This window comes from Mesorhizobium sp. M1163, assembly GCF_040318415.1.
In the GTDB taxonomy this organism is placed as follows: Bacteria; Pseudomonadota; Alphaproteobacteria; order Rhizobiales; family Rhizobiaceae; genus Mesorhizobium.
The window spans coordinates 1-163,899 of sequence record NZ_JAMYMF010000012.1 but is presented as its reverse complement, the minus strand read 5'-3'; the positions used below and the strand labels follow the sequence as shown (position 1 = coordinate 163,899).

Annotated in this window: 151 protein-coding genes, 2 tRNA genes and 1 pseudogene; 56 read left to right on the top strand and 98 right to left on the bottom strand. The window is 63.8% G+C overall.

Features of this window, described 5'->3' with window-relative positions; translation table 11 throughout:
- Positions 1–135: 135 nt before the first annotated feature.
- Positions 136–1,632 carry a CoA-acylating methylmalonate-semialdehyde dehydrogenase gene (locus NKH43_RS14315; protein ID WP_352588226.1) on the bottom strand — a complete coding sequence of 499 codons (1,497 nt, stop codon included), beginning with the start codon at positions 1,630–1,632 and terminating at the stop codon, positions 136–138.
- A gap of 375 nt (positions 1,633–2,007) precedes the next feature.
- On the opposite strand from NKH43_RS14315, the gene NKH43_RS14310 reads away from it, so the two are divergent.
- Positions 2,008–2,889 carry a LysR family transcriptional regulator gene (locus NKH43_RS14310; protein ID WP_352480948.1) on the top strand — a complete coding sequence of 294 codons (882 nt, stop codon included), beginning with the start codon at positions 2,008–2,010 and terminating at the stop codon, positions 2,887–2,889.
- A 38-nt stretch (positions 2,890–2,927) separates the two neighbouring features.
- Here NKH43_RS14310 and NKH43_RS14305 read toward each other — a convergent pair whose 3' ends face one another.
- From NKH43_RS14305 to rsfS, 8 genes are all read right to left on the bottom strand, one after another.
- Positions 2,928–4,184, bottom strand: a complete 1,257-nt coding sequence (locus tag NKH43_RS14305; RefSeq protein ID WP_352858722.1) for a D-amino acid dehydrogenase — start codon at positions 4,182–4,184, stop codon at positions 2,928–2,930.
- Between the two features lie 138 nt (positions 4,185–4,322).
- Positions 4,323–5,492, bottom strand: coding sequence for an alanine racemase (alr, locus tag NKH43_RS14300; RefSeq protein WP_023719670.1), 1,170 nt, complete (start codon positions 5,490–5,492; stop codon positions 4,323–4,325).
- 29 nt (positions 5,493–5,521) lie between these two features.
- Positions 5,522–6,043 (bottom strand): RNA pyrophosphohydrolase, encoded by a 522-nt coding sequence (locus NKH43_RS14295; RefSeq protein WP_352480951.1) that lies wholly within the window; start codon positions 6,041–6,043, stop codon positions 5,522–5,524.
- Between the two features lies 1 nt (position 6,044).
- Positions 6,045–7,256 (bottom strand): divergent polysaccharide deacetylase family protein, encoded by a 1,212-nt coding sequence (locus NKH43_RS14290; RefSeq protein ID WP_352858720.1) that lies wholly within the window; start codon positions 7,254–7,256, stop codon positions 6,045–6,047.
- A gap of 198 nt (positions 7,257–7,454) precedes the next feature.
- Entirely contained in the window at positions 7,455–8,780 is a 1,326-nt protein-coding gene (locus NKH43_RS14285) for a S41 family peptidase (protein ID WP_023719673.1), read from the bottom strand.
- Positions 8,781–10,124 (bottom strand): murein hydrolase activator EnvC family protein, encoded by a 1,344-nt coding sequence (locus NKH43_RS14280; protein ID WP_352858718.1) that lies wholly within the window; start codon positions 10,122–10,124, stop codon positions 8,781–8,783.
- A gap of 151 nt (positions 10,125–10,275) precedes the next feature.
- Complete coding sequence (rlmH, locus tag NKH43_RS14275) at positions 10,276–10,758, bottom strand: 23S rRNA (pseudouridine(1915)-N(3))-methyltransferase RlmH (RefSeq protein ID WP_352858717.1); 483 nt, start codon at positions 10,756–10,758, stop codon at positions 10,276–10,278.
- 61 nt (positions 10,759–10,819) lie between these two features.
- Positions 10,820–11,197: a ribosome silencing factor gene (gene rsfS, locus NKH43_RS14270; RefSeq protein ID WP_023678068.1), complete on the bottom strand. Its 378-nt coding sequence runs from the start codon at positions 11,195–11,197 to the stop codon at positions 10,820–10,822.
- A gap of 240 nt (positions 11,198–11,437) precedes the next feature.
- Here rsfS and NKH43_RS14265 point away from each other — a divergent pair, with 240 nt between their 5' ends.
- Complete coding sequence (locus tag NKH43_RS14265) at positions 11,438–12,295, top strand: mechanosensitive ion channel family protein (protein ID WP_023719676.1); 858 nt, start codon at positions 11,438–11,440, stop codon at positions 12,293–12,295.
- A gap of 29 nt (positions 12,296–12,324) precedes the next feature.
- On the opposite strand, the gene NKH43_RS14260 is transcribed toward NKH43_RS14265, so the two are convergent.
- The 5 genes from NKH43_RS14260 to obgE form a co-directional block, all read right to left on the bottom strand.
- A complete protein-coding gene (locus NKH43_RS14260) occupies positions 12,325–13,614 on the bottom strand; it encodes an MFS transporter (protein WP_023719677.1) in 1,290 nt (429 codons plus the stop codon).
- 72 nt (positions 13,615–13,686) lie between these two features.
- Positions 13,687–14,274, bottom strand: coding sequence for a nicotinate-nucleotide adenylyltransferase (locus tag NKH43_RS14255; protein ID WP_031194203.1), 588 nt, complete (start codon positions 14,272–14,274; stop codon positions 13,687–13,689).
- 249 nt (positions 14,275–14,523) lie between these two features.
- Entirely contained in the window at positions 14,524–15,810 is a 1,287-nt protein-coding gene (locus NKH43_RS14250) for a glutamate-5-semialdehyde dehydrogenase (RefSeq protein ID WP_352480953.1), read from the bottom strand.
- A gap of 13 nt (positions 15,811–15,823) precedes the next feature.
- A complete protein-coding gene (gene proB / locus NKH43_RS14245) occupies positions 15,824–16,978 on the bottom strand; it encodes a glutamate 5-kinase (protein WP_023719680.1) in 1,155 nt (384 codons plus the stop codon).
- Positions 16,979–16,980: 2 nt separating this feature from the next.
- Positions 16,981–18,012 carry a GTPase ObgE gene (obgE, locus tag NKH43_RS14240; RefSeq protein ID WP_023719681.1) on the bottom strand — a complete coding sequence of 344 codons (1,032 nt, stop codon included), beginning with the start codon at positions 18,010–18,012 and terminating at the stop codon, positions 16,981–16,983.
- A 171-nt stretch (positions 18,013–18,183) separates the two neighbouring features.
- Between obgE and NKH43_RS14235 the strand changes: the two genes are divergently transcribed.
- Positions 18,184–19,053: an endonuclease/exonuclease/phosphatase family protein gene (locus NKH43_RS14235; RefSeq protein WP_352858715.1), complete on the top strand. Its 870-nt coding sequence runs from the start codon at positions 18,184–18,186 to the stop codon at positions 19,051–19,053.
- Positions 19,054–19,063: 10 nt separating this feature from the next.
- Here the strand turns inward: NKH43_RS14235 and NKH43_RS14230 are convergent, their stop codons facing one another.
- From NKH43_RS14230 to NKH43_RS14220, 3 genes are all read right to left on the bottom strand, one after another.
- Positions 19,064–19,651 (bottom strand): GNAT family N-acetyltransferase, encoded by a 588-nt coding sequence (locus NKH43_RS14230; RefSeq protein ID WP_352858714.1) that lies wholly within the window; start codon positions 19,649–19,651, stop codon positions 19,064–19,066.
- A gap of 115 nt (positions 19,652–19,766) precedes the next feature.
- The gene (gene rpmA, locus NKH43_RS14225) at positions 19,767–20,036 is read right to left on the bottom strand and encodes a 50S ribosomal protein L27 (RefSeq protein WP_023678077.1); all 270 of its coding nucleotides are present in this window, start codon (positions 20,034–20,036) and stop codon (positions 19,767–19,769) included.
- Between the two features lie 98 nt (positions 20,037–20,134).
- On the bottom strand, positions 20,135–20,827 hold the full coding sequence (locus tag NKH43_RS14220) for a 50S ribosomal protein L21 (protein WP_352858712.1): 693 nt from the start codon (positions 20,825–20,827) through the stop codon (positions 20,135–20,137).
- A gap of 338 nt (positions 20,828–21,165) precedes the next feature.
- On the opposite strand from NKH43_RS14220, the gene NKH43_RS14215 reads away from it, so the two are divergent.
- The 3 genes from NKH43_RS14215 (at position 21,166) to NKH43_RS14205 (ending at position 23,184) form a co-directional block, all read left to right on the top strand.
- Positions 21,166–21,255, top strand: a tRNA-Ser gene (locus NKH43_RS14215).
- Positions 21,256–21,687: 432 nt separating this feature from the next.
- Positions 21,688–22,326 (top strand): DUF1326 domain-containing protein, encoded by a 639-nt coding sequence (locus NKH43_RS14210; RefSeq protein WP_023719685.1) that lies wholly within the window; start codon positions 21,688–21,690, stop codon positions 22,324–22,326.
- A 9-nt stretch (positions 22,327–22,335) separates the two neighbouring features.
- Positions 22,336–23,184 carry a DUF2182 domain-containing protein gene (locus tag NKH43_RS14205; protein WP_352858711.1) on the top strand — a complete coding sequence of 283 codons (849 nt, stop codon included), beginning with the start codon at positions 22,336–22,338 and terminating at the stop codon, positions 23,182–23,184.
- 129 nt (positions 23,185–23,313) lie between these two features.
- Here the strand turns inward: NKH43_RS14205 and NKH43_RS14200 are convergent, their stop codons facing one another.
- Both NKH43_RS14200 and NKH43_RS14195 read right to left on the bottom strand, forming a co-directional pair.
- Positions 23,314–23,889 (bottom strand): DUF308 domain-containing protein, encoded by a 576-nt coding sequence (locus NKH43_RS14200; RefSeq protein ID WP_352858709.1) that lies wholly within the window; start codon positions 23,887–23,889, stop codon positions 23,314–23,316.
- Between the two features lie 76 nt (positions 23,890–23,965).
- On the bottom strand, positions 23,966–24,565 hold the full coding sequence (locus NKH43_RS14195; protein ID WP_352494133.1) for a TetR/AcrR family transcriptional regulator: 600 nt from the start codon (positions 24,563–24,565) through the stop codon (positions 23,966–23,968).
- Between the two features lie 743 nt (positions 24,566–25,308).
- Here NKH43_RS14195 and NKH43_RS14190 point away from each other — a divergent pair.
- Both NKH43_RS14190 and NKH43_RS14185 read left to right on the top strand, forming a co-directional pair.
- Complete coding sequence (locus NKH43_RS14190) at positions 25,309–26,202, top strand: alpha/beta fold hydrolase (protein WP_023719689.1); 894 nt, start codon at positions 25,309–25,311, stop codon at positions 26,200–26,202.
- 197 nt (positions 26,203–26,399) lie between these two features.
- Positions 26,400–26,654 (top strand): hypothetical protein, encoded by a 255-nt coding sequence (locus tag NKH43_RS14185; RefSeq protein ID WP_245278615.1) that lies wholly within the window; start codon positions 26,400–26,402, stop codon positions 26,652–26,654.
- 21 nt (positions 26,655–26,675) lie between these two features.
- On the opposite strand, the gene recQ is transcribed toward NKH43_RS14185, so the two are convergent.
- The 9 genes from recQ to uxaC all read right to left on the bottom strand — a co-directional run bounded on the left by recQ (position 26,676) and on the right by uxaC (position 36,014).
- The gene (gene recQ / locus NKH43_RS14180; protein WP_352858707.1) at positions 26,676–28,511 is read right to left on the bottom strand and encodes a DNA helicase RecQ; all 1,836 of its coding nucleotides are present in this window, start codon (positions 28,509–28,511) and stop codon (positions 26,676–26,678) included.
- A gap of 362 nt (positions 28,512–28,873) precedes the next feature.
- The gene (locus NKH43_RS14175; RefSeq protein ID WP_352858706.1) at positions 28,874–29,212 is read right to left on the bottom strand and encodes a cupin domain-containing protein; all 339 of its coding nucleotides are present in this window, start codon (positions 29,210–29,212) and stop codon (positions 28,874–28,876) included.
- Between the two features lie 24 nt (positions 29,213–29,236).
- Positions 29,237–30,004: a 2-dehydro-3-deoxy-D-gluconate 5-dehydrogenase KduD gene (gene kduD, locus NKH43_RS14170; protein ID WP_352480961.1), complete on the bottom strand. Its 768-nt coding sequence runs from the start codon at positions 30,002–30,004 to the stop codon at positions 29,237–29,239.
- On the bottom strand, positions 30,001–30,858 hold the full coding sequence (kduI, locus tag NKH43_RS14165) for a 5-dehydro-4-deoxy-D-glucuronate isomerase (RefSeq protein ID WP_352858704.1): 858 nt from the start codon (positions 30,856–30,858) through the stop codon (positions 30,001–30,003). Before kduI ends, kduD begins: the two co-directional genes overlap by 4 nt.
- A gap of 28 nt (positions 30,859–30,886) precedes the next feature.
- Positions 30,887–31,663: a FadR/GntR family transcriptional regulator gene (locus tag NKH43_RS14160; RefSeq protein ID WP_352858702.1), complete on the bottom strand. Its 777-nt coding sequence runs from the start codon at positions 31,661–31,663 to the stop codon at positions 30,887–30,889.
- A gap of 10 nt (positions 31,664–31,673) precedes the next feature.
- Positions 31,674–32,954: a TRAP transporter large permease gene (locus NKH43_RS14155; RefSeq protein ID WP_023719696.1), complete on the bottom strand. Its 1,281-nt coding sequence runs from the start codon at positions 32,952–32,954 to the stop codon at positions 31,674–31,676.
- A gap of 4 nt (positions 32,955–32,958) precedes the next feature.
- Entirely contained in the window at positions 32,959–33,486 is a 528-nt protein-coding gene (locus tag NKH43_RS14150; protein ID WP_023719697.1) for a TRAP transporter small permease, read from the bottom strand.
- A 103-nt stretch (positions 33,487–33,589) separates the two neighbouring features.
- The gene (locus tag NKH43_RS14145) at positions 33,590–34,567 is read right to left on the bottom strand and encodes a TRAP transporter substrate-binding protein (protein ID WP_352858700.1); all 978 of its coding nucleotides are present in this window, start codon (positions 34,565–34,567) and stop codon (positions 33,590–33,592) included.
- A gap of 37 nt (positions 34,568–34,604) precedes the next feature.
- Complete coding sequence (gene uxaC, locus NKH43_RS14140) at positions 34,605–36,014, bottom strand: glucuronate isomerase (protein WP_352494129.1); 1,410 nt, start codon at positions 36,012–36,014, stop codon at positions 34,605–34,607.
- A 175-nt stretch (positions 36,015–36,189) separates the two neighbouring features.
- Between uxaC and NKH43_RS14135 the strand changes: the two genes are divergently transcribed.
- Together NKH43_RS14135 and uxuA are read left to right on the top strand one after the other, a co-directional pair.
- Positions 36,190–37,692 (top strand): mannitol dehydrogenase family protein, encoded by a 1,503-nt coding sequence (locus NKH43_RS14135; RefSeq protein ID WP_352640112.1) that lies wholly within the window; start codon positions 36,190–36,192, stop codon positions 37,690–37,692.
- A complete protein-coding gene (gene uxuA / locus NKH43_RS14130) occupies positions 37,689–38,867 on the top strand; it encodes a mannonate dehydratase (protein ID WP_352480964.1) in 1,179 nt (392 codons plus the stop codon). The genes NKH43_RS14135 and uxuA overlap by 4 nt, the downstream gene beginning before the upstream one ends.
- Before the next feature lies 1 nt (position 38,868).
- Here the strand turns inward: uxuA and lepB are convergent, their stop codons facing one another.
- The 7 genes from lepB to NKH43_RS14095 all read right to left on the bottom strand — a co-directional run bounded on the left by lepB (position 38,869) and on the right by NKH43_RS14095 (position 45,723).
- Positions 38,869–39,846 carry a signal peptidase I gene (gene lepB / locus NKH43_RS14125; protein WP_502895829.1) on the bottom strand — a complete coding sequence of 326 codons (978 nt, stop codon included), beginning with the start codon at positions 39,844–39,846 and terminating at the stop codon, positions 38,869–38,871.
- Positions 39,847–39,935: 89 nt separating this feature from the next.
- Complete coding sequence (locus NKH43_RS14120; RefSeq protein ID WP_023719703.1) at positions 39,936–40,343, bottom strand: F0F1 ATP synthase subunit epsilon; 408 nt, start codon at positions 40,341–40,343, stop codon at positions 39,936–39,938.
- A 102-nt stretch (positions 40,344–40,445) separates the two neighbouring features.
- On the bottom strand, positions 40,446–42,011 hold the full coding sequence (gene atpD / locus NKH43_RS14115; protein ID WP_352494126.1) for a F0F1 ATP synthase subunit beta: 1,566 nt from the start codon (positions 42,009–42,011) through the stop codon (positions 40,446–40,448).
- A gap of 67 nt (positions 42,012–42,078) precedes the next feature.
- The gene (locus tag NKH43_RS14110) at positions 42,079–42,963 is read right to left on the bottom strand and encodes a F0F1 ATP synthase subunit gamma (protein WP_023719705.1); all 885 of its coding nucleotides are present in this window, start codon (positions 42,961–42,963) and stop codon (positions 42,079–42,081) included.
- Between the two features lie 28 nt (positions 42,964–42,991).
- Entirely contained in the window at positions 42,992–44,521 is a 1,530-nt protein-coding gene (gene atpA, locus NKH43_RS14105) for a F0F1 ATP synthase subunit alpha (protein WP_023719706.1), read from the bottom strand.
- Positions 44,521–45,081, bottom strand: a complete 561-nt coding sequence (locus tag NKH43_RS14100; RefSeq protein WP_352858697.1) for a F0F1 ATP synthase subunit delta — start codon at positions 45,079–45,081, stop codon at positions 44,521–44,523. Before NKH43_RS14100 ends, atpA begins: the two co-directional genes overlap by 1 nt.
- A 246-nt stretch (positions 45,082–45,327) precedes the next feature.
- Entirely contained in the window at positions 45,328–45,723 is a 396-nt protein-coding gene (locus NKH43_RS14095) for an AGROH133_08824 family phage infection protein (RefSeq protein ID WP_023719708.1), read from the bottom strand.
- A 215-nt stretch (positions 45,724–45,938) separates the two neighbouring features.
- On the opposite strand from NKH43_RS14095, the gene NKH43_RS14090 reads away from it, so the two are divergent.
- Together NKH43_RS14090 and NKH43_RS14085 are read left to right on the top strand one after the other, a co-directional pair.
- Positions 45,939–46,184 carry a type II toxin-antitoxin system Phd/YefM family antitoxin gene (locus NKH43_RS14090; RefSeq protein WP_023719709.1) on the top strand — a complete coding sequence of 82 codons (246 nt, stop codon included), beginning with the start codon at positions 45,939–45,941 and terminating at the stop codon, positions 46,182–46,184.
- Positions 46,181–46,636, top strand: a complete 456-nt coding sequence (locus NKH43_RS14085) for a type II toxin-antitoxin system VapC family toxin (RefSeq protein WP_352858695.1) — start codon at positions 46,181–46,183, stop codon at positions 46,634–46,636. Before NKH43_RS14090 ends, NKH43_RS14085 begins: the two co-directional genes overlap by 4 nt.
- A gap of 8 nt (positions 46,637–46,644) precedes the next feature.
- Here the strand turns inward: NKH43_RS14085 and NKH43_RS14080 are convergent, their stop codons facing one another.
- Positions 46,645–48,828 (bottom strand): primosomal protein N', encoded by a 2,184-nt coding sequence (locus NKH43_RS14080; RefSeq protein ID WP_352858694.1) that lies wholly within the window; start codon positions 48,826–48,828, stop codon positions 46,645–46,647.
- Between the two features lie 90 nt (positions 48,829–48,918).
- On the opposite strand from NKH43_RS14080, the gene fsa reads away from it, so the two are divergent.
- A complete protein-coding gene (fsa, locus tag NKH43_RS14075; protein WP_023719712.1) occupies positions 48,919–49,572 on the top strand; it encodes a fructose-6-phosphate aldolase in 654 nt (217 codons plus the stop codon).
- A gap of 101 nt (positions 49,573–49,673) precedes the next feature.
- On the opposite strand, the gene NKH43_RS14070 is transcribed toward fsa, so the two are convergent.
- On the bottom strand, positions 49,674–50,255 hold the full coding sequence (locus NKH43_RS14070) for an LPS assembly lipoprotein LptE (protein WP_023719713.1): 582 nt from the start codon (positions 50,253–50,255) through the stop codon (positions 49,674–49,676).
- Positions 50,242–52,866: a leucine--tRNA ligase gene (gene leuS, locus NKH43_RS14065; protein WP_352814991.1), complete on the bottom strand. Its 2,625-nt coding sequence runs from the start codon at positions 52,864–52,866 to the stop codon at positions 50,242–50,244. The genes NKH43_RS14070 and leuS overlap by 14 nt, the downstream gene beginning before the upstream one ends.
- Before the next feature lie 146 nt (positions 52,867–53,012).
- Between leuS and NKH43_RS14060 the strand changes: the two genes are divergently transcribed.
- Together NKH43_RS14060 and NKH43_RS14055 are read left to right on the top strand one after the other, a co-directional pair.
- Positions 53,013–53,675 carry a YggS family pyridoxal phosphate-dependent enzyme gene (locus NKH43_RS14060; protein ID WP_352814989.1) on the top strand — a complete coding sequence of 221 codons (663 nt, stop codon included), beginning with the start codon at positions 53,013–53,015 and terminating at the stop codon, positions 53,673–53,675.
- A gap of 107 nt (positions 53,676–53,782) precedes the next feature.
- Entirely contained in the window at positions 53,783–54,832 is a 1,050-nt protein-coding gene (locus NKH43_RS14055; RefSeq protein ID WP_352858692.1) for an aldo/keto reductase, read from the top strand.
- A gap of 67 nt (positions 54,833–54,899) precedes the next feature.
- Here NKH43_RS14055 and NKH43_RS14050 read toward each other — a convergent pair whose 3' ends face one another.
- Positions 54,900–55,808, bottom strand: coding sequence for a LysR family transcriptional regulator (locus tag NKH43_RS14050; protein WP_352858690.1), 909 nt, complete (start codon positions 55,806–55,808; stop codon positions 54,900–54,902).
- A gap of 136 nt (positions 55,809–55,944) precedes the next feature.
- Between NKH43_RS14050 and NKH43_RS14045 the strand changes: the two genes are divergently transcribed.
- Both NKH43_RS14045 and NKH43_RS14040 read left to right on the top strand, forming a co-directional pair.
- Entirely contained in the window at positions 55,945–57,123 is a 1,179-nt protein-coding gene (locus NKH43_RS14045; RefSeq protein ID WP_352858688.1) for an MFS transporter, read from the top strand.
- Between the two features lie 37 nt (positions 57,124–57,160).
- Positions 57,161–58,195 (top strand): aldo/keto reductase, encoded by a 1,035-nt coding sequence (locus NKH43_RS14040; protein ID WP_023719719.1) that lies wholly within the window; start codon positions 57,161–57,163, stop codon positions 58,193–58,195.
- Positions 58,196–58,241: 46 nt separating this feature from the next.
- On the opposite strand, the gene NKH43_RS14035 is transcribed toward NKH43_RS14040, so the two are convergent.
- Positions 58,242–58,514, bottom strand: a complete 273-nt coding sequence (locus NKH43_RS14035; RefSeq protein ID WP_023719720.1) for an usg protein — start codon at positions 58,512–58,514, stop codon at positions 58,242–58,244.
- Between the two features lie 304 nt (positions 58,515–58,818).
- Here NKH43_RS14035 and acs point away from each other — a divergent pair, with 304 nt between their 5' ends.
- Together acs and NKH43_RS14025 are read left to right on the top strand one after the other, a co-directional pair.
- On the top strand, positions 58,819–60,774 hold the full coding sequence (gene acs / locus NKH43_RS14030; protein WP_023719721.1) for an acetate--CoA ligase: 1,956 nt from the start codon (positions 58,819–58,821) through the stop codon (positions 60,772–60,774).
- A complete protein-coding gene (locus NKH43_RS14025; protein ID WP_352858686.1) occupies positions 60,774–61,517 on the top strand; it encodes an MOSC domain-containing protein in 744 nt (247 codons plus the stop codon). The genes acs and NKH43_RS14025 overlap by 1 nt, the downstream gene beginning before the upstream one ends.
- Here NKH43_RS14025 and NKH43_RS14020 read toward each other — a convergent pair whose 3' ends face one another.
- The 3 genes from NKH43_RS14020 to NKH43_RS14010 all read right to left on the bottom strand — a co-directional run bounded on the left by NKH43_RS14020 (position 61,518) and on the right by NKH43_RS14010 (position 65,722).
- A complete protein-coding gene (locus NKH43_RS14020; protein WP_352858684.1) occupies positions 61,518–62,786 on the bottom strand; it encodes a class I SAM-dependent methyltransferase in 1,269 nt (422 codons plus the stop codon).
- A gap of 385 nt (positions 62,787–63,171) precedes the next feature.
- A complete protein-coding gene (locus tag NKH43_RS14015) occupies positions 63,172–64,533 on the bottom strand; it encodes a pilus assembly protein TadG-related protein (protein ID WP_352494119.1) in 1,362 nt (453 codons plus the stop codon).
- A 319-nt stretch (positions 64,534–64,852) separates the two neighbouring features.
- Positions 64,853–65,722, bottom strand: coding sequence for a transglutaminase-like domain-containing protein (locus NKH43_RS14010; RefSeq protein ID WP_352494118.1), 870 nt, complete (start codon positions 65,720–65,722; stop codon positions 64,853–64,855).
- 177 nt (positions 65,723–65,899) lie between these two features.
- Here NKH43_RS14010 and NKH43_RS14005 point away from each other — a divergent pair, with 177 nt between their 5' ends.
- Positions 65,900–66,571: an HAD-IA family hydrolase gene (locus NKH43_RS14005; RefSeq protein WP_352858682.1), complete on the top strand. Its 672-nt coding sequence runs from the start codon at positions 65,900–65,902 to the stop codon at positions 66,569–66,571.
- 33 nt (positions 66,572–66,604) lie between these two features.
- Here NKH43_RS14005 and NKH43_RS14000 read toward each other — a convergent pair whose 3' ends face one another.
- Positions 66,605–66,817, bottom strand: a complete 213-nt coding sequence (locus NKH43_RS14000; protein WP_023719727.1) for a DUF1674 domain-containing protein — start codon at positions 66,815–66,817, stop codon at positions 66,605–66,607.
- Between the two features lie 116 nt (positions 66,818–66,933).
- Here NKH43_RS14000 and htpX point away from each other — a divergent pair, with 116 nt between their 5' ends.
- The 4 genes from htpX to purH all read left to right on the top strand — a co-directional run bounded on the left by htpX (position 66,934) and on the right by purH (position 72,925).
- On the top strand, positions 66,934–67,950 hold the full coding sequence (gene htpX, locus NKH43_RS13995) for a zinc metalloprotease HtpX (RefSeq protein ID WP_352858680.1): 1,017 nt from the start codon (positions 66,934–66,936) through the stop codon (positions 67,948–67,950).
- Complete coding sequence (locus NKH43_RS13990; protein ID WP_352858678.1) at positions 67,941–69,329, top strand: RsmB/NOP family class I SAM-dependent RNA methyltransferase; 1,389 nt, start codon at positions 67,941–67,943, stop codon at positions 69,327–69,329. The genes htpX and NKH43_RS13990 overlap by 10 nt, the downstream gene beginning before the upstream one ends.
- A gap of 146 nt (positions 69,330–69,475) precedes the next feature.
- On the top strand, positions 69,476–71,224 hold the full coding sequence (locus tag NKH43_RS13985; protein ID WP_352858676.1) for a heparinase II/III family protein: 1,749 nt from the start codon (positions 69,476–69,478) through the stop codon (positions 71,222–71,224).
- Positions 71,225–71,308: 84 nt separating this feature from the next.
- Entirely contained in the window at positions 71,309–72,925 is a 1,617-nt protein-coding gene (purH, locus tag NKH43_RS13980; RefSeq protein ID WP_352858674.1) for a bifunctional phosphoribosylaminoimidazolecarboxamide formyltransferase/IMP cyclohydrolase, read from the top strand.
- A 40-nt stretch (positions 72,926–72,965) separates the two neighbouring features.
- Here the strand turns inward: purH and NKH43_RS13975 are convergent, their stop codons facing one another.
- On the bottom strand, positions 72,966–74,342 hold the full coding sequence (locus tag NKH43_RS13975; RefSeq protein ID WP_352858673.1) for an MFS transporter: 1,377 nt from the start codon (positions 74,340–74,342) through the stop codon (positions 72,966–72,968).
- 188 nt (positions 74,343–74,530) lie between these two features.
- Positions 74,531–79,315 carry an NAD-glutamate dehydrogenase gene (locus tag NKH43_RS13970; protein ID WP_352858671.1) on the bottom strand — a complete coding sequence of 1,595 codons (4,785 nt, stop codon included), beginning with the start codon at positions 79,313–79,315 and terminating at the stop codon, positions 74,531–74,533.
- Between the two features lie 134 nt (positions 79,316–79,449).
- On the opposite strand from NKH43_RS13970, the gene NKH43_RS13965 reads away from it, so the two are divergent.
- Both NKH43_RS13965 and NKH43_RS13960 read left to right on the top strand, forming a co-directional pair.
- Positions 79,450–80,013, top strand: coding sequence for a peroxidase-related enzyme (locus tag NKH43_RS13965; RefSeq protein ID WP_023719735.1), 564 nt, complete (start codon positions 79,450–79,452; stop codon positions 80,011–80,013).
- Between the two features lie 123 nt (positions 80,014–80,136).
- The gene (locus NKH43_RS13960) at positions 80,137–80,460 is read left to right on the top strand and encodes a YciI family protein (protein ID WP_352494112.1); all 324 of its coding nucleotides are present in this window, start codon (positions 80,137–80,139) and stop codon (positions 80,458–80,460) included.
- 9 nt (positions 80,461–80,469) lie between these two features.
- Here the strand turns inward: NKH43_RS13960 and NKH43_RS13955 are convergent, their stop codons facing one another.
- Positions 80,470–81,084: a LysE family translocator gene (locus tag NKH43_RS13955; protein WP_352480973.1), complete on the bottom strand. Its 615-nt coding sequence runs from the start codon at positions 81,082–81,084 to the stop codon at positions 80,470–80,472.
- A gap of 392 nt (positions 81,085–81,476) precedes the next feature.
- Between NKH43_RS13955 and NKH43_RS13950 the strand changes: the two genes are divergently transcribed.
- The gene (locus NKH43_RS13950; RefSeq protein ID WP_352480974.1) at positions 81,477–82,103 is read left to right on the top strand and encodes a DUF1062 domain-containing protein; all 627 of its coding nucleotides are present in this window, start codon (positions 81,477–81,479) and stop codon (positions 82,101–82,103) included.
- Between the two features lie 57 nt (positions 82,104–82,160).
- Here NKH43_RS13950 and typA read toward each other — a convergent pair whose 3' ends face one another.
- Positions 82,161–83,990 carry a translational GTPase TypA gene (typA, locus tag NKH43_RS13945; protein WP_352465599.1) on the bottom strand — a complete coding sequence of 610 codons (1,830 nt, stop codon included), beginning with the start codon at positions 83,988–83,990 and terminating at the stop codon, positions 82,161–82,163.
- 198 nt (positions 83,991–84,188) lie between these two features.
- Between typA and NKH43_RS13940 the strand changes: the two genes are divergently transcribed.
- Positions 84,189–84,470, top strand: coding sequence for a hypothetical protein (locus NKH43_RS13940; RefSeq protein WP_352858670.1), 282 nt, complete (start codon positions 84,189–84,191; stop codon positions 84,468–84,470).
- 46 nt (positions 84,471–84,516) lie between these two features.
- Here NKH43_RS13940 and NKH43_RS13935 read toward each other — a convergent pair whose 3' ends face one another.
- A complete protein-coding gene (locus tag NKH43_RS13935; protein ID WP_352858669.1) occupies positions 84,517–86,091 on the bottom strand; it encodes an alkaline phosphatase D family protein in 1,575 nt (524 codons plus the stop codon).
- A 298-nt stretch (positions 86,092–86,389) separates the two neighbouring features.
- The gene (locus NKH43_RS13930) at positions 86,390–87,673 is read right to left on the bottom strand and encodes an MFS transporter (protein ID WP_352494109.1); all 1,284 of its coding nucleotides are present in this window, start codon (positions 87,671–87,673) and stop codon (positions 86,390–86,392) included.
- 82 nt (positions 87,674–87,755) lie between these two features.
- Between NKH43_RS13930 and NKH43_RS13925 the strand changes: the two genes are divergently transcribed.
- Together NKH43_RS13925 and NKH43_RS13920 are read left to right on the top strand one after the other, a co-directional pair.
- A complete protein-coding gene (locus NKH43_RS13925; RefSeq protein WP_352845279.1) occupies positions 87,756–88,361 on the top strand; it encodes a TetR/AcrR family transcriptional regulator in 606 nt (201 codons plus the stop codon).
- Between the two features lie 97 nt (positions 88,362–88,458).
- On the top strand, positions 88,459–89,049 hold the full coding sequence (locus NKH43_RS13920) for a hypothetical protein (RefSeq protein WP_352858668.1): 591 nt from the start codon (positions 88,459–88,461) through the stop codon (positions 89,047–89,049).
- A 17-nt stretch (positions 89,050–89,066) separates the two neighbouring features.
- On the opposite strand, the gene ppa is transcribed toward NKH43_RS13920, so the two are convergent.
- From ppa to NKH43_RS13890, 6 genes are all read right to left on the bottom strand, one after another.
- Complete coding sequence (gene ppa, locus NKH43_RS13915; protein WP_023721304.1) at positions 89,067–89,597, bottom strand: inorganic diphosphatase; 531 nt, start codon at positions 89,595–89,597, stop codon at positions 89,067–89,069.
- A 115-nt stretch (positions 89,598–89,712) separates the two neighbouring features.
- Positions 89,713–90,219, bottom strand: coding sequence for a GNAT family N-acetyltransferase (locus NKH43_RS13910; RefSeq protein ID WP_023678138.1), 507 nt, complete (start codon positions 90,217–90,219; stop codon positions 89,713–89,715).
- A 117-nt stretch (positions 90,220–90,336) separates the two neighbouring features.
- Positions 90,337–90,975, bottom strand: coding sequence for a TPM domain-containing protein (locus NKH43_RS13905; RefSeq protein ID WP_352858667.1), 639 nt, complete (start codon positions 90,973–90,975; stop codon positions 90,337–90,339).
- 10 nt (positions 90,976–90,985) lie between these two features.
- On the bottom strand, positions 90,986–91,828 hold the full coding sequence (locus tag NKH43_RS13900; protein ID WP_352481111.1) for a TPM domain-containing protein: 843 nt from the start codon (positions 91,826–91,828) through the stop codon (positions 90,986–90,988).
- 52 nt (positions 91,829–91,880) lie between these two features.
- Positions 91,881–92,690, bottom strand: a complete 810-nt coding sequence (locus NKH43_RS13895) for a TPM domain-containing protein (RefSeq protein ID WP_502895830.1) — start codon at positions 92,688–92,690, stop codon at positions 91,881–91,883.
- Positions 92,691–92,775: 85 nt separating this feature from the next.
- Positions 92,776–93,414: a LemA family protein gene (locus NKH43_RS13890; RefSeq protein WP_352858666.1), complete on the bottom strand. Its 639-nt coding sequence runs from the start codon at positions 93,412–93,414 to the stop codon at positions 92,776–92,778.
- A 162-nt stretch (positions 93,415–93,576) separates the two neighbouring features.
- On the opposite strand from NKH43_RS13890, the gene NKH43_RS13885 reads away from it, so the two are divergent.
- The 3 genes from NKH43_RS13885 to NKH43_RS13875 all read left to right on the top strand — a co-directional run bounded on the left by NKH43_RS13885 (position 93,577) and on the right by NKH43_RS13875 (position 95,539).
- Positions 93,577–93,828, top strand: coding sequence for a hypothetical protein (locus NKH43_RS13885; RefSeq protein WP_352858730.1), 252 nt, complete (start codon positions 93,577–93,579; stop codon positions 93,826–93,828).
- An 11-nt stretch (positions 93,829–93,839) separates the two neighbouring features.
- Entirely contained in the window at positions 93,840–94,724 is an 885-nt protein-coding gene (gene pdxY, locus NKH43_RS13880; protein ID WP_023721311.1) for a pyridoxal kinase PdxY, read from the top strand.
- Positions 94,725–94,786: 62 nt separating this feature from the next.
- Positions 94,787–95,539: a DUF429 domain-containing protein gene (locus tag NKH43_RS13875; RefSeq protein ID WP_502898978.1), complete on the top strand. Its 753-nt coding sequence runs from the start codon at positions 94,787–94,789 to the stop codon at positions 95,537–95,539.
- Positions 95,540–95,570: 31 nt separating this feature from the next.
- On the opposite strand, the gene NKH43_RS13870 is transcribed toward NKH43_RS13875, so the two are convergent.
- Positions 95,571–96,773 carry an aromatic ring-hydroxylating oxygenase subunit alpha gene (locus tag NKH43_RS13870; RefSeq protein ID WP_352858665.1) on the bottom strand — a complete coding sequence of 401 codons (1,203 nt, stop codon included), beginning with the start codon at positions 96,771–96,773 and terminating at the stop codon, positions 95,571–95,573.
- Positions 96,774–97,193: 420 nt separating this feature from the next.
- On the opposite strand from NKH43_RS13870, the gene NKH43_RS13865 reads away from it, so the two are divergent.
- Complete coding sequence (locus tag NKH43_RS13865) at positions 97,194–97,598, top strand: hypothetical protein (RefSeq protein WP_352588159.1); 405 nt, start codon at positions 97,194–97,196, stop codon at positions 97,596–97,598.
- 95 nt (positions 97,599–97,693) lie between these two features.
- On the opposite strand, the gene NKH43_RS13860 is transcribed toward NKH43_RS13865, so the two are convergent.
- Both NKH43_RS13860 and NKH43_RS13855 read right to left on the bottom strand, forming a co-directional pair.
- Positions 97,694–99,781, bottom strand: coding sequence for a PAS domain S-box protein (locus NKH43_RS13860; protein ID WP_352858664.1), 2,088 nt, complete (start codon positions 99,779–99,781; stop codon positions 97,694–97,696).
- Between the two features lie 39 nt (positions 99,782–99,820).
- Positions 99,821–100,600: a response regulator gene (locus NKH43_RS13855; protein WP_352788054.1), complete on the bottom strand. Its 780-nt coding sequence runs from the start codon at positions 100,598–100,600 to the stop codon at positions 99,821–99,823.
- A gap of 46 nt (positions 100,601–100,646) precedes the next feature.
- Between NKH43_RS13855 and NKH43_RS13850 the strand changes: the two genes are divergently transcribed.
- The gene (locus NKH43_RS13850; protein ID WP_352788012.1) at positions 100,647–101,333 is read left to right on the top strand and encodes a winged helix-turn-helix domain-containing protein; all 687 of its coding nucleotides are present in this window, start codon (positions 100,647–100,649) and stop codon (positions 101,331–101,333) included.
- A gap of 78 nt (positions 101,334–101,411) precedes the next feature.
- Here the strand turns inward: NKH43_RS13850 and NKH43_RS13845 are convergent, their stop codons facing one another.
- A complete protein-coding gene (locus NKH43_RS13845) occupies positions 101,412–101,579 on the bottom strand; it encodes a hypothetical protein (RefSeq protein ID WP_352641299.1) in 168 nt (55 codons plus the stop codon).
- A 595-nt stretch (positions 101,580–102,174) separates the two neighbouring features.
- Here NKH43_RS13845 and NKH43_RS13840 point away from each other — a divergent pair.
- Positions 102,175–102,639, top strand: a complete 465-nt coding sequence (locus tag NKH43_RS13840) for a L,D-transpeptidase (protein ID WP_023721319.1) — start codon at positions 102,175–102,177, stop codon at positions 102,637–102,639.
- 70 nt (positions 102,640–102,709) lie between these two features.
- Here NKH43_RS13840 and NKH43_RS13835 read toward each other — a convergent pair whose 3' ends face one another.
- Positions 102,710–105,793 carry an efflux RND transporter permease subunit gene (locus NKH43_RS13835; protein WP_352858663.1) on the bottom strand — a complete coding sequence of 1,028 codons (3,084 nt, stop codon included), beginning with the start codon at positions 105,791–105,793 and terminating at the stop codon, positions 102,710–102,712.
- Entirely contained in the window at positions 105,790–107,067 is a 1,278-nt protein-coding gene (locus NKH43_RS13830; RefSeq protein WP_502905034.1) for an efflux RND transporter periplasmic adaptor subunit, read from the bottom strand. Before NKH43_RS13830 ends, NKH43_RS13835 begins: the two co-directional genes overlap by 4 nt.
- Before the next feature lie 150 nt (positions 107,068–107,217).
- On the opposite strand from NKH43_RS13830, the gene NKH43_RS13825 reads away from it, so the two are divergent.
- From NKH43_RS13825 to NKH43_RS13800, 6 genes are all read left to right on the top strand, one after another.
- Positions 107,218–107,754 carry a TetR/AcrR family transcriptional regulator gene (locus tag NKH43_RS13825; RefSeq protein WP_352858662.1) on the top strand — a complete coding sequence of 179 codons (537 nt, stop codon included), beginning with the start codon at positions 107,218–107,220 and terminating at the stop codon, positions 107,752–107,754.
- A gap of 120 nt (positions 107,755–107,874) precedes the next feature.
- Positions 107,875–109,479: an inorganic phosphate transporter gene (locus NKH43_RS13820; protein ID WP_352641292.1), complete on the top strand. Its 1,605-nt coding sequence runs from the start codon at positions 107,875–107,877 to the stop codon at positions 109,477–109,479.
- A gap of 95 nt (positions 109,480–109,574) precedes the next feature.
- On the top strand, positions 109,575–110,588 hold the full coding sequence (locus NKH43_RS13815) for a transporter (RefSeq protein ID WP_352858727.1): 1,014 nt from the start codon (positions 109,575–109,577) through the stop codon (positions 110,586–110,588).
- A 167-nt stretch (positions 110,589–110,755) separates the two neighbouring features.
- Positions 110,756–111,400 carry a carbonic anhydrase gene (locus NKH43_RS13810; protein WP_023721324.1) on the top strand — a complete coding sequence of 215 codons (645 nt, stop codon included), beginning with the start codon at positions 110,756–110,758 and terminating at the stop codon, positions 111,398–111,400.
- 11 nt (positions 111,401–111,411) lie between these two features.
- On the top strand, positions 111,412–111,822 hold the full coding sequence (locus NKH43_RS13805) for a hypothetical protein (RefSeq protein WP_023721325.1): 411 nt from the start codon (positions 111,412–111,414) through the stop codon (positions 111,820–111,822).
- Between the two features lie 90 nt (positions 111,823–111,912).
- Positions 111,913–113,967 (top strand): M3 family metallopeptidase, encoded by a 2,055-nt coding sequence (locus tag NKH43_RS13800; RefSeq protein ID WP_352858726.1) that lies wholly within the window; start codon positions 111,913–111,915, stop codon positions 113,965–113,967.
- On the opposite strand, the gene NKH43_RS13795 is transcribed toward NKH43_RS13800, so the two are convergent.
- The 8 genes and pseudogenes from NKH43_RS13795 to NKH43_RS13760 form a co-directional block, all read right to left on the bottom strand.
- On the bottom strand, positions 113,964–114,185 hold the full coding sequence (locus NKH43_RS13795; protein WP_023721327.1) for a hypothetical protein: 222 nt from the start codon (positions 114,183–114,185) through the stop codon (positions 113,964–113,966). The genes NKH43_RS13800 and NKH43_RS13795 overlap by 4 nt on opposite strands.
- On the bottom strand, positions 114,182–114,868 hold the full coding sequence (locus tag NKH43_RS13790; RefSeq protein WP_352858661.1) for an LOG family protein: 687 nt from the start codon (positions 114,866–114,868) through the stop codon (positions 114,182–114,184). The genes NKH43_RS13795 and NKH43_RS13790 overlap by 4 nt, the downstream gene beginning before the upstream one ends.
- A 51-nt stretch (positions 114,869–114,919) precedes the next feature.
- Positions 114,920–115,135, bottom strand: coding sequence for a hypothetical protein (locus NKH43_RS13785; protein ID WP_352515619.1), 216 nt, complete (start codon positions 115,133–115,135; stop codon positions 114,920–114,922).
- 21 nt (positions 115,136–115,156) lie between these two features.
- The gene (locus NKH43_RS13780) at positions 115,157–115,759 is read right to left on the bottom strand and encodes a hypothetical protein (protein WP_352494099.1); all 603 of its coding nucleotides are present in this window, start codon (positions 115,757–115,759) and stop codon (positions 115,157–115,159) included.
- A 65-nt stretch (positions 115,760–115,824) separates the two neighbouring features.
- Positions 115,825–116,445: a LysE family transporter gene (locus NKH43_RS13775; protein WP_352858660.1), complete on the bottom strand. Its 621-nt coding sequence runs from the start codon at positions 116,443–116,445 to the stop codon at positions 115,825–115,827.
- Positions 116,442–117,032, bottom strand: coding sequence for a DMT family transporter (locus NKH43_RS13770; protein ID WP_352858659.1), 591 nt, complete (start codon positions 117,030–117,032; stop codon positions 116,442–116,444). The genes NKH43_RS13775 and NKH43_RS13770 overlap by 4 nt, the downstream gene beginning before the upstream one ends.
- Before the next feature lie 73 nt (positions 117,033–117,105).
- Positions 117,106–117,342: pseudogene (locus NKH43_RS13765) on the bottom strand (EamA family transporter); the annotation flags it as partial.
- Positions 117,343–117,972: 630 nt separating this feature from the next.
- A tRNA-Ala gene (locus NKH43_RS13760) sits at positions 117,973–118,048 on the bottom strand.
- A 164-nt stretch (positions 118,049–118,212) separates the two neighbouring features.
- Between NKH43_RS13760 and NKH43_RS13755 the strand changes: the two genes are divergently transcribed.
- From NKH43_RS13755 to NKH43_RS13745, 3 genes are all read left to right on the top strand, one after another.
- Positions 118,213–118,503 (top strand): YggT family protein, encoded by a 291-nt coding sequence (locus tag NKH43_RS13755; RefSeq protein WP_023678162.1) that lies wholly within the window; start codon positions 118,213–118,215, stop codon positions 118,501–118,503.
- Between the two features lie 13 nt (positions 118,504–118,516).
- Positions 118,517–118,837 carry a DUF167 family protein gene (locus NKH43_RS13750; RefSeq protein WP_352858657.1) on the top strand — a complete coding sequence of 107 codons (321 nt, stop codon included), beginning with the start codon at positions 118,517–118,519 and terminating at the stop codon, positions 118,835–118,837.
- A 292-nt stretch (positions 118,838–119,129) separates the two neighbouring features.
- A complete protein-coding gene (locus NKH43_RS13745; RefSeq protein ID WP_352858656.1) occupies positions 119,130–119,843 on the top strand; it encodes a haloacid dehalogenase type II in 714 nt (237 codons plus the stop codon).
- A 16-nt stretch (positions 119,844–119,859) separates the two neighbouring features.
- Here the strand turns inward: NKH43_RS13745 and NKH43_RS13740 are convergent, their stop codons facing one another.
- From NKH43_RS13740 to NKH43_RS13710, 7 genes are all read right to left on the bottom strand, one after another.
- Positions 119,860–120,828, bottom strand: coding sequence for an ABC transporter ATP-binding protein (locus NKH43_RS13740; RefSeq protein WP_352858654.1), 969 nt, complete (start codon positions 120,826–120,828; stop codon positions 119,860–119,862).
- A complete protein-coding gene (locus NKH43_RS13735; protein ID WP_352481116.1) occupies positions 120,828–121,838 on the bottom strand; it encodes an ABC transporter ATP-binding protein in 1,011 nt (336 codons plus the stop codon). The genes NKH43_RS13740 and NKH43_RS13735 overlap by 1 nt, the downstream gene beginning before the upstream one ends.
- Complete coding sequence (locus NKH43_RS13730; RefSeq protein WP_352858653.1) at positions 121,835–122,752, bottom strand: dihydrodipicolinate synthase family protein; 918 nt, start codon at positions 122,750–122,752, stop codon at positions 121,835–121,837. The genes NKH43_RS13735 and NKH43_RS13730 overlap by 4 nt, the downstream gene beginning before the upstream one ends.
- Before the next feature lie 18 nt (positions 122,753–122,770).
- On the bottom strand, positions 122,771–123,676 hold the full coding sequence (locus NKH43_RS13725; RefSeq protein WP_502906478.1) for an ABC transporter permease: 906 nt from the start codon (positions 123,674–123,676) through the stop codon (positions 122,771–122,773).
- A complete protein-coding gene (locus tag NKH43_RS13720) occupies positions 123,673–124,632 on the bottom strand; it encodes an ABC transporter permease (RefSeq protein WP_352858651.1) in 960 nt (319 codons plus the stop codon). The genes NKH43_RS13725 and NKH43_RS13720 overlap by 4 nt, the downstream gene beginning before the upstream one ends.
- Positions 124,633–124,698: 66 nt before the next feature.
- Entirely contained in the window at positions 124,699–126,279 is a 1,581-nt protein-coding gene (locus NKH43_RS13715; protein ID WP_352858650.1) for an ABC transporter substrate-binding protein, read from the bottom strand.
- Positions 126,280–126,311: 32 nt separating this feature from the next.
- Positions 126,312–127,025: a FadR/GntR family transcriptional regulator gene (locus NKH43_RS13710; RefSeq protein WP_352858648.1), complete on the bottom strand. Its 714-nt coding sequence runs from the start codon at positions 127,023–127,025 to the stop codon at positions 126,312–126,314.
- Between the two features lie 100 nt (positions 127,026–127,125).
- Between NKH43_RS13710 and NKH43_RS13705 the strand changes: the two genes are divergently transcribed.
- Genes NKH43_RS13705 through NKH43_RS13695 form a run of 3 tightly spaced genes read left to right on the top strand, consistent with a single transcriptional unit; the run spans position 127,126 to position 130,029 of the window.
- Positions 127,126–128,097 carry a Gfo/Idh/MocA family protein gene (locus NKH43_RS13705; RefSeq protein WP_352858646.1) on the top strand — a complete coding sequence of 324 codons (972 nt, stop codon included), beginning with the start codon at positions 127,126–127,128 and terminating at the stop codon, positions 128,095–128,097.
- On the top strand, positions 128,094–129,089 hold the full coding sequence (locus NKH43_RS13700) for a Gfo/Idh/MocA family protein (protein ID WP_352858645.1): 996 nt from the start codon (positions 128,094–128,096) through the stop codon (positions 129,087–129,089). Before NKH43_RS13705 ends, NKH43_RS13700 begins: the two co-directional genes overlap by 4 nt.
- Positions 129,079–130,029: a dihydrodipicolinate synthase family protein gene (locus NKH43_RS13695; protein ID WP_352858643.1), complete on the top strand. Its 951-nt coding sequence runs from the start codon at positions 129,079–129,081 to the stop codon at positions 130,027–130,029. Before NKH43_RS13700 ends, NKH43_RS13695 begins: the two co-directional genes overlap by 11 nt.
- 36 nt (positions 130,030–130,065) lie before the next feature.
- On the opposite strand, the gene NKH43_RS13690 is transcribed toward NKH43_RS13695, so the two are convergent.
- Positions 130,066–131,013 (bottom strand): LLM class flavin-dependent oxidoreductase, encoded by a 948-nt coding sequence (locus NKH43_RS13690; RefSeq protein WP_352858641.1) that lies wholly within the window; start codon positions 131,011–131,013, stop codon positions 130,066–130,068.
- A 130-nt stretch (positions 131,014–131,143) separates the two neighbouring features.
- Positions 131,144–131,299 (bottom strand): hypothetical protein, encoded by a 156-nt coding sequence (locus NKH43_RS13685; RefSeq protein WP_023678176.1) that lies wholly within the window; start codon positions 131,297–131,299, stop codon positions 131,144–131,146.
- A 266-nt stretch (positions 131,300–131,565) separates the two neighbouring features.
- Between NKH43_RS13685 and NKH43_RS13680 the strand changes: the two genes are divergently transcribed.
- Complete coding sequence (locus tag NKH43_RS13680; RefSeq protein WP_352858639.1) at positions 131,566–132,333, top strand: SDR family NAD(P)-dependent oxidoreductase; 768 nt, start codon at positions 131,566–131,568, stop codon at positions 132,331–132,333.
- 14 nt (positions 132,334–132,347) lie between these two features.
- Here NKH43_RS13680 and NKH43_RS13675 read toward each other — a convergent pair whose 3' ends face one another.
- The 10 genes from NKH43_RS13675 to NKH43_RS13630 all read right to left on the bottom strand — a co-directional run bounded on the left by NKH43_RS13675 (position 132,348) and on the right by NKH43_RS13630 (position 143,404).
- Positions 132,348–133,292 (bottom strand): ABC transporter permease, encoded by a 945-nt coding sequence (locus NKH43_RS13675; protein WP_352858638.1) that lies wholly within the window; start codon positions 133,290–133,292, stop codon positions 132,348–132,350.
- Positions 133,289–134,344: an ABC transporter permease gene (locus NKH43_RS13670; protein ID WP_352858636.1), complete on the bottom strand. Its 1,056-nt coding sequence runs from the start codon at positions 134,342–134,344 to the stop codon at positions 133,289–133,291. Before NKH43_RS13670 ends, NKH43_RS13675 begins: the two co-directional genes overlap by 4 nt.
- The gene (locus tag NKH43_RS13665; RefSeq protein ID WP_502906477.1) at positions 134,344–135,855 is read right to left on the bottom strand and encodes an ABC transporter ATP-binding protein; all 1,512 of its coding nucleotides are present in this window, start codon (positions 135,853–135,855) and stop codon (positions 134,344–134,346) included. The genes NKH43_RS13670 and NKH43_RS13665 overlap by 1 nt, the downstream gene beginning before the upstream one ends.
- A 202-nt stretch (positions 135,856–136,057) precedes the next feature.
- Positions 136,058–137,089, bottom strand: a complete 1,032-nt coding sequence (locus NKH43_RS13660) for a BMP family protein (RefSeq protein WP_352858635.1) — start codon at positions 137,087–137,089, stop codon at positions 136,058–136,060.
- A gap of 168 nt (positions 137,090–137,257) precedes the next feature.
- A complete protein-coding gene (pcaF, locus tag NKH43_RS13655; RefSeq protein WP_352858633.1) occupies positions 137,258–138,463 on the bottom strand; it encodes a 3-oxoadipyl-CoA thiolase in 1,206 nt (401 codons plus the stop codon).
- Positions 138,464–138,603: 140 nt separating this feature from the next.
- Entirely contained in the window at positions 138,604–139,365 is a 762-nt protein-coding gene (locus NKH43_RS13650) for an SDR family NAD(P)-dependent oxidoreductase (protein ID WP_023721353.1), read from the bottom strand.
- An 11-nt stretch (positions 139,366–139,376) separates the two neighbouring features.
- Positions 139,377–140,189 carry an ABC transporter permease gene (locus NKH43_RS13645; RefSeq protein ID WP_023721354.1) on the bottom strand — a complete coding sequence of 271 codons (813 nt, stop codon included), beginning with the start codon at positions 140,187–140,189 and terminating at the stop codon, positions 139,377–139,379.
- A complete protein-coding gene (locus NKH43_RS13640) occupies positions 140,189–141,052 on the bottom strand; it encodes an ABC transporter permease (RefSeq protein ID WP_352858632.1) in 864 nt (287 codons plus the stop codon). Before NKH43_RS13640 ends, NKH43_RS13645 begins: the two co-directional genes overlap by 1 nt.
- Before the next feature lie 77 nt (positions 141,053–141,129).
- Complete coding sequence (locus tag NKH43_RS13635) at positions 141,130–142,293, bottom strand: ABC transporter substrate-binding protein (RefSeq protein ID WP_352858630.1); 1,164 nt, start codon at positions 142,291–142,293, stop codon at positions 141,130–141,132.
- Positions 142,274–143,404, bottom strand: coding sequence for an ABC transporter ATP-binding protein (locus tag NKH43_RS13630; RefSeq protein WP_023721357.1), 1,131 nt, complete (start codon positions 143,402–143,404; stop codon positions 142,274–142,276). The genes NKH43_RS13635 and NKH43_RS13630 overlap by 20 nt, the downstream gene beginning before the upstream one ends.
- A 114-nt stretch (positions 143,405–143,518) precedes the next feature.
- Here NKH43_RS13630 and NKH43_RS13625 point away from each other — a divergent pair, with 114 nt between their 5' ends.
- Positions 143,519–144,331 (top strand): response regulator transcription factor, encoded by an 813-nt coding sequence (locus NKH43_RS13625; protein WP_352481005.1) that lies wholly within the window; start codon positions 143,519–143,521, stop codon positions 144,329–144,331.
- An 8-nt stretch (positions 144,332–144,339) separates the two neighbouring features.
- Here the strand turns inward: NKH43_RS13625 and NKH43_RS13620 are convergent, their stop codons facing one another.
- From NKH43_RS13620 to NKH43_RS13600, 5 genes are all read right to left on the bottom strand, one after another.
- On the bottom strand, positions 144,340–146,409 hold the full coding sequence (locus NKH43_RS13620; RefSeq protein WP_352718055.1) for a 3-hydroxyacyl-CoA dehydrogenase NAD-binding domain-containing protein: 2,070 nt from the start codon (positions 146,407–146,409) through the stop codon (positions 144,340–144,342).
- Between the two features lie 120 nt (positions 146,410–146,529).
- Positions 146,530–147,477 (bottom strand): ABC transporter permease, encoded by a 948-nt coding sequence (locus tag NKH43_RS13615; protein WP_352641265.1) that lies wholly within the window; start codon positions 147,475–147,477, stop codon positions 146,530–146,532.
- A gap of 2 nt (positions 147,478–147,479) precedes the next feature.
- A complete protein-coding gene (locus NKH43_RS13610; protein WP_352494089.1) occupies positions 147,480–148,454 on the bottom strand; it encodes an ABC transporter permease in 975 nt (324 codons plus the stop codon).
- A 1-nt stretch (position 148,455) separates the two neighbouring features.
- Positions 148,456–149,976, bottom strand: a complete 1,521-nt coding sequence (locus NKH43_RS13605; protein ID WP_352858627.1) for a sugar ABC transporter ATP-binding protein — start codon at positions 149,974–149,976, stop codon at positions 148,456–148,458.
- Between the two features lie 47 nt (positions 149,977–150,023).
- The gene (locus NKH43_RS13600) at positions 150,024–151,037 is read right to left on the bottom strand and encodes an ABC transporter substrate-binding protein (protein WP_352858625.1); all 1,014 of its coding nucleotides are present in this window, start codon (positions 151,035–151,037) and stop codon (positions 150,024–150,026) included.
- A gap of 218 nt (positions 151,038–151,255) precedes the next feature.
- Here NKH43_RS13600 and NKH43_RS13595 point away from each other — a divergent pair, with 218 nt between their 5' ends.
- The 6 genes from NKH43_RS13595 (at position 151,256) to NKH43_RS13570 (ending at position 158,889) form a co-directional block, all read left to right on the top strand.
- Positions 151,256–153,682, top strand: a complete 2,427-nt coding sequence (locus NKH43_RS13595; RefSeq protein WP_352858623.1) for a glucan 1,4-alpha-glucosidase — start codon at positions 151,256–151,258, stop codon at positions 153,680–153,682.
- Between the two features lie 14 nt (positions 153,683–153,696).
- Positions 153,697–154,713, top strand: coding sequence for a phosphogluconate dehydrogenase (NAD(+)-dependent, decarboxylating) (gnd, locus tag NKH43_RS13590; RefSeq protein ID WP_023721366.1), 1,017 nt, complete (start codon positions 153,697–153,699; stop codon positions 154,711–154,713).
- A gap of 22 nt (positions 154,714–154,735) precedes the next feature.
- Positions 154,736–156,112: a glucose-6-phosphate dehydrogenase gene (gene zwf, locus NKH43_RS13585; protein ID WP_352494084.1), complete on the top strand. Its 1,377-nt coding sequence runs from the start codon at positions 154,736–154,738 to the stop codon at positions 156,110–156,112.
- 19 nt (positions 156,113–156,131) lie between these two features.
- Positions 156,132–156,836, top strand: coding sequence for an ROK family protein (locus NKH43_RS13580; protein ID WP_023721368.1), 705 nt, complete (start codon positions 156,132–156,134; stop codon positions 156,834–156,836).
- Positions 156,837–157,000: 164 nt separating this feature from the next.
- Positions 157,001–157,465, top strand: a complete 465-nt coding sequence (locus NKH43_RS13575) for a Ros/MucR family transcriptional regulator (protein ID WP_352858621.1) — start codon at positions 157,001–157,003, stop codon at positions 157,463–157,465.
- A gap of 182 nt (positions 157,466–157,647) precedes the next feature.
- Positions 157,648–158,889 carry an MFS transporter gene (locus tag NKH43_RS13570; RefSeq protein ID WP_352858619.1) on the top strand — a complete coding sequence of 414 codons (1,242 nt, stop codon included), beginning with the start codon at positions 157,648–157,650 and terminating at the stop codon, positions 158,887–158,889.
- A gap of 82 nt (positions 158,890–158,971) precedes the next feature.
- On the opposite strand, the gene NKH43_RS13565 is transcribed toward NKH43_RS13570, so the two are convergent.
- Genes NKH43_RS13565 through NKH43_RS13550 form a run of 4 tightly spaced genes read right to left on the bottom strand, consistent with a single transcriptional unit; the run spans position 158,972 to position 163,356 of the window.
- The gene (locus tag NKH43_RS13565; RefSeq protein ID WP_352858618.1) at positions 158,972–159,688 is read right to left on the bottom strand and encodes a glutamine amidotransferase; all 717 of its coding nucleotides are present in this window, start codon (positions 159,686–159,688) and stop codon (positions 158,972–158,974) included.
- Between the two features lie 18 nt (positions 159,689–159,706).
- Positions 159,707–160,186: a tellurite resistance TerB family protein gene (locus NKH43_RS13560; RefSeq protein WP_352858616.1), complete on the bottom strand. Its 480-nt coding sequence runs from the start codon at positions 160,184–160,186 to the stop codon at positions 159,707–159,709.
- Positions 160,187–160,225: 39 nt separating this feature from the next.
- Positions 160,226–161,842, bottom strand: coding sequence for a heme biosynthesis protein HemY (locus NKH43_RS13555; RefSeq protein WP_352858614.1), 1,617 nt, complete (start codon positions 161,840–161,842; stop codon positions 160,226–160,228).
- An 8-nt stretch (positions 161,843–161,850) separates the two neighbouring features.
- On the bottom strand, positions 161,851–163,356 hold the full coding sequence (locus NKH43_RS13550) for a COG4223 family protein (protein ID WP_352858612.1): 1,506 nt from the start codon (positions 163,354–163,356) through the stop codon (positions 161,851–161,853).
- Between the last annotated feature and the right edge of the window lie 543 nt (positions 163,357–163,899).

The window sequence follows — 163,899 nt, the reverse complement described above, 5'->3', positions numbered from 1 at the left end:
CAGCCGAAGCGAGGACGCGCAGACAGGAAACCGTCCGGCTAATTCATCGTCGGGATGACGAACTCGGCGCCGTCCTTCACGCCGGCCCGCGCGCCCGCAGCCGAAGCGAGGACGCGCAGACAGGAAACCGTCCGGCTAATTCATCGTCGGGATGACGAACTCGGCGCCGTCCTTCACGCCGGACGGCCAGCGCGACGTCACAGTCTTGGTCTTGGTGTAGAAGCGGAACGCGTCCGGCCCGTGCTGGTTGAGGTCGCCGAACGAGGACGCCTTCCAGCCGCCAAACGTATAGTAGGCGATCGGCACCGGGATCGGCACGTTGATGCCGACCATGCCGACCTGGACTCGTGAGGCGAAGTCCCGCGCCGCATCGCCGTCGCGGGTGAAGATGGCGACGCCATTGCCCATCTCGTGCTCGTTGGCAAGCTTGATGGCGTTTTCGTAAGTCGGCGCGCGCACCACCGACAGCACCGGCCCAAAGATCTCTTCCTTGTAAATGCGCATGTCGGCAGTCACGTTGTCGAACAGGCAGCCGCCCATATAGTAGCCGTTCTCGTAGCCCTGCATGGAAAAGCCGCGGCCATCGACTACCAGCTTGGCGCCTTCCTTGACGCCGGTGTCGACATAGGATTTGACCCGCTCCAGCGCCTGCGCCGTGACCAGAGGGCCGAAATCGGCGGAAGAATCCGTCGACGGACCGACCTTCAGGCTCTCGACGCGCGGCACCAGTTTTTCCATTAGCCGGTTGGCGGTGTCGTTGCCGACCGGGACGGCCACCGAGATCGCCATGCAGCGCTCGCCGGCCGAGCCGTAGCCGGCGCCGATCAGCGCGTCGACGGTCTGGTCCATGTCGGCATCGGGCATGATGATCATGTGGTTCTTGGCGCCGCCGAAGCACTGCACGCGCTTGCCGGCCGCGCAGCCGCGCGAATAGATGTACTGGGCGATCGGTGTCGAGCCGACGAAACCGATAGCCTTGATGTCGGGATCGTCGAGGATGGCGTCGACCACTTCCTTGTCGCCGTTGACGACATTGAGGATGCCCGCCGGCAGGCCGGCCTCGATGAACAGTTCGGCAATCCGCATCGGCACGCCCGGATCGCGCTCCGACGGCTTGAGGATGTAGGCATTGCCGCAGGCGATGGCCGGCGCGATCTTCCATAACGGGATCATCGCTGGAAAATTGAACGGCGTGATGCCGGCGACGACGCCGAGCGGCTGGCGCATCGAATAGACGTCGATGCCGGGGCCGGCGCCATCGGTGAACTCGCCCTTCATCATATGCGGCGCACCGATGCAGACCTCGACCACTTCGAGGCCACGCTGGATGTCGCCCTTGGCGTCGGCGATGGTCTTGCCGTGTTCGCGCGCCAACATCTCGGCCAGCGCGTCATACTCCTTGGCGACCAGCTCGAGGAACCGCATCAGGACGCGTACGCGCCGCTGAGGATTGGTCGCCGCCCAGCCGGGCTGTGCCGCCTTGGCGTTTTCGACCGCTGCGCGCAATTCCGCCTGCGAAGCCAACGCCACCGTGCCACGCACCGTGCCGTCCATCGGCTGCATGACGTCCTGCTTGCGGCCGCTGGTCCCGGCGACACGCTTGCCGCCAATGAAATGACCGTATTCGATCATGGTTTCTCTCCCTGGTTCGTGATGAGGCATTGTCCGCCTTTGCGGGAGCGATGGCAACGCGAGTGAAAACGCAACCGTTGTGCAGAAAATAGATAGCGGCGCGCGATTGTGCATCAAATGGCGCAAATGGTAGGGAGTGTACTCCTATCGCTTGGATTGCTGAGTTGAGTTTCTTCACACCCCCCTCTGTCCTGCCGGACATCTCCTCCGCAAGGGGGGAGATTGGCGGCTTCGGCCTTACCGCCCTTTTTGCGACGTTGGAGATTGGCGAAAGCCGACCGGACATCCGATCTCCCCCCTTGCGGGGGAGATGGCCGGCAGGCCAGAGGGGGGTGGGCGGGAACACGGCGCTCTCTATCGAAACGGACCATCCCGATGAACTGGGATGACGTTCGCATCTTCCTTGCCGTGGCGCGCGCCGGCCAGATCCTCGGCGCCGCCAGGCGGTTGGAGCTCAATCACGCGACCGTCTCGCGCCGCATTGCCGCCCTCGAGGATGCATTCAGGACAAAACTGTTTCGCCGGCTTACCACCGGCAGCGAGCTGACGCCGGCAGGCGAACGTTTCCTCGAAATCGCCGAACGCATGGAGGGCGACATGATCGCCGCGCGCTCGACCGTTTCAGGCGAAGGCGACGACGTTTCGGGCACCGTGCGCATCGGCGCGCCGGACGGTTTTGGCGTCGCCTTCCTGGCCAGGCGCCTCGGCGCGCTGACCGCTCTGCACCGTGAACTGACCATCCAGCTGGTGCCGGTACCGCGCTCCTTCTCGTTATCCCGGCGCGAGGCCGACATTGCCATCACCGTCGAACGGCCGACGGAAGGCCGGCTGGTGGCGGGAAAGCTGGTCGACTACACGCTCGGCCTGTTCGCGTCGCGGGCCTACGCCGACACGCATGGCCTGCCCGGAAGCGCCGCCGAGCTGGGCCAGCACACGCTGATCGGCTACGTGCCGGACCTGATCGTCAGTCCCTCGCTCGACTACGCGGCCGAATTCAGCGCCGACTGGCGCACCAGCTTCGCCATTTCCTCAGCGCTCGGCCAGGCCGAAGCGGTGCGTTCCGGCGCCGGTATCGGCATACTGCACACCTTCGTTGCCCACTCGATGCCGGAGTTGGTGCCTCTCGATATCGTCGCACCCATCCGCCGCGCCTACTGGCTGGTCTATCATGAATCGGTCAGGCCGCTGCGCCGCGTTCAGATCGTCGCGAGCTTCATCACCAAGGCCGTCGAACGGGATCGGGGATTGTTCGCGTGAGATCTATCGGCCGCTGGCTGTCTTAGCTGCTGGGGGTCTTACTTGGCATATCGTCCCGGCCCGAGATCGCCGACGTCGATGTCTGGCACCCGGCTGGAGATGATGTCGGCCAGAACCTTGGCCGAGCCGCAGGCCATGGTCCAGCCGAGCGTGCCGTGGCCGGTATTGAGATAGAGATTGGAGAAATCGGTGCGCCCAATCAGCGGCGGCCCGTCCGGCGTCATCGGCCGCAGCCCGCACCAGAAGGTGGCCGACCGCATGTCGCCGCCGCCCGCGAAAAGGTCGCCGACCGAATGTTCGAGCGTGCGGCGCCGCGATTCGTGCAGCCGCATGTCGAAGCCGGAGATTTCCGCCGTGCCGCCGACCCGGATACGGTCGCCGAGGCGGGTGATCGCCACCTTGTAGCTCTCGTCCATCACCGTCGACACCGGCGCGGCGGCGGCGTCCTTGATCGGCAGGGTGATCGAATAGCCCTTGACCGGGTAGACCGGGATGGGCCGCTTCAGCATGCGCATGAACCGCGCCGAATAGCTGCCCATCGCCATCACATAGGCGTCAGCGACCATCCAGCCCTTGCTGGTGCTGATGTTGGTGATGCGATCGCGCTTCTTGACGACGCGCCGTATCTCCGTGTCGTATTCGAAGGTGACGCCGCGTGCCGCGCAAAGCTCCGCAAGCCTGTCGGTGAACATCTTGCAGTCGCCGGTTTCGTCGCCGGGCAACCGCAGGCCACCGACGAATTTCTCGCGCACGCCAGCCAGCGCGGGCTCGGCAGCAATGCAGCCGTCGGGGTCGAGGACCTCATAAGGGACGCCATAGGTCTTCAGTACCTCGACATCGCCGCCGACGCCATCGAGCTGCTTTTGCGTTCGGAAAAGCTGCAGCGTACCCTTGGCGCGCTCGTCATAGGCGATGCCGGTCGCCTCGCGCAGCGCCTTCAGCGTGTCGCGGCTGTATTCGGCCAGCGGCACCATGCGCGCCTTGTTCAGCGCGTAGCGTTCAGCCGTGCAATTGCGCAGCATCTTGACCAGCCATATCCACATATGCGGATCGAGCGCCGGCCGCACCACCAGCGGACCATGCTTCATCAACAGCCATTTGACGGCCTTCAGCGGAACGCCGGGCCCGGCCCAGGGCGAGGCATAGCCGGGCGAGATCTCGCCGGCATTGGCAAAGCTGGTTTCCAGCGCCGGGCCTTTCTGGCGGTCGATCACCGTCACCTGATGGCCGGCCTCGGCAAGAAAATAGGCGGCGGTGACCCCGACCACACCGCCGCCCAGCACGAAGATCTTCATCGCTTAGTTCTCCGCAACGGCGTCTCGTCAGGGTCCGGGTCCGGCATCATCGCCGCCTTCTGTCTGCCGGATTCTGCGGCGTCCGCCAAGTGCCGATGCTGAGGGAAACGACATGCGTGAGGACAACAAGCTTGCGTCCTAGCCATTCACATAGCGCCGGTGGAAGCGGTGGCCGAGGCTGGTCAAGACCTCATAGCCGATGGTGCCGGCCTGGCCGGCTACCTGGTCCACGGTCTGCGACGACGGCCCGATCAGTTCGACGAGGTCGCCGGCCTTCAGCTTGCCGGGCGGCAATGCGGAAATGTCAAGGATGATCGAATCCATCGAAACCCGGCCGATGAAGGGCAGCCGCACATTTTCGAACCAGGCAGCGGAAGCGGCGCGTCGATGCCAGCCATCGCCGTAGCCGAGCGAAATCGTCGCCGCGGCAAGCGGGGCCTTGGTGTGGAAAGTGTGGCCGTAGCCGACACCGGCGCCGGCCTCCAGCATCCGCGTCTGGATGACCTTGGCTTGCAATCGCACCACCGGCAGCATCGGGTTGTCCTTCGCCGGCGTCGGATTGATGCCATAGAGAGCGGCACCCGGACGAACGAGGTCGTAGTGATAGCGCTGCCCGAGAAAAATGCCTGATGAATTGGCAAGCGACGCCGGCGCTCCCGGCAGCATCCGGCGCAGCCGTTCGAATTCCAGCCGTTGCTGCTCGTTGGCCGGTTGCTCGGGTTCGTCGGCGCAGGCGAGATGGCTCATCACGAAGGTCAGTTCGACACCATCGAAAGCCTGCGGATCCTGCGCGATGGCTTTCACCTCCTCGGGCGCCATGCCGAGCCGCGACATGCCGCTGTCGACCTGGACGGCGGCAGGCAATTTATGGCCCACCCGCCCGGCCATCTCGCGCCATGCCGCAAGTTGGCTGGCGCTGTTGACGACAGTGCAAAGCCCCGCCGCAACCGCTTCCCGTTCCGCACCTGGCGGAATGCCGTTCAGCACGTAGATGGCCGGGTCTGAGCCGAGCGCCTTGCGCAGCAAGACGCCGCCGGCCAAATGCGCGACGAAGAAAATATCACAGCCTTCAGCCATCAGCGCCGCCGCCACCGGCGCCGCGCCAATCCCGTAACCGTCGGCCTTGACCACTCCGGCACAGCTGACGCCGCCCAGACGCGCCTTCAGCCGCCGGTAATTCTCACGGACGGCGCCAAGATCGACGGTCAGGATCGCCCCCGCCGCCGCTTCGCTGATCGGCTCACTCGGGGCGCCGGCCTGCGGTAGAGAGACGGTCTGCGGAAGGGATTTGCTGGAGATGTCGGTCATGCCGACCTGTTTTAGCGGAAGGCCGGCGGCTACGCCACCAGGTGCCGGAACGCTGCCACCACGTCCTCGTAGACCTTGCGCTTGAACGGCACGATCAGACCGGGCAGTTCCAGCATCGGCCGCCACGCCCACCGGTCGAACTCGGCCTTGTGGCCACCCGGCGGCGGATTGATTTCGATCTCGCTTTCGTCACCGTGGAAGCGGAAGGCAAACCATTTCTGCGTTTGGCCGCGATATCGTCCCTTGAAGGCGACGCCGACCAGATGGGCCGGCAGGTCGTATTTGATCCAGTGCGGCGCCTCGGCCAGCAGCGACACCGAGCGCATGCCGGTCTCTTCGTAAAGCTCGCGCTCCGCCGCGGGCAGCGGCTCCTCGCCATCGTCTATGCCGCCCTGTGGCATCTGCCAGAGCTGCGTGGTTCCAGCGAATTCGCTGTCCGGCTCGGCAATGCGATGGCCGACCCAGACCATGCCATCGCCATTGAGGACCATCACCCCTACGCAGGGCCGGTAGGGCAGTGTCTCGGCGTCAACGAGCTTGTTCTTTGCCATGTCAGCCTTTTTCCGGATCTATGGCCACCGCCGAAATCGGCACGATCTCGATGCCGCGCTTCTTGGCCTCGGTCACCCAGGACGACACGGTATCGACTGTCAGGTCGAAGGCCGAGCCGATGCCGACGGCAAAGCCTTTCGCCCGTGCCGTCGCTTCCAGCCCATCCAGTTTCTTCAATATGGCGCCGCGGTCCTGCACCGCGTCGATCGCCGTATCGCCGCCGACGAACGGCACGCCGTCCTTCAGCGCCAATTCGGATGCCAGGCTGCGCGCCGACGAACCGTCGTCGACATAGGCCAGACCACGCTTGCCAAGCTCGGCCATCAACGGCCCCATCGCCGTCGCGTCGGCCGAAAAGCGGGCGCCCATATAGTTCATGACGCCGGTGTAGTTGGTCGTTCGCGACAGCGCCCAGCGTAAATTCTTCAAATTCTCGTCCGGTGCCGCTGCCACGGTCAGCGTGTTACGGCCGGGGTTGACGTTCGGATAGTCGAACGGCTCGAGCGGCACCTGCATGATGACCTCATGGCCGCCTTGCCGCGCCACCTGCATCCAGCGGCCGATGCTGTTGCCTTGCGGCGCGAAGGCCAGCGTCACTTCCGCCGGCAGCTTGGCGATGGCTGCCTGCGTGCCGGTCTGCGACACGGCAAGCCCGCCGATGACGAGCGCCACGCGTGCACCGCGTGCGCCGGACCACGCCCGCGCATAGACATCGAACGGGCGCCGGCCGTCGGCGGCGCGGATCGGCAGCGGACCGGTCTCGCTGGCCTCGATCAGCGCCTTGTCGGGAATGTGCGCGATCCTGAGGTTCTGGCCGATCGTCGAAGGGTCGCGGATGACAATGGCCGCCTTGGGCGGACCGTCGCCCTCTTCGGTCTGGACATGGATGATCTGCGGACCGCCCATCTTCCCGCTTGTCGTTTGTTCGCCCGTCTTCTGTTCGCTTGCGTTGCTTGGCGCTTCCGTTGCGGGCGTCGCCTTGGCCGGCGCCGCGGCGGGATCCGCCGCTGCCGGCATCTTCGGCGTCGAAACGGCGACTTCTTGCGGCTTGCGGAACGGCTTGTCGCGCAAGGCGATCGCGCCGGAAACGCCGACCACGGCCAGCACGACGAGCGCGGCCGCGACTGCACCGGCGCTGATCCTGCTGCCTGGGCGCGGCGCCCGGATCGCCTGTCCGAGAGGTCGTTCTATGTCCTTGCCGATATCAGCCAAGCCCGCACCCCCGGCGCGCATCTCCGAAGTGAAACCTCCGGAGGCGCAAATCCAAAATGTCGGCGCGTCCCCTCGCTTCACTGGACGCGCAGCATGCCGGCCGCGGCCCCGAATCAAACTGCCGGAGCCTCGCGGCCCCGGCAGCATCGCATCGCTTCGCTCAGGCAGCCAGACCTGTTTGGCCCGGGTTGCCTGCCCTTATTGGTTCAACACGGCCTTCTGCGGATTCGGTGGGAACGCCGGATCGGTCTTCTGGCCGCGCAGCAGCTGCTCGGCATAAATGAGCTGCAAATCGTCCTTCGGTTCCGGCGGCACATAGGCTGCCGAGCCCGAACCGGTCGTGCCTTCGTCGGCGCCCTTGATATGGCCCTTGAGGTCGGATTCGCCGCGCGTCAGGTCCCTGCCCTGCAGTTCCGCCGGCAGCGGCTGGTCAACCTTGATATCGGGCGTGATGCCCTTGCCCTGGATCGACTTGCCGGACGGTGTGTAATAGAGCGCCGTCGTCAACCGCAGCGCCCCGTTCTCGCCAAGCGGGATGATGGTCTGCACCGAACCCTTGCCGAAGGACTGCGTGCCGACCACCGTGGCGCGGCGCAGATCCTGCAGCGCGCCGGCAACGATTTCCGAGGCACTGGCCGAGCCGCCATTGACGAGCACGATCAGCGGCTTGCCGCCGATATCGTCGCCGGCCCGCGCGTCGAAGCGGGTGACGTCCTTCGGATCGCGGCCGCGCGTCGAGACGATCTCGCCACGGTCGAGGAAGGCATCCGACACACTCACCGCCTGGTCGAGCAAACCGCCCGGATTGAGGCGCAGGTCGAGCACGTAACCCTTGAGCTTGTCGTTCGGCACCTGCTTCTTGATGGTGTCGATGGCATTCTCGAGGTCGTCATAGGTCTTTTCGGTAAAGGAGGTGATCTTCATGTAGCCGATGTCGTTTTCGACCCGGAACTTCACCGCCTTTACCTTGATGATGTCGCGCACGACCGTCAGTTCGATCGGCTTGTCGGCGCCCTGGCGCAGGATGGTGAGCTTGATCGGTGTGTTGACCAGCCCGCGCATCTTCTCGACGGCGTCGTTGAGGGTCAGGCCGCGAACCTCCTCGCCGTCGATCTTGGCGATATAGTCGCCGGCGAGCACGCCAGCCTTGGCGGCCGGCGTATCGTCGATCGGCGTGATCACCTTGACCAAGTCGTTCTCCATGGTGACCTCGATGCCGAGGCCGCCGAACTCGCCCTTGGTCTGCACGCGCATGTCCTGCGCTTCTTCGGCATTCATGTAGGAGGAGTGCGGGTCGAGCGAGGACAGCATGCCGTTAATGGCATTTTCGACCAGCGATTTGTCGTCGGGCGGCGTCACATAATTCGCCCGCACCCGCTCGAAGATATCGCCGAAGATCGCCAGTTGCTTATAGGTCTCGGAGCCCGCAGCCTTCGCCGTCGAGCCGGGCGCGCCATAGACCAGGCTCATCGCCGATGCACCCATCAGCGCACCGGCAAACAGAAGCGACAGTTTCCGCATCATTCACGTCCTTCCAGAAAAACGGTCCGCCCACCATGGGGCCGGATCGACGGGTTTTCCATCCTTGCGGAACTCGACATAGAGCTCCGGCGTGGCATTTCCATTCTTCGATGCCGAGGTGCTCGCCACCCGGGCCTCTCCCATCGCGCCGACCGGCTCACCTGCGAGCACCGACTGGCCAGACGCGACGCTGATTCTGCTCATCCCCGCTAGGACGACATGATAGCCGTCACCCGCATTCAGGATCAAGAGTTGACCGTAAGAGCGGAAAGGCCCCGCATAAAGCACGTTTCCATCCGCCGGCGCTGTGACGATGGCTCCCGATTGTGTCGCAACCATGTCACCGAGCATCACCGCGCCGTTACCGTCGTTGGCCCCGAAGCGCCGCTTGATCCTGCCGGTGACCGGCAGCGCGATCTGCCCTTGAAGCGCGGAAAACGGCGCAGCAGCGGTGAGCCTGTTGCTCTCCGGCACCGGCAGCGAGGCCAGTTCCGTTGGCGCCGGGGCCGATGCCGGGCCCTTGTCGGCGTCCACCGTCTTTTGCTCGGCTGCCTTGGCCGCATCCGCCGCCTTGCGGGCCCTGTCGGCCTCGAGCGATGCGATCAGCTCTTTCAGGCTGCCGGCCTTGGCCGCCAGCGTCGCGGACCGTCGCTTTTCGGCGGCCAGCGCGGTTTGCGTATCGGCGGCGAGCTTCTGCTTGGCTTCGAGCAGCATGCCGAGCCGCTTTTTTTCCGCCGCCTGCTCGCCGACCGCTGCCGTCAGCCGCGCCCGCTCGGCCTCGATCGAGGCCGTCACCCGCGACTGCTCTTTGAGATCGGCCAGCAACATGTCGGTCTGCTGGCGCAGTTCCGGCACCACGGCACCGAGCAGGATGGCGCTGCGCACCGACGACAATGCGTCCTCCGGCTTGACCAGGATCGCCGGCGGCGGATTGAGCCCCATGCGCTGCAGCGCGCCGAGCACTTCGGCCAGAACGTCACGTCTGGCGGCCAGTGAGGCGCGTATCTTCTGCTCCTGCGCCTTCAGCCCTTCCAGCTTGCCGCCAATGTCCTCGATGTCCTGGCCGAGCTTCTGCTCGGTCATCGCCGACTGGATCAGTGCCGCGGTGATCGAGGCATGGTCCTTCTTGACCGCCGCTATGTCGGCGGCGAGCTTGGCCAGCCGCTCGGACGACAGCGTGATCTCTTTCGATACCTTTTCGTATTCGGCGCGGCTCTGGTCCGGGTCCGGCGCCAGGTCGAGCGTGTTCTCAGCCCGCGCGATCCCGAGCGAAACCACGATCACCGCCGCTGCGATGCCGTAGCGCACGCGCCAGGAGCCCGTTCGTGATTTCCAGTCTTCAGACATTGAAGCCCAACTCTATGCGCGGCTTCGTTAACGAACCATCAACCATGTTCGAGCCCGGCCGCCATCCGCAAACCCCTATGAGCCCAAACTGTCGATGAGCATTGGGGCAGAAATCCGGGCGGCTGGCGTCAATTCGCTGATCGAACCGGCTTCATGAACGATGGTAGGGGTGGCCGGAAAGAATCGTGGCCGCCCTGTAAAGCTGCTCGCCCAGCATGACGCGGACCAGCTGATGCGGCCAGGTCAGCGCGCCGAGCGACACCGTCAGATCAGCCAAGTCACGCAGCGACTGGTCATGGCCGTCGGCGCCGCCAATGGCGATCACCAGCGCCTTGCGCCCGCCATCGCGCAGCAAGCTTATGCGGCCGGCGAAATCCTCGGAGGAAAGGTTCTTGCCGCGCTCATCCAGCAGCATCAGCGCCGTGCCCGGTTGCAAGTGCGTCTGCAGCTTCTGGCCTTCCTCGCGCCGGCGCTCATTGGCCGTCTGCGCGCGGCCTTCGGCAATCTCGGCGACCCCGGCGAATTCGAGGCCTACGGCAGGGCCGCTCTTGGCGAAACGCTCGAAATAGCGGTCGGCCAACTGCTTCTCGGGGCCGGCTTTCATTCGGCCCACGGCATGAACGGTAATCTTCATCCCTGCCTCGGAGAGCCGCTGATGCGTGTCGCACAACGACATGCATCAAGACGAATACGGCTCAGTGGAGGGTCTCTTCCTCAAGATCCGGCGCCTGCCACATCTTTTCGAGATTGTAGAAGTCGCGGACCTCGGGACGGAAGACATGGACGATGATGTCGCCCGAATCGATCAGGACCCAGTCGGCGCCAGCCAGCCCCTCGACGCGCGCCGTGCCGAGCCCGGCATCCTTGAGCGCCTTGAGGAGATGATCGGCGACAGCCGAGACATGACGGTGCGATCGGCCCGACGCGACGACCATGTAGTCGCCGAGGCTCGATTTCCCCTGAATGTCGATTGAGACGATGTTTTCGGCCTTGGAGTCTTCCAGACTGGCAAGGACTGTCTTGATGGCGCGGGACACGGCGTCGTTTACGCTGATCCCGGCCGGCGAAGGCACGATGTCGGCCTTCTTCCGCAGTGCTGTTCTCAGTGTATTTCCTTTCGCAGCAAGAACAACCAAATCACCTTTCAAATCAGGTGACACTGCTTAGATAGGCAGAGTTAGGTTGCAGTTTCAAGACACCGCTCGCAAGCAGACGCCCGGTAACGGCCGAATATGCGGCTTTTCCGGGCCAGAAATTCGGAACCGCCTCGCCCCGCAGCGGTTATCGGCTCATCCACGAACCGGAATCCCGACATGCCGATCGATCCTCAGAACGCCCTCCTCACCGTGCAATCCGGCCTGGCGCAACTCAGCACGCTGATCGTCTCCTACTCGCTTTCGGCGGTCGGCGCCGTCATCCTGCTGGTCATCGGCTACATCGTCGCCGGCCTCGCCGAGCGTTCGATCTATGCCGGCCTCGGCCACGTTCACGGCTTCGACGAAACGCTCCGCCATTTCTTCTCGCAGGTCGTCCGCTACGCCATCCTCGGGCTTGTCGTGATCATGGTTCTCGGCCAGTTCGGCGTGCAGACGGCTTCGATCATTGCCGCCATCGGTGCCGCCGGCCTGGCCATCGGTCTGGCGCTGCAAGGCACGCTGCAGAACATTGCCGCTGGCATCATGCTGCTGGCGCTGCGGCCGTTCCGCATCGGCGAATATGTCGAGGTCGGCGCCATATCCGGTACCGTCGAGGAGATCGGGCTGTTTGCAACAACGCTGAGGACGGTCGAAGGTGTCTACGTGCTTGCACCTAACTCGACCCTGTGGAACCAGCCGGTCCGCAATTTCACCCGCAATGGTGTGCGCCGCGGCGACATCACGCTCAGCATCGGCTCGTGGAACGACATCGATTTCGCGCAAAAGACCATGCTCGGTGTCGCCGCCGCCGACCGGCGCGTCAGGCGGCAGCCGGCGCCGATCGCCTTTGTCGCGACTGTCGGGGACAGCACCGTCGCCATCACCTTGCGCTACTGGACGGCGGCTGCCGATTTCTTCGCCGCCCAGATCGACCTCACCAAGAGTGTCAAGCAGGCGTTCGATGCCGAAGGCCTTTCAATTCCGGCGCCGGCGCCGCAAGCGCCGCAGCCGGAGGCCTCAGCCACGCAGCAATAGAGCATTTGAAGCCAGCCCGCAGATGGCCCTCAAAGCTCTCCGCGCCCGCGCTGATCTTCGGGCGCGAAGGCGAGATCGACAGGCAACGGCGCCTGCGCCGTCATCGGCGCGAAACTGCCGGTCTCGGTGGCGGGCACGGGCCGCACCATGCCGACGCGCCAGAGAACGAACAAGCAGTAGGCGGCGGCAATGACGATTGCCACATAGATGAAGGCCTGCGTGCCATAGATGGCGGAAAGCCCGGTCACAATGCCGGGCACGACGAAGCCGGACAGCGACCAGGCAAACAAGAGCGAGCTCGACAGCGCCACCATGTCGTCCTTGCCGGCGCGGTCGCCAGCATGGGCGCTGGCCAGCGAATAGATCGATTCCGAGGCGCCGTCCCAGACCACGTAGATGACGAGCAGCGTCGCCAGAGCGCCACCGTCGAAACCCAGTGCAAACAGGCCCGCCGCGGCGGCAAGCGCCGACGCCGCGATCAGCACAAAGCGCCGGTCGGTGCGGTCGGAAATCCAGCCGAGGGGAATCTGCAGGATCAGCGTGCCGACCGGCATTGCCGAAAGCAGCAAGGCGACGTCGGCCTGGCTGTAGCCTCTGGCGGTGGCATGGATTGGCGCAAAACCCGAAATCGTCATCGACAGGCCGCCGACGGCAAGCATGCCGGCAACGCCGACCGGCGAGATTCGCCAGGCGCGGCCGAGCGCCACCGACGCCGCTTGCGGCGCCGGTGGCTGCGCGAGCCGCGTCAGCCCGACGGGAAGGATCGACAGCGCGGTGAAGGCAATGCCGATCAGCGGCGCATCGGCCGCGCGGATATCGATCAACGCCAGCGTCGAATAGCCGACGCCGAGTCCGGCGACATAGGCAACGTAGAAGATAGCCATGACCCGGCCGCGGATGGCGTTTGCGACGACATCGTTCAGCCAGCTCTGCGCGACAATGAACAGGCCGCATATGGCAAAGCCGTAGAGCGCCCGTGCAGCGATCCATGGTAATGGGTGCGGCCCGGCGCCGACCGCGGCGTTGGACAGCACGATCAGCGCCGACAGTACCATGAACACGCGGGCATGGCCGACACGCCGCACCAGCGGCCCGGTCAGGATGCAGCCAGCGAGGCCGCCAGCCGAAAGGCCGGTGACGATCAGCCCCGCCCAAGTCGGATCGAAGCCCTCGGCGCCGAGCCGGACTGGGATATAGGCGAACATGAGCCCATTGCCGACGGCGATCAGCGCCATCGACAAGAGGATGCTGGCAATGGCGATCGAGGGCGCCGGCTGCCCTAGACCGTTCTTGTCCTGGTCGCGCTCGAGAATCGTCATGACCGAGGATCGCCCATCAAGCAGGTCAAGGCAGCGGCAAATGCGACATGGCTGGACTTGCCTTCCGCCCGCTCAGCCCTTTGCCACATTGCGGATCGCGCTCGACGATAGCGACGAACGCGGGCCGTGGATGAAGGTCCAGGCCGGCGCGTTCATGCGGGCGAGCCGCGGTGCGTCGCCTTCGTCGACGCGGGCATAGTCGAAAGTCTTGGCGACCACGGACGACAGGAACGACAGCGTCGCACCTGGCCGGTCGACCACCGCGATCGGGAACGTCATCACGATACGGCGCCAGCGCTGCCAGCGGTGGAAGTCGCGAAGCGAATCGGCCCCCATGATCCAGACGAAATCGACGCCAGGGTTACGCGCCTTGACCAACGCCAGCGTGTCGGCGGTGAAGCGGACGTGGTGGGCCGCCTCGAAGGCGGTGACCTTGATCTTCGGGTTCTTGGCGATCTTTTCAGACAGCTGCAGCCGCTCGGCCAGCGGCGCAAGTTCACCAGCGTTCTTGAGCGGATTGCCGGGCGTCACCATCCACCACAGCTGGTCGAGAGCAAGGCGTCTGAGTGCGATCTCGGCGACCAGCGCATGCCCGGCGTGCGGCGGATTGAACGAACCGCCAAACAGCCCGACCGCCACGCCTTTCCCGGCATGCGGCATCTTGAGGTAACGGGAGGATATGGCATGTTCGGACAAGGCAAGCATGCGTCAGGCACCCCCCTCTGCCCAGCCGGGCATCTCCCCCTCAAGGGGGGAGATTGTCAGCTTCAATGACAGCTTGAATTCTGCCCGCCCGGCAATTGGCGAAATCGCGAACGAGAGCTGATCTCCCCCCTTGAGGGGGAGATGTCCGGCAGGACAGAGGGGGGTGGCTGGGCGCAAGGCTTCAGGTTCTTTGAACACAAAGCTTCAAGGCCTCACCTGTCCCGACCCGCGTACACGATATTTGAACGACGTCAGTTGCTCGACGCCGACTGGTCCGCGGGCATGCATCTTGCCGGTGGCGATGCCGATTTCGGCGCCCATGCCGAATTCGCCGCCATCGGCAAACTGGGTCGAGGCGTTGTGCAGAAGGATCGCCGAATCGACCTCGTTGAAGAACCGGTCGACCGCTGTGGCGTCCTCGGCGACGATCGCCTCGGTGTGATGCGAGGAGAACGTCTCGATATGCTCGATCGCGCCGCCAATGCCGTCGACCAGCTTCACAGCGATGATCGCGTCGAGATACTCGGTCACCCAGTCTGCATCGGTCGCGGGCTGGGCATCGGCATAAAGCCTCAGCACCTCGGCATCGGCATGGATCTCGCATCCTGCCGCCCGTAGGGCCTCGAGGATCGGCACCAGGTGCGTGACGGCGACGGCACGGTCGACCAGCAGCGTCTCGGCAGCGCCGCACACCCCGGTGCGCCGCATCTTGGCATTGACCGCGATCTTGACCGCCATGTCGAGATCAGCCGATCGGTCGATATAGAGATGGCAGATGCCCTCGAGATGGGCGAAGACCGGCACCCGCGCCTCCTTCTGCACACGCTCGACCAGGCTGCGGCCGCCGCGCGGAATGATGACCTCGAGATTGCCGGAAAGCCCTTTCAGCATTTCGCCGACGGCGGCGCGATCGGTGGTCGGCACCAATTGTATGGCATCCTCCGGCAGCCCGGCTGCCTTCAGCCCCTCGACCAGGCAGGCATGGATCGCGGCGGAAGAATTCGCTGAATCCGAGCCGCCGCGCAGGATCACCGGATTGCCCGCCTTGAGGCAGAGCGCACCGGCATCGGCGGTCACGTTCGGCCGGCTCTCATAGATGACGCCGATGACGCCTAGCGGCGTGCGCACCCGTTCGATGTGCAACCCGTTCGGCCGGTCCCATCCAGCAATGATTTCGCCGATTGGGTCGCGCAACTCGGCGATCTCGCTGATGCCGTCTGCCATGGCGCGGATGCGGACGGGATCGAGCTTCAGCCGATCCATCGACGCTGCCGATAGGCCAGCCTCCTCGCCATTTCTGATGTCGATTGCGTTGGCGTCGAGGATATCCTGCTCATGCCGAAGGATCGCCTGAGCCATGCCGACCAGCGCCTTGTGCTTGCGCTCGGCCGCTGCGATGGCCAGCGGTCGGGCCGCGGCATGCGCGCGGCGGCCGATATCGGCCATCAGCGCGACGGTGTCATCCCGGGATTTTTCATGCAGCGTCAGCATGGCTCATCCTCCGCTATGTAACCTGGTCACCGACTACTTGCTCACCACCGGCATGGCTCACCACAAGGTCGTCGCGGTGGATCATCGCCGAACGCGCCTCGTAGCCGAGCACGGTTTCGATCTCGGTCGTCTTCAGCCCAGCGATCCTTACGGCATCGGCGGCATCATAGGCAACCAGCCCGCGCGCTATCTCGCGGCCCTCGGGCGATAGGATCGCCACCGTGTCGCCACGCGCAAAATTGCCGCTGACCAATTTGACGCCGGCCGGCAGCAGCGACTTGCCGGAGAGCAGCGCGCCGATGGCGCCGGCATCGACGGTCAGCCGGCCAGCCGGTTCGAGCTGCCCGGCGATCCAGGTCTTGTAACCTTTGACCGGGCTGCTGCTCGGCCGGAAGAAGGTGGCGCGCTCGCCGCGCTCGATTGCCAGCAGCGGCGACAGCCGCGTGCCTGATGTGATGATCATGGCGGTGCCGGCGGCGGTTGCAATCTTGCCGGCATCGAGCTTGGTGCGCATGCCGCCGCGCGACAATTCCGAAGCGGCGGCACCCGCCATCGCCTCGATGTCGGGGGTGATGCGGTCGACGATCGGAATGAACCGAGCGTGCGGGTCACGCGCAGGCGGTGCCGTGTAGAGCCCGTCAATGTCGGAGAGCAGCACCAAAAGGTCGGCGCCCATCATGGTGGCGACGCGCGCCGCCAGCCGGTCGTTATCGCCATAACGGATTTCGGAGGTGGCCACCGTATCGTTCTCGTTGATGACCGGCACCGCCTTCATCTTGAGCAGCGTCGAGATCGTCGCCCGCGCGTTGAGATAACGGCGGCGCTCTTCCGTGTCGCCGAGCGTCAACAGGATCTGGCCCGATTTCAAACCATTCTTGCCGAGCGCATCCGACCAGGCGCCGGCCAAGGCGATCTGCCCGACGGCGGCCGCCGCCTGGCTCTCCTCGAGCTTCAGCGCCCGCTTGCCGAGGCCGAGGATGGTGCGGCCAAGTGCAATCGCACCGGAAGACACAACGAGAATTTCGGCGCCGCCATTGGCCAGCACGGCGATGTCGTCGGCAAGCGAGGCCAGCCAGTCGCGCTTCAGGCCCGTCGTGCGGTCGACAAGCAGCGCCGAGCCGATCTTGACGGCAATGCGCCGATAATTTTTCAGCGATTGCGCGGCCATGGCTATGCGTTCCAGCGCGTCTCGACCGGCGCAGCGACAGCTTCGCGCGCCTCCGCCACTACAGCCATCAGCGCGCGCAACACCGCCTCGACGCCCTCGCCGGTGACTGCCGAAAGCAGCATCGGCGCGCGGCCGGCGGCGCGTTTCAGCGAGGCGGCCTTCTTTTTGCGTGCGTCGGCATCGAGTATGTCGACCTGCGAAAGAGCGACGATCTCGACCTTGTCGGTCAGCCCGTTGCCATAGGCGTCGAGTTCGGCGCGCACGGTCTTGTAGGCCTTGCCCGGATTTTCTTCCTGCGCCGAGACGAGGTGCAGAAGGACGCGCGTGCGTTCGACATGGCCGAGAAAGCGGTCACCGATGCCGACGCCTTCATGCGCGCCTTCGATCAGGCCGGGAATGTCGGCAATGACGAATTCGCGCCCGTCGATGCGGGCCACGCCAAGGCCCGGATGCAGCGTGGTGAAGGGATAGTCGGCGATCTTCGGCTTGGCCGCGGTGACGGCCGCCAGGAAGGTCGACTTGCCGGCATTGGGCAGCCCGACCAGGCCGGCATCGGCGATCAGCTTCAGCCTGAGCCAGATATTGAGCTCTTCGCCCGGCAGTCCGGGGTTGGCGCGGCGCGGCGCCTGGTTGGTCGAGGTCTTGAAATGCTGGTTGCCGAAGCCGCCATTGCCGCCCTTGGCCAACAGGAAGCGCTGGCCGACGACCGTCAGATCGCAGATCAGCGTCTCATTGTCCTCGGCAAAGACCTGTGTTCCGGCCGGCACTTTCAGCGTCACGTCGGCACCCTTGGCGCCGGTCATGTTGCGGCCCATGCCGTGCGTCCCGGTCTTGGCCTTGAAATGCTGCTGGTAGCGATAGTCGATCAGCGTGTTTAGTCCGTCGACCGCCTCCACCCAGACATCGCCGCCGCGGCCGCCGTCGCCGCCGTCCGGGCCGCCGAACTCGATGAACTTTTCGCGCCGGAACGACACCGAACCGGCGCCGCCGTCGCCGGAGCGGATGTAGACCTTGGCTTGATCGAGAAATTTCATCGGATTGTATGGTTTCTGCTATTGGCTTTGCGGGATTGCTCTAAAGCAAGGCGGGTCGAAGGGCGAGGGCCGTTTTTGCTACTGTAACGTCGTGCGTATCTCTGGACGCGTAGCATTTGGTTGACCCTTGCCGAAAATCGATCTTCGGCTTTCCAAGCGCGAGATGTCGGAATGAAGCTGGTAACTTACAATATCCACTACGGCATCGGCCTCGACGGCCGCTATGATGTCGGTCGCATCGCCGATGCGGTGCGCGGCGCCGACGTGATCGCGCTGCAGGAGGTCACCCGCGCCAACCCGAAGAATGGCGGCCGCGACATGGTGGCCGAGCTCGGCGAGGCGCTGCCCGACTATTTTGCCGTCTACGGCAGCAATTTCGAAGCCGACGCCGGATCGCGCCTGGAGAACGGCCGCGCCATCACGACCACCTTCCAGCTCGGCAACATGGTGCTGTCGAGAACGCCGATCCATCTGTCGCGCAATCTCCTTTTGCCGCGCAGCCGCAGTTTCGACGCGATGAACTTCCAGCGCGGCGCGCTGGAGGCGCTGATCGAAACGCCGCTTGGCTTCGTCCGCTTCTATTCCACTCATCTCGACCATCGCAGCCCGGTCGAACGCCTGAGCCAGATCCGCTTTCTGCGCGAACGCCTGTTGAACTACCCGCTCAAGGGCGGTTGGCTCTCCGGCGTCGCCGAGATCGGCTTACCGGACTTGCCTTGTCCCGAAGCCTTCGTCGTCATGGGCGACTTCAACATGCTCGCCGGATCGCCGGAACACGTCGAACTCGCCGGCCAGCCTGACCATGAATTCGGCATGCCGGTGACCGCCGACCTCGCCGTCGATGCCGCCGCGCGCCTCGGCGCGGCCGGCGCCGATCTCGTCACCTGGGTCGACCCCAAGCGGCCGGGCGATGCCAGCCGCCACAAGCGCATCGACTACATCTTCACCAGCGCCTCGCTTACCAAATCGCTGAGGCGCCTGTGGGTCGACCGGCAAGCGGCCGGTTCGGATCACTTGCCGGTCTGGGTCGAGATGGCGTGAGCCGCATCCATCAAAAATGCACCCAATTCCTGAGGCTGGTCCAGGTCTTGCGATCGAGGCGGTAGCGCTCGACCGGCACCTGGCCGGCAACGATCGAATTCAGCATGCCCTGGCCGGCATACTGGAAGCCGCATTTGTGGATGACCCGGCGCGAGGCCGGATTGATCACCCGCGTCGAGGCGTGCAGCACCTGGATCGTGGTTCTCTGGAAGGCAAGGTCGACCAGTGCGTGCGCTGCCTCCGTCGCGTAGCCGCGTTTCCAGTACGGCTCGCCGATCCAATAGCCGAGCTCCAGCCCGCGATCCGTGGTGTTGAGCCCGGCACAGCCGACGAAGGTCTCGGTGCCGGCCAGCGTCAACGCATAGGCGATTCCGGCCCGGCGCGATGCCGTCATGGCCAGGAAAGCGCGTGCCTCGGCCTCGCCATAGGGATGCGGCATGCGGGCCAGCATTTCCGCGACATGGCGGTTATCGGCGAGCGCCACCAATTGCTCGACGTCGCTTTCACGCGGGGCCCGCATGACCAGCCGCTCGGTGACCAGGACCGGGCAATCTATCGCGTAACTTTCGTCGTCTATCACTTCCGCTTCGGCAACCATGTCAGTCCTCCAGGCAAGAAAAAGGGGAGATGGAAACCCATCTCCCCTGATCCATTTCCTGGCTTGGCCAGACACCGGTCCCGAGATGGGTGCCGGTGTTCTCTTGCGGAACCGGCTACTCCGCTGCCTTCGTCATCGGGTTCACCGATACGTAGGTTCGGCCATTGGCTTTTTTGTTGAAGGTGACTGCGCCAGCTTCCAGCGCAAACAGCGTGTGGTCCGTGCCAATGCCGACATTGGTGCCGGGATGCCACGTCGTGCCACGCTGACGAATGATGATGTTGCCCGGAATCACGGCTTCGCCGCCGAACTTCTTCACGCCGAGCCGCTTGGAATGGGAGTCGCGACCATTGCGCGACGATCCGCCAGCTTTCTTGTGTGCCATCTAACTACTCCGATGCGCCGCAAGGCGCCTAAACGATCTTATGAACGCGTTCGCGTTCCGTTTCAAGTCCGATCCGGCGACGATTGCGCCGGTTCGTTCTACTTCTTCGCCAATTCCTTGGCCTGCTCGCGCCAGTCCTTGATCTGGTCGGCGCTGAACGGCATGTGCTCGTCGATCTTGGCGACATCCTTGTCGGACAGCTTGGCGATCTGGGCGAAGGTGGTGATGCCCTGTTCGTTGAGCTGGCCGGCGGCAACCGGGCCGATGCCCTTGATCACCGTCAGGTCATCCGGCTCGCCCTTCGGCGCCTTGAACAACGGCGCGGCGGCTTCACTTGCCTCGGCCTTGCCTTCCTTCTTCGGCGCAGCCCCTGCCTTGGCTGCGGCCTTCGGCGCAGCTTCAGCCTTCGCCTCGGTCTTGGCGGCAACTTCGGCCTTCGCTTCGGTCTTGGCGGCGGTCTTCTTCGCCGGCTTGGCGCCACCCAGCAGGATCTCGGCGATCCTGACAGTGGTCAAAAGCTGGCGATGGCCGATCTTGCGGCGCGAATTCTGCCGGCGACGCTTCTTGAAGGCGATGACCGTGCGGTTCTTGCCCTGCTCGACGACTTCGGCGGTGACCATCGCACCATCGACGAACGGCGCGCCGAACGTGACGTTCTCGCCTTCGCCATGCGCGAGCACATTGCCGATTTCGACGATGTCGCCGACATTGGCTTCGAGTTTTTCGATCTTCAGGAGATCGTTGGCGGCAACGCGATACTGCTTGCCGCCCGTTTTGATGACTGCGAACATTTTTTGCCTTTCGCTGTTCGGTCGGCCTTGATGAACCGCCTGAGGCGGTTCGGCCGTCTTTTTGTCAGTCTGCGGGTTCAAAAAACAAGCGGCGCGGAAGATCCCTCCACGCCGATTGCGCGCTGTCCCTAACCGAAGGTTCGGCTTGAGTCAAGGCAAGCGCCGCGGGCAAGCTGCGAATGGGCTGAGCCCAGTCCGGCAAACATGGAACATCGGGCACCGCAGCTTTGAACGCAGCACGGACGGGAACCTGCGGCGCCGGGGCAGATTGGCCCTTGTAACCTGCCTGTCCAGCCGTTATCTAGTGCGCCGCGCCGGCAACGGCGGACCATGACCGCGGAGAGGTGGCAGAGTGGTCGAATGCACCGCACTCGAAATGCGGCATGGGTGCAAGCCCATCGGGGGTTCGAATCCCTCCCTCTCCGCCAGTGATCCTAATTTCATTTTTTTGATTTTTGCCTGCCGAACTCAGCCATAAATGCTCGTGAGGCCGCGGAGCTCAATTGCAGCCCGGCGTTAACCCTTGGCCCGCTAGGTCGTTGACCAAGCAACCGAGCGGTGTTGCGGAAGGTTGTCGGTTCGCAATGTGGGTCAAGCGAGCGTCAGCTGGATCGTGTATTTGGTGATCGACCCGTCGCGAACCTACCCACGACCTCATCGAGCACATGGAACGGAGCAAGAAACCACTTTCGTGGTCGCATTGGATGGTGGCTGGGTTCCGTCGCGAGCAGTTGCTGATCAACGCGGTGACTTGTGTCTGGGTCGGCAAGTTCACCAAAAATCACCGAGTGATGCACTAACTGCTGGAGTGCGCCCCGCCTTCGACGTATAAATGGCGCTACATTCCGGGAGGAAGAGCCATGAATGCAGTGCCTCAATGGCGGCTTGCAGGCGACTGGTTCGACATCTGCAGCTGCGACATCCCTTGCCCTTGCGAGTTCGCCCAGCGGCCGACCGGCAATCACTGCCAGGGCGTGCTCGCCTGGCATGTACGCGAGGGTCAGTATGGCGACGTGAAGCTCGACGGCCTGTCGCTGGTGGCGCTCGGCGAGTTCGAAGGCAATCTATGGGCCGGCGAGGCAAAGGCCGTGATGGGCATGTACCTCGACGAGAAGGCGAACGAGCGGCAACGTGAAGCCCTGCAGGCGATCTTCGGCGGGCAGGCTGGCGGCTGGCCGGCGGGTTTTGCCGCCAACATCGGCGAGATGCGTGGCATGGAGTTCGTGCCGATCACTTTCGAGGTGGCGGGCGACCTTGCCACCTGGCGGGTCGAGATTCCTGGCCTCGTCGTCGGGCATGCGGAAGCGCTTTCAGGTCCCACAACACCACCCGGCAAGCGGGTGCAGACGATCAACCCGCCGGGCTCGGAGGTCGGCCCGGGCCAGGTTGCCACCTGGGGGCGTTCGGTCGAGGTGAGCACCAAAGGCTTCGGGCTCGACTGGACGGGCACGGCGCGCTCGAGCAAACACATTCCGTTCGACTGGACCGGCCCGAACTAGGACGTGCCGATGCCTGACGCGTTCCCCGGGAAATCGCCGCGGCTCCGGAATTTGCGTGGCATGCCGCTCGGCCTTCTCGCATCGCTCGTCGTGCTAACAGCGGCGGCGTGGGCGCTGACCCTCAGCATGGATATGCCTATGGGCATTGCGGTGCGCGGCGGGATGGAGGGTATGGAAGGCATGGCCGGCATGGCGATGGCCGGAATTGCCGCCGACGGCTGGTCACTCGCCGGCGCCGCCGCCTTTCTTGCTGTATGGACGGTGATGATGGCTGCCATGATGCTGCCGGCGGCCGCGCCCATGATCTTTATGTTCGCGGCGGCGCAGGCCATGCGCGAACAGCACGTTGCCATCCCGACGTGGATATTCGTCGCGGGTTACATGCTCGTCTGGGCGGCGGCGGGCCTTCTCGTGTATGTCCTGGTCCAGTTCGGAAGCGAGTTTGCGACCAGCCTCGATCCGCCTCAGCGTTCGAAATGGGCGCCGCTCGCGCTCGGTATCACGCTTGGCGTCGCCGGACTCTACCAATTCACGACCCTCAAGCACATTTGCCTCAGCCATTGCCGTTCGCCGCTCGCTTTCGTTGCGCAGCATTGGCGCGACGGGCGGGTTGGCGCACTCGAGATGGGGCTGCGGCACGGGCTCTATTGCTTTGGTTGCTGCTGGGCGCTGTTTGCCGTGCTGGTCGCGGTGGGCATCATGAGCGTCGCCTGGATGCTGCTGTTGACGCTGGTCGTCTTCGTCGAGAAGCTGCTGCAGCGCGGCCGCCGCTTCGAAGTTGCTTTGGGCATTGCGCTGATGGCCCTCGGGATCGCTGTATCGTTCGGCGCGATCGAGATGCCTTGGATGAGCGGCTAGCCCCCAGCCGGGTGGTGAAATTCCAAACATATCGGTCCTTAAGGATAAGGGCGGGTCGTTGTGTTTGGCGAACCGATACTAGCAGCTGGCAGCCCTCTGATCGGGTCGGTGATGGCTCAAGATGGCGGGCTATGCAGCCTTCCGCCGCAATTGGCTCACACTCAGCCACACCGCCGAAACCAGGAAGTAGAGGGCGCCTACTGCGGCATAGCCGGCCACGTTGGTGATGGATGGCGGCATCGGCATCCGCGCCTGCGCGATGAAAAACGTGCCTGCCAGTGCTGATTGCCCTCCGCTCAGGATCATCGCCCACTGCGCGCCAGAGCTCTTCCAACGGCGGACCGCGGTGCCGAGTTGAAGCAGGCCAGACAGGATCGCCCATAGGCCGAACACCCCAAGCACCCAATTCATGCTCATCTTCAGCGCAACAACGACCGCGAGCGTTGTCGCCGCGCTGACCACGACGTTGATGGTCTGGGTGCGATTCTGTCCCAATCCTCCGCTGCGCGATGCGTCGACAAAATTGGCGAGGGCATCCCATGCAGGATAAGCCACGAGCAAAACCGCCGCCACCACCCCGGAATTCTGTCCCACTGTAAAGGCAGCCGCCACCCAGACAGCCGAGACCGCCGTCCGTGCGAAGTAATAGAGCTTGAGCCATTGTTCCTGGCTGGCGCGGGAAAGATCGCTATTGTGAACCGTCATTGGATGTCCTTTCGACTAGTAGGTAGGGCTCTCGACGAACGTCGCAGAGCCGTTACGGCGATGGTTAGTTGAGGTCTTAGGATTGTATCTGGAGGGAACGCGGAGCGAGCCGCTCCAGGAGCGGGCGTGTCACGACGGCGAATATCTTCGGATCGCCATAGGCCCGCGCCGAAAGCATCGCGCCGTGGACAGTCGCCATGAACGCTTCAGCCTCGGCACGAGGGGCACCCATCAGTTGGAATCGGCCGAGCCGCGCACCGCGCTCCAGCACGGATGTCAGCCAAGCCGACAGGGAGCGGAAATGCGCCCGGACCTCAAGGCCAACTTCCTCGGGCAGCACGGGGAGTTCGCTTGCCAACAGCGCGCAGATACAAAACGGAGCGCTGGCATCCGCGATGCAGACTTCCCAATAGCCAGCGTAGTCCTGAAGCTGTTCGAGCGGATCGGAGACCTGAAGTTCGAGATTCGCCATCCCCGCTTCAGCTTCTTCCCGATACCGCGCAACCAGCGTTCGGACCAGATCGACCTTGCTTGGGAAATGGTGATGGATGCTCGCCTTACGAATCCCGACCACATCAGCGATGTCGGCATAACTGAAACCGTTGTAGCCGCCAGCGACGATCAGAGAACGCGCACAAGCCAGGATGTCGTCGGAGGTAGTAGACACGTTGCCCATCCCCTTACCTACCTTCTGGTAGGATGGCAGTCAAGCCCTCTTGCAACGCAACGACCAAAGAGAGAGCAGTAGCGTGGAATTGGGTGGCTATGGCGTAGACGTTATTCGATGTTCCTTGTGTCTCGGCCGCCATCAATTCAAAAAAGCGTCCGGTGTTTGTCGATCGAAGTAGCCGTCCCACTTCGACGAGAAGGCAACACCCTCCGGCCGACCGGACCACGGCTAATCGCCGCGCGGATCTGGGCGTTTGCACCGACCGCGCTATCTCCCCATCGTTAGCCTTGCTCTATCGCTGGTTGAGATCGGGAGGTTTCCATGGATCGGCGACTATTTTTGACAGGAATGTTTGGCATTGCCGGGGCCGCGGCCCTTGCAAGCACAGTTCGGCCAATCAACGCAGTGGCCGGCGTTCCAACTGCCAGAAGCGGCATTCTCGATGAACTCGAGGCGCCGGATGTCGAGACCTTCGACGACGACGAAACTCAAGCAGAGTTGCAACCAGTCTATCATCGCCGGTGGCACCGGCCGCGCCGGCGCCGCCGGCGTGCTTGGAGAAGGGTCTGTCGCGTTTACTGGCGGAATGGCTATCGGCGCAGGCGGTGCTTCCGCAGGCGCGTCTGGGTCTGGTTTCGATTCTAGCAATTGGCCGGCTTGAACCCTGGCCATCGCGGCCGGGGTTTTCGCCTCAGGCGACCGTTAGCGCCCTTAGAGAGTTTGTCTGACGGCGCCGGAGGAGGCTGACGGTGTTTGCAGGTTTCAGAGCCACCAGCTTGCGACTGGACTATACGACCATTTTCGCAAGGGTCGGGGGCACCGGTCCACCGCTGCTGCTTCTTCACGGTTTTCCAGAGACGCATCTGATGTGGAGGGATATCGCCGCAGCCTTGGCGCCCCGCTTCACGGTGGTCGCCGCCGACCTTCGAGGCTATGGCCAAAGCGGATGCCCGGTTTCCTCTGCCGATCATAGCCAATACGCCAAGCGCGCCATGGCCGGCGACATGGTTCAAGCCATGAAGCAGCTGGGGTTTGAGCGGTTCATGGTTGCCGGGCATGATCGCGGCGGGCGGGTTGCCTATCGCCTGGCGCTCGACCATCCCGACAAAGTGCTCAAAATCGCCGTCCTCGACATCGTCCCCACCGCCGCAACATGGGATCGGGCGGATGCCAGACTGGCGCTCGGCTTCTGGCCCTGGAGCCTGCTTGCCCAGCCGGAGCCCCTGCCGGAACGTCTGATCGGCGCGGCTCCCGATGCAGTCGTCGACGATGCAATAACGCAATGGGGATCGTCGACGAAAATGGTCTCCAAAGAGGTCAGGGACGCCTATGTTGATGCGCTTCGCGATCCCGCGCATATTCATGCGATCTGCGAAGAGTATCGCGCCGCTGCGACGATCGATCGTGAACATGACGCGCTGAACCAGGCAAACGGTCGTCGCATCGAGTGCCCGCTAATGGCGCTATGGAGTGGCGAAGGCGCCCTGGAGAACTGGTATGCGCAAGAAGGCGGGCCGCTGGCTATCTGGAGGAAATGGGCTGACAGAGTGGAAGGACGCGCTGTCCAAGGCGGGCACTTTTTCCCAGAAGAGCACCCCGACACGATAGCAGCGGTTCTCTCGGAATTCTTCGAGGACAAATAGGACGGTCAGGACAGAGGGTTGTAGAGGTCACATGCTTCAGTTACGCGGAACCTCGGGAGTGCTTCGCGGCCCCAGGTCGAGCATCCTCCGATATTCGTCTGTCCGGCATCAACGTGCTTGATAAGAGAATGAAGCCGATCTCCACGGCCACGCCTGTGATATGCAGCCTGATGTTTGTCGGAAGTTGTGCATCGCCTTTGCCTGCATCCTTTGATGCTGCGAAATACGACAAGATGAGTTGCGTCGAGCTCAACGTGGCGATCGGCACGGTCGCTGACGAGATGTCGGCAACAGCCATCGCTCGCGGCAAAGTCGTCCACACCAACATTCCGGATTGGCTGTGGGGAGGGCAGCGTGTCGCCTCGACCGTCGCTGCCCGCCAGAGCGCGAAGATCGAGCGCTTGCGGCAGCAGGAGGCTGCGATTGCGGCTGCGAGACGAAGCAGGTGCTGATTGCGTCACTGAAGTGGGTCTTCAGCCCGCCACACCGGACTGATGCGCAGCGATCGCGCCGAGGAATATCTCGCCGAAATCCTTGAGCTTGGCGGCGCCGACGCCGTTGACCGCGGCGAAGGCGTCCAGATCACGCGGGCAGCGTTCGGCCATATCGATCAGCGTACGATCCGAAAAGATCACGAAGGCCGGCACTTGGCGTTCCCGGGCAAGACGCAGCCGTACCGCCTTGAGCGCGGCCAGCAGCGCCGAATCCAGACCTTCCGTGTCTGCTGCGGTATCCACAGGACGTATCTTGCCTCGCGATGACTGGCGCGCGTCCACGCGATACCGGAATGAAGCCTCGCCCCGGGCGAGTTCACGGCCTTTCTCGGCGACGGCGAGGCCGCCATGGCCGGCTGAGTCCAATGTCAGGAACCCTCCCGCGACGAGTTGGCGAAGCAGCGACAGCAAGAGACTCTTCTTATGCGCCACACCGGTGCCGAAGCTGGCAAGCCTGTGGTGGTTCCTGGCCAGGACCTTCTCGGTCTCATGGCCGAGCAGGACATCGACAACGTGGGCAGCGCCAAAGCGCTCGCCGGTCTGTGTGATCGCTGCCAGGATGATCCGCGCCTCGGCGTCGCCATCCGCATGCGGCGCCTGGTCGAGGCAGTTGTCGCAATTGCCGCAAGGCGAAGCACTTTCGCCGAAATAGCCAAGCAGGATCTGGCGGCGGCATTGCGCCGTCTCGCAATAGCCGATCAACGTATCGAGCCGGCCATGCGCGCGCCTCTTGTGCTCCGCCGGTGCGCCCTCGTCGTCGATGAAAAGCCGGCGCATACGGATGTCGCCGAGACCGAAGAGCATATGCGCCTCGGCCGCCCGCCCGTCGCGGCCCGCCCGCCCGATTTCCTGATAGTAGGCTTCCAAGCTGCCCGGCAGGTCGGTGTGGAAGACATAGGCGACGTCCGGCTTGTCGATCCCCATGCCGAAGGCGATGGTCGCCACCATCACCACCCCGGACAAGGTCATGAAAGCGTTTTGATTCGCTTCACGCGCGTCCTTGCTCATGCCGGCATGATAGGCGAGCGCGCGTACGCCGTTCCGCTCGAGGAACGCCGCCATCTCGTCGGTCTTTTTGCGCGACAGGCAATAGACGATCCCGCTTCGGCCGGCATGGCGCTGCACGAAATTCAGCAATTGGCGCTTGCTGTCCTGCTTGGGCTCGATGCCTAGCTTGATGTTCGGTCGGTCGAAGCCGAGCACCACGGTATCGACGCGCCCGTCGAACAGTTGCGCGGCAATGTCGGTGCGCGTCGTCTCGTCCGCAGTCGCCGTCAGCGCAATGATCGGCACATCGGGGAAGATGCCGCGCAGCCGCGACAATTCTTCGTATTCGCGCCGGAACGCCGGTCCCCATTGCGAGATACAATGTGCCTCGTCGATGGCGATCAGCCGGACATCGAGCTTGGTCAACGCCTCGAGCATCCGCGGGGTCATCAGCCGCTCCGGCGCAAGATAGAGCAGCCGTGTCTGCCCTGCCGCGACGCGGCGCCATGCAGCGACATTGGCATCGCGGTCGAGCGAGGAATTGATCGTATCGGCCGCCACACCCGCAAGGCGCAATGCGGCGACCTGGTCCTGCATCAGCGCTACCAGCGGCGAAACGACAATGGTGAGCCCGCCCAGCACCAGCGCCGGGACCTGGTAGCAGAGCGATTTGCCCGCACCCGTCGGCATGACGGCCAGTACATGATGCCCGGCCAGCAGCGCCTCCATCACGGCCGCCTGGCCGAGACGAAAATCATCGAAGCCGAAGACATCCTTCAGGACGCGCCGCTTGGAATTCTCTGCCGGGATGCTTGCCGCAATCTGCATTACAGAACTTTCGCGGACACGGCCTGCCGAAATTCCCCGGCGAATCGCCGGGTGATTGCCTGGACAGCAGATTCGAACATTTATCGACCCCTCTGGTCCTGTCCTCGGCACCGCCTGAAGCGAACTTCTCTCTCATTGGCCGATATCAGACCGTCGTTCCAGCCCCTATTCGCCTTGGCTGTGAATATCGCGCCGCCTCGGAGCGGTTAATCCTATCTTCACCATCATTCGGCAGGTTCAGGTTCTGCGGTGATGTTTTGAGTACCGCGGCGCCACAAGCGCCCAGGCAACACGCCCGCGTCTCTCCGGAGGCGCGGGTTTTTCGTTCCGAGAACTGACAGCCTGATCTTCGGGCCCGCAGCTCAGTCGAGGAAATCGGCGCGGGGCGGCGTAAAGTTGTCGACCAGTCGTCCCGCCTCCAGTGCCTTGACGCCATGGACCAGGTTGGAAGGAACGATGAAGCTGCTTCCGGTTTCCAAGATCTCGGTCCTGCCGTCGATGGTGACCTCGAAGCGGCCTTCGGCGACGTAGCTCGCCTGGACATGCGGATGCGAATGCAGCGCGCCGACGCCGCTCTTGTCGAAGGCGAACTCGACCATCATCAGTTCGTCCGTGTGCAGGAGCACGCGCCTGCGATTGCCATCCGGCGTCGGCGTCCACGCACCCTCGCCGGCATGCGAGAAGATCTTGGTTCCGGTCATCGCCAAACTCTCATCTTTTGTTGTTCATCGCGCCAGCCAGCCACCGTCCACCGGCATCACCGCGCCGTGCATATAGTTCGACGCCGGCGCCAGCAGGAAGACGGCTGCGTCGCCGATGTCTTCCGGCGCGCCCCAGCGCCCGGCCGGAATGCGCGCCAGGATCGAAGCGCTGCGGTCGGGATCGGCACGCAGCGCCTCGGTGTTGTTGGTCTCGATATAGCCTGGCGCAATGCCGTTGACGTTGATGCCCTTTGCCGCCCATTCGCAGGCGAGCAGTCGGGTGATGCCGAGCACGCCATGTTTGGAGGCGGTGTAGGAGGCGACGCGGATGCCACCCTGAAAACTCAGCACCGAAGCGATGTTGACGATCTTGCCACGCCGTCCCGGGTCGGCAAGCACGCGCCTGGCAAAACTCTGGCTGAGGAAGAACACCGTCTTGAGGTTGACGCCGATGACGTCGTCCCAGTCGGCTTCGGTCAAGTCGACCGCATCGGCACGCCGGATGATGCCGGCATTGTTGACCAGGCCGTCGAGCGGCCCCGTATCGTCCCAGACGCGGTCAAGCATCGCCTGGGCGGCGGCATCATCGCCAAGGTCGCAGCGGACCGCCTCGAAGCGTCCGCCGGCCGCCGCAATCTTCTCCGCCGTCTCGTCCATCGCCGAGCGACCGACGCCGACGACCGCGCCGCCGGCACGCGCGATCGACACGGCGATGCCCTGGCCGATGCCGGTATTGGCGCCGGTGACGAGGATACGCTTGCCGGCAAGGCTGAAGGCCGAGAGGTCGCTCACTTGAGCTCCTCCATCGCCACCAGGTCGACATCGGTATAGTCGACATTGTCGCCGGCCATCGCCCAGATGAAGGCGTAGTTCGAGGTGCCGGCGCCCGAATGGATCGACCATCCCGGCGACAGCACCGCCTCCTCGTTGCGCACGACGAGATGACGCGTTTCGTCCGGTTCGCCCATGAAGTGAAACACCCGCGCCGTCTCCGGCAGGTCGAAATAGAGATAGGCCTCCATGCGCCGGTCATGCACATGGCACGGCATGGTGTTCCAGACCGAACCGGGGGCAAGCTGGGTCATGCCGACGACCAGCTGACAGGTCTTCACGCCGTCGGCATGGATGAACTGAAAGATCGAGCGCTCGTTGGAGGTCGCCTGGCTGCCGAGATCGAGCCGCTTGGCATCGCCGATGCAGATCAGCCGGTTGGGATGGCTCTGATGCGCCGGCGCGCTTAGCAGGTAGAACTTAGCCGGCTCAGCCGGATTGGTCGCAGCGAACGACACCTCATCGGTGCCCATGCCTAGATAGAGCATGTCGCGCGCCTGCAGCTCGTAGGATTGGCCTCTGGCTTTCACGACGCCTGCACCGGCGATGTTGACGATGATCATCTCGCGGCGGTCGAGAAAATTCTTGGTCCCGGTTGGCTTGATCGCCTGCAGCGGCAGCGGCGCGCCGGCGGGCATGGCACCGCCGACGATCATGCGGTCGTAATGGGTGTAGGTCAGGCTGATACGGCCGGGCTGGAACAAGTCCTCGATCAGAAAATTGTGACGCAGTTCGTCCGTGCCCATCGCCGCGGCAGAAACAGGATCGATGGCAAAGCGCGAGGTGAAATCCGTATGATTGTCAGTGTGATTCATTGCTGTCCCATGGAGCTGCCTCAATTGCTTATTCAGTTGCCGCGGCCTTGACCGAGTCGGCATAAAACACCTGACGCGCGTGCAGGCGTTCGCGATAGCGCTGCTGGCTGGCACCGAGATGCGCGCGCATCGCCTCCCGTGCCGCCTCGGCATCGCCTGCCGAGATGGCATTAAGGATCATCAGGTGTTCGCGCTGCAGGCCGCGCTGGTAGGCGTCGGACTGCGCGAATTCGGTCGACCAGGGCGAGGTCACATCGCAAGGGATGGCGCGCCGGCCGAGCACATCGAGCATCTCGACATAGAACGGATTGTTGGTGGCGCTGGCGATTGCGCGGTGGAAGGCGAGGTCGGCCGGTCCCGTCGGCTCGCTGTTGAGGAGCAGCCGTTCGAACTCGAAGAAGGCTTCCTGGATCGCCGCTTCCTGTGCGGCGTTACGGCGGAGGGCGGCGAGCCCGGCGGATTCGATCTCGATCGCCAACCTGACTTCGAGCACGTTGAGGGCAATTGAATCCTTGCTGCCCATCTCCGCTGCCAGAGCCCCGAACGCTGTCGAGATATGCTCGGTGACAAAGACGCCGGCGCCTTGGCGCGGCTCGACCAGGCCGTCCGCGGCAAGCTTGGCCAGCGCCTCGCGTATCACGGTGCGGCTGACCCCGAAGGTTTCAGTCAACTGGCCCTCGGTCGGCAGCTTTTGCCCACGCTGGATCTCGCCCGCCTGCAACTGCTTGCGGATCGCGGCGACGACGGTTTCCGAAAGCTTCGGTCTTCGTTCGACGCGGAGCCCGACTGCGGTGTCCGATGCCATGTCGCAACCCCTATTTGAAGACGCTCGGCAGCCATAGCGAAATGGCTGGAATGTAAGTGACGAGCGCCAGCACCACGAGGCCTGCGCCATAGAACGGCCAGATCGAGCGCATCGATTCCCAGACGGATATCTTGCCCACTGCGCACGCCACGAACTGCACTGCGCCCACCGGCGGCGTGTTCAGCCCGATGCCGAAATTGAGGATCATGATGACGCCGAAATGCACCGGATCGACGCCGTAGGCCTGCGCCACGGGCAGGAAGATCGGCGTGCAAATGATGATCGTCGGCCCCATGTCCATGAACGTGCCGAGGAACAGCATCAAGAGGTTGAGCAGCAGAAGCACGACCAGCGGATCGTCCGAGATCGCGTTCATGGAGGCTATCAGCGCTGCCGGTACTTTCAGGAAGGCCATCAGCCACGAGAATGCCGCCGCCATGCCGATGATAAGCAGCACCATGGCCGTGGTGCGCACGGCGCCATGGGTGGCATGAACGAACCCTTCCCAGGTCATCTGCCGGTAAACGAAGACGGTCACGAGCAGCGCATAGATGACGGCGATACAGGAACTCTCGGTGGCCGTGAAGACGCCCGATCGTACGCCGCCGAAGATGATCGCGATCAGCAGCAGGCCGGGCACCGCGACGGCGAAAAGATGCGCGACCGCGGTGAAGCCCGGAAACGGCTCGGTCGGATAGCCGCGGGAGCGCGCCACGAAATAAGCGGTGACCATCAGTGACAGGGCCAGCAGCAGGCCCGGGATGATGCCGGCCGTGAACAGATCGGCGATGGAGATCTTTCCGCCTGCCGAGATCGCGTAGATGATCATGTTGTGCGACGGCGGCAGCAGCAGCGCGATCAGCGCCGCCATCGACGTGACGTTGACGGCGTAGTCCGCTCCATATCCACGCGCCTTCATCTGCGGGATCATCAGGCCGCCCACCGCGGCTGCCTCCGCCACCGCGGAGCCCGAAATGCCGCCGAATAGTGTAGCGGTCGCGATGTTGACCTGCCCGAGGCCGCCGCGCAAATGGCCGACGAGCGAGCCGGCGAAGGCAACGATCTTGCTGGCGATGCCGCCGCGCACCATCAAGTCGCCGGCGTAGATGAAAAACGGAATGGCCAGCAGCGAAAAGACGCTCATGCCGGAATTCAGGCGCTGGAAGACGATCAGCGGCGGCAGGCCCATATAGAGGACGGTGGCCAGGCTTGCGACGCCGAGGCAGAAAGCGATCGGCGTGCCGATAAGCATCAGCAGGGTGAAGACGCCGAAGAGAATCCACAGTTCCATGGCGTCAGACCTTCACGTTGGCGGTGTCGAGTTCGGCTGCGACTTCGGCCGGCGGCAATTCATCGAGGGCATCGTCGATCGGCGCGCCGGAGAGGCGAAGCACGATGCGCTCCAGCGTGAAGAGCACGATGAGCGCGCCTCCCGCGACAAGCGGGACATAGTCCCAGCCCCCCGATATGCCGAGTGACGGCAAGACAGAGCCCCAGGTCAATGCGACCAGCTGGCTGCCATACCAGATCATGCCGATGCCGAAGGCGAGCGCGACGAGGTCCGAAATCATCCGCAGCCAGCGCTTGCCGCCTTTTGGCAGCACGTAGAGCAGGACGTCGAAGCCGAGATGATAGTTCTCGCGCACGCCGACGGCAGCGCCGAGGAAAATGAACCAGCTCATCAGCATCACCGAGCCCGGCTCGGTCCAGCTCGGCGAACGATTCAGAACATAGCGGCCGAACACTTGCCAGGCGACGAAGGCGGTCATCAGCACCAGCCCGATGCCGGCGATCGACAGCGCCGCCGTGCTGACGCGCGACATCACTTGCGCGACGCCGGACAGGAGCGGTCTTGGTTTTAGGCTGGAAGTCACCGGTTTTCTCCGCAAGAGGACGGCGGCGCGGGATGTCCGCGCCGCCGCTTGATCACTGCACGGCCTTGATGGCTTCGACCATGGCCTTCAGCTTGTCGTCCTTGATGTGCTTCTCGTAGACCGGGCCCATCGCGTCGATGAAGGGCTGCTTATCCGGCGTCGTGATCTGCGAACCGGCCGCCTCGACCTTGGCGCGCGATTCCTTGACCTTGGCGGTCCACAGCTCGCGCTGCTTGGCGACGCTCTCCTTGGCGGCCGCTTTGAAGATCGCCTGGTCTTCCGGCGTCAGCTTGTCCCAGCTCGACTTCGCCATGACGAAGGCTTCCGGCACCATCGTGTGCTCGTCGAGCGAATAGTATTTGGCGACTTCCGCGTGCTTGGCGGTGTCGTAGCTCGGAAAATTGTTCTCCGCACCGTCGATCACCCCGGTCTCGATCGCCGAATACACCTCGCCATACGGCATCGGCGTCGCGTTGGCGCCGAGTGCCGCCACCATATCGACGAAGATGTCGGACTGGATGACGCGGAACTTCATGCCGGCCATGTCGGCTACAGTGTTGATCGGCTTCTTCGAATTGTAGAAGGAGCGCGAGCCGCCATCGTAAAAGGCGAGCAGCACCAGCCCGACCTGGTCGAACGCCGCCGCGATCTGGTCGCCGATCGCCCCGTCCATGACCTTGTGCATATGGTCTTCCGAACGGAAGATGTAGGGCAGCGAGGGTACGGTGGTCTCCGGGATGAGCCCGTTGAACGGCGCCATCGAGACGCGGTTGAGATCGATCACGCCGGTGCGCACCTGCTCGATCGTGTCCTTTTCCTCGCCGAGTTGCGCGGAAGGATAGAGTTCGACCACATAGCGGCCGGCCGTGCGCTCTTTCACGAGCTCGCCGAAATATTTGACCGCCTCGACCGTCGGATAGCCGTCCGGGTGTGTGTCAGACGAGCGCAGGACCGTCTGGGCGCTTGCCGTTCCGGCCAGCAGTGCGGCGGCAAGTAGCGTAGCTCCCGCCCGTCTTGAAAAATGCAGCATTGGTTTCCTCCCGTTTGAACGATGGCGGCAAGCGCCGTTAGAGCCGGTACGCCTTTTTCGCGAGCGTATAGGCAAGTTCCTGCGCCAGCTCGTGCGCCTCGTCCTCGCCGAGCCGATGCTCGGCGACGAGACGCGCCAGATATGCGCAATCGACCCGGCGCGCCACATCATGGCGGGCCGGTATGGATGGAAAGGCGCGGGTGTCGTCGTTGAAACCGACGGTGTTGTAGAAACCGGCCGTTTCGGTGGTCATCTCGCGGAACCGGCGCATGCCTTCGGGGCTGTCGTGGAACCACCAGGCCGGCCCGAGCTTCAATGCCGGGTAGACACCGGCGAGCGGCGCCAGCTCGCGCGCATAGCTGGTCTCGTCGAGGGTGAACAGGATGATGGTGAGATCGCGCTCCAGCCCGACACAGTCGAGCAGCGGCTTCAACGCCGTCACATAATCGGTTCGAGTCGGGATATCGAAGCCTTTGTCCCTGCCGAACTTCTGAAAGACAGCCGGCGAATGATTGCGCCAGGAGCCGGGATGGATTTGCAGGACCAGCCCGTCGTCACGGCTCATCTTGGCCATCTCGGTCAGCATCTGGGCGCGAAACAGCTTTCGCTCGCGCTCGTCGTTCGAGCCCCGGCGGATGCGGTTGAACAGCTCCTCGGCGGCGGCATCCGAGAGATTGGCGGTTTCGGCCGTCGGATGGCCGTGATCGGAGGAAGTCGCGCCAAAGCTCTTGAAGAAGGCGCGCCGCTGGCGATGCGCATCGAGATAGCCGGCCCAATTGCCGGTGTCGCAGCCGGTGATCTCGCCAAGCCGGTCGAGATTGGCCGAAAAGCCTTCGAAGTCGGGATCGACGATCGCATCCGGCCGATAGGCGGTGACGACGCGGCCCTCCCAGCCGCTGTCGCGGATCATCTGGTGCCATCTGAGATCGTCGAGCGCGCCTTCGGTCGTCGCGATGACCTCAATGTTGAAGCGCTCGAACAGCGCTCGCGGGCGAAAATTCTCCCACTGCAGCAGCGTCGCGATCGTGTCGTAGTGGCGGTCGGCCGTCTTGGCATTCAGCGGCTCGTCGATACCAAACAGATGGGCGAGCACATGGTCGAACCACAGCCGGGTCGGCGTGCCGCGGAACAGGTAATAATGCTCGGCGAAGCGCCGCCAGATCGTTCTGCCGTCGGTTTCCACCGGCGAACCGTCACGCGTCGGCACGCCAAGCTCCTCAAGCCGAACACCCTGGCTGAACAGCATGCGGAAAATGTAGTGGTCCGGCACGATCAGCAACTGCGCCGGATCGGGAAACGCCTCGTTGAGCGCATACCAGCGCGGATCGGTGTGGCCGTGCGGGCTGACGATCGGCAGGTCCTTGACCGCGGCGTAGAGATCGCGGGCCAGCGAAAGCGGGCGCGCCTCGGCGGCAAACAGCAAATCTGGATCCGTCAATGCGGCCACGTAAATCCTCCCAATCCGGACATCGGTAGGGTTGGAAAGAAATAATGTCAACATACAAAAAATGGGTTGTTGTATGATGACTTTTCGTCGGCCATTGCCCATTGTGCGTGACGGCAACGGGTGTTACGCCGCCTGCCAACAGTGACCCAGCAACCTCGATCAGACACGCCGCGCAATGACCAATAGACGCCTTTCCAACAGCACGCTGAAGGCACTGCCGGCTTCGGTCGCGGTTCCCCGCTACGACCGCGGCGCTATTGCGCCAGGCATCGTCCATCTCGGCGTCGGCGCGTTCCACCGCGCCCACCAGGCGGCCTATGTCGACGACTGTCTGGCGGCTGGAGAGACAGGCTGGGGCATTGTCGGCGTGTCCTTGCGCAGTCCAGACACGCGCGACGCACTGGCGCCGCAGGATGGCCTCTACACACTGGCGATCAGGAGCAGCGTCGAAGAAGAGCTGCGCGTCGTCGGTTCGATCCTGTCGCTGCTGGTGGCGCCGGAAGATCCGGCTGCGGTGCTCGCCGCTCTGACCGATCCGCTCACCCGTATCGTCACGCTGACGATCACCGAAAAGGCCTATCTGAGGGCAGCCGGCGGCGGACTGGACAATACCCACCCCGACATCGTCCATGATCTGGCTAACCCGCAAATGCCACGAACGGCGCATGGTTTCCTGACGGAGGCGCTGTCGCGCCGCCGTGCCACCGGCATCCAGCCTTTCACCGTGCTCTGCTGCGACAACCTTCCGGCCAATGGCGCCACGCTGCACCGCCTGCTGGTCGAATTCGCCGCACTGCGCGATGCCAGGCTCGCCACTTCAGGCGATGCCAGGCTCGCCGCACACATCGCCGACGGCGTCGCCTTTCCGTCGAGCATGGTCGACCGCATCGTGCCGGCGACCACCGATGCCGACCGGGCGCGTATCGCCGTCGAGCTCGGCGTCGAGGATGCCTGGCCGGTGATGACCGAGCCGTTCTGCCAATGGGTGGTCGAGGACGACTTTCCGGCGGGCAGGCCGGCCTGGGAAAAGTTCGGCGTCACCATGGTCGGCGACGTCGGGCCGTTCGAGGACATGAAGCTGCGGCTGCTCAACGGCTCGCATTCGGCAATCGCCTATCTCGGCCTGCTCAGCGGCTACGACACGGTCGACCGCGCCTTTGCCGATCCGGCGATCCGGCAATTCGTCGACGGCTTGTGGGCCGAGGCGATCCCGACGCTGCCGCCGGACGCCGGGCTCGATACGGCCGGCTACACGGCCCAGCTCGCCGAACGTTACTCGAACACGGCGCTGGCCCATCGCACGGCGCAGATCGCCAATGACGGCAGCCAGAAACTGCCACAGCGCATCGTCGCCTCGGCCGTCGAGCGGCTGAGTGCCGGTGATCCCCCAGCCCATCTGATGCTGGTGGTGGCCGCCTGGATGGCCGCTTGCGAGGCGCGCGGCAAGACCTTGCCCGAAGCCCATTTCACCGACCCGATCGACACTCGGCTTACGGCGCTCGGCAGCCGGCCGGCTGATGAAGCTGTGACAGCGATGTTCGATCTCGCCGGCTTCGCCAGGGACCATTCCCAGCGCATGACACTGATTGATCTGACGACAGCCCATCTCGAGCGCCTGCGGCGGGGCGGGCCTGCCGCTGCCTTGGCGGCGCTTGGCATAGGGAGTGAGAAGCCATGAGACAGACTTGGCGCTGGTTCGGGCCCGACGACCCGGTGACGCTTGCCCATGTCCGTCAGGCCGGCGCCGTCGGCATCGTCAGCGCGCTGCATCACCTCAATGACGGCCGCGCCTGGCCGGCGGACGAGATCGCCAGGCGCAAGGCAGAGATCCAGGCAGCAGGCCTGACCTGGGACGTGGTCGAGAGCATCGTCGTCCATGAGGACATCAAGACCCGCAGTGGCGACTGGCGCACCCTGATCGACAATTATAAGGCCTCGATCCGCGCCGTCGCTGCCGCCGGCATCAACACCATCTGCTATAATTTCATGGCGATCACCGACTGGACGCGCACCGACCTCGACTATCCGATGCCGCATGGCGGCACGGCGCTGCGCTTCGATGTCGTCGAGCTCTGCGCCTATGACGTCTTCATCCTCGAGCGAAAACGGGCGGAGGCCGATCACCCGCCGGCCCGTGTCGAGGCGGCGCGTGTGCGGCTGCAAGGCATGAGCGAAAGCGACAAGGCGAGACTGGAGCTCAACCTGATCGGCTGGGTGCCGGCGCGCGAATTCATCTTCGATCGAGCGAGCTTCCGCCGCGCCCTCGACCTCTACAAGGACGTCTCTACCGAAGGACTGCGCGAAAACCTGTTTGCCTTCCTGCGCGAGATCGTGCCGGTTGCCGAAGAGGCCGGCGTCAGGATGGCGATCCACCCCGACGATCCGCCTTTTTCGTTGTTCGGCCTGCCGCGCATCGTTTCCAAGGCAGCCGATGCCCGCGCGCTGCTCGACGCCGTCGCTTCGCCGGCTAACGGACTGACACTGTGTACCGGCTCCTACGGCGCGAGCGCGCAGAACGATCTGCCGGCAATGGCGAAGGCTTTCGCCGAGAACATCCATTTCGCCCATCTGCGCAATGTCACCAAGGAGCCCGACGGCTCCTTCCACGAAGCCGAGCACCTCGACGGCGACACCGACATGGTGGCGGTCGTGTCGGCGCTGATTGGCGAGGAGCGGCGGCGCAAGGCGGCAGGCAGGGCGGACTGGCAGATTCCGATGCGTCCGGACCATGGCCATGCCATTGTCGACGACATCGGCAAGAAGGTGAACCCCGGCTATTCCTGCATCGGCCGCCTGAAGGGCCTCGCCGAACTGCGCGGCGTCATGCGCGCCGTGGAAGCGCTGACGGTGTGAGCTATTTGCCTGACGGATCCAATACTTGCCGGGAAGAATAGTCGACGCCTTTAGAATTCCAGAACAGCCGCACGGCCTTGCCGACCAGATTTTCACTGGGAATAAACCCGACGCTGAATCGGCTGTCGGAGGAATTGTCCCGATTGTCGCCAAGTGCAAAATAGTGGCCTGCGGGCACGATCCACGAGTTCGTGTTGTCCCCGATGGATGAATCTGTCAGGTTGAGAACGGTGTAGGACACGCCCTCTGGCAAAGTTTCACGTTGAAGTTTGACTGGATCGGGGAACTCTTCGGACGAAAAAGAGCCGATATCCTCGAGCCCCACCGCTACCTCGTTGATGTAAAGCATCCCGTCGATGATCTGGATCTTTTCGCCCGGAAAGCCGACGATCCGCTGGATGTAGTTCACGCTCGGATCGGGCGGGAACTTGAATGCCACCACATCTCCCCTTTTGGGTTCCGCGCCCAATAGGCGCCCGTCAAATGAGAGCACGTTGAAGGGCACGCTGTAGCGACTGTAGCCGTATGCGGATTTGGACACGAAGAGATAGTCGCCCTCCCGCAACGTCGGCGTCATGCTGCCAGACGAGATCGAAAACGATTGGAACACCAACGAGCGGATTACAAACGCAGCCACGATGGAGGCGTAAAACGCCAACACGAACACCGACACCCCTTGCGCATACCATTTGTCCGGCTTGAACCGATGCGCAAAGGGAACAACGAGCGTCGCCCACAGGATCATCAAGCCGATACCTGAAAAGTTGCCCGCCGCCGCAAGATCCATGCCCGGCACCACCGGAATTCCGATGTAGCAAAGCGCGATGCTGACAGCACTGATCACAAACAGGCTTATGACAGCCAGTTTGCCAGCGCCAATCCATAGAAATCCGCCAAACGGGCCGCCAAGGGCCGACACCAGGGCCGTCGACCATCTGGATCGCGAGACTGTTTCTTGTTGCACTGTTTGTTCTGTCATCGGCCCCCCACGCCAAGGCAGCCTGACTGTTCACCAAATAAAAAAGCGAGGCAAGCCTCGCTTTCTCGACGCCGAACTGATCCTTCGCGTTAAGCCGGCAGGATGGCGCCTTCAAGCGTGGTGAGCTGGTTAAGGAACTGCTCGGCCTTGCTGCGGGTCTGGTCGTCCTTGGCGTCGGCGGCGTCTTCCCTCGCCTCCTGGATGCGGCGGGCAAGCTCGGCGCGGTCGATGTCGCCGACGGCCACAGCCGATTCCGCCAGCAGCGTGCAGCCGGCCGGAACGATGTCGGCAAAGCCGCCGAACACCACGTAGCGTTCTTCCTTGCCGGAAGCGGTCTTCAACGTGACGACGCCCGGCTTGATCGTGGTCATGACCGGTGCGTGATGCGCCATCACGGTCATTTCGCCCTCGGCGCCTGGGATGACGACGGATTCGACCTGCTCGGAAACCAAGAGGCGCTCCGGCGAGACCAGTTCGAACTTGAAAGCTTCAGGCATGATCAATTTAGCGAATAGGGAATAGTGAGTAGCGAGTAGTGAAGAAACTCGTCCGGCTCATAGACCCCTATTCGCTACTCCCTATTCGCTATTCGCTTTGGCTTACGCCGCTTCAGCCGCCAGGCGCTGTGCCTTCTCGACCGCTTCCTCGATGCCGCCGACCATGTAGAAGGCGGCCTCCGGCAGGTGGTCGTAATCGCCGTTGCAAAGGCCCTTGAAGCCCTTGATGGTGTCGGCGAGGTCGACCAACTTGCCCGGCGCGCCGGTGAACACTTCGGCGACGAAGAAGGGCTGCGACAGGAAGCGCTCGATCTTGCGGGCGCGGGCAACCGTCTGCTTGTCCTCTTCCGACAGCTCGTCCATGCCCAGGATGGCGATGATGTCCTGCAGCGACTTGTAACGCTGAAGGATCGACTGCACCTGGCGCGCGACCTGGTAGTGCTCCTCGCCGACAACCATCGGGTCGAGCATGCGCGAAGTCGAATCGAGCGGATCGACCGCCGGATAGATGCCCTTTTCCGAAATCGCGCGGTTGAGCACGGTCGTCGCGTCGAGGTGGGCGAATGAAGTCGCTGGTGCCGGGTCGGTCAAATCGTCGGCCGGCACATAGATCGCCTGCACCGAGGTGATCGAACCCTTGGTCGTCGTGGTGATACGCTCCTGCAGCGCGCCCATGTCGGTGGCCAGCGTCGGCTGGTAGCCCACGGCCGAAGGAATGCGGCCGAGCAGCGCCGACACTTCCGAGCCCGCCTGCGTGAAGCGGAAGATGTTGTCGACGAAGAACAGCACGTCCTGGCCCTGGTCGCGGAAGTATTCGGCAACTGTCAGGCCGGTCAGGCCGACGCGCGCGCGCGCGCCCGGCGGCTCGTTCATCTGGCCATAGACGAGCGCGGCCTTGGAGCCTTCGCCGCCGCCCTTCTTGTTGACGCCGGACTCGATGAACTCGTGATAGAGGTCGTTGCCTTCGCGGGTGCGCTCGCCGACGCCGGCGAACACCGAGAAGCCGCCATGCGCCTTGGCGACGTTGTTGATCAGTTCCTGGATCAGCACCGTCTTGCCGACGCCGGCGCCGCCGAACAGGCCGATCTTGCCGCCGCGGGCATAGGGGGCCAGCAGGTCGAGCACCTTGATGCCGGTGACCAGGATCTGCGCTTCCGTCGACTGCTCGACATAGGTCGGCGCCGGCTGGTGGATCGAGCGCATCTCGATGCCGTCGACCGGGCCTGCCTCGTCGACCGGCTCGCCGATGACGTTGATGATGCGACCGAGCATGCCAGGGCCGACCGGCACGGTGATCGGCGCGCCGGTGTCATAGACGTCCTGGCCGCGAACCAGACCTTCGGTGGAGTCCATGGCGATGCAGCGTACGGTGTTTTCGCCGAGATGCTGGGCCACTTCGAGCACCAGGCGATTGCCGACATTGATCGTCTCAATCGCGTTCAGGATCGCCGGCAGATGTTCGCCGAACTGCACGTCGACAACAGCGCCGATGACCTGGCGAACCTTGCCCGCCAAGCCGGTTTTCTTGATGGTAGCGGCCGGCGTATTCACGGCGGCGGCCTTGGTTGCTGCCGCCTTCTTGGCCGGAGCGGCCTTTGCTGCCGCCGGAGCCTTTGCTGGTGCCGCGGCCTTAGGGGCTGCCGTCTTCGGGGTCGCTGCTTTCGCCATCGTCTTTACCCTTTTCGTCTCTTTGTTTCTCACACGCTTGAGGTCGATGACCTCCTTGGGAGCGTGCCTAGAGCGCCTCGGCGCCCGAAATGATTTCGATCAATTCCTTGGTGATCTGCGCCTGCCGCTGGCGGTTGTAGGTGATCGACAATTTGTTGATCATGTCGCCGGCATTGCGCGTCGCATTGTCCATGGCGCTCATCTTGGCGCCCATCTCGCCGGCCGCATTCTCAAGCAGCGCGCGGAAGACCTGCACGGAGATGTTGCGCGGGATGAGATCGGAGAGGATTTCGCCCGGCTCCGGCTCGTATTCGTAGACAGCGCTGCCACCATCCTTCGCTTCAGCAGCATCCGAAACCACGCCCGCCGGGATAATTTGCTGCGCTGTCGGGATCTGGCTGATCACCGACTTGAACTGCGAATAGAACAGCGTGCAGATGTCGAAGCCGCCTTCGTTGAACAGGTGGATCACCTTCTTGGCGATGGCATCGGCATTGACGAAGCCCAGCGTCTTGACCTCGCGCAGATCGACACGCTCGATGATCAGCGCCCCGTAGTCGCGGCGCAATATGTCGAACCCCTTCTTGCCGACGCAGATGATCTTGACCTGCTTGCCGTCGGCCAGAAGCTTGCGGATGTGGTCACGGGCAAAGCGGGCGATCTGCGAATTGAAGCCACCGCACAGGCCGCGTTCGGCCGTGCAGACGACAAGCAGATGCACGTCGTCCTTGCCGGTGCCGGTCATCAGCGCCGGGGCATCGCCGCCACCGCCGATCGCCTGGGTGATGTTGGCCAGCACCGCGCCCATGCGCTCCGAATAGGGACGCGCCGCTTCAGCCGCTTCCTGCGCGCGGCGCAGCTTCGCCGCGGCGACCATCTGCATCGCCTTGGTGATCTTCTGCGTCGCCTTGACCGAGGCGATACGGTTACGAAGGTCTTTTAACGAAGGCATGCTTCAAACCTGATCCCGTCCGGCCCACTCAAGCAAAGGTCTTGGCGAAGGCGTCGATCTCTGCCTTCAGCCTGGCGCGCAGATCGTCGGACAGCGCCTTCTCCTTGCGGATGCCGTCGAGCACGTCCTTGCCGGCCGAGCGCATGTGCGACAACAGCCCCTGCTCGAACTTGCCGACCTGGTTGATCGCCAGCTTGTCGAGATAGCCGTTGACGCCGGCGAAGATCACCGCGACCTGCTCCTCGACCTTGAGCGGCGAGAATTGCGGCTGCTTCAAAAGCTCGGTCAGGCGCGAGCCGCGATTGAGCAGGCGCTGCGTGGCGGCGTCGAGATCGGAGCCGAACTGCGCGAAAGCAGCCATTTCGCGGTACTGCGCGAGCTCGCCCTTGATCGACCCGGCAACCTGCTTCATCGCCTTGATCTGCGCCGAAGAGCCGACGCGCGACACCGACAGACCGACATTGACCGCAGGACGGACGCCCTGGAAGAACAGATTGGTTTCCAGGAAGATCTGGCCGTCGGTGATCGAGATGACGTTGGTCGGGATATAGGCCGACACGTCGTTGGCCTGCGTCTCGATGATCGGCAGCGCCGTCAGCGACCCGCCGCCATTGTCGTCGTTGAGCTTGGCGGCGCGCTCGAGCAGGCGCGAGTGCAGGTAGAAAACGTCGCCCGGATAGGCCTCGCGGCCCGGAGGACGGCGCAGCAGCAGCGACATCTGGCGATAGGCGACGGCCTGCTTCGACAGATCGTCATAGCTGATCAGCGCGTGCATGCCGTTGTCGCGGAAATATTCGCCCATGGTGCAGGCGGTGAACGGCGCCAGGAACTGCATCGGCGCCGGATCAGACGCGGTCGCAGCGATGATGATCGAATAGTCGAGCGCGCCGCGCTCTTCCAGCACCTTGACGAACTGCGCCACGGTCGAGCGCTTCTGGCCGACGGCGACATAGACGCAGTACAGCTTTTCCTTCTCCGGGCCGTTGTCGTGCACCGATTTCTGGTTGAGCATGGTGTCGAGGATGATCGCGGTCTTGCCGGTCTGGCGGTCGCCGATGACCAGCTCGCGCTGGCCGCGGCCGACCGGGATCAGCGCGTCGATGGCCTTGAGGCCGGTCGACATCGGCTCGTTCACCGATTTGCGCGGGATGATGCCGGGCGCCTTGACGTCGACGCGCTTGCGTTCGGTGGCCTGGATCGGGCCCTTGCCGTCGATCGGGTTGCCGAGCGCATCGACGACGCGGCCGAGCAGGCCCATGCCGACAGGCGCATCGACGATGGCGCCGGTGCGCTTGACGGTATCGCCTTCCTTGATGTCACGGTCGGCGCCGAAGATAACGACGCCGACATTGTCGGCTTCGAGGTTGAGCGCCATGCCGCGGATGCCGCCGGGGAACTCGACCATCTCGCCGGCCTGGACATTGTCGAGGCCATAGACGCGGGCGATGCCGTCACCGACGGACAGCACCTGGCCGACTTCGGAGACCTCGGCCTCCTTGCCGAAATTCTTGATCTGGTCTTTCAGAATTGCGGAAATTTCCGCGGCGCGGATGTCCATCAGCCGACCTCTTTCAGTGCAAGCTTGAGCGAATTGAGTTTGGTTTTGAGCGACGTATCGATCTGGCGCGAGCCGATCCTGACCACCAGCCCGCCGAGCAGCGACGGATCGACGGTGACGGTGATCGCCACATCCTTGCCGGCGACGCTTTTCAGCGCCGCTTTCAGCTCGGTTTCCTGGGCAGGCGTCAGCGCATGCGCCGAGGTGACCTCGGCGGCGGTCTCGCCGCGGTGTTCGGCGGCGATCTGGCGGAACGCCTTGATCATTCCTGGCACGGCGAAAAGCCGGCGGTTCTGGGCAACGACGCGCAGGAAATTGCCAGTGAGGCCCGTGACCCCCGCTCTGTCGCCGATCGCGGCGATCGCCTTGGCCTGGTCTTCGCTGGAGAAAACCGGGCTCCTGATCAGCCGCGAAAGGTCAGCGCTGCCTTCGAGCATCGCTTCGAAACTGTTGAGGTCGGTCTCGACGCTGGCCACCGAATTGGCCTGCAGCGCGAGTTCGAACAGCGAACCCGCATAGCGTTCTGCGACACCTGAGATTGGCGATGACGATTGGGCCACGGACCGTCTTTTCTCTTGTCTGACAGGCCGCAGATTGTTGGCGCGAGCAAAAACTCTGGCTAAATCTTTGACCTTACTGCATTTTTCCAAGCACGGAGGCGCGGCTTCCGCTATCCCCGGTCGAAAGTCGATTGCCGTCTAGCACAGGCATTTTCAGACCGCAATGCGTCGTCCGGCATGGTTTTCAGGCACTATTGTCGCATCCGCTCGCCGAGTTCAGCAACCAACCCCGGATTGCTCTGTGATTCAGGGCAAAAAGCCGAAGGCGAACGCGAGCGGCAGCGCCGCCAGCACCAGCTCGACGACAATGGATGCCCAGTTGAACGGCGTATTGGCGCCGTCCGACATCATCGACAGCAGCCGGCCGAAGGCGGTGAATAGCCAGGAGAAGCCGAGCGCCATGTAGAGCAGCGGCTGCGCCAAGAGGATGCAGCACAGGCTGACGCCGAGATAGAAGCCCGACATCCGGCCGCGCCCCTCGGCGATCGCCGCTGCCTTCTCCGGTCTGACCTGCAGCCGCAGGATGCGGAACGCCAGCTGTGGAGCCAGGAATAGCAACAGGCCGAGCAATAGAGTTGCGACCGCGCTCGACCATGCCAGCCACTCGCCCTGGCTCATCGGCCATGGAAACGCAAATTCCATCCTTGTCCCCTCGTAAATGGATATTCAAAATTTCGGGCATTCTAGCGAAGCAACTGACATGCGCCAGATGGGCCGTCGGCAATTTGCAGGGCGCGTCAGCTCAACGCGAGCGCGACCGTTGTCTCGACCGGGCTCACAGGACGTTAAACAATGGGCTGTTTTTTTCTGCACAATTCCTATATTGTGACTACATGAGACCACAAGGGGTTCCGCGCATGAAGACGATGCAACTGCGAGAGGCAAAGGCCAGCCTTTCCGCGCTCGTGGAGGCCGCTGAGAACGGTGAGCCCACGGTTATTACCAAGCACGGCAAGCCCGCAGTCATGGTGGTGCCAATCGGTGAGGGACGGAAACTTTATCCGCAGAACAGCCAAAAAGACTTCGTGGATTTCCTGCTTCGGTATCCAGGCGGCATCGAGCTTGAGCGAAACGAATCGCCGTCGCGGGAAGTGGAGTTTTGACCGGCTATCTGCTTGATACGTCTTTTCTCTCGGCATTTGCACCTGGTCGGCCTCTGCTTCCGTCACACGTGCAGAACTGGGTTGCTGTACAAGGAGAACGCGGCTCTTGGCAGTTCTCGTCGATCGTCATCTTGGAGGTGGAACGAGGAATCGCGAAACTGAAGCGGGCGGGCGGGCATATGAAGGCGGAGCGCATCAATGAGTGGTTCGAAAGGTTGCTTCTAGAGTTCAACCAGCGCATCCTTCCCATCGATTTAGCAATCGCGCGAGAAGCCGGAAAACTGGAAGACGCCACTATCGCCAGAGGCGCCAATCCGGGACTGGCGGACGTTCTGATCGCAGCTACCGCCCGTTTGCACGGCCTGTCAGTTTTGACGGCCAACACCCGGCATTTTGCGATTCTCGACGTGCCTTACCTGAACCCATTCACCGAACGCGTCTCGAAAGGGTAATCGACACCTTACAAAAAGCTTTGCGGGTCGATATCGACCTGGACCCGCACCGAGGCCCTTATCTTCGGTCCCTCGGCCAGCATGGTGCGGATGAACCCTTGCATGTCGGCGCGCCGCTCGCCCTGGATCAGTAGGCGAAAGCGATGGCGGCCGCCGATCAATGACAGCGGCGCCTCGGCCGGACCGAGGACGAACAGGTCGATGGCTTGCGGCGCGGCACGGCGCAGGCCGCGGGCGTGCCCTTCGGCTTCCGCCCGGGTCGCCGCGCTGACGATGACGCCGGCGAGCCGGCCGAAGGGCGGCAGCCCCGCCCGCTCGCGTTCGGCGATCTCGCGCTCGTAGAAGGCCTCGGCATCGCCGGAGACGATCGCCCGCATCACCGGGTGGTCGGGTTGGAAGGTCTGCAGCAGGCCAAGGCTCTTCTTGCCGGTGCGGCCGGCGCGGCCGGTCACCTGGCTGAGCAGTTGGAAGGTGCGCTCGGCGGCGCGTGGGTCGCCATTGGCCAGGCCGAGATCGGCATCGACGACACCGACGAGCGTCATGTTGGGGAAATTGTGGCCCTTGGCGACGAGTTGCGTGCCGATGACGATGTCGGCCTCGCCATTGGCTATGGCTTCGAGCTCGAGCCGCAGCCGCCGCACGCCGCCCATCAGGTCGGACGACAGTACGATGATGCGGGCATCAGGGAAATGCGCGACGACCTCCTCGGCGATGCGCTCTACGCCCGGCCCGCAGGCGACCAGATGATCGAGCGTGCCACATTCCGGGCAGGCCTCGGGCCGGCGTTCATTGTGCCCGCAATGGTGGCAGACGAGCTGACCGCGAAAGCGGTGCTCGACCAGCCAGGCCGAGCAGACCGGACAGCCGAAGCGGTGGCCGCAGACCCGGCAGAGCGTCAGCGGCGCATAACCGCGCCGGTTGAGAAACAGCAGCGATTGTTCCTTTCTTTCCAGCGTCTGCCGCATATGGCTAAGCAGCACCGGCGACAGGAAGCCGCCGCGTGCCGGCGGCGCACGGCGCATGTCGATCGTCTTGAGATCGGGAAGTGCCGCCTCGGCAAAGCGCGCCGAAAGCACCGCCCTGCTGTAGCGGCCCTGGCTGGCATTGACCCGGCTTTCGACCGACGGTGTCGCCGAGGCGAGCACGACCGGAAACCCGCCGATATGGCCGCGCACCACGGCCATGTCGCGCGCGTTGTAAAAGACGCGATCCTCCTGCTTGTAGGCGGGGTCGTGCTCTTCGTCGACGACAATCAGCCCAAGCTCCCTGAACGGCAGGAACAGCGCTGAGCGCGCGCCTGCGACCACCCGCACGCCGCCTTCCGCCACCTGCCGCCAGACCTTTTCGCGCATTCTTGGCGGCAGGTCCGAGTGCCACTCCGCCGGCTTGGCGCCGAACCGCTCCTGAAAGCGTTCGAGGAAGGCGTGGGTCAGCGCGATTTCCGGCAGCAGGATCAACACTTGCGTGCCGCGATCGAGCGCGGCCGCAACCGCCTCGAAATAGACCTCCGTCTTGCCGGATCCGGTTACACCGTCGAGCAGGGTGACGCCGAATATGCCGGCCGCGACATTGGCGCGCAGCATCTCGGCGGCATCGCTCTGGTCGGGCATCAGTGCCGGCACGGCGTAGCCGGGATCGGGTGCTGCGACCACCGGCCGCGGCGGGATCATCACCGTCTCGAATACCCCCTGCGCCCTCAGCCCGTCCACCACCGTCGACGACACGCCTGCCGCATGCGCCAGGCCCGACCGCGTCCAGGCGAGCCCACCTTCGGCCGTTTCCAGCACGCGCGTCCTCGCCTCCGTCATCCGGTCGGGCTTGGCGAAGGTGCGCTGCAGCCCTTCGATCCACGGCTCCGGATCGAACGCCTCCGGCGCCCTGAGCAGCATGCGCGCCACCATGCCGGGCGGCGACAGCGTGTACTGCGCCAGCCAATCGACAAAACGCCGCATCGCGCGGTCGATCGGCGGGCAGTCGAAAACCTGCTCGATCGGCCGCAATTTCTTCGCGTCGACCTTTTCGACGGCGCCGTCCCAGACGATGCCGGCGACCTGGCGGGGCCCAAGCGGAACGCGCACGATCGAGCCCGGCACCACGCGCATGCCAGCCGGCACAGCATAGGTGTAGGGGCGCTCAGCAGGCATTGGGACCAGCACCGGTGCGGCCGCGACAAAGGGCGAATCTTCGATCATGAGGCGTGACCTTGCCCCGACTTTGGTCTAGATCAAAGTCCGACCCCGAATGTGCATGACCTGCACATGAAAAATCTTCAGGAGACCGCCATGAAATTTTTTGTCGACACCGCCGATGTCAAGGAAATCCGTGAGCTGAACGATTTGGGGCTGCTCGACGGCGTAACCACCAATCCGTCGCTGATCCTGAAATCCGGCGGCAAGATCGCCGACGTCACCAGAGAGATCTGCGAGATCGTCAAGGGCCCGGTCTCGGCCGAAGTCGTCGCCACCGAATACAAGGACATGATGGCGGAGGCCAAGATCCTGGCCAGGATCGCCGACAATGTCTGCATCAAGGTGCCGCTGACGCTCGACGGCCTGAGAGCCTGCAAGGACATCCGGTCGGACGGCCGCATGGTCAACGTCACGCTGTGCTTCTCGGCCACCCAGGCGCTCCTCGCTGCCAAGGCCGGCGCCTCCTTCATCTCGCCCTTCGTCGGCCGCATCGACGACAGTGGCTGGGACGGCATGGAACTGATTGCCGATATCCGCACCATCTACGACAATTATGATTTCCAGACCGAAATCCTGACCGCTTCTGTGCGCACGGTGAACCATGTCAAACAGGCGGCACTGATCGGGGCAGACGTCATCACCGCCCCGCCGGCGACGCTCAAGGCACTGGTCAAGCACCCGCTGACCGACAAGGGCCTGGAGCAGTTCCTCGCCGACTGGGCAAAGACCGGCCAGAAGATCGGCTGAAGCGAAATGTCCTACGTCGAACAAAAAAGGCCGAGCAATCGGCCTTTTGCTGACAGCGCAATCCGCCACAGACGGAGCGCTTCAATCCAGGATGGAAAGACCTAGCTTGCCGCCGGCTTGCCGTGCTTGATCAGATCTTGGGCGATCGACAGCCGCAGCACATCCGCCAGTTCGCGCGCCGCGCGGTTCTCGGCGTCGATCTGCGCCCGATACGACGCGAATTCCTGGCGCGGCCTATCGTATGAGGACGGGATAGAGCGCTTGCCCCTCGCTATGACCGTGCCGGTCTTGGCATCGCTCAGCACATAGTTGGCGGTCAGCGTCACTGTGCCGGCGGTCGGCTCGTCCTCGTCGGTCGTGACCTGCTCGATTGCCGCCGATTCGACGAGTTCGGAGACGCCGAGATCAAGCGAATAGACCGGCGAAGCAGGCTCGCCGGCGCCCTGGCCGAGCGCGAAGATCAGATTGTTGCGGACCTGCTGGGCGTAGCGGGTCTTGACCGGCTTGACCGAGATCGATGCCAGTTCGGCAGCAGCGCCGACCTGAGAGCCGGCGATCAGCGGCGCGCTTGAATAGAGCGGCCGCACCGTGCAGGCGGAAACCAGCGCCACCGAAGCGAGCAGCCCGTAGAGCATGATACGGCGCGGCGTCAGCTCCGCTTTTTTCGGATCAGGCAACAACATTGACGATCCTCTGCGGGACGATTATCACCTTGCGCGGCGCCTTACCTTCGAGCGCTTTCTGCACGAAGTCGAGAGCCAGAACCGCTTTTTCGACCGCACCTTGGTCCGCGTCGCGGGCAATTGTCAAATCGCCGCGCTTCTTGCCGTTGACCTGGACCGGCAGCACGATCTCGGCGTCGACGACAAGCGAGGGATCGTAGTCCGGCCAGGGCCGTTCGGCGACAAGGTCGGTGCCGCCGAGCGTCTGCCAGCACTCCTCGGCCAGATGCGGCATGACCGGCGCGATCAGGTGCACCAGGATCTCGACGGCTTCACGGCAGGCCGCTTGGAGCGCCGGACCGGCCTTGCCTTCGGCTGCCTCGTTGAGCGGTACGGTCAAGGCATTGGCGAGCTCATAGATACGGGCGATGGCACGGTTGAAGGCGAGCTTTTCAATATCCTCGCCGACAGACTTGAGGATCTTGTGCGCGGCCTTGGACACTGTTCCGGCCTCGCCGTCCTTCGCCGCCTCTGGCCGAACTCCGGCGAGCGAATCGGCAGCCGTCAACACCAGCCGCCAGATGCGCTGGATGAAGCGATGCGCGCCGGCCGCACCCTCGTCGGTCCATTCGACATCGCGTTCGGGCGGCGAGTCCGACAGCATGAACCAGCGCGCCGTATCGGCGCCGTAGCCGTCGGTGATCTCTTCCGGGCTAACGGTATTCTTCTTCGACTTCGACATTTTTTCGAGCGGACCGATCACCGCCTCTTCGCCAGTAGCGATTTCGAAGGCGCGGCGCTTGCCGTCGGCGTCCTCCAGCCTGACCTCGCTCGGCGCAAGCCAGCGGCCGTTCGAGGCGCCGCCAACCCGATAGGTCTCGTGCACCACCATGCCTTGCGTAAACAGGCCCCTGAACGGCTCGGCGAGATCGACATGGCCGGTCTCGCGCATGGCGCGGGTGAAGAAGCGCGAATAGAGCAGGTGCAAAATGGCGTGCTCGATGCCGCCAATATACTGGTCGACCGGCAGCCATTCAGTCGCGGCCTTGGGATCGGTCGGATCGTTGGCCCAGGGCGCGGTGAAGCGCGCGAAATACCACGACGAATCGACGAACGTGTCCATCGTGTCGGTTTCGCGCCGCGCATCCTTGCCGCAACGCGGGCATTTGACGTGCCGCCATGTCGAATGACGGTCGAGCGGATTGCCCGGCCGGTCGAACTCGATATCGTCAGGCAGCCTGACCGGCAGGTCGGCTTTCGGCACCGGCACAACGCCGCAATCCTCGCAATGGATCATCGGGATCGGGCAGCCCCAATAGCGCTGGCGCGAAATGCCCCAGTCGCGCAGGCGGAAATTCACCTTGCGCTCGGCCATCGGCCGGTTGCCGATGGTCTTCTGTTCGAGCAGCTTCGCCACCTCGTCGAATGCCTGATCCGGCTTCATGCCGTCGAGGAAGCGCGAATTGATCATCACGCCGTCGCCGACATAGGCCTCGTCGATGATCTGGAAGCTTCCTTGATTCTCGCCTTCCGGCATCACCACTGGAATGACCGGCAGGCCGTATTTGTTGGCGAAGTCGAGGTCGCGCTGGTCACCGGACGGGCAGCCGAAAACGGCGCCGGTGCCGTAGTCCATCAGCACGAAATTGGCGACGTAGACGGGCAGCGTCCACTTCTCGTCGAACGGATGGACGACGCGGATGCCGGTATCGAAGCCCTTCTTCTCGGCCGTCTCCAGGGCCGCCACCGACGTGCCCATGTGGCGGACCTCGTCGATGAACTTTGCCAGCGCCGGATTGTCTTCGGCCGCCTTTTTGGCCAGCGGATGGTCGGCCGCAATCGCCATGAAGGAGGCGCCGAAGATGGTGTCGGGCCTTGTCGTATAGACTTCGAGCTCATGCTCGCCGGCGACTGGCTTGGCCAGCGGCCAGCGGATCAGCAGGCCTTCAGAACGGCCGATCCAGTTCGCCTGCATCAGCTTCACTTTTTCCGGCCAGTCGTCGAGCTGGTCGAGTGAATCCAGCAGATCCTGCGCATAGTCGGTGATCTTGAAGAACCATTGCGTCAGCTCGCGCTGTTCCACCAGCGCGCCCGAGCGCCAGCCGCGCCCGTCGATGACCTGCTCGTTGGCAAGCACCGTCATGTCCTCCGGATCCCAGTTGACCTTGGAGGATTTGCGCGTCACCAGGCCCTTCTCGACGAAATCGAGGAACAGCATCTGCTGGCGGTGGTAATAATCGACATCGCAGGTAGCGAACTCGCGTGCCCAATCGAGCGACAGGCCCATGACCTTGAGTTGCTCGCGCATGGCAGCGATGTTCTGATAGGTCCAGTCCTTGGGATGGACCTTGTTCTGCATTGCTGCGTTTTCGGCTGGCATGCCAAAGGCGTCCCAGCCCATCGGGTGCAGCACGTTGAAACCCTTGGCCCGCTTGTAGCGCGCCACCACGTCGCCCATCGTATAGTTGCGGGTATGGCCGATATGGATGCGCCCCGATGGATAGGGGAACATCTCCAGCACGTAGTATTTCGGGCGCGGGTCATCGTTGTCGGCTTCGAACAGCTTCTTGGCGTCCCAGGCCTTCTGCCATTTGAGCTCTGACGCGCGCGGATTGTATCGTTCGGTTGCCATCGGGTGTTTTTCACTTAAAAGCATGCGCGAGCCGCCGGACAATGCCCGGGCGGCTCAGGAAATGTCGTCGCGGTGTTCACCATGGATTACCGGACCCGTCAACTGCGGCGATCCGGCGAAAAGCCAAACACAGGCAGGATATAGGCATGGCGAGCGCCGTCGAACAGCTTTTCACCGTCAAGGCAAGGATCGCCACTGCCGAGCGCGAGGCCGGACGCGAGGCCGGGGCGGTGACGCTGGTTGCGGTCTCGAAAACCTTCGATGCCACCGATATCCGTCCGGTTATCGAGGCCGGCCAGCGCGTCTTCGGCGAGAACCGCGTCCAGGAGGCGCAAGCCAAGTGGCCGGCGCTGAAGGAAGCTTTCCCCGACATCGAGCTGCACCTGATCGGGCCGTTGCAATCGAACAAGGCCAAGGAAGCGGTGGCATTGTTCGACGTCATCGAAACCGTCGACCGTGAAAAGATCGCCGCCGAACTCGCCAAGGAAATCGCCAGGCAGCGCCGGTCACCAAGGCTGTATGTCCAGGTCAACACCGGTTCCGAGCCGCAAAAGGCCGGCATCGAGCCGCGCGAGGCGGTCGCCTTCGTCGCCCGCTGCCGCGATGTCCATGGCCTCGTGGTCGAGGGGCTGATGTGCATCCCGCCGTCCGACGAGAATCCCGGTCCGCATTTCGCGCTGCTGGAGAAGTTCGCAGATGAAGCCGGCGTCGGAAAGCTGTCGATGGGCATGTCCGGCGACTACGAAACGGCGATCGCCTTCGGCGCGACCAGTGTCAGGGTTGGATCGGCGATTTTCGGCGCCAGATGAGGCGCAGCCGGCCTTAGGCCACAGGCTGACGCTGACTAAGCCAGCAATGGAAACGGAACGTTTCGTTCCTATATGGTTCGAGTTATCCCAAAGCCTCTGGAGCCACCATGCGTTACAATCAACTTGGAAATACGGGGATGTTCGTCTCCGAACTTTGCCTCGGTACGATGACATTCGGCGCGGCCGGCGAGAATGCCCAATGGGGCCTGATCGCCAGCCTCGACCAGAAGGGCGTCGACGAGATCGTCGCCCGCTCGCTCGCCGCCGGCGTCAATTTCTTCGACACCGCCGATGTTTATTCCTTCGGCGCCTCGGAACGGCTTCTCGGCCAGTCGCTGAGAAATCTCGGCGTCAATCGGCAGGACGTGATCATCGCCACCAAGGTTCACGGCGCCATGGGCGGCGGCCCGAACCAGCGCGGTTCTTCGCGCGGCCATATCATGGATTCGGTCGACGGCAGCCTCGAACGGCTGCAGCTGGACCATATCGATCTCTATCAGCTGCACGGCACCGACACGGTCACGCCGATAGACGAAACGCTGCGGGCGCTCGACGACCTGGTTGCCGCTGGCAAGGTCCGCTATGTCGGCGTCTCGAACTGGCAGGCCTGGCGCATCGCCAAGGCGCTGGGTATTGCCGAGCGCAAGGGCTTTGCCCGTTTCGAGACCGTCCAATCGTATTACTCGATTGCTGGCCGCGACCTCGAGCGCGAGATCGCGCCGCTGCTCAACGACGAGAAGCTCGGGCTGATGGTCTGGTCGCCAATGGCTGGCGGACTGCTCTCGGGCAAGTACGGACCCGGTGCCCCCGGCAATGGCGAAGGTCGCCGCGCCAACTTCAATTTCCCGCCGGTCAATGAGGACCGTGCCCGGGCAGCGGTCGCCGTCATGCGCGAGATCGCCGCCAAGCACGGCGTCAGCGTCGCCACGGTGGCGCTCGGCTTTGTCCTGGCCAAACCGTTCGTGATGAGCGTCATCATCGGCGCCAGCCGCATGGACCAGTTGGAACAGAACCTTGCGGCAACCGAGTTGAAGCTCGATGCCGACGATCTTGCTCGTCTCGACGAAGTCAGCGCGCTCCCGCCCGAATATCCGGGCTGGATGCTCGAACGCCAGGCGGCGGGCCGCAGGCCGGCGCCGTTCACGCCAAAGAAGTAGTTCCTTGTCGACGTGACATTTCGGCAGCCAAATTCGGGAGCCAAGTGGCTCCCGAATGCCTTCCGCTTCAGCCCAGCCGCGCGGTTTCGGCCAGGAAATCTAAAATGGCCCGTACCCGCGCCGGTAAATGCTTGCCTTGGCCGACATAAACCGCATGGGTCAGTTCCTCGTCGCCGGGGTTGAACTCTTCCAGCAGCGGCAGCAGCCGGCCGGCGGCAATGTCGGCCTCCACGTGCCAGCGTGCCAGCCGGGCGATGCCCGCCCCTGAGAGCGCCATCAACCGCATCGCCTCGCCGTCGCTGACCAGCGTGTTTCCAACGATCGATATGGTGATCGGCTTGCCGGCCGCGTCGACAAAAGGCCAGCCCTCGACGTGGCGCACGAAGCAGAAGCCCATCCGGTTGTGACGATCGAGATCGGCGGGCGTCTTGGGTGTGCCACGCGCTTCGAGATACGATGGCGCGGCAACGACGACCACCCGGCTCTGCCCGAGCTTGCGCGCCACTAGCCGTGATTCGCCGAGCGGGCCGGCACGTATGGCGACGTCGGCGCGCTCCTCCATCAGGTCGATAACACTGTCGGTCAACACCAGATCGACCGAGATTTCGGGGTATCGTTCTAGAAAACGCGGCAAAAGCGGGATCAGCCGGTGCTGCCCGAAAGGCACGTAGCTATTGATCCGCAGCCGGCCACGCGGCGCGGCGCCCGCCGCTGCCTCGCGCTCGGCTACCGCCATGTCGGCCAGGATGCGCACGCCGCTGTCGAAGAAGGCCGCCCCTTCCGGTGTCAGTCGCAGCTTGCGCGTCGAGCGGATGACCAGCCGGGCGCCAAGACGCCCCTCCAGCCGCGCGATCAGCTTGCTCACCGCCGACGGCGTCATCCGCAGCGCACGGGCAGCGGCGGAAAAGCTGCCGGCCTCGACGACGCGGACGAACACCTCGATCTCGCCTGAACGGTTAATGTCGGGCCTAGCCATTGGTGAATCTATTTCACAGGCAATGTGCCCTAGGCAAGGCTGGTTCACAGTTCGGCGCATCACGATCTTTCGGGCCGGGCGTGAGAGGACACGGCGCCCGTCGTCGAAACTGGCCGTCATCGAAGTGGGAACCGCCATGCCTCTTGCTCTCTACGCTCTTGCCGCCGGTGCCTTCGGTATTGGCGTCACCGAATTCGTCATCATGGGCCTGCTGCTCGACGTCAGCACCGATCTCGGCGTCTCGATCTCAGCTGCCGGCCAACTGATTTCCGGCTATGCGCTGGGCGTCGTCATCGGCGCGCCGCTGCTGACGATCGCCACCGGCCGGTGGCCGCGCAAGACCGTGCTTCTGGTGCTGATGGCAATCTTCACGCTAGGCAACCTCGCGTGCGCGCTGGCCCCAGACTACTGGACGCTGATGGGTGCGCGCGTGCTCACCGCCTTCGCCCACGGCACCTTCTTCGGCGTCGGCTCGGTCGTGGCGACCGGGCTGGTGGCGCCCAACAAGAAGGCATCGGCGATCGCCCTGATGTTCACCGGCCTGACCATCGCCAACATCCTCGGCGTCCCCTTCGGAACATGGCTCGGCCAGGCCTTCGGCTGGCGCGCGACCTTCTGGGCGGTGACCCTGGTCGGCATGGTCGCTTTCGCCATCATCCTGCTGCTGGTGCCGCGCAGCCAGACAGCGCCTGAGCAGAGCAATTTGCGCGCCGATCTCGCCGTGCTCGGCCGCACGTCCGTCCTGCTTGGCTTTGCCACCACCGTGCTCGGCTATGCCGGCGTCTTCGCCGTCTTCACCTACATCGCCCCGTTGCTGACCGAGATCACCGGTTTTGAGGAAGCAGCGGTGTCGCCGATCCTGCTGGTCTTCGGCGGCGGCCTCATCGCCGGCAACCTCGCTGGCGGCAAGTTCGCCGACCGCTGGCTGGTGCCTTCCGTTCTCGGCAGTCTCGTCGTGCTGGCGCTGGTGCTCGGCACCATGACCTTCGCCCTGCACAGCCAGGTTATGGCCGTCATCTATGTCGGCCTGCTCGGCGCCGCCGCCTTCGCCACCGTGGCGCCGCTGCAGATGTGGGTACTGGAAAAGGCACAAGGCGCCGGCCAGAGGCTCGCCTCGTCCTTCAACATCGCCGCCTTCAATCTCGGCAATGCGGCCGGCGCCTGGCTCGGCGGCGTGGTCATCGCCTATGGCCCCGGCCTCGGTGCCGTCACCTGGGTCGCGGCCCTGCTGCCGCTCTCGGCGCTTTCCGTGGCAGCGCTGGCGCTACGCCTCGATCGCCCAACGCTCGGTGAACCGGCACCCGCCCGCTCGTAGCAACTCGAAGAACCCTTGTACACCATAGGAGAAACAGATGGATTATCGAAATCTTGGCGCATCGGGCCTGAAAGTCCCGGCGCTCTCGTTCGGCGCTGGAACCTTCGGCGGGTCAGGGCCGCTGTTCGGCGCCTGGGGCAACAGCGATGCGACGGAAGCCCGGCGGCTGGTCGACATCTGCCTGGAGGCGGGCGTCAACCTGTTCGACACCGCCGACGTCTATTCGAATGGCGCTTCCGAACAGGTGCTCGGCGAAGCGATGAAGGGCCGCCGCGATGCCGTGCTGATCTCGACAAAGACCTCGCTGCCGATGGGCGACGGTCCCAACGACGCCGGCTCGTCCCGCTCGCGCCTCATCAAGGCCGTCGAGGACGCACTGAGGCGTCTTGGCACCGACTACATCGACCTGCTGCAGCTGCACGCGTTCGACGCCGCAACACCGATCGAGGAGGTGCTATCGACGCTGGATAGGCTCGTGCGCGCCGGAAAGCTGCGTTATGTCGGCGTTTCCAATTTTTCCGGCTGGCAAGTGATGAAGTCGCTCGGCCTGGCGGACAGATACGGCTATCCCCGATACGTCGCCCACCAGGTCTATTACTCGCTGGTCGGGCGCGATTATGAATGGGAGTTGATGCCGCTCGGCCTCGACCAGGGCGTCGGTGCGCTGGTGTGGAGCCCGCTCGGCTGGGGCCGCCTGACCGGCAAGATCCGCCGTGGCCAGAAGCTGCCCGAGAAAAGCCGGCTGCACGACACGGCAAGCTTCGGACCGCCCGTCGACGACGAGCATCTCTATCGGGTCGTCGACGCGCTTGATGTTGTCGCCGAGGAAACCGGCAAGACCATACCGCAGATCGCCATCAATTGGCTGCTGCAGCGGCCGACCGTCGCCTCCGTCATCATCGGCGCGCGCAACGAGGAGCAGTTGCGCCAGAATCTCGGCGCCGTCGGATGGTCGTTGACCCCGGATCAGATGAAAATCTTGGACACGGCAAGCGAGGTCACCGCACCCTACCCGTATTTTCCCTATCGCCGGCAGGAGGGTTTTGCCCGGCTGAACCCGCCCGCCGTCTGACGCTCCAAAAGCTGGGCGGCGGCTCCCAGGCTGCCGCCCGCGTGCTTTAATGCAGCACGAACTCGCCGTCGACCTTGCGCCATTCGTTCGGCGCGATCAGCTTCTGGTGCGTGTAGCTGACTGAATGCAGCGGGCCTTCGAGCTTGGCCTGCCAGAACTCGATGAAGCGGATAAGCACCGGAAATTTCGGGGCGATGTCGTAATCCTGCCAGATGAAGCTCTGCAGCAGATGCGGATGATCGGGAAAGTGATAAAGAATCTTGGCCGTGGTCAAGCCATAGCCCTTGAGCATCAGGTCCATTTCGGAATGGTCGCGCATTGCGGTCCCCTGGTTGATTCTCTTTCCTCCCAGCCTGAAATTGTGCACCCCATTTGCTTAATCGTCTATTGATATTTCTGCGGTCGAGCCAGATTTCTGCCGCAAAAACATGCGGTTAGCAGCCGTCTCGCTAGAGTGCTGACACCACCCGGGAAGGGACCTGCGGCATCCCGCCGCGCAAATCCAACGTCTAATGTTGCCGTCATCGCCGAACTGTTAATAATGCGCGCGAATTCACGGCCGCAACGCTGCGATCCTGCCGGCAGTCAAGCCGGCGGTTTGGTTTCGGGAGGAAGGCGAAGAAATGTCCGATGTTCATGTCCATCGCGTCCAGCCGGCGTGGAAGAAGAACGCGCTGATCGACAATGACACCTACCTGAAATGGTACGCCGACAGCGTCAAGAGCCCGGACAAGTTCTGGGGCAAGCACGGCAGGCGCATCGACTGGTTCAAGCCATACAGCAAGGTCAAGAACACGTCCTTCGACGGCAAGGTCTCAATCAAATGGTTCGAGGATGGCCAGACCAACGTTTCCTGGAACTGCATCGACCGGCATCTGAAGAAGCGCGGCGAACAGACCGCCATCATCTGGGAAGGCGACAATCCCTACGACGACAGGAAGATCACCTATAACGAGCTTTACGGACATGTCTGCCGCCTCGCCAATGTGATGAAGAAGCACGGCGTCAAGAAGGGCGACCGCGTCACCATCTACATGCCGATGATCCCGGAGGCCGCCTATGCGATGCTCGCCTGCACGCGCATCGGCGCCATTCATTCGGTGGTCTTCGGCGGCTTTTCGCCGGACGCGCTGGCCGGACGCATCGACGACTGCAAGTCGACCTTCCTCATCACCGCCGACGAAGGCCTGCGCGGCGGCAAGCCGATCCCGCTGAAGGAGAACACCGACAAGGCGATCGAGATCGCCGCCAAGGCCGGAACGAAAGTCGAAAAGGTCTTGGTAGTACGCCGCACCGGCGGCAAGACCGGTTGGGCCGCCGGGCGCGACGTCTGGTACCATGACGAGGTCGCGACGGTTAAGGCCGAATGCAAGCCCGAGAAGATGAACGCCGAGGATCCGCTGTTCATCCTCTACACGTCGGGCTCGACCGGCAAGCCGAAAGGCGTGCTGCACACCACCGCCGGCTATCTCGTCTATGTCTCGATGACCCACCAATATGTCTTCGACTATCACGACGGGGACGTCTACTGGTGCACCGCCGATGTCGGCTGGGTCACCGGCCACAGCTACATCGTCTACGGGCCGCTCGCCAACGGCGCCACCACGCTGATGTTCGAAGGCGTGCCGAATTACCCGTCGCAGTCGCGTTTCTGGGACGTGATCGACAAGCACAAGGTCAACATCTTTTACACCGCGCCGACGGCGCTGCGCGCGCTGATGGGCGCCGGCGACGCCCATGTCACCAAGACGTCGCGCAAGTCGCTGCGCGTGCTCGGCACCGTCGGCGAGCCAATCAATCCAGAAGCCTGGGAATGGTATTTCAACGTTGTCGGCAACGGCAAGGTGCCGATCGTCGATACCTGGTGGCAGACCGAGACCGGCGGCATCATGATCACGCCGGTTCCGGGCGCCACCCACCTCAAGGCGGGCTCGGCGACGCGGCCCTTCTTTGGCGTCAACCCGCAGCTGGTTGATGGTGACGGCAAGGTGCTGGAGGGTGAAGCCAGCGGCAATCTTTGTATTGCCGACTCATGGCCGGGCCAGATGCGCACCGTCTATGGCGATCACGACCGCTTCGTGCAGACCTATTTCTCGACCTACAAGGGCAGGTACTTCACCGGCGACGGCTGCCGCCGCGATGCTGACGGCTACTACTGGATCACCGGCCGCGTCGACGACGTCATCAACGTCTCCGGCCACCGCATGGGCACCGCCGAGGTCGAATCGGCGCTGGTTTCGCATGAGAAGGTCTCGGAAGCGGCCGTCGTCGGCTACCCGCACGATATCAAGGGCCAGGGCATCTACTGCTATGTCACGCTGATGGCCGGCGAGACGCCAAGCGAGGAATTGCGCCAGGAGCTCGTCGCCCATGTCCGCAAGGAGATCGGCGCCATCGCTTCGCCCGACAAGATCCAGTTCGCGCCCGGCCTGCCGAAGACCCGTTCCGGCAAGATCATGCGGCGCATTCTGCGCAAGATCGCCGAGGACGATTTTGCCGCGCTCGGCGACACCTCGACGCTGGCCGATCCGGCGGTCGTCGACGACCTGATCGCCAATCGGCAGAACAAGAAGAGCTGATGCAAGCCATATTGGGTGCCGTCACCGAGCTTTGGCGCTATCCCGCGAGCTCGCTCGCCGGCGAGCGCCAGCAGGCGATCTCGGTCGCCCGGCATACCGTTGAAGGCGACCGCCTGTTTGGTCTTATCGACACGTCGAACAATGAAATCGCACGGCCGGACCGCGAAGTGAAATGGCACAAGGTGCCCCGCATCCGAACCCGGCTGTCGCCGGCCGGCGCACTGGAGGTTGCGGTCCCGGATGGCGACTGGCTAGCCGCACCGGGCGCTGATAGCGACCGCGCCATTTCCGCCTATCTCGGCTTTGCGGCCTCCATCCGGCCGTTCCGCCGCGAGAATGCTACACCGGGATACGCCGGTCCCCTGCTGGCGGAACGCTATGTCAAAGCCCCCATTCATCTGCTGACCACCGCTTCGCTGGCGCAGTTGAAGTTGCTGCATCCAGACGGCACCGCCGACCCGCGCCGCTTCCGCCCCAACATCGTCGTCGACATGCCGAAGATCGAGGGGTCATTCCCCGAAACCGAATGGATCGGGCGCAAGCTGGCGATCGGCGACCTGCTCCTGACCATCTCCGAGCCGTGCCGCCGCTGCGGCTTCACCATCATTGGCCAGGACGGGTTCGACCACGACCCGGCAATCCTGCGCAGCCTGGTCCGCCACAACGCCCATAATTTCGGCGTCTACTGCACTGTCGATCGACCGGCCCGCGTCGAGATCGGCGCCACGATGCGTCTCCTGTAGCTATTCGTATAAATCCGCCCGCGTCGGCGGCAGGCCGCTTGGGCCGCGCGCACGCCTGGTGGCGACGGTCTGGAAAATCTGCGCCGAGGCGCGTTCGAAGGTAATCGAGCAGCCGGTGAGATAAAGCAGCCAGAGCCGCGCCTTGGATTCGCCGACCTCGGCGATGGCCTCGTCAAAGCGTGCATGGAGGCGCTCGGCCCATAGCCGGCAGGTGCGCGCATAGTGCTCGCGCAAGTTTTCGACGTCATAGATGAGGAAGCCGTGCGCCTCGAGATTGCCGAGCGTCATGCCGATCGTATCGAGTTCGCCGCCCGGAAAAATGTATTTGATCAGCGCTTTGAATTCCGGCCCCTTGCGCAGCGTCTTCTTCATGCTGCCCTTGTCGCGGCGGGTGATGGCATGGTGCAGATAGATGCCGCCGGGTTTGAGCAGGCGATGGATGGTCGAAAAATAGGCGGCATGGTTGGCAAGCCCCAGATGTTCGAACATGCCGATCGACGAGATCTTGTCGAAGGAACCGGACAGCTCGGCATAGGACTTTATCTCGATGGTGATGCGATCCTCCAGCCCCTCAGCGCGGATGCGTTCGCGGGCGAACTCGGTCTGTGCCTCCGATAGCGAAACGCCGTGGCCGACGACGCCATAATTCTTCACGGCATGGATGAGCATCGCTCCCCAGCCGCAGCCGATGTCGAGCAATCTGTCGCCGGGCTTCAGCCGAAGCTTGCGGCAGATATGGTCGAGCTTGTCTCTCTGCGCCTGATCGATATCGTTGGCGAAGTCCTTGAAGTAGCCGCAGCTATAGACCATGCGCTCGTCGAGGAAGAGCCGGTAGAATGCGTTGGAAATGTCGTAGTGATGCTGGATCGCCTCCTTGCTCGAACCGCTGACGTAAGGATTGCGGCCGGAAAGATCGGTTCGCGCCGTCATCTGTTTTCGCGAAAACAGCACCGCCGGAAGGTCGCGCAGGATCGCCAGCTTCGGCAGTGTCTTGAGCTTCGTCCTGAGCTTGCCGTGCGTGGGCAAGGCATAGAAATCGAACAGCGATCCGTCTTCGACGTCGACCGCCTTGGCAATCCACATCTCGATCAGCGTCGATAAAGAGGGCCGACGTACGATCTGCCAGACGATGTCCTGGTCGTTGATGGTGAGCACCGGGCCGGCAGCCGGGCCGATCCGCTCGCCCGTCCACAGCCTCACCGCAAAACCCGGCTTCATCGTTTCGATGACCGTCCGAACAATCCGGGCCGCTCTCTCGGCTGCCTCCATCCCGTCCTCCCTTACCCGGCAAAATAGTGGCCCGGAACAATAGCGGCCCGATCTTGCCTGCCAGATCGGCCGGCCGCAAGCCGCCTGGGTGCGCAAGCACGCTTGTTCAGGATTTTTGGATGCCGCGCCTTGCCATTTCCCGGGTGACACCCCATCATGGGGGAGTGTTCAACAAATCGAAAGGAGGTGATCCGATGTCGAGTGATTTCGTTTTCCAGAACGTGGCCTCAGCGGATTGCACTTTCGGGAAGCAGTCTTCCCGTTAAGGCGCGAGATGCGCGGCTGGCGACCAGTGTCGCCGCCAGGAGCCGCGCCATGGACGGAAACACGGAAGGCCGCCGACTTCGCAAGAAGCGGCGGCCTTTTCCTTTTGAGCTGTTGTCTCCTATCTGGTTACGGTCAACATCTCGACGTTGCGCGCTATATCCTGGAAAGCCTGGTTGAGTTCGGTTCCATTGGCCGCCTGATAAAAGTGCTTGATCTTGGCGGTGTCCGGGCTGGCGCAATCCTGGAGCGTCGCCTTGGCATTCGTTTCGTTTAGGTCAAACCCAATGGTGAAGACCTCAATGCCCTTGTTGCGCATGGCAGCGCAGAGTGTCTTGGCGGCCGTGCGGGTCGGCTCCTTGCCGGCGTCATTGTAAACGTCGCTCACCGTGCTCGCATCGAAGTAGGATAGGTTGAATTCGCCGTCGGTCATCAGGATCGCGATTTTGGCGACCTTTTTTGGATCCATCTTGGCCGGCCGTTGCGAAGTCCTCATGATGCTCCCCCAGTTCTCCGACAGCATGTACCAGGTCCACTGCACGCCGATATGGCCGGCGGTGCCGCCGGATGCGACGAAATTCTTGATGACCGTCTTGAGCGCCGTCGCATCCGCCGTCAGCGGCATCAGCGTGGCGGCCGGGCAGGCGGCGGTGCCGGTTTGCCAAGCGAAGGACGACAGCAGGTAGTCGCGGTTGACCATGCTGGCGTCGGGGCCCGCGTCCGAATATTGATAGATCCCCTTGCGTTCGGTGGCGCAATTGTCCGGACGGATGAAGCCCGAGATATATTGCACGGCGTCATTGGCCGGCGCCTGTTTGCGTTGGCTGGTGCTGGTTTCCACATAGACGCTGCTGGGCGCAAGTGTACCCGCATTCACCGAATTTGCGTAAGGCACGATGGCAACCCGCACTCGTGGCTTGGAGGGGTCCTGACCGCCCAGGAAACTGTCGACGGCATTCGCCGCAGCCGTCCGCAGATCGATGATTTTCTGGCCGGCCATCGACCCGGTCACATCGAGCATCATTGCGACTTCGATCTGCTTGTCCGAATAGAGCGCCATCGTCGATGCGGGAACGCTTTGCATGCCACTCGTGCCGAAAAGCGGGAAATAGTAGCTGACATTGACATGGACATCCGCCTGGACCGTGTTTGCAGTCCGGTCGACGGTCAGCTTGTCGAGAACGATCTGGTTGTCCTGCAGGATACCCGCCGTGCTGTTGGCATCGAGAAAGGCCTGCACTGATTTGCTGGCGTCGGCCTCGCTGATGACGCCGGTTGTCAGGTCCCGCGCCGTCGAGGTGACCGCAGCGTCGACGACGCCTTGCAGGCTCGATTTCACATTGTAGAGTTGGGACACGTTGACGGCAAAGCCGACACTCAGCGCCAGCACCGAGCCGATTATACCAAACAGCACCGCGAAATTTCCGCTGCGATCCCCGGCAAAGCCGCCGATCGCCTGAACAAGACCCCCGAAACGCTGCATTCCTTCCGCCTCCATTCGCCACAGCCTGCAGCTGTCCGAAGGCGCATTGCAGGAATCCGGCCGGATCGCGCCGCCAGGCGCGGGAAAGCGAGCGGCTCCCGCTCAGGCCATTGTTTCCAAACGGTTTCGAGCGACGGCAAGGTAAACAGCCGGTAAATAAAAGCCGCGTCAGCGCGGCATTGTTGACAAAGCGCTTACCACGATCAGGCTCGCAATTCAGGACGGCTGGACTGCGTCCCAATCCGGTACAGACGAGATGTATCGAACCGGATCAGCACGACCGCGGTTGCGGGAGATGGAAATCTGGACTGTGAAAGGACTATGCCAGCATCCGTGCGCTGATGGTCTTGTCGACGCCGCGATAAGGCGGCTTGAAGAGATTGCCTTCCTGCTCGTGCGTCCAGACCTTGAATCGGCTGAGCCGATGCGGGCCGAAACTGTGCAGCAGCGGCACGTCGGTGGCATCGCGGCCGCGCGCTATGACGACGCGGCCGATCCTCGGCACATTGTGGCGAGGATCGAACGTGTACCATCTGCCGTCGAGGAACACTTCCACCCACGCCGAGAAATCCATCGGCGCCGGATCGGCGGGTACGCCGATATCGCCAAGATAGCCGTTCACGTAACGGGCCGGGATATTCATGCAGCGGCAGAGCGTGATCGCCAGATGGGCAAAGTCGCGGCAGACGCCGACGCGCTCCTCATGCGCCTGCGCCGCCGTGCGGGTCGGGCGCGCATAGCCGTAGCCAAAGGACAGGCGGTTGTGGACATAGTCGACGATCGCCTGCACCCGCGCCCAACCCGGCGGAAGCTGGCCGAAAAGTTGCCAGGCGAGATCGCTGAGATGATCGGTCTCGCAGTAACGGCTGCCAAGCAGATAGCCTAGCACCTCGTCCGGCAATTCCGCGACCGGGACTTCCCCGGCCAGCGTGTTGACCTCGTCCGTCTCGCCACCGTCCTCGATCACCGCGTCATAGAGGATGCGAAAGCTTCCTGCCGGCGCCGTGAAGCGGCGGCAGCTATTGCCGAAAAGATCGTGGTAGACCCTGGTCGGCACGGATGGCGACGTCAGTACGCGCGTCTGCCGCTTGATGTCGGCCTGACGATCCCCGTGGATGTCGAGCAATGAAACGACCGGCGTTGGTGCAACGCATTCAATGCCAATTTCATAGCCGAGCCGAATCAGCATCGCCCTCCCCTGCGATCGTCATGGAAGATAGTGCTGGTCAACGCAGGAGAGTGCGCGCGGTTCCTTGCGAACGTCGAAAACGAGGTCTCGCGGCTTCCCATACGGACGCGGCAACGTTACGGTCGATCGATATGCTCCCTTCGAAATAATCCTTCCAAGATGACCCCGGGAAAACCGATGTTTGCAGGCAGAAAATTCGCGGCCTTCCTGTTCGATATGGACGGCACGATTCTCAATTCGATTGCCGCGGCGGAAAGGGTCTGGGCAGCCTGGGCGCACCGGCAAGGTCTTGACGTCGCTGCATTCCTGCCGACCATCCACGGCGTGCGGGCGATCGAGACCATCGGCCGGCTGGCGCTCCCAGGGATCGATCCTGCCCGCGAAGCCGATGCGCTTTTGCAGGCCGAAGCAGCCGACGTCGAAGGCATCCACCCGATTACCGGCGCCGCGGCATTCCTGGCGTCGCTGCCGCCCGGGAGCTGGGCGATCGCCACTTCGGCGCCCCGTGAACTCGCTCTGCTGCGCCTGCAGGCCGCCGGCATTCCGGCTCCCGCCGTGATCGTTGCGGCAGAGGATGTCTCCCGCGGCAAGCCGGCGCCCGACTGCTTCCGGCTGGCGGCCGAACGGCTCGGCGTCGACGTGCGCGATTGCCTCGTCTTCGAAGACGCACCGGCAGGCATAGCAGCAGCCGAGGCCGCGGGCGCCGCGGTCGTCGTGATCAGCGCCACGCACCGGCATCCGTTGGAGACGCCGCATGCCGCCATCGCCGGCTATGACACGATCGGCGTCGCCGTCGATGCCAGCGGCTGGATTGCCATCGAAGCGGAGCGGGCCGCCCAGCCTGCTTAGCTGGTACCCTGCTTAGCCAGCACCCTGCCTGGGCTAAAAGTCGCTGGTCAGGCCCTTGACCTCCCAGTCGCCGTAGCGGCCGGGTTCCTTGCCGCCGCGCCCACCGATCTCCCTCGGCAGCGTGGCTTCCTTCTCGCGATATTGCTCCCGCCGGGCCTCGGCCTCGGCCAAAGCGCGCCGGGCTGCCGGCGTCAGTGGCTTGTGCGGCGAGCCGTTAGCATGCGTTTGGCTGGTTTTGTCGATCATGCGATCTTCCGCTAGATTGAAACAGGCCCCGATTGAAACGGGAACCGCTGTTTCCCATCATATAGCGATGGGCCCACAAGGATCGACCCCTTTGTTGGGCCAGAACGGAGCAGACGATGAACACCCTTCGCACCGCCATGCTTTTGGCCGCAATGACGGCCCTGTTCATGGGTGTCGGCTATCTGGTCGGCGGATCCGGCGGCATGATGATCGCCTTGCTGATCGCCGCCGGCACCAATTTGTTCAGCTATTGGAACGCCGACAAGATGGTGCTGTCGATGCACCGTGCGATCGAGGTCAACGAAAGCAACGCGCCCGAATATTACGCCATCGTGAAGGGTCTCGCGCAACGCGCCGGCCTGCCGATGCCGAGAACCTATCTCATCGACAATCCTCAGCCCAATGCCTTCGCCACCGGCCGCAATCCGCAAAATGCCGCTGTCGCCGCCAGCACCGGCCTGCTCGAGCAGCTCTCACATGAAGAAGTCGCGGCGGTGATGGCGCATGAGCTTGCCCATGTGCAGCACCGCGACACGCTGACCATGACGATCGTCGCGACCTTTGCCGGCGCAATTTCGATGCTCGGCAATTTCGCTTTCTTCTTCGGCGGCAACCGCGACAACAACAATTCCTTCGGCATCGTCGGCGTGCTGGTGGCGATGATCGTCGCGCCCCTGGCCGCCATGATCGTGCAGATGGCGGTGAGCCGCACCCGCGAATACGAGGCCGACCGGCGCGGGGCCGAAATCTGTGGACACCCGCTGTGGCTCGCCTCGGCACTTGACAAGATCGCGCGGGGCGCCGAACGCATCCGCAACCCGGATGCCGAGCGCAATCCGGCAACCGCCCATCTCTTCATCATCAATCCTCTTTCCGGCGAGCGCATGGACAGTTTGTTTTCCACTCACCCGAGCACAGAAAACCGCATCGCCGCATTGCAGAGGATGGCGAGCGAGATGGCCGGCGCACCCGGAGCGGCCGCGACGCCAAAGCCGGCGCCGGAAGGGACCGGGCAGCAGCCGTCGGGTCCGTGGGACAGGGCCGCCCGGCCCGAGGGGCCGGTTGAGCCGGCCAAGCCGAGACCCAATCCCTGGGGACGCAATCCGACCGGACCCAAAGGTCCGTGGTCGTGAGCGCAGCACAACGCCGGCACGCAATTCCAGGTGATCGCGAGCACAATTCGGGCAGCGAGGCCGTAGCCGGTCTCGCCGCGCGCAAGGCAGCCGCGCGCCTGCTTGCCGCCGTCATCGACGCGAGGACGCCGCTCGACGGGCTGACCGACCATGAAAACGGCCATCCGCAATACAAGGCGCTCGACCTGCGCGACCGCGCCCTGGTACGCGCCATTCTGGTCACCGCCCTGCGCTACCGCATGACCATATCGGGCCTTTTGGCCCGCCGCCTGGAAAAGCCGCTGCCGCCCAACGCTACGGCGCTTTCGCACATCTTGCACGTGGCGGCGGCACAGATCCTGTTCCTCGATGTTCCCGACAGCGCCGCCGTCGACCTCGCCGTGACGCACGCCAAGTCCGATCCGCGCACGGCGCGCTTTTCCGGCCTCGTCAACGGCGTGCTGCGCACGCTGGCGCGGTCCAAGCAGGACGAGCTCGCGGCAGCACTTGCCGCCACCGACGAGGCGCCGAAATGGTTTTCCGACCGTTTGAAAACGATCTACGGCCCCGACAAGGCCAGGCAGATACTGCTCGCCCACCGCCATGAGGCGCCGGTCGACTTCTCGGTCAAGTCGGACCCGGCGCTGTGGGCCGAACGGCTCGGCGGCTTCGTCTTACCGACCGGCACGGTGCGGGTCGAGAAGCTCAGCGCTTCCGTGACCGAACTGCCCGGCTTTGGGGAAGGCGCCTGGTGGGTTCAGGATGCAGCGGCCAGCCTGCCGGCCCGGCTGTTCGGCGACATCAATTGTTTGCGAATCGCCGACCTCTGCGCCGCGCCGGGCGGCAAGACCGCCCAGCTGATCCTCGCCGGCGCCCATGTCACTGCGCTCGACATGTCCAGAACGCGGCTGGCACGGCTGACGCAGAACCTCGAAAGGCTCGGCTTGGCCGCGGAGATCGTCGAGGCCGATCTGCTCAAATACGAGCCGAAGAACCGCTTCGACGCCGTCCTCCTCGACGCACCTTGCTCTTCGACCGGCACGGTGCGGCGGCATCCCGACGTTCCCTGGACGAAGACGGCGGCCGACGTCGAAAAATTGGCCGACCTGCAACGCCGGCTGCTTGCCCGCGCCATCACCCTGGTCAAGCCTGGCGGTCGCATCGTCTTTTCCAACTGTTCGCTCGATCCGCTGGAAGGCGAAGAGCTCTATCGCGACTTTCTCGCCGGCAATGCGGAGATCATCGACGACCCGCTTCGGCCAGGCGAGATTGCCGGCATCGACCCATTCCTGACGCCGCAAGGCACGTTGCGCACCACGCCGGCCGATCTGGAGCTTGGCTCACCGGCGCGTTCCGGGCTGGACGGTTTCTTTGCCGCCCGCATGCGCAGAGCCGGCTAAGGGCCGATCTTGAAGCGCCATCCGACTTCTTGGGGCGAGGAGGCATGGAAAACAGGCTGAACGGCCCCACTGCCGCGGAATTCGCCTTCGCACAAGTTCTTGAATCATATAAACTTGTGCTTGGGTGAGGACGATCAGGAGGGGTTTTGGCAATCGCTGCCGGTAACACGACGCGTCTGTGGACGCTTGTCGCGAGGGAGTTCTGGCGCAAGACGCGCCGGCGCTTGCGTGCCGGGCCACTCTATCGCTGGCGCTACTCCGGCCGCACGCCGGAGCGCGTCCTGATTGCCCCGCCGGACCTGCGACTCGCCGATCCTCAGATCGCACTCGAGATCTATTACGGCCGCTATCCGCTTTCGGGGCATCTGGTCGAGACCGGCGGCAAATCGCCCTTCCAGATCGACGTGCCCAATCCCGGCTGGCAAAAGACGCTGCACGGCTTTCGCTGGCTGCGCCATATGCGTGCCGCGGGTACGGAACTCGCCGCCGCCAACGCGCGGGCGTTGGTTTCCGACTGGATTGCAATCCATGGCAGCCATATTTCCGGCGTCGCCTGGGAGCCCGGCACGACGGCCAAGCGCGCCATTGCCTGGCTGCAGCATTCCTCGATCGTGTTGCAGGGCGCCGAATTTCCGTTCTACCGCGCCTTCCTGAAATCGCTCGCCGTCCAGATCCGCTATTTGCGCGCCATGGCGCGCGAGATGCCGGACGGCAAGGACAGGCTGCGCGCGCGCATTGCGCTGGCCTTTGCCGCTTTGTCGCTGCCGGCGCCGGCCTCGGCGCTGCGCGGTGCCACCCGCAATCTCGCCGAGGAGCTCGACCGCCAGATCCTGCCTGACGGCGGCCATATCTCGCGCAATCCGATGGCAGTGCTTGAAATACTCGCAGACCTTCTGCCGTTGCGCCAGACATACGCCAATCAGGCCGAGACGCCGCCGGCCGCCCTGATCGGCGCCATCGACCGGATGCTGCCGGCGCTGCGCTTCTTTCGCCATCAGGATGGCAGCCTTGCCCGCTTCAACGGCATGGGCGCCACCATCCACGACCGCATCGCCAGCATCCTGCATCACGACGACACCGCCGGCGCACCACTGCTGCACGCGCCGCATTCGGGTTATGAGCGCCTGTCGATGGGTGGTGTCACGGTGATCGCCGATACCGGCCCGCCGCCGCCCGTCGACGTGTCCAATGCCGCTCACGCCGGATGCCTCGCCTTCGAATTGTCGTCGGGCCGCCAGCATTATATCGTCAATGCGGGCATAGACACCTATGGTGCCGCCGAGTTCCGGCCGCTTGCCCGCGCCACCGCCGCCCACTCCACCGCCACCATCAACGACACGTCGTCGGCGCGCTTCAACCACTCCTTGCGCGTCAACGACCTGCTCGGCACGCCTTTGATAGGCGGGCCGCAGCATGTGCCTTGCAAGCGCACGGACCAGAAGGGCAGCCAGGGCTTCATCGCCCGCCATGACGGCTATGTGGCGCGCTTCGGCTTCCTGCATGAGCGCGAGCTGAAATTGTCGACCGAGGGCAATGTGCTTGCCGGCAGGGACCGCTTCCTGCGGCCGGGCGGCGCTTCTATCCGCAACAATGGCCGTGATTTCGTTACAGTGCGTTTCCATGTCCATCCCGACATAAACATGCTCCAGGATGAGCATGACCGCCTGGTGCTGACCGCCGACCACGCCGATACCTGGGTGTTTACCTCCACCGAAGTGGCACCCGAGGTCGAGGAATCGATCTATTTCGCCGGGCTCGGCGGTCCACGCCGCAGCCGCCAGATCGTGCTTGCGTTCAAGGCCTCGGAGATTCCCGAGGTGCATTGGCAATTAACGCGGACAATTATCGCCGGCCGTCAGGACAAAGCTGATGCCGGTCGCAACGGCAGACACTGATCAAGCCTTGCGGCTTGATTTCCGGGCCTCATATGCTACGGCCCGCGGACGCTCTCCAACCACACGTGGAAAGGCCGCCAGCCCATGGCCGTCGCCGCCAAGAATATTCCCGCGCCCGACCTTGTACCCATCCGTCGCGCGCTGCTCTCCGTCTTCGACAAGACCGGCCTGATCGATTTCGCCAGGGCGCTGGCTTCGGCCGGCGTCGAGCTGGTCTCGACCGGCGGCACGGCAAAGGCCCTGGCCGATGCGGGCATGGCGGTGCGCGACGTATCCGAGCTCACCGGCTTTCCCGAGATCATGGACGGGCGCGTCAAGACGCTGCACCCGTCGGTGCATGGTGCACTGCTCGGCGTGCGCGACGATCCAGAGCACGCCGCGGCGATGCGCGACCACGGCATCGAGCCGATCGATCTCGTCGTCTCCAATCTTTATCCGTTCGAAGAGGTGCGCCGCTCCGGCGCCGACTACGCCGCGATCGTCGAGAACATCGACATCGGCGGCCCGGCGATGATCCGTGCCTCTGCCAAGAACCACGCTTATGTCGGCATCGTCACCGACCCTGACGATTATGCCTCGGTGCTCAACGCGCTGGAGATGAATTTCGGCTCGTTGTCGCTGGATTTCCGCAAGAAGCTGGCAGCCAAGGCCTTTGCCCGCACCGCCAGCTACGATGCGGCGATCTCGGGATGGTTCGCCGAGGCGCTTGAGATCGAGCATCCGACATGGCGCGCCTTCGGCGGCAAGCTGCAATCGGTGATGCGCTACGGCGAAAACCCGCATCAGGGCGCCGGCTTCTATGTCAACGGCGACAGGCGGCCGGGCGTCGCCACGGCACGCCAGCTTCAGGGCAAGCAGCTTTCCTACAACAACATCAACGATACCGACGCCGCCTTCGAGCTGGTCGGCGAGTTCGATCCGACCCGCTCCGCAGCGGTAGCCATCATCAAGCACGCCAACCCGTGCGGCGTCGCCGAAGGCGCTTCGCTGCAAGCGGCCTATGCCAAGGCGCTGGCCTGCGACCCGGTCTCGGCCTACGGCGGCATCGTCGCCATGAACCGTATCCTCGATGCCGCAGCCGCCGAAGAGATCGTCAAGACCTTTACCGAAGTGATCATCGCACCGGAGGCGTCCGATGATGCAATCCGCATCATTGGCGTCAAGAAGAATCTACGCCTGCTGGTCACCGGCGGCCTGCCCGACCCGCGCGCGGCGGGCCTTGGCTTGAAATCGGTTGCTGGCGGCTTGCTCGTCCAGGGCCGCGACAATGCGGTGGTGGATGACCTCGAGCTGAAAGTGGTGACCCGGCGCGCGCCGACATCGGCCGAATTGGCCGATCTGAAATTCGCCTTTCGCGTGGCAAAGCACGTCAAGTCGAACGCCATCGTCTATGCCAGGGACGGCGCCACCGTCGGCATCGGCGCCGGCCAGATGAGCCGGGTCGATTCCTCGCGCATCGCCGCGCGCAAGGCGCTCGACGCGGCCGAGGCTGCCGGTCTGACGGAGCCTTTGACCAAGGGCTCGGTCGTCGCCTCGGATGCCTTTTTCCCGTTCGCGGATGGGCTTTTGTCGGCAATCGAAGCCGGCGCCACCGCCGTCATCCAGCCCGGCGGCTCGATGCGCGACGACGACGTCATCGCCGCCGCCGACGCTCACGGCATTGCCATGGTCTTCACCGGAGTGAGGCACTTCCGGCATTAGGACGCCTTACCCTCCCGCTGTGGGAGAGGGGAAGAGCAGCTCACTCTGCCGGCCGATCCGCCGGATAGGGCGTGCCGATCAGGATCGCCATGCCGGCGCCGAGGAACAGCACGATCGCCGCCATGCCGAGCCGCGCCGAGCCGCTGGCCAGGGTGATCGTGGCCACCATGAAGGGTGCGGCAAAACTCGTTGCCCGACCGGCCAGCGCATAGATGCCGAAATAGCGGCCGGATTCGGCTGCGGAGACGCTGCGCGCCATGTAGGAGCGCGACGATGCCTGCACCGGCCCGAAGGCAAGCCCGATCAGCAGGCCGTAGAAAATGTAGGCTTTTTCCGCCGCCGTGCCGAACAATCCGCCACCGTCCAGTCCGGGCATCACCCAAGCGCCGAACAGCGTATAGCCCGGGCCGGTCGAGACGATGCCGATCGTGGCAATGCTCAGCATGACCAGCGAAATCATCACGATGGTCTTGGAACCCAGTGCTGTATCGAGGCGTGCGGCAACCAGGCAGCCGACGATGGCAACGACGTTGAGGATGATGCCGAACAGGCCGATCTCGGTGATCGACCAATGGAACATCGCCGCCGCAAACGTTCCGCCGAGCGCCAGCAGCGCGTTGACGCCGTCCTGATAGATCATGCGGGCGACGAGAAAGCGAAAAATGCCGCTGCGCTGGCGCACTTCGGCCAGCGTCGACTTCAGTTCCGACAGGCCCTCGCGCACCGCCGGCCCGATTGGAATGCCTTTGATCGCATCAGGCGTGAAAAAGAACATCGGCAGGATGAACAGGAAATACCAGGCCGCCGACAACGGTCCGGTGGCGCGCGCGTCCTCGCCTAGCCTGGGGTCGAGGCCGAAGATCGGGTCGAGCCCAACGACGGTCTTGCCGGTTTCAGGCGAGCCGGCCATGACGGTAACGACGAAGATCAGCGCGATCATGCCGCCGAGATAGCCGAGCCCCCAGGCCATGTTCGAGATTCGACCGATGTCGCTCTTCGGCACCAGGCGCGGCATCATCGAATCATTGAACACGGTCGAGAATTCCGCCGCGACCGACGCCAGCGAGAACAACGCCACGACCAGAAAAAGGTTGGAGCCGGGCGCGGCGAACCACAGCAGGGTGAGGCTGGTGATCTTGACCGCGGCGAAGAAGGCTATCCACGGTTTGCGTGGTCCGGTCTGATCGGCGATCGAGCCGAGGATCGGCGACAAAACGGCGATGACGAGGCCGGCGGCGGCGATGCCGTAGCCCCAGGCCGCTTGCCCGGTCTCGGGATTGCTGGCCATGCGCGAGACGAAATAAGGACCGAAGATGAAGGTGGTGACGACCGTGAAGAACGGCTGGGCCGCCCAGTCGAACAGCATCCATCCCCAGATGCCGCGTCCCGACGCACGCTGCACTGTCATCTCAGCCATGTCCCCTTCGCTGGAGCTTGCTCCATGCCGATCGAATCGGCATGATGCGCCGTCTTCTTGTTGAGCACGATCTTGTCCAAAAGCCGATCGTTACGTTTGGGATCATGCTCCGGCGCCCCCCAAAGCAGCGCGCCGTTCGCTCTATAGCGCAGTTCTTCCCGGCAATCCCGCGCGATGTGGAAGACTTCTCACAGCGCCGTCAGATCACTCATCAGGCCGGACGCCACGGACAGCCGGGACACGGTGATGTCGCCGCCCTCGGTCAGCGCCTGCAACCGCTCGCGGATGCGCCCGACCCGTTCGCCGCCGGCCTCCAACCATGCTGTCACCGGATCCGCCGCCTCGGCATGGCCGGTGAGTGCCGCCACGGCGATGCCGCGCCTGGCCGCCCCAATCGTGTCGGTGGCGCGGGAAAGCGCCAGCTGATCGTAATAATCCGAGGGCGTGATCGAGCGCGCCGCGTCCTCGACGCGCGGGATGCGGAAGACATCGCTGACCGCAAAAAACGCCTTCGCGGCAGCGACGATGCCGGCATTCGCGGTCCGCGCCGTCAGCGCGATATCGGGAACGAGTTCCGCCACGTCGGTCAGCGCCAGCTGTTCGGCAAGGCTCTCCGGCGCGCCGCCTTTTGACAGGCTGTGCCGCCGCTCCTCGATCCGCTCGCGCGAGAAGGCCGGCAGCAGCGACACGAGCTTCGGCTCCAGCGCCTTGCGCGCATCCTGCAACTCGGTGATCCGCTGCCCGAGCGGCGCGGTGCCGGCATCATTCTTCAGGTACCAGCCGCTCGTCATAAAGATCAGCCGGCTGACCGCCTGATAGAGGTCGAGCTGGATCTGCCCGTCGATCTGGTTATCGAGCGCGTCGATCTGGCGATAGAGCGCCGGCAGCGCAAAGCCATCCCGCACCACCGCGAAGGTGCGCACGACATCGGCGGCACTGCGCCCGGTCGCTTCCTGCAGCCTGTTGACGAAGGACGGGCCGCCGCGATTGACCAGATCGTTGGCGACGACACGGGCGATGATCTCGCGGCGCAGGCGATGGCCGTGGATTTCCGCCGCATATTTTTTTGCCATGCGGTCGGGAAAGTAACCCATCAGGTCGCGGTCGAAATGCGGATCGTCGGGCACGTCGCTGGCGACAATATCGGAAAACAGCACGATCTTGGCATAGGCGAGCAGCACGCCGAGCTCGGCCCGGGTCAGCGGCTCTCCGCGCGTCTCGCGCTCGGCAAGGGCCGCCGGCGACGGCAGCGTCTCGACGGCACGGTCGAGCAGCCCGCGTGCCTCCAGCGCCGCCATGAAACGGCTCTGATGGGCGATGTCGGCAAGGCCGCGCTTGCGGGCAAGGGACAGCGCCAGCGTCTGCTGGTAGTTGTTGGACAGCACCAGGGCGCTGACCTCGTCGGTCATTTCGGCCAGCAATTTGTTGCGCGCCGGCCGCGTCAGCGATCCCTTGCGCATGGCGGAAGCCAGCGCGATCTTGATATTGACCTCGACGTCGGAGCAATTCACGCCGCCCGAATTGTCGATGGCATCTGAGTTGCAGCGGCCGCCATTCGATCCGAATTCGATGCGCGCCCGCTGCGTGACGCCGAGATTGGCTCCCTCACCGATGACCTTGGCACGCAGGTCGAGCGCGGTGATGCGGATCGCGTCATTGGCACGGTCGCCGACGTCCTGGTTGGTCTCGCCCGATGCCCTGACATAGGTGCCGATGCCGCCAAACCACAAAAGGTCTGCCGGCGCCTTGAGAATGGCACTCATGATCTCGACTGGCGTGGCCGTTGTCTTGCCGAGGCCGATCGCCGCAGCCGCGGGCGCCGGCAAGGTGATCGACTTCTGGCTGCGCGAGACGATGATGCCGCCCTCCGACAGCTTCGTCTTGTCGTAATCCTGCCAGCTTGAACGGGCGAGAGCGAACATACGCCGGCGCTCGGCCATCGAAGCCGCCATGTCGGGATCGGGATCGATGAAGATGTCGCGATGATCAAAGGCGGCGATCAGCCGGGTCTGCTCCGACAGCAGCATGCCGTTGCCGAACACGTCGCCCGACATGTCGCCGACGCCGACGACAGTGAACGGCGTGGTTTGGATGTCGCGGTTCATCTCGCGGAAATGCCGCTTGACTGCTTCCCAGGCGCCCTTCGCGGTGATGCCCATCTTCTTGTGGTCGTATCCGGCCGAACCGCCGCTGGCGAAAGCGTCGTCGAGCCAGAAGCCGTGCCTTTCGCTTATGGCGTTGGCGGTGTCCGAGAAGGTCGCCGTTCCCTTGTCCGCGGCGACGACGAAATACGGATCATCCTGATCGCGCCGCACCACGCCGGCTGGCGGGATGACGCCGTCCAGGCCGATATTGTCGGTGATCGACAACAGGCTGGAAACGTAATTCTTGTAGGCGGCCGTGCCGGCCTCGAAAATGGCGTCGCGCCCGGCGCTCATCGGCAGCTTTTTCGGGTAGAAGCCGCCCTTGGCGCCAACCGGCACGATCACCGCATTCTTGACCTGCTGTGCCTTGACCAGGCCAAGCACCTCGGTGCGATAGTCCTGCGCACGGTCCGACCAGCGCAGGCCGCCGCGCGCGACCGGGCCGAAGCGCAGATGCACGCCCTCGACCTCGGAGCCATAGACGAAGATCTCGCGCCATGGCCGCGGCGCCGGCAGCCCGTCGACCGATTGCGAATCGAGCTTGATCGCCAGTGATTGGCCCTTCTCTTTCGTATCGGCAACGAAATGATTGGTGCGCAGCGAGGCTTCGATCAGGTTCAGATAACGTCGGATGATGGTGTCGTCGTCGATGTTGGGAACGTCTTCCAGCGCATCCGTGATCTTGGCCTTCAGATGTTTGGCCTGAACGACGCCTTCCGTCTCATCCGTCGGGCCGAGGCGGGCGACGAACAGCGCATGCAGTCCGCGGGCGATCTCGGGATAGCGGTTGAGTGCGGCGGCGATGAAGTCCTGGCTCTGCGGGATACCGGCCTGCTGCAGATAGCGGCCATAGGCGCGCAGGACGGTGATCTCGCCCGACCACAGGCCTGCGGTCTGGGCGAGGCCGTTATAGCCGTCATTGTCGACATTGCCGCGCCAGACCGAAAGGAACGCGTCCTCGAACAGCGCGCCGCCATTGCCGAGGTCGATCGGCCTGCCGTAGCTGTTCTCAAGTTCCATGTCGTGGATGAAGACCATGCCGGATTGATTGTCGCCGACCTCGAAAGTACGCTCGCTGATGACGCGGAAACCGATGTTTTCCAGCACGGGCACGCGCCGCGACAGCGCCACCGGGCTGCCATGGTGATAGATTTTCAGCGCCGCCTGATGCGGCTTCTGGTCGGCGTGACGGTAATAGTCGATGGCGATCGGATTTGACGCATCGAGCCTGGCGATGCGCCCGGCATCGGCCAGCGCCACGGCCGGCGGGAAACTGTCGCGATAACTTTCCGAAAAGCGCGAGGCGATGGCCGTTAGCTTCGCGTCGGCCCCGGTCTCGGTCGCGGTCTCGCGCAGTGCATCGTCCCAGGTCCGTACGATGTCGCGAATCGCCGCCTCGATCGTCGCCTGCTCGACCTTCGGCGTCTTGCCGCCGGAGCGGCCGATGATGAAGTGGACGCGCGCCAGCCCGCCTTCCGGGAAGGCCGGATAATAGGCCGACAGCCGGCCTTCGAAGACGGTCTTCAGATAGGTGCCGATCTTCTCGCGCACGACGCTGTCGTAGCGGTCGCGCGGCACGAAGACGAGCACGGAGACGAAGCGGTCGAACTGGTCGACACGCACCAATGCCCTGACGCGCGGCCGCTCGATCAATCCCAGTATGGCTTCGGCATGCTTGCGCAGGATCGGCACCGGAACCTGGAACAACTCGTCGCGCGGATAGCTCTCCAGCACGTTGATCAATGCCTTGCCGGAGTGGTCGCCGGGATTGAAGCCGGATTTGGCAATGACGGTTTCGGCCTTCGAGCGCAGATAGGGGATTTTCATCACCGAGCGCGTATAAGCAGTCGAGGTGAACAGTCCGACGATGCGCAGCTCGCCCGAAAGCACGCCTTTGCCGGTGTAGGTCTTGACGCCGATGTAGTCGAGGTAGATGCGGCGGTGCACCGATGACTTGGCGTTGGCCTTGGTGACGATCAGCGGTTCCGGCCCATGCAGGAAGGCGCGGATTTCCGGCGTCGTGCTCACCGCTTCGGTGCCACGCCTGAGCACCAGCACGTCGGGATCGGAAAGGATGCCGAGGCCGGGCTTTTCGGCACGCTCGAGCATGCCGCTCTTCTCGCCGCCGGTGTATTTGAATTCACGCATGCCTAGAAAGGTGAAATTGTCGTCGCGCAGCCATTCGAGGAAGGCGATCGCCTCGGTGACATGGGCCTTGTCGAGCGGCACCGGCGAGTAGCGGAATTCCGAGATCGCCTGGTCGAGGCGGGCAAGCATCGGCTTCCAGTCGATGACGGCGGCGCGCACCTGACCGAGCAGCTTCGTCAGGCGTGCGGAAAGGCCTTCGGCCTGCTCGGCCGAAAGGCGGCCGATATGGACATGGATGATGCTCAGCCGGTCATGGCTGTGCTCGCCCTTGGCATAACCGCCATCGCCGAGGATTTCCTCGACGCCGTTCTTGCCGTGCCTGACCACGATGACCGGGTGGGTAACCAGCAGCGGCTCGCCGGCGCTCTCTGTAATCTCACCGAGGACGGAATCGAACAGGAACGGCATGTTGTCGTTGACGACGGTGATCACCGTCATCGGCCGGCCTTGGCGGACGACACCGGAATCGACGTCTATGGCAACGACGCAGTCGTCCTTCTTGTGCCGGGCGACAGCGCGGCCGGCGAGTTCGGCAGCGCGTTCGAGATCGATGACGTCGTAGGCGGCGACATCTTCGGCCGGAGCTCGGGCCAGCAAGTAGTCGGCAAGCCTGCCGGGCTTTTCGCTGCCCTTGGCCGGACTCATCTTTTTCAACTGGCTTGCGGATTTCAGGCCGGCCATGAGCTAATTCCCTCCCGTCATGTTTTTACAACTATCGTAGCAGATGACGGGTATTTGGCGACAAAGGTTTGACGGCTTGCGACGAAATGTCGGAATTCACCGGCAGCCTGGCGGAAAACGAGGAGAAATCCCCTATGACAGACAAAATCACCGCGCTTGACCTCGCACCGGCGGAGCTGAGCGAAGCGACCAACGCCTATTTCGCCAAATGCCGGGAGAAGCTCGGCCTCGTTCCCAATGTGCTGCTCGCCTACGCCTTCGACGAGAAGAAGCTGCGCGCTTTCACCGACATGTACAATGATTTGATGCTGGGTGAATCCGGCCTGTCGAAGCTGGAGCGAGAGATGATCGCGGTGGTCGTCTCATCGGTCAACCATTGCTATTATTGCCTGGTTGCACATGGCGCGGCCGTGCGCCAGCTTTCCGGCGACCCGGCCTTCGGCGAGATGATGGTGATGAATTTTCGCGCCGCCGAGCTGTCAGACAGGCAGCGCGCCATGCTCGAATTCGCGGTGAAGCTGACCGAGCAGCCGGCAAAGATCGTCGCAGCCGACCGGGCGGCGCTGCGGCAAGTGGGCTTTTCCGACCGCGACATCTGGGATATCGCCTCGACTGCCGCGTTCTTCAACATGTCGAACCGGCTGGCATCGGCGATCGATATGCGGCCGAACGATGAATATCACGCGATGGCGCGATAGGGCACCGCGGTCGTATATATTAGCTGCATCGCATTCTCGTTGCTTGTTTGCCGGTTTGGTCCGATGATCGGCATGCGGCATGACCGCATGCCGGTTCGATGCCGCCGATCAAAGGAGGAGAACATGGCGAAATTTCTCTACGTCTATCACGGCTCGGGCAAGATGCCGACCGAGGAGGCCGAACGGAAGGCAGCGATGGATGCCTGGAACGGCTGGTACGGCAAGCTTGGCTCAGCCGTGGTCGACGGTGGCAATCCAGTCGGCATGTCGAAGACCCTGCTGCCCGGCGGCAAGGTCGAGAACAATGGCGGCAGCAATCCGACCGCCGGTTACACCATCATCGAAGCGAAAGACATCGACGATGCCGTCCGCAAAGCCAAGGATTGTCCTATCCTGACGGACCCGGGTTTCAGCGTCGAGATCGCACCGATAATCGAAATGGGTTGACGCGGCGGCTCAAGACCGCGCCGCGATCGCCGCCGCAGCGCCGGCCATGGTGCCGGCGCTGACGCGGTTGGCGATCTTCATCGCCCGTTTGCTCCTCAAGAGCTTGCGCGCCTGCGATGCGGCGAGCACCCAGGTCAAATCGATGGCGACCAGCACCACGGCCATGGTCGCCGTCAGCTCGACCCAGCCGATCACGCTGACTGAACCGAGATCGATGATGGTCGGCAGCAGCGCCAGATAGAACATCATGATCTTGGGGTTGCCGAGCGTTACCGCCATGCCGGCAAAGAACAGTCTGACGGGCGAATCTTCGCGCGGCAGCGAACCTTCTTTTGCCTCGACCGGTGCGGTCCACATCTTCCAGGCAAGCCAGGCGAGATAGACGACGCCAACCCATTTCACGACGACAAAGGCGAAGTGGAACGTCTGCGCCACCACGGCGAGGCCAAACACCGCCAGTGATAGCCAGATCGCTTCGCCGATCCACATGGCAAGCAGGAACGGAAACACGTCGCGAAACCCTTTTGCGATGACCCGCGCCACAAGTGCGGCAATCGACGGGCCCGGCGAGCCGGCGGCAACAAGCAGGGCGCCGGCAAAAATCAGAAGCGACGTGAAATGCATGACGCGGATCTCGTTAGAAGTTTTTGGACGCTTCAACATAACCCAACTGTTCCGGCGACGGTAGCGTCCACCGAAAGAAGGCTTGTCGGCCAGGCACCTCGCGGCTAGAAGTGTCGTCTCGCAATCCTTTCCGAGCTTCACTTTGCCTGCGTAACCGCCGGTCTCGCCAACTCCCCGACACAGAGCAGGGCGTCGCAGTCGCGGTGCCTGTTTTCACATCATCTGTTCTTCAGGGTGGCGGTTCGAGACCGGTTTGGCACTGCTGAACCGCTGTCGCGCATAACCCGCGACACCTGATTTCCAACTGCCGCAGTCTCTCGCCACGCCGTGCCCGCAGGGGCATCTCGACATCGCCGATCTGACGAACTTCCCGACGGGAAGGGCTTTTCGGCATGCCTTCGATACTGCGTATCCGCTGGACGATCGCGCCCAAGACCGCACCGCGACCTCACCTCAACTGCAATCGCTGCGGCGGTCTGAAAGCCTATCGCTGCAGCGGCAAATTCCGGGTCAATGCCAATGGCAAACGCATTGATGCCTGGTTGATCTACCGCTGCATCGATTGCGACAATTCCTGGAATTTCGGCATTCTGGAGCGATGCAGTCGCCGCGATATCGAACCGGCAATATTGCAGGCGCTCGAACGCAACGACCCGGTCCTGGCGCGGCGCCATGCTTTCGATATTGCCGCACTGCGAAGCAGGATCGGGCGCGTCGAGGAGTTTCCTGAAGCCGCCGTTCATAAGCAGGTGCTCGGGGACAGGCCGGAAAACACCGCCGCCCTCGAACTCCAGCTCGAGCTCGAAATGCCGACAGCGCTGCGGCTCGACCGGTTGCTCGCCAACGAACTCGGTGTCTCGCGATCGCGGCTTCAGGTTTGGGAAGAGAAGCGATTGCTGGTGGTTGGTCCGGATGGGGCCAAAGCCTTGCGCAGGCCGGCCCGGGCGGGAACGGCGATCCGCATCGACCTGTCTAGCGATCCAGACCGGGACGGCATTATCGCGGCGGCCGGCGGGTAGGATAAAGGGAGGAAGCACGCACGTGCTCCCTCCCTCATAGTGGCTGAGAAAAGTGGCTTACGCCGCGCCGACCACTTTCGCCGACTTCTCGAAACGCTTGCGCTCGTTCGGGTCGAGATAGAGCTTGCGCAGGCGGATGGTCTTCGGCGTCACCTCGACCAGCTCGTCGTCCTGGATCCAGGCCAGCGCGCGTTCCAGCGTCATGCGGATCGGCGGCGTCAGTTTTACCGCCTCGTCCTTGCCGGCGGCGCGGATATTGGTCAGCTTCTTGCCCTTGAGCACATTGACTTCGAGGTCGTTGTCCCTGGAATGGATACCGATGATCATGCCCTGATAGACCTTGACGCCTGGGTCGATGACCATCGGGCCGCGGTCTTCCAGGTTCCACATGGCATAGGCCACCGATTCCCCCTGTTCGTTGGAGATCAGCACGCCGTTGGTGCGGCCCGGCAGCTCACCCTTGTAAGGCTCATAGGCATGGAACAGCCGGTTCATCACGGCGGTGCCGCGCGTGTCGGTCAGCAGTTCCGACTGGTAGCCGATCAGGCCGCGCGTCGGCGCGTGGAAGACGATGCGCTGGCGATTGCCGCCCGAAGGGCGCAGCTCGACCATCTCGGCCTTGCGCTCCGACATTTTTTGCACGACGACGCCGGCATGCTCCTCGTCAACGTCGATGACGACTTCCTCGACCGGCTCCAGCAATTCGCCGTTCTCGCCCTTCTGCATAACGACGCGCGGCCGCGACACGGCGATCTCAAAACCTTCGCGGCGCATCGTCTCGATCAGCACGGCCAGCTGCAATTCGCCGCGTCCGGAGACGAAGAACGAATCCTTGTCCGGCGATTCCTCGATCTTCAGCGCGACATTGCCTTCGGCCTCGCGCAGCAGGCGGTCCCGGATGACGCGGCTGGTCACCTTGTCGCCTTCGGTGCCGGCCAGCGGTGAATCGTTGACCAGGAACGACATCGTCACCGTCGGCGGATCGATCGGCTGCGCGTGTAGCGGTTCCGTCACCGACAGGTCGCAGAACGTATCGGCGACGGTGCCTTTCGACAAGCCGGCGATGGCGACGATGTCGCCTGCCTGCGCTTCGTCGATCGGCTGGCGCTCGAGCCCGCGGAAAGCAAGGATCTTCGAGATGCGGCCGGTTTCGACCTGGGTGCCGTCATGGTGCAGCACCTTGACCGCCTGGTTGGATTTCAGCGTGCCGGATTCGATACGGCCGGTGATGATGCGGCCAAGGAACGGATTGGCTTCCAGAATGGTGCCGATCATGCGGAACGGGCCGGGATGAACGGTCGGCGCCGGCACGTGCTTGATGACGAGGTCGAACAGCGGCGCCAGAGCCTGGTCCTTCGGACCTTCGGGGTTTTCCGAGACCCAGCCATCGCGGCCCGAACCGTAGAGGATAGGGAAGTCGAGCTGCTCGTCGGTGGCGTCAAGTGCTGCAAAAAGGTCGAACACCTCGTTGACCACTTCGACATGGCGGGCATCCGGCCGGTCGATCTTGTTGATGACGACGATCGGCTTCAGTCCAACCTTGAGCGCCTTGCCGACGACAAACTTGGTCTGCGGCATCGGCCCCTCGGCGGCGTCGACCAGCACGATGGCCGAATCCACCATCGACAGGATGCGCTCGACCTCGCCGCCGAAGTCGGCGTGGCCGGGCGTATCGACGATGTTGATGCGGGTGTCCTTCCAGTCGACCGAGGTCGCCTTGGCCAGGATGGTGATGCCGCGTTCCTTTTCGAGGTCGTTCGAATCCATGGCGCGCTCGGCGACGCGCTGGTTGTCGCGGAACGAGCCGGATTGTTTCAGGAGCTGATCGACGAGGGTGGTTTTTCCATGGTCGACGTGCGCGATGATCGCGATATTGCGGATTTTCATGTTTTGGTCTCGGGAGCGTTGCAGGCAGCAGGCCAAAAGGCGCTGCCTCTTTCGGTTGGGCGGCTCATACAGGGTTTTTCGCAATTGCGAAAGAGGAGGCGAGTCACCAAATAAAGTCACCAAATCTTAAATGTCTTGATGTGAAGTGGAATTATTAACCAAGGCGGAACCTTTCATGGTCCGGGCAGTTCGAATTTCATGATCGACGCAGGCAGCAGACTCCGGCCGATTTTGGCATGTAGTGCACTCGCCGTCCTCCTCGCGGCAGGCGCGGCGCAGTCGGCCGCGTCGTCCAAGGAGACGCGGACTGCCCTGCCGTCCGACAAGCGGTCGGCGGAGCAGCTTTTTGCCGATGCTCCCGATGGCGTCGACCCGGTGGTGACCGGGCCAGTCAGCGCCGCCTTCAAGCAAAGGCAGCAAAATGCCGGATGCGACGGCGCCGTCTGGCCCAACATTCCCGTCGTCTGCTATCCCGATTGATACAAGTCCTACCCTCGGGCTGGCCCGAGGATAATGGTGCAGTCGCTCACGCCGACCGCACCGGATCGAGCGTGACCTTGTAGAGTTCGCTGTCGTCGCGATCCATCAGCCGCACCGTCAGCTGCTCTGTAGCGCCATCGATATCGACAAGTCCGAAGAACTGCAGGCCGGCCGACGGCGGCAGGTTCTGACCCTGCTCGGCAGTCGGTGCCTTGATGAACTTCAGCTCCGGGCCGAAGGTCATGTCGAAACCATTCGGTCCGAACGTGCCTGAATGGATCGGACCCGAAACGAATTCCCAGAACGGATTGAAGTCCTGGAACTGCGCCTTGTCCGGATTGTAGTAATGCGCGGCCGTGTAATGCACGTCTGCGGTGAGCCAAACGGTATTGCTGATGCCCGCGTTCTTTATATAGCGAAGAAGGTCGGCAATTTCCAGCTCGCGCCCCTTGGCCGGGCCATTGTCGCCATTGCTGACTGCCTCGGCCCCGACCTTCTTGGTACCGTCATTCCAGACCACGAGGCCGAGCGGCATATCGGCGGCGATGATTTTCCACGTCGCGTTGGAATTTGCCAGCTCACGCTTCAACCACTTGATCTGCTGTTCGCCGAGGATGCGCGATTCAGGCGTCATCGTCTCCTGCATGTCGGGACCGTTGGGGCCGCGGTAGGAACGCATGTCGAGGAAGAATACATCGAGCAGCGGCCCATAGGCGATCTTGCGGTAGACGCGGCCCGGCTCCGACGGTTCGTAGCGGATCGTCGTCATCTCGTGGAAGGCGCGCGCAGCACGTGCCGCCAGCACATGGATCGATTTTTCGGTGTAGCGGTCGTCGGCGGTCAGGTCCTTCGAGTCCGACCAGTTGTTCAGCACCTCATGGTCGTCCCACTGATAGAAAGTCGGGCAGATGGCACTGAGCGCAAGAACGTTCTTGTCCATCATGTTGTATTTCCACTGCGCCCGGTATTCGTCCAGCGTCTCGGCAACCTTGCGCTTTTCGTCGATCAGCACCGTGTTTTTCCACTTGCCGCCATTGGGCAGATCGACTTCGTCCTTCATCGCACCATCGGCATAGATCGTATCGCCCGAATGCAGGAAGAAATCGGGCGTGTGCTTGGCGATCGTGGCGTAGGTCTTCATGCCGGTCTCGTCGATGCCCCAGCCTTGGCCGGCGGTGTCGCCCGACCAGGCAAAGCGGATGTCGCGCTTCGAGGCAGGTGCCGTGCGGAAGCGGCCGACGATCGGCTCGGAAACGGCGTTGATGTCGGCAAGATCGGCCGCGACCATGCGGTAGAAGATGTCCTGGTCGGAGGCGAGATCGGTGAGCAGGCGCTTCACCGTGTAATCGCTGGCCGGCGAGGTATCGAGCGGCGCCAGGCGGACGGCATTGGCGAAGCTTTCCGTCGACGACACTTCGAACATGACGCGCGACGGCCGGTCCGTGCGCGTCCAGACCATGCCGCTGGTGGCGTCGACGTCGCCGGACTGGATGCCATGGGTGAAGGCCGGGCGCTGATTGGCGCGCGAGTAATAGGGAAGCGCAAGGCCCGACGCGCCGACCAGGCCAACGGCGCTGGCCGACGTGACGAAAGCGCGCCGCGTCATTGAAATCTTGTTCATGGCTGTCTCCTGGATGGCGTTGAACGTCGCCGCCAAGCTCCAGCTTCAATGTTTCAGGCACATTTCGAAACGATGAAGGTTTTCTGACATCAACAGGCTGGGGAATCTCCCTCCTTGAGGGGGAGATGTCGCCGAAGGCAACAGAGGGGGTCGTCTCGCATGGAGCGCCGACCTCCTGCGTCTGCGATATGGGGCCGAGCCCGGTCGGACCGACCCCCTCTGGCCGCTTTGCGGCCATCTCCCCCTCAAGGGGGGAGATCGGCAATTTGGCCGACGGCATCTCTCCTGCAACGAGAAGCTATGCCGCCTGCGGTTCAGGATCGAACGCCGGGCGGCTGGTGTTGATCAGCAGCGAGATGCAGGCGGCGGCTATTGCCGTCATGCCGGCGATCAGGAAGGCAAGCTCGTAATTGCCCTGCAACTCACGCATAGTGCCACCGAAAAAGGCCGCTGTCGCTGCGCCGACTTGATGGCCGGCGACGATCCAGCCGAAGACGATCGGCCCGCTGCGGTCGCCGAACGCCTCGTTGGAAAGCCGCAACGTCGGCGGCACCGTGGCGATCCAGTCCAGTCCGTAAAATACTGCGAAGATGATCAGGCTGGTCGCCGAGAAGCCGGAATAGGGCAGATAGATCAGCGACAGGCCGCGAATACCGTAATAGATGCCGAGCAGCTTGCGCGGGTCGAAACGGTCGGTGAGCCAGCCCGACAGCGTCGTGCCAATAAGATCGAAGATGCCCATCATAGAGAGCAGGCCTGCGGCCTGCACTTCGCCGATGCCCATATCGCCGCAAAAGGCGATCAGGTGCGTGCCGACCAACCCGTTGGTGGTGAAGCCGCAAACGAAGAAGGTGGCGAACAGGTACCAGAACACACGCGTACCGGCGGCGCGGCGCAACGTGCTCAGCGTATGCGCGAGGAAATTGCCTTGTGCGGCCGGCGGCGACGGCGGCACGTCGTCGGCCTCGGCACCGTAACGCACCATGCCAATCGCGGCCGGACGCTCCGGCACCAGCATGTAAACCAGCGGCACCAAGGCGGCGGTGGCCACGGCAATGGCAATGGCGACCGGCTTCCAGCCACCCGACTGGGCGAGCGAGGCGAGCAGCGGCAGGAAGACCAGCAGCCCGGTGGCGCTGGACGCCGACATCAGTCCCATCACCAGGCCGCGATTGGTCTTGAACCAGCGGTTGACGATGGTCGCGCCGAGCACGGTGGCGACGGCGCCCGAGCTGATGCCGGAAAACACGCCCCAGGTGAGGAGCAGATGCCACGGCTTGGTCATTAGTAGGCTGAGCGCAGTCGATCCCGACATCAACAGGAGCGCGGCAAGCAAGGTGCGGCGCAGCCCGATCCGCTCCATCAGCGCCGCGGCAAACGGCCCGGTCAGGCCATAGAGGAAGATGCCGGTGGCCGCGGCCAGCGAGACGACGTCGCGCCGCCAGCCGAAACTATTCTCCAACGGCAGCATCATGACTGCCGGTGCCGAACGCAGGCCCGCGGCGATCAGCAGGCAGAGAAAGATGACGGCGACCACGACGAAAGCGTAGCGCTGGCCAAACGGGCGGGATTGAGCTATCATGTTACTGACCGGTACGTTTCAGGTGTGCGGAACATACGTACCGACCGGTAACATTGTCAACCAGGCAATCGGCAAACCAGACATGAAAAGCATTGAACCAACGATCAAGGAGAATGGCGCACCGCTGCCTCGCGCCGCCGAACGGATTCTCCAGGTGGCGCGCGACCTGTTCTACCGGCAAGGCATCAGGGCGATCGGCGTCGACGAGATCGTACGGCGTGCCGGCGTCACCAAGCCAAGCCTCTACCGCAGCTTTCCGTCCAAGGATGAGTTGGCCGCATCCTATCTTCGGCACTATGACCTCGAATTCTGGGAGCGCTTCGACGAGGCGGTGAATGCCCATCCCGGCGATCCGCGCGCGCAGATCGTCGCCTTCCTGACGCGTGTCGGCAAGCGCACGCAAAGGCCCGACTATCGCGGCTGCGGCATGACCAATGCCGCGGTCGAATATCCCGAACACGGCCATCCGGCCCGCGTCGTGAGCGAGGCCAACAAGCAGGAATTGCGCCGGCGCCTGCGTGCCATGGCGGCGGCGATGGGCGCCGGCGACGCCGACACGCTGGGTGACGGGCTGCTGCTCCTGATCGAGGGCGCCTATATCAGCGGCCAGCTGTTCGGTGCCGGCGGACCGGCGCAGTCGGTGGCCCGCAACGCCGATCTTCTGATCGAGGCAAGCTTGAAGAGATAGCGTTCCGTTTACCAGACCACTGTGAGCAGCCTGACTTCGTCTAGGCTACCGCTGAATTTGACGGTACGCTGCGGCAGCCCGAACGGAGTTGTCCGCCATGCGCGCTCTTTTGATCCTGCTTGTCCTCGCCGGTTTCTGCCAGGCGGCCCCGGCTGGCGACATATCCAGCGTCTATACCGATCTCGTCTGGGAGAAGGACTGCGTGACTTATGCCCAGGCGGAGGAAGGCGACGGCGACTGGGCCGACCTCGCTTGTTCGGGCTATGGCGGCTACCCGGTGATGGTTTCCTACGACGACGCGCGGGAATCTCTGTTCTACGGGTTTCCACCTGGCGACATGACCACGGTCTGGGAAAGCTTTTCCGGCCTCAACTCGGCTGGACCCAAAGTCGAGTGGCGTATCGAAACCAAGGGCGATATGGCCGTTCCTTTCGCAGTCATCCATCGTCGCTCGATCAGCGATAGCGAGGGCGAGAACAAGTCGACGGAAGTGCTGATCGTCGCCAAGGTTGCCCAGCCTGGCGCCCACGAAGGCTGCACGATCGCTCTTGTGCTCGCCACCGGTAATCCCGCCGCCAACGATCAGGCGCGCAAGCTTGCCGACGAGAAGGCACGCACCTTCGCCTGCGGCAAGGACAAGCGTGTGGTGATCGGCAACACGCCCGATTTCGGCCGCGTCGATAACTGACTATTTGCGCCCGTCAATTACTTGCGCTTGGCCCGCTCGATTGCCTCGACGATCATCTTCTTGGCATAGGCGGCATCGTACCAGCCCTCGATCTTGACCCATTTGCCGGGTTCGAGATCCTTGTAGTGCTCGAAAAAATGCTGCACCTGCTGGCGGGTGATATCAGGCAGCTGCGTGTATTCGTGAACGTCCTCATAGCGCAAGGTCAGCTTGGGCGAAGGAACCGCGATGACCTTCTCGTCCTGGCCGGCATTGTCCTCCATCACCAGCACGCCGATCGGCCGCACATTGATGACGCAGCCCGGCACCAGCGCGCGTGTGTTGCAGACCAGCACGTCGATCGGGTCGCCGTCGCCCGACAGCGTGTGCGGTACGAAACCGTAATTGCCGGGATAGCGCATCGACGTGTGCAGGAAGCGGTCGACGAACAGCGTGCCGGCTTCCTTGTCCATCTCGTACTTGATCGGCTCACCGCCGATCGGCACCTCGATAATGACGTTGACGTCCTCGGGCGGGTTCTTTCCGCTGGCAATCGCTTCAATACGCATCGCTTTATCCCTCTCTCGATTGAAGATCGATAGCGGGCGACGGCGAATGGTGCAATGCGGCGAATGGTACTGGGGGATCGTCCGAACCGAAACCGGTCGGATCATGCGCTGGCCGTCATTCCCAGACGAAAGCGACCTTCTTCAGCGCCTTCTGCTCGAATATCTCGACGCCCTCGGCCACATCGCGACCGCCGGCGCCGGCATAGAAGGCAAGTGCGTTCTGATTGTCTTCCAGCGCCCACACGACCATGCCCTTCAAGCCATGGTCGGCCAGCCGTGCCCGTGCCGCCGAGAACAGCCGGCTGCCGAGCCCGATGCCTTGATATTCCGGCCGCAGGTAAAGCTCGTAGATCTCGCCCTGCTGCCTGAGTTCGCGGGCACGGTTCTTGCCGATCGTCGCGTAGCCGGCAATTTTGCCGCCGATTTCGACGACCAGGACGGTGGCGGCGCGGCGAATGGCATTCGCCCACCAGTCGGCACCGCGGCGGTTGATCATCGATGTCAGAGTGCGGTGTGGGATGATGCCCGAATAGGCGCCGCGCCAGGCCTCGAGATGCACGTCGGCAATGGCGGCTGCATCGCGCGGCTCGGCTTTCCTGATGTCGATGCTCAGCGTATTCATGATTGGTTAACCATAAACCCGCGGCGCCCGATTGCAAGAGTCCGGTCAGCCACTGCGATGCTTTCGCACAGCCGAACGGTGCGTCCTTGAGACGCTGCAAAACCGCCTTTAGCGAGATCAAATCTCGACCAGATGGTCGTCCAGTTCGTTGCTGTCGCCGGTCGACACCGGAAAATGCTCGGCCAGTACCGCACCGACCGCTTCGACCGCCCTGACGAAGCCGTCGGCAAGCCGATCGTCGCCGGCATGCGCCGTAAGGTCGCGGACGACACCGTCCCAGACATGCTGGCCGACACGAGAATCGATGCCGCTGTCGGCGACCACTTCAGCATAGCGCTCGGCGATCGAGACGAACACCAGCACGCCGGTGCGCGCCGTGGTGCGGTGGACGTTGCGGGCGAGGAACTGCTTCATCGCATTGGCGTGGGCGGCCTGGTAGCGCAGCCGCCTCGGCACCAAATGGATGCGCAATGCGGGCAATGCCCACAACAGGATGAGCACACTGGCAAGCGCCAGAAGCTCGGCTATGACGAAATGCGGCAAGCGGATCGACAGCCACCAGGCTTCCAGCCCGTAACCGACGGCGAGGCTGACGACGAGCATGCCGAGCATCGCCATGAAGGCGGCCGGGAAAAAATAGCCGTCGCTTGCATGCGCCACGACGCAGTAGATCTCGCCGTCGGTCTTTGATTCGGCAGCGCGGATCGCATCGGCGATGCGCTCATGATCCTCGGGGCTGATCGGTCGTGTTGCCATGATTGATGTCTCACCAGCTTCCTGAAGAACCGCCGCCGCCGGACGAACCGCCGCCGCCGGAAAACCCGCCGCCGGAACTTCCTGACGACCAACCACTGCCTGAACTTCCCGACGACCAGCCACTGCCGGACGAGGTCCCCGACGTCCAGGCACCGCCACCGGAGGGTGACGAACCTGGCCCGCGGCCGTAGCGGAACGTCATGCCCAGCCACTTGTACACGCCCGGCGACAGTTTCGTGCCGAAGATCGGCGGCAGGAACGCCATTGCCAAGCCGCCGAAGAACATCGTCGCCCACAGGATGATGAACAGCATGAAGATGGGATCGACAGGATTGTCATTCGCCGGATTGCGCTTGCCGCGCGCCTCCAGCTCTTCGGGGTTGCCTTCCAGCACCATGATCATGTCGTCGACGGCCTTGCTGATGCCGCCTGAGAAATCGCCGGCACGGAAGGCCGGCACCATGTCGTTTTCGATGATCAACTTGGTGTGCAGGTCGGTCAGCGTGCCTTCAAGCCCATAGCCGACCTCGATGCGCATCTTGCGGTCGTTCGGCGCCACCAGAAGCAGGACGCCGTTGTTCTCCTTCGCCTGGCCGAGTTTCCAGGCGCGAAACAACCGGTTGGCGTAAGGCTCGATCTCCTCGCCGTCGAGGCTGGGAATGGTCGCGACGACGATCTGGTCGGACCCCTTGGTCTCGAAATCGGCAAGCTTCTGCGTCAGCGCCACCTCGGTCGCGGCATCGATGATGCCGGCATTGTCGACGACCCGTCCGGTCAGCGCCGGCAATTCGGCGGCGAAGGCCGCGAAGCCGAACAGCAGCACCGCTATGGCCAACAGCGCGGTGCCGGTCATTTTGATGAAACGGCCGGATTCCACCGGGCTGACGGCGTGTCTTGTCATCTCGTCACCAGCTTCCCGAGGAGCCGCCGCCGCCGGACGAACCGCCGCCGCCGGAAAACCCGCCACCGCTTGAACCCGACGACCATCCCCCGCCGGAACCTCCCGACCAACCGCCGGACGACCGCCGGCTCGGCTCGAAGGTCATGCCCAGCCAGCGATAGCGGCCGGGACCGATCTTCTGGCCGAAGATCGGCGGCAGGATGGAGGCTGCGAGGCCGCCGAAAAAGATGATTGCCCAGATGGCTATGAAGATGGTGAAGAACAGATCGTCGCTGTTGAACGGCGGCTGCTGGTTGCGTTCGCCGCGCGCTTCCAGCTCTTCGGGATTGCCTTCCAGCACCATGATCATGTCGTCGAGGGCCTTGCTGATGCCGCCGGAGAAATCGCCGGCACGGAAGGCCGGCACCATGTCATTTTCGATGATCAACTTGGTGTGCAGGTCAGTCAGCGTGCCTTCAAGCCCATAGCCGACCTCGATGCGCATCTTGCGGTCGTTCGGCGCCACCAGCAAAAGCACGCCGTTGTTCTCCTTCGCCTGGCCGAGTTTCCAGGCGCGAAACAACCGGTTGGCGTAAGGCTCGATCTCCTCGCCGTCGAGGCTGGGAATGGTCGCAACGACGATCTGGTCCGAACCCTTGGTCTCGAAATCGGCAAGCTTCTGCGTCAGCGCCGCCTTGGTCGCGGCATCGATGATGCCGGCATTGTCGACGACCCGTCCGGTCAGCGCCGGCAATTCGGCCGCGAGAACGGTGAGAGGGAGGAGGAGAAAGCTTAGAACGAAGCCAAAAAAAATCCGGCCGGCATTTCTTCCCACCCCCCTCTGTGGGGAGATGGCCGGCAGGACAGAGGGGGGTGGGACGGAGTACAAGGCCAACGGGAACAGACCCGCTAAGCGCCGTTCACCCGCCCTGCTGCGTGCCGAAATCGACCTTCGGCGGCTGCATCTTGTCCTCCTCGATGGTGAAATTCGCAAACGGCTGGTTGCCGCGGAACCACAAGGTCGCCCAGATCACCGACGGGAAGGTCCTCAGCGTCAGATTGTACTCTCTCACCGCCCGGATATAGTCGCGGCGGGCGACCGTGATGCGGTTCTCGGTGCCTTCGAGTTGTGCTTGCAGCGCCAGAAAGTTCTGGTTGGCCTTGAGATCGGGATAGTTCTCCACCACCGCCAGCAGGCGCGACAGCGCGCTGGTCAGGCCGGCCTGGCTGTCCTGGAATTTCTTGAAGGCTTCCGGATTGTTCAGCGTTTCCGGCGTCACGGTCACCTGCGTCGCCTTGGCGCGCGCTTCGACCACGGCATCGAGCGTGTCCTTCTCGTGCGCGGCATAGCCCTTGACCGTGTTGACCAGATTGGGGATGAGATCGGCGCGGCGCTGGTATTGATTCAACACCTCGCTCCATGCGGCCTTGGCGTTTTCCTCAGCCGTCGGGATGGTGTTGTAGCCGCAGCCGGCAAGCAGCGGCAGCATGACGGCCATCACCAGGAACGCAGCTAAATTACGGAAGATTGGCGGTAAAGCAAGGCGCTGGACAAGCATGATAAGGTCCCCTCGATAGCATTGGCACGCGAAGCATTAGCACAATCCTTGCGCAAGAAAATGACTTCGGCCGAGAAGCGTTACTGGTTTCTACCATTCGCCGTCAGGCCCTGTGACAGACGAGGCGAACGGGTTAAGCTCGGCATGAAACGGGATATCACCATGGCGAAACGCCACGACAGCGACGCGGAATCGCGCCGCATCATCGAACGGGTGGCGCGCGAGACCGACCCGGGCGGCACCTCGTTCCTCGCACGAACCGCCAGAGGCGCGCGCGACCACGTCACAGCGGCCGATGCCGACCGATCGGACCCGATCGAATATTGGGGCACCCGTATTGGTCGGGCGGCAGGCTTGCTTATTGCCATCGGCCTGTTGATCTGGCTCGCGCTTTTCATCACCAGGGGCGGTTAGGACAAAGATCAATGAGCGCCGAAAAAGCCGACGCGCCGCGCGCGGTCATCGTCGTCTCCAGCCATGTCGCACGTGGCTCGGTCGGCAACCGTGCCGCCGTGTTTGCGCTGGAGACGCTGGGGTTTCCGGTTTGGGCGGTGCCGACCGTCATTCTGCCCTGGCATCCGGGGCACGGCCGGGCCACCCGCATCGTGCCGCCGCTGGACCAGTTCAAGGCGCTGATGACCGACCTCGAGCGCGCGCCGTGGCTGGGCGAGGTCGGCGCCGTGCTGTCCGGCTATCTCGGCGAGGCTGGCCAGGCCGAAGCCGTCGCTTCGCTGGTCGGCGCCGTCAAGGCGAAGACGCCGGACGCCCTCTATATCTGCGACCCGGTGATGGGCGATTCGGGCGGCCTCTACGTACCTGAGCCGACCGCAATCGCCATGCGCGACCGGCTGATGCCGATCGCCGATATCGCCACGCCCAACCGCTACGAGCTGGAATGGATGGCCGGAGCGCCGCTGCCCGACCTGAAATCGGCAATGGCTGCTGCCCTGCAAGCCGGCCCACCGGCCATGCTGGTCACTTCGGCACCGGCGATGATGGCCGGCGGCATCGGCAATTTGCTGCTCAACGGCAGAGAGGCGCTGCTTGCCGAACACCGGCTAATCGACAAGCCTCCGAATGGGCTCGGCGACCTGACGGCGGCCGTCTACCTGGCGCGCATCCTGTCCGGCCAAACGGCCGCCAAGGCGCTGCAATCGACCACGGCAGCGGTCTACGAGATCCTGGCGCGCACCGCCAAGCGCGGCGGCGACGAATTGCAGCTCGAGACCGATGCCCAGAGCCTGTCGCACCCGATGGCGATGGTGCAGCTTCGCCATCTCCTGCATCCGGGACGGGATCGCCGGGCGTGACGCAGGCCGAAGACGCCGTGCCCCAGGATGTTGTGCCCGAGGATGTTGCGCCTAGGGATGTTGTGCTTGTCGGCGTCGACGGTTGCAAGACCGGCTGGATAGCCGTCCGCCGCGATTCCGGTGCCGCACCGTCGACAGCCGTTTTCCCAAGCTTCGCGGCGTTGCTCGACCAGCTACCCGTCAATGCAATCGTAGCGGTCGATATGCCGATCGGCCTGCCCGATTTCTCGCAAAGAGGCGGTCGCGGTCCGGAGGCGCTGGTGCGGCCATTTCTTGGCGCCCGGCAATCCAGTGTCTTTGCCATCCCCTCCCGCGCCGCGCTCTATGCGGAGATCGAAGCCTTCACCACGGTCGAAGCCTGGTACGCGGCACATCGCAGGGCAAGTGACGTGGCCAAGACGACCTCAGATCCGCCGCGCGGTGTCTCGAGCCAGGCCTTCGGCATCTTTGCCAAGATCCGTGAGATCGATTCGCTGCTGATCGCGCGGCCCGAACTGCGCAGCCGCGTCTTCGAATCGCATCCGGAAGTTGCCTTCTGCAGACTGAACGGCGACCGGGCGATGCGTCTGCCGAAGAAGATCAAGGGCAACATCAATCCGGCCGGCATGGCCGAACGCAAGGCGCTGCTTGCCCGGCATGGTTATGGCCAGCATTTTCTCGACCAGAGGCCGCCGCGCGGCGCGGCCACCGACGATTTCCTCGATGCCGCGGCGATGATGCTGATTGCCGGCCGCATCGCCAGAGGCGAGGCAATGCCGTTTCCGGATCCGCCGCTCGCCGATCGTTTCGGCATTCCCGTCGCCATCTGGGCTTGAGGACCAGGGCTAACGTTTTAGGTGGCATGCGTCAGGAGCGTGATCTGAGCGCCTCGTTGAGCGCCCACATATCCTTCTCCTCGGGCGCGGTCTCCAATCCGAGCACGGGAATTTGCTTGCGCAAATGGTCGTGGTGGGTGCGCACGCCATATTCGAGATCGGAGAGGTAAAAACCTCCGAAGGCTTCTGACAGCATGGATTCGTTGGACCATATCGAAAGCTGTACATCTTCGGCCAGCGTGTCGCGGTCGATGCGGTAGGATAGGTAGCGGGCAGCCGCCTGCTCCCTGCTCTCGTCGCGATAGCGGTAGATGGCGCCGCGCAGCAGCGTCTCACCCGTCGACAGCGGGAACTCCTGATAGAACTGCACCGACTCCGGCATGATCGACAGCGCGTTGTTCGGGAAGATGCCGTAATAGATCCAGGCCTTGCGCAGGTGCTCCGGCAGTTGCTTCGCCTCGGGTGCGAGCTTGATGTATTGCGCGACGCTCCAGCGCCGTCCGGCATGCGGGTTGTAAGTGGCGAACGAGCGCGACACGCCGTTGACGAACGGCTCGTCGAAGTAGGTCGCGCCATAAAGATCCTGCAGCGCCGGATGCGCCATGGCGACGTGGTAGCCTTCATTGTCGACGTCGCGCACCGACTTCCAGTTGACCGGCGTCTTTTGGGTCCAGATGCCCCAGGACGACACCATCTCGGCGACGCCGTAATGGGCAATCTCGGCTTCGATCGGCTTCAACAGCTCGGCAACGGATGGCTGCGGGCCACCCTTGCGGAAGCGGATGAAGATGAAGCCCATCCAGATTTCGAGCTCGAGCGGCATCAGGCCGAATTCGGTCTTGTCGAGGTCGGGGAAGGACCGCGGGCGGGCAGCGCCGCGCAACGTGCCGTCGAGATTGTAGACCCAGCCATGAAAGGGGCAGACCAGCGCATTCTTGCAAGTGCCTTGGCTATCGGCAACGACGCGACTGCCGCGGTGGCGGCACATATTGTTGAAGGCGCGCACCACGCCATCCTTGCCGCGCACGATCAGCGCCCGCTCGCCGACCACATCCATCGTCAGATAGTCGCCGGCGTTCGGCAGGTCGCAGACATGGCCGGCGATCTGCCAGTGATTGCGGAAGACGTGCTCTTTCTCGAGTTCGAGCAAGGCGTCGGAATGATAGCTCCAGCCCGGCAGGCCCCGCCGATCCCAATCGTTGGGGATTGCCACGTCACGCAGATGCGGGTTCATAAAAGGCTCTTATTTATTGAATGGCCGTTCAATACAAGCATATTTTCTGTTGAAATGCAATAGCTTGCGAGAATAGGGCGAATTCTCGACGCGAAACCGATCGGTAATTGAGAGCCGAGCTCGAACGATCGAAGCCGGGAAAATCCCGGGAATTCCGGGCGTTAATCCCCTTACGCTTGTTGAGCGCCCAGCCCTCCGTGGACCGGAAAAGTCGACGTGGATCCGGTGCCGTGGATAGCGGAAAACGAGCGCTGAATGTCACCGGTGCGGCCAGCTACGCATCATCGGTTTGCCCCCGGAATGGCCGCGGGCCTGGTTTCATGCCGGTTACACAATCGTTAATCCATCATCGTTGGCCCGTTACAAGGTGCGGTTAAGTTCGTTTCAACAGGGAAAAGAAGAACACCGAAGGAAACGACGATGCCTACGAAAACCCAGATCACCGACAACGACCATCGCCTGCAGGGTCCGCAGCGCAACGACCGGCGCCCGAAGCTGGCGCTGCGCCAGCGCGCCAGCGATCACCCGATGGCGATGTTCCTGCTATTGGCCGCTGCCGCGTTTGCCGGCATGGCGTTCACGCCGACCGTCGGTCCGGCCTTCGCCTCGCTGAACCCGCCGGTCAACCTCGTCGACGGCGCGACGACCACGACCAAGACGGCGCGCCTGCCGATCCCGGACATCGATTTTGCCTGCAAGGGTCAGGCCTGGGGCGCCGAGAGCCTGGACTGCCTGCGCGCCATCGCTGCCCAGTCGGGCAAGGCACGGCCCGTCCGCATGATCGCCAACGCCGCCCCGCTGGCCGATACGCCGAACGTTTTTTGATCTTTTCGCGAGCGCCCTCCAGCACTCCAGTCAGGCTCCCGCCGCAATGTCGGCTGGGAGCCTTTTTTCTTTCCTTTTTTTGTCTCTCTGGGAGTCTAGCCGCCCAAAGCGACCTGCTCGGCAATGGCCGAGAGCACGCCGCGCACATCCAGCGTGCTGAACGGCTTTTCGAGGATTGGCGGCCGCTGCGGCGCCGGCAGCGCCTCGATTTCGCCTTTTGCGCCGATCAGATCGCCGGTGACAAGCACGAAACGCCGCGCCAGATCCGGCATTTCGGCAAGCAGCTCGCGATAGGCGGCTATGCCGCTGGTGCCGGGCATGCGCAAATCGGAAAACACGATGTCCGGCGGCATGTGGCCGCTCAGGGTCGCGGCGGCCGAGACCCAGGCCGGCACGATCCGCGACTTGATGCCCATCAACTCCAGAATGTCGGACAGCGACGCCGCGACATCCGGCTCATCGTCTATGATCAGCGCGTGACGCAAGCCGCTCGACCGCGACGGACTGTCGCCGGCGGCGATCGCGCCGGCAGCGATCGCCGGCAACTGCACGACAAAACGCACGCCTCTCGGCGAAACCTCCTCGAACCAGATATTGCCATTGTGCCGCTCGATGATCGATTTGGAAATCGACAGGCCGATACCGGTACCGACGCCGACTGGCTTGGTGGTGAAATAGGATTCGAATATGCGTGAGCGTATCGCTTCCGGCACGCCTGGCCCGTTGTCCTCGACCGAGAATCCGGGATTGCCGCGGTCGCTGCGAAACGTCCGGACCTTGATCCGCCGGTCGCCGGCAATGCCGGCCAAGGCATGCTGGCTGTTGATGAGGAAGTTGGCGGCTACCTGCGTCACGTGGTCGGCATCGGCCATGGCCAGCAGCGGGCCGCCGGCGAAATCGGTGTCGATGATGATGCCGCTTGATCGCGCGCCATAGGCGGTCACTTCGAGTGCCGCGCGGATCACCTGGTTGAGGTCGGTCTCGGCCTGCGCCGTCGGGTGCAGGCGGACCATCGACAGGAAGCTTTTGACGATACGGCCGCAGCGCTCGGCAGCGGCGCGCACCTTTTCGGCGCGTACTTTGGTCTGCGGATCGGCGGCGAATTCATGCAGCAGCGTCGACTGGGCGACGACCACGGCCAGCGGGTTGTTGAGCTCGTGCGAAACGCCCGCAAGCAGCGAGCCCATCGCCGCCATCTTCTCGTTCTGGTGCAGTTTTTCGCGCTGACGGTTGATTTCCTCCTCAGCGCGCAATCTGTCGCGCAGGTCGCGGATGGAGCCGAAGATCAGATGGCGATCGGCGACCCGCATCTCGGTCGCCGTCAGCTCGATCGGAAAAACCTCGCCGGCGGCATTCTGGGTGACCGTTTCGAGCCGCTGGCCGACCATCGGCGCGCCGCGGCCCGACATGTATTCGGCGCCCGACGCATAGCCTTTGCGGTAATATTCCGGCACGACCGTGTCGAGCAGGTCCTTGCCGAGGATATCGCTGCGTCGATAGCCGAACATCTTCTCGGCGGCCGGATTGAATTCGATGATCGAGCCGGTCTCGTCGATGACGATGATGGCGTCGAGCGAGGCCTGTAGCATGGTGCGGCGAATGACGTCACTGGCATGCGCGTCGGAGGGCGACCGTTCGATGGCGTCGCCAATGGCGAGTGCCACCATGTGCAGCGCCGCCTCTTCCTGGTCGGTCCATTCGCGTTCGTTGACGCAGTCGTTGACCGCCAGCGTGCCCCACAAATTGCCGTGCGAAAAGACCGACACCGACAGGAACGACTTGATGTTCTGCTTTTCGAAATCGGTCCGCAGAAAGCCTTCGAGATCGCGTGTGTGCCCGGCGAATATCTTGCCTTGGCGCTCGTCCTCCGCCAGCTGTTCCAGCAATGGGTCCGAATCGACGACCGACTGCATGATGACGGTCGGTGACGCCAGCTCGCCGCCAAACCGGGGGGCGATCCAATAAGCGGCGACCGACTGGGCGAAGCCCTGGCCGGGCAGTTCGCGCAGGCGAAACAGGATGCCGCGGTGACAATCCATGGCTTCGCAAAGCGTTTGGAGGATACCCTCCATCTCGCGCTGCCAGTCGCCGGCTTCGCGCAGCCGGCGAACCACATGCACGGCCGCCATCGCCGCGCCCTGCCTGGCGCCCTGCGAGTCCGCGCGTGCTGTTTCAGCCGTCATGGTCATTTCCTGGCCGTGGCTTGCTCAAGCCGCCAGGCCTCAGTTATTTTCGCCGGCTGGCAGCGAGAAGATATAGCCTTCGCCGCGCACCGTGCGCAGGAATTTCGGATTGGCCGGATCCGCCTCGATCTTCTTTCTCAGCCGCATGATGCGGATGTCGACGGCGCGGGACGATTCCGCGTCCTCGACGAAACCGATCGCCTCGGAGATCGCCGCCCGCGTCAACAGCCGGTTGGCGCGGGTAAGGAACACCTCCAGCACGTCGAACTCGCTCTTGGCCATGTCGATGACCGCACCGTTGGCGCCGGTGACGAGCCTGCCGTCGAGGTCGGCGTGAAAGGCGCCGAAGCTCACGGACCGGCGGCCACCGGATGTTTCAGCCTTGGCTTTTTGTGGTTCGGTCGGCTCCGGAACGCGGCGCAGCACGCTGCGCACCCTGGCCAGCACTTCGCGCAACTCGTAAGGCTTGACGATGTAGTCGTCAGCGCCGAGCTCCAGTCCGACGATGCGGTCGAGCGCGGTACCGGCGGCCGTCGCATAGATGATGCCGATCGGCATTTTCGACCGCATCCAGCGGCCGAGCGACAGGCCGTCCTCGCCCGGCATGGCGATGTCGAGAATGGCCAGATGGAAGGACTGGGCTTCCAACAGGTCGCGCGCCGCCACCGCACTTTCGGCCGTGGCCACATCATAGCCGCTGGCGCCGAGATACTCGGCGACCGCGTCCCTCAGGTCGGGCTCGTCCTCGACAATGACAATTCGTGCCCGCACGATGCGTTCGCTCCCGCTTTCAGCGGAAAGTAGATTGGGTATAAACATGATGTCCAGCACTCTTCTTGGGTTGCCGTATGCGGGGTAGAAAAACATGGCTGCACGATCCGTCATCGCGCTTGTTTCCGTCGCTGAAGTAATTGCGACCGATCTCGCCGATCATCTCAAGCGACGCGGTCATGACGTCCGCGCCGCGCGACAGCCGTGGGAAGCCGAATCGCTGCTTTCTGAAAAGGGTATCGATGTCGTGGTTGTCGGCGACAGCGTCAGCCAGGCGGAGGGGCGCGACCTGCTCAGGCGACATGGCGGCGAAGGTGGACCGGATTTCATCCTGATCTGCCGCCCGGCCGATCTGGTCGACAAGGTGCTGGCGCTCGAGCTCGGCGCCGCCGACGTCGTCGAAAGCCCGCTCAATGTCAGGGAGCTTGCCGCCCGCGTTGGCGGCCTGCTGGCTCGGCGCGGCAGGAACGCCGGGGAATTGATCGTGCTGGAGAACGCGACCGTCGATCTCCGGTCGGCCATCGTCATGCACCGCTCGGGCACGGAAGAACAGCTGTCCGCCGGGCAGGTGGCGCTGCTCAGGCTGTTCCTGGCCAGCCCGCGCAAGGTGCTGACGCGTGACGACATCATCGCCGCCGCGCCCGCCGAAAATGCCGAAGCCTTCGACCGGTCGATCGATTCGCGCATCGTGCGGCTGCGCCGCAAGCTCGACACCGAAACCATCACCACCATACGGGGTGCGGGTTACCGGTTCGATCCGCCAACGCAATTCGCCGATTGAATGCAGGACAGCCACCCCTTTTTTGAGTATCGGATTTTCCTAAAACCGGTTCCCGCTTTTGGGTCCGATGCTCTTTCCTCAGCGCGCCACGAGAAGCGACGGGCCTGACGGCATGTCACTGTTCGTGCTGACCTCGCCGGCATGCGCACGTTCCTTCAGCAGCACGGTTGCGAGGCCGGCAATGCCGAGCAGGCCCTGCACGTAGAGCAGGGCAGAAAGCACGGAAGCGGCGAATTTCGTTTTCATCCTGTTCTTTCCTCAAAATTGGGATTTACGGGCGCTTCAGGGGAACCCCCTAACCGCCCGCGCCGCCAGCGGAGCCCCCCGTTGCGGCGCGGGCCTTCGGTCCTCTCGGCTGCAAGTTGCCGGAGGCGCCGCGCATCCTCAACGGCTCTAAGCCGCCCGGGGCTTGAGCCGGTCGACGCGCAGGCTGGAAACTGTCCAGACAATCCAGACCGTAGCGAAAACAGTGTTGGCTTCCGATCGTTCGTTGCCCGCTGTTTTCGTTACGTCAACTTTGCCCGTTCGCTGTATCCGGATCATGCCGCCGAGGCCGCGCTTTGTTGCAGCTCGGTTTCGGAGTCAGGTGGAATTCCTCTCAAACGAAAGACAATCGCGTATTCGTGCCGCGGTTTGGCTGATCCGCTTAGGCAAACACGCCGCCGCTGTCATGACGACGTCCAACAGCTGTAAGCCGCTTTGCACGGCGTTTTCTGTTAACCCGGGGGAAACAGAATCGAAACACAAACGAGCATCTAGCGAAATCGGCTCGAAACATGACGCCCCGATAAGCCGGTCATCGAATTGAGCCGGCCCCGACCGGCAGAATAGGGGAGACATCATGTACACCGCCATTTCCGCCAAGCTCATCAACATCGCCGCCGCCGTCATCACCGGTGCTGCCTTGCTTGTCAGTGCCGGCAACAGCGCAGCCCACGCCGCCGCCAACAAGATCGTCGCGCGTGTGTCGCTATCGCAGCAGACCATGGAAATCCTGGTCGACGGCCGGCCGACATTCGCCTGGAAAGTCTCGACCGGCGACAGGACGCACGTCACGCCGACCGGTTCGTTCAAGCCGACCCGCATGCATGAAATGTGGTATTCGAAGAAATACGACAACGCCCCGATGCCGCATTCGGTGTTCTTCAGCGGCGGCTACGCCGTACATGCGACAAGCGCCATCAAGCGCCTCGGCCAGCCGGCCTCGCATGGCTGCGTGCGTCTGCATCCGGACAACGCCGCCGATTTCTATCAGCTCGTCGAGGTCTTCGGCCCGGCCAACACCAGCATCGTCATCGTCAAATGAGCGATGCTTTTCGTAGCTCCCAAGAAAGGCCGGAAATCCGGCCTTCTTTATTGTGCAATGTTAGTACAATCTAATCCGGCATCACCGGCATCAGCTTGGCGTCCGGCTTTTCGGCGTGATGCGGCAGGTCCTTGCTGGCGATAAACGTGTAGAACATCGGCACCACGAAGAGCGTGAACATGGTTCCGACCAGGATGCCGGTGAAGATCACCAGGCCCATCGAATAGCGTGCCGCGGCACCAGCGCCGCTGGAGATGATCAGCGGCACCACTCCGAGCGCCATCGCCGCCGTCGTCATCAGGATCGGCCGCAGCCGCACCTTGGCCGACGCGATGATCGCATCGCCCCGCCGCATGCCGTGCATTTCACGCTGCTGGTTGGCGAACTCGACCAGAAGGATGCCGTGCTTGGTGATCAGGCCGATCAGCGTAATCAAGCCGACCTGGGTGTAGATGTTGAGGGTGCCGAGCCCGACATTAAGCGGCACGATCGCGCCGAAGATCGAGAGTGGCACCGCCATCATGATGATCAACGGATCGCGGAAACTTTCGAACTGCGCCGCCAGCACCAGATAGATGACGAGAACGGCTGCCGCGAAGGCGATGATGATCGTGTAGCCCTGTTGCTTCTCCTGCCGCGACTGGCCGGTATAGTCGATGAAGAAAGTGTCGGGCAGGCTCTCCTTGGCGATATCCTCGATCGCTTTCAAACCGTCGCCGGTGGTGACGCCAGGCAGCGGCAGGGCGGAAATCGTTGCGGAATTCAACTGGTTGAACTGCTCGATCGCCGCCGGCGACGCGTTGGTCGAGATCTTCACCACCGCAGAGAGCGGCACCATCTCACCCGAGACGCTGCGCACGAAATACTCCCCCAGTTTTTCGGGATTGTCGCGAAAGCTCTGCGGCACCTGCGGGATGATGTCGTAGCTGTTGGATTCGCGGTCGAATTGCGCCACCTCGGCGCCACCGACCAAGAGGGTCAGCGTCCGGCCGATATCGGCGATCGGCAGGTTGAGTGCCGCGGCGCGGTCGCGGTCGATCGTCACCGTCACTTGCGGCGCATCGTAGGACATCGAATTCTGCACCGCGAGGAAGCGACCGGAGGCCTGCGCCTTGTTCTTGATGTTCTCGGCCGCCTCGTACACTTGGGAGGCCTCGCCGGTCGAGCGCACCACCATCGTGATTGGCAGGCCGCCGCCGGAGCCGGGCAGTGTCGGCGGTGCGAAGACGAAAGCCTCGACGCCCGCCACCTTGGCAAGGCGGGCAGTGATGTCTTCCTGAAGTTCCTTCGAGCTGCGCGCGCGCTCGGCCCAGTCCTTGAACGCAAAGCCGACGAAAGCGCTGTTCGTCGGGCCTTGGAACGCGACGGCGGAGAACCGCGCCCTGGTTTCGGGGATATCATTCACTAGCCCGAGAATCTGGTTCACATAGGTCTCGGTGTAGTCCGACGTCGCATAGCGCGGTGCGTTCACAATAGACAGCAAGAAGCCCTGGTCTTCTTCCGGCGCCAGTTCGCTCGCGGTCTTGGTGAACATGAAGCCGGTCGTGGCGACCAGTGCGATGACGATCATCAGCGTCACCGGGCGATATTTCAGCGAGCCGCTGACCAGCCGCTCATAGACGTTTTCGACGCGCCCGAACGTGTTGTCGACAATGCGCTGGAAGCGGCTGTGCGAGCCGGCCCTCAGGATGCGTGCCGACATCATCGGCGTGACGGTTAGGGCAACGACACCCGAAAGGACCACCGAGCCGGCAAGCGTCACTGCGAATTCGCGAAACAGTGCGCCTGTCAGGCCGCCGGTGAAGGCCAGCGGCGCGAACACGGCGGCCAACGTTATCGTCATGGCGACGACGGCGGAGGAGATCTCCCGCATGCCGTTGAAAGCCGCCTGCATCGGCGACAAGCCGTCTTCCTCCATGTGGCGGTGGATGTTTTCCACCACCACGATGGCATCGTCAACAACCAGTCCGATCGCCAGCACCATGGCCAGCAACGACAAAAGGTTGATCGAATAACCCAAAGAAAACAGCAGGAAACAGACGCCGATCAGCGACAGCGGAATGGTCACGATCGGCATCAGCACCGAGCGGAACGAGCCGAGGAAGAGCAGGATGACGACGATGACGATGGCGACCGCCTCGCCGATGGTCTTGAACACCTCCTCGATCGACGCGCTGATCTGCTCGGTCGAGTCATAGACGATCTCGATCGTCATGCCGAGCGGCAGCGTCTCCTGGATCGTCGGCACAATCTTGTGGATCGCCGCCGCGGTGGTCAGTGGATTGGCGGCCGGCGTCGGAAAGATGGCGAGAAAGATGCCGGGCTTGCCGTTGAAGGTGACCCTGGTGTCGGTGTTCACCGCGGCGAGTTCGACGCGGGCCACGTCGCGCAGTCTCACCACATTGCCGTCTTTCGAGCGGAGCGGAAGGGCAGCGAAAGCCTCCGGCGTCTGCAGGGTCGAGCGAACCGTGATCGAGGAAGCCACATATTCGTTTTCGGTATCGCCGGGCGCGGAGAGGAAATTCGATTCGTTAATGGCGGTCAGCACTTCCGCCGCCGTCACACCGCGCGCCGCCAGTTTGATCGGGTCGATCCAGACACGCATCGAATATTCGGCGGCGCCGAAAATCTGCACGTCGGCAACACCTTCGACCGTCGACATACGCGGCCGCACGACGCGCTCGATATATTCGGTGAGCTGTTCCGGCGTCATGTTCGGGTTCTGCATCGAGATGTACATCATCGCGAACTGCTGGCCGGTGCCCTTGACGATCACCGGGTCTTTGGTTTCGTCCGGCAGATCGCCGCGAACGCTCTGAACCTTCGACAGGACTTCGTTCAGCGCAACGTCGGGGTCGGAGCCGAGTTTCATCTGCACTGTCACGGTGCTGGATGACGGCCGGCTCGCCGACGTGACATAATCGATGTTTTCGGTCGAAGCGACAGCACGCGCGATCGGCGCGGAAATGAACCCCTGGATCAGGTCGGCGCTGGCGCCGGGATAGGCCGTGGTGATCGTGATGGCCGTTTCTTCAACCTCTGGATACTGCCGGATCGAAAGGTTGAAGATGCCCTGAAAACCCAGAAGCAGGATCATGCAGGCAAGCACGGTCGAAAGGACCGGGCGGCGGATGAAGAGGTCGGAAAAGCTCATTGCTGGGCTGCCTGCTGGTTCCCCGGCTTGCTCGGATCGATTGTGTTGTCGACGGCAACGGACATGCCGTTGGAGAGCCGGTTCTGGCCGGCGGTAACGACTTCGTCGCCGGGCTGGATGCCTTCCAGGATCTCGACCAGGCCGGCGTTGTGGCGGCCTGGCTTGACGAACACCTGGGCGAGCACGAGCTGCGGCTTCTGTTCTTCCGCTGCCGGTTTGGCTTCCGCTGCCGGTTTGGCTGGGGTAGCGCCCGGCTTTTCTTCGGGTTTTGCCGCGGGTGCTTCGGCAGCGGGCTTGGCAGCATCCGCGGCTGGTTTTTCTTCCGGCTTTGCCTCGGGAGCCGCGCCGTTGACTTCTGCGGATTTGGCCGGGCGCACCACGAAGACGAAGTCACCGTACAGGCTGGAGGTCAGCGCAGTCTGCGGCAGCGCCAGCACGTTGTTCTCCTCCGGCAGTTCGACACGCACCTGGACGAACTGGCCGGGCGTCAGCTTGCCTTCAGGATTGGCGACCTCCGCCCTCACCGTCACCAGCCGGCTCGTCGGGTCGATCTTCGGATCGATACCGCGGATGATGCCGGCGAACGGCATGTCGCCGCCGCCAATGCCCAGCCGCACCGTCTGTCCGATCTTCAGCAGCGGAAGCTGCTGCTCCGGCACGGTGAAATCGACACGCATCGTGTCCATGTCCTGCAAGGTCACCACGGCGGTGCCGGGTGTGAGATACTGGCCAATGTCGATTTTCGGAATACCGACGGTGCCCTTGAAAGGGGCCGTCAACTGCTTTTGGTCGAGCACCGCTTGCAGCTTGTTTACCTGCGCGGAGGAGACCGATGCTGCCGCCTGCGCCGTGTCCAGCGTAGCGTCGGTGCCGACCCCGCGCTTCTGCAGCTCAAGAGCGCGCATCAGCGTCGTCTGGTCGGATGTGGCTTGCGCCTTCGACGCCACGAGGTCGGCCCGCTCGACGGCATCGTCGAGCTGCAGCAGCACGGCGTTGGCGGCGACCTTCTGATTGGCATGAAACTGGATGTCCTTGACGATACCCGCGGTTTCGACGGTCAGGTCGACGCCGCGCACGGCACTGACAGTACCGATCGCCTCGACGCCGGGCGTCCAGGACATCGGTTTGACGATGACCGTCGACACGGTCGCGGCCGGCGGCTTCATGGTGGCGAAAAACTGTTTGATCGCATTGTCGCGGAACAGGTTGAAGCCGACGATGCCGCCGCACACCAGCACGAGCAGAATGAAGGCGATGATGAAGCGCTTGATCACGAACAGTCCCCTCGGCCATGGCCCAGCATAACGGTCGGATGACCGGAACACATACCTGTGACTGGTCCCAATTTCAAATGACGGCAATCTTACTGTACCGTCTGGACGGTCTTGTCAATTCCGCTTAAGCTAATGAATGGGGAACGATTGATGAAGGCCCGCAGAACAAATTCGCGCGAGAAGATCCTCGCCGCCGCCGCCGACGTGGCGCGCGAGACGGGTCCCGGCAGCCTGTCGCTGGATGCGGTCGCCAGCCGTGCCGGCGTGTCGAAGGGTGGTCTTCTCTACAATTTCCCGACCAAGGCGAAATTGATGCAGGCGCTGGTGGAGGATTACCTCAGCGCGTTCCAACAGGCGCTTGAGGCCGCCCGCACCAACGGCGTCAGCGGCGAGAGCCCGCTTGCGGCCTATGTCAGGCTTTCGGCCGAGCATGCCGAGGAGTCGAAACCGTCGGCATCCTGGATATTTTCGGCGATTGCCGAGGATCCCGATTTCCTGACGCCGATAAAATCGTTCAGGCGGCAAGTGTTCGAGCGGCTGAAGCAGGAGACGCCGAATCTCAAGGCGCTGCTGGTCTGCTATCTCGCCATCGAAGGGCTTCGCAGCATGAACCTGTTCGGTTCGGACATTCTCTCCGCCGACGAGCGCCGGCTGCTGATATCGACCCTGCTTGAGATCGCGGAATAGATCCGGACCCCCCGTCCAGCACTATCTACTCCAATCTCAAAGTGCCCTGCTGTCACACAGGCTTCATTGTGCCGACCTAGCGTCCTCCCATTCTTTGCTGCAATGCAAGAGGAGTGGGGTATGGTCGATATTGTTTCCAGCGAAGCAGGAATTCCAAGGCCGGAGCATCCGCTCGACCGGCCGAACAGCACCGGCAAATGGTTTCTGCCGGCCTTCGCCGTCATCATCCTGGGCGGCCTTGCCTATGTCGGCTACGCGCTCAGCCAGGACCTGACCAGCACCGTCGCGGTGCCGTGGATCCTGCTTGGCCTGGCGCTGCTGATCGCGCTCGGCTTCGAATTCGTCAACGGTTTTCACGACACCGCCAATGCGGTGGCAACGGTGATCTACACCCATTCCATGCCGGCCGAGCTTGCAGTGATGTGGTCCGGCTTTTTCAACTTCCTCGGCGTGCTCACCGCCAGCGGGGCGGTCGCCTTCGGCATCATTTCGCTGCTGCCGGTCGAACTGATCCTTCAGGTCGGATCAAGCTCCGGGCTGGCCATGGTCTTCGCGCTGCTGGTCGCAGCGATCATGTGGAATCTCGGAACCTGGTATCTCGGCCTGCCTGCCTCGAGCTCGCACACGCTGATCGGTTCGATCATCGGCGTCGGCCTCGCCAACCAGTTCACGGCGCCGGCCGGTTCCATCACCAGCGGCATCGACTGGTCGCAGGCAAGCAATGTCGGCCTGTCGCTTCTGATCTCGCCGCTGGTCGGGTTTTGCCTGGCTGGGCTGCTGCTTCTGGTGATGAAGCTGCTGGTCAGGAACCGCGAGCTTTACGAGGCGCCGAAGTCGAGCGCTCCGCCGCCGCTGTGGATCCGGGCGCTGCTCATCTTCACCTGCACCGGCGTCAGCTTTGCCCACGGCTCCAATGACGGGCAAAAGGGCATGGGCCTCATCATGCTCATCCTGATCGGCGTGGTGCCGACCGCCTTCGCGCTCAACCGCACACCGGACGTGAACTATCTCGAAGCTTACAAGTCCGCAGCGACGCAGGTCGAAACGGTACTCGGCAAATACGTCAAGCCCGGCGTCGCCGTGACCGACGCGGCAACCGTGGTCGGTGACGCCGTTCGCACCAAGACCTGGAAGGACGAGACCACGCCTGCCCTGCAGAGCTTCATCCACGACACTAGCGCAATGTTGTCGCCCTATCCGTCCGTGGAAAAGCTGCCGACAACGCTGGTCAGCAACGCCCGCAACAACATCTATCTTATCGGTGAAGCGCTGAAACTGATCGACAAGAAGAAGCTGCTGCCGATGGAGGTCGACGACCTGAAGGCGGTGACGACCTATCACAAGGCGGTCGACAACGCGACGAAGTTCATCCCGCTCTGGGTCAAGGTCGCCATCGCGCTGGCGCTCGGCCTCGGCACCATGGTCGGCTGGAAGCGCATCGTCGTCACCGTCGGCGAGAAGATCGGCAAAAGCCATCTGACCTACGGCCAGGGTGCGTCCGCAGAGCTTGTTGCAATGGCGACCATCGCATCGGCCGACTATCTCGGCCTGCCGGTCTCGACCACCCATGTGCTGTCGTCGGGCGTTGCCGGCACCATGGCGGCGAACGGCTCGGGCCTGCAATGGTCGACAGTGCGCAACATGCTGATGGCCTGGATACTGACCCTTCCGGTCTCCATCTGTCTTGCCTTCGTGCTGTTCGTCATCTTCCGCCAGATATTCTGAGCGGGGATAGGACTTGGCCAGAATGTCGCGGCGCCGGCTCCGGCGCCGCCCGGATCCTGAACGTGCATTGTCTCGGCGGCGGCCATGAATGACGCATCGCATCTGACATTGCTTCCGCGGACGACCAGCATCATGCCCCCGGGCTGGTCTGGGCCTATCATGCCGCTCCCGGCAAAGCTCCCGAATCGCTGGCGCCCCGGGACATAGAGGCCGCGCTGGCCTCACTGGACGGCTGGGTCTGGCTGCATGTCGACCTTGTCGACCGGCGCGCCCATTCCTGGGTCAGCCATGCCTGCGCGCTGCCGGCGTCGGCTCATGCAATCCTCGAAGGACATGAGGACAGCCTGGTGCTGGCGCATGAGAATGGGGTCGTCCACGGCATTTCCGCCGACCTGCATGGCGAGATCGCCCATCAGTCGACGACCATCGGCAGATTGCATTTTGCGGTCTCGGAGCGGCTGCTGGTCACCGGCCGCCGCCATCCGCTGGCGGCGGTGGAGGAAGTGCACACCGCCCTTGCCGCGGGGCTGCGGCCCGCCACAGCATTCGAGCTGTTCGAAACGCTGGTCATGGCTTTTTGCAAGACCACCAGCCTGCGGCTCGCCGCGGCGACGAAGCGGCTCGATGCGGTCGAGGACCATCTCGTGACCGAGCGGCTTGCCGACGAAAGACGACAGCTGAAGGATGTGCGCCGCCTTGCCGTATCCTTGCATCGGCCGATCTCGGCCCTGGCAGCACTTTTCCAGGATGAAGACCGTTCCGCCTGGAACCTTTCCGCCGGCGCACATGAAGTTCTGCGCCGGCTTGCTGCCCGCCTGGAACGGCTCGACCGCGAGGTCGTCATGATCAACGACCGGGCAAGGCTGCTGCAGGAGGAGCTTGCGGCCGAGCTTGCCGACGAATCGAACCGCAGCCTCAAGGCGCTGGCAGTGATGAGCGCACTGCTTTTGCCGGGCACCCTGATCGTCGGCATATTCGGCATGAACACCGGCGGGCTGCCATTCACCGACAGCCCCAGCGGCTTCATCCTGGCGATGCTGCTCGCGGTCGGCGCGACCGGCCTGTTCTACTGGCTTTTGCTGCGCGCCGGCGCCAAACTGCGGTTCTGAGGCCGACTAATGGCGGCGTTCGTTCGCCTGTATGCAAAGTACGGGCTGGCACGTCGAAACCACGCCGTCCCGCCTTCCGAAAATCGGTTCCGATTTTCGGGCCGATGCGCTAGAGCCTTTCGGGATTGAACCGTGCCTTTAACCCGGAAAGGCTCCCGCCGCTGCCCATGCCCCATCTTCCCGAGCATCTTCTCACCGGCTACCGCAATTTCATGAGTGGCCGCTATCTCACCGAAAGCGGGCGTTATCGCGCACTGGCCCGGGAAGGCCAGGCACCGGAAACTATGATCGTCGCGTGCTGCGATTCCCGCGCCGCGCCCGAAGCGATCTTCGATGCTGGGCCGGGCGAACTGTTCGTGCTGCGCAATGTCGGCAATCTGGTGCCGCCCTATGCGCCCGACGATCAGTTCCACTCGACATCGGCAGCGCTCGAATTTGCCGTGCAGAGCCTCAAGGTCAAGAACATCGTGGTGATGGGCCACGGCCGCTGCGGCGGCATCCGCGCGGCACTCGACACCACGGCCGCGCCGTTGTCGCCGGGTGATTTCATCGGCAAATGGATGAGCCTGATCGCGCCGGCGGCCGAGACCGTATCGTCCAGCACCTTCATGACCGCGACCGAGCGCCAGACCGCGCTGGAGCGCATATCGATCCGATATTCCATCGCCAATCTGCGTACCTTCCCTTGCGTCTCGATCCTCGAAGGCAAGGGGCGGCTATCGCTGCACGGCGCCTGGTTCGATATTTCGACCGGTGAGCTTTGGGTGATGAACAAGGAGACCGGCGATTTCGAGCGGCCGGAGACGGAGTAGGAGACAAGGGCATGGTGCGAATTCCGGTCGCGTTCGCGGCGGCAGCACTGCTGTGCTCGGCAGATTTCGCCCGCGCCGACGACAGCGCGATCATCGACCGCTGGTATTCGGCACTGCTCGTCGCCGACCGCACCGAATTGTCGGACCTGCTCGCCGACGACGTCCGCATCAAGCTCGACGACCTCGGCGTCGTGCAAAGCAAGCAGGAATTCATCGCTTCGATCGCCGAGTGGCAAGGCGCCGTCGCCGGCGCCGAAATCCGCCACCGGATCGAGAAGACCGAGGGCGGCGTCACCACTGTGATCGCCTGCTATGATTTTCCCAGCAACGACATGCTGATGCAGGAGACCTTTGCGGTCGCCAACGACCAGATCACCGCCAGTTCGCAAGCCGCGATCGCGGAAAACTGCGACGGCTACTGAGGAAATCATGAACGGGGCGTGCTGTTGCGTGGAGCCGGCCGGCGCCTTACATCGGTGACGATCCGCCTCCTCCCGCCATCCAGCGAAAGTTTGCCCATGCCGTCCGCCGTCGACCTCGCCGCCCATCCGCTGACTGAATGGCAAGGGCCGCTCGGCCTGCCCGATTTCACGCGCATCGGCGACGGTGATTTTTCTCCGGTGTTCGACGCCGCCCTGAAGACGCATGAGGCCGAGATCGAGGCGATTGCCGGCAACACCGGGACGCCGACCATCGACAATACACTTGCCGCGCTCGAACTCGCCGGCGAGGCTCTCGACCATGTCTCGTCGATCTTCTGGTGCCGCGCTGGCGCCCACACCAACGAGGCAATCCAGGCGCTGGAGCGCGACATTTCGCCGAAGATGTCGCGGCATTTCTCGGCGATCTCGATGAACGAGCGCCTCTTTGCCCGCATCGACGATCTCTATCAACGCCGCGAGACTCTGAAGCTCGATGCCGAAACGCTGCGCGTACTGGAAAAGACCTGGAAAAACTTCGTCCGCTCCGGTGCCAAGCTCGACGCCGAAGGCAAGAAGCGGCTGGCGTCGATCAACGAGGAATTGTCGTCGCTCGGCACCAATTTCGGCCAGAACCTGCTTGCCGACGAGCGCGACTGGGCGCTGTTCCTCGACGAGGCTGACCTTGCCGGCCTGCCGGAATTCCTGAAAAGCTCGATGGCGGAAGCCGCCGAGATGCGCGGCCAGAAGGGCCGCTACGCCGTCACCTTGTCGCGTTCGATCTACGAGCCGTTCTCGACCTTCTCAGAACGCCGAGACCTGCGCGAGACGGCGTTCCGCGCCTTCATCATGCGTGGCCAGAATGGCGGCGCCACCGACAACACGGACGTAGTGCGCGACATGCTGCGCCTGCGCGCCGAAAAGGCGAAGCTGCTCGGCTACGAATCATATGCCGCGTTGAAGCTCGACGACACAATGGCCAAGACGCCGGAGGCGGTGCATACGCTGCTCGACCCGGTTTGGAAAAAGGCATTGGAGAAGGCCGCCGCCGACCAGGCCGAATTGCAGCGGCTGGCGGCCGAGGCCGGCAGCAATGAAAAATTCGCCGCCTGGGACTGGCGCTTCTATCAGGAGAAGCTGCGCGCCGAGAAATTCGCTTTCGACGAGGCCGAACTGAAGCCGTATCTGCAGCTCGACCGCATCATCGACGCCTGTTTCGACGTGGCGACACGATTGTTCGGCATTTCTTTCGAGGAAAAGAAGGGCATTGCCACCTGGCATCCGGACGCACGTGTTTTCGTCGTGAAGAATGCCGACGGCAGCGAGCGCGGCCTTTTCCTCGCCGATTATTTCGCGCGACCCTCGAAACGCTCCGGCGCTTGGATGAGTGCACTCAAATCCGGCTATAAGCTTGGTCCTGGCTCGAAGCCGGTCATCTACAATATCATGAATTTCGCCAAGCCGCCGGCCGGCGAGGCCGCCTTGCTGTCGGTCGATGAAGCCAAGACGCTGTTCCACGAATTCGGTCATGCCCTGCACGGTATGCTGACCGACGTCACCTGGCCATCGGTCGCTGGCACCTCGGTCAGCCGCGATTTCGTCGAGCTGCCCTCGCAGCTCTACGAACACTGGCTGACGGTACCGGCGGTGCTGGAAAAACATGCGCTGCATGTCAAGACCGGCAAGCCGATGCCAAAGGCGCTGGTCGACAAGATGCTGGCGGCGCGCACCTTCGGCGCCGGCTTCGCCACGGTCGAGTTCACCGCCTCGGCCTTGGTCGACATGGCCTACCATGCGCGCCCGGAGGCGCCGCAAGAGCCGCTTCGTTTCGAAGCCGAAACGCTCGAAAGGCTCAATATCCCGGACACCATCGCGATGCGTCACCGCACTCCGCATTTCGGCCATATCTTTGCCGGCGATGGCTATTCGGCCGGCTATTATTCCTACATGTGGTCGGAAGTGCTCGACGCCGACGCCTTCGCCGCCTTCGAGGAAGCAGGCGATCCGTTCAACCCGGCGCTGGCCGAGCGGCTGCGCAAGAACATCTACGCCGCCGGCGGCTCGAAGGACCCCGAAGAACTCTACACCGCCTTCCGCGGCAAGATGCCTTCACCGGAAGCAATGATGGCCAAGCGCGGACTGGTCTAAGCCTTGCCCGGCCCTTCTCGGGCCGGCTCGGCCTCACCGGCCGCGGCTGTCTCGTTGAGGAAGCCGGCGATCCGCTCCGCCGTCTTGGTCGTGGCAAAGGAGAGCAATCGGCCGCGATGGACCACGGGCTCGCCGCTCTCATTGTCCCAGATATCGAACCGGCAGCTTGGGTTCGCTATGGCTTCGAAGCGGTCCTTCATATCGACAGCTCCGGTCATGGTGTCGCCACGGGTGCCAGAGATTGAGCGGTGCGCCCGACGGTACTCGCGCCTTGCTGCGTTTGCGTGAAGCAGACGCCGCGCTGCAGCATCGGCAGGATTGCCGCCGGCACGTCGGCAACAAGACATGCCGTCGACACGTGGCCGCTGAGAAACCCCGCCTCCTCGAGATGATCGAGCAGGTCGAGCCAGGGCGACCAGAAACCGAAGAAGTCGGCGACCAGGATCGGCTTGTCGTGCCGGTCGAGCTTGCGCCAGGTCATCACTTCGGCCAGTTCCTCGATGGTGCCGATTCCGCCCGGCAGCGCTACAAATGCATCCGCATAGTCGAACATCAGCCGCTTGCGCATGTGCATGTCCGGAACCGCTATGATTTGGGCGACGCCGCGCGGCATCCGCATCCGCTCCAGAAGGAAGTGCGGCGCAATCGCGATCACCTCGCCGCCGGCGTCTGCCGCCGCGGAAGCCACGGCGCCCATCAACCCTTCACCGCCGCCGCCATAGACGAGGCGGATGCCGGCACTGCCGATTTCGCGGCCCAGCGCCGCGGCCGCTTGCGCGAGGCGCCGGTCGTTGCCGGCGCGGGCGCCGCCGAACACGCAGACGGTGCCGATACGGGTCTGCGTCGGATAGAGCAGCCCCTTCAGGGAAGGCGCATCGTCGTCATTGAAAATTCCGAACATGGCTCTGTCTCCATTTGGCTTCAGTTGAACGATGGTCCTGCGGGCGCGGCTCTAGTCGCCCTGCCCCGCCGCGGCGGAACGGGTTGGTGGGCTTTCGCCGGCGTCGGCAAACAGCAGAAGGTCGGCCCTCGCCCACAGCGCGTAGCAGGCGAGCAATGTCAGCGGCGCGGTGACAAGGGCGGGTGAGGCCCCCGACCACACTTCAGGCACGGCGGAGCCGGCCGAAAGGGCTGCCGCCGATGCCGCAGGCAGGCGGCTGGCCAACACTGCGCTGCGGAACGGATCGGGCTACCTGGCCGGCCAACCGGGCACAATCATGCCGGACACGGCGCTGCCGAATTTTCCCAACGCATGCAGCAGTCCGGCAGTCGCAGCCAGCACCGGTTGGCCGAGCAGGAACAGCGCTACGCCGAGCCCGATCGCGCCGAGCCCCGACAGGAGATCGGCGCGCCGGTTAAGCGCCGGATCGGGGACATCGCGGCCAGCCCAGGCGCGGTGATAGACTTCGCCGCTGCAGAAGAAGATCGACGTCGCCAGCGTCAACGCCACGGCGCTGCCGCTGCCGGCAAAATAGTCGAACAGGGTGCCGGCACCCCATTCAGGGCCGGTGGCGAGCTGCATCGCCACGCCCATTGCCAGCCCCAGCGCGTTGCCAAGATTGTAGTAGCCGCCCGGACCGGAAATGCGCGCCCGGATGGCAGCCGCAAATCGCGACACCGCCCGGGCGGTCCGACTGGGGCCGGCAGATTTCGGTTTTAAGTCGATAATCGACGGCTCGAAGGAGAGGCGATCGACCAGCCCGGAGGCATCACGCCAGCTGGCCGGCGCGTCGTTCCAGATTGAAAGCGCGAAATGCCGGCCGAACGGCGCACGGTCGTTGTCGAATTGCATTGGATCCTCCTTTTCAGCTGCGGTGGCATTTGACGGCACGATGAGCGGGCGTTTGCTACGGGCGGTCATGGCGAGACGAGCCCCACGGCCATGACCAATGCGACGGTGGACAGGATGAGCCCGGAGATGAGATCGAAGATGCGCAGGCTGGCACGGCTGCGCAGCAGCGGCGCCACGAGGCCGCCGCCGAGCGCATAGCCGTAACAGCCGAGCGCCGACATCAGGATCAGCGTCACCATGAATTCGAGCTGCGTACCACTCGCAGCGAAAGACTGGCCGAACGCCGCCGGCACGAACAGCCGCTCGACGTAGGTCAGCGGGTTCATCCCGACCACGCCCATGACGCGGGCTACGCAGGAGCGGCTGGTCTCGGCCTTGCCGGAGCGGTCCTCGGCCTCGCCGACGGCCAATGCTGCACGAAAGGATTTCACCGCAAACCAGGAGACCGCCGCCAGGCCAAGCCAGGAGAGCGCCGTTCCGAGTGAGGGATCGAGGCCGGCGATCGAGCTGCCGAGCATATAGGAGATGGCGATCAGGGCGACATAGGTCGCCCACACCAGGCTCGCCACGAACATCACCCGCCCGCGCAGCAAGCCTTCCCTGATCATCATCAGGTTGTTCGGCCCTATCGAGGCCATGCCGAGCGCAAGCCCAGCCTGGAATCCGCTCGCGTCGGCAAAGCTCATGGAGCTCCCTCCAGCGATGATATGACGGGATCGGCCGGATTCGCCGGCCCGGGCGAGGTGACGAGATAGAGGATGGTGCCGAGCATCATCATCGCGCCGAGAGCCCCCATGGGCGAGATCCGCTCACCGAGAAAAAGGGCGGCGCCAGTCGCGCCGAACAGGCTTTCGGCGCTGACGATCACCGCTGCGTGGCTGGCAGAGGTAAAGCGCTGGGCAACGGTCTGGATGCCGAAGCCGGCGGCAGTCGAGAACACGCCGAGCGCAAGCAGTTGCGGCCAGGCATCGAGTGCCGTCGCGACCGACAAATTGCCATGCGAGAGGGCTAGCGGCAGGGTGACCGCCGCAGTGCCGAGGAACTGCGCCGCCATGGTGGCAAACGGGCGCCCATGGGTTTGCATGTGGCGGCCGAGCTCGACCGTCCACAATGCATAGCATGCGGCCGACAGCACCACCGTCGTGTCGCTGCCATTGAAGCCGGCGATGCCGCCAGACAATAGCAGCGCGCCGATCAGGGTCATGCCGGCGGCAAACCCGACCGTCGCGGTCAGCCGCTCCCCGACCAGAACCCACGCTGCAACCGGCGTCATCACGGTCGCGGTGACTGATCAGGAAGCTGGCATTGGTGACCGAGGTGCCGAGATAGGCAATCTGCTGCAGAACGATCGAAATGGCGAATAGCGCGCCGACCCTTGCCAAGCTGGCGCGAAAACCTTTGGTCTTCGCTACCCGGCTTTCTCCAATCATCAGCGGCAGCACCAGAAGTCCGGCGATCAGGCAGCGCATGCCGGCCACGCTCAGCGGGTCGAGATATCCGAGCACAGTCTTCTGCGAGACATTGCCGAAACCCCACAAAGCGGCGGCAAGCAGGAGAAGCAGGTTGGCGTGAAGCTTCGACATCGGCTCTTCCCCCTAGAGCCGATTGCAGGCATGTGCCGGTTCAAGTCGTTTGCGGGGGGCCTGGCGGGCTTCGGCCGGCATGCCCTGAAGACGCGCTGAAGCTGCGCTTACAGACTGCCGGTGATGCTGTGTGCCGGCCGCGCTGAGAACCTTTGGAACCGCTCTGCGCGCTCGGTCCGGCGTCGCGGATTTTGTCTCGAAGTGCTGAAGTAGCCGCCATTTCAAATCCCCGCCGCCTGACCGATGGACACAGGCGAACGGCCTGCGGCAATCGACTTTTATCGACGGGGTGAGGTTCCGATAACGTGGCTTACGGATGGCTTACGGGGCGTTTTTCGAGGTGGTCATGGTGCCGAAGCGACGCTCAGCGCAGCAAGGTTAGGGGGTCGTTCGGAAGGTTGGAGAAGGAGGCAACGCCCTCTGGCCTGCCGGACGAGCGACCTGAGAGGCTGATCTTTGCCGCCCGATGCCTAACGCGTTCGTAAACGCCGGTCGATGGCCGCAAGTCGCGAGCGGCCTTCTCTCGGCGTCGCGAAATCGCCCCTGCCCGAGTAAGCTTGCGCAAGCGGAACAGCGCCCAAGGCCGCTGTCTTCGGCATGCAACCAGGCAAGGGGATTCGAAAAATCCGCTGGTGGAGCTGAGGAGGATCGAACTCCTGACCTCGTCATTGCGAACGACGCGCTCTCCCAGCTGAGCTACAGCCCCGTCCAGCGGATGGGGCTTTTATCGGCCGCTGCGGTTTCCTGTCAAGACTGCGCTTGCTGCCGAAATGCCGTTCGGCCGCTCGTCCGGCTTTGCCATGCGGCGGAAGGCGGCTCTTGCCGCTTTCACCTACAGTGGCTACATGTCGGCAACAATCGGAGACCGGCATGATCGCCCTAATTCAGACCATTGTCATGGCGCTTGACCTTTACTGGTGGATCATCATCGCCTCGGCGATATTTTCCTGGCTCTACGCCTTCAACGTCGTCAACTCGCGCAACCAGTTCGTCGACACCATCAGCAACATGCTCTATCGGCTGACCGAGCCGGCGCTGCGGCCGATCCGCCGCTTCATGCCAGATCTCGGGGGCATCGACATCTCGCCGATCATCCTGCTGCTGATCCTGTTCTTCATCCGGCAGTTCCTGCTCACCACCGTGCTTTCGCTGGTCGTCTGAGTTCAGGCGTCCCATGAGCGCGCCGTTCCGCACGCGCGCCGACGGCATCGACCTGTTCGTCCGGCTGACGCCGAAATCAGCGATGGACAGGCTGGAAGGCATCGAGACATCGGCGGATGGGCGAAGCTATTTAAAAGCCCGTGTCCGCGCCGTGCCGGAAAACGGCGTCGCCAATCGAGCGCTGGAAAGGCTGGTGGCCAAGGCTCTTGACGTACCCGCATCAGCCGTTTCGGTCGTCACCGGCGGCACCGCGCGGCTGAAGACGCTGCGCGTGCTTGGCGATCCCGCGGCGCTGACCAAACGCATCGATACGCTGGGCACGCCTACGCCATGATCTCGGTTCGCTCACTTACCCTCGCAGAAAAAAGGCCGGGCTGCAAAGCCCGGCCAGATGTGAAGGTCGAAAACCTTCAGAGGGGAACGCGCCGGACGAATGGGAGGAAACATCCGACGCGGATTGCATATGGGTTGGCGTCGACGACGTTTCAATGAGGTCGGGGGAACCACCTTCGCGGTCAGGCTTTTAAACATTTCGACTATCTGATCAGCAGCTCGACGAGGCCGATCCGTCCTATCGCGACCGATGCGGCAGGACACCCACCGCAACCCGACCGGAAAAGCTCAATATGACCGCTACTCGAGTTCTATTCTTCGACGTTCTGGGAACCGTCGTTGACTGGCGCAGCGGTATTGCAAGGGAGGCTGGCGCCTTCCTCGCGCGAAATGGTGCACAGCAGGTCGATCCCGGTGAATTCGCCGATGCGTGGGCGTCGCGCTATGACGCCTCGACCGAGGCGGTGCGGACAGGGCACCGGCCTTTTGTTTCACTCGACGTGATCAACCGGGAGAATCTGGACGCAACTCTCGTCGTGTTCGGGCTAACCCCATCCGAGCTGCCGGCCGCCGAAGTTGAGGAACTCAATCTCGCCTGGCACCGGCTGGAGCCGTGGCCCGATTCGCTGAAAGGCCTTGCGAGGCTGAAGGAACGCTTCAGCATCGCGCCCTTGTCGGGAGGCAATACCCGGCTGTTACTGGATATGGCCAAGCGCTCGGGCCTGCCTTGGGACACCGTCCTTGGCTCGGATGTGTTCGGCACCTACAAGCCTGCGCCGCAGGCTTATCTCCGCGCAGTGGAGATTCTGGAGGTGCGACCTTCGGAGGCCGTGTTAGTCGCCGCGCATAATGACGACCTGGCCGCGGCACGAAGGTGCGGTATTGGAACCGCCTTTGTTGCTCGTCCAAAAGAGCATGGCCCGGGGCAGACGACCGATCTCTCGCCTCTTGAGAGCTGGGACTTTGTGGCCGACGACCTTGTCCATCTCGCCCAAGTTCTCCCGTAGGCCGAGGGCAGAAAACCTAAGCGATGTCGTCGCGGATGCAGGCCTTCAGATGGCCCTCGGCTGTCGCCCTCAGGGGCGGCACAGCCCCTGCGCAAGCCGCCAGCGCAAACGGACAACGGGTCCGGAAAACACAGCCCGACGGCGGGTTTGCCGGGCTGGGAATATCGCCCTTGAGCACTTGCCGGTCTTGCCTGGCCAGCGGATCGAGCGACGGAATGGCCGACAGCAGCGCGCGCGTGTAGGGATGCTGCGGCCGGGCATAGAGCGCGGCCGCCGGCGCGACCTCCATGATGCGCCCGAGATAGAGCACGATGACCGTGTCGCAGATGTACTCGACCACGGCCAGATCGTGCGAAATGAACAGCATGGTCAGGCCGAGCCGGAGCTGCAGGTCGCGCAACAAATTGATGATTTGCGCCTGGATCGAGACGTCGAGTGCCGAGACCGGCTCGTCGGCGACGATGAATTCCGGCTCGAGCGTCAGCGCCCGGGCGATGCCGATGCGCTGGCGCTGGCCGCCCGAGAATTCATGGGCGTAGCGATCATAGGCGTCGACCGGCAACTCGACCGCGGCAAGTGCCTTCTCGGCCTTCGCCCGCCGCTCGGATTTCCTGCCAATGCCTTGAATGTCCAAGCCTTCGGTGAGGATCTGCCCGATCGTCATGCGCGGCGACAGGCTGGCGAAGGGATCCTGGAAAATATACTGCATCTTGCGGCGCTGGCGGCGCAACTGGGCGGCACCCAGCCTGGTGATGTCGGTGCCGCCATAGCTGATCTGGCCGGATGTCGGCTCGATCAGACGCAGCACCGAGCGGCCGATCGTGGTCTTGCCGGAGCCGGATTCGCCGACCAGCCCGACCACCTGACCACGCCTGACCTCGAACGAAATATCCTCCAGTGCCCTGACGATGGGGCCGCGCGAAAACGCGGTCGGCGCAAAATGCTTGGTCAGGTTTTTGACCGAGAGGAAGGGAACGTCGGCCATCAAAGCTCCTCCCAGCGCAGGCAGCGGCTTTGCTGGGTCGGCGTCGCCGCAAACAATGGCGGCACCGCGGCGCGGCAGGCGGTGATAGCCATCGGGCAGCGCGGCGCGAAGGAACAGCCCTTGGGCAGCAAGGCGAGCGACGGAACATTTCCGGCAATGGTCGGCAGCGGCGTCCCCGCTATCTTCAGCGCCGTGGCCTCGCCGAGCCTCGGCACCGAGCGCATCAACCCCGCCGTATAGGGATGACGCGGGCGGGTGAACACTTCGCTCACCGGACCTGTTTCGACGATACGCCCGGCATACATCACCGCTACCCGGTCGGCAATTTCGGCTACGACGCCGAGATTGTGAGTGACGAACAGGATGCCCATGCCGCGCTGCGCCTGCAGCTCGGCCAAAAGATCGAGAATCTGGGCCTGGATTGTGACGTCCAGCGCGGTTGTCGGCTCATCGGCGATCAGCAAGCCTGGATCGCAGGACAGGGCCATGGCGATAGTGGCGCGCTGGCGCATCCCGCCCGACAGCTCGTGCGGATACTGTCGCGCCCGCCGCTTCGGATCGGGAATGCCGACCTGCTCCAGCAGCCGCACCGCGTCTGCTTCTGCCTCGCGATGCGATTTGCCGAGATGGATGCGGATCGGCTCGGCAATCTGCTCGCCGATCGTGTAGACCGGGTTGAGGCTGGCCATCGGCTCCTGGAACACCATGCCGATCTCGTTGCCGCGTATCTTGCGCAGCGACTCGGCATCGAGGCTGGTCAGCTCGGTGACCGTGCCGTTCTTGCGCCGCAGCGCGATCGACCCCTCAGCGATATGCCCGACCCTTTTCGGCAACAGGCCGATGATCGACAGGCTGGTGACGGATTTGCCGGATCCGGATTCGCCGACGAGCGCCACCGTCTCGCCGGAGCCGATCGTCAGGTCGACATCCGTTACCGCCGCGATGTCGCGCCCCGCAATGCGGAACACCGCGCGCAGGCCGGAAATCGAGAGTATCGGCGCGACACTCAGCGGAGCAGCCCCACGTCGCGAAGGATCATGTCGATCTTTGCGGTTTCCTCCCCGTTCAGACTGCGTTGCGGCCGCGCCATGGTGTTCGAGGCAATGATGCCGAGGCTCTTCATCGCTGCCTTGAAGGCGCCGACGCCGGCCGAGCCGGCGCTTGTCCTGCCGAGCGAGATCCAGACGATCTCGAACAGCTTTAACAGCCGCTCCTGCTCTAGCCGGGCTTCGGCATGCTGGCCGGCCTGCATCAGCTTCCACAGCCTGACATAGCCATGCGGGTCGACATTGGCGAGGCCCGGCACGACGCCATGCGCACCCATGGCCAGCACGCTGTCGACCAGGATCTCGGAGCCGGTCATGCCGAAGAACCCCGGGTCATCGGCCATGTCCTTGAGCACGTAACGCAGATTGCCGTCATCGCCGCTGGAATCCTTGATGCCCGCGATGGCGCCTTCCCTGGCGAGGCCGACCGTGGTCTTGCGCTCCAGCTTGATGTGAACGCAGACCGGGATGTCGTAGGCGATGACGGGAATGTCGATCGCATCCTTGATATAGCGGAAGTGGTCGCCGATCTCCGGCTGGCTGGTGCGGGTATAAAACGGCGCGGTGACGACGATGGCGTCGACGCCGGCCGATCTGGCGATGCGGGCGTGATTGATCACACGATCGGTCGTCGGGTCGATGACCCCGGCGAAGATCGGAACCCGGCCGTTATTGACCCTGACCGCGTGCTCGAGGATGGCCCTGCGGCCCGCCTCGTCGTGGAAGACCACCTCGCTGGTCGAGCCGAGCACGAACAGCCCGTGGACACCGCCGTCGAGCAGGTTCTCGATGGTGCGGGTGAACGAGGGAAAGTCGATGCTGAAATCGGCGTTGAGCGGGGTGACGACAGGTGGCACGACGCCGGTAAACAGGGGCATTTTGATGAACCTTCGAGGTCAGTTGAGATCGGAGCGAGGATCGAATGCATCGCGCAAGCCGTCGCCGATGAAATTGATGGCGAGCACGGTGAGCACCAGTGCGGCGCCCGGGAACATCCATTGCCAGGGGTAATTTTCCAGCACGACGGTGGAGCGGGCGAGATTGAGCATGTTGCCCCAGCTGGCTTCTGGCGGTGCGATGCCAAGGCCGAGAAAGGACAGGCCGGCCTCGAGCAGGATAGCGTTGGCGATCTGCAAGGTGGCGTAGACGACCAGGATATCGATGCAGTTGGGCAGGCCATGCCAGAACAGCAGATGCGGCAGCCCCGCGCCCATGCCGCGGGCCGCAACGACGAAATCGCGCTCGCGCAGTTCGAGCAGCCGGGCGCGCACCATGCGCGACAGCACCGGCCAGGAGAGCAGCGAGATCACCAGGATGGTCGGGGCGATGCCGGTGCCGGCAATCGAAGCCAGCACCAGCAGGAAGATCACCGGCGGCAGCGTCATCGCCAGGTCGACCAGGCGCATCACCGTGCCGTCGACGAGACGCCCGCCAAAGCTGGCGACGGCGCCGACCAGGAAGCCGATGACGGTCGAGATGGCAACCGAACAGATGGCAACCAGCAGTGAGATCCGCCCGCCTTGCAGCAACCGGGCCATGACATCACGCCCAACGCCATCGCTGCCCAGCCAATGAATGGCGGACGGCGCCTTGTTCATCGCCCTGAGGTCGATGGCGTTCGGGCCGAACGGCCACCACAGAGGATAGGTCGAAACCGCCAACAGGATCGGGATGACGATCAAAAGCCCGGCGCGTGCCGCTCGGTTTTCAAAAAAGCGGTCGAACGCGCGGCGAAGCGGGCCTTTGGTTTGCGGCACGGCTGTCGGGTCAACTGTAGGATCTGGCGCGGTGATTGCCATCATGCCACCTGAATGCGCGGGTCGACGACGGCATAGACGACGTCGGTCAAGAGGTTGACCAGGATGACGCAAACGCCGATCACCAGGGTAGCGCCCATGATCACCGGGTAATCGCGGGTGCCGACGGCGTTGACCAGAAGCAGTCCCATGCCCGGCCAGTTAAACACGCTTTCCAGGAAGATGGCGCCGCCGACGGCGATGCCGACGGTCGAGCCGATCAGGGTAATGACCGGCAAGAGCGCATTGCGGGTGGCGTGCTTGATGATCACCCAGAACTCGCGCACGCCCTTGGCGCGCGCCGTCCGCACGTAGTCCTGGTTGAGCACTTCCAGCAGCGAGGCGCGCATGTAACGCATGATCAGCGCGGCATGGCCGACGGACAGCAGGCAGGCGGGCAGGATGAGGTGCGCAAGCACATCCGTCGCCGAGAACGGCGCACCCGCGGTCTGCATGCCGCCGGACGGCGCCCAGCGCAGCAGCACCGAGAAGAAATAGAGACCGAGCAGCGCTGTCAGAAAAGCCGGGCTGGAGATACCGATAAACGACAGCACCGACAGCGCGATGTCGGATGGTTCGTTACGGCGCACCGCGCTGAAAATGCCGGCGGAAATGCCGAGCACGATGGCGATCGCCAGGCCCGTACCCATCAGCAGCGCCGTCGGGCCGATGCGTTCCATGACCAGTGGCAGCACGGCAACGCCGCTGCGCTGGATCGAATAGCCGAAGTCACCGCTCAGCGCCGCGCGCAGCCAGGCGAGATATTGCACGGGAAGCGGCCGATCGAGCCCGAGCCGTTCGCGCAGGCCCTCGAGGTCGGAAGCCGACATGGGGACCGACGGGTTGATATAGGCGTCGATCGGATCGCCCGGCGCCAGCCGCAGCAGGATGAAGATGAGGACGCTGAGCGCGACCAGCATCAGCAGTCCTGTGGCGCTGCGGCGGGCGATGAAGCTCAACATGGGCTTTCCGTGGCGGTGGCAGGCGGCGCCAAAGTGGTCCCGCCTGCTCGCTTGGTTGCGGGTTTCTTACTGGATGTCCCAGCGCTCGGGGTGAGCTGCGTAGGGGCCGCCGCCCGGCGCCGGCGTCCAGACGAAGTCATGCAGCTTGTTGGAGGCTACGCCATAGCGGTTGGCCACCCACAACGTCGCCCAGGGTAGCTCCTTGTTCATGACCTTGCAGACCCCCTGCCAGGATTGATCGAGCTTGGCCGGATCGGTTTGGCCTAGCGCGGCGTCCAATGCGGTGCTCAGATCGTCGAACTCGATGCGCATGGTGTTGAAGCCTGCCGGCGGAATCTGCGACTTGTTGAGGCCGGGATTGAGGCCGGCCGGGTTGGGGCCGTTCTGCAGGCCGGCATAGACCATCGGAAAGGCGTTCCAGTCCGGCGTGCCTTGCTTGTAGACGATGCCGTTGTAGGTCGGCGTATCGACGACCCGCGGCACCACATTGATGCCGACCTCGGCCAGCATCGACTGGACAGCGGCCATCACATTGGCCGCTTGCGGCGAGCCGTAATAGGTCAGCAAGGTGATCGGCTTGTCGCCGTTGATCTTGTCCCAGCCGGCCTCGCTCAGCAGCGCCTTGGCCTTTGCCGGATCGTAGGCATAGGGTTCGAGGCCTGCGGGAACGAGATGCGGCGCGACATAGCCGCAATTGGCTGGCTCGGCGGCACCGCCGTAGAGGCTGTCGATGATGGCGTTGCGATCGATCGCATACATAATCGCCTGGCGGACACGGATATCCCTAAACAGGTCGACCTTCTGGTTCAGGCCGATATAGTTGACCACATAGGAGGCACCTTCGATCACCTTGAAATTGCTGTCGCTCTTGAACGATGCCGCATCGTCGGGCTCGACATAGGTGAACTGGATCTCGCCGGCGCGGAGCGCGGCGACGGCCGCCGCCGGCGACTCGAAATAGCGGTTGATGAGCACGTCTACCTTCGGCTTGCCGCCGCGATAATCGTCATCGGCTGCCAGTTCGACATATTGGTCGGTCACGTAGCGCTTGAACTTGAACGGGCCGGTGCCGACTGGAGCGGTCGACCACCAGGTGCTTGTCGCCAGCGATTCCGGCGGCAGAGCGGCCAGGGCATGCTCCGGCAGGATCATCAGTTGCGAGAGGATGGATAGAAACGAGCCGTTTGGTTTCGATAGCTTCACCACTGCGGTGTGGTCATCCGGCGCATCGACCGAGGCGATGTTGGCGAGGCGGGCGGCAAACAGGCTGCCGGAGGCCTTGTTCTTGGCAAGCTCGAGGGTGAACTTGACGTCCTTCGAGGTGAACGGTTTGCCGTCATGCCAGGTCTCGTTGACCAGGTTGAATGTGTAGCTCAGCTGGTCGTCGCTGATCTTGTAGTCCTTGGCGAGGTCGCCTTCGATCTCGGTCAGCCCGGCATTGAAGATGACCAGCGGTTCGAAATAGGTGCTGAGCCAGGTGTAGCCGCCGGTCGCGACCAGCGGGTTGAAGTTCTTGGGAAAACCGCCGGGTCCGACGTCGAAGCCGCCCGTGATGGTCTTGGCGCTTTGTGCCTGGACACTGGTCAATGGGGCAATGCTGGCGAGCAGCAGCCCGGCGACTGAGAATGCGATGGTCCTGATGCGCATGGTTTCCTCCCTTGGCATATTCAGGTTGTTCTTCAGCTTGCTCGGTTTTTGGCGATAACCTGCTGGATCCCCCGGTAATGGTCGTCGAGCCGCCGACGCGCCTGGTCGACATCCTTGGCGGCGACAGCCTCGACGATCTCGTGATGGTCGCGCCATGTCGCCAGCGGCGTCGGATTATCGAGATTGGTGAAATTCGAGGCCTTGTTGAACGCCGTCCAGAAGATGTCGATCAGTGCGCTCAGCATGTGATTGTTCTGGCAGCGGAACAGCATCTGATGGAATTGCTGGTCCTCTTCGGCGAAGCTCTCATGGCGCTCGGCACGTTGCCGCATGCGCGCGGTCAGCTGGCGCAGCGCCTCGATGTCCTCGGCGCTGATCATCTCGATCGTCTTGGCGATGAGGCCGGTTTCCAACACGCGGCGGATTTCGCGCAGCTCTTCGACATCGCGCAGCGAATCCTGCAGGCCGTAGGCCAGGTTATCCAGCAGCGGCTTGAACGAGAACTCCTTGACGAACACGCCGATGCCGCGCCGCGTCTCCAGGATGCCGATCGATTCCAGCGCCTTGATCGCTTCGCGAACAGAGTTGCGGCCGACGCCGAGCCGCTGCGCCAGGAACGTCTCCGGCGGCAAGGGATCGCCTGCCTTGAGCTTGTTGCTTTCGATATAGGCCCTGAGGCTTTCCTGCACGGTGACGTAAAGGAGCGGCGGTCTGCTCAACGGTTCGATCGACTTCAGTTCCGCCATCCCACTGCTTTCATCATCCGCCGGATTACGCTGCCCGCCGCTTGTCGTATAGCCACTTGTAGGATATCCTGCAAGCCCATAGCAAACGTGCTGCTCCCGAATGAAGATAATCCTCGCCGGCTCGAGCCACTGGCACGCCGAAATGCACCTCGACGCCGCACGCTTTTACGGCGCGGAGATCGTCGGCATCTGGGACGAGGACCCTGGCCACGCACATGTGTTCGCCGCGCGTCATGACCTGCCGTTCATCGAAGATTTCACGGAGATGCTCTCCAGCCCGCGGGACGTGATCCTGTTGATGGGGCACCCTTCGACGGTGCCGGCGCGGGCACGTGCGATCATCGCGGCAGGGATATCGCTGATCCTGGAGAAGCCGGCGGCCAGCCATACGAGAGAACTGATAGCCTTGCGCGACCTTGTCAGGCAGCGCCGGGCCTTTGTCGCTGTGCCCCTGCCCAACCGTTTCGGCCCGGCCGTTGCCGCCTTTGAACGCCTGCGCCGGCAAGGCCGCGCCGGCCGGGTGGCGCATTGCCAGTTCCGGCTGGTCAATGGCCCGCCGCAACGCTACATCGCCGACGGTGTCGCGTGGGTCGTCGACCCAGCGGTTGGCGGCGGCGGTGCTTTGAGGAACCTCGGCATACACGGCGTCGACGCCGCACTCAGCCTCGCAACCGGCAAGCTCGGCCTGAAAACCGTTTCGATCACGAATCGCATTCACCCCGGCCCGGTCGATGACCATGCGCTGCTGGTGCTGAAAGACGAGGCCGGCGCGCTGTTCATCGTCGAGGCCGGTTACACCTTTGCCTCGATGCGCCCCGGAGGCGATTTCGAGTGGCGCATCGTCAGTGCCAATGCGACCTTGGTCGATCATGGCGACCGTGCCATCTGCGCCACGCTCGACGATGCAGCAATCGTCGATTTGCCGGTCGAACTGCCGGCAACGCGCTATCGTCTGTTCATGCGCGATACGCTTGACCGGCTGGCCAGAAAGGCGCCTCCGCCGGTGTCCATCGAGGATTATGTTGCGGCGATGTCTCTGATCGACGCCGCTTATGAAAAGGCAGGATCATGATTGGAATAGGAATTATCGGCGCCGGCGATTTCGGCGCAGCCCATGCGCGGGCAATCCGTGAGGTGGGAGGCATTCGTCTCGTCGCCGCCTCTCGTGGAAATGCCGATGCGCTGCAGCGCTTCACCGCCGAATATGGCGGCTGCGGCTACACTGATTGGCGCAAGCTGCTGGACGACAAGGAGGTCGACGCGGTCCTCATTGCCACCCCGCACCATCTCCATGCCGAAATGGCCATCGGCGCAGCAAACGCCGGCAAGCACATCCTGCTCGAAAAGCCGATGGCGCCGACGGCGGCTGCCTGCGACGCGATCAACGCCGCCGTAACCGATAGCGGCGTCAAGCTGATGGTCGCCCATCTCATGCATTTCGCCCTGCCCTGCATGGCAGCCAGGCAGAAGCTGGAGCAAGGAGAGCTCGGCCGGCCGCTCATCGGATCGAGCTGGATCATCAAGCTATGGATGGAGCACAATCGCCGCGACTGGCATCTGCGCAAGTCGACCGGCGGCGGCATGCTGTTGACGGCCGGCATCCACGCGCTCGACCGCCTAGTCTGGCTGATGGATGACGATGTCGTGTCGGTGAGCGGCATGCTCGGCGCCAAGTTCCATGACCAGGAAGCAGACGACAGCGCCTTGCTTGGGCTGCGCTTCGCCGGCGGCGGCATCGGCCAGATGCAGAGCATCGGCTACCGCACCGGCGCTACCACCTACGCCATGGATCTGGTCTGCGAGCAGGGAACGCTGCGCATCGACATGGATCGCGGCACGATGCTTGGACGCGATACGGTCTGGACCGAGTTGCCCGGTTCATTCGAACCGAGCTGGATGCACAACGCGCTGGTGCGCGAATGGAGCGCGATGCGCGATGCCATTGCCGACGACACGCCGGTGCCGGTCGACGGTCTCTATGCACGCAAGATCATCGGCATTATCGAGGCTGCCTTCGCGTCGAACGAAACCCGCCACGAACACGAGATCGCCGGTGCACGCTGACCTCGACGACCATCTGGCCCGCTTGCCCGCACACGCACCGCGCGGCGTCTGGGGCGCGGTGATGCTGGCCATCGACGATCGCGGAGCGATCGACTGGCAGGCGACGGAAGAGACGATCGCGCGGCTTTGCGCGTCAGGCGTCGACGGCGTCTATTCCAATGGCACGGCCTGCGAATTCCATTGCCAGACCGAGCCCGAATTCGACCGGCTTTGTGGGCTGGTCGCCGCAACAGCCGGCGGCGCGCGCCTTCCTTTCCAGATCGGCATCAGCCAGTCCAATCCGCGCGTCGCACTGGAGCGGCTGACGCGGGTCTCGGCGTTTGGCCCGGCGGCGGTGCAATTCACACTGCCCGACTGGTGGCCGCCCAGCGACGACGAGGTCATGCGTTTTGTCGGCGGCCTCTGCGAGGCCGCGCCCGAAACGCCGCTGGTGCTCTACAACCCGCCGCACGCCAAGCGTCGCCTGACACTCGAAGGCATCGCCCGGCTGCGCGCGGCCGTGCCGTCGCTGGTCGGCGCCAAACTGCCGGGCGGTGACGCCGACTGGTATGCCGACATGCGTCGCAAACTGGACGGATTCTCCGTCTTCGTCCCCGGCCACACGCTGGCGACAGGCTATGTTGGAGAGGCTCATGGCAGCTATTCCAACGTTGCCTGCCTCAACCCGAAGGGTGCGGTACAGTGGTGGCAGATGATCCGCACCGACATGGCCGCCGCTGCCGAGGTCGAGGCCCGCATACAGGCCTTCCTCGCCGCACATGTCCTACCGTTTCGCACCCGTTACAATGTCAGCGATGCAGCGCTCGACAAGGTGATGGCGGCGGCCGGCGGCTGGGCGCCGCTCGGCCCGCGACTGCTCTGGCCCTACAGCTCCGTTCCCGATCAGGAAATCCCGACGCTGGCCAGGGCCGCTCACGCGGCTTTCCCGGAATGGTGGTAGGATCCGTCAGCCAAGGTGCGTGACGACGGCGGCTCTTCAGCACTCGGCTCGCAGGCCCGGTATCGCGCGTGACACAAACGTCCCCGATGCAGGGGCATCTGCCTCGCGCCGTGCCAGTGAGTTGCGCAGCAGTGCGATCGCCTCGCGGCCGGCAGTCGCAATCTCGCGCGGCCTGTCGACGCCGACGATCATGAACTCCTTGATCCCCAAAGCGGCGTAGGAAAGCAGCGACAGCGCGACCTGCGCCGGCGGCCCGGCAAGTTCGACCGCCTTCTGGCAGGAAGCGGCAGGTTTGTCTGCCGAACGGATTCGGACGGGAAGCGCGAAACGCAGCTTGCCGGCCCGACCGTGTTCGGCGGCAGCGCCGCGCACGCGCTCCATTGACTGTCGGATTTCTGCAAGCGAGCCGGGCGCCAGCTCGAACACATCCGCATGCCTGCCCGCGACCCTGAGCGCCGTGCCCGACTGTCCGCCCATGCGGATGGTCACGTCGGCACCATGCAGCCCCTTGCGCGGCACATAGCCGCCGTTGACGCTGTAAAAGGCGCCTTCATGGTCGAACGGCCTGTCGTTCGACCACAACCGCTTCAGCAGCACCAGATATTCGTCGATGCGTTGCCAGACCACCGTATGGCCGGCCGGACGTGCCTCGGCATCGTCGTCGCTCAGCGGCTCGCTGAGCATCCTGAGCGACAGCCGGCCACGGCTTCTCGCGTCGAGGGCAGCGAGCTGCCGCGCCGCCACGGTTGGTTCGATCACGCCTGCCCAATGGGTGAGCACGACCTCGAGGGAGGAGGTCCGGTCCAGCGTCTGGGCGGCAAGGTCCATATTGGTCAGCAGCCCGGCCTGGTCGTCGATGACGATCTTCTGGAATCCGGCATCCTCGATCAGCGACAGCTTCGTCGCGGTCTCGACAAAGTCGTAGAAAAAGCTGGCGTCGGCAGCGTGGATCTTACCGGGAACATGCGTGAACTCGATCGGCATTGCCATCTCCTCCATCACGTTGAATCAGGGCACGCAAAAGCGCACCGGCATTCGGTTCATTCAACTCCGGAATTTCTGCAAACGGCAGGCCGCTATCCCGAGCAAGCCTCGACGATCAGAGCCTTACTAATCAGGGGATCAGCCCCAGTACCACTGCCCCGGTGAATACGAACGCAAGGGCAAAGACGAGATAGGCGAAAGCGCCGGCATAGGCCGGCCGCCACACCTGGTCGGAACCCAGCCTTTGGCCTTTGCGGGCAGTCTGAGCGTTCTGGCTATAGGACATATCAACCTCCGTCTCGGCGCTTAATCTATAAAATCAGTAGACTTTGTCGAGTGCTATTTTCGCGCGATCTTTAGAACAATTTTCCCCAAACCGCAGACAGATTGGTGTTTTTGCTGCTTAGCGCTGGCTTTTGGGCGTGCCTGGGAAGACGGCAGAAAACGTCAAGTCCATGTGTGTGTGGCTCCTTGGCCATCCAATGGATGCGGGATAGCATCGCTGCTTGAGCGGAAGCCGCGACGTCACGGCAAGGCAGCAGGGAGCAAAACATGGGCACAAGACTGGCCGGCAAGGTCGCCATCATTTCGGGCGGCGCGACGGGAATGGGCGGTGCGGCCTCGGAGCTTTTCGCGGCCGAGGGCGCCAAGGTGGCGATCGTCGACCGCAACGGCGAAGCGGCGGCTGCCATCGCAGCGGCAATCAGGCAACGCGGCCATATCGCCGAGCACTGGGTCGCCGACGTATCGGACGAGCGGCAGGTCGAAGCGGCGGTGAAGGGCGTGATGGAAAAATTCGGCCCGGTTACGGTTCTGTTCAACCATGCCGGCACCATCGTCATCAAACCCTTCCTGGAGACCACGCTGCAGGAATGGGACTGGCTGCATGCCGTCAATGTGCGTTCGATGTTCCTGATGACGCGCGCCGTGCTGCCCGGCATGATCGCCGCCGGCGGCGGTTCCATCGTCTGCACCTCGTCGATCTCGGCGGTGGCGGCGACGCCGATGGAGGTGCTTTACGACACCACCAAGGGTGCCTGCCACATGTTCGCGCGTGCCATTGCCGTCGAATTCCGCGACCGCAACGTCCGCTGCAATGCGGTCTGCCCCGGCTTCATCAGGACACCGCATGGCCTGCGCGAGGTCGCCGATCTCGACAAACTTGGCGTCGATGTCTCAGACGCGGCAATGGCCGCGCAGCAAGGCCGGATCGGCGAGCCGGAAGAGGTGGCGAGGGCAGCCCTGTTCCTGGCCAGCGACGAGGCCAGCTTCGTCAACGGCGCCCATCTGTTCGTGGATAACGGCTTTACCGCGATGTGAAGGACGGCGCGCCGCTACCGCTCTTCGCGCCGGAACGGCTTGAGCAGTGCCGAAGGAGCCACCGCATTGCGCGACATCACCGCCATGGCGACGATGGTGAAGATGAAGGGCAGCATCAGGAACGCCTCATAAGGAATGTGGCCGAGCCCACTTGCCTGCATGCGCAATTGCAGCGCGTCGACGAAGGCGAACAGCAGTGCGGCGCCTGCCGAGCGCCATGGATCCCAGCGGCCGAAGACGACGAGTGCGATCGCCACCCAGCCACGCCCGGAAACCACGCCGAAGGTGAAAGCGTTGAATTGCGCCATCGACAGGAAGGCGCCTGCAAGCCCCATCAAGGCGCCGCCGAGGATCACCGCCTGGGAGCGCGTCGCGATGACGCTGACGCCTGCCGAATCGGCGGCGCGCGGGTTTTCACCGACCATGCGAACCGACAGGCCCCACGGCGTGCGGTAGAGCACGAAGGCGGCCAGGGGAATAGACAGCATCGCCATGTAGACCAGCGAAAACTGGTTGAACACCGCCTGCCCGAGCACCGGAATGCCGGACAGGATCGGGATCGGCAGCGTCTCGAACCCCTTGATGTTCGGCGGCACCGATTGCTGGCCGAAGATCAGCCGGTAGAGGAAATAGGCAAGGCCTGAACTGAACAGCGTCACGCCGATGCCGCAGACATGCTGGCTGAGGCCGAGCGCTACCGTGAACAGCGCGTGCACGGCGCCCATCAGCGCCCCGGTCAGCACCGCCGCAAGCACGCCAAGCCAGAGGCTGCCGCTGAGGCTCGCCGCGGTGAAGCCGGTCATTGCCGACAAAAGCATGATGCCTTCGATGCCGAGATTAAGCACGCCGGCGCGCTCGGAGAACATTTCGCCCAGCGTCGCGAAGGCAAGCGGCGTGGCGATGCGAATGATGGCGGCCAGGAAGCCGACCTGGAAGATCTGCTCCAGCACCACGCTCATCTGGCGGCTCCGACGCGACGAATGCGATAGGCGGTGAACAGCAGCGCCACCAGCATGGCGAGCAGCGCGGTTCCCTGAATAACGTCGCTGAGGAAGGCCGGAACGCCGGTCGCCCGCGACATCGCCTCGGCGCCGGTCATGACGGCGGCAAGGAAGATCGCCGCCAGCACGACGCCAAGCGGATTGAGCCTCGCCAGCATGGCGACGACGATGCCGGAATAGCCATAGCCCGGCGAGATGTCGCTCATCACCTGGAAATGCACGCCGCCGACCTCGCCGACGCCGGCAAGGCCGGCCAATGCGCCAGACAGCAGCGCCGTCGAAATCAGCACCCGCTCGACATTGATGCCGCCATAGCGCGCGGCTTCCGGGTTCTCGCCGGTGACCCTGATGCGGAAGCCGAGCGTCGTGCGCGCGACCACGAACCAGATGACCGGTGCTGCGACCAGCGCCGCGACGACGCCGAGATGCAGCCGCGTGCCTTCGATGAGTACGGGGAAATTCGCTGAATCCTCGATCGGCGGCGAGATCGGGTAGCCGCTGAAACTATCCTTCCATGGGCCCTCGATCAGCGCCATCAGCGCGTAAAAAATGACCGAATTGAGCAACAGCGAGCTGACCACGTCATCGACCCTGAATTTCACCCGCAGCGTGGCGGGGATCAGGGCGACGGCCGCGCCCGCGGCGGCGCCCGCCAGCGCCATCAGCAACATGGCGAGCGGCCCCGGCATCGGGATGGCGCCGACGGCACAGCTCGCCACCGCACCGGCCAGCAATTGCCCTTCGGCGCCGATGTTCCAGAATTTGGCGCGGAAGGCGACCGCCACGGCAAGGCCGGTGAAGATCATCGGCGCGGCACGCACCAGCGTTTCGGTGATGGCGTAGCTGTCGCCCAAAGACGCCGAAAACATCACGCCATAAGCCTCGACGACGCCGGCCTCGGCCAGTGCGATAAGGCCGCTGCACAGGATCAGCGTCGCGCCGACGGCGAGCAGCGGCAGCGCCAGATTGAACCACGCGGGCGTTGAGGTGCGGGTCTCGAGACGGAACATCAGGCTTTTCCCTCCGCCCCAGTCATCATTAACCCGAGTCTGGCGACGCTGGCATCGGTGCTGTCCAGCGTGCCGACGATGCGGCCCTCATACATTACGGCAATGCGGTCGCAGAGCATCAGCAACTCTTCCAGGTCCTCACCGATAACGATAATGCCGCAGCCCTTGGCGCGCATGTCGAGGAATTTTTCGTGGATGAAGCGCGCGGCGCCGATATCGAGGCCGCGTGTCGGCTGCGACACGATCAGCACTGTCGGATCGAAGGCGAGCTCGCGCGCCAAAAGCGCCTTTTGCAGATTACCGCCGGACAGCGTCCCGGCGCGCGTCATCGGCCCGGGGCAGCGAATGTCATAGGCCTTGATCTGCGCCTCGGTGAAAGCGCGGATCGCATCCGGCTTGAGCAGGCCGTTACGGCTGAACGCATTGGTGCCGATGCGCGGCAGCACCATCGAATCGGCGAGCGGCAGATTGGTAACCAGCCCGGTCGTCATACGGTCTTCCGGGATGCGGCCGAGACCGAGCGCCTGCACGTCGCGCGGCGAGAACCGCGAAACCGCTTTGCCGGCTATCGTCATCTTCCCGGCATCGGGCGCACGCACGCCGGAGACAACCTCGGCAAGCGCCCGCTGGCCGTTGCCGGAGACGCCGGCAATGCCGAGGATCTCGCCGCCGCGTACCGACAGCGACACATCGCGCAGCGCCATGCCGGAATGATGCGATGTCGAGATACCATCGAGGGTCAGCACCGCCGGACCCGGTGTCGACGGTCCCCTGGCCGGAGGCACGATCTCGTGGCCGCACATCAGCCGCGCCATCTCCGAAGATGTCGTGCTGGCCGGCGTATCGACGCGGCCGGCAACGCGCCCGTGCCTGAGCACGACGCAGCGATGCGTCAGCGCCCGCACCTCGTTGAGCTTGTGCGAGATGAAGATGATGCCGAGCCCTTGTGCCGCCATCGAGCGCAGCGCCGAAAACAGCCCGTCGACCTCTGTTGGCGCCAGCACCGCCGTCGGCTCGTCGAGGATCAGCAGCCTTGCGCCGCGAAACAGTGCCTTGACGATTTCCAGCCGCTGCTGCTCGCCGACCGACAGCGCCGAGACGGGAAGGTCCGGGTCGAGCGTCAGCCCATGCTGGCGGCCGATCTCGGCAAGCCGCGCCAGCCCCCCGGCGCGGTCGATCCGGCCCGATCTGCCGGGAATGCCGATCAAGAGGTTCTCCAGCACCGAAAGCCGCGGTGCGAGATGAAAATGCTGGTGCACCATGCCGATGCCGGCGGCCAGCGCATCGGCCGAGCTGTTGATCGCCACCGGCCGGCCCTGCACCAGGATCTCGCCGGCGTCGGGCGCATAGGCGCCGAACAGCACGTTCATCAGCGTCGTCTTGCCGGCGCCGTTTTCGCCGAGCAACCCGAGGATTTCACCCGGCGCGACGCTGAGATCGACGGCCTCGTTCGCCTTGACGGCGCCGAAGCTCTTGGTGATGCCGCGCATTTCGATGAGAGGGGCGGGCAAGGGCACTCCTGGTGAGAGATGGCGCGGATACCCTTCCCCCTTGCGGGGAGGTACCGAGCGAAGCGAGGCGGGAGGGGTCGCCTCAACCGTCTCGACTTTTGACTACCGCCGCGACTTTTGACTTAAAAGACGGAGCGCGTCGCGGAGGATCCCACCCGCCCCTGCGGGCCACCCTCCCCTCAAGGGGGAGGGGCGGGCGCACTCAGTCCGAGACCGGCGTATTCTCGTCCACGTCGACGCGGAAATTGCCGTCGAGGATCTCGACCTTCTTCTTCTCGACCAGTTCCTTGACCTCGGCCGGCAGCGTCTTGTCGAATTTGTGGTACGGCGCGAGGTAGGAGCCGCCCTTGGCCATGCGCGAGAAATCGCCGTAATCCTGCGCCGTGAAGACTCCGGCCTTGACCAGCTTGATCGCCTGCTCGACGGTCGGATACATGTCCCAGACCGGCCCGGTGATCACCGTGTCGGGGCCGAGGCTCGACTGGTCCGACATGTTGGAGATGGCGAGGATCTTCTTCTCCGCCGCCGCTTCGATGACGCCGAAGCGCTCGGCATAGATGACGTCGACGCCGGCGTCGATCTGGGCGACAGCCGCTTCCTTTGCCTTTGGCGGATCGAAGAACGAGCCGATGAAGGCGACCTTCTTCTTGATGTTGGGATTGACCTCCCTGGCGCCGGCAAAGAAGGCGTTGACCAGCCGGTTCACTTCCGGAATACCCATCGCCGCAACCGCGCCGATTGTGCCCGATTTCGACATCTTTCCGGCGATCATGCCGGACAGATAGGCCGGCTCGTGGATCCAGTTGTCGAAGACACCAAAATTCGGCTCGGCCGGCCCGGCCCCTGAGCCGAACAGGAAGGCGGTCTTAGGAAACTGCTTGGCCGTCCTGCGCGATTCGCGCTCGGCGGCGAAGGCATCGCCCAGCACCAGCTCATAGCCGCCTTGCGCATATTCGCGCATGACACGGCTGAAATCGGCGGTCTGCACCTTCTCCGACCATTTGTATTCAATGCCGAGTTCCTTCTCGGCCTTCTGCAGGGCAACGTGGATCTGGTTGTCCCACGGCTCCTCGATCGGGGTGGCGAAGATCGCCGCCACTTTCAGCTTCTTGGTCTTGGCAAAGGCGCTGCCCGGCAGCATCGCCGCCGCAAGGCCGAGCGCGCCTAGCTCCAGCACGTTGCGTCGCGAAAGCCCTTCGCGTTTCGATTGGATTCTGCTCTTCCCGTTGTCCATTGCATGCCCCTCTGATTGGCGCCGTGTCGAGCCGGCTCTCTTCTCTGGAATATCAGCGAAGGAACTATGGAACGGTGCCCGGCTTTTGTCCACATGGTCAAATTTGAAGGGCGGAACGACTGTGGGAATTCGCGCAGCCGCCCTCTCAGAACGGCCGGAGTTGCTCGCTCACAATCTCTCCAGCGCCACCGCTATGCCCTGGCCGACACCGATGCACATGGTGGCAAGCGCATAGCGGCCGCCGACCTCGCGCAGTTCCAATGCCGCCGTGCCGGTGATGCGCGCCCCGGACATGCCGAGCGGATGGCCAAGCGCAATGGCCCCGCCATTTGGGTTGACGTGCCCCGCGTCTTCGGCAATGCCGAGCTGGCGCAGCACGGCGATGCCTTGCGAGGCGAAGGCCTCGTTGAGCTCGATGACATCGAATTGTTGCGGCTCCAGGCCGAGCCGGGCGCATAGCTTCTGCGTGGCCGGCACCGGACCAATGCCCATGATGCGCGGCGCCACGCCGGCGGTGGCACCGCCGAGGATGCGGGCGATCGGCGTCAACCCGTATCTTTTCACGGCGGTTTCCGAGGCGACGATCAGCGCCGCGGCACCATCGTTAACGCCCGACGCGTTGCCGGCCGTAACCGTGCCGCCTTGCCGGAACGGCGTCGGCAATTTGGCCAGCGCCTCGATCGTGGTACCCGAGCGCGGATGTTCGTCCTTCGAGACGACGATCGGGTCACCCTTGCGCTGCGCGATCGTCACCGGCGTGATTTCCTTTGCCAGCCGGCCATTGGCTTGTGCGGCGACCGCCTTGTCCTGGCTGCGCACGGCAAACGCATCCTGGTCGGCGCGAGAGACGGCGAACTCTTCCGCCACGTTCTCGCCCGTCTCCGGCATCGAATCGACGCCGTATTGCTTCTTCATCAGTGGATTGACGAAGCGCCAGCCGATCGTGGTATCGTGAACTTCGGCATTGCGCGAAAACGCGGTCTCGGCCTTCGGCAGCACGAACGGTGCGCGCGACATCGATTCGACGCCGCCGGATATCATCAGCTCCGCCTCGCCGGCCTTGATCGCGCGCGCTGCGATGATGACGGCATCCATGCCCGAACCGCAGAGGCGATTGACGGTCGAGCCGGAAATCTCCTTCGGCAGGCCGGCCAGCAGCAGTACCATGCGCGCCACGTTGCGATTGTCCTCACCGGCCTGATTGGCGCAGCCATAGACGACGTCGTCGATGGCAGCCCAGTCGATGCCGGGATTGCGCTCGACCAGCGCCCTCAGCGGGATTGCGCCGAGATCGTCGGCACGCACCGCCGACAACGAACCGCCGAAGCGGCCGATCGGCGTGCGGATATAGTCGCAGATATAGGCCTCGGCCATTATGCAGCTTCCCTTTGCGCTGACGATTTCTGCTCCCGGCCCAGCCATGTTGGCCGCATTCTCCTTGAGACGAAAGCACATCTTGCCGCCGGCCGTTAGGCCAAAGGGAATTTCAGCTCCCGCCCGCCGGGAGCTGCGGATCAGCCGATGCTTTCACCGCCGTCGATCACCAACGCCTGCCCGGTCATGAAGGACGAGCGGTCGGAAACGAGAAACAGGATCGCTTCGGCGATTTCCTGGGCGCTGGCCCAGCGCTGCATGGGGATCTTGGTGCGGACATAGTTTTCGATCGCCGCCCGCCCGCCCATCTGCGCGATAAACGGTTCGTTGAAGGGCGTGTCGACCCAGCCGGGGCACAACGCGTTGACGCGGACATTGTGCCGGGCATAGTCGAGCGACATCTGCCGGGTCATCGCCACCACGGCATGTTTTGAGGTTGCGTAGGCGATCATTTCGCGGTCGTAGAACACACCCGAATTCGAGGCGGTATTCAGGATCACCCCGCCGCCTTGCGCGATCATCGACGGCATGACCAGCCTGGCCGCGAGGAACTGCGCCCGCACATTGATCCGCCAGGAGGCATCCATGCCGTCGGCGCCGACTTCGGTCAGCGTGCCGCCGACCTGGATCCCGGCATGATTGTGCAGGATGTCGATCCGCCGATGCCGGCCCAGCGTTCCTGCGACGAGCTGCTCGACCGCCGCATCGTCGCCGACATCGGTGGCGACGGCTTCGGCCCGACCGCCGGACGCACGAATGTCGGAAGCGGTTGCTTCCCCCGCCGCCTGGTCCCTGTCGGCGATCACCACGAGCGCGCCTTCCCTGGCCATTATCATGGCGCCGGCACGCCCGATCCCCGACCCGGCGCCCGTCACCACGGCGATGCGATCTTTCAGAATCATGTTTTTGTCTTTCAGTGGGATGGTTTTCGCTGGCGCAATTGCCATTGGGCGAGCACCACGAGCAGAACGGAGGCGACGAGCACGATCGTCGCGATGGCATTGATCTCCGGCGTGACCCCGCGCCGGATCGAGGCAAAGACATAGATCGGCAATGTCGTCTGCGCGCCGGCGACGAAAAAAGCGACGATGAAATCGTCGAAGGAGAATGTGAAGGCGAGCAGGAAGCCGGCGACCACCGCCGGCATGATCTGCGGCAACACGATGCTGCGGAACGTCGTCAGCGGGGTGGCGTAAAGATCGCTCGAAGCCTCGACCAGATTGCGGTCGAGGCTGCCGAGGCGCGTGCCGACGATCATCGCCACCAGCGCCATCGAAAACAGCCCGTGCGCGGCGATGATCGAGCCATAGCCGAGCGCCAGGCGCGGTGGCTGATCGTTCGGCCACAGCGAAGCGACAAACGGGTTGACCACCCCGAATAGCTGGACCAGCGCGACCAGCGTCGAGATGCCGATGACGACGCCAGGAACGACGATCGCAGCACCCAAAAGCGCATCGAAGACGGCTCGCGTCCGCGCGCCGACACGCGCCAGGCCAAGCGCCGCCGCGGTGCCGCAGAGTGCCGCGAGCAAGGCGCTGGTCGTGGCGATTAACAGGCTGTTCTTCAGCGCTTCGACCAGGAACGGGTTCGCCAGTGCCTTGCCGTACCATTGCACCGAGAAGCCAGTGAACTCGCTGGCGTGGTGGCCGGCGTTGAACGAGAACAGCACCACCAGCGCGATCGGCAGGTAGAGAAAGGCAAAGACCGCAACGACGAAGGCACGCATCAGATCAGGCCCACCCGGCGGGCACCCGAAAGCCGTGTCGAAATGCGGTTCGCGGCAAGCAGCACGACCACGGAAACCGCTACAAGGGTTATGGCGATTGCCGATCCGAACGGCCAGTTGCGCGATTGCAGGAACAGATCGACCAGCGCGTTGCCGATGAAGAAGACCTTGCCGCCGCCGAGTAGCGTTGGGATCAGATATTCGCCGAGCAACAGGATCATGACCAGCGAGAAGCCGGTCATCACACCTGGCAGCGACAACCGCAGCGTCACGCCGAGGAATGTCGAGATTGGCGTCGCGCCGAGATCGGCGGAGGCCTCCAGCAGCCGGCGGTCGAGCCGCTCGAGGCTGACATAGATCGGCAGGATCATCAGCGGCAGATAACCATAGACGATGCCGAGCAGAACCGCTCCCGGCGTATTGATCAGCCGCACGTCCTCCATCCCGACATAGGCCAGCAGAGCCGGGATGCCGCGCCCGCCAAGAACATACATCCAGGCATAGGTTCGCATCAGCAGGCTGGTCCAGAACGGGATGACGACGAGCGCCAGCAGGATCAGCCGCCACCGTTGCGGCGCGCGTAAGGCGAGGTAGTAGGCGACCGGATAGGCAACGAGAAGACAGGCCAGTGCGCCCGCCGGCGCCAGCACCATGGTGTTCCAGAAGGCGGTCGCCCGCGCCGGAAGATTGGCATACTGCGCCAAGGTGAAAGCGGCCTGATAGCCACCTTCCGGCGCCCGCTCGCCGACGCTGAAAACGGCGATCGCGACGAACGGCAAAACTAAAAACACCAACAGCCATGCGGTCGCCGGACCGAGCAGCAGGGCGGTCAGGAGATTGTGACGAAGGACATTGCTGCGCATTGAAAAAACCGCCCCGGTGCCGGCGGGCATCTGTCCGCCGAGGGAGTTGCCTGCATCGGACCTTTGGTCCGCCCGGTTCAAGCCGACTTGAAGCGTGCCATCAATTCGGCCCGGCCCGGGTCGGTCAAGGTCGCGGCTGCACCGAATTCGAGTGGCTTGAGCAGATCCGCCGCCGGATAGAGGATCGGATTTTCCAGCACCTCCTTGGGCAGCAGCGCATTGACCCGCGCATCGGTGGAAGGCGCACCGTTGGCCAGGTGCTCCTTGACCGCGACTTTCGGGTTCATCAAATAGTTGAGCAAGGCATAACCCGCAGGCTTGTTAGGCGCATCCTTGGGGATTGCGTAGAAGTCGGTCCAGATCTCGCCGCCTTCCTTGCCAAGCACGTAGGCGATTTCGGGGATGTCGCGGTGGAGCTGCGCCCCGTCATTGGTCCAGCACATCGTCATCCAGGCGTCGCCGGCACGCATCGACGGCTGGTAGTCGCTGGAGACCGCGAACAGATGCGGCTTGACCTTCAGCAGCAATTCCTCCGCCTTGGCGAGTTCGTCCGGCTTCAGCGAGTTGAACGAGAAGCCGAAATATTTCAGCGCGTTGCCGATCGTGGTCAGCTGGTAATCATGAACCATGGTCCGGCCGTCGCCCTCCGCCATCGCCGTGTCCCAGAATTCCTTCCAGCTCGTCATCGGCTTGGCCAGTTTCTTGGTGTTGACGGCAAAGCCGGTGGTGCCCCAATTCTTCGGCACAGCGTAGGTCACGCCGTCGATGGTGCCTTCCCCAGTGAAGCGCGGGTCTTCTTGCGAGCCGTCATAATTGGCAAGCTTGGCCATATCGAGCGCTTCGATGATGCCGAGCTTCTTGTAAGTCGAGATCGTGTAGTTGGTTGGAACGAAAAGGCTCCAGCCCGAGGCGCCGGCCTGCAGCTTGGCCAGCATCTCCTCGTTTGAGCCGAACACATTGACCTCGACGGCAACGCCGGTCTCGGCCTGGAAATTCTCGAACGTCGCCGGGTCGTGATAATTGGGCCAGGTGGCAATCGACATGCGGTCGCCAAGACCTTCCTGGGCGAAAGCCGGCGTCGGCATGATGCCGAGCTCGCGGGCCATCACCGCCGTTGCGATGCCCAGGCCGGTAAGGCCAAGGAACTCGCGGCGGCCGATGGAACCCCGCTTGAGGCGCATCAATTGATCGACGAACTTTTCAGGGCTTATCGGCAGTCCGTCACGATATGATTTCGACATTTTTGTTTTCCCTCTGGTTGGTCCCGTTATTCTCCGGAAACGCCAGCGGCGTTCCGGCTGCAAAGCCGATGGCAACGGGTTCACCCGGCTTGAAGAGATTTCCACCGCCAATCAGATGATCGGCCTTTGCGAGCAGCGTCCCGATGCCCTGGACCTCGATTGCATATTCCGCGGTCGAACCGAGAAAGATCCGGTTGCGGACAAGCCCGTTCAGCCGGCCGCTTCCGGGCGCGCCGAGGCTTAGCGATTCAGGGCGCAGGCTGACCGAAACGGCTTCACCCTGAGCCATCGAAGTCCGCTTGCGCGCGGCAATGACAGTGCCATCGGCAAGCGCCACCTCGACGAGCTTGCCCGAGAGCCCGACGACCTTGCCGCTCAACAGATTGGTCTTGCCGACGAAATCGGCGACAAAGAGGTCGGCGGGTTCGTCGTAGATTTCGCTCGGCTGCCCAAGCTGGACGATACGCCCGCCATTCATGACGCAGACGAAATCGCTCATCGACAGTGCTTCTTCCTGATCGTGGGTGACCAGGACGAAGGTGATGCCGATCTCGCGCTGCAGGTTCTGCAGCTCTATCTGCATGTCGGTGCGCAGCTTCTTGTCGAGCGCCGCCAGGGGCTCGTCGAGCAGCAGCACCGCCGGTTTGTTGACCAGCGCCCGCGCCAGGGCGACACGCTGCTGCTGGCCGCCGGAAAGCTCATGGATCTTGCGGCGTCCATAGCCGGCAAGCCGCACCATGGCGAGCGCCTCGCCTGCTTTCAGGCTGATCTCGCGCGACGACAGGCGCGGCCGCGCCTGGCGCAGGCCATAGGCGATGTTGTCCTCGACATCCAGATGCGGAAACAACGCATATTGCTGGAACACCATGTTGACCGGCCGCCGATAGGGCGGCGTGCCGGCCATGTCGTGGCCACGGATGAATACCGCGCCTTCGCTTGGCTGTTCGAAGCCGCCGATCATGCGCAAACAGGTTGTCTTGCCGCAGCCGGACGGCCCGAGCAAGGCGACAAAGGCAGACGGCGGGATGGCAAGATCGATGCCGCTGACCGCGATCACGCTGCCGTAGCGTTTGGTGACCCCGCGAAACTCGATGTCGGGCACTGCGGTCAAAGCTGCGGGCTCCAGCGGCTAGTTGATCTCGAAACGCTATCAGAGCCAATGGCGGCTAGTATATACCTCCCAGGTGGTATATTTTGTCTATTTTCTCGTCTGGAGGGGTATGAATTGGGCGTTTCGCGCAGCGATGAATACAGCCGGCTCGCTGCGCTCATCGCAGCGACGCGGGAGACCAGCGGCGAGCTTTTCGGCAAGGCAATGGTGGCCTGGCTCCGGCAGCATGTCAGCTTCGATCATTGCGTGATCTTCGGCTATCGCGGCGCCTTACGCCCGCCGCTGCTGTTCGAGACATTCTCGCCGGCCGACAGCCACGTCTTCGTCGCGCTCTATCAGGAAGGGCCTTATCTGCTCGATCCGTTCCACCATGCTGCGGTCGAGCGCAAGGAAGGCTTTTGGCGCATGCGCGAATTGGCGCCGGATCGCTTCTATGCCAGCGAATATTACCGCTCCTATTACAGCCAGACCAGACTTGCGGAGGAGGTCGGCTTTTTTGTGCCGCTGCCGGGAAAGGACGCACTGGTGCTCTCGCTGATGCGATTGCGCGCTTCGGGACCTTTCGGAACCGCCGATGCGAGGTTGCTGCGCGACATGGCGCCTGCGGTGATCAATCTCATCAGGCTGCGCTGGCATGATCTTCCGGCCGACAAACCGGCAGAGACGAAGCAGGACGAAACGATTGCTCCAGTCAGCGAGTTCGAACGTGCTCACATCTGGAAGAGCCTTTCGCTCACGCCGCGCGAACAGCATGTCGTCGACCTGGTGCTTCAGGGCCATTCCACGGAATCAATCGCCAGGGCGATGCGCATCGTGCCGGGAACCGTAAAAGTCCATCGCCGTAACATCTACCGCAAGCTCAAGATCAAATCGCAGGCGGGCCTATTCGCGCGTTTTGTCGAGATCATGGATGCACGGATTCGGTAGTCCCAAGTTCAGCCGGCAGCGCCGTCCCAGGAACCGGTTTCGGCCATTTGCCTGAGCAGAGGTGCCGCCCGGAAGACGTCCTCGCCGGTCTGCTGGTGCCAGTGATCCAACCGCCGGATGATCTTGTCCACGCCTTCGCGGCTTGCCCAGAACATCGGCCCGCCCTTGCCGACCGGGAAGCCATAGCCGTTGACCCAGACGACGTCGATATCGGACGCGCGGGCGGCAATCTGTTCCTCGAGGATTTTGGCGCCCTCGTTGATCATCGGATAGAGCGTGCGCTCGATGATCTCCTCGGCGCCGATTGCCCGCGGTGCAATGCCGCGTTCAGCAGCCTTGTTGTGGATGAGCGCTTCGACCTCCGGATCGGGCAGCGGCGTGCGCGAACCGTTCTCATAGCGATAGAAGCCGCTGCCGGTCTTCTGGCCGAAATGGCCCTGTTCGCACAACGTGTCGGCGATGTCAGCCGTCTGGCCACGCGCCTTGCGGTTGCGCCAGCCTATGTCGAGGCCGGCGAGATCGCTCATCTGGAACGGCCCCATCGGCCAGCCGAAATCGGTGAACACCTGGTCGACCTGGCGCGGCATTGCACCCTCGAGCAGAAGCGCCTCCAGTTCCGCACCCCGCGCCGCCAGCATGCGGTTGCCGACGAAGCCGTGGCAGACGCCGACGACGACCGGCACCTTGCCGATCCGCCGCGCCAGATCGACGATGGTCGTCAGCACGTCCGGCGAGGTCTTGTCGGCGCGGACGATTTCCAGAAGCTTCATGACGTTAGCCGGCGAAAAGAAATGCATGCCAAGGAGATCTTGCGGCCGCGACGTCGAAGCGGCGATCTCGTTGACGTCGAGATAAGAGGTGTTGGTGGCAAGGATCGCGCCCGGTTTGGCCACCGCATCGAGCCTGCCGAATACCTCCTTCTTGACCGCCATTTCCTCGAACACAGCCTCGACGATCAGGTCGCAATCGGCGAGGTCTGCATAGTCGGTGCTGCCCCTGAACAAAGCCAGCCGCTGGCGCTTGGCGTCTTCGCTCAGCGACCCGCGGGTGACGGAAACGGCATAGTTCTTGTCGATCGTCGCCAGCCCGCGTTGCAATGCTTCCTGCGTTGTTTCCAGCAAGGTCACGGGAAGACCGCCATTGGCGAACGCCATGGCGATGCCGCCGCCCATCGTGCCGGCGCCGATGACGCCGACCCGGGCGATCTTGCGCCTGACGACATCCTTGCCGGCAAGCTTTGCCGCCTCACGTTCAGCGAAGAACAAATGCCGCTGCGCGCGTGATTGGTCGCCGGCGACAAGCTTGACGAACAGGTCGCGTTCGGCCGCCAGCGCTTCGTCGAAGGGCAGCGTGAGGGCGTCGCGGACCGACTGCGCACAGGCTATCGGCGCCTCGAGACCGCGCGCTTTGCCCGCAAGCGTTGCCGCCTCCTTGTCGAAGGCCGGCAAGTCGGCCTGGTCGAGGCGATCGTTGCGGTCGCGCACCGGCGTGAACGGACCGCCTTTCGCGGCCGTTTCGCTGGCGAAACTCACCGCTTGCGCGGTCAGGTCGCCATCGAAGACGGCATCCACCAGACCGGCGGCGCGCGCCTCGGCCGCATTGATCGGCGTTCCCGAAACGATCATGCTGAGTGCCTTCAGCGGACCAACCAAGCGCGGCAGGCGAACCGTGCCGCCGCCGCCCGGCAGCAGGCCGAGCTTGACTTCCGGCAGGCCGAGCCTTGCCGCTCGGTCGGCAACACGGAAATGGCAGCCGAGCGCCAGTTCCAGGCCGCCGCCGAGCGCAGTGCCGTGAATGGCGGCGACCGTTGGCTTGGCGATGGTTTCCAGCACGGCGACAATGGCGCGCAATTCCGGCTGCTGCGCCGGTCTGCCGAATTCGGTGATGTCGGCGCCGGCGACGAAGGTCCGCCCGGCGCAGGCTATCACGATTGCTCCCACCGACGGCTCGTCCCGCAGGGAAACGAGCGCCCGCATCAACGGCTCGCGCACATGGAAGCTCAGCGCGTTGACCGGCGGATTGTCGATGGTCACCAGCGCGACGTTGCCGTGCCTTGTAGTGCTGACGAAATCGGGCACGCAAACCTCATACAATGATGTTGGCCAGGAGCCCGACGGGATTTACAGCGCTGGCATGCGGATGGGAACCACATGTTTGCGGGCCGGATCGATATCCTCTCGCCGCCGGGTGGCCTTGCCTTAGCGCAGCGCCTTCTGCCCGCCGGCCGCGGTGATGACGCCGACGATGATCAGCCCGGTCAGCACCAGGCGCACGCCGACGCTTACGCCGAACGTGTTGAGCATGGTCAACAGCAGCACGAGGAACAGCGCCGCGCCCCAGACCCCCGGCACATTGGCCTTGCCGCCGGCTACCGACGTGCCACCGATGACGACGACCGCGATCGACGCCAGCAGATACTCATTGCCGATATCGACATTGGCGCCGCGGAAATAACCGGCGAGCAGTGCACCGTCGAGGCCGCCGAGCGCGCCCGACAGCGTGTAGGTGAGGAAGCGGGTGCGGCCGACATTGACGCCTGCCAGCCAGGCGGCGCGGATGTTCTGGCCGATCGCCAGCACCGAGCGTCCGTAGATCATGCGCTGCAAAACGATGCCGGCGCCGATGGTGAACAGCACGGTCAGGATCGCCAGCACCGGGATACCGAACACCTGCCAGTTGGTGAAATCGGCAAAGCCCGGCGGCGGCTTGATCTGCAAGCCGCGCCCATAGCTGATATCGACTGACTGGATGACGAAGCTGGCCGACAGCGTCGCGATAATCGGCGGAATGCGCAGCGCCCATATCAGCAGGTAGTTGACGGCACCGATCGCCATGCCGCAGGCAAGCGCGGCCAGCAGCCCGACCGCGATCATCGCCTCATTGCCGTCCATGACCTTCATGGCGACAGCACTGGCAAGGCCGATATTGGCCGGCAGCGACAGGTCGACATTGCCCGGCCCGAGCGTGATAACGAACATCTGCCCGACGCCGACGATGACGGTGAAGACGGCGAGCGACAGCGCCGCCGTGATCATCCCGCCTCCGCCATAGCCGCCGGTGAAGGCGATCGTCGCCAACCACACCAGCAGCGCCCCGAAGAACGACCAGATCCAGGGTCTGGCGAGCAGTGTCCGCAGCGAGACCATGCTCACCTCTCCCTGCGGCTGATCAGCACCCGGGCCGCCAGCACGATGATCAGGATGGCGCCATTGGCGGCAACCTGCCAGTCGGGCGGAATGTGCATGAACGTCAGCAGTGGCGATGCGGCCAGCGCCAGCGTCAACGCGCCGATGACGGCGCCGATCGGCGACACCCGGCCGCCGACGAACTCGCCGCCGCCGAGGATGACGCCGGCGATCGAAAGCAACGTGTAGCCATTGCCGATATTGGCATCGGCCGAGGTGGTGATGCCGATCAGCGCCATGCCGGACAAAACGCCGAACAGGCCGGTCAGCGCAAACAGCGCGATTTTGGTACGGAGCAGCGACCAGCCGGCGCGCTTGAGTGCGGCTGAATTGCCGCCCGATCCACGCAGGATGACACCATAGGAGGTGCGCATCAGGCCAAAGTGGACGACCGCCGCGATCAGCAATGCCGCGATGATCGGGAACGGAATGACGGGTGGCTTGAAGGCCATCAGCGCCAGCAGCCAGTCCGGCGCCTTGCCGCCGGGCTTTGGCAGGATCAGGATGGCCAGGCCCTGCCAGACGAAGCTCATGCCGAGCGTCACCACGATCGAGGGCAGGTTGCGCAGATGGATCAGCGCGCCGAGCAGCGCGTAGACACCGATCGACCCGAGCAGGATGACGACGCCGAGCAACGGCGCGTCCTTCAGCCATGTCGCCGTGACGCAGCCGACGAAGCCGACAAAGGTGCCGATTGACAAATCGAGCTCGTTGCCGGCGATGACGAACATCTGCGCGATCGTCGCCAGCGCGATCGGGATCGCCAGATTGAGCATCAGGCTGAAGCCGAAATAGCTGATGGCGCGCGGGTTGAGCCAGGCGATAGCGATGAGCACCAGCGCCAACGACAGTGCCGGCAGCAGGCTGCGCAGCATGCGCGCCCGCCTCGTGGCGCGAGCCGACGATTTTAGCCCATTCTCGATGGATGCCGCCGTCATCTCAGGCCGCGTCGCCAAACGAGGACTGGATGATCTTTTCCTCCGTCAGTTCGTCGCGACGAAGGTTGGCGACGATCCGGCCGTTCTTGAACACATAGATGTGGTCGCAATTGTCGAGCTCTTCGGTTTCGGTGGTGTACCAGAGGAATGTGCGGCCATGGCGAGCTTCTTCGCGCACGAGATCGTAGACTTCGAGCTTGGTTCCGATATCGACGCCGCGCATCGGATCGTCCATCAGCACGATCTTGGCGTCGGAGCCGAGCGCCCGCGCGAACAAGGCCTTCTGCTGGTTGCCGCCGGACAGCGAGAAGATGTTGTTGTTCATGTCGGGCGTGCGGATGCCGATTTTCCGCTGCCACAGCTGGGCGAGCTCGGCTTCGCGCTGCGGTGAGATCAAGAGGCCGTTGCGCAATCGCGCCAGCGAACGGATGCCGATGTTCTCGGCGATCGACCATTGCGGAAAAATCCCGTCCGACTGGCGGTCGCCGGCAACCAGCGCCACCGGCGCGGTGACCTCGATGCCGGTCTTGGCGCGGGAAGCCGCGGCAAAGATCGCCAGCAACAGGTCGGTCTGGCCATGCCCGGCAAGTCCGGCAAGGCCGATGATCTCACCGGCACGGGCGATGAGCTCATTGCCGTCTTGCTGTCGCGCCGGCCGCGCCCGGACCCGCAGCGGACCGGGCTCCGGCTTGCCGCTCGCAATCTCTGCGGCGGCCTTCTCGCGCGCCTCCGCTCCGCCCATCGCCGTCACCAGCCTGTCGCGGTCGAAGGCGTCGGCCTGCCCGGCGGCGACCACCTTGCCGTCGCGCATCACCACGATGCGATCGGCATTTCCGAGCACTTCGCCCAGCACATGCGAGATCAGGATGCAGCTCTTGCCGGCGGCGATGAAGCGGCGCACGAACGCCAGCAGCTGGCCGGCGGTATGCGCATCGAGCGAGGATGTCGGCTCGTCGAGGATGACCAGTTCGAGCGGCTCCTGCGTGACCGTGAAGGCGCGCGCCACCTCCACCATCTGCCGGCTGGTGATGGAAAGATCGCCGACGATGTCGGATGCCGAGATGCTGTGGCCGGGGAATATCTCGTCGAGCTTGGCGGCAATCAGATGGGCGGCCTTGCGCCGCCAGCCGAAGCCATTAAGCGAGGCGTGGTTGATCCGCGTATTCTCGACGACGCTGAGGTTCGGGCAGAGCGACAGTTCCTGGAAAACGCAACGTATGCCGAGCTGCTGTGCGCGCGGCACCGAATAACTTGCCTCGACGCCGCCGCGGACCGCGATCTGCCCGCTGTCGGGGGTAAGCGTGCCGGCCACCATATGCATAAGCGTCGACTTTCCGGCGCCGTTATGGCCGACGAGACCGACGCATTCTCCGGCACGAACGCTGAAATCGACACCGTCGAGCGCCCTGACGGCGCCGAAATGTTTTTCGGCGCCGTCCAGTCTTATGATGTCCATACTGACGGCGCCGAAATGTTTTTCGGCGCCGTCAGGCCTGATGATGTCTGCACTGGCCTCGGGCATCCCTCAACGATACCCGGTTATCTGTGGCGGCAACAATAGTGCCATGCTCACTTGATGTTGGCCTTGATCGCCGCGACGGCGTCTTCCTGCGTGTATTCGTGGCTGGCGACGCCGCCCTTCGGAATCTTCGGCAACGCGGCCTCGAAATCGTCCTGGGTGAAGGCAAGATAGGGCACCAGCAGGTCGTGCGGCACGTCGGTGCGGCCGTCGAGCACCTGCTGCGCCACCCAGAAGGCAAGCGTCGATACGCCCGGTGCGATCGATGCCGACCAGGTCTGGTAACCGTCCTTGTCCTTCTGCTCCTTCCACCACTGCAACTCGTCCTGGCGATTGCCCATGATGATTGTCGGGCGCGGCTTGCCGGCGGCGGCGAAGGCCTGCGCCGCGCCGTAGCCGTCACCGCCCTGGTCGACGACGCCGACAACATCCGGCAGCGACGGCAGGATCGTCGCTACGGCCTTCTGTGCCGTGGTCTGGTCCCAGTCGCCGGTCACCGAGCCGACGATCTTGAACTCGGGATGGGCGGCGACACCTTCGAGGATGCCGGCATGGATGGCATCGTCGATCGAAGTGCCGGCAAGGCCACGGATTTCCAGCAGATTGCCGCCCTTGGGCTGGAACTTGGCCATCTGCTCGACTTCCTGCTTGCCCATGTCCTTGAAGTCGACGACGACGCGGTAGGCGCAGGGTTCGGTGACGATGCCGTCGAAGGAAACGACTACAATGCCGGCGTCGCAGGCCTGCTTGATGGCGCCGTTGAGGGCATCCGGCGACGCCGCGTTGATGACGATCGCGTCATAGCCCTGCAGGATCAGGTTCTGCACCTGGGCTGCCTGGGTCGGCACTTCCTTGTCGGCCGTCGTGAAGACGTCGGCGGCGCCGACCACCTTGTCGGCGACTGCCTTCTTGGTGACGATGCCGTAGCTGTCCAGCATCGCCTGCCGCCACGAATTGCCGGCGTAATTGTTGGAGAAAGCGATCTTCTTGCCGCTGGTATCGGCAAGCGCGGTGCCTGCGGCAAGCATCGCTGCAAGGGCGCCCAAAACGAATATTTTCTTCATGTCATACTCCTCCCGTGAGTTGCTGTCTTACTGGTGGCTAATGGCTGGCTGGTGGCTAATGGCTGATACGCTCACAATGCTGTTTTTTATCTATTATCAGACAAATGCAGATAGCCAGCAAGCTGTCAACATCAATCCATGGCCGACGATCAACTTGCGGTGCAATCATTGAAACCGGTTCGACTCCTGGTCTAGGGATGGCGATGGAGACCGATTAAATGGCAGTGAACCTTGCCCCGGGTGCACCCGGCATTCCGGCGCGCTGGACGTCGAGCGCCAAGAGCGGCGTCGGCACCGCGCTGTCGCCGGCCTGCCCGATCTGGTTCACCATCAGCCACGGTATCCTCAACGAGATCTACTATTCCCGCCTCGACAGCGCATGCACCCGCGATCTGGGGCTGATCGTCACCGGACCCGACGGCTATTTCTCCGAAGAGAAGCGCGACGCCGAACATCGCATCGAACCCCTCGAGGACGGGGTGCCTGCCTATCGGCTGGTCAACACCGCAGCCGATGGAAGCTACCGGATCGAGAAGCGCGTCCTCACCGATCCGGAACGTCCCGTCTTGCTGCAGGAGATCATGTTCACGTCGCTCAAGGGTGCCGCCAGCGACTACCGCGTCTACGCGCTGCTGGCGCCGCACCTCGTCAATGCCGGCATGGGCAACACTGCCTGGATCGACGACCATGAAGGACAGCCTGTTCTGTTTGCATCGGGACGCGGCGTCTGCCTGGCGCTCGCCTCGTCGCGGCCGTGGAAGGCGTGCGCGGCCGGCTATGTCGGCGTCTCCGACGGCTGGCAGCAGCTTCGTCAAAGCGGCCGGCTCGATCCGGCCTGCCGCAGGGCCGAGGACGGCAATGTCGCGCTGGCCGGTGAGATCGCCTTTTCGGCTGCGAACCCAAAAATGTTGCTGGCGCTGGGCTTCGGCACGACGCCGCAACAGGCGGCGGAAACTGCTTTCGCCAGCCTGAACCAAGGTTTTGGGCCCGCAGCCGGATCCTACATCGATAAATGGCGCCAATGGCAGGCCGGATTGCTGCCGCTGGACCGGCATGCGGTGTCCGCCCTCAATCCCTACCGCCTCAGCACGGCGGTGCTGGCGACACACCGCTCGTCGACCGGAGCAGCCGTGGCCAGCCTGTCGATCCCGTGGGGCTTCAACAAGGGCGACGACGATCTCGGCGGCTATCACCTGGTCTGGCCGCGCGATCTGGTCGAAACCGCCGGCGGATTCCTCGCCGCCGGCGACCCGGCGGAAGCCTTGCGCATCCTTGGCTATCTGCGCTCGATCCAGCAGCCGGACGGCCATTGGCCGCAGAACGCCTGGCTCGACGGGTCGGTCTATTGGCCGGGCATCCAGATGGACGAGTGCGCCTTTCCGCTGCTGCTCGCCGACGCGCTGCGCCGCGCCGGGCATTTGCCGCCTGCGGTACTCTCCTCCTTCATGCCGATGATCGAGCGCGCTGCCGCCTATGTCGTACGCAACGGCCCCGTCACCGGCGAGGACCGCTGGGAGGAAGACGCCGGCTACAGCCCGTTCACGCTTGCCGTCGAGATCGCCGCGCTGCTTGCGGCTGCGGACATGTTCGATGCCGCCGGCAAAACAGAGCCGGCAAACTATCTGCGCGAAACCGCCGATATCTGGAACGATCAGATCGAGCGCTGGACCTACGTCGCCGGCACCGCCGCATGCGACGAAGCCGGCGTCGAAGGCTACTATGTCCGCATCGCCCCGCCCGACACCGCCGGCGCCGCATCGCCGAAGGACGGCTTTGTGCCGATCAAGAACCGCCCGCCCGGTGATGCGGACCGCCCAGCCGAAGCGATCGTCAGCCCGGATGCGCTGGCGCTGGTCCGCTTCGGCCTGAGGGCAGCCGACGATCCGCGCATCCTCGACACGGTCAAGGTCATCGACGCGCAATTGCGCTGCGAACTGCCGCAGGGGCCGCTCTGGTACCGCTACAATGGCGACGGCTATGGCGAGCATGCCGACGGCGCACCCTTCGATGGAACCGGCCAGGGCCGGCCCAGGCCGCTGCTGGTCGGCGAGCGCGCCCATTACGAGCTGGCGGCAGGGCGCAGGGACAGTGCGGCACGCCTGCTCGCCACGTTTGAGGGCTCCGCCGGGCCGGGCGGCCTGCTGCCGGAGCAGGTCTGGGATGGTCCCGATATGCCGGAGCGCGAATTGCGGCATGGCGGCCCCTCCGGCAGCGCCAAGCCGCTGGTCTGGGCGCATTCCGAGCACATAAAGCTGCTGCGTTCGCTGCGCGACGGCGCCGTGTTCGACATGCCGCCGCAAGGCGTCAAGCGCTATATCGAGGGCAGGACGGTGTCGTGCCTCAGGGCATGGCGCTTCAACCACAAGATCCGTACCGTCCCGGCAGGCAAGGCGCTGCGCATCGAACTTCTGGCCCGGGCGGTGGTTCATTGGAGCAGCGACAATTGGGCAACCGTCCATGACACCGAGACCGCCGCGAACCTTTTCGGTATCCATCTCGCAGAGTTGCCGGTTGCCGACGCCGCTCCGGGCAATAGCATTGTCTTCACATTCTTCTGGTCCGATGCCGGCCGTTGGGAGAATGCTGACTTTTCTGTCGGCATCGGCGATACCGCACAGCCACTAGATCATCGATCCCTCAAGTAAGGCAGGACGAGACCATGCAGATAGGAATGATGGGACTGGGCCGGATGGGCGCCAACATGGTTCGGCGCCTGCTGCGCGATGGCCACGAATGCGTCGTCTACGACATTAACCCGGCGAGCGTCGCGGCGCTTGTGACCGCCGGCGCGGTCGGAGCCGCCTCGATGGAGGAGTTCGTCGGCAAGCTCACCAAGCCGCGCAGCGCCTGGCTGATGCTGCCGGCGGCGATCACCGGCCGGATCGTCGACCAGGTGGCCGCCCTGATGGAGCCGGGCGACATCATCATCGACGGCGGCAATTCCTATTATCATGAGGCCGTCGACCACGCCGCGCGCCTCGCCTTGAAAGGCTTGAGCTATGTCGATGTCGGCACCAGCGGCGGCGTCTGGGGGCTCGAGCGCGGCTACTGCCTGATGATCGGCGGCCCCGACAGCGCGGTCCAGCATCTCGATCCGATTTTCGCAACGCTGGCGCCGGGCGCCGACGCCGCTTCGCCCGCCCCTGCCAAGGACGCCGGAACCGCTCCCTTCGGCTATCTCCACTGCGGACCGAGCGGCGCCGGCCATTTCGTCAAGATGGTCCATAACGGCATCGAATACGGCGTCATGGCCGCCTATGCCGAGGGCATGAACATCCTGAAGTCGGCGAACGCCGGCAAGCGGCAGCGCACCGCCGACGCCGAAACCAGTCCACTCGAGAACCCGCAATATTACCAGTTCGACATCGACATCGCTGAGGTGGCAGAGGTCTGGCGGCACGGCAGCGTCATCGGCTCGTGGCTGCTCGACCTGACGGCCGGCGTGCTGAAGGCCGATTCGTCGCTGACACAGTTCGGCGGGCGGGTCTCGGATTCCGGCGAAGGCCGCTGGACGCTGAAGGCGGCGATCGACACCGGCGTGCCGGCTCCGGTGCTGTCGTCGGCGCTGTTCGACAGGTTCTCCTCGCAAGGCGAGTCCGAATTCGCCGACAAGCTTCTGTCCGCCATGCGCTATGCCTTTGGCGGCCATGTCGAAAAACCCAAGGCCGGCTCGTGACGGGCGACAGGGAGGCACGCCCATGAGCCAGGAACGATCGGACACGCTGGTGCTTTTCGGCGCCACCGGCGATCTCGCCCACAAGAAGATCTTCCCCGCCCTCTACGCCATGGTGGCCAAGGGAACGCTGAACGAGCCGGTGATCGGCGTCGCCTTCGATCCTTGGGATATCGCCAAGCTGCAGGCACGCGCCCGCGACGGCATCGTCAACGCCATCGGCAGCATCGACGAGAAGATCTTCGCAAGGCTCGCGTCGCTGCTGCGCTATGTCAGCGGCGACTACCGGGCGCCTGCGACCTTCGATAAACTGAAGACCGCGCTCGGCAGCGCACAGCGGCCGCTGCACTATCTGGCGGTGCCGCCCGCCATGTTCGAGGTCGTCGTCCAGGGACTGGAGCAGTCGGGCGCCGCCCAGGGCGCACGCCTGATGGTGGAAAAGCCGTTCGGCCATGATCTGCAATCGGCGCGCTGGCTGAACCGGGTACTGCATCTGGTCTTCGACGAAAAGTCGATCTTCCGCATCGACCATTATCTCGGCAAGGAGGCGATCCAGAACCTGCTCTATTTCCGCTTCGCCAATTCCTTCCTCGAGCCGATCTGGAACCGCAACTTCGTCGAGAGCGTGCAGATCACCATGGCCGAGGATTTCGGTGTCGAGGGCCGCGGCCGCTTCTATGACGAGGTCGGCTGCATCCGCGACGTCATCGAAAACCATCTGCTCAACATCCTCTTGCTGCTCGCCATGGAGCCGCCGGTCGGCCGCTCGGCCGACGATCTGATCGACGAGAAGGTGCAGGTGCTGCGGGCGATCCGGACGCTGACCAGGGACGATGTCGTGCGCGGCCAGTTCGACGGCTATCTCAACGAGCCGGGCGTGGCGCCGAACTCGCCGGTCGAGACCTTCGCGGCGGTGCGCTTTTTCGTCGATACCTGGCGCTGGCAAGATGTGCCGTTCTTCATCCGCGCCGGCAAATCCCTGCCGGTGCACGCCACCGAGGTCATCGTGCGGCTGAAACGGCCGCCGCTCGACGTCTTCGATCCAATCAAGCCCGGCGACTGCAATCACGTGCGCTTCCGCATCGATCCGCAGGTGGCGATCTCGATCGGAGCCCGGCGCAAGGCGCCCGGCGACGACATGGTCGGCGAGCAGGTCGAGCTCACCGCGCTCGACGATTCGAAGGGCGACATGCCGCCTTACGAGCGGTTGATCGGCGACGCTATGAACGGCAACGGCCAGCTGTTCACCCGCCAGGACGCCAGCGAGCTCGCCTGGCGCATCGTCGGCCCGGTGCTCGGCGACACCACGGCGCCCGCGATCTACGCGCCAAAGACCTGGGGGCCGACCGAAGCGATGACTGGATTCGGCCCGCCGAACGGCTGGATCAATCCATCGAAATGATTTCTGGGAGGCGAAAGCGATGGCCAAAGCGGTGAAGCGACCGGCACCCGACGCCGAAAAGATCGTGCTTGCGATCGATATCGGCGGCTCGCACGTCAAGATCCGCACCAGCGCCGGCGGCGACGAGCGCAAGACCGCTTCCGGACCGGAGCTGACGCCGCAGCAGATGGTCGCGGCGGTGAAGACGCTGGCCGAAGGGCTGCAATACGATGTCGTCTCGATGGGCTATCCGGGTCCGGTGCACCACAACCGGCCGCTCACCGAACCCGCCAATCTCGGCAAGGGCTGGGTCGGCTGCGATTTCGCCGCTGAGTTCGGCAAACCGGTGAAGGTCGTCAACGATGCGCTGATGCAGGCCGTCGGCAGCTATGAAGGCGGCCGCATGCTGTTCCTCGGCCTCGGAACCGGCCTCGGGGCCGCGATGATCGTCGACAACGTCGCCCAACCGATGGAGCTTGCCCATCTTCCCTACAAGAAGCGCGGCAGTTTCGAAGACTATGTCGGCGAACGCGGCCTGCAAAAGCGCGGCAAGAAGAAATGGCGCAAACACGTCTTTGACGTGGTCGACCGGCTTCGCGCCGCCATGCAGCCGGATTACGTGGTCATCGGCGGCGGCAATGTCGAGGAACTCGCCGACTTGCCCGCCGATTGCAGACGCGGCGACAATACACGCGCCTTCGAGGGCGGATTTCGACTGTGGCGCGACAAATCCCTGATTATCTGATATTGCTGATTGTCTGATATTATCGAGCACCGGCTCAGGGTTGTTAATCCCGCGCTGCCGTTAGTATTATTATTCAAAATAATGTGTGACGTGGTGCGGCGTCATTGCATTGCGCAGATTTGCCGACTAGGAATTTCTGCGACCCCCACGGACGGAGAAATAGATTGACCGACGACAACAACAACGCTCGCAAAGACATCGACCTGCTTGAGCTGACCGCCCATATCGTGTCCGCATATGTCGAGAAGAACCGCTTGCCGGCTTCCGGCCTCGGCGATCTCATCGCCAGCGTCAGCGCTTCCATAGGCGGGCTCGGGCAACCGGCAGTGCCGGTCGCCGCGCCGCTGACGCCTGCCGTCAATCCCAAGAAATCGGTGACGCCGGACTACATCATCTGTCTCGAGGACGGCAAGAAGTTCAAATCCTTGAAGCGCCATATCGGCGTCCATTTCGGGCTGACGCCCGACGCCTATCGCGCCAAATGGGGCCTGCCGTCCGACTACCCGATGGTCGCCCCCAACTACGCGGCCTCGCGTTCGCAGCTGGCCAAGGCAATCGGTCTCGGCCGCAAGGCCGCCCCGCCCGCGTCCGTCAAGGGCAGGGGCAGGAAGGCCAAGGCGACGGCCTAAAGCGTTCGGAGCAGGTCCGGTCGCTCCGCCAGCGGCAACGCCCGGCGGAGCGGAAATTGTTGATCCAGGCCGGATTTTTGCGCGCGCCCTGCGCTGAACTGCGCTAAAGGCTCTCTTGGCCGGACCAGCGCCCATCGTGGAAGTGCCCCGCCGGCCGACATCGCCGCCACGGGGCCTGATCCATGACCACAGAATCCCAAGTACCGCCTGACCAGCGTTATGCCGCCTTTCGCCATCGGCCGTTCCTGAGCTACTGGGCGGCGCGCTTCCTCTCGACATTCTCCACCCAGATCGTGTCGGTCGCCGTCGGCTGGCAGATCTACGATCTGACCCGCGACCCGTTCGACCTTGGGCTTGTCGGCATCGTCCAGTTCCTGCCTTCGCTGCTGCTGGTGCTGGTCACTGGCGACGTTGCCGACCGTTTTGGACGCCGCCTGATCATGGCGCTGGCGGTGCTGGTCGAGGCGGGCTGCGCTTTGGCGCTTCTGTTGCTGACGCTGCGCGGCCTCTCCGGGCCGATGCCGGTCTTCATCGTGCTCGCCATGTTCGGCATCGCGCGCGCCTTCTTCGGGCCGGCCTCGTCATCATTGTTCGCCAATCTGGTGCCGCCCGAGGATTTCGCCAACGCCATCGCCTGGAACTCGTCCGCCTGGCAGACGGCAACCATCGTCGGGCCGGTCGCCGGCGGTCTGCTCTACGGGCTTTCGGCCGAAGCCGCCTACACCACCGCGGCCGCGCTGATGCTCATCGCCGCCGTGCTGATCTTCACCATCCCGAAGCCCGCCCAGCGCAGCCGGACCGACAGGCCGACGGTACGGACCCTGTTCGCCGGCTTCGGCTATATCTGGAGCGAAAAGATCGTGCTCGGTGCCATTTCGCTCGATCTGTTCGCGGTGCTCCTGTCCGGCGCCTCGGCGCTGCTGCCGGTCTATGCGCGCGATATCCTCGAACTCGGCCCGTGGGGGCTCGGCCTGCTGCGCTCGGCGCCCGGCGTCGGCGCCATCTGCGTCGCCATCTGGCTGGCCGGACACCCGATCCGCAACCATGCCGGCCTTGTCATGCTCGGCTTCGTTGCGCTGTTCGGCGCGTTCACCGTCTTGTTCGGCCTCTCGACCATCACCTGGCTGTCGATCGCAGCCCTTGCCCTGCTCGGCGCCACCGACATGTTCAGCGTCTATATCCGCGAGACGCTGATCCAGCTGTGGACGCCGGACGACGTTCGCGGCCGCGTCAACGCCGTCAACCAGGTGTTTGTCGGCGCCTCCAATGAGCTCGGCGAATTCCGCGCCGGCACAATGGCCGCGTTGATCGGCACGGTTCCGGCCGTGGTGATCGGCGGCGTCGGGGCGATCGCTGTTGCCGGCCTATGGGCGGTGCTGTTCCCGCAGCTGCGCAAGGTGCGTCACCTCAGGGGGCGAAACTAAAGCGCGACGCGCTTTAGTTCGTTTGTTTGTGCATGTCGTTTTCCCAAAACCGCTGCACACTTTTGGGCGACATGCACCGACTTCACCGCAGCGCCGGCTTGCCAAAAATCATGGGCAGGAACTCGCCGAGCCAGCGCTTGAGGTGCATGTCCCAGATCAGCCGGCCACCGAGATGGTCGCGGCCGGGCTGCGCGCCGGGCAATTCGAAGCGATGGGCGCCGCGCACCACCCAGCGCTGCATCATCGCCCGGGTCAATTCGCCATGGAACTGGATGCCCCAGGCATTGTCGCCATAGCGGAAGGCCTGGTTGGGGTAGGTTTCGGCCGTCGCCAAAAGCGTCGCGTCCTTCGGCAGCGAAAAGCCCTCACGATGGAACTGATAGACCATCTCCGGCCAATGCATCAGCCTGCTGCCTGCTTCAGTCGCCTTTAGCGGATACCAGCCGATTTCGACGAGGCCCTCGCCATGGCCCTCGACCCTGCCGCCGAGATGCTTGACCAGCATTTGCGCGCCGAGGCAGATGCCAAGCAGCGGCCGGTTCTCGTTGAGTGGAATTTTGAGCCAGTCGGTTTCGCGGCGGACGAACTCGTCGCCGTCATTGGCGCTCATCGGCCCGCCGAACACCACGGCGCCGGCATGGCCATCCAGCGTCTGCGGCAAGGCCTCGCCGAGCGGCGGGCGGCGAATGTCGAGATCGAAGCCTTCCTCGATAAACATATCGCATAACCGTCCCGAGCTCGAATGCTCCTGATGCAGCACGATCAGGATCTTTGGTCTCGGGCTTGGCTTGGGCGGCATTGGAAGGCGGGATCCTGTCTATTCGTCGCTTGACGTTCCGGCAGCACCAGGAGCCGCGGCCGCCGCCTTGAGGCGCGCCTCGACGCGGTCGCGGCGTTCGACGCCGATCAGCTCGGCGACCCGCCAGACGGTATTGTCCTCGAGTTCGTGCAGCTCGCCATCGGCATAGACGATCTCCCACATCAGGCCGATAAAGGCTTTTCGCGCCTCGGCGTCGAGATGGCGCTTGAGCACGCTGGTGAAGGCGTAAAGGTCGATCGCCTCATTGTCGGCCCGCTCGCCGGCAGCCGCCAACGCGTCGAGTTCGTCGCCGCTGATCGAATAGCTTTCCGCCAGCACCTTCTTGAACCGCTCCCATTCGGTATCCTGACGCACGCCGTCGGCGTTCATCACGTGGAAAAGCAGGGCGGACGCGGCAATGCGCGGATCGTCGGCGCTGGCGCTTGCGCCATTACCGGACGGCAGGTCTCTTAGAAACGACAGAACGCGTTCGAACATCAAATCATTCCCAATAAGCCCGGGTCCACTCGACCCGGATCAGAACAAACGAAACCGGCGCGTCGATTTATCCGCCTCGTCATCGGGATCGACGCCGGGGTCGTCGGGCAGCCGCGTCAACTCCTGCGCCGGCTCGACGGCTTCGGCATCGTCCGGCACCGCGGCAAACGCCGCCGCGGTGACCGGTGTCACCTGATCCTCGCCGGCACGGTTTTCGGTCTTTGCTTCGGTCGCTGTGCCCGGTGTCTCGGCAGCAACCGCTGTGTGCTCGATCGCCTCGGCTGTTTCCTGTACCGGCTTGGCTGAAGCCGCAATCGCCGGCACCGGTGCCTCCGGCGCATCCTCATCGCTGTCGATCAACTGGCCGAGCCGCTCCATCGGCGCCCGCCATTCGAATGCATCGAGCCTGCCGGTGATCGGCGATACCGGAGCCCAGCGTTCGGAGACGACGCCGTCGGCGACCCAGGCCGGGTCGCGCGGCGCCCTGACCGCTTTCGACAGCAACTGCCGCACCTTGCCCTGGTCGCCGGTCTCGGCCTCCTCGATATCGGCCAGCAGCAGATAGGCGCCTTCGCGGCGATCGATGCGGATGGCGGCTTCCGCCTCGCGGCGAGCGGTTGAAAAATCCTGCGCATCGAGCGCGGCGCGCGCCACGGCAAGCGAGGCCTCGGCATGGTTCTTCTTCAGGTCCTGCAGCTTCTTTGCCCGGTTCAGCCGGTCGAGCACGGCATCGCCGGGCCTGGCATGGGTGTAGAGCTCGGCGATCTCCGGGTGCGGCTCGGCCTTCCACGCCGCCTCGAGGATTTTCGAGCCCTTGCGCACGTCGTTCAGCCGAAACAGCAATTTCGCCGCGGCGACCGCCGCCGGCGCGAAATCCGGCCGCAGCCGGTTGGCTTCGAGAGCCGCCGTCCGGGCGGCATTGGCATCGCTGTCGATCAGCGCCTGCGCCTTGGCGGTGAGCAGCACGGCGCGGCGCCGGTTGGCGGCGTCGCGCTCGATCTGCCGCGTTGACTTCTGGGCGTCGACAAGTTTCAGCGCACCATCCCAGTCGCCACGCCCGGTCAGATCTTCCAGCGTCGATTCGGCCGCCCAGGCCAGCTGCGGCGCCACCGCCGCCGCACGGCCGGCATAGTGGCGGGCTGCGTTGCGGTCGCCGAGCCGCTCGGCTTCGAGATACAGTCCGCGCAGGCCGAGCAGCCGCATTTCGGGATCGTCGAGCATGGTCTCGAACTTTTCGCGGGCGCCCTCATGGTCGCCTTCGAGCAGCGAGGCCTGCGCGTCGAGCAGCTGGATCAGCGGCTCCTGGTCGGAGCGGATCAGCTTTGCCGCTTCCTTGGTCTTCTTGCGGGCGAGCGCGCCGTCACCGGCGCCGGCGGCGATCATGCCGGTCGACAGCGCCTGGTAGCCGCGGTCGCGGCGCCGCACGCGGAAATAGCGCGAGATCGTATAGGGGCTGGTCCACAGCGCCTTGACCAGCCACCAGACGATCATCACCGCGGCAACCACGGCAACGATCGCCACCGCCGCGACCATCAGGCTGACCTGGTATTGATAGCCGTTGAAGGTGACGAGCATTTCACCCGGCCGGTCGGCCAGCCAGGCGAACCCGAGCCCGAGCGCAAAGACGACGGCAAGGAAGGCGAGGATGCGGATCATCGGGTTCCTCACGCCTTCATCGCGCCAGCGATGAGCGAATCGATCTGCGTCTCGACCTCCATCCGCGCTTTCAGTTTGCCGGCAAAGTCGGCGCCGGCGGCCTTGGCCGCTTCAGGCAGCGTTTCGTATTCGCTGAGCGCCTTGGCGTAGTCGCCCTGATTGACGGCGACCTCCATGCGGGCGACGGTTTCCGGGGCGCCGGCGCCCTCGACCGCACCGATCGGCCTGACCTTGACCAGCGATTCGGCGCTCGACAGCAGCTTTTGCAGGATGCCGGCATTCTGGTCGACAGGCGTCGCGGCAGCGACCATGGCGTTGGCGGTGGCGTCCGCTTCGGCGGCGATCTCGGCGCGCGTTGGGACGCCCTTTTCGGCATAGGCGCGCAGCGTCGCGATCTCGGGTGCATCGGGTGAGATCGCGGCAAAGGTTTCGAGTTCGGTCGCGAACGGCGCACCGCGGTCGAGCGCTGCCTTGAGCGCCGAGGCGGCAATGGCCAGCGCGATCTTCGGCTGCGAAGCCTGTGCATCGACCTTGCCCGAGAGCTGTGAAACCGACTGTTCCAGCGCCGCAAGCCGGCCTTCCTGCGCCTTTGCCGTCTCGCCGGCCGATTTCACCAGCGCGTCGAGCGCGGCCAGCCTTTCGTTGAGCGGCCCGAGATCGACCGGCGCCGTGCCGCCGGCCTTGCCGAGGCCCGCGACCGCCGTCTCGATCTGCCGGACCTTGTCGCCAAGTGCGGCAAGCCCAGCATTGTCGCCGGCGCCGCCTTGCTCGACCGCCGATTTGAGCGCCGTGACGTCCGCCCTGACCTGATCCAGCGCCGACGACAGCCCGTCCACCTTGGCCGATGCGTCATTGTTGGCGTCGGCCTGTCTGAGGTCCGCGACCTCGCGTTTCAGCGAAGCGATCTCACTATTGACGGGGTCGAGCGACACGCCGCCCGACCCCGGCGCCCCGAGCAGGCCGGCAAATTGCAGCCCGCCGGCGGCGGCCAGCGCGATGACGCCGCCGACAATACCGGCGGCGATGCCGTTGATGCCGCTCCGCTTCGGCTGCGCTGCCATATGGTCGTCCCTCGTCTCAGCTGTCTTCTCGCCGGAACCTGGTATCCTCGGTTCGTTGGCCCCGGTTCCGCTGGGTGCATCTTCGAAACTGTAGTCGGAAGCCGTGAAGCGACCGACCGGCGCATCCGAACCGGCCGGATAAGGGATTTCCGCTTCCCTGGCAGAATCGGCGCCTGCGTCCGTCGGCTCTTGCGTGCCGGCCCGCCCGGCTGCGTCGGCATGTTCCCATGGTTCGAGATCGGTCTGGTCGGCATGCACCGGCTCCTCAGGCGGCTCCGGCTGCGATGCGTTCGCCGCTTCCTCGGCCCGCGCCTCGTAGGTCTGCGCCGCGGCCGGCTGCTGCGAGCTGGCATCCTGTTCGTCGGCGACTCGCGAGACGGCGCCGGGCTCGAGATCGATGGTCACCGGCTCACGGCGGCTCTTGGAATGCCGCATCTTCGGCGTCTTGACCATGCTCGGGCTCCGCAAAATTCGCTTCGGGATGGTTTGAAGGGTCTAGCACATCACCAAGCGGTGAAAAGGGGCGGCGTGATGACGCCACGGCTTGGAGTTCAGTTTTGGCAAAACGCCGCAGCGGTTTTGGGACACGGCATGCGGAACCAGAAATGAAAAACCCGCCTCGGCGGCGGGTCATTGGGGCGAATCAGCACCATACTGAAATTATTAGCATAGCTGCCGGCACAAAGCAAGAACAAAATGTGCCCGAGCGCAATTGTCTCAGGTTGGTGGCTGCCCGCCAAGCTGCCGATCTCCCCCCTTGCGGGGGAGATGGCCGGCAGGCCAGAGGGGGGTGTGACAGAGCACCAACGTCTACCTAAACCCATCCCCCAACCGGGAATGGAGGGCTCGATTGGCTGACAGGTCGGAGGGACAGCACCCCCCTCTGCCCTGCCGGGCATCTCCCCCGGAAAGGCAGGGCTATCGCATATGAGTGATGGCATTGATGAGATAGTCGTCGTTCCAGGCGCATTTCTTGATGCGATGGCTGATGGGAAC

Coding starts and splice junctions, on each gene's coding strand:
- NKH43_RS14110 (WP_023719705.1), bottom strand. CDS start 42,963: ATGCCTTCGTTAAAAGACCTTCGTAACCGTATCGCCTCGGTCAAGGCG.
- leuS (WP_352814991.1), bottom strand. CDS start 52,866: ATGGCAACCGAACGATACAATCCGCGCGCGTCAGAGCTCAAATGGCAG.
- NKH43_RS13890 (WP_352858666.1), bottom strand. CDS start 93,414: ATGCTTGTCCAGCGCCTTGCTTTACCGCCAATCTTCCGTAATTTAGCT.
- NKH43_RS13635 (WP_352858630.1), bottom strand. CDS start 142,293: ATGTCGAAATCATATCGTGACGGACTGCCGATAAGCCCTGAAAAGTTC.
- NKH43_RS14050 (WP_352858690.1), bottom strand. CDS start 55,808: ATGGCTAGGCCCGACATTAACCGTTCAGGCGAGATCGAGGTGTTCGTC.
- NKH43_RS14195 (WP_352494133.1), bottom strand. CDS start 24,565: ATGGGCAACGTGTCTACTACCTCCGACGACATCCTGGCTTGTGCGCGT.
- NKH43_RS14015 (WP_352494119.1), bottom strand. CDS start 64,533: ATGCAGCGTTTCGGGGGTCTTGTTCAGGCGATCGGCGGCTTTGCCGGG.
- NKH43_RS14235 (WP_352858715.1), top strand. CDS start 18,184: ATGAAGCTGGTAACTTACAATATCCACTACGGCATCGGCCTCGACGGC.
- NKH43_RS13560 (WP_352858616.1), bottom strand. CDS start 160,186: ATGTTCGAACGCGTTCTGTCGTTTCTAAGAGACCTGCCGTCCGGTAAT.
- NKH43_RS13925 (WP_352845279.1), top strand. CDS start 87,756: ATGAAAAGCATTGAACCAACGATCAAGGAGAATGGCGCACCGCTGCCT.
- NKH43_RS14315 (WP_352588226.1), bottom strand. CDS start 1,632: ATGATCGAATACGGTCATTTCATTGGCGGCAAGCGTGTCGCCGGGACC.
- NKH43_RS13690 (WP_352858641.1), bottom strand. CDS start 131,013: ATGCCGATCGAGTTCACGCATGTTCCCGGTAAGATCCACGCTGCCGAC.
- NKH43_RS13555 (WP_352858614.1), bottom strand. CDS start 161,842: ATGATCCGCATCCTCGCCTTCCTTGCCGTCGTCTTTGCGCTCGGGCTC.
- rlmH (WP_352858717.1), bottom strand. CDS start 10,758: ATGAAGATTACCGTTCATGCCGTGGGCCGAATGAAAGCCGGCCCCGAG.
- NKH43_RS13790 (WP_352858661.1), bottom strand. CDS start 114,868: ATGTTCGGAATTTTCAATGACGACGATGCGCCTTCCCTGAAGGGGCTG.
- NKH43_RS13580 (WP_023721368.1), top strand. CDS start 156,132: ATGGCCAAAGCGGTGAAGCGACCGGCACCCGACGCCGAAAAGATCGTG.
- htpX (WP_352858680.1), top strand. CDS start 66,934: ATGAACACCCTTCGCACCGCCATGCTTTTGGCCGCAATGACGGCCCTG.
- NKH43_RS14200 (WP_352858709.1), bottom strand. CDS start 23,889: ATGACGGTTCACAATAGCGATCTTTCCCGCGCCAGCCAGGAACAATGG.
- NKH43_RS13955 (WP_352480973.1), bottom strand. CDS start 81,084: ATGCATTTCACGTCGCTTCTGATTTTTGCCGGCGCCCTGCTTGTTGCC.
- NKH43_RS13710 (WP_352858648.1), bottom strand. CDS start 127,025: ATGGCGGAACTGAAGTCGATCGAACCGTTGAGCAGACCGCCGCTCCTT.
- NKH43_RS13810 (WP_023721324.1), top strand. CDS start 110,756: ATGCCCCATCTTCCCGAGCATCTTCTCACCGGCTACCGCAATTTCATG.
- NKH43_RS13855 (WP_352788054.1), bottom strand. CDS start 100,600: ATGTTTATACCCAATCTACTTTCCGCTGAAAGCGGGAGCGAACGCATC.
- NKH43_RS13595 (WP_352858623.1), top strand. CDS start 151,256: ATGGCAGTGAACCTTGCCCCGGGTGCACCCGGCATTCCGGCGCGCTGG.
- NKH43_RS13570 (WP_352858619.1), top strand. CDS start 157,648: ATGACCACAGAATCCCAAGTACCGCCTGACCAGCGTTATGCCGCCTTT.
- NKH43_RS13780 (WP_352494099.1), bottom strand. CDS start 115,759: ATGCAATTCGACAACGACCGTGCGCCGTTCGGCCGGCATTTCGCGCTT.
- NKH43_RS14230 (WP_352858714.1), bottom strand. CDS start 19,651: ATGGTTGCCGAAGCGGAAGTGATAGACGACGAAAGTTACGCGATAGAT.
- NKH43_RS14000 (WP_023719727.1), bottom strand. CDS start 66,817: ATGATCGACAAAACCAGCCAAACGCATGCTAACGGCTCGCCGCACAAG.
- purH (WP_352858674.1), top strand. CDS start 71,309: ATGGCCGTCGCCGCCAAGAATATTCCCGCGCCCGACCTTGTACCCATC.
- NKH43_RS14150 (WP_023719697.1), bottom strand. CDS start 33,486: ATGTCGCGCGTCAGCACGGCGGCGCTGTCGATCGCCGGCATCGGGCTG.
- NKH43_RS14005 (WP_352858682.1), top strand. CDS start 65,900: ATGTTTGCAGGCAGAAAATTCGCGGCCTTCCTGTTCGATATGGACGGC.
- NKH43_RS13680 (WP_352858639.1), top strand. CDS start 131,566: ATGGGCACAAGACTGGCCGGCAAGGTCGCCATCATTTCGGGCGGCGCG.
- NKH43_RS13750 (WP_352858657.1), top strand. CDS start 118,517: ATGAGCGCGCCGTTCCGCACGCGCGCCGACGGCATCGACCTGTTCGTC.
- NKH43_RS13770 (WP_352858659.1), bottom strand. CDS start 117,032: ATGACGCCGGTTGCAGCGTGGGTTCTGGTCGGGGAGCGGCTGACCGCG.
- atpA (WP_023719706.1), bottom strand. CDS start 44,521: ATGGACATCCGCGCCGCGGAAATTTCCGCAATTCTGAAAGACCAGATC.
- NKH43_RS13930 (WP_352494109.1), bottom strand. CDS start 87,673: ATGATAGCTCAATCCCGCCCGTTTGGCCAGCGCTACGCTTTCGTCGTG.
- NKH43_RS13970 (WP_352858671.1), bottom strand. CDS start 79,315: ATGGCCGGCCTGAAATCCGCAAGCCAGTTGAAAAAGATGAGTCCGGCC.
- NKH43_RS14265 (WP_023719676.1), top strand. CDS start 11,438: ATGCCGATCGATCCTCAGAACGCCCTCCTCACCGTGCAATCCGGCCTG.
- NKH43_RS13670 (WP_352858636.1), bottom strand. CDS start 134,344: ATGTTCCGTCTCGAGACCCGCACCTCAACGCCCGCGTGGTTCAATCTG.
- rpmA (WP_023678077.1), bottom strand. CDS start 20,036: ATGGCACACAAGAAAGCTGGCGGATCGTCGCGCAATGGTCGCGACTCC.
- zwf (WP_352494084.1), top strand. CDS start 154,736: ATGAGCCAGGAACGATCGGACACGCTGGTGCTTTTCGGCGCCACCGGC.
- NKH43_RS13920 (WP_352858668.1), top strand. CDS start 88,459: ATGCGCGCTCTTTTGATCCTGCTTGTCCTCGCCGGTTTCTGCCAGGCG.
- pcaF (WP_352858633.1), bottom strand. CDS start 138,463: ATGGCCGAGGCCTATATCTGCGACTATATCCGCACGCCGATCGGCCGC.
- NKH43_RS14055 (WP_352858692.1), top strand. CDS start 53,783: ATGCGTTACAATCAACTTGGAAATACGGGGATGTTCGTCTCCGAACTT.
- NKH43_RS14285 (WP_023719673.1), bottom strand. CDS start 8,780: ATGATGCGGAAACTGTCGCTTCTGTTTGCCGGTGCGCTGATGGGTGCA.
- NKH43_RS13775 (WP_352858660.1), bottom strand. CDS start 116,445: ATGAGCTTTGCCGACGCGAGCGGATTCCAGGCTGGGCTTGCGCTCGGC.
- NKH43_RS14175 (WP_352858706.1), bottom strand. CDS start 29,212: ATGACCGGAACCAAGATCTTCTCGCATGCCGGCGAGGGTGCGTGGACG.
- NKH43_RS13865 (WP_352588159.1), top strand. CDS start 97,194: ATGCCTACGAAAACCCAGATCACCGACAACGACCATCGCCTGCAGGGT.
- NKH43_RS14080 (WP_352858694.1), bottom strand. CDS start 48,828: ATGATCGAAGATTCGCCCTTTGTCGCGGCCGCACCGGTGCTGGTCCCA.
- NKH43_RS14305 (WP_352858722.1), bottom strand. CDS start 4,184: ATGAAGATCTTCGTGCTGGGCGGCGGTGTGGTCGGGGTCACCGCCGCC.
- NKH43_RS13950 (WP_352480974.1), top strand. CDS start 81,477: ATGCCTTCGATACTGCGTATCCGCTGGACGATCGCGCCCAAGACCGCA.
- NKH43_RS14280 (WP_352858718.1), bottom strand. CDS start 10,124: ATGTCTGAAGACTGGAAATCACGAACGGGCTCCTGGCGCGTGCGCTAC.
- NKH43_RS13640 (WP_352858632.1), bottom strand. CDS start 141,052: ATGCGCAGCAATGTCCTTCGTCACAATCTCCTGACCGCCCTGCTGCTC.
- NKH43_RS13850 (WP_352788012.1), top strand. CDS start 100,647: ATGGCTGCACGATCCGTCATCGCGCTTGTTTCCGTCGCTGAAGTAATT.
- NKH43_RS14295 (WP_352480951.1), bottom strand. CDS start 6,043: ATGGCAAAGAACAAGCTCGTTGACGCCGAGACACTGCCCTACCGGCCC.
- NKH43_RS13960 (WP_352494112.1), top strand. CDS start 80,137: ATGGCGAAATTTCTCTACGTCTATCACGGCTCGGGCAAGATGCCGACC.
- NKH43_RS14135 (WP_352640112.1), top strand. CDS start 36,190: ATGACCAATAGACGCCTTTCCAACAGCACGCTGAAGGCACTGCCGGCT.
- NKH43_RS14220 (WP_352858712.1), bottom strand. CDS start 20,827: ATGTTCGCAGTCATCAAAACGGGCGGCAAGCAGTATCGCGTTGCCGCC.
- NKH43_RS13795 (WP_023721327.1), bottom strand. CDS start 114,185: ATGACCGGAGCTGTCGATATGAAGGACCGCTTCGAAGCCATAGCGAAC.
- NKH43_RS13910 (WP_023678138.1), bottom strand. CDS start 90,219: ATGAATACGCTGAGCATCGACATCAGGAAAGCCGAGCCGCGCGATGCA.
- NKH43_RS13820 (WP_352641292.1), top strand. CDS start 107,875: ATGGTCGATATTGTTTCCAGCGAAGCAGGAATTCCAAGGCCGGAGCAT.
- NKH43_RS14120 (WP_023719703.1), bottom strand. CDS start 40,343: ATGCCTGAAGCTTTCAAGTTCGAACTGGTCTCGCCGGAGCGCCTCTTG.
- NKH43_RS14155 (WP_023719696.1), bottom strand. CDS start 32,954: ATGGAACTGTGGATTCTCTTCGGCGTCTTCACCCTGCTGATGCTTATC.
- lepB (WP_502895829.1), bottom strand. CDS start 39,846: ATGACAGAACAAACAGTGCAACAAGAAACAGTCTCGCGATCCAGATGG.
- NKH43_RS13825 (WP_352858662.1), top strand. CDS start 107,218: ATGAAGGCCCGCAGAACAAATTCGCGCGAGAAGATCCTCGCCGCCGCC.
- fsa (WP_023719712.1), top strand. CDS start 48,919: ATGAAATTTTTTGTCGACACCGCCGATGTCAAGGAAATCCGTGAGCTG.
- NKH43_RS13805 (WP_023721325.1), top strand. CDS start 111,412: ATGGTGCGAATTCCGGTCGCGTTCGCGGCGGCAGCACTGCTGTGCTCG.
- NKH43_RS14210 (WP_023719685.1), top strand. CDS start 21,688: ATGAATGCAGTGCCTCAATGGCGGCTTGCAGGCGACTGGTTCGACATC.
- NKH43_RS13600 (WP_352858625.1), bottom strand. CDS start 151,037: ATGAAGAAAATATTCGTTTTGGGCGCCCTTGCAGCGATGCTTGCCGCA.
- NKH43_RS13725 (WP_502906478.1), bottom strand. CDS start 123,676: ATGATGGCAATCACCGCGCCAGATCCTACAGTTGACCCGACAGCCGTG.
- NKH43_RS13835 (WP_352858663.1), bottom strand. CDS start 105,793: ATGAGCTTTTCCGACCTCTTCATCCGCCGCCCGGTCCTTTCGACCGTG.
- obgE (WP_023719681.1), bottom strand. CDS start 18,012: ATGAAATTTCTCGATCAAGCCAAGGTCTACATCCGCTCCGGCGACGGC.
- NKH43_RS13550 (WP_352858612.1), bottom strand. CDS start 163,356: ATGGTCAAGACGCCGAAGATGCGGCATTCCAAGAGCCGCCGTGAGCCG.
- NKH43_RS14260 (WP_023719677.1), bottom strand. CDS start 13,614: ATGACGATTCTCGAGCGCGACCAGGACAAGAACGGTCTAGGGCAGCCG.
- NKH43_RS14160 (WP_352858702.1), bottom strand. CDS start 31,663: ATGGCATCGGACACCGCAGTCGGGCTCCGCGTCGAACGAAGACCGAAG.
- NKH43_RS13965 (WP_023719735.1), top strand. CDS start 79,450: ATGACAGACAAAATCACCGCGCTTGACCTCGCACCGGCGGAGCTGAGC.
- recQ (WP_352858707.1), bottom strand. CDS start 28,511: ATGCAGATTGCGGCAAGCATCCCGGCAGAGAATTCCAAGCGGCGCGTC.
- proB (WP_023719680.1), bottom strand. CDS start 16,978: ATGGCCGCGCAATCGCTGAAAAATTATCGGCGCATTGCCGTCAAGATC.
- acs (WP_023719721.1), top strand. CDS start 58,819: ATGTCCGATGTTCATGTCCATCGCGTCCAGCCGGCGTGGAAGAAGAAC.
- NKH43_RS14025 (WP_352858686.1), top strand. CDS start 60,774: ATGCAAGCCATATTGGGTGCCGTCACCGAGCTTTGGCGCTATCCCGCG.
- pdxY (WP_023721311.1), top strand. CDS start 93,840: ATGAGCGCCGAAAAAGCCGACGCGCCGCGCGCGGTCATCGTCGTCTCC.
- NKH43_RS13860 (WP_352858664.1), bottom strand. CDS start 99,781: ATGACGGCTGAAACAGCACGCGCGGACTCGCAGGGCGCCAGGCAGGGC.
- NKH43_RS13660 (WP_352858635.1), bottom strand. CDS start 137,089: ATGGACAACGGGAAGAGCAGAATCCAATCGAAACGCGAAGGGCTTTCG.
- NKH43_RS13755 (WP_023678162.1), top strand. CDS start 118,213: ATGATCGCCCTAATTCAGACCATTGTCATGGCGCTTGACCTTTACTGG.
- NKH43_RS14060 (WP_352814989.1), top strand. CDS start 53,013: ATGGCGAGCGCCGTCGAACAGCTTTTCACCGTCAAGGCAAGGATCGCC.
- NKH43_RS13675 (WP_352858638.1), bottom strand. CDS start 133,292: ATGAGCGTGGTGCTGGAGCAGATCTTCCAGGTCGGCTTCCTGGCCGCC.
- NKH43_RS14145 (WP_352858700.1), bottom strand. CDS start 34,567: ATGCTGCATTTTTCAAGACGGGCGGGAGCTACGCTACTTGCCGCCGCA.
- NKH43_RS13705 (WP_352858646.1), top strand. CDS start 127,126: ATGAAGATAATCCTCGCCGGCTCGAGCCACTGGCACGCCGAAATGCAC.
- NKH43_RS13905 (WP_352858667.1), bottom strand. CDS start 90,975: ATGGCAACACGACCGATCAGCCCCGAGGATCATGAGCGCATCGCCGAT.
- NKH43_RS13740 (WP_352858654.1), bottom strand. CDS start 120,828: ATGGCCGACGTTCCCTTCCTCTCGGTCAAAAACCTGACCAAGCATTTT.
- NKH43_RS14095 (WP_023719708.1), bottom strand. CDS start 45,723: ATGGAATTTGCGTTTCCATGGCCGATGAGCCAGGGCGAGTGGCTGGCA.
- NKH43_RS13885 (WP_352858730.1), top strand. CDS start 93,577: ATGGCGAAACGCCACGACAGCGACGCGGAATCGCGCCGCATCATCGAA.
- kduI (WP_352858704.1), bottom strand. CDS start 30,858: ATGAATCACACTGACAATCATACGGATTTCACCTCGCGCTTTGCCATC.
- NKH43_RS13840 (WP_023721319.1), top strand. CDS start 102,175: ATGTACACCGCCATTTCCGCCAAGCTCATCAACATCGCCGCCGCCGTC.
- NKH43_RS13845 (WP_352641299.1), bottom strand. CDS start 101,579: ATGAAAACGAAATTCGCCGCTTCCGTGCTTTCTGCCCTGCTCTACGTG.
- ppa (WP_023721304.1), bottom strand. CDS start 89,597: ATGCGTATTGAAGCGATTGCCAGCGGAAAGAACCCGCCCGAGGACGTC.
- NKH43_RS14205 (WP_352858711.1), top strand. CDS start 22,336: ATGCCTGACGCGTTCCCCGGGAAATCGCCGCGGCTCCGGAATTTGCGT.
- NKH43_RS13645 (WP_023721354.1), bottom strand. CDS start 140,189: ATGCGTGCCTTCGTCGTTGCGGTCTTTGCCTTTCTCTACCTGCCGATC.
- NKH43_RS13745 (WP_352858656.1), top strand. CDS start 119,130: ATGACCGCTACTCGAGTTCTATTCTTCGACGTTCTGGGAACCGTCGTT.
- NKH43_RS13605 (WP_352858627.1), bottom strand. CDS start 149,976: ATGCCCGAGGCCAGTGCAGACATCATCAGGCCTGACGGCGCCGAAAAA.
- NKH43_RS13975 (WP_352858673.1), bottom strand. CDS start 74,342: ATGGCTGAGATGACAGTGCAGCGTGCGTCGGGACGCGGCATCTGGGGA.
- NKH43_RS13650 (WP_023721353.1), bottom strand. CDS start 139,365: ATGATTCTGAAAGATCGCATCGCCGTGGTGACGGGCGCCGGGTCGGGG.
- NKH43_RS13565 (WP_352858618.1), bottom strand. CDS start 159,688: ATGCCGCCCAAGCCAAGCCCGAGACCAAAGATCCTGATCGTGCTGCAT.
- NKH43_RS13940 (WP_352858670.1), top strand. CDS start 84,189: ATGATCGACGCAGGCAGCAGACTCCGGCCGATTTTGGCATGTAGTGCA.
- NKH43_RS14070 (WP_023719713.1), bottom strand. CDS start 50,255: ATGTTGTTGCCTGATCCGAAAAAAGCGGAGCTGACGCCGCGCCGTATC.
- NKH43_RS13615 (WP_352641265.1), bottom strand. CDS start 147,477: ATGGTCTCGCTGCGGACACTGCTCGCCAGACCCTGGATCTGGTCGTTC.
- NKH43_RS13610 (WP_352494089.1), bottom strand. CDS start 148,454: ATGACGGCGGCATCCATCGAGAATGGGCTAAAATCGTCGGCTCGCGCC.
- NKH43_RS14045 (WP_352858688.1), top strand. CDS start 55,945: ATGCCTCTTGCTCTCTACGCTCTTGCCGCCGGTGCCTTCGGTATTGGC.
- uxuA (WP_352480964.1), top strand. CDS start 37,689: ATGAGACAGACTTGGCGCTGGTTCGGGCCCGACGACCCGGTGACGCTT.
- NKH43_RS14250 (WP_352480953.1), bottom strand. CDS start 15,810: ATGCTGACGCTGCATGAAAAATCCCGGGATGACACCGTCGCGCTGATG.
- NKH43_RS13720 (WP_352858651.1), bottom strand. CDS start 124,632: ATGTTGAGCTTCATCGCCCGCCGCAGCGCCACAGGACTGCTGATGCTG.
- atpD (WP_352494126.1), bottom strand. CDS start 42,011: ATGGCGAAAGCAGCGACCCCGAAGACGGCAGCCCCTAAGGCCGCGGCA.
- NKH43_RS14035 (WP_023719720.1), bottom strand. CDS start 58,514: ATGCGCGACCATTCCGAAATGGACCTGATGCTCAAGGGCTATGGCTTG.
- typA (WP_352465599.1), bottom strand. CDS start 83,990: ATGAAAATCCGCAATATCGCGATCATCGCGCACGTCGACCATGGAAAA.
- NKH43_RS13715 (WP_352858650.1), bottom strand. CDS start 126,279: ATGCGCATCAGGACCATCGCATTCTCAGTCGCCGGGCTGCTGCTCGCC.
- gnd (WP_023721366.1), top strand. CDS start 153,697: ATGCAGATAGGAATGATGGGACTGGGCCGGATGGGCGCCAACATGGTT.
- alr (WP_023719670.1), bottom strand. CDS start 5,492: ATGACCGACATCTCCAGCAAATCCCTTCCGCAGACCGTCTCTCTACCG.
- NKH43_RS14010 (WP_352494118.1), bottom strand. CDS start 65,722: ATGCTGATTCGGCTCGGCTATGAAATTGGCATTGAATGCGTTGCACCA.
- NKH43_RS13935 (WP_352858669.1), bottom strand. CDS start 86,091: ATGAACAAGATTTCAATGACGCGGCGCGCTTTCGTCACGTCGGCCAGC.
- NKH43_RS14310 (WP_352480948.1), top strand. CDS start 2,008: ATGAACTGGGATGACGTTCGCATCTTCCTTGCCGTGGCGCGCGCCGGC.
- NKH43_RS13900 (WP_352481111.1), bottom strand. CDS start 91,828: ATGACCGGCACCGCGCTGTTGGCCATAGCGGTGCTGCTGTTCGGCTTC.
- NKH43_RS14040 (WP_023719719.1), top strand. CDS start 57,161: ATGGATTATCGAAATCTTGGCGCATCGGGCCTGAAAGTCCCGGCGCTC.
- NKH43_RS14090 (WP_023719709.1), top strand. CDS start 45,939: ATGAAGACGATGCAACTGCGAGAGGCAAAGGCCAGCCTTTCCGCGCTC.
- NKH43_RS13730 (WP_352858653.1), bottom strand. CDS start 122,752: ATGCCCCTGTTTACCGGCGTCGTGCCACCTGTCGTCACCCCGCTCAAC.
- NKH43_RS14255 (WP_031194203.1), bottom strand. CDS start 14,274: ATGCCGCATGCCGGGAAAGGCGTGGCGGTCGGGCTGTTTGGCGGTTCG.
- NKH43_RS13700 (WP_352858645.1), top strand. CDS start 128,094: ATGATTGGAATAGGAATTATCGGCGCCGGCGATTTCGGCGCAGCCCAT.
- NKH43_RS13685 (WP_023678176.1), bottom strand. CDS start 131,299: ATGTCCTATAGCCAGAACGCTCAGACTGCCCGCAAAGGCCAAAGGCTG.
- NKH43_RS13870 (WP_352858665.1), bottom strand. CDS start 96,773: ATGAACCCGCATCTGCGTGACGTGGCAATCCCCAACGATTGGGATCGG.
- NKH43_RS14020 (WP_352858684.1), bottom strand. CDS start 62,786: ATGGAGGCAGCCGAGAGAGCGGCCCGGATTGTTCGGACGGTCATCGAA.